Source organism: Streptomyces sp. VTCC 41912, from assembly GCF_045799175.1.
GTDB lineage: Bacteria > Actinomycetota > Actinomycetes > Streptomycetales > Streptomycetaceae > Streptomyces > Streptomyces albulus_C.
Window position 1 is genome coordinate 53621 of sequence record NZ_JBJMAB010000004.1, and the last position, 225621, is coordinate 279241.

General features: G+C 72.6%; 201 protein-coding genes and 5 pseudogenes (2 of these 206 only partly in view). 113 read left to right on the top strand and 93 right to left on the bottom strand.

Annotated features, from left to right (window positions below; genetic code table 11):
- Positions 1 to 2463: the 5' portion of a rifamycin-inactivating phosphotransferase gene (gene rph, locus ACJ6WD_RS07505; RefSeq protein ID WP_407615346.1), read on the bottom strand. 135 nt of this gene lie to the left of the window's left edge; 2463 of the gene's 2598 nt are visible here — the first part of the coding sequence; its start codon is at positions 2461 to 2463; the stop codon falls past the left edge of the window.
- Positions 2464 to 3796: 1333 nt separating this feature from the next.
- On the opposite strand from rph, the gene ACJ6WD_RS07510 reads away from it, so the two are divergent.
- Entirely contained in the window at positions 3797 to 4924 is a 1128-nt protein-coding gene (locus ACJ6WD_RS07510; protein ID WP_407615347.1) for an FAD-dependent oxidoreductase, read from the top strand.
- A 314-nt stretch (positions 4925 to 5238) separates the two neighbouring features.
- Here the strand turns inward: ACJ6WD_RS07510 and ACJ6WD_RS07515 are convergent, their stop codons facing one another.
- A complete protein-coding gene (locus ACJ6WD_RS07515; protein ID WP_407615348.1) occupies positions 5239 to 5706 on the bottom strand; it encodes a MarR family winged helix-turn-helix transcriptional regulator in 468 nt (155 codons plus the stop codon).
- A 169-nt stretch (positions 5707 to 5875) separates the two neighbouring features.
- Here ACJ6WD_RS07515 and ACJ6WD_RS07520 point away from each other — a divergent pair, with 169 nt between their 5' ends.
- The 4 genes from ACJ6WD_RS07520 to ACJ6WD_RS07535 all read left to right on the top strand — a co-directional run bounded on the left by ACJ6WD_RS07520 (position 5876) and on the right by ACJ6WD_RS07535 (position 9400).
- Positions 5876 to 7102: an MFS transporter gene (locus ACJ6WD_RS07520; RefSeq protein ID WP_233655762.1), complete on the top strand. Its 1227-nt coding sequence runs from the start codon at positions 5876 to 5878 to the stop codon at positions 7100 to 7102.
- 57 nt (positions 7103 to 7159) lie between these two features.
- Complete coding sequence (locus ACJ6WD_RS07525; RefSeq protein WP_407615349.1) at positions 7160 to 7576, top strand: GlcG/HbpS family heme-binding protein; 417 nt, start codon at positions 7160 to 7162, stop codon at positions 7574 to 7576.
- A 106-nt stretch (positions 7577 to 7682) separates the two neighbouring features.
- A complete protein-coding gene (locus ACJ6WD_RS07530) occupies positions 7683 to 8507 on the top strand; it encodes an aldo/keto reductase (protein ID WP_376442022.1) in 825 nt (274 codons plus the stop codon).
- 98 nt (positions 8508 to 8605) lie between these two features.
- Positions 8606 to 9400 (top strand): SDR family oxidoreductase, encoded by a 795-nt coding sequence (locus ACJ6WD_RS07535; protein WP_331246867.1) that lies wholly within the window; start codon positions 8606 to 8608, stop codon positions 9398 to 9400.
- A 123-nt stretch (positions 9401 to 9523) separates the two neighbouring features.
- Here the strand turns inward: ACJ6WD_RS07535 and ACJ6WD_RS07540 are convergent, their stop codons facing one another.
- Entirely contained in the window at positions 9524 to 10435 is a 912-nt protein-coding gene (locus ACJ6WD_RS07540) for an alpha/beta fold hydrolase (RefSeq protein WP_407615350.1), read from the bottom strand.
- Positions 10436 to 10568: 133 nt separating this feature from the next.
- On the opposite strand from ACJ6WD_RS07540, the gene ACJ6WD_RS07545 reads away from it, so the two are divergent.
- Positions 10569 to 11192 (top strand): TetR/AcrR family transcriptional regulator, encoded by a 624-nt coding sequence (locus tag ACJ6WD_RS07545; RefSeq protein WP_407615351.1) that lies wholly within the window; start codon positions 10569 to 10571, stop codon positions 11190 to 11192.
- Between the two features lie 21 nt (positions 11193 to 11213).
- Here the strand turns inward: ACJ6WD_RS07545 and ACJ6WD_RS07550 are convergent, their stop codons facing one another.
- Both ACJ6WD_RS07550 and ACJ6WD_RS07555 read right to left on the bottom strand, forming a co-directional pair.
- Positions 11214 to 11696: a hypothetical protein gene (locus ACJ6WD_RS07550; RefSeq protein ID WP_233655757.1), complete on the bottom strand. Its 483-nt coding sequence runs from the start codon at positions 11694 to 11696 to the stop codon at positions 11214 to 11216.
- Positions 11697 to 11955: 259 nt separating this feature from the next.
- A complete protein-coding gene (locus ACJ6WD_RS07555) occupies positions 11956 to 12471 on the bottom strand; it encodes a hypothetical protein (protein WP_233655756.1) in 516 nt (171 codons plus the stop codon).
- 286 nt (positions 12472 to 12757) lie between these two features.
- Here ACJ6WD_RS07555 and ftsH point away from each other — a divergent pair, with 286 nt between their 5' ends.
- Complete coding sequence (gene ftsH, locus ACJ6WD_RS07560) at positions 12758 to 14710, top strand: ATP-dependent zinc metalloprotease FtsH (RefSeq protein WP_331246868.1); 1953 nt, start codon at positions 12758 to 12760, stop codon at positions 14708 to 14710.
- 475 nt (positions 14711 to 15185) lie between these two features.
- Here the strand turns inward: ftsH and ACJ6WD_RS07565 are convergent, their stop codons facing one another.
- The 3 genes from ACJ6WD_RS07565 to ACJ6WD_RS07575 are packed head-to-tail and all read right to left on the bottom strand — an operon-like array spanning position 15186 to position 17097.
- A complete protein-coding gene (locus tag ACJ6WD_RS07565; protein WP_376442037.1) occupies positions 15186 to 15758 on the bottom strand; it encodes a hypothetical protein in 573 nt (190 codons plus the stop codon).
- 13 nt (positions 15759 to 15771) lie between these two features.
- Positions 15772 to 16317, bottom strand: coding sequence for a histidine phosphatase family protein (locus tag ACJ6WD_RS07570; protein WP_331246870.1), 546 nt, complete (start codon positions 16315 to 16317; stop codon positions 15772 to 15774).
- Between the two features lie 42 nt (positions 16318 to 16359).
- The gene (locus ACJ6WD_RS07575; protein WP_407615352.1) at positions 16360 to 17097 is read right to left on the bottom strand and encodes a Type 1 glutamine amidotransferase-like domain-containing protein; all 738 of its coding nucleotides are present in this window, start codon (positions 17095 to 17097) and stop codon (positions 16360 to 16362) included.
- Positions 17098 to 17330: 233 nt separating this feature from the next.
- Between ACJ6WD_RS07575 and ACJ6WD_RS07580 the strand changes: the two genes are divergently transcribed.
- Positions 17331 to 17816 carry a DUF402 domain-containing protein gene (locus ACJ6WD_RS07580; RefSeq protein WP_233655750.1) on the top strand — a complete coding sequence of 162 codons (486 nt, stop codon included), beginning with the start codon at positions 17331 to 17333 and terminating at the stop codon, positions 17814 to 17816.
- A 191-nt stretch (positions 17817 to 18007) separates the two neighbouring features.
- Positions 18008 to 18337 carry a DUF3040 domain-containing protein gene (locus tag ACJ6WD_RS07585; RefSeq protein ID WP_038516700.1) on the top strand — a complete coding sequence of 110 codons (330 nt, stop codon included), beginning with the start codon at positions 18008 to 18010 and terminating at the stop codon, positions 18335 to 18337.
- Between the two features lie 198 nt (positions 18338 to 18535).
- Here the strand turns inward: ACJ6WD_RS07585 and ACJ6WD_RS07590 are convergent.
- Positions 18536 to 18796 (bottom strand): annotated as a pseudogene (locus ACJ6WD_RS07590) (response regulator transcription factor); the annotation flags it as partial.
- 63 nt (positions 18797 to 18859) lie between these two features.
- Here ACJ6WD_RS07590 and ACJ6WD_RS07595 point away from each other — a divergent pair.
- Both ACJ6WD_RS07595 and ACJ6WD_RS07600 read left to right on the top strand, forming a co-directional pair.
- Positions 18860 to 18925 (top strand): annotated as a pseudogene (locus tag ACJ6WD_RS07595) (hypothetical protein); the annotation flags it as partial.
- A gap of 337 nt (positions 18926 to 19262) precedes the next feature.
- On the top strand, positions 19263 to 19466 hold the full coding sequence (locus ACJ6WD_RS07600; RefSeq protein ID WP_407615353.1) for a hypothetical protein: 204 nt from the start codon (positions 19263 to 19265) through the stop codon (positions 19464 to 19466).
- Between the two features lie 51 nt (positions 19467 to 19517).
- Here ACJ6WD_RS07600 and ACJ6WD_RS07605 read toward each other — a convergent pair whose 3' ends face one another.
- The 10 genes from ACJ6WD_RS07605 to ACJ6WD_RS07650 form a co-directional block, all read right to left on the bottom strand.
- The gene (locus ACJ6WD_RS07605; RefSeq protein WP_407615354.1) at positions 19518 to 19799 is read right to left on the bottom strand and encodes an acylphosphatase; all 282 of its coding nucleotides are present in this window, start codon (positions 19797 to 19799) and stop codon (positions 19518 to 19520) included.
- 86 nt (positions 19800 to 19885) lie between these two features.
- Positions 19886 to 20260: a 5-carboxymethyl-2-hydroxymuconate Delta-isomerase gene (locus ACJ6WD_RS07610; protein ID WP_233655747.1), complete on the bottom strand. Its 375-nt coding sequence runs from the start codon at positions 20258 to 20260 to the stop codon at positions 19886 to 19888.
- 49 nt (positions 20261 to 20309) lie between these two features.
- Positions 20310 to 21428, bottom strand: a complete 1119-nt coding sequence (locus tag ACJ6WD_RS07615) for a prephenate dehydrogenase (RefSeq protein WP_331246874.1) — start codon at positions 21426 to 21428, stop codon at positions 20310 to 20312.
- A 128-nt stretch (positions 21429 to 21556) separates the two neighbouring features.
- Complete coding sequence (locus tag ACJ6WD_RS07620; protein WP_331246875.1) at positions 21557 to 22495, bottom strand: DMT family transporter; 939 nt, start codon at positions 22493 to 22495, stop codon at positions 21557 to 21559.
- Positions 22492 to 23811: a PLP-dependent aminotransferase family protein gene (locus tag ACJ6WD_RS07625; RefSeq protein ID WP_233655744.1), complete on the bottom strand. Its 1320-nt coding sequence runs from the start codon at positions 23809 to 23811 to the stop codon at positions 22492 to 22494. Before ACJ6WD_RS07625 ends, ACJ6WD_RS07620 begins: the two co-directional genes overlap by 4 nt.
- Positions 23808 to 24725 (bottom strand): phytanoyl-CoA dioxygenase family protein, encoded by a 918-nt coding sequence (locus tag ACJ6WD_RS07630; protein ID WP_016579309.1) that lies wholly within the window; start codon positions 24723 to 24725, stop codon positions 23808 to 23810. Before ACJ6WD_RS07630 ends, ACJ6WD_RS07625 begins: the two co-directional genes overlap by 4 nt.
- Positions 24722 to 25903 (bottom strand): alpha-hydroxy acid oxidase, encoded by a 1182-nt coding sequence (locus ACJ6WD_RS07635; protein WP_376555844.1) that lies wholly within the window; start codon positions 25901 to 25903, stop codon positions 24722 to 24724. Before ACJ6WD_RS07635 ends, ACJ6WD_RS07630 begins: the two co-directional genes overlap by 4 nt.
- Positions 25900 to 26997 (bottom strand): 4-hydroxyphenylpyruvate dioxygenase, encoded by a 1098-nt coding sequence (hppD, locus tag ACJ6WD_RS07640; RefSeq protein WP_233655741.1) that lies wholly within the window; start codon positions 26995 to 26997, stop codon positions 25900 to 25902. The genes ACJ6WD_RS07635 and hppD overlap by 4 nt, the downstream gene beginning before the upstream one ends.
- Before the next feature lie 86 nt (positions 26998 to 27083).
- Positions 27084 to 27800: a dihydroxyacetone kinase subunit DhaL gene (gene dhaL / locus ACJ6WD_RS07645; protein WP_233655740.1), complete on the bottom strand. Its 717-nt coding sequence runs from the start codon at positions 27798 to 27800 to the stop codon at positions 27084 to 27086.
- 313 nt (positions 27801 to 28113) lie between these two features.
- Positions 28114 to 28890 (bottom strand): IclR family transcriptional regulator, encoded by a 777-nt coding sequence (locus ACJ6WD_RS07650; RefSeq protein WP_331246878.1) that lies wholly within the window; start codon positions 28888 to 28890, stop codon positions 28114 to 28116.
- A gap of 57 nt (positions 28891 to 28947) precedes the next feature.
- On the opposite strand from ACJ6WD_RS07650, the gene dhaM reads away from it, so the two are divergent.
- The 6 genes from dhaM (at position 28948) to ACJ6WD_RS07680 (ending at position 34678) form a co-directional block, all read left to right on the top strand.
- Positions 28948 to 29340 carry a dihydroxyacetone kinase phosphoryl donor subunit DhaM gene (gene dhaM, locus ACJ6WD_RS07655; RefSeq protein WP_331246879.1) on the top strand — a complete coding sequence of 131 codons (393 nt, stop codon included), beginning with the start codon at positions 28948 to 28950 and terminating at the stop codon, positions 29338 to 29340.
- A gap of 218 nt (positions 29341 to 29558) precedes the next feature.
- On the top strand, positions 29559 to 30785 hold the full coding sequence (locus tag ACJ6WD_RS07660) for an amidohydrolase (RefSeq protein ID WP_331246880.1): 1227 nt from the start codon (positions 29559 to 29561) through the stop codon (positions 30783 to 30785).
- 505 nt (positions 30786 to 31290) lie between these two features.
- Complete coding sequence (locus tag ACJ6WD_RS07665) at positions 31291 to 31848, top strand: DUF3291 domain-containing protein (RefSeq protein ID WP_407615355.1); 558 nt, start codon at positions 31291 to 31293, stop codon at positions 31846 to 31848.
- 109 nt (positions 31849 to 31957) lie between these two features.
- The gene (locus ACJ6WD_RS07670; protein ID WP_016576953.1) at positions 31958 to 32389 is read left to right on the top strand and encodes a helix-turn-helix domain-containing protein; all 432 of its coding nucleotides are present in this window, start codon (positions 31958 to 31960) and stop codon (positions 32387 to 32389) included.
- Positions 32386 to 33267 carry an alpha/beta fold hydrolase gene (locus tag ACJ6WD_RS07675; RefSeq protein ID WP_407615356.1) on the top strand — a complete coding sequence of 294 codons (882 nt, stop codon included), beginning with the start codon at positions 32386 to 32388 and terminating at the stop codon, positions 33265 to 33267. The genes ACJ6WD_RS07670 and ACJ6WD_RS07675 overlap by 4 nt, the downstream gene beginning before the upstream one ends.
- 187 nt (positions 33268 to 33454) lie before the next feature.
- Entirely contained in the window at positions 33455 to 34678 is a 1224-nt protein-coding gene (locus ACJ6WD_RS07680; protein ID WP_044371976.1) for a cytochrome P450, read from the top strand.
- Between the two features lie 48 nt (positions 34679 to 34726).
- Here the strand turns inward: ACJ6WD_RS07680 and ACJ6WD_RS07685 are convergent, their stop codons facing one another.
- Positions 34727 to 35767, bottom strand: a complete 1041-nt coding sequence (locus ACJ6WD_RS07685) for an Lrp/AsnC family transcriptional regulator (protein WP_407615357.1) — start codon at positions 35765 to 35767, stop codon at positions 34727 to 34729.
- Between the two features lie 150 nt (positions 35768 to 35917).
- On the opposite strand from ACJ6WD_RS07685, the gene ACJ6WD_RS07690 reads away from it, so the two are divergent.
- The 3 genes from ACJ6WD_RS07690 to ACJ6WD_RS07700 all read left to right on the top strand — a co-directional run bounded on the left by ACJ6WD_RS07690 (position 35918) and on the right by ACJ6WD_RS07700 (position 39439).
- Positions 35918 to 37276, top strand: coding sequence for an MFS transporter (locus ACJ6WD_RS07690; protein ID WP_331246884.1), 1359 nt, complete (start codon positions 35918 to 35920; stop codon positions 37274 to 37276).
- Positions 37273 to 38466, top strand: coding sequence for a M20 family metallopeptidase (locus ACJ6WD_RS07695; RefSeq protein ID WP_233655731.1), 1194 nt, complete (start codon positions 37273 to 37275; stop codon positions 38464 to 38466). Before ACJ6WD_RS07690 ends, ACJ6WD_RS07695 begins: the two co-directional genes overlap by 4 nt.
- Positions 38467 to 38554: 88 nt before the next feature.
- Entirely contained in the window at positions 38555 to 39439 is an 885-nt protein-coding gene (locus ACJ6WD_RS07700) for an SAM-dependent methyltransferase (protein ID WP_376442091.1), read from the top strand.
- A 51-nt stretch (positions 39440 to 39490) separates the two neighbouring features.
- Here ACJ6WD_RS07700 and secD read toward each other — a convergent pair whose 3' ends face one another.
- Entirely contained in the window at positions 39491 to 41812 is a 2322-nt protein-coding gene (gene secD, locus ACJ6WD_RS07705; RefSeq protein WP_407615358.1) for a protein translocase subunit SecD, read from the bottom strand.
- Positions 41813 to 42426: 614 nt separating this feature from the next.
- Here secD and ACJ6WD_RS07710 point away from each other — a divergent pair.
- Positions 42427 to 43269 carry an SAM-dependent methyltransferase gene (locus ACJ6WD_RS07710; protein WP_233655728.1) on the top strand — a complete coding sequence of 281 codons (843 nt, stop codon included), beginning with the start codon at positions 42427 to 42429 and terminating at the stop codon, positions 43267 to 43269.
- Between the two features lie 55 nt (positions 43270 to 43324).
- Here the strand turns inward: ACJ6WD_RS07710 and ACJ6WD_RS07715 are convergent, their stop codons facing one another.
- Entirely contained in the window at positions 43325 to 43852 is a 528-nt protein-coding gene (locus ACJ6WD_RS07715) for an ATP-binding protein (protein WP_376442098.1), read from the bottom strand.
- A 199-nt stretch (positions 43853 to 44051) separates the two neighbouring features.
- Between ACJ6WD_RS07715 and ACJ6WD_RS07720 the strand changes: the two genes are divergently transcribed.
- Both ACJ6WD_RS07720 and ACJ6WD_RS07725 read left to right on the top strand, forming a co-directional pair.
- A complete protein-coding gene (locus ACJ6WD_RS07720) occupies positions 44052 to 44288 on the top strand; it encodes a DUF397 domain-containing protein (RefSeq protein ID WP_020930295.1) in 237 nt (78 codons plus the stop codon).
- A 124-nt stretch (positions 44289 to 44412) separates the two neighbouring features.
- Positions 44413 to 45324 (top strand): helix-turn-helix transcriptional regulator, encoded by a 912-nt coding sequence (locus ACJ6WD_RS07725; protein WP_331246888.1) that lies wholly within the window; start codon positions 44413 to 44415, stop codon positions 45322 to 45324.
- A 198-nt stretch (positions 45325 to 45522) separates the two neighbouring features.
- On the opposite strand, the gene ACJ6WD_RS07730 is transcribed toward ACJ6WD_RS07725, so the two are convergent.
- On the bottom strand, positions 45523 to 46632 hold the full coding sequence (locus ACJ6WD_RS07730) for a glycosyltransferase (RefSeq protein ID WP_407615359.1): 1110 nt from the start codon (positions 46630 to 46632) through the stop codon (positions 45523 to 45525).
- A gap of 532 nt (positions 46633 to 47164) precedes the next feature.
- On the opposite strand from ACJ6WD_RS07730, the gene ACJ6WD_RS07735 reads away from it, so the two are divergent.
- Entirely contained in the window at positions 47165 to 48292 is a 1128-nt protein-coding gene (locus ACJ6WD_RS07735; RefSeq protein WP_233655725.1) for an NADH:flavin oxidoreductase, read from the top strand.
- Positions 48293 to 48409: 117 nt separating this feature from the next.
- Here the strand turns inward: ACJ6WD_RS07735 and aac(6') are convergent, their stop codons facing one another.
- Positions 48410 to 48883, bottom strand: a complete 474-nt coding sequence (gene aac(6'), locus ACJ6WD_RS07740) for an aminoglycoside 6'-N-acetyltransferase (RefSeq protein WP_376442109.1) — start codon at positions 48881 to 48883, stop codon at positions 48410 to 48412.
- Between the two features lie 141 nt (positions 48884 to 49024).
- Here aac(6') and htpG point away from each other — a divergent pair, with 141 nt between their 5' ends.
- Positions 49025 to 50932, top strand: coding sequence for a molecular chaperone HtpG (htpG, locus tag ACJ6WD_RS07745; RefSeq protein WP_331246891.1), 1908 nt, complete (start codon positions 49025 to 49027; stop codon positions 50930 to 50932).
- A 116-nt stretch (positions 50933 to 51048) separates the two neighbouring features.
- On the opposite strand, the gene ACJ6WD_RS07750 is transcribed toward htpG, so the two are convergent.
- Positions 51049 to 51606 (bottom strand): DinB family protein, encoded by a 558-nt coding sequence (locus ACJ6WD_RS07750; protein ID WP_233655722.1) that lies wholly within the window; start codon positions 51604 to 51606, stop codon positions 51049 to 51051.
- 206 nt (positions 51607 to 51812) lie between these two features.
- Between ACJ6WD_RS07750 and ACJ6WD_RS07755 the strand changes: the two genes are divergently transcribed.
- On the top strand, positions 51813 to 52736 hold the full coding sequence (locus tag ACJ6WD_RS07755; protein ID WP_407615360.1) for an LLM class F420-dependent oxidoreductase: 924 nt from the start codon (positions 51813 to 51815) through the stop codon (positions 52734 to 52736).
- Between the two features lie 143 nt (positions 52737 to 52879).
- Positions 52880 to 54484: an ABC-F family ATP-binding cassette domain-containing protein gene (locus tag ACJ6WD_RS07760; protein WP_407615361.1), complete on the top strand. Its 1605-nt coding sequence runs from the start codon at positions 52880 to 52882 to the stop codon at positions 54482 to 54484.
- A 108-nt stretch (positions 54485 to 54592) separates the two neighbouring features.
- On the opposite strand, the gene ACJ6WD_RS07765 is transcribed toward ACJ6WD_RS07760, so the two are convergent.
- A complete protein-coding gene (locus ACJ6WD_RS07765; protein WP_331246894.1) occupies positions 54593 to 55402 on the bottom strand; it encodes a thioredoxin domain-containing protein in 810 nt (269 codons plus the stop codon).
- A gap of 279 nt (positions 55403 to 55681) precedes the next feature.
- Positions 55682 to 56473: a GNAT family N-acetyltransferase gene (locus ACJ6WD_RS07770; protein ID WP_407615362.1), complete on the bottom strand. Its 792-nt coding sequence runs from the start codon at positions 56471 to 56473 to the stop codon at positions 55682 to 55684.
- A gap of 181 nt (positions 56474 to 56654) precedes the next feature.
- Between ACJ6WD_RS07770 and ACJ6WD_RS07775 the strand changes: the two genes are divergently transcribed.
- Positions 56655 to 57458: an alpha/beta fold hydrolase gene (locus ACJ6WD_RS07775; RefSeq protein WP_407615363.1), complete on the top strand. Its 804-nt coding sequence runs from the start codon at positions 56655 to 56657 to the stop codon at positions 57456 to 57458.
- A 35-nt stretch (positions 57459 to 57493) separates the two neighbouring features.
- Here the strand turns inward: ACJ6WD_RS07775 and ACJ6WD_RS07780 are convergent, their stop codons facing one another.
- A complete protein-coding gene (locus ACJ6WD_RS07780) occupies positions 57494 to 57937 on the bottom strand; it encodes an SRPBCC family protein (protein WP_233655716.1) in 444 nt (147 codons plus the stop codon).
- 198 nt (positions 57938 to 58135) lie between these two features.
- On the opposite strand from ACJ6WD_RS07780, the gene ACJ6WD_RS07785 reads away from it, so the two are divergent.
- Complete coding sequence (locus ACJ6WD_RS07785) at positions 58136 to 58540, top strand: nuclear transport factor 2 family protein (protein WP_331246898.1); 405 nt, start codon at positions 58136 to 58138, stop codon at positions 58538 to 58540.
- A gap of 104 nt (positions 58541 to 58644) precedes the next feature.
- On the opposite strand, the gene cynR is transcribed toward ACJ6WD_RS07785, so the two are convergent.
- A complete protein-coding gene (gene cynR, locus ACJ6WD_RS07790) occupies positions 58645 to 59550 on the bottom strand; it encodes a transcriptional regulator CynR (RefSeq protein ID WP_407615364.1) in 906 nt (301 codons plus the stop codon).
- A 138-nt stretch (positions 59551 to 59688) separates the two neighbouring features.
- Between cynR and ACJ6WD_RS07795 the strand changes: the two genes are divergently transcribed.
- The 3 genes from ACJ6WD_RS07795 to ACJ6WD_RS07805 are packed head-to-tail and all read left to right on the top strand — an operon-like array spanning position 59689 to position 61394.
- Positions 59689 to 60303 carry a carbonic anhydrase gene (locus ACJ6WD_RS07795; RefSeq protein ID WP_233655713.1) on the top strand — a complete coding sequence of 205 codons (615 nt, stop codon included), beginning with the start codon at positions 59689 to 59691 and terminating at the stop codon, positions 60301 to 60303.
- 58 nt (positions 60304 to 60361) lie between these two features.
- Positions 60362 to 60856 (top strand): cyanase, encoded by a 495-nt coding sequence (cynS, locus tag ACJ6WD_RS07800; protein WP_020931177.1) that lies wholly within the window; start codon positions 60362 to 60364, stop codon positions 60854 to 60856.
- A gap of 40 nt (positions 60857 to 60896) precedes the next feature.
- Complete coding sequence (locus ACJ6WD_RS07805; RefSeq protein ID WP_016577368.1) at positions 60897 to 61394, top strand: nucleoside deaminase; 498 nt, start codon at positions 60897 to 60899, stop codon at positions 61392 to 61394.
- A gap of 91 nt (positions 61395 to 61485) precedes the next feature.
- Here ACJ6WD_RS07805 and ACJ6WD_RS07810 read toward each other — a convergent pair whose 3' ends face one another.
- Positions 61486 to 62319, bottom strand: coding sequence for an oxidoreductase (locus tag ACJ6WD_RS07810; RefSeq protein ID WP_407615365.1), 834 nt, complete (start codon positions 62317 to 62319; stop codon positions 61486 to 61488).
- 56 nt (positions 62320 to 62375) lie between these two features.
- The gene (locus tag ACJ6WD_RS07815) at positions 62376 to 63299 is read right to left on the bottom strand and encodes a LysR family transcriptional regulator (RefSeq protein ID WP_407615366.1); all 924 of its coding nucleotides are present in this window, start codon (positions 63297 to 63299) and stop codon (positions 62376 to 62378) included.
- Between the two features lie 70 nt (positions 63300 to 63369).
- On the opposite strand from ACJ6WD_RS07815, the gene ACJ6WD_RS07820 reads away from it, so the two are divergent.
- Positions 63370 to 63969: a short chain dehydrogenase gene (locus ACJ6WD_RS07820; protein WP_407615367.1), complete on the top strand. Its 600-nt coding sequence runs from the start codon at positions 63370 to 63372 to the stop codon at positions 63967 to 63969.
- A gap of 20 nt (positions 63970 to 63989) precedes the next feature.
- On the opposite strand, the gene ACJ6WD_RS07825 is transcribed toward ACJ6WD_RS07820, so the two are convergent.
- Positions 63990 to 64637 (bottom strand): glutamate-cysteine ligase family protein, encoded by a 648-nt coding sequence (locus ACJ6WD_RS07825; RefSeq protein WP_407615368.1) that lies wholly within the window; start codon positions 64635 to 64637, stop codon positions 63990 to 63992.
- A gap of 527 nt (positions 64638 to 65164) precedes the next feature.
- Here ACJ6WD_RS07825 and ACJ6WD_RS07830 point away from each other — a divergent pair.
- Positions 65165 to 66043 (top strand): peptidase S1, encoded by an 879-nt coding sequence (locus ACJ6WD_RS07830; protein WP_331246903.1) that lies wholly within the window; start codon positions 65165 to 65167, stop codon positions 66041 to 66043.
- Positions 66044 to 66097: 54 nt separating this feature from the next.
- On the opposite strand, the gene ACJ6WD_RS07835 is transcribed toward ACJ6WD_RS07830, so the two are convergent.
- The 3 genes from ACJ6WD_RS07835 to ACJ6WD_RS07845 all read right to left on the bottom strand — a co-directional run bounded on the left by ACJ6WD_RS07835 (position 66098) and on the right by ACJ6WD_RS07845 (position 68788).
- Positions 66098 to 66508 (bottom strand): tautomerase family protein, encoded by a 411-nt coding sequence (locus ACJ6WD_RS07835; protein WP_233656236.1) that lies wholly within the window; start codon positions 66506 to 66508, stop codon positions 66098 to 66100.
- 301 nt (positions 66509 to 66809) lie between these two features.
- A complete protein-coding gene (locus ACJ6WD_RS07840; RefSeq protein ID WP_376447523.1) occupies positions 66810 to 67478 on the bottom strand; it encodes a response regulator in 669 nt (222 codons plus the stop codon).
- A 5-nt stretch (positions 67479 to 67483) separates the two neighbouring features.
- On the bottom strand, positions 67484 to 68788 hold the full coding sequence (locus ACJ6WD_RS07845; RefSeq protein ID WP_407615369.1) for a sensor histidine kinase: 1305 nt from the start codon (positions 68786 to 68788) through the stop codon (positions 67484 to 67486).
- Positions 68789 to 68979: 191 nt separating this feature from the next.
- Between ACJ6WD_RS07845 and ACJ6WD_RS07850 the strand changes: the two genes are divergently transcribed.
- Both ACJ6WD_RS07850 and ACJ6WD_RS07855 read left to right on the top strand, forming a co-directional pair.
- The gene (locus ACJ6WD_RS07850; RefSeq protein ID WP_016577666.1) at positions 68980 to 69531 is read left to right on the top strand and encodes a heme-binding protein; all 552 of its coding nucleotides are present in this window, start codon (positions 68980 to 68982) and stop codon (positions 69529 to 69531) included.
- 174 nt (positions 69532 to 69705) lie between these two features.
- Complete coding sequence (locus ACJ6WD_RS07855; protein WP_331246907.1) at positions 69706 to 70449, top strand: SDR family oxidoreductase; 744 nt, start codon at positions 69706 to 69708, stop codon at positions 70447 to 70449.
- On the opposite strand, the gene ACJ6WD_RS07860 is transcribed toward ACJ6WD_RS07855, so the two are convergent.
- The 3 genes from ACJ6WD_RS07860 to ACJ6WD_RS07870 all read right to left on the bottom strand — a co-directional run bounded on the left by ACJ6WD_RS07860 (position 70435) and on the right by ACJ6WD_RS07870 (position 73741).
- On the bottom strand, positions 70435 to 71493 hold the full coding sequence (locus tag ACJ6WD_RS07860) for a bile acid:sodium symporter family protein (RefSeq protein WP_407615370.1): 1059 nt from the start codon (positions 71491 to 71493) through the stop codon (positions 70435 to 70437). The genes ACJ6WD_RS07855 and ACJ6WD_RS07860 overlap by 15 nt on opposite strands.
- Positions 71494 to 71607: 114 nt before the next feature.
- Complete coding sequence (locus tag ACJ6WD_RS07865) at positions 71608 to 72471, bottom strand: oxaloacetate decarboxylase (RefSeq protein ID WP_016575195.1); 864 nt, start codon at positions 72469 to 72471, stop codon at positions 71608 to 71610.
- Positions 72472 to 72943: 472 nt separating this feature from the next.
- Positions 72944 to 73741 carry a PIG-L deacetylase family protein gene (locus tag ACJ6WD_RS07870; protein ID WP_233655705.1) on the bottom strand — a complete coding sequence of 266 codons (798 nt, stop codon included), beginning with the start codon at positions 73739 to 73741 and terminating at the stop codon, positions 72944 to 72946.
- A gap of 33 nt (positions 73742 to 73774) precedes the next feature.
- Here ACJ6WD_RS07870 and ACJ6WD_RS07875 point away from each other — a divergent pair, with 33 nt between their 5' ends.
- The 3 genes from ACJ6WD_RS07875 (at position 73775) to ACJ6WD_RS07885 (ending at position 75618) form a co-directional block, all read left to right on the top strand.
- Entirely contained in the window at positions 73775 to 73921 is a 147-nt protein-coding gene (locus ACJ6WD_RS07875) for a hypothetical protein (protein WP_407615371.1), read from the top strand.
- 192 nt (positions 73922 to 74113) lie between these two features.
- The gene (locus ACJ6WD_RS07880) at positions 74114 to 75103 is read left to right on the top strand and encodes a triacylglycerol lipase (RefSeq protein WP_233655704.1); all 990 of its coding nucleotides are present in this window, start codon (positions 74114 to 74116) and stop codon (positions 75101 to 75103) included.
- A 113-nt stretch (positions 75104 to 75216) separates the two neighbouring features.
- Positions 75217 to 75618: an ACT domain-containing protein gene (locus ACJ6WD_RS07885; protein WP_233655703.1), complete on the top strand. Its 402-nt coding sequence runs from the start codon at positions 75217 to 75219 to the stop codon at positions 75616 to 75618.
- A gap of 3 nt (positions 75619 to 75621) precedes the next feature.
- Here ACJ6WD_RS07885 and ACJ6WD_RS07890 read toward each other — a convergent pair whose 3' ends face one another.
- The 7 genes from ACJ6WD_RS07890 to ACJ6WD_RS07920 all read right to left on the bottom strand — a co-directional run bounded on the left by ACJ6WD_RS07890 (position 75622) and on the right by ACJ6WD_RS07920 (position 83467).
- Complete coding sequence (locus ACJ6WD_RS07890) at positions 75622 to 76434, bottom strand: fumarylacetoacetate hydrolase family protein (protein WP_233655702.1); 813 nt, start codon at positions 76432 to 76434, stop codon at positions 75622 to 75624.
- 75 nt (positions 76435 to 76509) lie between these two features.
- A complete protein-coding gene (locus ACJ6WD_RS07895) occupies positions 76510 to 77679 on the bottom strand; it encodes an enolase C-terminal domain-like protein (RefSeq protein ID WP_407615372.1) in 1170 nt (389 codons plus the stop codon).
- Entirely contained in the window at positions 77676 to 78614 is a 939-nt protein-coding gene (locus ACJ6WD_RS07900) for an alpha/beta hydrolase (RefSeq protein WP_407615373.1), read from the bottom strand. The genes ACJ6WD_RS07895 and ACJ6WD_RS07900 overlap by 4 nt, the downstream gene beginning before the upstream one ends.
- 64 nt (positions 78615 to 78678) lie before the next feature.
- On the bottom strand, positions 78679 to 80379 hold the full coding sequence (locus ACJ6WD_RS07905) for a GH3 auxin-responsive promoter family protein (protein ID WP_233655699.1): 1701 nt from the start codon (positions 80377 to 80379) through the stop codon (positions 78679 to 78681).
- Positions 80380 to 80519: 140 nt separating this feature from the next.
- Positions 80520 to 81464 carry an NAD(P)-dependent oxidoreductase gene (locus ACJ6WD_RS07910; RefSeq protein ID WP_407615374.1) on the bottom strand — a complete coding sequence of 315 codons (945 nt, stop codon included), beginning with the start codon at positions 81462 to 81464 and terminating at the stop codon, positions 80520 to 80522.
- Between the two features lie 40 nt (positions 81465 to 81504).
- Complete coding sequence (locus ACJ6WD_RS07915) at positions 81505 to 82272, bottom strand: class I SAM-dependent methyltransferase (RefSeq protein ID WP_331246911.1); 768 nt, start codon at positions 82270 to 82272, stop codon at positions 81505 to 81507.
- 343 nt (positions 82273 to 82615) lie between these two features.
- Positions 82616 to 83467, bottom strand: coding sequence for a helix-turn-helix transcriptional regulator (locus tag ACJ6WD_RS07920; RefSeq protein ID WP_233655696.1), 852 nt, complete (start codon positions 83465 to 83467; stop codon positions 82616 to 82618).
- Positions 83468 to 83643: 176 nt separating this feature from the next.
- Here ACJ6WD_RS07920 and ACJ6WD_RS07925 point away from each other — a divergent pair, with 176 nt between their 5' ends.
- From ACJ6WD_RS07925 to xdhC, 5 genes are all read left to right on the top strand, one after another.
- Positions 83644 to 85092, top strand: a complete 1449-nt coding sequence (locus ACJ6WD_RS07925) for an MFS transporter (RefSeq protein ID WP_407615375.1) — start codon at positions 83644 to 83646, stop codon at positions 85090 to 85092.
- A gap of 131 nt (positions 85093 to 85223) precedes the next feature.
- A complete protein-coding gene (locus tag ACJ6WD_RS07930; protein ID WP_407615376.1) occupies positions 85224 to 85433 on the top strand; it encodes a hypothetical protein in 210 nt (69 codons plus the stop codon).
- Positions 85434 to 85939: 506 nt separating this feature from the next.
- Positions 85940 to 87403, top strand: a complete 1464-nt coding sequence (locus ACJ6WD_RS07935; protein ID WP_407615377.1) for a xanthine dehydrogenase small subunit — start codon at positions 85940 to 85942, stop codon at positions 87401 to 87403.
- The gene (gene xdhB / locus ACJ6WD_RS07940; protein ID WP_407615378.1) at positions 87400 to 89841 is read left to right on the top strand and encodes a xanthine dehydrogenase molybdopterin binding subunit; all 2442 of its coding nucleotides are present in this window, start codon (positions 87400 to 87402) and stop codon (positions 89839 to 89841) included. The genes ACJ6WD_RS07935 and xdhB overlap by 4 nt, the downstream gene beginning before the upstream one ends.
- Position 89842: 1 nt before the next feature.
- Positions 89843 to 90652 carry a xanthine dehydrogenase accessory protein XdhC gene (gene xdhC, locus ACJ6WD_RS07945; protein WP_103377139.1) on the top strand — a complete coding sequence of 270 codons (810 nt, stop codon included), beginning with the start codon at positions 89843 to 89845 and terminating at the stop codon, positions 90650 to 90652.
- A gap of 79 nt (positions 90653 to 90731) precedes the next feature.
- Here xdhC and ACJ6WD_RS07950 read toward each other — a convergent pair.
- The 6 genes and pseudogenes from ACJ6WD_RS07950 to ACJ6WD_RS07975 form a co-directional block, all read right to left on the bottom strand.
- Positions 90732 to 91729 (bottom strand): annotated as a pseudogene (locus ACJ6WD_RS07950) (TIGR01777 family oxidoreductase).
- An 81-nt stretch (positions 91730 to 91810) separates the two neighbouring features.
- Entirely contained in the window at positions 91811 to 94372 is a 2562-nt protein-coding gene (locus tag ACJ6WD_RS07955; RefSeq protein ID WP_407615379.1) for an ABC transporter permease, read from the bottom strand.
- A gap of 117 nt (positions 94373 to 94489) precedes the next feature.
- On the bottom strand, positions 94490 to 95272 hold the full coding sequence (locus ACJ6WD_RS07960) for an ABC transporter ATP-binding protein (protein ID WP_233655689.1): 783 nt from the start codon (positions 95270 to 95272) through the stop codon (positions 94490 to 94492).
- Between the two features lie 284 nt (positions 95273 to 95556).
- The gene (locus ACJ6WD_RS07965) at positions 95557 to 96234 is read right to left on the bottom strand and encodes a response regulator transcription factor (protein ID WP_016575446.1); all 678 of its coding nucleotides are present in this window, start codon (positions 96232 to 96234) and stop codon (positions 95557 to 95559) included.
- Positions 96231 to 98018, bottom strand: coding sequence for a sensor histidine kinase (locus ACJ6WD_RS07970; RefSeq protein WP_407615380.1), 1788 nt, complete (start codon positions 98016 to 98018; stop codon positions 96231 to 96233). The genes ACJ6WD_RS07965 and ACJ6WD_RS07970 overlap by 4 nt, the downstream gene beginning before the upstream one ends.
- 79 nt (positions 98019 to 98097) lie before the next feature.
- Positions 98098 to 98847, bottom strand: coding sequence for a MerR family transcriptional regulator (locus tag ACJ6WD_RS07975; RefSeq protein ID WP_407615381.1), 750 nt, complete (start codon positions 98845 to 98847; stop codon positions 98098 to 98100).
- A gap of 46 nt (positions 98848 to 98893) precedes the next feature.
- On the opposite strand from ACJ6WD_RS07975, the gene ACJ6WD_RS07980 reads away from it, so the two are divergent.
- Positions 98894 to 99358: a DUF6194 family protein gene (locus ACJ6WD_RS07980; protein ID WP_233656235.1), complete on the top strand. Its 465-nt coding sequence runs from the start codon at positions 98894 to 98896 to the stop codon at positions 99356 to 99358.
- A gap of 19 nt (positions 99359 to 99377) precedes the next feature.
- On the opposite strand, the gene ACJ6WD_RS07985 is transcribed toward ACJ6WD_RS07980, so the two are convergent.
- Positions 99378 to 100067, bottom strand: a complete 690-nt coding sequence (locus ACJ6WD_RS07985; protein WP_407615382.1) for a TetR/AcrR family transcriptional regulator C-terminal domain-containing protein — start codon at positions 100065 to 100067, stop codon at positions 99378 to 99380.
- 254 nt (positions 100068 to 100321) lie between these two features.
- Here ACJ6WD_RS07985 and ACJ6WD_RS07990 point away from each other — a divergent pair, with 254 nt between their 5' ends.
- The gene (locus ACJ6WD_RS07990; RefSeq protein WP_376444449.1) at positions 100322 to 101683 is read left to right on the top strand and encodes a cytochrome P450; all 1362 of its coding nucleotides are present in this window, start codon (positions 100322 to 100324) and stop codon (positions 101681 to 101683) included.
- A 225-nt stretch (positions 101684 to 101908) separates the two neighbouring features.
- On the opposite strand, the gene ACJ6WD_RS07995 is transcribed toward ACJ6WD_RS07990, so the two are convergent.
- From ACJ6WD_RS07995 to ACJ6WD_RS08005, 3 genes are all read right to left on the bottom strand, one after another.
- Complete coding sequence (locus ACJ6WD_RS07995) at positions 101909 to 102751, bottom strand: alpha/beta fold hydrolase (RefSeq protein ID WP_407615383.1); 843 nt, start codon at positions 102749 to 102751, stop codon at positions 101909 to 101911.
- A gap of 397 nt (positions 102752 to 103148) precedes the next feature.
- A complete protein-coding gene (locus ACJ6WD_RS08000; protein ID WP_376444455.1) occupies positions 103149 to 103823 on the bottom strand; it encodes a type 1 glutamine amidotransferase domain-containing protein in 675 nt (224 codons plus the stop codon).
- A gap of 147 nt (positions 103824 to 103970) precedes the next feature.
- Positions 103971 to 104222, bottom strand: a complete 252-nt coding sequence (locus ACJ6WD_RS08005; protein ID WP_331246923.1) for a hypothetical protein — start codon at positions 104220 to 104222, stop codon at positions 103971 to 103973.
- 73 nt (positions 104223 to 104295) lie between these two features.
- Between ACJ6WD_RS08005 and ACJ6WD_RS08010 the strand changes: the two genes are divergently transcribed.
- Positions 104296 to 104619 (top strand): hypothetical protein, encoded by a 324-nt coding sequence (locus ACJ6WD_RS08010; protein ID WP_233655681.1) that lies wholly within the window; start codon positions 104296 to 104298, stop codon positions 104617 to 104619.
- 134 nt (positions 104620 to 104753) lie between these two features.
- A complete protein-coding gene (locus ACJ6WD_RS08015; RefSeq protein WP_233655680.1) occupies positions 104754 to 105362 on the top strand; it encodes a hypothetical protein in 609 nt (202 codons plus the stop codon).
- A gap of 43 nt (positions 105363 to 105405) precedes the next feature.
- Here ACJ6WD_RS08015 and ACJ6WD_RS08020 read toward each other — a convergent pair whose 3' ends face one another.
- The 3 genes from ACJ6WD_RS08020 to ACJ6WD_RS08030 form a co-directional block, all read right to left on the bottom strand.
- Positions 105406 to 106146 (bottom strand): AroM family protein, encoded by a 741-nt coding sequence (locus ACJ6WD_RS08020; protein WP_407615384.1) that lies wholly within the window; start codon positions 106144 to 106146, stop codon positions 105406 to 105408.
- Between the two features lie 31 nt (positions 106147 to 106177).
- On the bottom strand, positions 106178 to 107893 hold the full coding sequence (locus ACJ6WD_RS08025; RefSeq protein WP_376444464.1) for an OPT/YSL family transporter: 1716 nt from the start codon (positions 107891 to 107893) through the stop codon (positions 106178 to 106180).
- A 109-nt stretch (positions 107894 to 108002) separates the two neighbouring features.
- Positions 108003 to 109007 carry a DUF1177 domain-containing protein gene (locus ACJ6WD_RS08030; protein ID WP_407615385.1) on the bottom strand — a complete coding sequence of 335 codons (1005 nt, stop codon included), beginning with the start codon at positions 109005 to 109007 and terminating at the stop codon, positions 108003 to 108005.
- Positions 109008 to 109132: 125 nt separating this feature from the next.
- Here ACJ6WD_RS08030 and ACJ6WD_RS08035 point away from each other — a divergent pair, with 125 nt between their 5' ends.
- Both ACJ6WD_RS08035 and pepE read left to right on the top strand, forming a co-directional pair.
- On the top strand, positions 109133 to 109966 hold the full coding sequence (locus ACJ6WD_RS08035) for an IclR family transcriptional regulator (protein WP_233655676.1): 834 nt from the start codon (positions 109133 to 109135) through the stop codon (positions 109964 to 109966).
- Positions 109967 to 110015: 49 nt separating this feature from the next.
- Positions 110016 to 110756 (top strand): dipeptidase PepE, encoded by a 741-nt coding sequence (gene pepE, locus ACJ6WD_RS08040; RefSeq protein ID WP_233655675.1) that lies wholly within the window; start codon positions 110016 to 110018, stop codon positions 110754 to 110756.
- Here pepE and ACJ6WD_RS08045 read toward each other — a convergent pair.
- Complete coding sequence (locus tag ACJ6WD_RS08045; RefSeq protein ID WP_407615386.1) at positions 110753 to 111472, bottom strand: class I SAM-dependent methyltransferase; 720 nt, start codon at positions 111470 to 111472, stop codon at positions 110753 to 110755. The two genes, pepE and ACJ6WD_RS08045, sit on opposite strands and share 4 nt — an antisense overlap.
- A 182-nt stretch (positions 111473 to 111654) precedes the next feature.
- On the opposite strand from ACJ6WD_RS08045, the gene ACJ6WD_RS08050 reads away from it, so the two are divergent.
- The gene (locus tag ACJ6WD_RS08050) at positions 111655 to 112185 is read left to right on the top strand and encodes a DUF488 domain-containing protein (protein WP_233655673.1); all 531 of its coding nucleotides are present in this window, start codon (positions 111655 to 111657) and stop codon (positions 112183 to 112185) included.
- A gap of 230 nt (positions 112186 to 112415) precedes the next feature.
- Positions 112416 to 112703 (top strand): chaplin, encoded by a 288-nt coding sequence (locus tag ACJ6WD_RS08055; protein ID WP_020931203.1) that lies wholly within the window; start codon positions 112416 to 112418, stop codon positions 112701 to 112703.
- Positions 112704 to 112827: 124 nt separating this feature from the next.
- Here the strand turns inward: ACJ6WD_RS08055 and ACJ6WD_RS08060 are convergent, their stop codons facing one another.
- Positions 112828 to 113298 carry a MarR family winged helix-turn-helix transcriptional regulator gene (locus ACJ6WD_RS08060; RefSeq protein WP_407615387.1) on the bottom strand — a complete coding sequence of 157 codons (471 nt, stop codon included), beginning with the start codon at positions 113296 to 113298 and terminating at the stop codon, positions 112828 to 112830.
- Between the two features lie 137 nt (positions 113299 to 113435).
- Here ACJ6WD_RS08060 and ACJ6WD_RS08065 point away from each other — a divergent pair, with 137 nt between their 5' ends.
- The 5 genes from ACJ6WD_RS08065 to pcaB are packed head-to-tail and all read left to right on the top strand — an operon-like array spanning position 113436 to position 117655.
- The gene (locus ACJ6WD_RS08065) at positions 113436 to 114218 is read left to right on the top strand and encodes a CoA transferase subunit A (protein WP_233655671.1); all 783 of its coding nucleotides are present in this window, start codon (positions 113436 to 113438) and stop codon (positions 114216 to 114218) included.
- Positions 114218 to 114877, top strand: coding sequence for a 3-oxoacid CoA-transferase subunit B (locus ACJ6WD_RS08070; protein WP_407615388.1), 660 nt, complete (start codon positions 114218 to 114220; stop codon positions 114875 to 114877). Before ACJ6WD_RS08065 ends, ACJ6WD_RS08070 begins: the two co-directional genes overlap by 1 nt.
- Before the next feature lie 6 nt (positions 114878 to 114883).
- Positions 114884 to 115660: a protocatechuate 3,4-dioxygenase subunit beta gene (gene pcaH, locus ACJ6WD_RS08075; RefSeq protein WP_267952080.1), complete on the top strand. Its 777-nt coding sequence runs from the start codon at positions 114884 to 114886 to the stop codon at positions 115658 to 115660.
- Position 115661: 1 nt separating this feature from the next.
- The gene (gene pcaG / locus ACJ6WD_RS08080; protein WP_407615389.1) at positions 115662 to 116249 is read left to right on the top strand and encodes a protocatechuate 3,4-dioxygenase subunit alpha; all 588 of its coding nucleotides are present in this window, start codon (positions 115662 to 115664) and stop codon (positions 116247 to 116249) included.
- Positions 116246 to 117655 carry a 3-carboxy-cis,cis-muconate cycloisomerase gene (pcaB, locus tag ACJ6WD_RS08085; protein ID WP_407615390.1) on the top strand — a complete coding sequence of 470 codons (1410 nt, stop codon included), beginning with the start codon at positions 116246 to 116248 and terminating at the stop codon, positions 117653 to 117655. The genes pcaG and pcaB overlap by 4 nt, the downstream gene beginning before the upstream one ends.
- 101 nt (positions 117656 to 117756) lie before the next feature.
- On the opposite strand, the gene ACJ6WD_RS08090 is transcribed toward pcaB, so the two are convergent.
- A complete protein-coding gene (locus tag ACJ6WD_RS08090) occupies positions 117757 to 118248 on the bottom strand; it encodes a TetR/AcrR family transcriptional regulator (RefSeq protein WP_233655667.1) in 492 nt (163 codons plus the stop codon).
- 84 nt (positions 118249 to 118332) lie between these two features.
- Here ACJ6WD_RS08090 and ACJ6WD_RS08095 point away from each other — a divergent pair, with 84 nt between their 5' ends.
- On the top strand, positions 118333 to 119412 hold the full coding sequence (locus ACJ6WD_RS08095; RefSeq protein WP_407615391.1) for an FAD-dependent monooxygenase: 1080 nt from the start codon (positions 118333 to 118335) through the stop codon (positions 119410 to 119412).
- A gap of 14 nt (positions 119413 to 119426) precedes the next feature.
- A pseudogene (locus ACJ6WD_RS08100) lies at positions 119427 to 119561 on the top strand (Tn3 family transposase); the annotation flags it as partial.
- Between the two features lie 222 nt (positions 119562 to 119783).
- Here the strand turns inward: ACJ6WD_RS08100 and ACJ6WD_RS08105 are convergent.
- Positions 119784 to 122006 carry an alpha/beta fold hydrolase gene (locus ACJ6WD_RS08105; RefSeq protein WP_407615392.1) on the bottom strand — a complete coding sequence of 741 codons (2223 nt, stop codon included), beginning with the start codon at positions 122004 to 122006 and terminating at the stop codon, positions 119784 to 119786.
- A gap of 172 nt (positions 122007 to 122178) precedes the next feature.
- Between ACJ6WD_RS08105 and ACJ6WD_RS08110 the strand changes: the two genes are divergently transcribed.
- The gene (locus ACJ6WD_RS08110; RefSeq protein ID WP_407615474.1) at positions 122179 to 122658 is read left to right on the top strand and encodes a TetR/AcrR family transcriptional regulator C-terminal ligand-binding domain-containing protein; all 480 of its coding nucleotides are present in this window, start codon (positions 122179 to 122181) and stop codon (positions 122656 to 122658) included.
- A 282-nt stretch (positions 122659 to 122940) separates the two neighbouring features.
- Here ACJ6WD_RS08110 and ACJ6WD_RS08115 read toward each other — a convergent pair whose 3' ends face one another.
- Together ACJ6WD_RS08115 and ACJ6WD_RS08120 are read right to left on the bottom strand one after the other, a co-directional pair.
- Positions 122941 to 123291 (bottom strand): hypothetical protein, encoded by a 351-nt coding sequence (locus tag ACJ6WD_RS08115; protein WP_233656271.1) that lies wholly within the window; start codon positions 123289 to 123291, stop codon positions 122941 to 122943.
- A complete protein-coding gene (locus ACJ6WD_RS08120) occupies positions 123278 to 123541 on the bottom strand; it encodes a hypothetical protein (protein WP_407615393.1) in 264 nt (87 codons plus the stop codon). Before ACJ6WD_RS08120 ends, ACJ6WD_RS08115 begins: the two co-directional genes overlap by 14 nt.
- Positions 123542 to 123734: 193 nt before the next feature.
- Between ACJ6WD_RS08120 and ACJ6WD_RS08125 the strand changes: the two genes are divergently transcribed.
- From ACJ6WD_RS08125 to ACJ6WD_RS08135, 3 genes are all read left to right on the top strand, one after another.
- The gene (locus tag ACJ6WD_RS08125) at positions 123735 to 124949 is read left to right on the top strand and encodes a cytochrome P450 (protein WP_407615394.1); all 1215 of its coding nucleotides are present in this window, start codon (positions 123735 to 123737) and stop codon (positions 124947 to 124949) included.
- 2 nt (positions 124950 to 124951) lie between these two features.
- Entirely contained in the window at positions 124952 to 125590 is a 639-nt protein-coding gene (locus ACJ6WD_RS08130) for a TetR/AcrR family transcriptional regulator (protein WP_407615395.1), read from the top strand.
- 128 nt (positions 125591 to 125718) lie between these two features.
- Complete coding sequence (locus ACJ6WD_RS08135) at positions 125719 to 126885, top strand: cytochrome P450 (RefSeq protein WP_407615475.1); 1167 nt, start codon at positions 125719 to 125721, stop codon at positions 126883 to 126885.
- A 52-nt stretch (positions 126886 to 126937) separates the two neighbouring features.
- Here the strand turns inward: ACJ6WD_RS08135 and ACJ6WD_RS08140 are convergent, their stop codons facing one another.
- Entirely contained in the window at positions 126938 to 127759 is an 822-nt protein-coding gene (locus ACJ6WD_RS08140; protein ID WP_016577058.1) for a lipase family protein, read from the bottom strand.
- A gap of 287 nt (positions 127760 to 128046) precedes the next feature.
- Here ACJ6WD_RS08140 and ACJ6WD_RS08145 point away from each other — a divergent pair, with 287 nt between their 5' ends.
- The gene (locus tag ACJ6WD_RS08145) at positions 128047 to 129105 is read left to right on the top strand and encodes a hypothetical protein (RefSeq protein ID WP_233655660.1); all 1059 of its coding nucleotides are present in this window, start codon (positions 128047 to 128049) and stop codon (positions 129103 to 129105) included.
- A gap of 37 nt (positions 129106 to 129142) precedes the next feature.
- Here the strand turns inward: ACJ6WD_RS08145 and ACJ6WD_RS08150 are convergent, their stop codons facing one another.
- Positions 129143 to 129697, bottom strand: coding sequence for a TetR/AcrR family transcriptional regulator (locus tag ACJ6WD_RS08150; protein WP_020963762.1), 555 nt, complete (start codon positions 129695 to 129697; stop codon positions 129143 to 129145).
- A gap of 212 nt (positions 129698 to 129909) precedes the next feature.
- Between ACJ6WD_RS08150 and ACJ6WD_RS08155 the strand changes: the two genes are divergently transcribed.
- Both ACJ6WD_RS08155 and ACJ6WD_RS08160 read left to right on the top strand, forming a co-directional pair.
- A complete protein-coding gene (locus ACJ6WD_RS08155; RefSeq protein ID WP_407615396.1) occupies positions 129910 to 131130 on the top strand; it encodes a cytochrome P450 in 1221 nt (406 codons plus the stop codon).
- A gap of 26 nt (positions 131131 to 131156) precedes the next feature.
- A complete protein-coding gene (locus ACJ6WD_RS08160) occupies positions 131157 to 131360 on the top strand; it encodes a ferredoxin (RefSeq protein WP_038516568.1) in 204 nt (67 codons plus the stop codon).
- A gap of 134 nt (positions 131361 to 131494) precedes the next feature.
- Here the strand turns inward: ACJ6WD_RS08160 and ACJ6WD_RS08165 are convergent, their stop codons facing one another.
- The 3 genes from ACJ6WD_RS08165 to ACJ6WD_RS08175 all read right to left on the bottom strand — a co-directional run bounded on the left by ACJ6WD_RS08165 (position 131495) and on the right by ACJ6WD_RS08175 (position 134789).
- Positions 131495 to 132478, bottom strand: a complete 984-nt coding sequence (locus ACJ6WD_RS08165) for a helix-turn-helix domain-containing protein (RefSeq protein WP_376446384.1) — start codon at positions 132476 to 132478, stop codon at positions 131495 to 131497.
- A 230-nt stretch (positions 132479 to 132708) separates the two neighbouring features.
- Positions 132709 to 133299, bottom strand: coding sequence for an HAD family acid phosphatase (locus ACJ6WD_RS08170; RefSeq protein WP_407615476.1), 591 nt, complete (start codon positions 133297 to 133299; stop codon positions 132709 to 132711).
- Positions 133300 to 133634: 335 nt separating this feature from the next.
- The gene (locus tag ACJ6WD_RS08175; RefSeq protein ID WP_407615477.1) at positions 133635 to 134789 is read right to left on the bottom strand and encodes a Gfo/Idh/MocA family protein; all 1155 of its coding nucleotides are present in this window, start codon (positions 134787 to 134789) and stop codon (positions 133635 to 133637) included.
- A 228-nt stretch (positions 134790 to 135017) separates the two neighbouring features.
- Here ACJ6WD_RS08175 and ACJ6WD_RS08180 point away from each other — a divergent pair, with 228 nt between their 5' ends.
- Both ACJ6WD_RS08180 and ACJ6WD_RS08185 read left to right on the top strand, forming a co-directional pair.
- On the top strand, positions 135018 to 137102 hold the full coding sequence (locus ACJ6WD_RS08180) for a DUF2264 domain-containing protein (protein WP_407615397.1): 2085 nt from the start codon (positions 135018 to 135020) through the stop codon (positions 137100 to 137102).
- 247 nt (positions 137103 to 137349) lie between these two features.
- Positions 137350 to 138300: a hypothetical protein gene (locus tag ACJ6WD_RS08185; RefSeq protein WP_407615398.1), complete on the top strand. Its 951-nt coding sequence runs from the start codon at positions 137350 to 137352 to the stop codon at positions 138298 to 138300.
- 103 nt (positions 138301 to 138403) lie between these two features.
- On the opposite strand, the gene ACJ6WD_RS08190 is transcribed toward ACJ6WD_RS08185, so the two are convergent.
- Entirely contained in the window at positions 138404 to 138628 is a 225-nt protein-coding gene (locus tag ACJ6WD_RS08190) for a hypothetical protein (protein WP_233655653.1), read from the bottom strand.
- A 189-nt stretch (positions 138629 to 138817) separates the two neighbouring features.
- On the opposite strand from ACJ6WD_RS08190, the gene ACJ6WD_RS08195 reads away from it, so the two are divergent.
- Positions 138818 to 139375: a nuclear transport factor 2 family protein gene (locus ACJ6WD_RS08195; RefSeq protein ID WP_233655652.1), complete on the top strand. Its 558-nt coding sequence runs from the start codon at positions 138818 to 138820 to the stop codon at positions 139373 to 139375.
- Between the two features lie 71 nt (positions 139376 to 139446).
- On the opposite strand, the gene ACJ6WD_RS08200 is transcribed toward ACJ6WD_RS08195, so the two are convergent.
- Positions 139447 to 140595, bottom strand: coding sequence for a methyltransferase (locus ACJ6WD_RS08200; protein WP_233655651.1), 1149 nt, complete (start codon positions 140593 to 140595; stop codon positions 139447 to 139449).
- Positions 140596 to 140794: 199 nt separating this feature from the next.
- Positions 140795 to 141247 carry a VOC family protein gene (locus ACJ6WD_RS08205; RefSeq protein ID WP_331246941.1) on the bottom strand — a complete coding sequence of 151 codons (453 nt, stop codon included), beginning with the start codon at positions 141245 to 141247 and terminating at the stop codon, positions 140795 to 140797.
- 241 nt (positions 141248 to 141488) lie between these two features.
- Between ACJ6WD_RS08205 and ACJ6WD_RS08210 the strand changes: the two genes are divergently transcribed.
- On the top strand, positions 141489 to 141668 hold the full coding sequence (locus ACJ6WD_RS08210; RefSeq protein ID WP_020931189.1) for a hypothetical protein: 180 nt from the start codon (positions 141489 to 141491) through the stop codon (positions 141666 to 141668).
- A 253-nt stretch (positions 141669 to 141921) separates the two neighbouring features.
- The gene (locus ACJ6WD_RS08215) at positions 141922 to 142698 is read left to right on the top strand and encodes a hypothetical protein (RefSeq protein WP_233655648.1); all 777 of its coding nucleotides are present in this window, start codon (positions 141922 to 141924) and stop codon (positions 142696 to 142698) included.
- A gap of 608 nt (positions 142699 to 143306) precedes the next feature.
- Here the strand turns inward: ACJ6WD_RS08215 and ACJ6WD_RS08220 are convergent.
- On the bottom strand, positions 143307 to 143516 hold the full coding sequence (locus ACJ6WD_RS08220) for a hypothetical protein (protein WP_016573557.1): 210 nt from the start codon (positions 143514 to 143516) through the stop codon (positions 143307 to 143309).
- Between the two features lie 405 nt (positions 143517 to 143921).
- Here ACJ6WD_RS08220 and ACJ6WD_RS08225 point away from each other — a divergent pair, with 405 nt between their 5' ends.
- From ACJ6WD_RS08225 to ACJ6WD_RS08235, 3 genes are all read left to right on the top strand, one after another.
- On the top strand, positions 143922 to 144347 hold the full coding sequence (locus ACJ6WD_RS08225; protein ID WP_407615399.1) for a pyridoxamine 5'-phosphate oxidase family protein: 426 nt from the start codon (positions 143922 to 143924) through the stop codon (positions 144345 to 144347).
- Positions 144348 to 145268: 921 nt separating this feature from the next.
- On the top strand, positions 145269 to 146411 hold the full coding sequence (locus ACJ6WD_RS08230; protein ID WP_233655646.1) for an acyltransferase: 1143 nt from the start codon (positions 145269 to 145271) through the stop codon (positions 146409 to 146411).
- A gap of 268 nt (positions 146412 to 146679) precedes the next feature.
- Positions 146680 to 147030 carry a hypothetical protein gene (locus tag ACJ6WD_RS08235; protein WP_407615400.1) on the top strand — a complete coding sequence of 117 codons (351 nt, stop codon included), beginning with the start codon at positions 146680 to 146682 and terminating at the stop codon, positions 147028 to 147030.
- 240 nt (positions 147031 to 147270) lie between these two features.
- On the opposite strand, the gene ACJ6WD_RS08240 is transcribed toward ACJ6WD_RS08235, so the two are convergent.
- From ACJ6WD_RS08240 to ACJ6WD_RS08265, 6 genes are all read right to left on the bottom strand, one after another.
- Positions 147271 to 147693: a hypothetical protein gene (locus tag ACJ6WD_RS08240; protein ID WP_038516549.1), complete on the bottom strand. Its 423-nt coding sequence runs from the start codon at positions 147691 to 147693 to the stop codon at positions 147271 to 147273.
- Between the two features lie 368 nt (positions 147694 to 148061).
- Complete coding sequence (sbnA, locus tag ACJ6WD_RS08245) at positions 148062 to 149045, bottom strand: 2,3-diaminopropionate biosynthesis protein SbnA (RefSeq protein ID WP_233655644.1); 984 nt, start codon at positions 149043 to 149045, stop codon at positions 148062 to 148064.
- A gap of 36 nt (positions 149046 to 149081) precedes the next feature.
- Positions 149082 to 150167: a 2,3-diaminopropionate biosynthesis protein SbnB gene (gene sbnB, locus ACJ6WD_RS08250; protein WP_407615401.1), complete on the bottom strand. Its 1086-nt coding sequence runs from the start codon at positions 150165 to 150167 to the stop codon at positions 149082 to 149084.
- Complete coding sequence (locus ACJ6WD_RS08255; protein ID WP_376437179.1) at positions 150164 to 151171, bottom strand: TauD/TfdA family dioxygenase; 1008 nt, start codon at positions 151169 to 151171, stop codon at positions 150164 to 150166. Before ACJ6WD_RS08255 ends, sbnB begins: the two co-directional genes overlap by 4 nt.
- A gap of 49 nt (positions 151172 to 151220) precedes the next feature.
- Entirely contained in the window at positions 151221 to 154481 is a 3261-nt protein-coding gene (locus ACJ6WD_RS08260) for a non-ribosomal peptide synthetase (protein ID WP_407615402.1), read from the bottom strand.
- 188 nt (positions 154482 to 154669) lie between these two features.
- Positions 154670 to 157240 (bottom strand): Pls/PosA family non-ribosomal peptide synthetase, encoded by a 2571-nt coding sequence (locus ACJ6WD_RS08265; RefSeq protein WP_407615403.1) that lies wholly within the window; start codon positions 157238 to 157240, stop codon positions 154670 to 154672.
- Between the two features lie 1538 nt (positions 157241 to 158778).
- On the opposite strand from ACJ6WD_RS08265, the pseudogene ACJ6WD_RS08270 reads away from it, so the two are divergent.
- Positions 158779 to 158898, top strand: a pseudogene (locus ACJ6WD_RS08270) (GlxA family transcriptional regulator); the annotation flags it as partial.
- Between the two features lie 56 nt (positions 158899 to 158954).
- Here the strand turns inward: ACJ6WD_RS08270 and ACJ6WD_RS08275 are convergent.
- Positions 158955 to 159935: an AraC family transcriptional regulator gene (locus ACJ6WD_RS08275; protein ID WP_331246950.1), complete on the bottom strand. Its 981-nt coding sequence runs from the start codon at positions 159933 to 159935 to the stop codon at positions 158955 to 158957.
- 538 nt (positions 159936 to 160473) lie between these two features.
- Between ACJ6WD_RS08275 and ACJ6WD_RS08280 the strand changes: the two genes are divergently transcribed.
- From ACJ6WD_RS08280 to ACJ6WD_RS08295, 4 genes are all read left to right on the top strand, one after another.
- Positions 160474 to 161694 carry a styrene monooxygenase/indole monooxygenase family protein gene (locus tag ACJ6WD_RS08280; protein WP_376447270.1) on the top strand — a complete coding sequence of 407 codons (1221 nt, stop codon included), beginning with the start codon at positions 160474 to 160476 and terminating at the stop codon, positions 161692 to 161694.
- Positions 161695 to 161769: 75 nt separating this feature from the next.
- Complete coding sequence (locus ACJ6WD_RS08285; RefSeq protein ID WP_407615404.1) at positions 161770 to 163500, top strand: flavin reductase; 1731 nt, start codon at positions 161770 to 161772, stop codon at positions 163498 to 163500.
- 380 nt (positions 163501 to 163880) lie between these two features.
- Positions 163881 to 165335, top strand: a complete 1455-nt coding sequence (gndA, locus tag ACJ6WD_RS08290) for an NADP-dependent phosphogluconate dehydrogenase (RefSeq protein WP_233655637.1) — start codon at positions 163881 to 163883, stop codon at positions 165333 to 165335.
- A 414-nt stretch (positions 165336 to 165749) separates the two neighbouring features.
- Positions 165750 to 166760: an aldo/keto reductase gene (locus ACJ6WD_RS08295; protein ID WP_233655636.1), complete on the top strand. Its 1011-nt coding sequence runs from the start codon at positions 165750 to 165752 to the stop codon at positions 166758 to 166760.
- Between the two features lie 97 nt (positions 166761 to 166857).
- Here the strand turns inward: ACJ6WD_RS08295 and ACJ6WD_RS08300 are convergent, their stop codons facing one another.
- Positions 166858 to 168339, bottom strand: a complete 1482-nt coding sequence (locus ACJ6WD_RS08300; RefSeq protein ID WP_407615478.1) for an MFS transporter — start codon at positions 168337 to 168339, stop codon at positions 166858 to 166860.
- A 50-nt stretch (positions 168340 to 168389) separates the two neighbouring features.
- Positions 168390 to 169052 carry a TetR/AcrR family transcriptional regulator gene (locus ACJ6WD_RS08305; RefSeq protein ID WP_233655635.1) on the bottom strand — a complete coding sequence of 221 codons (663 nt, stop codon included), beginning with the start codon at positions 169050 to 169052 and terminating at the stop codon, positions 168390 to 168392.
- A 90-nt stretch (positions 169053 to 169142) separates the two neighbouring features.
- On the opposite strand from ACJ6WD_RS08305, the gene ACJ6WD_RS08310 reads away from it, so the two are divergent.
- Positions 169143 to 169820 (top strand): ribonuclease H, encoded by a 678-nt coding sequence (locus ACJ6WD_RS08310; RefSeq protein ID WP_233655634.1) that lies wholly within the window; start codon positions 169143 to 169145, stop codon positions 169818 to 169820.
- A gap of 58 nt (positions 169821 to 169878) precedes the next feature.
- On the opposite strand, the gene ACJ6WD_RS08315 is transcribed toward ACJ6WD_RS08310, so the two are convergent.
- The gene (locus tag ACJ6WD_RS08315; protein WP_407615405.1) at positions 169879 to 170670 is read right to left on the bottom strand and encodes a TetR family transcriptional regulator; all 792 of its coding nucleotides are present in this window, start codon (positions 170668 to 170670) and stop codon (positions 169879 to 169881) included.
- A gap of 316 nt (positions 170671 to 170986) precedes the next feature.
- Between ACJ6WD_RS08315 and ACJ6WD_RS08320 the strand changes: the two genes are divergently transcribed.
- The 3 genes from ACJ6WD_RS08320 to ACJ6WD_RS08330 all read left to right on the top strand — a co-directional run bounded on the left by ACJ6WD_RS08320 (position 170987) and on the right by ACJ6WD_RS08330 (position 175325).
- Entirely contained in the window at positions 170987 to 172285 is a 1299-nt protein-coding gene (locus ACJ6WD_RS08320; protein ID WP_407615406.1) for a UDP-glucose dehydrogenase family protein, read from the top strand.
- 120 nt (positions 172286 to 172405) lie between these two features.
- Positions 172406 to 173620 (top strand): glycosyltransferase, encoded by a 1215-nt coding sequence (locus ACJ6WD_RS08325; protein ID WP_331248719.1) that lies wholly within the window; start codon positions 172406 to 172408, stop codon positions 173618 to 173620.
- An 88-nt stretch (positions 173621 to 173708) separates the two neighbouring features.
- Entirely contained in the window at positions 173709 to 175325 is a 1617-nt protein-coding gene (locus ACJ6WD_RS08330; RefSeq protein ID WP_407615407.1) for an MDR family MFS transporter, read from the top strand.
- Positions 175326 to 175372: 47 nt separating this feature from the next.
- Here the strand turns inward: ACJ6WD_RS08330 and ACJ6WD_RS08335 are convergent, their stop codons facing one another.
- Positions 175373 to 176137 carry an SDR family NAD(P)-dependent oxidoreductase gene (locus ACJ6WD_RS08335; protein ID WP_376437152.1) on the bottom strand — a complete coding sequence of 255 codons (765 nt, stop codon included), beginning with the start codon at positions 176135 to 176137 and terminating at the stop codon, positions 175373 to 175375.
- Positions 176138 to 176346: 209 nt separating this feature from the next.
- On the opposite strand from ACJ6WD_RS08335, the gene ACJ6WD_RS08340 reads away from it, so the two are divergent.
- Positions 176347 to 176991 (top strand): LysE family translocator, encoded by a 645-nt coding sequence (locus ACJ6WD_RS08340; RefSeq protein ID WP_376445817.1) that lies wholly within the window; start codon positions 176347 to 176349, stop codon positions 176989 to 176991.
- Positions 176992 to 177065: 74 nt separating this feature from the next.
- Here the strand turns inward: ACJ6WD_RS08340 and ACJ6WD_RS08345 are convergent, their stop codons facing one another.
- The 3 genes from ACJ6WD_RS08345 to ACJ6WD_RS08355 all read right to left on the bottom strand — a co-directional run bounded on the left by ACJ6WD_RS08345 (position 177066) and on the right by ACJ6WD_RS08355 (position 179285).
- Complete coding sequence (locus tag ACJ6WD_RS08345; protein WP_407615408.1) at positions 177066 to 178208, bottom strand: PP2C family protein-serine/threonine phosphatase; 1143 nt, start codon at positions 178206 to 178208, stop codon at positions 177066 to 177068.
- 172 nt (positions 178209 to 178380) lie between these two features.
- Positions 178381 to 178791: a Fur family transcriptional regulator gene (locus ACJ6WD_RS08350; protein ID WP_376437243.1), complete on the bottom strand. Its 411-nt coding sequence runs from the start codon at positions 178789 to 178791 to the stop codon at positions 178381 to 178383.
- Between the two features lie 218 nt (positions 178792 to 179009).
- The gene (locus ACJ6WD_RS08355) at positions 179010 to 179285 is read right to left on the bottom strand and encodes a hypothetical protein (RefSeq protein WP_407615409.1); all 276 of its coding nucleotides are present in this window, start codon (positions 179283 to 179285) and stop codon (positions 179010 to 179012) included.
- 67 nt (positions 179286 to 179352) lie between these two features.
- Here ACJ6WD_RS08355 and katG point away from each other — a divergent pair, with 67 nt between their 5' ends.
- Positions 179353 to 181557 carry a catalase/peroxidase HPI gene (gene katG, locus ACJ6WD_RS08360; protein ID WP_407615410.1) on the top strand — a complete coding sequence of 735 codons (2205 nt, stop codon included), beginning with the start codon at positions 179353 to 179355 and terminating at the stop codon, positions 181555 to 181557.
- Between the two features lie 411 nt (positions 181558 to 181968).
- On the opposite strand, the gene ACJ6WD_RS08365 is transcribed toward katG, so the two are convergent.
- Entirely contained in the window at positions 181969 to 182688 is a 720-nt protein-coding gene (locus ACJ6WD_RS08365; RefSeq protein WP_233655626.1) for a class I SAM-dependent methyltransferase, read from the bottom strand.
- 861 nt (positions 182689 to 183549) lie between these two features.
- Between ACJ6WD_RS08365 and ACJ6WD_RS08370 the strand changes: the two genes are divergently transcribed.
- From ACJ6WD_RS08370 to ACJ6WD_RS08425, 12 genes are all read left to right on the top strand, one after another.
- A complete protein-coding gene (locus ACJ6WD_RS08370) occupies positions 183550 to 184881 on the top strand; it encodes an MFS transporter (RefSeq protein ID WP_331248726.1) in 1332 nt (443 codons plus the stop codon).
- 74 nt (positions 184882 to 184955) lie between these two features.
- A complete protein-coding gene (locus ACJ6WD_RS08375) occupies positions 184956 to 185765 on the top strand; it encodes an NAD(P)-dependent oxidoreductase (protein ID WP_407615411.1) in 810 nt (269 codons plus the stop codon).
- A 54-nt stretch (positions 185766 to 185819) separates the two neighbouring features.
- Positions 185820 to 186731 carry a hypothetical protein gene (locus ACJ6WD_RS08380; protein WP_016572271.1) on the top strand — a complete coding sequence of 304 codons (912 nt, stop codon included), beginning with the start codon at positions 185820 to 185822 and terminating at the stop codon, positions 186729 to 186731.
- A complete protein-coding gene (locus tag ACJ6WD_RS08385; RefSeq protein WP_376445826.1) occupies positions 186728 to 187846 on the top strand; it encodes a GNAT family N-acetyltransferase in 1119 nt (372 codons plus the stop codon). Before ACJ6WD_RS08380 ends, ACJ6WD_RS08385 begins: the two co-directional genes overlap by 4 nt.
- Positions 187833 to 188768, top strand: coding sequence for a DegT/DnrJ/EryC1/StrS family aminotransferase (locus ACJ6WD_RS08390; protein WP_407615412.1), 936 nt, complete (start codon positions 187833 to 187835; stop codon positions 188766 to 188768). The genes ACJ6WD_RS08385 and ACJ6WD_RS08390 overlap by 14 nt, the downstream gene beginning before the upstream one ends.
- Positions 188765 to 189925, top strand: coding sequence for a DegT/DnrJ/EryC1/StrS family aminotransferase (locus ACJ6WD_RS08395; RefSeq protein WP_331248731.1), 1161 nt, complete (start codon positions 188765 to 188767; stop codon positions 189923 to 189925). Before ACJ6WD_RS08390 ends, ACJ6WD_RS08395 begins: the two co-directional genes overlap by 4 nt.
- Before the next feature lie 8 nt (positions 189926 to 189933).
- Positions 189934 to 191100, top strand: coding sequence for a histidine phosphatase family protein (locus tag ACJ6WD_RS08400; RefSeq protein ID WP_376437124.1), 1167 nt, complete (start codon positions 189934 to 189936; stop codon positions 191098 to 191100).
- On the top strand, positions 191097 to 192290 hold the full coding sequence (locus tag ACJ6WD_RS08405) for a hypothetical protein (RefSeq protein WP_407615413.1): 1194 nt from the start codon (positions 191097 to 191099) through the stop codon (positions 192288 to 192290). The genes ACJ6WD_RS08400 and ACJ6WD_RS08405 overlap by 4 nt, the downstream gene beginning before the upstream one ends.
- On the top strand, positions 192287 to 193027 hold the full coding sequence (locus ACJ6WD_RS08410; protein ID WP_233655617.1) for a TIGR00730 family Rossman fold protein: 741 nt from the start codon (positions 192287 to 192289) through the stop codon (positions 193025 to 193027). Before ACJ6WD_RS08405 ends, ACJ6WD_RS08410 begins: the two co-directional genes overlap by 4 nt.
- A complete protein-coding gene (locus ACJ6WD_RS08415) occupies positions 193024 to 193971 on the top strand; it encodes a glycosyltransferase family 2 protein (RefSeq protein WP_407615414.1) in 948 nt (315 codons plus the stop codon). Before ACJ6WD_RS08410 ends, ACJ6WD_RS08415 begins: the two co-directional genes overlap by 4 nt.
- A 98-nt stretch (positions 193972 to 194069) precedes the next feature.
- On the top strand, positions 194070 to 195371 hold the full coding sequence (locus tag ACJ6WD_RS08420) for a DUF6271 family protein (protein ID WP_233655615.1): 1302 nt from the start codon (positions 194070 to 194072) through the stop codon (positions 195369 to 195371).
- 99 nt (positions 195372 to 195470) lie between these two features.
- Positions 195471 to 197258 carry an asparagine synthetase B gene (locus tag ACJ6WD_RS08425; RefSeq protein ID WP_331248734.1) on the top strand — a complete coding sequence of 596 codons (1788 nt, stop codon included), beginning with the start codon at positions 195471 to 195473 and terminating at the stop codon, positions 197256 to 197258.
- Positions 197259 to 197298: 40 nt separating this feature from the next.
- Here ACJ6WD_RS08425 and ACJ6WD_RS08430 read toward each other — a convergent pair whose 3' ends face one another.
- The 4 genes from ACJ6WD_RS08430 to ACJ6WD_RS08445 form a co-directional block, all read right to left on the bottom strand.
- Positions 197299 to 198339, bottom strand: a complete 1041-nt coding sequence (locus ACJ6WD_RS08430) for an NAD(P)-dependent alcohol dehydrogenase (protein WP_331248735.1) — start codon at positions 198337 to 198339, stop codon at positions 197299 to 197301.
- Positions 198340 to 198427: 88 nt separating this feature from the next.
- Positions 198428 to 199105 (bottom strand): TetR/AcrR family transcriptional regulator, encoded by a 678-nt coding sequence (locus ACJ6WD_RS08435; RefSeq protein WP_407615415.1) that lies wholly within the window; start codon positions 199103 to 199105, stop codon positions 198428 to 198430.
- Positions 199106 to 199194: 89 nt separating this feature from the next.
- Complete coding sequence (locus ACJ6WD_RS08440) at positions 199195 to 200406, bottom strand: RNA polymerase sigma factor (protein ID WP_233655611.1); 1212 nt, start codon at positions 200404 to 200406, stop codon at positions 199195 to 199197.
- Positions 200403 to 200774, bottom strand: a complete 372-nt coding sequence (locus ACJ6WD_RS08445) for a YciI family protein (RefSeq protein WP_407615416.1) — start codon at positions 200772 to 200774, stop codon at positions 200403 to 200405. Before ACJ6WD_RS08445 ends, ACJ6WD_RS08440 begins: the two co-directional genes overlap by 4 nt.
- A gap of 309 nt (positions 200775 to 201083) precedes the next feature.
- Between ACJ6WD_RS08445 and ACJ6WD_RS08450 the strand changes: the two genes are divergently transcribed.
- The gene (locus ACJ6WD_RS08450; protein ID WP_376437108.1) at positions 201084 to 202586 is read left to right on the top strand and encodes an MFS transporter; all 1503 of its coding nucleotides are present in this window, start codon (positions 201084 to 201086) and stop codon (positions 202584 to 202586) included.
- A gap of 68 nt (positions 202587 to 202654) precedes the next feature.
- On the opposite strand, the gene ACJ6WD_RS08455 is transcribed toward ACJ6WD_RS08450, so the two are convergent.
- A complete protein-coding gene (locus ACJ6WD_RS08455) occupies positions 202655 to 203578 on the bottom strand; it encodes a phospholipase D-like domain-containing protein (RefSeq protein WP_233655608.1) in 924 nt (307 codons plus the stop codon).
- Positions 203579 to 204049: 471 nt separating this feature from the next.
- Between ACJ6WD_RS08455 and ACJ6WD_RS08460 the strand changes: the two genes are divergently transcribed.
- The 15 genes from ACJ6WD_RS08460 to ACJ6WD_RS08530 form a co-directional block, all read left to right on the top strand.
- Positions 204050 to 204370, top strand: a complete 321-nt coding sequence (locus ACJ6WD_RS08460; protein WP_331248754.1) for a hypothetical protein — start codon at positions 204050 to 204052, stop codon at positions 204368 to 204370.
- A 226-nt stretch (positions 204371 to 204596) separates the two neighbouring features.
- Positions 204597 to 204950: a hypothetical protein gene (locus ACJ6WD_RS08465; protein WP_233655607.1), complete on the top strand. Its 354-nt coding sequence runs from the start codon at positions 204597 to 204599 to the stop codon at positions 204948 to 204950.
- A 605-nt stretch (positions 204951 to 205555) separates the two neighbouring features.
- Positions 205556 to 207034, top strand: coding sequence for a 3-phosphoshikimate 1-carboxyvinyltransferase (locus tag ACJ6WD_RS08470; protein ID WP_407615417.1), 1479 nt, complete (start codon positions 205556 to 205558; stop codon positions 207032 to 207034).
- A complete protein-coding gene (locus ACJ6WD_RS08475; RefSeq protein WP_407615418.1) occupies positions 207031 to 208350 on the top strand; it encodes an aminotransferase class III-fold pyridoxal phosphate-dependent enzyme in 1320 nt (439 codons plus the stop codon). The genes ACJ6WD_RS08470 and ACJ6WD_RS08475 overlap by 4 nt, the downstream gene beginning before the upstream one ends.
- Positions 208347 to 209564, top strand: coding sequence for a Coenzyme F420 hydrogenase/dehydrogenase, beta subunit C-terminal domain (locus ACJ6WD_RS08480; RefSeq protein WP_407615419.1), 1218 nt, complete (start codon positions 208347 to 208349; stop codon positions 209562 to 209564). The genes ACJ6WD_RS08475 and ACJ6WD_RS08480 overlap by 4 nt, the downstream gene beginning before the upstream one ends.
- 92 nt (positions 209565 to 209656) lie before the next feature.
- Entirely contained in the window at positions 209657 to 210676 is a 1020-nt protein-coding gene (locus ACJ6WD_RS08485; RefSeq protein ID WP_331248743.1) for a 3-hydroxyacyl-CoA dehydrogenase NAD-binding domain-containing protein, read from the top strand.
- Positions 210673 to 212649, top strand: coding sequence for a non-ribosomal peptide synthetase (locus ACJ6WD_RS08490; protein ID WP_233655602.1), 1977 nt, complete (start codon positions 210673 to 210675; stop codon positions 212647 to 212649). The genes ACJ6WD_RS08485 and ACJ6WD_RS08490 overlap by 4 nt, the downstream gene beginning before the upstream one ends.
- Positions 212642 to 217408 carry an SDR family oxidoreductase gene (locus tag ACJ6WD_RS08495; RefSeq protein ID WP_407615420.1) on the top strand — a complete coding sequence of 1589 codons (4767 nt, stop codon included), beginning with the start codon at positions 212642 to 212644 and terminating at the stop codon, positions 217406 to 217408. The genes ACJ6WD_RS08490 and ACJ6WD_RS08495 overlap by 8 nt, the downstream gene beginning before the upstream one ends.
- Before the next feature lie 2 nt (positions 217409 to 217410).
- Positions 217411 to 218442 carry a MupA/Atu3671 family FMN-dependent luciferase-like monooxygenase gene (locus ACJ6WD_RS08500; RefSeq protein ID WP_233655600.1) on the top strand — a complete coding sequence of 344 codons (1032 nt, stop codon included), beginning with the start codon at positions 217411 to 217413 and terminating at the stop codon, positions 218440 to 218442.
- Positions 218439 to 219803 carry a condensation domain-containing protein gene (locus ACJ6WD_RS08505; protein ID WP_407615421.1) on the top strand — a complete coding sequence of 455 codons (1365 nt, stop codon included), beginning with the start codon at positions 218439 to 218441 and terminating at the stop codon, positions 219801 to 219803. The genes ACJ6WD_RS08500 and ACJ6WD_RS08505 overlap by 4 nt, the downstream gene beginning before the upstream one ends.
- Complete coding sequence (locus ACJ6WD_RS08510) at positions 219800 to 220780, top strand: acyl carrier protein (RefSeq protein WP_331248746.1); 981 nt, start codon at positions 219800 to 219802, stop codon at positions 220778 to 220780. Before ACJ6WD_RS08505 ends, ACJ6WD_RS08510 begins: the two co-directional genes overlap by 4 nt.
- Before the next feature lie 71 nt (positions 220781 to 220851).
- Positions 220852 to 221712, top strand: coding sequence for an acyl carrier protein (locus ACJ6WD_RS08515; protein WP_233655597.1), 861 nt, complete (start codon positions 220852 to 220854; stop codon positions 221710 to 221712).
- Positions 221713 to 221718: 6 nt separating this feature from the next.
- Positions 221719 to 221973, top strand: coding sequence for a phosphopantetheine-binding protein (locus tag ACJ6WD_RS08520; protein WP_233655596.1), 255 nt, complete (start codon positions 221719 to 221721; stop codon positions 221971 to 221973).
- Positions 221970 to 223304: an MFS transporter gene (locus ACJ6WD_RS08525; protein ID WP_407615422.1), complete on the top strand. Its 1335-nt coding sequence runs from the start codon at positions 221970 to 221972 to the stop codon at positions 223302 to 223304. Before ACJ6WD_RS08520 ends, ACJ6WD_RS08525 begins: the two co-directional genes overlap by 4 nt.
- Positions 223301 to 225621, top strand: partial view of an amino acid adenylation domain-containing protein gene (locus ACJ6WD_RS08530; protein ID WP_407615423.1) — the 5' portion only. The gene runs 778 nt beyond the window's last position; only the first 2321 of its 3099 coding nucleotides appear in the window; the start codon lies at positions 223301 to 223303; its stop codon lies off the right edge, out of view. Before ACJ6WD_RS08525 ends, ACJ6WD_RS08530 begins: the two co-directional genes overlap by 4 nt.

The following is a 225621-nucleotide window of genomic DNA, read 5'->3' on the forward strand; positions in this document are numbered from 1 at the left end:
CATCAGTCCGCCCACCTCCGTCACCAGGCCCGCGATGCCGACGAACAGCGGCGACCAGCTCGGATCCGTGAAGGTCGTGACCAGGATGTCGCCCGCTTCGAGATCGGCCTCCGCCATGTCGAGGACGACGCGGGCCCTGCCCTCGACGGTCCCGACGGACACCGGTAGGCCGACCAGGGCGCCGGCCGGCACGTCGTCGCGCCGGTACGCCCCGGTGACGGCCTCGCCGTCCGAGGTGAGCACCCGGGGCGGCGTGAGCGCCTGGTACGCGCGGAACGCGTCCTTGCGCTGCTGGACGAGCCGGCCGTCCACCTGGTGCGAGCGCACGACGTCGTGGAACTCCTGGAACGTGAGGTAGAAGACGTCCTCCTTCGCGGGAAGCACGTCGGCCGCCACGAGGCGCTCAGCCTCCGCCAGCAGCGCCTGTTTGTACACGAAGTAGCGGCTGACGATGCCGTACTTCGGGTACTCCCGGTACCCGATGAAGGTCCGCACCCGGTCGATCATCCGCTTGGTCTCGTCGGCCTTCCGGTCCCCGTCCGGCAGCGCCTGCAAGCGCGCCAGCACGTCCTCCTCCTTCTCCTGCGCCTTCCGCCGGCCCTCCTCGAAGCGTTGCGCGGCGGCGCCAGGCGCGAAGTTCCGGACGTTGTCCAGGAGCACGGGCACGAGCGTGGTGGGACGCTCGCTCCACCGGGGCCGTGTGATGTCGATCTCCCCGACGCAGCGCATGCCGTACCGGTCGAGGTAGCCCTCGATGGCGTCGCGCGCTTCGGCCCCGCCCGCGACCTTCGCCAGCTCGCCCAGGAAGTCCTCGTCCTGGACGTCCTTCAGGAAGGCCACCACCTCCGGTCGCGCGCGGATCACGTCCGCGACGTCCAGCAGCGCCAGTCCCATCTCGGAGGTGATGTTGTCGGGGGCGGACAGCGTGAGCGTGTCGGCCGCGTTCTTCTCGCCCAGCCACTCCTGGAGTTTGTCGTTGAGCCACCAGGTGGCGTCCATCCCCGCCATGATCGCCTGGACGCTCAGCGGATCACCGAGGACCCGTTTGTGCTCGTCGAAGGCTTCCAGCAGGAAGTCGAACAGCTCCGGTCCGGTCCTCGTCCGGATGTCGCGTTCCAGGGCGGCGACGGACGCCTGGCTGCGCTCGATCAGCTCCTTGACGACGGCCGGATCGTTCTCGATGGGGGCGGGCGCACCGCCGGCCGCCGGCCTGCCGGGAACCGCGTCCGGCAGCGACGGGACGAAGTCGTCGCGGTCGAGGACGGTCTCCAACGCGTCCCTGACCAGCGGATCGCCCTTCCCCATGACGTCCAGGAGGGCGGCGCGCCCCGCGGGCGAGGACAGGCGCCGGGTGGCGTCGACGAACAGCCTCCCGCCGGCCGCGTGCATCGGCACCATGGCCGTCAACTGCCACATGGAGAGCCCCAGCGGCTTCATGGCGTCGGTCATCATCTGCTGGTGACCGACGGAGACGTAGACATGGTTCTCCTGGTCGCCGGCCTCGGGAACGGGGAACAACGTCGTGATCGGCCGGCTCTGCACGATCCGGAAGCCGTCGTCGACCAGGCACCATTCGATGTCCTGCGGGCGGCCGAAGTGCGCCTCGATCCGCCGCCCGAGCTCCACCAGGCGCACGACCTGCGCATCCGTGAGCGCCGGCTGCTCCTGCTGCTGCGGGTCGATCGCCACCTCCTGCGTACCGCCGGCCGGCAGGGCCTGTACGGCACGCTGCTTGGCGGCGATCGTCTTGGCGACGACCTCGCCGTCCCGGACGGTGAAGACGTCGGGGTTCACCAGCCCGGAGACCAGGGCCTCGCCGAGGCCGAAGCCGGCGTCCACGGTGGCGACCTTCCGGTTGCCCGAGACGGGGTCGGCCGTGAACAGGACGCCGGACGCCTGCGGGAACGCCATCCGCTGCACGACCACGGCCATGCGGACCGTGCGGTGGTCGATGCCGTTCCGCTGGCGGTAGGACACGGCCCGCTCGGTGAAGAGCGAGGCCCAGCACCGGCTGACGTGCCGGAGGATCTCCGTCCGCCCCATGACGTTCAGGTACGTGTCCTGCTGGCCGGCGAAGGAGGCCGTCGGCAGGTCCTCCGCCGTCGCGCTGGACCGGACGGCGTAGGCGGCCTGCTCGCCGAGCCGGCCGAGCGCGCGGGTGATCGCCGCCGCGAGCTCGTCCGGGACGGCGATCCCTTCGATGGTCCGACGCACCTGCGCGCTGAGCCTGCGGACTGCCTCCCGGTCGTCCGGGTCCAGGCGCGACAACTGATCGAGCTGATCGTCGATCGACGGCGCCTCCGCCATCACCTGCCGGAAGGCGTCCGTCGTCACGCAAAAGCCCTCCGGCACCCGGACGCCGTCGATCCGGGACAGCCCGCCCAGGTGCGCGCCCTTGCCACCGACGACCGCGACCTGCGTCTCGTCAGCATCGCGAAGATCCCACACGTACCGCTCGATCACTGCGACACCTCCGAGGCAGCCACGTTCCCTCGCACTGCGGTGGCCGATCGCATCACCGCCGCCTCCAGCGGTCCGACGGCACCGCGTCCCCCATACGTCGACAACAACTCACGCACGTAGTGCCCCATTTTCCCTAGGCGCTGGCATCGGTCGACGATTGTGCGCCATACCCGGGGCCTTGCGGCAAGCCCCCCAGTACGCTATAAGTTGAGAGTGGCAAGGAGAGTGCTCTCCTTGCCTTTGCTGTTTTTCCGCCCAGGGGAACCGGCAGACACCGGCAGACACCGACAGACTCCGAACGCGTCCTGGTTGGGCGGCGGGCCGGACCGAAACCCTTCGGCGAACTTCTCTACGGGGCGGGGGAGTTGGCCGCGGGGGCTTGGGGCGCGGGTGCGGGCGGCCCTCCCGGTAGCCAGGCCGCCGGCGTCCCGCTGCTTGTCCGTTGAAGTCCTTGAACAGGGGCGGTCGTTCGGCCATGCGGCGGTCGGCACCGAGGCGGACCACGAAGTCCACCGGATCCACGCCCCGTACCGCCGTGAGGGAGATGTCCGCCAACGCGACGGCTCGTCGGGGTGGCGCGGAGCGGTGACTGGGATGTGGCGTTGGAACCGGGTGGTTGGCGGGGGCGCGGGCTGACGGGCGGGGGGCACGCCCGGACTCCGGACTCCGGGCTCCGGATTCCGGGCGGCGGTGCGGATATCAATTGCTCCGGCACACCTCCCGCACTAACCTCACCAGGCATGAACCAGCGGCAGCGCACCATGCCCTCCCGGGATTGCCGGCACCTGCTCGAAGCGACTGCGGGCGGTGACACGGCCCGCCGGGTGGGGCTGCTGCGGGCGGAAGTCGCCTGAGAGCGGGGCGACCGCGAGGTCGATGCCCCGCTCGCCACGGCGTCCGCCCGGCGGTGCATGGCGGCGCGCCGGCTCGTGACTGCGCATTGCGGCTGACCACTGCGAAGTCGGTGCGCGGCGCTTGCACTTGAGGGCGTGGATTCCCGGGGCGCCGCGCGCACCGGTTCCGGTTCCGGTTACGTCCGGGCCGGCGATCGTGCGCTGCCACGTGTTGAGGGCGCGATCGCACGGTGCACGCATCGTTGTCGCACGGGCTTGATCCCGATCCTCGTGAGGAGAGTACGGGGTCGGTCGCTCTTCTCCAGGGTTGCTGCCCTCTCGACGAGGTGTTCTCCCTTGGGCGGTAGGGGAGTTCGTGCGCTGGGCGTCACCGTCGTCGTCACAAGAGCCTTTGTATGCCTGGGAGTTGGTCCGGGCTCGCTGTCGACCATCCCCCTCCGTACTCGTTTACGCATTCCTTCTTCGATCGGAGCACCACCATGTCCACCGCCCCTCGTATCGCGATAGTCGGAGGGGGCCTCGGCGGTCTCGTCTGTGCCCGTACCCTTCAGCGGCTCGGCGTTCCCGTCACCGTCTTCGAGCGTGAGGCGACGCCTGACTCCCGCTCGCAGGGAGGCAACCTCGATATTCGTGCGGACACCGGCCAGGTGGGCCTGCGTGCCGCCGGGCTCCTCGACGAGTTCCTTGCGCTCGCCCGGCCCGAAGGTCAGGAAATGCGCCTCATGGACCGGTCGGCGACCCTGTTGCACCACCATCGGCCCGAAGCCGGCGACACCAGTGCCCCGGAGGTCGACCGGGGGCAGTTGCGCGCCCTTTTGCTCGACTCCCTCACCCCGGGCACCGTGCGTTGGGGCCACTCGGTCGCGAGGGCCGGCCCGTTGGGCGACGGGACCGTACGCCTGGAATTCACCCATGGCACCGTCGAGGAGTTCGACCTGGTCGTGGGCGCGGACGGTGCCTGGTCCCAGGTGCGCGCGGCGCTCTCCGACGCCCAACCCGCCTACACCGGCTGCACGTTCGTCGAAGCCCGCTTCCACGACGTCGACCGCAGGTTCCCCGCGCTCGCCGAGCGGGTCGGTCAGGGCACCCTGTGGGCCAAGGCCGGCTGCCTGAGCCTGATGGCGCAGCGCAATGCGGATGCCCACATCCGCGTCTACATCGGCTTCCGCGGCCCGCTCGACTGGCACGAGGGCATCGACCCGACCGACACCGAGGCGCTGCGTGCCCGTTTGCTGGGCATGTTCGAGGGTTTCGACGAGAGCCTGCGCGAGCTGATGCGTCGGAACGACGGCGCGTTCATCGTCCGGCCCGTGTTCGTCCTTCCGGTTCCGCACCGTTGGGGGCGCGTTCCGGGCATCACCCTGCTCGGGGACGCCGCCCATCTGATGCCGCCGGTCGGCGTCGGCGCGAACCTCGCCATGCTCGACGGTGCCGAACTCGCCCGGGCTGTTGCCGACCGGTCCGAGGTCGACGCCGCTGTCGCCGCGTACGAGGACGTCATGGTGCCCCGGTCAGCCGAGCAGGCCGCTGCCACCGCGGCGCTTCTCGCGGCCCTGATGCCCGACACCGACTCGACCGAGCCGGGCTTCCCGGACTTCTTCGGCTAGGACGTGTCCGGTCGATGCCGCCGGGCCGACCGCGCAGGTGACAGGGGGTGCCCACACGGCAGCGCGGACCGGGACGAATCGCTAGCGGTCGGTCGAGCCGATCATGCGCGTGCTCGCTGTCCGCGTCGTTGAGACGGACGGGGGCGGGGTGACCTCCGAGTTCCGAAGTCGAGGCGCCTGCCGGGCCTCGCACGAAGCCCGGCGGGATCGCGGTCGACAAGCCCCACGGTCGCGGGCCTGGGACGAGTCCTGGGTCCGTGGAATGCCAAGTGCCGTTCGTGGCCCGCTCGTTGTGGGTTGCGAGCGATGGTGGGTCACACGGGGCGGAGGCCGCCCTGTAGTTGTTGGACGGCGAGGACCAGAGGTGCGAGGGCGGGTTCGGTGGATGCCTGGTCGAGGGCCTTGCGCAGAGCGGTGTTGTGGGTGGGGCGGGCCTCTTCCAGTAGGCGCCGGCCGTCGTCGGTGACGTCGGTGTAGATGCCGCGGCGGTCGGTGGGGCACAGGTAGCGCGAGAGCAGTCCGCGGTCTTCCAGCCGGGTGACCAGTCGGGTGGTCGCGCTCTGACTGAGGACGACGGAGTCGGCGACCTGGCGCATCTGGAGGTGGCCGCCCTCGCCGTCGTGCTGGCGGCTCAGCACGTCGAGCAGCGCGTACTCGCGCGCGCTGAGCTGGTGTGCGGCCTGCAGTGCGCGTTCGACGCTGCCTTCGATGCGTCCGTGCAGCAGCGAGAGTGCCGACCAGCCGTGCGCCAGTGCGGTCATCGCCGGGTCGGTGGCGGTCATGAGCGGCTCCCTCGGTCGGGTCGTGCGGGCGGCGGCGCCGGAGGGGGCCTACCGCGGTATCACGTTCATCACTATACCCGCGTTTGCCGTTAGCCAGCGTGTGCAACTATTGTTGAGGCGCGTAAGGCGCTTGCGCATCTTTCCCTCTCGCGTGTCAAAGGACCTCGTCATGCCGCTCGCACTGCTGGCCCTGGCCATAGGGGCCTTCGGAATCGGCACCACGGAATTCGTGATCATGGGGCTGTTGCCCCAGGTCGGAGCGGACCTCGGCGTGTCCGTGCCGGTCGCCGGCCTCCTGGTCACCGGCTACGCCCTCGGCGTCACGATCGGCGCACCGATCATGACCGTCCTCGGCACCAGGATCTCCCGCAAGAACATGCTCATGCTGTTGATGGGCCTGTTCATCCTCGGCAACCTCATCTCCGCCGTCGCCCCCGTCTTCGCCGTCATGCTGATCGGCCGGGTCGTGGCCTCGCTGGCGCACGGCGCGTTCTTCGGCATCGGCTCCGTCGTCGCCGCCGAACTGGTGGCGCCGGAGAAGAAGGCCGGCGCGATCTCCATGATGTTCACCGGACTGACGGTGGCCAACGTCGTCGGCGTGCCCCTGGGCACCTTCGTGGGTCAGCGCGCCGGCTGGCGGGTGACCTTCCTGATCGTCGCCGCCCTCGGCGTGCTCGGCCTGGCCGGTGTCGCCAAGCTCGTCCCCGACGTGCCAAAGCCGGCGGGGGTCCGACTGCGGCACGAGGTCGCCGCCTTCAAGGACGCCCAGGTCATCTTGGCGATGGCCATGACGGTCCTCGGCTTCGGCGGCGTGTTCGCCGCGATCACCTACATCGCGCCGATGATGACCGGGGTCAGCGGCTTCGCGGCATCCTCCGTCACCTGGCTGATGGTGGTCTTCGGACTGGGCATGGTGGCCGGCAACCTCATCGGCGGCCGCTTCGCGGACCGCAGGCTCATGCCCCTGCTCTACACCGCCCTGGGCGGGCTGGCGCTGGTCCTGCTGCTGTTCACCTTCCTGGCCTCCGGCAAGGTCGCCTCCGTCGTGGCGATCTTCCTCATCGGCGCCCTCGGCTTCGCCACCGTCCCGCCGCTGCAGAAGCGCGTCCTGGACCATGCCCACGGCGCCCCGACGCTCGCCTCCGCGGCCAACATCGGCGCTTTCAACCTGGGCAACGCCCTGTCCGCCTGGCTCGGCGGCCTGGTGATCTCGGCCGGCCTCGGTTACGCGGCGCCCAACGCCGTCGGCGCCGTCCTGGCCGCCGCCGCGCTGGTGCTCGCCGTCCTCTCCCACCGACTCGAACGGCGCCGCCACCGCACCTCCGCGGCGGCCGGCTCCGTCGCCGCCCCCGACCGGGGCGCCGCTCCCGCCGCGGCGGGAGCCGTCCACTCCTGAACCCGCGTACCCGCACGGCACCGCACCCGTGCCCGCACCGATCCGAGGAAGTTCCCCATGAGCACCACCACCGTCGCCCCGCTGACCGCCACCGACGCGGAGAACCTCGTCCACGCCGCCCGCCGCGCCGCCGACGCGGCGGGAGTCCCGGTCAGCATCACCGTCCTCGACGCCGGCGGACACCTGCTGGCCTTCCGCCGCGACGAACGCGCCGTGCTGATCTCCGGTGAGACCAGCACGGCGAAGGCCCGCACCGCCCTCCAACTGAACGCGCCGACGGCCGACCTCGTCGACCTGGTCAAGCCGGACGGCCCCTTCCACTCCCTGCCCACCGCGCTGGACACGCCCCTGCTGTTCATCGGCGGCGGCGTGCCGATCCACCGCGACGGGCGACTCGTCGGCGCCCTCGGCCTCGGCGGCGGCGCCCCCGAGCAGGACGACGCCTTCGCCCGGACCGCCCTCCAGGCCCTCTGACCCCACCCCGCCCGCGGAGCGGGGGCGGCCGACACCGGCGGGCCACCCCCGCTCCGTCCCCCCTCGCCAATACCACCTGCACAACAGCAGTGAAGAAAGGCCCCTGATGACCTCCGTACCGCACATGACGCTCAACAACGGCGTGACCATGCCGCAGCTGGGCTTCGGCGTCTTCCAGGTCCCCGACGAGGAGACCACCGCCGCGGTCACCACCGCCCTGGAGGCCGGCTACCGCAGCATCGACACCGCCGCGATCTACGGCAACGAGCGCGGCGTCGGCAAGGCGCTGGCCGCCTCCGGCCTCCGCCGCGAGGACCTGTTCGTCACGACCAAGCTGTGGAACGACGACCAGGGCCACGACCGGACGTTGGCGGCCTTCGACGCCTCCCTGGACAAGCTCGGCCTGGACCACGTCGACCTCTACCTGATCCACTGGCCCGCCCCGGCCCGCGACCTGTACGTGGAGACCTACCAGGCGCTGGAGCGGATCCTCGCCGACGGGCGGGCCCGCGCCATCGGCGTCTCGAACTTCCAGGTCCCGCACCTCCAGCGGCTCCTGGAGCACACCGGCATCACCCCGGTGGTCAACCAGGTGGAACTGCACCCCGGCCTCCAGCAGACCGCGCTGCGCGCCTTCCACGCCGAGCACGGCATCGCCACCGAGGCGTGGAGCCCGTTGGCCCAGGGCGCGGTCCTCGACGACCCGGCGATCGTGGGAATCGCCGCGGCGCATGGCGTAACCGCGGCGCAGGTCGTCCTGCGCTGGCACCTCCAGACCGGCAACATCGTGATCCCCAAGTCCGTCACCCCCGCGCGCATCCGGCAGAACCTCGACGTCTTCGGCTTCGCGCTCACCGACGCCGACCTGGCCGCCCTCGCGGGCCTCGACCGGGGGCTGCGCACCGGCCCGGACCCCGACACGCTGAACTGACCCCACACGTCCCGGGGCGCCCGTCCACACCGGCCGGGCGCCCCGGTGCCGCCCGCACCGCCGCCGCAGCTCCACAGCCTCGAAGAGGGGAACGCTCCGTGCAGATCGATCTCTCCGGCCGCACCGCCCTGGTCACCGGCTCCACCCAGGGCATCGGCCTCGCCATCGCCACCGGCCTCGCCCGCGCCGGAGCCCGCGTCGTCGTCAACGGCCGCGGTGAGCAGCGGGTGGCGGAGGCCGTCCGCACCGTGCGGGCCGACTCCGGCAGTGCCGACGTCACCGGTGCCGCGGGCGACCTGGCGACGGAGCAGGGGGCGGCCGCCGTGGTGGAGGCCGTGCCCGCGGTCGACGTCCTCGTCAACAACCTCGGCATCTTCGGCTCCGCAGCCCCGCTGGAGATCGACGACGCCGAGTGGCGGCGCTACTTCGAGGTCAACGTCCTCTCCGCCGTCCGGCTCATCCGCGCCTACCTGCCCGGCATGAAGGAGCGGGGCTGGGGGCGCGTCCTCAACCTCGCCAGCGACTCGGCCGTGGCCATCCCCGCCGAAATGATCCACTACGGCATGACGAAGACCGCGCTGCTCGCGGTCAGCCGCGGGTTCGCCAAGGACGCCGCGGGCACCGGCGTCACCGTCAACTCCGTCATCGCCGGGCCGACCCACACCGGCGGCGTCGAGGGCTTCGTCCGCGAACTCGTCGGCGACGCGCTGCCCTGGGACGAGGCGCAGCACGCGTTCATGGTGAAGTACCGCCCGCAGTCCCTGCTGCAACGCCTGATCGAGCCCGAGGAGATCGCCAACCTGGTCGTCTACCTCGCCTCGCCCCACGCCTCCGCCACCACCGGCGGCGCCGTGCGCGTCGACGGCGGCTACGTCGACTCCATCCTGCCCTGAGCAGGGCGCCCTGGCGCCCCGCCCGCCGTGGGCGGATCGACCCGACGTGCGAGATCCCGGCCGGTCGTCCGATCGGTCGGGATCTCTTGCGTCGGCCGCCGGGGGTGTGCCCGGGGCGGTGGGTCAGTCGACGGCGTCCATGAAGCGCAGCATCCGGCGGTTGACCTCGTCGGCGTGGTCGATCTGCGGTCCGTGGCCGGTCCCGGTGAGGATCTCGGCGCGGGCACCCGGAATCAAGCGGGGTACGCGCTCCAGTTGGCGCTTGGGGTGGACGAGCAGGCTGCGCTTGCCGAGCACGAGGTAGAGCGGGGTGCGGATGGTCGACAGTTCGGCGTCCGCCAGGGGGAGCGGGGCCGGGCGGCGGATGCGGTGGGCGCGGACCCCGGCCCTGATCATCGCGCGCAGCTCCGGCACGACGAGCACCGGCTGTTCGAGCCAGGCGGCGAGCCGCGGCCGCAGCGCCTTGGGGGCCGAGGTCGCGAACAGGCTGACGAAGATCCAGGCGAAGAAGCGCAGTCCCACCTTCTCCAGGCCGCCGGGGTCGAGCAGGGTGACCGAGGCGAGGCGGCCGGGACGGCGGTGTGCCTGGTTCACGGCGAGCCAGCCGCCGTAGGAGGAGCCGACGAGGTGGACGCGGTCGAGGTCGAGGGCGGCCAGGGTCTCGTCCAACCACTCGGCGGCGCGCTCGGGTTGGTGCAGGGGGGCGCGCTGCACGCTGCGCCCCGGGTCGCCCGGGGTGTCGATCGCGTACACCGGGCGGGCGGCGCTGAGGGCGGGGGTGTTCGGGTACCACATGGCGGAGCAGGAGCCCGAGCCGTGCACCAGGACGATGGGGGTGCGGGAACGGGCGGCGGGGTCGGCCGGCTCGTAGCGGTAGACGTGGGTGGTGCCGAAGGAGGTCTCCACGTCGCCCTCCGCGGTGGAGGTGGCGCCCAGGGCGTAGACCGCGTCGCAGGCTGCGAAGTAGCGGTCGCGCAGGGTGTCGCTCACGTAGCGGCCGACATCGGCCTGAATGCGGGTCGTGGTCTTGGGCACGGCCACCTCCGGAACGGGTTGTTCGTGGTCTTCGTGATACGAACGTACCATGAAATTGATACGGCGGTATCATCAAAAAGGGCCGCAGGGCCCAGTGCCGAACCGATGCGACCGACGAAGGACGACGCGACCGATGCCCAAGCGCGTGGACCATGCCGAACGACGCAACCAGATCGCCCGGGCACTCCTCCAAGTCGCCGGCCGACGCGGGCTGCACGCCGTGGGCATGCGGGACGTGGCCGCCGAGGCCGGGGTCTCACTGCGGCTGGTGCAGTACTACTTCGAAACCAAGGAGAAGCTGCTGCTCTACGGATTGCAGCGGCTGGCCGAGGGGTTCGGGGAACGGGTCGCCGCCCGGTTGCGGGCCGCGGGGGAGGGCGCCGGACCGCGCGCCGTGATCGAGGCACTGCTGATGACGTCGCTGCCCACCGACGAGGCGAGCCGCACCTTCCACCTCGTCTACACCTCGTACGCCGTGCTGTCCGTGACCGACCGGGCGCTCGCCGGCCAGCCCTTCATCCAGGACCCCGACGCCGCCGAGGACACCGTGGCCGAACTCCTGCGCCAGGCACAGGAAGCGGACCTCACCCGACCCGGGGTCGACGCGCGCAAGGAAGCGATCGGCCTGCTGGCCATGTCCGCCGGGCTCGGCACCAGCGTCCTGGTCGGCCAGCGCACCGCCCGGTCCGCCGCCGACGTCCTGACCCACCAGCTCGACCGGATCTTCCGGGACGGTGGGGCGGGCGCGCCCGCCTAGGCGGGCGCCGCGCGATCCCGCTCAACCTCCTTGTGCCGCCTGCTCGGTCGCCTCGGCCGAGCGCCCGCCGTAGACGCACAGTCCGTAGATGGCCAGCACGTCCAGCGCGATGATCAGCACCGACCACACCGGGTAGGACGGGATGAAGAACATCTGGGCGAAAGCGTTCAGGCCCAGCACCGCGACACCGAACCACCGGGCGGCTTCGGAGCCCTTGGTGAGCACGCCGACGGCGGCCACCGCCTGTAGGACGCCCAGGGCGAGTATCAACCAGCCGAATGCCTGCAGGTCCCCGAGGACCAGGGAGACGTTCCCCACGAAGACGTGCGAATTGACGATCGCCGCGATGCCGTCGAGGCCGTTGAACAGGGCCAACAACGCCAACATGACCCCGGCGAACATCACCAGACCGTGGCCCTTGTGGTCCTCGTGCCGTGGTGCGGTCGTGCTCCCGCCGTAGCCGGGGTGCGGTGTTCCGGTCGGATGACCTGCTGCTGATGCCATGGGAACCTCCGTGATCGAGGGGCGGTGCGCCGCTGTCGCACCGGTGAAGTCCCTCCATCCATCGGGGACTTCGGCCGGGGCGTCGCTCCCGCCGTCCGGACGGTGACCCGGCGTACGACGCCGGGGAGGACGGCGGTTCCGGCTGGGCAGCCGACCGGCAGCGCCGGGCGGGACAGCCGCCAACTTCAGCGTGGCAGGGACGTTCCCGGGCCGCCACGCGAGACGCCGCGGCACCGCGGCGCGGACCCGGCGCCACCCCTCACTGCTGCGGGTGCCGCCACCGGGCGTCGACCTCCGCCCACTCCTTCTCCCACTGGGCGTACCGCCTGCGGTCCAGCAGGCGCACGGTGACCCGCTCGGCGCCGAAGAACAGCAGCCCGGTGGCGGAGCCCACCACGGTGCCGGCCACCACGCTCTCGGCCAGGGAGTCCGTCGGGGTGCTCGGGTCCCGCACCAACGCACCGTCGCGGTCCAACCAGACCGTCGTACGGTCCCCGACGTGGACGCCGGCCGCCAGGGTCGTCTCGCCCGTCCGCACGGTGTGGTCCGGCGCCGTCCAGCGCACCGTCGTGTGCACCCGGCCGCCCGTGCCGGTCCCGCTGTCGACGGTGATCCGGGTGGCCGGTTCCTTCGTCACCACCGCGGAGACGGGGCGCCAGCCGGAACTCTCCCGGTGGGTCGCGGCGTCCACCGCACTGCCGGCCACCACTCCCGCGGCCGGGGCCGCCACGGCGATCAGCACCCCCGTGGCCAGCACGACCCAGGACTGCGCCACGTCCGTACCGCGCCGGAGCGGACCGGGTCGCCACGGCGGACGGAGCTTCCCAAGAGGCATCACGCACCCCCTTCGCCTGCCCTTCGAGCGTCCCACACCTGGCCCGTCCGCCCCACACCACGGCGGCGGCCCGCCCTGCGGGAACGGTGGGGACGGCCGATCGTGGAGGAGGGGGCGCGGAGCGTGTCGCAGGCCCGGCGGGAAGGCCGGCGCGGTCCGTCACGCGGCCGGGAGGAGTTTCCTGGAAGGGGAGGACCCAGGAGCGAAGGAGCCTTAGGGGACCGTCGTGATCACCGCAGTGCGCCTGCCCCGGCGCCACGCCTCGCGCTCGGCGAAGCCCGGGCCGCCCCGCGAGCCGCCGAAGCCGCCGGCCGCGCCGCGGGCCCCCGGCTGGCGGCCGTGGCTGCTGCCCGTCATCCTCGTCGCGCTCTTCGTCCTGCTGCTCAGCCGGGCGCACAACCCGGCAGGGACCTCCCTCACGTACAGCGCCTTCCTCGGCAAGGTGGACGCCGGGCAGGTCAAGACCGTCGACATCGACGACAAGGGCGGCGTCAACGGGCAGCTCAAGGACGGCCGGAAGTTCACCACGCAGCTCCCCACCGCCCTCGGCACCACCGGGCTCGCCCAGCAACTCCGGGCCGAGAACGTCAACGTCACCGCCTCCAGCGGCAGCGCCGGCGGGAGCTGGGTGGGCCCGCTGGCCGTCGTCCTGCTGCCACTGGTCCTGCTCGGCGCCCTGTTCCTGTGGACCGGGCGCCAGGCCGCCCGCACCCTCACCGGAGGGCTCAGCGGCATCGGCCGCTCCCGCGCCAAGATCATCGAGGCGGAGCGGCCCACCACCCGCTTCGACGACGTCGCCGGCTACGAGGGCGTCAAACAGGAGATCAGCGAGGTCGTCGACTTCCTGCGCCACCCCGAGCGCTATGCGGTGGTCGGCGCCACGGGACCGCGCGGGGTGCTCATGGTCGGGCCGCCCGGCACCGGCAAGACGCTGCTCGCCCGGGCGGTCGCGGGGGAGGCCGCGGTGCCGTTCCTGTCGGTGACCGGATCGGCCTTCGTGGAGATGTTCGTCGGCGTCGGCGCCTCCCGCGTCCGCGACCTCTTCGACGAGGCCCGCAAACGCGCCCCGTCGATCATCTTCATCGACGAGATCGACGCCGTGGGCAGCCGCCGCGGCGGCATCCGCCTGGGCGGCAACGACGAACGCGAACAGACCCTCAACCAACTCCTCGCCGAAATGGACGGCTTCGACCAGAGCAGCGGCATCGTGGTGCTCGCCGCCACCAACCGCCCCGAGGCCCTCGACCCGGCGCTGCTGCGCCCCGGCCGCTTCGACCGGCACGTCACCGTCCCGCTGCCCAACCAGACCGAGCGGGCCGCGATCCTCGCCGTGCACGCCCGCGGCAAGAAGCTCGCACCCGACGTGGACCGCACCGTGGTCGCCCGGGCCACCCCCGGCTTCTCCGGCGCCGACCTCGCCAACCTCGTCAACGAGGCCGCGATCCACGCCGTCCGCGCCGGCAACACCGTCATCTCCGCCCAGGACCTCGACGACGCCCGGGACCGGGTCCTGCTGGGACGCCGCGAGTCCTCCAACGCCCTGCTCCCCGAGGAGCGGCACGCCGTCGCCGTCCACGAGTCCGGCCACGCCCTCGTGGCCGCCCTGTGCGAACAGGCCGACCCGGTCGCCAAGGTGACCATCCTGCCGTCCGGACCCGCACTCGGCGCCACCGAGCAACTCCCGGAAGCCGAACGGCACCTCTACACCGAGGGCTACCTCACCGACCTGCTCACCGTGCGCCTCGGCGGGCGCGCCGCGGAGCTCGTGGTCTTCGGCGAGGGCTCGACCGGCGCCGCCGACGACCTGGCCGGCGCCACCCAGATCGCCGGCCGGATGGTCCGCGACTTCGGCCTGTCGCCGTCCCTCGGACCGATCGGCTACGCCGCGCCCGGCGCCCTGCACCGCCTCGGCGACGAACCCGCCGGCGAGACCCTGCACCGGCCCTACTCCGAGCGGACCCAACGCCTCATCGACGAGGAGACCGCCCGCCTCGTCCGGCAGGCCGAACAGCGCGCCACCGCCCTGCTCCGGGACCACCGCCCGGCCCTGGAGCACCTGGCCGACCTGCTGACCACCCGCGAGACGATCGACGGCGCGGTCGTCCAGGACGTCCTGCGCCGCTGGCCCGGGACGGCCCCCGAAGCCCCCGCGCCCGGCCCCGAACGCCCGCCGCCCTGACCCGACCGCCCCGCACGGCGACCCCGCCGCCCCGCCACCGCGACGACGGCCCGAAGAGGCCCCGTCCCGCTGCGCGCGTCCGATCGGTCCCGGCGAGCGAGAATCGAGGTGAGGGCACCTGTCCGCGTGCGGCCCTCGTGTGGGCCCGCACCCGTCCCGAGCAGGGAAGGTGAGGTCCGATGTGGTTCTGGTACGGCCACGGCGGTGGTGGCGGGTGGGGATGGTTCGCGGCCACGGTCGGCATGGTCCTGTTCTGGGCACTGGTGATCACGGTCGGGGTGCTGCTCTTCCGCGCCCTGTCCCGGTCGGGACCGGCCGGCGACGGCGAACCGGGCCGCGGCCACCCCGGATGGCACCCCGAGGGCCCGTCAGCGACTGGCCGTGCTCCGCTCCTCACGGGCCGGACCGACCGCCCCCGACGCGCCGAAACCCTGACGCCGGGGTACGGGCCCGGCCCGGCCGGCCGGGTGCGCGCTCAGTGCAACTTGGCCTTGAGGACCACGATGACCAGGCCGAGCACGAGGTTCACGAGCGTCGACAGCACCACCAGACGGCGCGAGGCCCCGGCGCGGATCGCGGCGAAGCAGGACCAACCGACCTGCTCGGCCACGGCGACGGACAGCGCGAACCAGGCGGTCGCCGCCACGCCCAGCCCCAGCAACGGGCTGATCACCACGGCGACGGCCGGACCCACCGCCGCCTGCGCGATCGGCCACTCCTCGCCCGCCACGTGCCGGATCCGCTGCCACGTCAGGTCCCGGTACGACGCCAGGTCGCCGACGAGCCGCGCGTACACGTGCGCCATCCAGAAGACCAGGCCGGTGACGAGCAGCAGGAGCACCAAACCGAGCCGGGGGAACGGTCCGAACGCGGCGGTGCCGGCCACGACGGACGCGGCCTGGAGGGAGCCGTAGACCGCACCCCCGTAGTCGGTCTGCGCCTCCCGGTGCGGCTGGGGGAGGCCCCGGCCCGAACCGTCCGTCCGGCCGCCGGGGTGCGTGCCGTCCGCCATGCCCCACAGGATCGCCCCGGCGGTCCCGGACCGCACCTCGGTCCGCTCCTCACTGGTCGCCCGGCCGGCCGCGGGGCACCGCGAAGTCGGTGAGCACCGCGCAGCCCGGTGTCAGGCCCGCCCACCCGCCGGGCAGCGTCAGCACCGCCACCGCGGACGTCGGGAACTTCTCGCGGACCCGGTCGACCCCTTCCCCGCCGCCGGCCAGCGCGAGGACGAGGTCCTGCACGCCCGGCTGGTGGCCGATCAGGAGCGCCGTCCGCCACCGGTCGGGGAACCCGCGCACCACCTGGAGCAGGGTGGCCGCGCTCGCCGCGTACACCCGGGGTTCGAAGACCACCTCCCCAGGCGTCGCGGTCGTCCCCGGAGCCGCGAGCTCCGCGGCCACCCGGTCCCAGGTCTCGCGGGTCCGCAGGGACGGCGAGCAGATCACCGCGTCGGGCGCACCGTGCCGTTGCCGCAGCCAGCGGCCGGCCGCCGGCGCGTCCCGACGCCCCCGGCCGGCCAGCGGACGGTCCAGATCGGGGACGCCCGCCGGCCAGGCGGACTTGGCGTGCCGCAGCACGATCAGGCGGGTGGTCTCGCGGGTGTTCATCGCAGGCTCGCTGGGTCGTGGGCGGGGGAGCGGGTGGCGGGTCTACGGAACGGGGGTGAGCCGGCGGGGCTTGATGCGCTCCTCGACCGCCGAGTCGCCGTCCCGGGTGACGACGTAGGCGCCCTTGCCGGGGACTTCGGTCACCGCCTCGACCAGTTCGGTCCCGCGGTAGACCAACCCCACGCCGTCGTCGGTGCAGTGGGCCACCGGCAAGGTGCCCTCCGCGACCAGCCGGTGCGTCAACGGCCGGCGCCCCTCGTCGACGTCGTAGTGCACCCCGTTCCCGTACGGCAGGAGGCCGAGGCCGTTGGTCAGCGGGCGCAGCTCCGGGCCGAACGAGTCGGTCGCGCCGCCCTGGAACCAGCACAGGGACCCCGCGCTCACCCCGCTCAGCACCACCCCGGCCCGCCACGCGCGGCGCATGACGGCGTCCAGCCCGTGCACGCGCCACACGGCGAGGAGGTTCGCCACCGACCCGCCCATGACCCAGACGACGTCCTGATCGAGCACCGCGCCCTCGACGTCCTCCAGGTTGGGCATCGGGAACAGGTGCAGCGGCGTCAGGTCGAACCCGGCGACCCGGGCGGCCTCGGTCATCCGGGCGGTGAAGTGCTCGGCGTCCCCGATGGCGGTGCCGACGTACATCACGCGGGGCCGGCGGCCGTGGACGCCCGAGAGGTCGACCGCGTGGTGCACCAGTGAGTTGAACCGCACCATGGTGCGGCCGCCCGTCCGGTGGCCTCCGGAGGTGGCGAGGATGGTCGGATCCGGTGCTGTCATGGCCTCGACCCTATCGCTGCGGATCGGGGCGGGCCCCGTCGCCTCGGCCCCAACGGGGTTGTGACGCAAGCCGATCGGGCCCGTCGGCGCCGCCGGGACGGGCTCGCCGGCGGCCGGCGGCCCCGCCCTCGGAAAAGCACTGGCCGCCTGGTCGCGGATCGGGAGAGGGTGCGGATGTTCGACCCGTACCGGGATCGGCGCGAGCGGAGGACGAGGGAACCGTGGGGACGGCGATGACGCTGACGGCGGGCGGCGACGTGCAGGTGACACTGACGAAGGCGGGGCGGACCAAGGTGCGGTACCCCGCCACCGTCGTGGGCGACGACGGGGTGCGCGTCGTGGTACGGGCGCCCTGGGGGCGGCCCACGGTCCGGGACTTCGGGTTCGTGCGGTTCGAGCCGGGCGACGTCTTCACCGAGCACTACTGGCGCGACCGCTGGTACGCGGTCAAGGAGGTGCGCGCCGCCGACGGCACGGTCAAGGGCTGGTACTGCGACGTGACGCGTCCCGCCGAGGTCGGCCCGGACGGCATCGTGATCGAGGACCTGGACCTCGACCTGTGGCAGTCGGCGGACGGCTCGACCGTGCTCCGCCTGGACGAGGACGAGTTCCGCCAAAGCGGCATCGAGGACCGTGATCCGGTCGCGGCCGCCCGGGCGCGGCAGGCCCTGGACGCGCTGGAGGAGCAGGCGCGCAGCGGACGGTTGCGCGCCCTGTGACGGTCCTGCGGCGGCCGGCCGGCGGCCCGCCGACTTGCGGACCCGGCGCGGCCGTGCCGCAGGCCGCGCGATCGGCGCCGTCGGCGGGCCGTGCCCCGCGTCGGGGGCGCACCGATTGCCCGGTCGGCGGGCCGGGACCACAGTGGGGAGGAGCGGAAGGCGTGGGGGCGGTCTCACGGAGGAGTACCGCAATGGCTGAGGCACTCTCCCGCCGGGAGCGATTCCTCCTGGCACAGATGGAACAGGACCTGCGTGGGCAGGACGCGGAGCTGGACCGTCGCCTGACCACCATGCGGTGGGACGACGTCCCGCCCCCGCCGGTGCCGCCGCCCGACCGGCACGGCGGCTGCGCGGTCTCCCACCTGTTGGGCGCCGTGCTCACCGGCCTGCTGGGCGCGGCCCGCACGGCCGCCACGGTGGTGGCCGCCCCGGCCTGCACGACGGTCTGGGGCCTGATGCTCGCCTGCCTGGCCCGGCTCATGGGCCGGTGGGCGCGGCTGGGGAGCGCGGACCACGGCTGACCGCCGGCCGTCCCCTCCGGGCAGCGCCGACGGCCGGCGGGGACGGCGCCGTGACCGCGCCGCGGCCGGCGGGTCACCCCGACGCCCCGGCGCGTTGACGCGCTCACTTCATGCGCGTGCGACAGCATGAGCGGCGGCTCCCGCGCTCCGGGAGCCCCGCGGACGGGACACTCCCAGGTCCCGTCCGCACCGGGCGGGTCAGGCCCGGAGATAGGCGAGGACCGCCAGGACCCGGCGGTGCCCCGGGCCGTCGAGGCGCAGGTCGAGCTTCTGGAAGATGTTGCTGACGTGCTTGTTGACCGCCGCCTCGGTGACGAACAGGGCGCGGGCGATGTCGGCGTTGGCGCGCCCCTCCGCCATGAGGGCGAGCACCTCGCGTTCACGGGGAGTGAGCTGTTGCAGGGGCTCGCGGCGCCGGTTCAGGAGTTGGCGCACGACCTCGGGCGCGGCCGGGCAGCCGATGACCGCGCGGCCCCGGATGCCGGTGGCCTCGCTGTCGAAGTCCATGACCGCACTGGCGTCATGCAACTGGTCGAGGCGGGCCGGATCGAGCTGGACCGGCCAGTCCACCGCTACCTGCCCGAATTCACCATGGCCGACCGGCGCGCCGAGGGCGTCACCGTCCGGCAACTGCTCACCCACAACGCGATGGCGACCCTGCTGCCCGACAGCGGCATCGGCATCGCGGTCGTCACCAACACCGGCATGGTCTCCGGCGACGACGCGCCCCAACTCACCGAGGGACTGATCGAACTGGCCGAGGGCAGGACCCCCGAGGCGGCCGAACCGTTCTCGATGACGGCCGACCAGGTCCTGGCCGGGCCTGACCCTGCTGGCCGCCGGCCTCGGCGTGCGCGGGGTGCTGCGCGCCGGCCGCTGGGGGCAGCGCACCGTGCAACGGCCGTGGTGGCGCGGAACGCTCCGCTTGCTGCCCTATGCGCTACCGATCCTTTTCCTCTTCCAACTGGCCACGTTGCTCGGCCTGTTGATGCATCGTTCGGGGACGCTGGAACAGGCCGCCTACGCCTGGCCCGCCCTCGCGGTCTGGGTGGCGGCCGGCGCCCTGGCCGCTGCCGCGGTCGTCGTCGCCCGGTTGCTCGCCCTGCGCACGTACCGGCGGCGCCGCTGAACGGGCCCGTCGCCGTGGGGGCGGGTGCGCGGGTTCGGTGCGCCCGGGCGGTCAGGGACGGGGAGCGGTCCGGACCTCGAAGCCGGCCAGTCCCGCCGGCTCCTCGTCCCGCACCTGGACCCCGGTCACGTGCGCGGTCGGTGGCCCTTGGCGGACCCACTCGACCATCTGGGCGACGCCCTCCGGCGGCCCCTCGAAGACGGCCTCGACGTCCCCGTCGGGCAGGTTGCGCACCCACCCGGCGACGCCGTGGGCCAGCGCGCTCTGTCGGCAGGAGTCCCTGAAGAAGACGCCCTGCACCCGTCCTGACACGATCACGTGCTTCCGCACCATGGGCAGGACTGTAGGTCACGGGGCCCGGCCGGGGGACGACCTCCCGCGGCCGGCGTGCCCCTGTCCGGCGCCCGGGGCGCCGTCCGTCACCGCGCTGCGGCCGGCCGTACGTGTTTGACGTAGGCCGCGTCGAGGTCACGGACCTCGACGGAGGCGTGCACCGTGCGGTCGGTCGCCGCGGCCGTGTGGGCGCGCACCAGCTCCAGCACCGCCTCGGCCAGGCGGGTCTTGGTGTCCGTGCTGCGTCCCGGCAGGATGGCGAAGTCCACGTGGACGAGGGACTGTTGGGGCTCGTCATGGGCGATGACGGCCTCGTCGACGCAGCGGAACCGCGTCTTGCAGCTCTCGACGGTGATGCCGTCCACGGTCTCGGCGGCGAGGGCGTGCAGCGCGTGGGCGAAGCGGCGGGGGTCCAGGGCCTCGCGGAGCGACGCGTCGTGGTCGACCAGGATGTGCGGCATGGGGAAGTCTCCTCAGGAGCAGGGGATGGCGGTGGCTGCGGGGTGAAAGCTAACGGACGGCCCAGCCGCGGTCGCGGAGGGCCTCGGTGAGGGGGCGTGCCACGCCCGGGGCCACCTTGAGGCCGACGGAGTCGGCCGCGGTGCCGGCGCCGCGGGGGTCCGGGCGGTGCGGTGCCAGACCCGCCAGGTCCACGTCGTCCAGCTCCAACCGTGCCTCGTCCACGTCGTCCAGGAGTCGCGACAGCGGTCGGTCGTGGTCGCCCAGGGCGACCGAGAGCATGGTGTGCGGGCGGGACGCCGGGTCGTTGTACGGGGGCGTGATGCGCGCGCGGCCCTCGACGCCGCGCTGGAGGAGCGCGGTCAGGTCGGCCAGGGCCTCGGCGGTGGCCGCCGGGTCCGTGGTGGCGGTGGACAGCTGGGACAGCGCCTCGGCGGCGGTCGCCAGGTCCGCGCGGAGCTCGGTCAGGAGCGGGGCCAGGGCGGTGGCGTTGGCGGCGAGGATGTCGGCCCAGAGCGCGGCGTCGCCGGACGCGACCCGGGTGGCGTCGCGCATGCCGCGACCGGCGAGCCGGACCGCGTACTCCTCGCCCTCGCGCAGCCGACCGGCGGTGAGCGTCGCCATGAGGTGGGGGAGGTGCGAGACGAGGGCCACGGCGCGGTCGTGGTCCGGCGGTTCCAGCAGCGCCGGCACCGCTCCGCACAGCGACACCAGTTCCAGGGCCCGGTTGAGGGCGGCCTCGGTGGTGTCCGGCGTGGGGGTGAGCACCCAGTGGTGGTCCTGGAAGAGGTCGGCGCGGGCCGCGAGCGGGCCGGAGCGTTCGCGGCCGGCCAGCGGGTGGCCGCCCACCAACGTCGTGGTGTCGCAGCCGAGGGCCAGACACTCGGCGTGCGGAAGGGCCTTGACGCTCGCCACGTCGGTGTAGACGCGGGCGAGCCCGGCCCGTTGGTGCTCGGCGAGGGCCCGGGCGGTGCGCGACGGGGGAACGGCGATGACCGCGATGTCCACCGGTTCCGACGGGGGCCCGGGGGTGCCGGCGCCGCGCGCGACGGCTATCCGGACGCGGTCGGGATCGCGGTCGAGCAGATGCGTGGTGACTCCGCGGGCGGACAGGGCCAGGGCGATCGAGGTACCGATGAGACCGGTGCCGACGACTGCGGCGGTGTGCAAGGTGACGCTCCTCGGCCGTACGGGGGCGGACGGTGCGGGGTCCCGGGCCCGACCGGGACGGCGGACGGACGGGCCCGGGAGGGGCGTGCATGCGGCACGGGTGGTGCCGGTCGTGCCGGGTGGTGCCGCTACCGGTCGGCCGGGGCGGGTGCCGCGGGTTCCCCGGCCGGGGCCGGTTTGCCGGTCAGGCGCCGCAGCAGCGCCGGATTGGTGAGCATCACCGCGTTGCCGAGGAGGATCAGCGCCACGCCCGCCAGGTCCCGGCCGGTCCAGGTGAACTTCTCGAAGACCGTGGACAGCAGCAGCGCCACGATCGGGAAGAGCACCATCGCGTAGGCGGCGCGTTCGCCGCCGATCCGGCCGAGCAGGGTGAGGTACGCGCCGAAGCCCACCACCGAACCGAACACCGCGAGGTAGAGCAGCGAGCCGGTGTACTTCATGGTGGGTTGGAACAGCGCCCCGTGCCCGTAGAACGCGGCGAACGGGGCCATCAGCAGCGCCCCGTACGCCATGGCGTAGCCGGTGCCCTGGACCACCGGGACGCCCGCCGCCTGGGTCTTGCCGGAGACCACGTTGCCCAGGCAGAAGACCAGGGTGCCGACCACGGAGAGCGCGATGCCCTGGCCCGAACCGGAGGACAGGCCGAAGTGCTGGAACTCCGGCCAGAACACCGTGACGATCCCCAGCAGCCCGATGGCCCCGCCGACCAGCATCTTCGCCGTGATCGAACGCCGGAAGAAGACCCGTGCGAACACCATGTTCACCAGCAGCGACATGGCGAAGACGATCGAGACCAGTCCGGTGGTCAGGTACTGCTCGGCGAAGTAGAAGCAGACGAAGTTGGTGGAGAACATCAGCCCGCCCATGAGGACGAACTGACCGTGCACCCGCAGCGGATAGCGCATCGGCAGCCCGCGCAGCCGGGCCCAGGCCAGCAGGATGACGGCGGCCAACGCGAAGCGGTACGCGATCGACGCCGTGGGGTGCACGTCCCCCAACTGCCCCTTGATGGCTAGCCAGGTGGAGCCCCAGATCAGCACCGTCACGACGTACAGGACGGCGTTCATCCGCACCTCCCTTCCAACAGGGCGACCAGCCGGCGGGCGCCCTCCGCCACTTGACCAGGCGTCAAGTAGCTCAGGGAGAGCCGTATTTGGTGACGTCCGCCGTCACCTTCGGGATAGAAGTAGCTCATCGGTGTCCAGATCACTCCGTGCTCGCGGGCGGACTCTTCCAACAGTGCATTGTCCGCCGGAACCGGGAGCGTCATGGTCAGGAAGAAGCCACCCGACGGCACGTTCCAGCTGATTCCGGCCGCCTCCCGCCGGGCGCGGGGGAGCAGCCGGTCCAGACTGTCCAACAGGACCCGGAGGTTGGACTGGTAGAAGTCCGCGGCCGGCTTGTTGGCCTCCCGCAGCCGGAAGTCGTGGCTGACCAGCATGCCGCCGATGACCGCCTGGCTGAGCGCCGGGGTGTTCACCGTCACCATGCCCTTGATCTTCGACAGTTCGTCGGCCAGCAGCGTGCGGGTGCCGTCCGGGGCCCGTACGTGCTGGTCGGCGACCACGTAGCCGACCCGGGCGCCGGGGAAGCAGGTCTTGGCGAACGAACCGAGGTAGACCACCCGCCGCCGCTCGTCCAGTGCCTTGAGTGTGGGCAGGCCGCTGCCCGTCGGGGTGAAGAACCCGTAGGGGTTGTCCTCCAGGACGAGCAGGTCCTCGGCCTCCGCCAGTTCCAACAGCCGCCGCCGTTCGGCGACCGGCAGACAGGTGCCGGTGGGGTTGGAGAAGTCCGGCACCACGTAGAACGCCCGCGGGCGCTTGCCGGCGGCCCGCAGTTCGGCGACCGTGCGCCGCAAGACGTCCGGATCACACCCCTCGGGGCCCTCCGGCACGTGCACCGTCTCGATGTCCAGCAGCCGGGCCGCGCCGGTGATGCCCACGTAGCACGGCGAGGAGACCAACAGGACGTCCGACGGGTCGGCGAACAGGGCGCGCAGGACCAGGAACATGCCCTCCTGCGCGCCCACCGTGACGACCAGGGAATCCGGGTCGGCGGTGATGCCCTCGTCGTGCTGCAGGGCGCGCGCGACCAGCTCGTGGATCTGGCCGTTGGTGCGCCCGTACTGGAACAGCAGGGTCCGGACCTGGTCGGGGGTGCAGCCCCGGTCCTCGATGAGGTACCGCTGGTAGGCGGCGAGGTAGTCGCCGATCCGCTCGACCTCGAAGAGCCCCTCGTAGGGGCGGCCGGGGCCGAAGGAGATCGCCTCCGGGTAGCGGGAGGTGACCTCGTTGAGGAAGTTCATCACCTCCATCAGCGGATCGGCGAGCGAGCCGTGCAGCGCGCGGCTCGGCAGTTCGATGGTGGGTGGATCCTGGCTCACCTGGCGTCCTCCCACAGGACCGGGCAGAAGTCCGGGTCGGTGTAGTCGGGGTTGCCGGCGGCGTCCTTCCGGACCAGCACGTCGTTGTTGTAGACGACCTGGCCGCCGTCGGACAGCTCGAAGGGACGCCACTGGTTGGTGCGGTCCTGGAGGTGCAGCGAGATGGCCCGGCGGGGTCGGTCGCTGACGTTGTAGCCGCTGCCGTGGTAGGTGCGGCAGTGGTGGAAGCTGATGTGCCCCTTGGGGATGGTGATGGGCACCTTGCGGACCTCCACGTTGTTGAAGGCGGCGTTCTCCGCGAGCATGTCCTCCAGTTCGGAGCGGTCGCGCTCGGCGAAGTGGCGGCTGGTGGAGTCGTCGTTGCCGGTCTCCTTCCAACGGTGGCTGCCGTCCACCATCGTGATGGTGCCCATCTCCTCACCACAGTCGTGGAACGGGATGAAGGCGGTCAGCATCTCGTCGGAGGAGCAGGTCTGCCAGTAGTGCCGGTCGAAGTGCCAGGGCACGATGTTGCGCTCGTCGTCCGCCCGCTGCGGCTTGTGGATCAGGGTGCTGTTCCACAGGCGTATCTGGCTGGTCCGCGAGATCAGGCCGGCGACCGCCGCGATGATCGGCTTGGCCAGGATGGAGCGGATGGTGTCGTCCTCGTAGAAGATGTAGTCGTTGTGCCGGTGCACGTCGCCCTTGTCCGGCTCCCAGTACGCCAGCCGCGGCGGTCGGGTGGGCAGGGTGCGGTCCCGGTGGCCGGCGTAGAAGCGGTCGGCCGCGGAGTCCAGCAGGTCGACCTCCTCGTCGGTGAGCAGCTTCTTCGACAGGTAGTAGCCGTGCTCCTGGAAGAACTGCACCTCCTCTTCGGTGGGCAGCAACTCCCGCTCGGCGGCGGTCAGCGGGAAACGGGCGTCGTCGATCGTCATGCCGGATCCTTCGTCTCGGTGGTGTGGGGTTGCGTGGGGAGGGTCGGGTGGTGCGGCTGCCCCCCGGCGGGGCGCAGCAGATCGCGGGTGACGTCGCAGAGCCGGGGCCGGCCGGTGAGTGCCATCGCCTCCTCCAACTCCGCCCGGAGGGTGGACAGCACCTGCGCCGCGCCGGGCTCGCCGTCGACCGCCAGGCCCCAGAGGACCGGCCGGCCGACCAGGACCGCGCGGGCCCCGAGCGCCAGTGCCTTGAGCACGTCCGTGCCGCGCCGGACGCCGCCGTCGACGAGGACCTCGCACCGGTCTCCGGCGGCCGCGACGACCTCCGGAAGCGCCTCCAACGCCGGTACGACGCCGTCGAGTTGACGCCCTCCGTGGGTGGACACGATCAGCCCAGCCACGCCCAGCCCGGCCGCCCGGTGGGCGTCCTCCGCGGTGAGCACGCCCTTGAGGACCAGCGGCAGGTCGGTCAGCGACCGGATCCACGCCAGGTCGTCCCAGGTGAACGCGGCGTCGTGGTGCCGGGCGGCGTGCCCGGCGAGCGAGGAGCCGCCGGCGCCGCCCTGGTGCAGCCCGGCCTCGTGGTCCCGGTCGAGATTGGCCGGGCGGATGTGCGGCGGCAGGCGGAACCCGTTGCGCAGGTCGCGCTCCCGGCGGGCCATCCGCGGGGTGTCGACGGTGATCACCAGGGCCCGGTAGCCGGCGGCCTCGGCGCGCCGCACCAGCGACGCGGTGACCTCCCTGCGGCGCAGCACGTACAGCTGGAGCCACAGCGGTCCGGTGGCGGCCGCGGCGACGTCCTCCAGCGACGTGCTGGCGAAGGTGCTGGCGATGGTGAGTGCGCCCGCCGCGCCGGCCGCGCGGACGGTGGCGAGTTCGCCGTCCGGGTGCACCAGCTGGTGGTAGGCCATGGGCGCGATGCCCACGGGGAACGCCACCGGGTGGCCGAGCAGGGTGGTGGCCGGCTCGCAGTGGGACACGTCGACGAGGGCGCGGGGCCGCAGCCGGTACCGGCCGTAGGCCGCGCGGTCCTCGTGCAGGGTCAGCTCGTCGCCGCTGCCGCCGGCGATGTAGTCCCACACCGACCGGTCGAGGCGGTCCCGGGCCGCGGACTCGTAGTCCCGTGGGTTGAGCAGCAGGTCCGGCCGGGTGTCGGGGGAGGTGGTGGGCGCGGTCACCCGCCGGCCCTCGCCGAGGCACCCGCCGGTACGGCGTTGTCGGCGCGTTCCCGTTCGACGGCTTCGTAGAGGGCCTTGATGTTGCCGCTGCCGAAGGTGCGGGCGTCGAGCCGCTGGATCAGCTCGAAGAACACCGTGCGGCGGGCGTACGGGGAGCGGGTGAAGACCTGCACGAGCTGTCCCCACTCGTCCCGGTCGGCGAGCAGCCCCAGTTCCTGGAGGACGGCCGGGTCGACGCCCACCTCGATCCCGCGCTCGGCCAGCGAGGCGTAGTAGCCGGCCGGGGTGCTGAGCAACTCCACGCCGGAGCGGCGCAGTTCCCGGGCGGCGGTGACGATGTCGTCGGTGGCGTAGGCGACGTGCTGCACGCCGGGGCCGTCGAAGCCGTCGAGGAAGTCGTTGAGCTGGCCGCGGTCGCTGGTCGGGTCGGGCTCGACCATGGTGAAGGTGATGCCACGGGTCTCGTCCTGGACCACCTTGGAGGCCATCGCCTGGCCGCCGACGACGATGTACTCGTCGTAGGTGTGCTTCAGGCCCAGCGCCCGGCCGTAGAAGTCGACCATGGTGTCGAGGGATCCGGGACGCAGGACGAAGGCCAGGTGGTCGACGGACCGCAACAGCCCGGCGTCGGCCGCGCCGTCGTCGACGGGCAGATAACGCTGCGGCAGGAACGGGCCTGACGGATCGTCACGTTCGATGAAGGTGTGCACCAGGTCGTTGGTCGCGGCGATGGTGGCCCGGACGACCCGTCCGCCGGCGTCCTCGAAGGTCTCGGGCGCGGAGACCGGATCGGCGCCCGCGGCCACCGCACGGGCGAAGTCGCCGGCCGCGTCCGTCGACCGCAGGGCCACGTCCCGGATGCCGTCCCCGTGCTTGCGGACGAAGTGGGAGGCGGCGTGGTCGGCGTGCAGGGCCGAGGTGAGCACCAGGCGGACGCCGCCGTGGGCCAGGACGAGCGACCGGGCGCCGGCCAGCCCGGTGAGCGGGCCGGCCTCGGCCACCACGCGGAATCCGTAGGTGCTGCAGTAGTAGTGGGACGCCTGGTTGACGTCACCGACGAAGAACTCGACATGGTCGACGGAATGGGCGGTCACACTGGTCCAATCTCTCGAACTGAAGGGTGTGGGGGCGCACCGGCCGGCCGCGCCGCGGAACGCCGCGGGCGGGGGTGACGGTGCGGTCAAGGAGAGGGGGTCACGGGTGCCCCCGCCGCTTCGGCGAGGGCGCGGAAGACGTAACAGGCCGAGGTGGCGCCGGGATCCTGGTGCCCGATGCTGCGCAGCCCCAGGTACGCGGCGCGGCCCTTTCTGGCCTGTAGCGGGATGGTGGCGAGCATGCCGGTCTCGGCGGCGCGGGCCGCGGCGTGGGCGGCCGAGGCGAAGTCGCCGCCGGACTCCGCGGTCGCCCGGAAGGCGCTGACGGCGGGTGAACAGGCGTCGATCATGGTCTTGTCGCCGGGGACGGCCGCGCCGAGGCGCTGCATGGTGGCCAGCGCGGCGGTGAGCCCGGCCGCGAACCGGAGGGTGCCGACTTCCGGTGCGGTGCCGAGGGCGGCTCCCCAGGTGCGGAAGGCGCCCCCGTACAGGGGACCGGAGGCGCCTCCGACGACGGAGACGAGGGTGCTGCCCGCGGCCGCCAGGGCGGCGCCGGGGGAGGCCGGTGCTCGGGACGGGGCGTCGAGCGTGACGCGGACCGCGGCGAACCCGCGGGCCATGTTGGCCCCGTGGTCCCCGTCCCCGATGGCCGAGTCGAGGTCGATGAGGTGGTGCTGGTGCTGGTGCATGGCCGTGCTGACGCGCCGCAGCCAGTCGAGGACGAGGGAACTGTCCACCACGTCCCGACCGGGCACGTCGGCACGGCCCCGTAACGTCTCGGGCTCCCCCGCAGGCTCCCGCATGGCAGGCGCTCCTTCGATCCCCCGCGCCGCAGTGCTCCGCGGCTGGATTACCAACGCATTACCGAAAGGTGTTCGGCATTACCGAATGCCGATAGGAAGCAAAACCCAGCGACCCCGGCTGCGTCAAGGTTTTCCCGCACACGTGATCGCAGGCTTGACGGTCGTGGGGCGAAGCGCGGCCTGCGGAAGGCGGGTTGATGAAGCGGGGGTGACGTGGAGGTGCGGCGGCGGACGGGAGTCCGGCTGCGGCTCGCGCGCCGGTGCGGGCCCGTGAATCCCGCGGCGCTGAAGTGGGGAGGGGTGTCCGGCAACCTCAATCGCAGGCGTGCAGGCCGGCGTTGCGCGGGGCGCCGAGGTCCCGGGACAGGCTGCGGGCGGCCTCGCGCACCGCGATGGCGTGTTCCTGGCGGGTGCTTTCGGCCATGAGTCGCTCCACCGGACCCACCAGGCCCAGACCACCGACCACTTCGCCGGTGCGGTCGAAGACCGGCGCCGCGATGCCCGCGTCGCCGAGCGTCAACTCGTTCTCGTCCACCGCGTAGCCGGTCTCGCGCACCCGGTCCAACTGGGCCTCCAGGCGCTCCGGATCGTCGAGGCTGAATCCGGTGACCCGCGGCAAGGCACCCGCCAGCAGGGCCGCACGGCCCGCTGCGGGCAGGAAGGCGGCGATCGCCTTGCCCAGCGCGCAGGCGTGCCAGGGCAGACTGGCCCCCGTCTCCAACACCTGCACCGCCCCGCCCGGGCGGAACGCGTGGTGCACCACCAGCACCTGGCCGTCGGTCAGGATGCCGGCCCAGACAGCGGCCTCGGACTGGGAGGCGAGCCGGTCGGCCCAGGTCACCGCACGGGTCCGCAACTCGTGCGAATCGAGATAGGCGTTGCCCAACGTCACCAGACCCGGTCCCAGTTGGTACTTGCCGCTCTCCCGGTCCTGGACGACCAGGCCCTCCGCCTCCAGGGTGCGCAGCAGTGCGTGGGCGGTCGGCTTGGCCACGCCGACCCGGTCGGCCAGCTCGGTCACGCCCAACCGCGGGGTCGCCGTGGCGAGTTCCCGCAGTACGTGGATCGCTCTGTGCACCGCCTGGACCATGAACCACTCCTCGGTCAGTATTGCTGAACAGTGTTCCGACCCATAGGGTCCTTGTTCATGACACCGCTGGTTGGCATCGTACTTGTGTCGCACCGCGCGGAAATCGCCCTGGGCGTACGGTCGCTGGCCACCGACATGGCCGGCGGCGCGGTCACCGTGGTCGCGGCCGGCGGCACCGACGACGGCCGCACCGGAACGAGTTACGCCCGCGTGCTGGCCGCGCTCGACCGCGCCGCCACCGGCGCCGGCGTGCTGGTCCTGCCGGACCTGGGCAGTTCGGTGCTCACCACCCGCCTGGTCCTGGACGAACACCCCGAGATCCACGCCGTGCTCGCCGACGCCCCGTTCGTCGAGGGCGCCGTCGTGGCGGCCGTCACCGCGGCGACCGGCGCCGCACTGCCCGCCGTCGCCCGGGCCGCGGAGGAGGCCCGGACCCTCAGCAAGTTCTGACCGTGCGCGAGGCCCGGCGCCGGTTGCCCGAACGACCGGCCGTGGCCGCCGCCCCGGGCCGCGTTCCGCCGGGCACACGATCCCGCTGCCGCACAGCCATAGACGACACCAATGGCCGCCATCGGAACTGCGTCATTGCCCCGCCGGCCGCCGTCGATCAAGGTGGAGGACAACGCCGCCCCGCCCGTGCCCCCGATCAGAATTGCGGACCGCCAGCCATGACCTCCTCGCACGCCGCGCAGTCCCGTCCCCGCACCGTCGTCTTCCGCGGCGTCCGGCTCCTCGGCGGGCCGCCCGTCGACCTCACCGTCGTGGACGGCGTCGTCGACGCCGTGGCCGACGCCACCGGCGGTGCGGCCCCCGGGGCGGCGTCCGAGGTGGTGGAATGCGCCGGTCTGCTCGCGCTGCCCACGCTCGTCGACGCGCACATCCACCCCGACAAGACGACGTGGGGCGAGCCCTGGTACACCCGCCGCCGCCCCGCCCACGGGATCGCCGACCACGTGGCGCAGGACGTCGAACTCTCCCGTGCGCTGCCCACTCCGGTCGGCGTGCGGGCGCACCGGCTGATGGCCCACGCCGCGGCGTGCGGCACCCGCGCCATGCGCGCGCACGCCGATGTGGCACCCGCCTTCGGGCTCGAAGGGCTCGTCGGCATCAACGAGGCGCGCGCTGCCCTCGCCGGCGTCCTCGACGTCCAGACCGTCGGCTTCCCCCAGCACGGCCTGCGCCAGGCACCCGGCACCGACGCGCTGCTGGACGAGGCGGCTCGCAACGGCCTGATCGACCTGGTCGGCGGCATCGACCCGGCGGGCTTCGACGACAACCCCGAGCACCTCGACACCGTGTTCGGCCTGGCCGAGCGCCACCGCCTCGGGGTGGACGTCCACCTGCACGACCGCGGCGCCCGGGGCCTGGCCCCCCTGCGCGAGATCATCGCGCGCACCCGCGCCCTGGACATGGGCGGCCACGTCACCGTCAGCCACGTCTTCTGCCTGCCGGGACTTCAGCCGCGGGAACTCGACGAGCTGGCCGACGAACTCGCCGCGGCGGGCGTCTCCTTGACCACGGTGGCCGCCGACTCGGGGTCCGTGCTGCCGCACCGTCGACTGCGCGCGCACGGGGTGCGGGTCGGCATCGGCTCCGACGGCGTGCGCGACGCGTGGAGCCCCTTCGGCACCGGCGACATGCTGCACCGCGCGCACCTCCTCGGATACTGCACCGGCGCCCGGCTCGACGAGGAGCTCGACGCCTGTTACCTGGCCGCCGCGCACGACGGGGCCGAGCTCGTCGGGTTGCCGCGGGCCGACTTCACGCCCGGGGCGCCGGCCGACTTCCTCCTCGTCGACGGCGAGTGCCTGGCCCAGGCCGTGGTGGACGTGCCGCAGCGGCGGATGGTCGTCCGGGCCGGCCGGGTGGTCGCCCGCGACGGCGCCCTCTGCTGACCGGCCGGCCGGCGGCGCACGGTCGACGCCGACCTGAACGGGGCGATGCCCCGCCGGGCGGGCCCTGCCGGGCGAACCGGCCACGCCGGCGGCGCGCGGTGTCCCAACGCGGCCCGGCCTCCCGGGCGATGCATGCCTGGGAGCGTCCGTACGCGGCGTGCCGCACCCCCTGCGCAGGCACCCGCTGTCGGTGCTGGGCATGGCGGGCGAACCGATCGGTCGAAGTGGATCACGGCACCCCGCAGCCTGCCCCGCACGTCACCGTCCCAGCCACCGCAAGGGCCTGTGCAAGAGGCCACTTGGGGCGGGAAAACGCAACTTCGACAGGGCCCGCAGAGGCGGCTACCTTCACCTGGTCTTCGGTGGTCGCCCACGGTCACACGGGAGTTCCGTCAGGCTGAGCCACCCGCGACGGGACGCGGCGGTCACGCCCCACGAATCCTCGCCCCTTGGGTAAGCCACCGGACCGGGACCACGCCAGGCACCCCCGACCAGGGAGAGACACATGCCCCATCTTGCTCTGTACACATTCGGCGTCCTGAAGGCACCCCTCGCCGATCCCGCGCCTCTCACGCGCGAGTTCTACGACAGTGGTGAGGCCGTCTACCGGAAGATCAGTCAGCACCCCGGCTACCTCGCCCATGCTGAGGCGGCGGAAGGCGGCCGGGGCTCACACTTCGACCTGGACTGGGGTGCCTGGGGCGAGTTCGCCGTACCGGCCTGGTACGGCAAGGGCCGCACGGTGGAAACCATCGCCCTGGCCGCGACCCTCTCACTCTGGACCGACCTGCGCTCCGCCTTCGACGCCATCTACACCGGTCTGCACCGTGAGGCGCTGAACAGGCGTTACGACTGGTTCGAGCGGGCGGCACACCCGAACTACGTGTTCTGGTGGGTCTCCGACGGCGTGACACCCACCTGGCAGGACGGGGTCTCCACGCTGGAACGGCTCCACGACCTCGGCCCCGCGCCGCACGCCTTCACCTTCCACCACGCGTTCGCCCCGGACGGAACTCCGACCAGGACCAAAGGCATCGGGCCGAAGAGCGACCAGGCTCGCTGACAGGGAAGCCTGAACGACTGGGTTCGCTGTCGAACGCCCTCCGCACTCTTCCTCATATTCCCTAACCTTCCCTATTGGAGTTGCCGATGGGGAAGGTTAGGGTATTTTCATGAGTGATCGTCTGTACTCCGTGGAGCAGGTGGCCGAGCGGTTGGGCCTGCACGTGCGCACCGTCCGCAACTACGTGCGCGACGGGCGGCTGCCCGCGGTCCGCATCGGCAAGCAGTACCGCATCGCGCACGCGGACCTGGAAGCCTTCACCGGCCGTCCGGTGCCCGCGCCGCACGACGAAGCGGTCAGCCGGGAGCGTCACTGCGAGGCGTCGAGCATCGTCGAGATCGAGGACATCGACACCGCGACGGCCGACCGGCTGGCCTCGCTCCTGATGTCCGCGGCCACCAGCCGCGGGCCGGGGGAGCGGCCGCTGCGGATCCAGACGGTCCACGACAAGGACCGGGCCCGGTTGAAGGTCGTCGTCCTGGGCGGACTGGCCGACACGGCCCGGCTGTTCGACTACATGGAGGGGGTACTCACATCGTGAGCACGAACGAGGGCACGAGCACGGGGGCGGGCGGCGGGACGAGCGCGCTGTACACGTCCGAGGCCGGCGCGGCGGAGATTCGGCGCCGCTACCAGGAGGTGCTGGACGCCTGGCCGGTGCCGGCCGAGCGGGTGCGGGTGCCGACCCGGCACGGCGAGACCTTCGTCGTCGTCTCCGGTCCCGAGGACGCCCCTCCCGTGGTGCTGCTGCACGGTTCGGGCGCCAACGCCACGATGTGGCGGGGCGACATCGCCTCCTGGGCGCAACACTTCCGCACCTACGCCGTGGACGTCCTCGGCGAGCCCGGCCTGAGCGCGCCCAACCGGCTGCCGTTGGCCTCGGACGCGCACGCGCAGTGGTTGGACGACGTCTGGCAGGGGCTCGGCCTCACGGCCGCTGCGGTGGTCGGGACCTCCCTCGGCGGGTGGCTGGCGCTGGACTACGCCGACCGCCGCCCGGCGCGGGTGACGCGGTTGGCGCTGCTGTGCCCAGGCGGTGTGGGCCGGCAGAAGATGGGGTGGCTGTTCAAGGCCCTGCTGCTGCGGGCCTTCGGTCGCCGGGGGATGCTCCGTTCGGTGCGTGCGGGGACGGGCATCAAGGACCCCGCGCTCCAGCCCGTCCTCGACACCGTGGTCCTCACCTTCACCCACTTCAAGGCGCGGACCGAGCGGCTGCCGGTCTTCCCCGACGAGGCGCTGAGCCGACTGGGCGGACCGGTGCTGGTGCTCACCGGGGACCAGGACGCCCTGTTCGACGCGGCGGAGACCGCTCGGCGGATGCGCCGCTGCGTCCCGCAGGCCACGGTCCACCTGCTGCCCGGCGTCGGCCATGCGATCTTCGGCCAGACCGAGGTGATCCGGGACTTCCTGCGGGACTGAACTGGCCGTCGTCGTCAACGGCATTGCGGAAGAGGTGAGTTGGGGTGCGCGGTGTCGTGCCGGTGGAGGGCGGAGCCGGCGTCCGGGCAGGGGTGTGCCCGCGCCCGGGCATGCGCCCCCCTGCGCCCCCGCGCACCCCGCGAGGCACTCTGGACGGCCCCCAGGCCGGGCCCTAGCGTCACGCGTCGTGACTAGCATCCCGCAGGCTCCTGACATCCTGTCGGCACAGTTCGCGACCGACCCCTACCCGGCGTACCGGGTGCTGCGCGAGCACTATCCGCTGCTGCACCACGAGGGCACGGGCAGCTATCTGCTCTCCCGCTACGACGACGTGGAACGGGCCTTCCGCGAACCGGTGTTCACCAGCGACAACTACATCTGGCAACTGGAACCGGCGCACGGCGGACGCACCCTGCCGCAGCTCAGCGGCCGCGAACACGCCGTGCGCCGGGCCCTGGTGGCCCCCGCCTTCCGCGGCCGGGAACTGCGCGAGACGTTCCAGCCCCTCATCGAGCGGAACGCCCGCGAACTGATCGACGCCTTCCGCGACGACGACGAGGTGGACCTGGTGGCACAGTTCGCCACCCGGCTCCCCATCAACGTGATCGTCGACATGCTCGGACTGGACCGGGCCGACCACGACCGCTTCCACGACTGGTACACCGCCGTCGTCGGCTTCATCGCCAACCTCGCCCAGGACCCCGCGATCGCGGACGCCGGGCGCCGCGCGGGGGAGGAACTCGCCGCCTACCTCCACCCGATCATCCAGGAACGGCGCGCCGCACCCGGCGACGACCTGCTCTCGCGGTTGTGCACCGCCGAGGTCGAAGGCGTCCGGATGACCGACCAGGACATCACCGCGTTCGTGAGCCTGCTGCTGTCCGCGGGCGGCGAGACCACGGACAAGGCCATCGCCCTGGTCGTCCGCAACCTCCTCGCCCACCCCGAACAACTCGCCGCGGTCCGCGCCGACCGCTCCCTGGTGCCCGCCGCCTTCGCCGAGACGCTGCGCCACACCCCGCCGGTACAGATGATCATGAGGCAGCCCGCCGAGGACGTCACCGTCAGCGGGGGCACCGTGCCCGCCGGGGCCACCGTCACCTGCCTGATCGGCGCGGCCAACCGCGACGCCGACCGCTACGCCCACCCCGACGCCTTCGACCTCCTCCGCTCCGACCTCACCCCGGACACCGCCTTCAGCGCCGCCGCACGGCACATCGCCTTCGGCCTCGGCCGGCACTTCTGCGTGGGCGCCCTGCTGGCCAAGGCCGAAGTCGAGACCAGCGTCAACCAACTCCTCGACGCCTTCCCCGACTTGGCGTTCGCCGACGGCGTGGCACCGCCCGACGCGGGCGTGTTCACCCGCGGACCGCGGCAGCTGCGGCTGCGCCTGCGCGACCGCGAGCGCTGAACGACCCCGTTGCACGCGGGCCGGCCGCACCCCCGACGCCGCGGAGGATCACGCCTCCGCGGCGCGGGCGTCCGCCCAGGGATCCACCGGGACCACCCCGGTCACCCGGCCCCGCGGATCCAGCAGCCGCCCCATCAGCTTGGTCTGCCGCAGGACCACCGAACGGTCCCGCAGGACCAGCTGCGGCAACCGCTCCCCGAGCCGCGTCTCCAGCCGTTGGACGTCGGCCACGGTGTGCAGCCACACCGTGAACAGCAGGTTCTGCGGACCGGTCACCGAGGAGCACAGCCGGACCTCGGGAAGCGTCAGCAGCACCCGCACCGCCTCCGGCAACCGCTCCGCGGGCACGCTCGCCCACAAGGTCGCGGAGACCGGCCACTCGGTCAGTTCGCGCGCCACCTCACAGCGCAGCGCCAGATCGTGATCGGTGAGCAGCCGCCCGACCCGGCGCCGGACGGTGGGCGCGCTCAGCCCGACCGCCCGGCCCAGGGCGACCGCGCTCGCCCGGCCGTCCCGCGACAGCTCGGGCAACAGCGCCCGGTCGGGACCGTCGAGGGAGACCGCGGCACCGGTGCGCGGCGGAGGCGCGGCGGTGGTCCGCAACTGCTCGCCCTGGGCGGCGGTCAGCGCCCGCAGCCGCCACCGGCTGCCCTCGCCGTAGAGGCGGGTGGCGATCCCCGCACGGGTGGCGGTCACCCCCGGCAGGGTCGCGATGGTGCCGAGCAGCAGCCCGGAGAGTTCGCCGAGGCCGGGCACGAAGACGGTGATGAGCAGGTCCCGTCCGCCCGCCATGTGCTCGACGGTCGCGACCTGCGGGACGTCGGCGAGCGCCCGGGCGACCGCGTCCACACTGCCCGACCGGCAGTCGATCTCGATGAACGCGGTGACCAGCCGCTCCAGGAGGCGGCGGCCCGGATAGCCGGTCACCCAGGCCAGCCCCGAGCGCTCCAGCCGGCTCCAGCGGCGGGCCGCGGTGACCGGGTCGATGTCGAGGACCGGTGCCACGGTCTGCCAGGACGCCCGCGGCGAGATCTGCAACGCATGGACCAGCCGCGCGTCGAGACCACTGAGGACACCGGTTTCCTGCATGAGGGCCGCCTTGCTGTGTCTTTCCTGCATTCCCAAGGTATTCCGTTTGCCCCGCTCACGGCGCTGAGCAGCATGTCCTCCCAGCCGGGCAGGCCGCCCGGCACGGACGGTCCGGGGATGTCCCGGGTCCCGTGGGGAAAGAGGTTCGCGATGACTCCAGCGGTCGCAAGCGGCGGAACGCAGACCGGAAGGGGCAGCACCCCAAGCACCGGTGAGGACGTCCGCAAGGGCCGTCGCGCGCTGCTCGCGGCGACCGTCGGCGGCGTCGTCGAATCCTTCGACTGGACGCTCTACGCGGTGCTGGCCCCGTTCTTCGCCGCGCAGGTCTTCCCCGGCGACGACCCCGTGACCCAACTGCTCGGCGCCTACCTCGGCTTCGCGGTCGGCTTCGTCGTCCGGCCGCTCGGCTCGTACCTGATGGGCCGGATCGCCGACACCCGCGGCCGCCGCTTCGGCCTGACGCTCAGCATGGCCGTGATCTCGGTGGCGAGCGTGCTGATCGCACTCCTCCCGACGGCCGCGACGATCGGCGCGGCGGCACCCGTGCTGCTGGTGGGGCTGCGCCTCGTCCAGGGCCTGTCGATGGGCGGTGAGAACCCCAGCGCCGCCGCGTACGTCACCGAGACCGCGCCGCGCTCCGTGCGGTTCCTCTACAGCGCCCTCTCCTACTCCGGCGTGATCATCGGCAACATCCTCTCCTTCGGCGTGCTGACGCTGCTGCTCACCACCCTCGGCAAGGACGGCGTCACCGGCGGCGGCTGGCGGATCGGCTTCCTGGTGGCGGCCGTGCTGGGACTGCTGGCCCTGTGGATCCGGCGCGGCGCCCAGGAGAGCGAGGAATTCGCCGAACAAGCCGCCCACCGCCCCACCGGCGCCGAGCGGCGCGCCCTGCTGCGCACCCACTCCCGCCAGCTCGCCGCGGTGTTCCTGATCACCCTCGGCGCCACCATCGGCTACTACTTCGGCACCACCTACCTGCCCCAGTACGCCGCGCAGCTGGGCGTCGTCTCCGCCGCCGACTCGGCCGCCGCGATGCTGCTGCCGCTGCTGGCACTGATCGCCGCGATGGCCGTCGTCGGCCGGCTCGCCGACCGGCTCGGCGCGCTGCGCACCCTGCGCACCGGACTGGCGCTGCTGACCGTTGCCACCGTCCCGCTGATGACCGCGCTGGCACACCGGACCCTGCCGATGTGGCTGGTCACCGTCGTCTACCTGCTGTTGATCGCGGCGCCGATCGGGCTGGCGAACGTGCTCTTCGCCCAGCTGTTCCCGGTGGCCGTGCGGGTGGTGGCGATGGGCGTGCCGTTCACCCTCGCCACGGGGCTGTTCGGCGGAACCTTCCCGCTGCTCGCCCAGGCACTCGGCAAGGCCGGGCACCTGACGCTGGTGCCCTGGTGGGCCGCCGGCGCCGCGGCCGTCTCCTTCCTCGGGACGTTCCTTCTCCGCCCCCCGACCGACCCCTCCACCAGCGCCACCACCTCCCCTGCGACCTGTGAGGACCCCGCATGAACCTCCGTGACGACGCCCGCGCCCTCTCCGCCGACCTGGTGCACCTGCGGCGCACCCTGCACCGCACGCCGGAGGTCGGCCTGGACCTGCCCCGCACGCAGGAGACCGTGCTGGCCCAACTCGCCGGCCTCCCCTTGGAGGTGAGCACCGGCGCGGGGCTGAGTTCCGTGACGGCGGTGCTGCGCGGTGCCGCCCCCGGCCCCGTCGTGCTGCTCCGCGGGGACATGGACGCGCTACCGGTCGCCGAGCGCACCGGCCTGGACTTCGCCGCCGACACCGGCCGCATGCACGCCTGCGGCCACGACCTGCACACCACCATGCTCACCGGCGCCGCGAAGCTGCTCTCCGCCCACCGCGACCGGCTCGCGGGCGACGTGCTCTTCATGTTCCAGCCCGGCGAAGAGGGCTTCGACGGCGCCCGGCACATGCTGGCCGAAGGGCTCCTCGACGCCGCCGGGCGCCGACCCGACGCCGCCTACGCGGTGCACGTGATGTCCGCCGGGCTGCCCGGCGGCGTCTTCGGCACCCGCGGCGGCCCGGCCCTCGCCGCGTCCAACGTGCTGCGGGTGACGGTGCGCGGCGCCGGCGGGCACGGTTCGATGCCGCACCGCGCCAAGGACCCGGTGCAGGCCGGCTGCGCCATGGTGACCGCGCTCCAGACGTGGATCACCCGCACCTTCGACGTCTTCGACCCGGTGATCCTCACCGTCGGCACCTTCCACGCCGGCACCCAACAGAACGTCATCCCCGACACCGCGGTCTTCGAGGCGACCGTGCGCAGCTTCTCGGCCGAGGCCCAGGCGCGCGTCAAGGACGGCACGGTGGAGGTGTGCCGGGGCATCGCCGCGGCGTACGGCGTCGCGGTGGACGCCGACTTCGCCGAGCTGTACCCGGTCACGGTCAACGACCACGCGGAAGCCGAGTTCGCGGCGCACACGGTCCGCGAGGCCCTCGGCGAGGAGCGCTTCGCCCCCCTGCCGCAGCCGCTGCACGGGTCCGAGGACTTCTCCCGGGTGTTGGCCGAGGTGCCCGGCGCGATGCTCACCCTCGGGGCGCCACCGGCCGGTGCCGACCCCGAGCGCAGCGCCAACAACCACTCCCCGCTGGCCGAGTTCGACGACGCGGTCCTGGCGGACGGCGCGGCGGTCTACGCGGAACTGGCGGCCCGGCGGCTGACGCGTACCGCCTAGGTGCTTGCACCGTCCCGCACTCCCGGTCACAGTGACAGGGCCCTCGGCATCCCCTATGTCCGGCCCGTCCCCGGCGGAGGAGTCCCGCATGCCGCAGTTCGAACAGTGGGACATCGTCACCGGGGTGGGACTGACCGCACTCGGCGTCGCGGCCGGCCGGGCCCTGGAGACCGAACGCCCCGACCACCTCGTCAGCGACCCCTACGCCGCCGCCTTCGTGGCGGCCGCCGACCCGCCCGTGCCCGTCCCGCAGCGGCTGGCCGACACCGCGCGGATGTCCGACGTCGCGCGCGACGTGTGGACCTCGCTGGCGCAGTACCTCGGAGTCCGCTCCCGGTTCTTCGACCGGTTCCTGATGACGGCGGCGGCCGGCGGCGTCCGCCAGGTGGTGGTGACGGCCGCCGGCCTGGACGCCCGGGCCTTCCGCCTGGACTGGCCGCCGGGCACCGAGCTGTTCGAGATCGACCAGCCACGGGTGCTGGCGTTCAAGGACGGCGTCCTCGACCGCCTCGGCGCCCGCCCCCGCTGCGCCCGCCACCCGGTCCGGGCCGACCTGCGGGGCGACTGGCCCACGGCGCTCCGGGACGCCGGATTCGACCCCGACCGGACGACGGCGTGGCTGGCCGAAGGACTGCTGCCGTTCCTGCCCGCCGACGCCGAACGGCGGTTCCTCGACCGGATCGGCCGGCTGTCCGCGCCCGGCAGCCGGCTGGCCGCCGAACACCTGGCGCCGAGTGTCCGCCCCCTCATCGAGGACCCGGAGTTCCGCGCGGCCGCCGGCCAACTCGGCGTGGACCTCGCCGACCTGTGGCACTTCGCCGGCAAGACGGACCCCGACCGGCAGCTCACCGCCGCCGGCTGGGCCGTGCGGTCCGTCCCGACCTACGAGGTCGCCGCCGCGTACGGGCGGGACCTGCACGGTCTGATGGGCCGCACCGCGCAACACGGCCGCTTCCTCACCGCCGAGCGGTGACCCGGCGGTGCGGAAGCGGCGCGTCCGACGCCTCGGGGCGGACGTCAGCGGTCAGACGCGGGCACCGGTGTCCCACCGCTCCGGGCGGCCACCGCGCCGCGCCGGGCGGCGGCCCGAACGCCGCGGCGACGCACCGCCGTTCCGCTCCAGGACGACCGCCAGCGGAGTCGCGGTGAACACCGACGAATACGTCCCGACGACGATGCCGATCAGCAGCGCCAGCGCGAAGTCGGTCAGCGTGTCCCCGCCCAACAAGGCGAGCGCGGCCAGGATGAACACCGCGCCCATCCCGGTGTTGACGGTGCGCGGCACGGTCTGGAGCACGGCCGTGTTGGCGAGGTCGGGGAACGACGTGCCGCGGCCGGCGCCACGCAGTTCCCGCACCCGGTCGAAGACCACCACCGAGTCGTTGACCGAGTAGCCGATGACGGTCAGCAGCGCCGCCAGGAACACACCGTCCAGCGGCTTGCCGAGCCAGGCGAACACCCCCACCAGCACGACGACGTCGTGCGCCATGGCGACCACGGCCGACAGCGCGAACGTCCAGCGGAAGCGCACGGCGAGGTAGCCCAACTGCGCGAGAAGGGCGAGCCCGAGGGCCACCAGCGCGCCGCGGCGCAGCTCCTCGCCCAGGCTCGGGCCGATCAGCTCGTCGCGCACCTTCTGCGCCCCGCCGCCGAGCTCGTCGACGACCCGACCCGCCGCGGTGAGCTGCGCCGCCGACAGCCGTTCGGTGCGCACCGTCAGGGTGCGGTCGCCGGAGGTGGAGACCTGGGCCCGGTCCAGGCCCGCCGTGCCGAGCGCGGCGCGGGCCCGCTCGGCGTCGACCGGCCGGGTCGTCGTGTACTCGACCATCCGGCCCCCGGTGAACTCCACCCCGTAGTCGAGGCCGCGGACCGCGATCCCGGACCCGGCCAGGAGCAGCGCGGCACCGCTCAGCGCCAGCCAGCGGCGCCGGTGCCGCATCAGGTCCGGGCGGCGCCGGGAGAGCCAGGACCGCACCCGGCCGAGGCCGGCCAGACCGGTCAGCCGGGGGCGGCGCCCAACCGGCCGGAGCGCGAGCGCGCACTCCGCCAGCACCCGGGTGACCAGCAACGCGCTGACCATCGAGGCGGCCACCCCGATGCACAGGGTGACGCCGAAGCCGCGCACCGGCCCGGACGCGAAGAAGAACAGCAGCACCGCGGCGAGCAGGGTGGTGACGTTGGAGTCGGCGATGGCGCTGAACGCGTTGCGGAAGCCGGCGGCCAGCGCGCTGCGCAGGGTGCGCGGACGGGCGTGGGGCCCCGCCGCGTACTCCTCGCGGGCCCGCTCGAAGACCAGCACGTTGGCGTCCACGGCCATCCCGATCGCCAGGACGAACCCGGCGAGGCCCGGGAGGGTGAGGGTGGCGCCCAGGGCCAGCAGCGCCGCGTAGGAGATCAGCGCGTAGCAGGCCAGCGCCAGCGTGGCGAGCGCGCCGAGCAGACGGTAGACGACGGTGATGAACACGGCCGTCAACGCGACCCCGATGACCGCCGCCTGGGCGCTGGAGGTGATGGCCAGCGCGCCCAGCGTCGGGCCGACCGCCCGCTGCTCGACGATGTCCACCGGCACCGGCAGCGCCCCGCCGTTGATCAGCAGCGCCAGTTCCTGCGCCGCGTGCTGGTCGAAGCCGCCGGTGATCCGGGTCGTCCCCCCGGTGATGCCGACGCCGCACGCCACGGACGCCTCCACCCGCGGCGACGAGATGACCTTGCGGTCCAGGACGATCGCGGCGCGCCGGGCCGGATCGTCGGGTGCGGCGCAGGCCGCCTTGCCGGTCAGCCGGGCCCAGGCCCGTTCCCCGGCACCGTGCAGGGTGAGGCCGACGGACCAGCCGCTGCCGTCCTGGCCGTCGAACTCGGCCGCCGCGCGCCGCACTTCGGCACCGGTCAGGGCGGCGGGGCCCAGGCGCAGTGGGGTGCCCGCGTCGTCGGGCAGGACGGTGGAGCCGTCGGCGGGGGCGGTGCGGCCGGTGCCGGTTGCGGTGCCGGGGGCGGCCGTGCCCAGGACCGGATGGACGGTGAGTTGGGCGGTGCGGCCGAGGACTTCGGCCGCCTCGTCGGGATCGTCGAGGCCGGGCAGCTCCACCACGATGCGGCGGTCACCGGCGCGGGAGAGGTTCGGTTCGCTCACCCCGAGGGCGTCCACCCGGCGGCGGAGCACCTCCAGGGTGCGGTCGGTGGCTTCCCGATCGGCCTCGGCGGTCGGGGAGTCACGGGTTTCCAGTACGAGTTGGGTGCCGCCGCGCAGGTCGAGACCGAGCCGTGCGGGCTGGGTCAGCGCGAGGAACGTGGAGAGTGCAAGGATCGCGAGCGCGAACAGCGCCCGCACCCTCGTGGCGCGGGTCAAAATGCCTCCAGCAGGCATGGGCGGGCCGCGGGTGCGGCCCCGATGGTGGGTTGTGCGAGGGAGCTGGAGGCTGGGGCGGGGCCCGGTCCCGGCACCGGCCGGCGTAGCGGAGCGAGTCGGCCACGGCGGCACCGGGCGGGGCGGCATGGTGCGTGCGCTGCGGCGTCCGGGCACCCTGACGCGCGGGCAGGGTGCCGGACGCCGGTGCGGGGGCGAGAAGGTGACGGGTCGTCGGACCGGCGAAGTGGGGCAGCCCGCGGTCGGCGGCGTCCCGGGACGCCGTGTGGTGGGCGCAGGCCGTGGCGGACGGAGCGTCGGCCCGTCCCGCGGCCGCGGCGTCGCCGGCCCCCGGCACGAGCAGGGCGAGCACGGCGAGGAACGCGAGCAGGACGGATCGGCGCCGCCGCGCCACATGAGCAGACACAGTACGCAAACCCTCCCCTAGCGACACTCTGCCACGTCCGGCGCCCGCGCCGTCCGGCAGGGCCGGCTGCGGCGCCCCCTCGTGGTCGGCCGGCCCGTCGGCCGTGCGGTTCGGCCCTCGTCAACGCACTAGGGTGGGAACGGAAGTTGCGGGGGGAAGCACGACAGCACGAGGGAAAGGTGGCCCGCGCATGGCAGTGTCGGAGGACTGGATGGGGGCGCCGCCCCAGGAGCCCGTGGAACTTCACACGGACCGGCCGCACGCCGCCCGGGTCTACGACGTCCTGCTCGGCGGCAAGACCAACTACCCGGCGGACCGGGAGGCGGCGGAGCAGACCCTCGCGGCGCTGCCCAACGCCGGCGCGATCGCCCGCCAGAACCGCGCCTTCATGCAGCGGGCGGCCCGCTACCTGGCGACCGAGGCCGGCATCCGCCAGTTCCTGGACATCGGCACCGGCATACCGACCTCGCCCAACCTCCACGAGGTCGTCCAGGCGACGGTGCCGCAGGCCCACGTCGTCTACGCGGACAACGACCCGATCGTGCTGGCGCACTCACGCGCCCTGCACACCAGCCGCCCCGAGGGCCGCACCGCCTACATACCGGCGGACCTCTGCCAGCCCCACGCGATCCTGCGGAACCGCATCCTGCGAGACACCCTCGACCTCAGCCAGCCGGTGGCCCTCACGCTCATAGCGGTGCTCCACTGGCTCCCGACGGACTGCGACCCCTACGCCGTCGTCCGGGACCTGATGGGGGAGTTCGCCCCGGGCAGCTTCCTGGCCCTGACGTACATCACCGCCGACTTCGAGCCGCAGGCACTCCGGGAGGTCTCGGACAACTTCGAGGCCAAGGGCTCGCACGTGAACGCGCGGAGCAGGGACGAGGTGCTGGGCTTCTTCGACGGACTGGAGCTGGTCGACCCCGGCCTGACGACGGTTCACCGCTGGCGCCCGGACCACGTCGAGGTGGGCACCGAAGCCTGGTCCGACGCGGACATCCCGCTCTACGCCGGGCTCGGCCGCAAGGACTGACCGTCCGATGGACGCAGGCCCCCGGCGCGACGGTGCCGGGGGCCTGTTCTCTTTTTCATTCCGCTGCCGGGAGCGCCGCCCAGACGGCCTTGCCGGCCGCGGTCGGGGTGGTCCACCCCCAGGACGAGCTGAGGCAGTCGATGATGTGCAGCCCGCGCCCGCTCTGGGCGAAGTAGTCGGGCTCCCGCAGCACCGGGACGTCCGAACTGTGGTCGAAGACCGTGCACAGCACGAGGTCCCGGCAGCGCAGCAGCCCCACCCAGAGCGGGTGCGGTGCGGCCCCGCGGGGCTGTCCGTCGGGTTTGACGAGTCCGTAGCGCAGGGCGTTGGAGAGCAGCTCCGAGACGACCAGTACGGCGTTGTCCACAAGGGGTTTGAGGTTCCAGCCGTCCAGGGTGGCTCCGGTGAACCGGCGGGCCTCCGAGGCCGCCTTGCCGTCCGCCGAGAGGGCGCGGGCGGCGAGCCCGGCGGGCCGGATCGCACGGTCGTCGAGCCGGATGTCGCGCGGGGCCTGGGCGAGCCAACGGCTGAGGGGCTGGGTGGGGAAGAGGGCGGCAGGCGGTCCTGCCGGGTGGGTTGTCATCACGAACTCCGTGGCGCCTCTCAGACCTTCGTCACGAACGGGTGATTCGGCTCCCACTATCCCCGGCCGCCGCTGGCGCTGCAAGTGCATCTGCAATTACATTCGAGACGAACGTAATTGCATCGGTAAGTGCATCCGCCCGTGCGGCTGCACGTGATGCCTGGTCAGACGCGTGAGCGTGGAGCAAGGGAGTGGCGGGATGCAGCAGTTCGACAACGGTGTGGCCGCGGGCCTGATCGAGAATGCGGTCTGGCGGAAGAGCCGGCGCAGCGCGCCCGGGGGCGACTGCGTCGAGGTCGCCGCGCTGACCGACGGCGGTTTCGCGGTCCGCAACTCCCGTGATCCGCAGGGCCCGGCGCTGATCTACACCCGGGCGGAGATGGTGGCGTTCGTCGGCGGCGCCAAGGACGGCGACTTCGACGCGATGTTGGGCTGAGCGACCGCGGAGCGGGCCCGCCGGCACGGGCCCGTCCTCACGCGTATCGTTGGCGCATTTCTGTACCTGACGGCCGGTAAGTGCGACACTGGGGGTATCAACACTGTCGCTCACGGGAGTTGGGATGACCGCGATGAGCCGGCCGGAAGGCGAGCTGTCGATAGCGCGATACCTGCAGGAACCGCAGGTGGGGCCCACCGCTGCGCGCATCGTGCTGGGAGCCCAGCTCCGGAAGCTGCGGGTCGGCGCCGGGATCTCACGTGAGGCCGCCGGCAAGGCGATCCGTGGGTCTCACGCCAAGATCACCCGGCTCGAACGGGGCCAGGTCGGCTTCAAGAGACCCGATTTGGTCGATCTTCTGACGCTTTATCAGGTACTCGACCCGGAACGCCGGGACGACTACTTCGCCCTGGCGGATCAAGCCAACTCCTCCGGCTGGTGGCACGAGTACAGCGACGTCCTGGAGGACTGGTTCGAGCTCCACCTCGGCCTGGAGGAAGCCGCCGCGCTGATCCGGACCTACCAGGTGCAGTTCCTGCCCGGACTGCTGCAGACCGAGGAGTACGCCCACGCCGTCACCCGCATCGGCTACCCCAACGCACCGCAGACCAAGGTGGACCGCCTGGTCGCGCTGCGGATGGACCGCCAGCGGCTGCTGACCCGGACGGACGCCCCGCGGCTGTGGGCGGTGGTCGACGAGGCCGTGCTGCGCCGCCCGTTCGGCGGCCGCGAGGTGATGGCGGCCCAGTTGCGCTCCCTGCTCAAGGCGGTGGAGATGCCGAACGTCACGCTCCAGATCGCCCCGTTCAGCGTGGGGGCGAACGCGGCCGCCGGCGCCCCCTTCAGCATCCTGCGGTTCGCCGAGCCGGAACTCCCCGACAAGGTCTACCTGGAGCAGCTGACCAGCGCCCTCTACCTGGACAAGCAGGAGTCCGTCGACCAGTACACCGCGGTCATGGACCGACTGTGCACCGAGGCCAACACCCCCTCGGAGACCGCCGACTTCCTCACCCGGCTGATCGACGAGCTCGGCTGAGCGTCGCGCTCGACTGAACGACGGCTCGGCCGAACCGACCCGCGTCAGGGACCCGAGCAGTCGACGAAGCACACCCCCGCGCCCACGCCCGCTCCCGCGATGAAGTCCTTCGGGGGCGGCCGCGCAGGACGCACGCGTCGTGGCACGCGCGGGGGCCGGTCCCCTCCGGCTCGGAGCGATGCGCCCGCCCCGCCCGCATCACCCGCCCCCGCCCAGGAAGCCGTACCACTCCTCCAGCCGGTCGGCCACTGCCGCGAGCGAGAACTCCGCGGCGACCGCGACCCGGCCGGCGGCCGCCCGCCGGTCCCGCAGCTCGGCGTCGTCCAGGAGCTCCAACACCGCCCCGGCCAGCTGCTCCGGCGAACCGTCGGTCACCGCCGCGGCGTCGTGCCGCCGCAGCGCGGCGGCGATCCCGCAGCGGTCCGTGCAGACCACCGGGGTGCCCACCGCCAGCGCCTCCAACACGCCCATCGGGAACGGCTCGTCGACGCTGGGCAGCACGTACACGGTGGCCCGCGCCAGGCGCCGCACCGCCGCATCGTGGTCCAGCCTGCCGCCGTAGGCCACCACGCCGCCCAACCCCTCCGCGGCGACCGCCAGCCGGACCTCGGCCAACCGCCCCTCGTCCGCGCCGTACACCGGAAACGTCACCTCCGGCCGCTTGGCGTGCACCAACGCCGCCATCCGCACGAACGCCTCGGGTCGCTTCCGGGCCTGGAGGCGGGCCAGGAACAGCACCTCGGTCGGCTGCCGCTCCGCAGCCGACCCGCGTGCTTGCACCCGCACCCCGTTGGGCATCCGGACCAGGCGCGGTCCGCCCGGCCCGAGCACCTCCCGCAGTCCGGCCTCCTCCGCGTCGGTCAGCACCAGCACCGCCGCCGCGCGCCGCAGCAGCGGGACGAAGCACCGGTCGAAGGCCCTGACCGGTGCCGTACGGCGGGGCTGGACCATGCCGTGCGTCTGTGCCAGGAACGGGCGCCGGCGCAGCACGGCCGCCGCGAGCGCGGCCAGTGACACCAGGTCGCGCCCGGCGTGCAGGTGGAGCACGTCGGCCCGGCCGGCCAGTCGCCACAGCAGCGGAAGCAATCCGAGGTGGAACAGGCCCGAGAACCCCTGCCCCGGTACGCAGGTGCGGGCGCGCCGGGCGTGCAGCGGTACCCCGTCCACGGTGCGCGGCGGCGCGCCGCGGCCCCGCCACAGGGCGACGAGCCCGACCTCGTGGCCGCGCCCGGCGAGTTCGCCGAGCTGCGCCGTGGCCACGCCGACCGGACCGCCGTACGCGCCGTCGTCACCGACCAGCGTGACCACGTGGACGATCCTCATCGGCTGCCGCCGGCGGCGTGCGCGGCGCCTGTCGGCACGCCCCGTCCGGACGGCGGTCCCGCCGGCCCGGCGGGTGGCACGACCCCACGTGACGCGACAGCTTCGAACAACCCCATGGCCCCCCACTCGGTCGTCCCCTATGACCGGCGCGGCCGCCCCCCCCCAGGCACGCGACGGCCGCCGTATTGGAGCTGAACGGTAGAGCACGTTGCGCCCAACTACCGCCGTTTATCTAATTTGAGGGCCCTTGTGGCTTGTTGTCGGCAAGTACCCCGTGCGGTGCCGCCCGCCCGTCGGCGCGCGCCGCCCGGGGGGCGGGTGGTGCCCCGGCTCCGAGAATGGCCGCTTTGCGTGCCTGCGCCGCCCGCCGTACCGAACCCGGCCGTTCCGCGACGCGTGGCCGGGATCACAGTGTCCTGCGCCGAGCGGTCGGAATGCCACCCCCGACGGAGCGGTTGGTGACTACACGCAAGCACCGTACACACCCGTACCAACCGGTACTTACGAGGAGATTTCCGTGACCGTCACCGCGTCCGCAGCTTCCCGCGCGGCCGAGATCCTCTCCCGGCCCGTCGCACTGAACGGCCTGACCGTTCCGAACCGCATCGCGATGGCGCCGATGACGCGCATGTTCTCCCCGAACGGCGTCCCCGGCGAAGACGTGCGCTCCTACTACGCCCGTCGCGCCGCCGCGGGGGTGGGCCTGATCGTCACCGAGGGCACCTACGTCGGCCATGCATCGGCCGGTCAGAGCGACCGGGTGCCGCGGTTCCACGGGGACGAGCAGCTGGCCGGCTGGGCGCAGGTCGCCGAGGCCGTGCACGAGGCGGGCGGCACCATCGTGCCGCAGCTGTGGCACATCGGCATGGTGCGCCAGCAGGGCGAACCGCCCTTCGCCGACGCCCCGGCTGTGGGCCCCTCCGGCATCCGCGTCGACGGCACCGAGGGCACCGGCCGGGCGATGACCCGGGGCGACCTGGACGACGTCATCGGCGCCTTCGCGGAGGCCGCCGCGGCCGCCGAGCGCATCGGCTTCGACGGCGTCGAACTGCACGGCGCCCACGGCTACCTCCTGGACCAGTTCCTGTGGGCGCGCACCAACCGCCGCACCGACGCGTACGGCGGCGACCCCGTGGCCCGCGCGAAGTTCGCGGCCGAGATCGTGGCCGCGGTCCGGGCGACCGTGTCACCCGACTTCCCGGTGATCTTCCGCTACTCGCAGTGGAAGCAGGAGGCGTACGACGCGCGGCTGGCCGAGACCCCCGACGAGCTGGAGGCGATCCTGGCCCCGCTCGCCGCGGCCGGCGTCGACGCCTTCCACGCCTCCACCCGGCGCTACTGGGTCCCGGAGTTCGACGGCTCGGACCTCAACCTCGCCGGATGGACCAAGAAGCTCACCGGCCGGCCCACCATCACCGTCGGCTCGGTCGGCCTCGACGGCGACTTCGAGCGCGCCTTCCAGGGCGAGGGCGCCCAGGTGCAGGGCATCGACAACCTCCTGGACCGCCTGGAGCGCGACGAGTTCGACCTGGTCGCCGTCGGCCGCGCCCTGCTCCAGGACCCGCAGTGGGCCGCGAAGGTCCTCGGCAACCGCACCGAGGAACTCCAGCCGTACGACGCCCAGGCGCTGAAGTCCCTGAGCTAGCCGGCCGGTGGCGGGCACCCGCCACCGGGCGCACGGACGCGTGGCGGGGCGGCGACGCGGCGACGGCCGGCCCGGCGCCCTGTGGGGCAAAGGGCGCGGCGCGGGGCGGTCGCCCGGTCAGGTCAGCTCGTCGGCGAGCAGGTCCATGAGCAGCGCGTCCTGCCAGCGTCCCGTCCGGTGGTCGCGCCCGTACGCCCGCATGATGCCCACCGGCCGGAACCCGACCTTGCGGTAGCTGCGGATCGCCGCGGTGTTGGCGGCGGCGGGGTCGATGGTCAGCCGGTGGTGGCCGCGTGCCGTCACCAGCCACCGGGCCAGGGTGCGCACCGCGTCGGTGCCCAGTCCCTTCCCCTGGTGGCGTGCCGTCAGGAAGACGTCGATGCCGGCGTGGTGGAATTCGGGGTCGGTCTCCTCGTAGAACTGGATCGCTCCGACGACCTCGCCCTCGAAGACGATGGCGAGCATGCCCGCGAAGTCCTCCGGGGGCGACCACCACGCCGCCACCTCCGGCTCCCGCACGATCCGGTCGAGCACCCGGCCCTCGCCGTCGGCCACCGGTCGCAGTACGACGTCGTCCCCGCGCAGCTCCATGCCCCCATCATCCCCCACGCCCGACGACGCCCTTCGCTCGCACGACCTCGGGCAACGCGCCAACCTCACGGTGGACGTTCTTATTACAGTGACGACGTCACTTACTGACGATCCACGGACCAAGTGAGGTAATCGCCAACCATGTCGACCGAAACGTTTGAGTTCCAGGTAGAGGCCCGTCAGCTGCTCCAGTTGATGATCCACTCGATCTACTCGAACAAGGACGTCTTCCTCCGAGAACTCGTCTCCAACGCCTCCGACGCACTGGACAAACTGCGCCTGGCCGCGCTGCGCGACGAGGCCCTCGACGCCGACGTCTCCGACTTGCACATCGAGCTTGAGATCGACAAGGACGCCCGTACGCTCACCGTCCGGGACAACGGCATCGGCATGTCGTACGACGAGGTCGGACAGCTCATCGGCACGATCGCCAACTCGGGGACCGCCGAATTCCTCCGGGAGCTGAAGGAGGCGAAGGACGCGGCCGGCGCGGAGGGCCTGATCGGCCAGTTCGGCGTCGGCTTCTACTCCGGCTTCATGGTGGCGGACGAGGTCACCCTGCTGACGCGGCGCGCGGGCGAGAAGAAGGGCACCCGCTGGTCGTCCCGCGGCGAGGGCACCTACACCCTCCAGGAGGTCGACGAAGCGCCGCAGGGCACCTCGGTGACGCTGCACCTCAAGCCGGCCGATCCCACCAACCAACTGCACGACTACACCGCGGACTGGAAGATCAAGGAGATCGTCAAGCGGTACTCGGACTTCATCACCTGGCCGGTCAAGCTCGTCGGGGAGCCCCCGGCCGACGGCGACGGCGACGGGCCGGCCGAGCCCGAGACGCTCAACTCCATGAAGGCACTGTGGGCGCGCTCCCGCGACGAGGTGTCCGAGGACGAGTACCACGAGCTGTACAAGCACATCAGCCACGACTGGCGCGACCCGCTGGAGACCGTCCAGCTCCAGGCCGAGGGCACCTTCGAGTACCAGGCCCTGCTGTTCGTCCCGTCGCACGCCCCGCACGACCTGTTCACGCAGAACTCCGCACGCGGGCTCCAGCTGTACGTCAAGCGTGTCTTCATCATGGACGACTGCGAGGCGCTGCTGCCGCCGTACCTCCGCTTCGTCAAGGGCGTGGTCGACGCGCAGGACCTCTCGCTCAACGTGTCCCGCGAGATCCTCCAACAGGACCGGCACATCCTGATGATGCAGCGGCGGCTGACGAAGAAGGTGCTGTCGTCGGTCAAGGGCATGATGGCCGACGACGGCGACCGCTACGGCACGTTCTGGCGGGAGTTCGGCGCGGTGCTGAAGGAGGGCCTGGTCTCCGACACCGACAACCGCGACGCCCTGCTCGCGGTGGCGTCGTTCGCGACCACGCGCGGCGAGGACGAGTCCGTCACGCTGGAGCAGTACGTGGAGCGGATGGGGGAGGGACAGGAGGACATCTACTTCATCACCGGCGAGTCCCGCCAGAGCATCGACAACTCCCCGCACGTGGAGGCGTTCCGCGAGCGGGGCATCGAGGTGCTCCTGCTCACCGACCCGGTCGACGAGGTCTGGGTCGACGTGGTGGGCGAGTTCCAGGGCAAGCGCCTCCAGTCGATCGCCAAGGGCGAGATCGACCTCGGCGCCAAGGACGACGCGGAGTCCGAGGGCGAGCGGGAGAAGCGGGCCGAGGAGTACGCGGGCCTGCTCGGCTGGATGGGCGAGCAGCTGGCCGAGGACGTCAAGGAGGTGCGGCTGTCGTCGCGCCTGACGGTGTCGCCGGCCTGCATCGTCGCGGACGCCGACGCCATGACGCCGGCGCTGGAGAACATGTACCGGGCCATGGGGCAGGAGGTGCCGCGCACCAAGCGCATCCTGGAACTCAACCCCGACCACCAGCTGGTGAAGGGTCTCAACCAGGCGTACGGGGAGCGCGAGGACCGCACCGACCTCACCGAGAACGCCGAACTGCTCTACTCCCTGGCGGTCTTGGCGGAGGGCGGCCGGCCCACCGACCCCGCGCGCTTCGTGAAGGTGGTGGCGGACCGCCTGGGCCGCTCCCTCTGACCGTCCACCGTTCCGCGGTCAAGGTATGAGAGCGTCCGCCAGCAGGCGTCCACCAGCGGTGACCGGTGCACCGCGAAGGGCCTGCCGGCGGACGCTCCGCCGCGTCCCGGGACCGGCTACCCCATGCTCTTGGCGCCGTCCAGGGACTCGCGGAGGATGTCCGCGTGGCCGGCGTGCTGCGCGGTCTCGGCCATGATGTGCATCAACACCCGACGTGCCGACCAGTGCGTGTCGGCCTGGAACCAGGGCGCCTTGGGGAGCGGCCACGAGGCGTCCAGGTCGGGCAGGGTGGCGATCAACTCGTCGGTGCGGCGGGCCACTTCCTCGTAGGCGGCCAACACGCCGGCCAGGGTCTCGCCCGGCAGCAGTCGGAACTCCTCGGCCCGGCGCTCCCAGTCGGCGGCGGTCATCGCCGTGAAGTCGGGCATCGCCGAGGGGCCGTGCTGGATGAAGTCCACCCAGCCGCGTTCGGCCGAGGTGACGTGCTTGATCAGGCCGCCCAGGCACAGCTCGCCGGCGCTGGTCCGCCGGCCGGCCTGTTCGTCGGTGAGGTCACGGGTGGTGAAGCGCAGGAAGTGCCGGTGCTTGGCCAGCGCCGCCAACCACTCGGCGCGCTCGCCGGTGACCGCGGGTGCTTCGGTGGGGTGGTCGGTGCTGGGTTCGTTGCCGGTCATGGCGGCCGCCTCTCGGTGTTGCCTGTGTCATCGGTGAGGATCACGCTAGGCGGCATGGAGGACAGCTGCTGTCCTAGAAGGATTCCCCAGGGCCGCGAATCGGGTTCCGGGCGCCGATCCCGCCTGCCCGTCGCGACACACGCCCGACATCAACCCGTCACGCACGGCCCGGAATAGCGCCCCAACGCGCCCGGTTCTCAACGGACATGACCGTTGGAGTTGCCCTGAACCCGATCGACCCCACGAACCAGATCGACGCGAGCGTGCAACTCGCCAAGGAGGCGGCGGCCGCCGGACTGCGGTCCGCCTGGTTCGGCCAGACCTTCGGCGCCGACTCGCCGCAGCTCGCCGCGATCGTCGGGCGCGAGGTGCCCGAGCTGGAGGTGGGCACGTCCGCCATCCCCGTCTTCGGTCGGCACCCGCTCGTCGTCTCCAGCCAGGCCCAGACCGCACAGGCGGCCACGCACGGCCGCTACCACCTCGGACTCGCGCTCGGCACCAAGCTCCTGACCGAGACCGGCTTCGGCATCCCGTTCGGGCGACCCGTCGCCCGACTCCGCGAATTCCTCACCGCAGTAAGGCAGTTGACCGAGACGGGCAGCGCCGACTACCACGGCGAGCTCCTCACCGCGACCACGCCGATCCCCGCCCGGGTGCCCGGCGCGGAGTCCGGCGTCCCGCTGCTGGTCGCCGCCATGGGGCCGCAGGCGCTACGGGCCAGCGGCGAACTGGCCGACGGGATCCTGCCCTACCTCGCCGGGCCCCGCGCCCTCGGCGAGCACATCGTCCCGGCCCTCACCGCGGCCGCCGAGGCCGCCGGGCGCCCCGCCCCGCGGATCGTGGCACTCGTCCACGGCGTGGTCACCGACGACGTCGACGCGGTCCGCCGCACGTTCACCGAGTCGCTCGCCTTCTACGAGCAGATCCCCTCCTACGCACGGGTCATCGGGCTGTCCGGCGGCCGGCGGGCGGTCGACGTCGCGGTCATCGGCGACGAGAAGAAGGTGGCCGCCGAGGTGCGGCGCTACCGCGACGCCGGGGCGACCGAGGTGGTGTTCTCGGGCACGGAGGTCACCGGCGCCGCCGACCGGCGCCGCACCTGGGAACTCCTGGGGGAGCTGGCGGGCTGACCGGACGGGCCGCCGGGAAAACCGGATGCACCGACCGGCGGCCGGCCGTTACCGTGTCCGCATGTCCACGCCCCGAATTTCCTAGCCGAGGACCCGCTTCCACACCAGAAGTCCGTCCTCGTGCTTATTCGGAGCGTTATTCCATGATCACCGTTCGTGGTGTCGAGCTGCGTGCCGGCGCCCGCCTGCTGCTGTCCGACGTGTCCTTCACCGTCTCTCCCGGCGACCGGGTCGGCCTGGTCGGCCGCAACGGGGCGGGCAAGACCACCCTGCTCACCGCCCTCGCCGGACGGGCCGAACCCGCCGCCGGAACCCTCACCCGCACCGGCCCCCTCGCCTACCTCGCCCAGGACTCCCGCGCCGCCGACCCGGCCCAGCGCGTCATCGACCGGATCCTGTCCGCCCGCGGCCTGGACGCCGCCCTGCACCGACTCCGCGCCGCCGAGTCCGCGATGGCCGACGCCGACGGCCCCCAGGGGCTGGAGCGCGCGATGGCCGCCTACGCCCGGGCGGAGGCCGCCTTCCAGGCCGGCGGCGGCTACGCGTCCGAGGCCGAGGCCGCCCGGGTGACGGCCGGCCTCGGCCTCCCGGAACGCGTGCTGACCGGACCCGTCGGCGCGCTCTCCGGTGGCCAGCGGCGCCGGGTCGAGCTGGCCCGCATCCTCTTCGCCGGGCACGACGGCACGCTGCTGCTGGACGAGCCCACCAACCACCTCGACGCCGACTCCCTCGGCTGGCTCCGCGGCTTCCTCCAGGCCCACCGGGGCGGCCTGGTCGTGATCAGCCACGACACCGGACTGCTGGCGGACGTCGTCAACCGCGTCTTCCACCTCGACGCCACCCGCGCCACGATCGACCAGCACAACACCGGTTGGGCCGGGTACCTCGCCCAGCGCGCGGCCGACGCACGGCGCCGCACCCGCGAACGGGCCAACGCCGAGCGCAAGGCCGCGTCCCTGCACGCCCAGGCGGACAAGATGAAGGCCCGCTCCGCCACCGCCGTGATGGCCAAGAGCATGGCCCGCCGCGCCGACCGGATGCTCGCCGAGCTGGAACCGGTCCGGCGGACCGAGAAGACCGCCCGGATCCGCCTGCCCGAACCGCACCCCTGCGGCCGGATGCCGCTCGGCGCGATCGGCCTGACCAAGTCCTACGGCGACCACCCGGTCCTCACCGGGGTCGACCTCGCCGTGGACCGGGGCAGCCGCCTGGTGATCCTCGGCCTCAACGGCGCCGGCAAGACCACCCTGCTGCGCCTGCTCGCCGGCGCGGAGACTCCGGACACCGGTCGGGTGGTGCACGGCCAGGGACTGCGCCTGGGCTACTTCGCGCAGGAACACGACACCCTCGACGGCGCCCGGACGGTCCGGGAGAACCTGGCCGAGGCCGCCCCGCACCTCACGGAGCAGGACGCCCGGCGCGTGCTGGGTGCGTTCCTGTTCACCGGAGACGACGCCGACAAGCCCGCCGGCGTCCTCTCCGGAGGGGAGAAGACCCGCCTGGCCCTGGCCGGACTGGTCCACTCCGGAGCCAACGTGCTGCTCCTCGACGAGCCGACCAACAACCTCGACCCCGCCTCCCGGGACGAGGTCCTGGCGGCGGTCGGCCGCTACCCCGGCGCGATCGTGATGGTCACCCACGACGAGGGCGCCCTCGACGCCCTGCGCCCCGACCGCGTGCTGCTCCTGCCGGACGCGGACGAGGACCTGTGGAGCGAGGAGTACCGCGACCTGGTGGCCCTCGCCTGACCGAGCCGGGGCGCACCGGACCGGATCGGGTGATCCGGTCCGGTGACGGTGCTGGTTCCCGGGCCCGGGCCGTGGTGGCGGCCGGGACCCGGGAACCAGCCGCTCACGTCACGACTTGGGCGCGGCCGCCGGCGTGGCCGTCGGCGTCGGGTAGGCCGTGGTGGCGGCGGCCGACACCTGATGGGCCTCCTTGGCCACCAGGGCGGACAGCTTCGCCGGAGTCAACTTGGTGGCCGGGTCGGCGACGGTCTGCCCGTTGACCTGGACGACCGGGACGGGCCCCAGGCCCGCGGCGGCGTAGTCCTCCTGGGACTTCTTCACCCACCCCTGGCGCTGACCGCGGTCCAGGCACAGGTTGAACGTGTCGTGCTGGATCTTCCCGGCCTTCTTCGCGATCTCCTTGAGGAGCTTGGGGTCCTTCAGGCCGTCGGTCTGCGGTGCCGGCTGGTGCTGCCAGAGCTGGTCCATGAAGGGGCCGAAGCGGCCCTGGTCCTGGGCGCAGGCGGCTGCGGCGGCGGCCTCCTGCGCGCCGGTGCCCCCGTACTGCCGGTCGCTCTGGGTGACCAGGCGGTAGTCGATCTGGACCTGCCCGGACGCCAGGAGCTGCGCGAACGTGGTGGCGTACTTCTGCGCGAAGTCGCGCGACTGCGGGCTGCGCGGGTCCTCGTACACCGTCATGGTGACCGGCACGGTCGGCTTGACCGGCAGGGCCAGCTTCGTGCCGTCCGGCGTGCCCACGGCACCGGAAGGCGGCTCGAACGCGGTCGCCTCGCCGGCCCGGGAGAACTGGCCGACCACGACGGCCGCCCCGCACACCACGGCGATGCCGACGCCGGCCACCACGTAGTTGCGCCAGTGGCCGCCGGAGCCCTTCTTCGTCGCGTCGCCGTTGTTCTTCTTCCCTGCGGAGGCCACCATGCGCACCCTTTCACCAGGCAGTTCTCTGTGCTTGCCGACGGCGCCGTTCGCCGCGCCGGGCCGTCCTCAGCCGTCTCCGCGGGGCGCGGACCACGGCTGTGGCACGCACAGTGTGGCAGCATCCGCGCACTACCCCCGGCCCGGGGCCCGCGCTGGGCTGCTTCCGGTCGGAACGCCGCCACCGCGGTGCGAGCAGTGCGCGCGACCCTACGGAGAGCGAGCAGCCCGACGACGCCGGGGAGGCGAGCAGGGACGACCGCCCGGCCGGTTTGCCGCGGGTCAGGCCCCGGGCGGCGACCAGACGTAGGGCGTGGTGGTGGTGACGGCGTGGAAACCGAGCCGGCGCAGGATGGGGGCGCTGTCGGCGGACGCGTCGACCTGGAGGTACCGCACGCCGCGGGCCACGGCGAGTTCGGCGCGGGCGGCGACCAGCGCACGGTAGATCCCACGGCCGCGCCAGGCCGGCAGGGTCGAGCCGCCCCACAGACTGGCGAACTCGGTGCCCTCCCGGAAGACCAGCCACGCCGCGCAGACCACCTCGCCGCCCGCCTCGGCCACCAGGACGGCGATCTCCTCCGGGGCCGCCGCGATGCGCCCGCCCAGGTCCTCGGCGAGCCAGCTCCAGTCCTGGCCCCAGACCGCCGACTCCATGGCGGCGATGCGGTGCAGGTCGACGTCGGCGGTCACCCGCCGCAGCCCGACACCGGGCGGCAGGACGGGAGCGCCGACCAACTGCCCGGCCCGGCCGACGAGCACCGTCTCCGGCTCCTCCGGGACGAAGCCCGCGGCGCGGAGCCGGGCCGTGAGGTCCGCCGGCCGGTCGTGCCCGCGGGTCTTCCACTCCACCGCTTCGCCGCGGGCGGCGAAGCGGTCGCGCTGGCGGGCGATCAGCCGGTCCAACTCAACACCGCGCAGGCCCACATCCGGCGGAGCGCTGACGAACCCGCGGAACTGCCCGACGATCCGCAGCACCGGACCGTCCTGCTCGTAGGTGACCCCGTCGGGAGGCGTGGGAGGCACTCCCCGCATCTGCTCGTCGTAGGCCGCGAGCAAGCCGTCGATGTCCGTCACGCACCTGACGGTACTGAGCGGTGGCAACTGGTTTTCCGGGCCGGCCCGGGCCCCGGCCCCGCGGCCACGGCGCCTATCGTCACTCGTGCCCCGGCCGACCGACGGCCCCGTCAGGGCCCCTGCGCCGGCCCCGGCGCCGCACCGGACCAGCGGATCGGGCACCCACCAGAGAGGCACGACCATGACGTTCACCCTGACCACGCAGACCCTGACGGTGCGGGGCCGGCGACTGGCCTTCGCGGACGCCGGCGGACCGGGAACGCCGGTGCTGGCCCTGCACGGGCACTTCGGCCGGGCCAGGGCGTTCGCCGCCCTGGCCGCCGCCCTGGCACCGGAGTTCCGGGTCGTCGCCCTGGAGCAACGCGGCCACGGCCTCAGCGCACGCGACGACGACGTGTCCCCGGACGCGTACGTGGCCGACGCCGCCGCCTTCGTCCGGGCGTTGGGGCTGGGACCGCTGCCGGTGCTCGGCCATTCGATGGGCGGGGTCGTGGCGTTCCGGCTGGCCGCGCACCATCCGGAACTGGTCCGGGCGCTGATCGTCGAGGAGGGCGGTGCGCTCAACCGCCGGCCCGAGGTGGCGCATCCGGTGCTGGACGTCCGGGACTGGCCGCGCCGGGCACCGACGCTGGGTGAGCTGCGCCGCCAGGTGGAGGCCCGGGGCGTTCCGGACGCCGGCTACTTCCTGGAGAGCGCCGTCGAACGGCCCGACGGGTGGGGGTTCCTCTTCGACCACGCGGACATGGTGCGGTCGCAGGAGGCCCTGGTCGGTGACTGGTGGCCGGACTGGCTGGCCACCGACTGCCCCGCGCTGCTGCTGCACGGCCTGGACAGCTTCGTCCTCCCCACCGCGATGGCGCGGGAGATGGCGCGGCGGCGGCCGGGCACCACCCTGCGGGAGTTCCCCGGGTGCGGGCACTGGCTGCACGACGACGACCCGGCCGGATTCGCGGCGGCGGTGCGGGAGTTCCTCACCGCGTGGTGAGGGCGCTGCCCGTCCTCGCCCCAGGCTCGGCGGGTCTATCGGGCGAGCAGGCCGTCCAGGATGCGGCCGTACAACCACCGCGCCGAGCCGGCCACCACCGGTCGGAAGGCGCCCGGGACGCCGCGCGGGTGCACCTCGCCGCGCCAGACGACGCGGCAGCCCCCGTCCCGCGCACCCAGCTCGACCTCGGCCCAACCGGTCACCACCCGGCCCTGCTTCACCAGCCGGCAGCGGCCCACGGCCGAGGCGCCGGTGGCGTCCGGCGGCTCCCACCGCACGACGCGCATCACGTCGTCGAACGCGAGCCGGCCGAGGCCGGTCCGGGCGACGAAGGTGGTCCCCTCCCGGGTGGGCGGCGGCGTGGTCACGGTGATGGTGGTGAGCGGCACGTAGGCGGCGTGGGCCGCCCAGTCCGTCAGCCGTCGCCATGCGGCGTCGGGGGAGAGGGACGTCGTGCGTGCGATCACAAACCTGGCCACGGCCCCATGCTAGGAACTCCCGACAGCACGGACCAACGGCGGGTCGGCCGGGTGGCGGTCACTCGACGCGGTGCCCCGGCGGACGGCTGCCGCCCTCCGATCCGGCCAAAGGGAGGACTCGGCAGCGCACGTCCGGCCGGTCCCGGTCCGGCTGCGGCCGGAGTGCCTAGGCTGGCACCGCTACGGAAAGGTGCTGCCATGGATGCTGACGCCCAAAGAAGGGCCGCGGTCGAGGAGCACTGGCGGGCGTCGGAACGCGGGGACACCGATGCCGAGCACGCCCTCTACGCCACGGACGCGATCCTGGACTACCCGCAGTCAGGGGAGCGGTTCCGGGGCCGAGCGGTGATCGCGGCGCAACGCGGCGGGCACCCGGCAGACCGGCACTTCACCGTCCAGCGGATCACCGGCCGTGCGGATCTGTGGGTGAGCGAATGCCTCATCACCTACGACGGGGTGCCTTCGTACTCGGTGAGCATCATGGAATTCGCCGGCCAGCACGTGGTGCACGAGACGCAGTACTTCGCCGACGCCTTCGGCGCGCCGGCCCGGCGGCTCGCGCTCGCGGAGCCGATGCCTGGCCGGACCATCGCCGAAGCCTGATTCCCGGCGGATCCGCAGACGGCGGAATCCGTGCGGGTGGGCGAACGCGCTCTCCACGGAACGGCGTTGTTCTCGGCAGTCCGCGCGGTCCCGGCCGCCCTGCCTCAGGCCGGCGCGTATCCCCGGCTGTGCACCAGTTCCCTGGCGAGGCGGGTGAAGGCCCGCGCCGCGGCGGTCCGGTAGGCGTCGGTGCGACGGAGCAGCGTGACGGTCCGGGTGGGCAGGGCGGGGGCGAGGGGGAGCGGGGTGAGGTGGGGGTGGTCGTGGGTGATGGCGTCGGGGAGCACGGTCGCCAGCGAGGTGCGCCGGACGATCTCGGTGAGCGCCTGGATGGAGTTCGCCTCCACCGCGATGCGCGGGCTGACGTGGTGCTGGGCGAAGTAGGCGTCGATGTGCGTACGGGTGGCGAAGTCGCCACTCAGCAGCGCGAGTTGGCGGTCGGCGAGGGCGGTGACCGGTAGCGGCTCCGGAGCGTCGGCGGCGGGGCCGGCGGCCGCGGTCACCAGGCTCAGCGTCTCGGTGAACAGCACGGCCGCCTCGATCCCGGCCAGATGCGGGCCGGCGAAGGCGATGCCGAGGTCCAACTCGTCGTCCAGCAGGCCCGTTTCGATGCGGTCCTGGGGCATCTCCCGGACCGCCAGGGTGACGCCGGGGTGGCGGGCGTGCAGCTCGGCGATGAGCGGCCCGACGAGGTAGGCGGTGAACGTCGGGGTGAGCCCCAGGCGCAGGTGGCCCCGGGAGAGGTCCCGCACGTCGTGCACGGCCCGCTCGGCGGCGGCCAGGTCGCGCAGCGCGTGCCGGGCGTGGTGGGTGTACGCCTCGCCGGCGTCGGTCAGGCGCACGGTGCGGCCGGTGCGGTCCAGGAGTTGTACCCCCACCGTCCGCTCCAGCTGCTTGACCTGCTGCGAGAGGGTCGGCTGTGAGATGTGCAGGTCCTCGGCGGCACGGGTGAAGCTGCCGTGCTCCGCAACGGCGAGCAGGTAACGCAGATGACGCAGTTCCAGGGCCATGTCACCACTATAGGACCTCCTATAGATGTGATCTATAGGAGGCATGGTTAGTGGCTCTTGGACTCTATAGGCCCAGGTCGTGCATGGTGGATCTCGCCGGCCCCACCGGACCGGTCAGCCCGACCGAAGGGAACGACCATGCCAGACCTCGCCGAGCGCGTCGCGCGCTTCCAACGCGACGTCCACCCGGCCAAGGCCGATCTGTTCGGTCACCTGGCCACCCACCACCAGCCGCACACGCTGTTCATCAGCTGCTCCGACGCCCGCGTCGTCCCGGAACTGCTCACGTCGAGCGAGCCGGGCGAACTGTTCGTCGTCCGCACCGCCGGCAATCTCGTCCCGGCCCACCACCACGGGTCCGGCGACGGGGTGGCGGCCAGCATCGAGTACGCCGTCGCGGTGCTCGGGGTCACGGACGTCGTGGTGTGCGGACACGCGGCGTGCGGCGCGATGACGGCGCTCGCCAAGGGCCACGACCTCTCCGGAACCCCCGCGGTCGCCCACTGGCTGCACCACGCGGACGCCGCCAGGGCCCGCGCCGCCGTCGGCGGGCCCGCCGCGGACGTGGCGGAGCTGGTGCGGCAGAACGTCCGCACCCAGCTGGCCAACCTGGTCACCCACCCCTCGGTCGCCAGGGCCCTCGCCGAGCAGGCGCTCCGCCTGCACGGCTGGGTCTACGACATCGCCTCCGGCGGCGTGGAGCGGATCCCGCACGGCGAGGCGACCCCGGGCGCCGTACCCCGCGCCGCCTGACCCCGCCGGCCTCTTCCCCGGCACCCGACCACCCCACCACCGAAAGGAAACCGTCACCATGACCGACGCCACCACCCCCCGCACGCCGCACGCCCAGTTCCACCCCGACGCCCGCCAGGCCCTGGCCCTCGCCGCGGTCGAGGCCAAGACGCGCAAGGACCTCACCTGGCAGCAGATCGCCGACGCCGCCGAGCTGTCGGTCGCGTTCGTCACCGCCGCCGTGCTCGGCCAGCACGCCCTGCCGGCCCGGTCGGCCCGCGCGGTCGCCGAACTGCTCGGCCTCGACGAGGACGCGGTGATGCTGCTCCAGACGATCCCCACCCGCGGCTCGATTCCCGGCGGCATCCCCACCGACCCGACCATCTACCGCTTCTACGAGATGCTCCAGGTCTACGGCACCACCCTCAAGGCCCTGGTCCACGAGCAGTTCGGCGACGGCATCATCAGCGCGATCAACTTCAAGCTGGACGTGAAGAAGGTCGCCGACCCCGAGGGCGGCGAGCGCGCCGTCATCACCCTGGACGGCAAGTACCTGCCGACCAAGCCCTTCTGACCCGGCAACCCCACCCGCCCCACCCGGAAGGAAGCCCACCATGGACTTCGCCCAGCGGACCATCGACCTCGCCCGTCAGAACGTCATCGACGGCGGCCGCCCCTTCGCCACCGTCATCGTCAAGGACGGCGAGGTCCTGGCCGAGAGCCCCAACAAGGTCGCCCAGACCAACGACCCCACCGCCCACGCCGAAGTCCTCGCCATCCGCGAGGCGTGCACCAAGCTGGGCACCGAGCACCTGATCGGCACCACCATCTACGTGCTCGCCCAGCCCTGCCCGATGTGCCTGGGCGCGCTCTACTACTGCTCCCCGGACGAGGTCGTCTTCCTCACCACCCGCGACGCCTACGAGCCGCACTACGTCGACGACCGCAAGTACTTCGAACTCGCCACCTTCTACGGCGAGTTCGCCAAGGAATGGGACCAGCGCCGACTCCCGATGCGGTACGCGCCCAGCGACGCGGCGGTGGACGTCTACCGCTTCTGGCAGGAGAACAACGGCGGCCGGCGCAACGCGACCTCGGTGCCCGGCCAGTAAGCACCGCCGTCCCGACGCAACACCTCCGGCGCCCGGCAGCCGGGCACGCTCCGCAGCGTGCCACGGCCGCCGGGCGCCGGCCCGTGCGCCACTACCCGTCGAAGTCGGTGGAGCGGCTCAGCGCCTCCCAGGCGGCGAACTCCGCCCGGGAGCCGTCCCAATGGGCCGAGAGCGCATCGGCGGCGTCATTGCCCAGCGGCAGCCGCAGCGGAGTGTGCTCGGCGTCGAGGGCGGTCAGCAGCGCGGCGGCGGCCTTCGCGGGGTCGCCGGGCTGCGCGCCGTCGCTCGCCGCGAGCGACGCCCGGACCGGGCCGACCATCTCCTCGTAGGCGGGCAGGGCGGCGGATTGTCGGAGGGCCCCGGCAGCCGCGAACCCGGTGCGGAACGCGCCCGGTTCGACGATCAGCACCTTGATCCCCAACGGCGCCACCTCGGCCGCGAGCGCCTCCGACAGCCCTTCCAACGCGAACTTCGACGCGCAGTAGGCCCCCACGCCGGCGAACGCGAACCGCCCGCCCATGCTGCTCATCTGCACGATCGCCCCCGACCGGCGGCGGCGCATGTGCGGGAGCACCGCCCGGGTCAACGCGGCCGGCCCGAACAGGTGCAGGTCCATCACCTCGCGCAGTTCCCGGTCCGTGGTCTCCTCGACCGCCCCGACGACGCCCCGACCGGCGTTGTTGACCAGGACGTCGATCCGGCCGTACCGCTCGACGAGCTCGCCCACCGCGCTCTCGGCGGCGGCCACGTCCGTGACGTCCAGGCGCTGCGCCACCACCCGGCCCGGGTGCGCCGCCACCAGCTCGTCCAGTGCCGCGGTCCGCCGGGCCGCGGCCACCACGAAGTCACCGGCGGCGACCGCGGCCTCGACGATCGCCCGCCCGAAACCGCTGCTCGCACCGGTCACCAGCCATGTCCTGCTCATCCTCGTGCTCCCTAGATCGCCCGGCTCTTCGCGGACCATCCTGCGGAGTCACCGCGTCACCCGTCCAAGAGCCCTTGTGATAGCCGACGGTTATCACCGGGCGCCGGCGACGGGGCGCCCGCCGAGGCCAGTTGCCGCCGGGCGAGGTCCACGAAGGCGGCCGTGGCGGGGTGGGACGGCTCGGCCGGCCGGGCCAGGTGGACGGTGACCGGACCGGCATCGACGATCGGGAGGTAGCGCACCCCGGGGTGCGGATGGTCATGGGCGGTGCCCTCCGCGGTGACGCCGACCGCCTCGCCGGTGGCGATCGCGGTCAGCCACTCGTCGACCCCCGGCACGTCCAGGGTCGCCGGGCGCCGCCCGGCCGGCCACAGCTCCGGGCCCGTGGTCGACGCCGTCGCGCACAGCGCGACGACCTCCCGCCCCACCTCCGCCAACCGGACCTCGGCGCGTTCCGCCAGCCGGTGGCCCACCGGCACCGCGGCCATCCGCCGCTCCCGCACCAGCGCGTGATGGACCAGTCCGGAGTCCTCGACCGGACGGGTGCGCAGGAAGGCCAGATCGGCCTCGCCGCGGCGCAGCGGCGCCTCGGGATCGTCGACCCGGCGCACCCGTACGGGGACCTCCGGACATTCCGTGCGCCAGGCCCGTAGCAGGGGCACGGTGTGCCGGCCGAGCGCGGCCCAGGCGAAGACCAGCCGCAGCGGTCGCGGCCCGGCCGGGGCCACCGCCTCGGCCAGTGCGTCGTCGAGCTGCCGCAGAATGCGCCGGGCGTGCGCGCACAGCCGCCGTCCGGCCGGGGTCAGGGCCAGAGTGCGCGTCGTGCGCGCGACCAGCCGCACCCCCAACCGGCCCTCCAACTGCTCCAGCGTGCGGGAGAGGGCCGGTTGCGTGATCCGCAGGGTCCTCGCGGCGTCGGTGATCGTCCCCTCGTCGTCGATCGCGACCAGGGCACGCAGATGGCGCAGCTCCACATTCATAAACGCCAAGCATAAATCCAGCCCGGAAGGCATTTCCCGGTCCGCGGGCGGCGGCCGTAGCGTCCCGGGCATGAACATTGCGCTGATCGGAGCCACCGGCACGCTGGGCACCGCCGTCCACACGGAGCTCACCGGCCGCGGCCACCACGTCCGCACCGTCGGACGCACCGCCGGCGACCTCCGCCACGACCTCACCGACCCGGACCAGATCGCCGCGCTCTACCAGGCGGCCGGCCCGTTGGACGCCGTGGTCAGCACCGCCGGAGACGTCCCCTACAAGCCGGTCGCGGACATCACCGCCGACGACTGGCAGGCGGCGTTCCGCGGCAAGGTGCTGAGCCAGCTCGAACTGGTCCGCCAGGGCCTGTCGCACGTCGCCGAGCACGGTTCGTTCACCCTGATCACCGGCATCCTGGCCCGGGAACCGATCCCCACCGGCGCTGCCGCCTCCATGGCCAACGGCGCCGTCGAGGCGTTCGTCCGCGCCGCCGCGATCGAGATCGCACCGCAGCGGATCAACGCCGTCAGCCCCACCGTCTTCACCGAATCCCTGGACGCCTACGGCGACTTCTTCCCCGGCATGGGCTCGGTCCCGCTGGCCGACGTCGCCCGCGCCTACGTCCGCTCCGTCGAGGGCCGCCAGACGGGACAGGTCTACACGGTGCAGTAGCGAACGGGACCGGCGGGCGCTCAGTGGGCCGCGTGTGCGGCGTGGGCGGGAGCGGTGTGCCGGATCAGCTCGTCGACGACGTCCCGCGCATCGCCCCGCCGCGCGAACGCGGCCCGCTGCCGCCGCGCACCGCACCCGCCCGGCCCGCGCGCACCGTCGTCCGCGCCGTCCTGGGCACCGGCGAGCCGGCGCACGGCCGCGGTGACCGCCGCCAACTCCCCGGACGCCTCCAGGGCCGGCCGGATGTACGCGACGAGTTCCCGCAGCAGGCGACCGGCCGGGACGGCCCGGCCGGTGCGCACGTCGAGGGCGTGCTCGGCACAGCCGTCACGGGCCGCCCGCCAGTAGGCCGCCCGCAGCAGGGACGGGCACACGTCGGGCCCCGGGGCGCCGCGCCGCACCTGCTTCAGGGCCTGCACGACCAGAGCCCGGACCAGGACGCCGAGCATCGGCGGCCCGGCGACCGGCCACCGATCGCCGGCGGCGGTGCGCCAGCTGGCGTACCCGGTGTCCCGACCGTCCCGGAACGGGGAGTTCGCCGACAGTGCGACCAGGGACGGCACCCACGGCCGCAGGTGGTTGCAGACCAGGACCGCGTGGTCCAGGTCGGGGACCTCGACGTGTGCGTGCAGGCCGCAGTGCGTGTGGGTCTCGTTGCCTCCCTTCACACCGGTGGTCCAGCGCCCCGACCCGTGCGAACGCAGCCGAGACCCCCATGTCCCACCCGACGTCCGCGCCGGAGGAGGCCGTCCGACGGTCGCCGGAAAGGTCCCGGACCACCTGCTCCGGGCCAGTGGCCCCGACGCCACGGCCCGGACCGAACCGCTGGGCCTGGCGGCCGGGACGAAGCGGGAGCCGCTGGGCCCCCACGACGCCGTCCGCGCCGCGCGGGCCGGCTACGTCGAGGTGTGGGTGCTCATGCCCAAGCTGACCGTCCGAGTGCAGGTCACGGGGCCTGGAACGGCCGTGCGACGAGCACCCGTCGCCGGTTTGGGATCCGGACATGACCCCTTCAGGTGGAAGAAGGCATGAAGTCTCCCCACTCGCCCCACCCCTCATCGACGATTCGGAGCGTCACTGATCACCGGTGTGATCAACACAAAGGGGTGGGCCGGCCCGCGGGCCGGTAGCGGCCATTCCGCGGCGCCTACGGGTGCCGCCGGGTGGCCGCGCCCACAGAAGGGGACGAATCACGATGAACGTCAAGCTGCTCTCCGCCACGGCTGCCGCCCTGGCCGTGGCCGGGGTCGTCGCCGGATCCGCCGCCGCGTACGCGACGGTGTCCGGCGACGGTGGAAACCGCATCGGCACGGTGCGGGCCAACGGCAAAGCCTCCGTGAAGCAGGGGGGCCTCAGTGCCACCTGGGTCGAGGAGGCCGGCGACGTCAAGCAGGTCGTGCTCACCGGCAACCGCATCGGTGTCCTGAAGGGCAACGGTGACGCCTTCGTCAAGGAGGGCGGTCTCAGTGCCACGTGGGTCAAGGAGGCGACGGACGTCAAGCAACTGGCGCTGTCCGGCAACCGGATCGGGGTGCTCAAGGACACCGGCGAGGCGTTCGTGAAGGAGGGCGGCCTCAGTGCGACCTGGGTGAAGGAGGCCGACAAGGTGAAGCAGTTGGAACTCTCCGGGCGACGCATCGGCGTGGTCAAGGGCAACGGTGACGCCTTCGTCAAGGAGGGCGGCCTGAGCGCCACGTGGGTCAAGGAGGCCGCCAACGTCGTCGACATCGACCTCGCCGGCAACCGCATCGGCGTCTTCAAGGGGACCGGCGAGGCGTTCGTGAAGGAGGGCGGCCTCAGTGCCACCTGGGTCAAGGAGGCGGACGACGTGATCCAGTTGGAACTGTCCGGCAACCGCATCGGTGTCCTCAAGGACGACGGTGACGCCTTCGTCAAGGAGGGCGGTCTCAGTGCCACGTGGGTCAAGGAGAGCGACAAGACGACCCAGATCGCGTTGTCGGGCAAGCGCATCGGCGTCCTCAAGGGCAACGGCAACGCCTACGTGAAGGAGGGCGGCCTGAGCGCCGCCTGGGTCCTGGAGGCGACCAACGTCACCGAGCTGGCCTTCTCGTAGCCGGCCATCAGGAGGAGGCGGGGCCCCGGTCGGCGCGTGACGCCGGCCGGGGCCTCAGCGTGCGGCGCCCGACGGCCCGTCGGCGTCGGCGTACTGGGCCACCCCGTTGCCGAGCGACCAGTCCAGCGAGGCGTTCTCGGTCAGGGTGACGAACACGTTCCGCGGCACGGTGCCCGCGTACTCCTCGGCCAGTTCGGCGATCCGCCGGTAGAGCGCCTGCTTCTGGTCGGAGCTGCGCCCCGCGCGCAGGGTGATCGCGACGTACACGATGCCGTCGTCGCGCTGGATGCCGAAGTAATTGCCGTACCGCAGCGTGCTGTTGGTGCCGTCGTGGCTGGTCAGGACCTGGAACCGGTCCTCCGGCGGGATCTGGATCGTCTCGATCAGGGCGTCGTGCACGGCCCGGCCGAGCGCGTCGAGCCGCTCGGCGTCGGCCCGCAGTGCGTCGATGCGGACGAAGGGCATGGGGTTCTCCTCGGTGCGGTGGGGAGGCGTGGCGCGTCAGCGCGTGACCGGGTGCGGCTGGCTCGGTCATGATCGTACATACTAGTAGGTACAGACGTGGGGCGTTCGGCGGGCAGGCGCCCACCGGCGGCCGACGCGTAGGGTCCGCGTCTGAACCAGCACAGGTTCCGCAGGACCTCTCCGACGACGAACTCGGCACCGCCGTCCGGGAGAAGACGGCACAGCCCGCGACTCCGGCGGAGGCCGGTCGCCTTCGCCAGCCGGCCGGCTGGCGGCCTCTGACGCCTCGGGCGGGCCGGCCTCAGGGGATCAGTCGTTGCTCCTTCGCCGCCGCGACCGCACCCGCGCGGGTCTCGACGCCGAGTTTGGCGTAGATGCGCACCAGGTGCGTCTTGACGGTGGCCTCGCTGATGAACAGGGCGCGGGCGATCTCGCGGTTGCCGAGCCCGCGGGCGAGCTGGCCGAGGATGTCCAACTGGCGCTCGGTCAGGGCGGCATGGGGCTTGCGCACCCGCTCCATCACGCGGTTGGCCGCGGGCGCGGAGAGCACGGCCCGGCCCTCCGCGGCGGCGGCGATCGCGGCGAACAGCTCCTCGGGCCGTTCGGCCTTGAGGAGGTAGCCGGTGGCGCCCACCTGCACGGCGCGGGTGACGTCGGCGTCGGTGTCGTAGGTGGTGAGCACCAGGACGCGGGTGCCGGGCACCTCGGCGACGATGCGGCGGGTCGCCTCGATGCCGTCGATGCCGGTGCCGAGGCTGAGGTCCATCAGCACCACGTCGGGCCGGCGTTGGGCGGCGACGGCCAGCGCCTCCTCGCCGGTGGCCGCTTCGCCGACGACCTCGATGCCGGGATCGGCGGACAACAGGGCGCGCAGGCCGGCCCGGACCACGGCGTGGTCGTCGCACAACAGCAGGCGCACCCGCCGACCGGGGGCGTCGGGGGAGTCGGGGGAGTCGGATGGGCGGGACATGCGGGTCACTCCTCGTCCGGGTCGGTCGCCGGGCCGCTCGCCCGGAGCGGCACGGCCGCGGAGACGACCGTGCCCTCGCCGGGATGGGACTCGATGGTCAGGGTGCCGTCGAGCTGCCGCAATCGGACCTCCATGGCGCGCAGTCCGTGGCCGCGGTGCGGTACGGCCCCGGCTGCGTCCTGTTGGCCGGGGCGGAAGCCGCAGCCGTTGTCGGCGACGTCGAGGACCACGTCCTCGTCGAGGTAGCTGAGGGTCAGGACGGCGTCGCTGGCGCGGGCGTGTTCGCGGACGTTGGCGACGGCCCCCTGGGCCACCCGCAACAGGCCCGCCTCGACGGCCGGCGGCAGCGGTACCGGATCGCCGTCGATCCGGAAGTGCACCGCCGGACCGCCGTGCGGCGCGTCGGACGTGGTGCCCGCGGTGGCCGCCCCGGCCGCGGTCTCGCGGCGGGCCAGCGCCCGCAGCGCCTCGGGCAGGCCGCCCCCGTCGGCGAGGTCGGCGGGGGCCAGGTCGTGGACGAACCGGCGCGCCTCGACGAGGTTGCGTTCCGCGATGGCGGAGGCGGTGGTCATGTGCTGGTGGGCCGCTGCCGGGTCCGCGTCCCAGAGCCGTTCGGCGGCCTGGAGCAGCATCCGTTGGCTCGACAGGGCCTGGGCGAGCGTGTCGTGGATCTCCATCGACAGCCGCTCGCGCTCGGCGAGCATGCCCGCCCGGCGTTGACTGCCGGCCAGTACGCGGCGGGTGCGCACCAGGTCCTCGATCAGCAGGTGCTGCCGGGCCGACTGGCGCTGCATGTGCGTGAACACCGTCGCGGCCAGGCCGGCGACCACCGGCGGCACCACGATCAGCAGCGGGTCGGGGCCGTTGATCCGCACCTGGGCGACCACCACCAGGACCGTCAGCACGGTGATCAGCGCCAGCGCGGCGCGCGCCGGGAGCAACTGCAACGCCGTGTAGACGATCGCCACCGCACTCCAGGCGAAGCTCGGTGCCTGGAGCACCAGGGCCACCCACCCGAGCACGAAGACCCCGAGCCAGACCCGGCGCCACCGCGGTGCGATCGCCCCGTCCACGGCCGGCCGCGCCACGTACGCCACCGCCAGCAGCGTGGTGAGCGCGATCACCCACCAGGTGCCGGGGGCGCCGGGATGGTGGGTGAGGTAGCGGGCCATGGCGGCGATCAACAGCAGGACGAACGAGGCCGAGATCACCGCCTCCATGCCGCGGCCGGTCGGTCCGTCCGCGGGGTCCGTCCGCGGTACGCCGTCCGCCGCTCCGGTACGGCCACCGCTCACGTGCTTCACGTCCATCCTTGATTCGTAGCCCGGATTCCGGCCCGCGCCCGTCATCCGATCGGTTGACACCGACGTCATCCATCATGCTCCGCGACGCCATCCGCTCCGCGGACCGCCCTCCCGCCCGCGCCACCAAGGATGGAACCACCGCAACCACTGCGGACCGCGGGGCCCCGGCCCCGGGGCGACGAAGAGGAGCACCTCCCATGCAGATGCCGTCCACACGGACCAGGATCATCGCCGGCGCGGCCGTCCTGGCGGCCGTCGGGGTGACCGCCGTCGGCGCGGTCGCCGTCGCGGCCCCGGACAACGCCGCCCGCAGCGGTGCGGCCACCGCGGTCCAGGCGCAGAACGTCGTCGCCACCGACCACCTGACCGTCGCCGCGGCGGCCAAGGCCGCGCAGGCCGCGCTCGCCGCCGCCGAGAAGGCCGACCAGCACGTGTCGGTGGCCGTGGTCGACCGCAACGGCAACACCCTCGTCACGCTGCGAGGCGACGGCGCCGGCCCGCAGTCGTACAAGGCGGCGGAGGAGAAGGCGTTCACCGCGGTGTCCTGGAACGCGCCGACCTCGACGCTGGTCAAGCGCCTGGAGCAGGCCCCCACCCTCAAGGACATCCCCGGCACGCTGTTCCTCGCCGGCGGCGCCCCCGTCCAGGCCAAGGGCGCCCCGGTCGCCGGCATCGGCGTGGCCGGCGCACCCAGCGGCGACCAGGACGAGCAGTTCGCCCAGGCCGGCGTCGCCGCGCTCAACGGCTGACGTCCACCCGCCGCCGCAGCGGTGCGTGTTGCCGCAGCGGTGCGCGTCGGGGGCGGCCCCGTCCACGGATCGTGGACGGGGCCGCCCCGGTCTTCCGTCGCCCACCGCGCCGTGCGAGGGTGTTGAGCAAGATCGTCGCGGCCGTCGGGCCGCTCGACCGCTGGAGGACGCCCGATGGACGGGAACCGCACCGTGCTGGTCACGGGGGCCGCACGCGGCATCGGCCGCGCGATCGCCACGGCCTTCGCCGCCGACGGCGACCGGGTCGCCCTGCACTACGCCTCCCGCCGGGCGGAGGCCGAGGAGGCGCTGGACGGCCTGGCGGGCAGCGGTCACGTCCTGGTGCAGGGGGACATCAGTACGCCGGAGGGCGCCGCCGGCGTGGTCGCCGCGGCCGTCGAGGCGCTCGGCCCGCTGGACGTGCTGGTCAACAACGCGGCGGTCAACGTCGCGCACCCGTTGGACCGCACCACCTTCGAGGACTGGCAGGACGCCTGGCGGCGCACCGTCGACGTGAACCTGCTGGGCACCGCCCACGTCACCTACTGCGCGGCCCGGAACATGATCGACCACCAGGTCCGGGGCCGCATCGTCAACGTCGGTTCCCGCGGCGCCTTCAAGGGCGAGCCCGACCATCCCGCCTACGGGGCGACGAAGGCCGCGATGCACGCACTGGGCCAGTCGCTCGCGGTCTCCCTCGCCCCACACGGCATCACCGTCGCTTCCGTCGCCCCCGGTTTCGTCGCCACCGAACGGGTCGCCGACCGGATCAGCGCGGCCGTCGAGGAGCAGAGTCCGTTCGGCCGGGTGGCCGCGCCCGAGGAGATCGCCGCCGCGGTGAAGTACCTCGCCTCGCCCGAGGCGGTGTGGTCCTCGGGCGCCGTGCTCGACGTCAACGGGGCGTCATACCTGAGGTGACGCCGTGGTCCGGGCGGGGGCCGGGGACGCCGGCTCGGGGGGCGGGGCCGGCGGCGCGGGCCAGCGGCGTGCGAGGTAGGCGCAGAGCACGAGTTGGAGCGTGTGGTAGAGCATCAGGGGCAGCACCACGACCCCGATCCGGTCGGCCGGGAACAGCACGGTGGCCATCGGCAACCCGCTGGCCAGGCTCTTGTTGGAACCGCAGAAGACGGCCGTGACCCGGTCGGCGCGGGACAGTCCCACCAGTCGGGCGGTGCCGTGGGCGGCGGACAGCGCCAGGGCCAACAACAGGGCGCAGACCGCCGCGAGGAGCAGCAGCCGCGCGGGCGGGATGCGGTGCCAGATGCCGGCGGTCATGCCGTGGCTGAACGCCGAGTAGACCACCAGCAGGATGGAGCCGCGGTCGCACACCGTGGTCAGGATCCGGTGCCGGCCCAACCAGTCGGCGATCCACCGCCGCAGTGCCTGGCCGGCGAGGAACGGCAACAGCAGCTGGACCGCGATGTCGAGGAGGCTGGACGGGGTGAGCGGTACGTCCCCGACCCCGGCTCCGGTCTGCCGCAACAGGGCGACGGCCAGGAGCGGGGTGAGCAGCACGCCGAGGACCGTGGAGAACGACGCCGAGCAGATGGCGGCGGCCACGTTGCCGCGCGCCATCGAGGTGAAGGCGATGGCGGACTGGACGGTGGACGGCAGCACGGTCAGGAACAGGACGCCGGCGGCCAGTTCGGGACTGAGGACGCCGGACGGCAACAGCCCGATCGCCAGGCCCGCGGCCGGGAAAAGGACGAACGTGAGGCCGAGGACCGGCAGGTGCAGGCGCCAGTGCCGGACCCCGTCGAGGGCGGCCCGCGGCGAGAGCCGGGCGCCGTACAGGAAGAAGAGCAGGCCGACCGCCAGGCGGGCGGTGAAGGAGACGCCGTCGGCCGCCGCCCCGTCGGCCGGGACGAGGGCCGCCAGGCCGATGACGCAGAACAGCGCGACGATGTACCAGTCGACGCGGCGCAGCACCCGGCGGGCGCCGCCGGGGGAATGGTGCGGCACGGATTCCTCCGTCGGGAGGTGGGAAGCGGTGGGTGGACGGTCGGGGCCGCGCCGCGCGGCCGTCTGACGACCAGGACGACGGCGCGGCCCCTCCGCGGCTGCTCGGATCAGGCGTCAGCGCGCGGCGTCGACCGGGAGGGGGTCGTGGTGGCGGCTGATGTTCTGCTCCAGCAGCGCCAGGCACTCGGCGACGCCCACGGCGTCGGGGGTGTGCTCCGGCAGCCGGCCGTCGGCCCGCTTCAGGTCGTCCAGCGCCCGGTCGATGGCCGTCTGGGCGGCGAACAGGCAGGGCGTGCTGTAGATGGCGACGTCGACGCCGAGTTGGTGCAGCTCGCCCAGCGACAGCCGGGGTGACTTGCCACCGGCGATCTGGTTGAACAGCAGCGGCTTGTCGTCGATGACGCGGCGCACCTTGTGGATCCAGTCGACGCTGCGCACGCCGTCCACCAGGATCACGTCGGCGTCGGTCGCGGCGAGCGCCTTGGCGCGGCGCAGGATCTCCTCCTCCTCGGTGGCGTCGGTGCGGGCGACGACGACGAGGTCCCGGCGTGCCTGGAGGACCAGGTCGAGTTTGGCGAGGTACTCCTCCAACGGCAGGACCTGCTTGCCGTCGACGTGGCCGCAGCGCCGGGGCCGTTGCTGGTCCTCCAGGATGATGCCCGAGGCGCCGCCGGCCTCCAACTGCTGGACGACGTGGCAGGCGGTCTCGGGGTCGACGTAGCCGTCGTCGATGTCGACGAGCAGGTGCTGTTGGGGGAAGGCCAGGCGGAGCCGCTGTACGAAGCCGACGATGTCGGGCCAGGCGATGAACCCGATGTCCGGCAGGCCGTAGTGGGACGCGGCGAATCCGAAGCCGGAGACGAACATCCCGTCGTAGTGACGCGCCGCCAGGGACGCGGAGAACATGTCGAAGACGCCGATCAGCGGGGTGGTGCCGTCCGCTTCTATCGCGGCTCTTAATCGATCGGGGTGGTTCACGGTACCCTCCGATGCGTGGTCGCGTGGACTGCGCGTCGTGGTCGACCCGTTGCCCGCCAGAGCTGGTGGTCGGCACGACGCTTCACGGGCCAAACAAACCGGGGGCACGCTGAGTGGCGTGCCCCCGGTTTTTGCCTGCGTACTGGCTCGTGCGGGGTGCGGTTGTCGCCCTCCGTGACAGCAGGTTAGGAAAAGGAATGGTCATGTGACAACCATGAATTGGTAATGACAGCTGGTGGGCGTCGTTTTTGAGCCGTACCACCGCGGTGCACGGGGTGGTTGCAGCAGGTGCGGCGACAGGGGCAAAGCCGCTCCGAACACCGGGTACGGCCGCTTGGTCCAGACAATCCCGGGAGGCGGCGCGGCGCAGCCACCACCGGTGAACTGGCTTGATGGGATGGATGGCACGGCCCGGGCGGCGCCACCGGGGGACGGCACCCGCCCAGCGGCCGGCGCGACCAGCGCGGACCCTTCAGCCCCCACCCACGACGCCCGGCTCCACCCCTCGGCAGGTCAATTCCGTTTGCCCGCCCGCCGACCCGGAACCGAGGTCGTGGCGGACGTACCACTCCGTCGCCAACAGCCGTTCCCGCTCCGCCGGTGCCATGCGGGCGAGCCGGCCCGGCAGGGCGCCCCGTTCCACTTCGCTGCGGTGCGCCAGCACGGCACCGAACTTCTGCGCCAACCAGGGACGGACGTCGACGGCCGCGTCGATCCGGTCGTCCGGCACGCTGTACATGGCGCGGTCGTCCCGCATCAACCGTCCGCCCAACTCCCGTGCGGCGGAGTCCGGATGCGTGGCCAGGTACAGGGCGCACGGCCGCCAGGGGGCACCCGCCTCCGGATAGAGGCCGGCCCACCCGGACGCCTGGACCGCGAGCACGGTCAGCCGGTGGGTCTGCCGGTGGTCCGGATGGCCGGTCAGCCCGCCGTAGGCGTCGTGCGTGACGACCACGTGCGGACGCACCTCCCGCAGATGCCCGACCAGCCGCCCCACCGCCTCGTCGAGGGGCGCGTCACAGAGCCGGACGCCGCCGGGAGCCGACTCCGGCACGCGCGCATCGGCGTAACCGAGCATCCGCGGCGCACCGGCCCCCAGGATCCCGAGGGCCGCCGCCAACTCCGCTCCGCGGTGCGTCCGTCGGGCCCAGGTCGCCGTGACGACGGCGGTCCGCGCGCCCGCGGCGGCATGCCGGGCCAGCACCCCGCCCGCCGACAACGACTCGTCATCAGGGTGTGCGAACACCGCCAGGAGACTGGGCAGGGACATCGTCGGATCGCCCTTCCACTGCGGGAACTGCCGATGGTGGACCAGCGAAGGCTACCCAGTCACGTCTCCCAGAGCGCGGTGGAGAAGCACATCAACGCGATCTTCGACAAGCCGCAACTCGCGGGTAGCACCGGTTACAGCCGGCGCGTCCTCGCGATCCTCCGCTACCTGGATTCGTGACGGCGGTCCCGACCGCCGTACGGGGGAACGCGCCCTGCGCCCGCTTGGCTCCTTCGCCTTCACTTCGCTGGTACAGAATGATTACCAGCCGTAACTTACCGGTCGGTCACCACGTTGGCCCTTGCGATCCCGGGCCCCGGCGCGCGGCTCACGGATCAGTTCGGAGTCGCCTTCCCCCGCAAGGAGCACCGTATGAAGCTGTCTTGGCCGAGACTGCTCACCGCCCTCCCGGCGGCCACCCTGGCCGTGGGCCTGACCGTCTCGCCCGTCGCCGCCCACCCGGCGACCACCGCGCCCGTCACCGAAGCCGTCGGCTCGCCCCCGCGCCTGCCGGCCGCCGCGCTGCCCCGGGGACCTCTGGGACCGCCGCTCCTCAAGCCGTCCGCCGTGCACGTTCCGCACCACGCGCCGTGGGCGTTCCCCGCCAGCAGGGGGTGGAACAACTTCGCCTGCCGGCCGTCCGCCCACCACCCCCGCCCGGTCGTCCTCGTCCACGGCACCTTCGGCAACGCCATCGACAACTGGCTGGGCCTGGCCCCCTACTTGGTGGCCCGCGGCTACTGCGTCTTCTCCCTGACCTACGGCGAACTGCTGGGCCTCCCGCTCGTCGGCGGGCTCGGTCCGATCGACCACTCGGCCAGGCAACTCGCCCACTTCGTCGACCGGGTGCTGGACGCGACGGGGGCGCTCAAGGTCGACCTGGTCGGACACTCCCAGGGCGGCATGATGCCGCGGGTGTACCTGAAGTTCCACGGCGGCCGCCACAGGGTGCACACCCTGGTGGGGTTGGCTCCCGACAACCACGGCACCGACCTGCACGGCCTGGCCAAGCTGGTGGACATCGCCCCCGTCAAGCAGACCCTGCACGCGCTCACTCCGGGGCTGATCGAGCAGAAGACCGGATCCGCCCTGCTGCGCCGGCTCAACGCCGGCGGCGACACCCTCCGGGGCATCCGCTACACCGTGATCGCCACCAAGTACGACGAGGTCGTCACGCCGCTCGGTTCGGAGTTCCTGCACGGCCCGCACGTCCACAACATCCTGATCCAGCGGCTGTGCCCGGCCGACCTCTCCATGCACGCGAGCCTCGGACTCCTCGACCGGATCGCCTTCCACGCCACGGCCAACGCGCTCGACCCGGCCCACGCCACCCCCACCACCTGCGCCTCCGTCCTGAGCTGACGGACGTCCCGGCCCGGAGCCGGAGCCCGAGCCCGGACGGAGGCGGCTGCGCGTGGCCGCTCGCCGCGCCGGCGCCAGGAGGCTCCGCTGGCCGGCCCGGTAGCGTGTGGGGCGTGGCTGGTGAGACTGATCTGCAGAAGCTGTTGGGCGGGATGCGTCCGCAGTTGAACCCCGGGCGGTACGTGTTCGCGACGGTCGAGGGCGGAGTGCCGCCGGGCCTCGCCCCGGTCGTCACGGTCGCCGAACCGGAGGGACTGACCCTGGTCCTGCGGCAGGAGGACGCCGATGCGGCCGGGTTGGCGTACGCGTACGTGGCGGGTTGGATCACGTTGCGCGTCCACTCGGCCCTGGAGGCGGTCGGGCTGACCGCCGCGGTGGCCATGGAACTCGCCGACGCCGGCCTGAGCTGCAACGTCGTCGCCGGCTTCCACCACGACCACCTCTTCGTGCCCTACGAGAGCGCCGGTCGGGCGGTCGCGGTGTTGGAAGACCTGGCGGGACGTTCGGCGGGGTAGCCGTCAGGGCGCGGTGGTCCGGGAGTCGGTGGGGGCGGCTACGGGGTTGCGGAGGGTGCCCAGGCCGTCGATGTCGATGGTGACGGTGTCTCCGGGCGCCAGGGCGGCACTGCCCTCGGGGGTGCCGGTCAGGAGGACGTCGCCGGGGAGCAACGTCATCAGCCGGCTCACCTCCGACACCAACACGGCCGTGCTGCGCGTGAGGTGGGCGGTGCTGCCCTTCTGGCGCACCTCGCCGTTGACGCGGGTGGTGATGAGGGCCGCCGCGGGGTCGAGGTCGGTGCTGATCCAAGGACCGAGGGGGCAGAACGTGTCCATGCCCTTGGCCTTCGTCCACTGGCCCCCGTCGGTCCCGATGTCCCAGGCGGTGACGTCGTTGGCGCAGGTGTAGCCGAGGACGTGGTGTGCGGCGCGCTCGGGCGGCACCGAGCGGCAGGTCCGGCCGATGACGACCGCGAGCTCTCCCTCGTACCGCACGTCCTGGGAGAGGTCGGTGAGCACGATGGGCTCGTCCGGACCGACGACGGATGTCGGCGGCTTGAGGTGGATCACCAGTCTGTCGGCGGTGTCGGACCGGCCGCCGTAGTTGCGGCCGATGACCACGACCTTGCCCGGGACGACCGGCGCCAGCAGCTTGGCGGTCGCCAGGGGAACGGTGTCGCCCGTGGCGGCCGGTGCGGGAGGGTCCGTCAGGTCGGCCAGGGCCGCGACGCCGTCCGGTCCTGCGGGGAGCGTCAGGAGTCGGACGGTGTCCCGGACGTGGTCGACCAGTCCGTACCGGGGCCCGTCGGGCGTCATGAGGCGTGCGAGGTCCATGGAGGGGGCTCCTGTTCGGTGTGTGGTGCTCTACGGGCCGGTGTGCTGCGGCGCCACGGGTGCCGGGTGGGGCGGTCAGTCGGTCAGCTGGGTGGTCAGGGCGGCGGCCGGGCGCAGACCGTGGCCGGGGCCGGGGGGTGGCGGGGCGGCGTGGTGCTCCCGGTCGACGGCGTAGGGCGGGTCGGTGAGCGGGGTGGGGAACCACTCGTCCTGGCGGCCGGATTCGACCGCCACGACGTCGGTGAGGCGGGCCGCCAGGGTGCGGCCGACGGACCACAGCGGGCCGATCTCGCCCACCTGGACGCCGAGTTGGACGCGCAGGCCCCGTGCGTGGGCGCGCACGGCCGTCCGCAGCGTGGGCAACAGGCCCCCGCACTTGGAGATCCGGAGGTTCACCAGCGAGGCGGCGCCGGTGGCGGCCGCCCACTCCACGTCCGCGGAGTCCATCGCCGATTCGTCGAGCATGACCGGCGTGCCGCCCTGTTGGATGCGGCGCAGGGTGGGCCAGTCCCGTGGCGCGGTGGGTTCCTCCAGCCAGTCGAGGGCGGCGCGTTCGCGCAGCAGCCGGGCGCCCCGCTCGGCGACGTCCGGCGCCCACCCGCCGTTGGCGTCCACGGACAGCCGCACCGACGGGCCCAACAGACCGCGCACCTGGAGCGCGCGTGCGGCGGTCTCCTCGGGGTCGGGCAGCGCCTTGAGCTTCACGTGGGTGAGGCGGGCCCGGGCGGCGGACGGCAGGGCCGACAGCTGTTCGGTGGGCGTGCGGCTGAGGTCCACCACCTCGCTCACCGCCCGGGGGACGTTCTCGCTGGTCAGCACGTCCGCCGCCCAGGGGCAGGCGTCCAGGACCGCGGCCGTCGGCAGGCCGTGGCGCCGGCACAGGGCGTCGAGGAGCGCGGTCTCCAACGCCGCCGCGGCGGCCGGCAGCGGCCGCAGTCCGCCCAACAGGCGGGGCAGGTCGACCGAGGCGAGGGCCGCCACCGCGCGGGGGAAGTCCGCCGCCCCGTCGAGCAGGGCGACGAGCGCGGACGGGTCGAGGGCGCGCAGGGCCTGTACGGTGCCGGCCACCGTCTCACCGGTCACGTACGGGCGGGGCGCGCCCTCGCCCCAGCCCGTCACGCCGTCCCACCGCAGGGTGACCAGGACGGAGCCGGTTCGGGCGTGGGCGTGCCGGGCGTGTGCGAAGGGCCGGTGCAGGGGGACCTGCGCGGTCCGCACGTCGAGGATGTCGAGGGCGTGCTTCACCGCCGGCCTCCCGGGCCGACGGCGCCCGGTGCGGCCTGCCGAACGGGCTGCGCGGGCAACGGGGTTGCGGCTGCGGCGCCGCCCGCACCCGCCGCGACGTCCGCGAGCCAGTCCCAGAACTGGTCCCGTACGGGGGAGAACTCCAGGTAGTGCCGGTCGGCGTCGAAATGGGCGTCGACGGCGTGCGGGCACATCCGGGCGAGCGTCGCGCGGGCGGCGACCAGGTTGATGACGGGGTCCCGTTCGGGCCGCGCGAAGTGCACCGGGACCGGGGAACGGCCGGTGTTCCATGGGGCGCCTTCGGTGTAGAGGAGCTCCAGTTCCGCCATCACGGCACGGAAACCGTCCGTGACTTGGCGGAGCATCGCGTGGTCGTTCGCCATGAAGCTGAGGTAGCGCTGCTCCCCGGTGTAGTCCTCGTCCTTGAGGGTCACGGGGGAGGTGCGGAGGCCGTGGAGGGCACGCATCCGGTGCACCCCGTCGCGGCCGTGCCGGGCCTGCTGCTGGCCGAGCGCCGGGGCGCACAGGACCACGCCGTCGGGGGCGAGGCGGCCGGTGGTGAGCAGGGCGGCCAGCAGGCTGCCGCCGAAGCTCTGGCCGACCGCGGTGATCGGCGGTCCGCCGGGGTGGGCGGCCCGGACGGCCGCGAAGGCCGCCGCGTAGTCGTCCAGTGCGGTGGCGGCGGAATCCAGGTGGCCGCGCGGTCCGCCGCTGGCTCCGGAGCCGCGGCGGTCCGGTGCGTAGACGGCGATCCGGCGGCGGGCCAGTTCCGGGCCGGTTTCGAAGAGCCAACCGGCGTGGCTCTGCAGGCCGTGCACGTAGAACACGGCCGCTTCGGGGTTCTCGGGGACCCACTGGTGCAGGGCGAGGGGGATGCCGTCGGCAGCGGTGACCGTCTCGACGCGGTGCACCCCTGCCGGGCGTTCTTCGGTCATCACGTGGCAGTCATCTTTCCGGGGGAGGGGCGGTGGGGGGGCTGGTCCGGGGCGTGGCGGGGCGTCAGCCGTACAGCGGGAGGCCGAGATCGTCGATCACGGTCAGCAGGGTGTCGTCGTTCTGGATCCAGTGGTGCTTGATCTGCATCGCGGCCGCGCCCTTGCGGCGCTGGGCCTCGGCGATGGCGAGGAAGCTCTTCGGGGCCAGTGGGAGCAGCCGCAGCGGGCGCAGCCGGTCGCTGCGGCGCTTCTCGGCGTACTCCGGGTTGCAGTCCTGGAGCGCCGCCTCGACGGCGGTGGTGAAGCCCGCGCGTTCGGCCGCGTCCGACTGCGGGTCCCACTCCACGGCCAGGACGTAGCCGGGCGGGGTGCCCCAGGACGGGATGCAGGTGAACATCGGCAGGGTGCCCCGGGCGCCGCGGTGGGCGGTGCGCACGGCCTCGTAGACGTGGGCCTCGGTGAGCTTCTCGCCGGTGAAGGAGCTGCCGAAGCCGGCCCGGCCCGCGAACTCCAGGCGCGGCAGGGCGCCGACCCGGCCCAGTACGGTGTAGACGTCTCCCACGTCGTAGCGGTAGAGGCCGTTGGCCTGGCTCATGACGAGCCGGTAGGACCGGCCGGTCTCCAGCTCCTGCGGGTCCAGGGTCGCGGCGGCCGGGTCGAGCGGCCCGCCGTCGTCGTCCTCCTGGCACGGTACGAACTCGAAGACGCCCTGGTCGGCGGCGAGCGGCCCGGCCGAGGGGTGGTCGTCGACGGGGATGGTGACGATGCCCTCGGTGCCGGTCGTGCTGAACGGCAGTTTGCGGATGCCGGGCGTGACGTCGTCCAGCCAGTCGCGGTAGAGGCCGGCGGAGGCGGAGTTCCAGCAGACCAGGACGGACAGTCGGGGCCACAGGTCGGTCAGTCGCAGCCCGGCGGGGCGGTGGGCGAGCGTGCGCGCCAGCCGCCGGGCGAGGTCGGGGTCGGCGACGGTGCCGCCGGCCGGGCGCCCGGAGACCGTTCCGCGGCCCACTTCGTCGACCAGTTCCGGTCCGCGCAGGGCGAGTTGTTCGGCGAGGCCGACGATCTTCGAGGGGTTGAGGGTGACGACCAGTCGGACGTCGGCTCCGGCGAGCAGGCGCAGCTTCCGGTAGAGGCTGTCCGCGTACTCCTCCTCGTCGTCCCCGCGCAGCCAGGGCGCGTCGTACCAGGGCGGGACCCAGTCCTCGGGGCCGACCGCGGCGGGTCGGCGGGAGATGCTGTAGACGGGGAAGCCGTGCAGGCTGCGGGAGGCGGGCGTCCGCTCCCAGGAGAGGTCGAGGATGTGCTCGGCGGTGAGGTAGTCGGCGCCGATCTGCTCGCAGTACAGGCCCCATTGGGCGTACAGGCCCCGGCCCCGGTACCGCTCCCGCCAGTGCCGGGTGGTGGGGATGTACTTGGGCAGTCCGCTGGAGCCGGAGGTCTTGAGGAACGCGTACGGCGCGCTGCGGGTGAGGACCTGGGCCTCGCCCGCCAACTGCCGATCCACGTAAGGGCGCAGCTCCTCGTACGTCCGGATCGGGACGGCGCGCTTCCACTGGGCGAGGGTGGCGACGGAGCCCAGGCCGTGGGCGCGTCCGAAGGAGGTGCTGCGGGCCTGGTCGAGGAGGTCCTGGAGCACCAGGGCGCTCGTCGGGCCGGGGTCGTGGCAGAGTTCCCGCTGCCGGGCCAGGGCGCGCAGGGTGCGCTCGGCGAAGGTCTCTCTCTGGGCGTGCTGCGGAGACGTGGCCGCAGCGATGGGCTGGATCATCCGGTTACCCCCTGTTCGTCCGGTGCGGCAGGCCGGTCGGCAGCCGGCCGCGGCACAGTGACGGGCGTGCGGTTGAGGTGTGGTGCGGTGGCTGCCGCGCGGGTCCCGACGGCTCCGGGGACCCGCGCGGCGCCGGGACGTCAGACGAGGCGCCGGACCGGGCCGGTGCCGGCGTCGCCCGAGGTGGCGAAGGCGAGGGCGGCGGCGAGGAAGCGCCCCACCGCGTCGTCGGTCATCCACGCCATGTGCGGCGTGACCAGGGCGTTCGGGTGGCTGCGCAGCGGGTCCCCGGGAGGCAGCGGTTCGACGTCGAAGACGTCGAGCGCCACTCCGCCCAGCAGGCCGGCGGTCAGGCGTCGGCGCAGCTCGGCCATGTCGAGCAGCGCGGCGCGGGCGGTGTTGACCAGCAGGGCCCGGGGGCCGAGCAGGGCGAGCCGGCGAGCGTCGATGATCTCCTGGGTCTGCGGGGTGGCCCGCAGGTGCAGGCTCACCGCGTCCGCGCTGCCGAGCAGGGTGTCCAGGGGCAGCGGGGCGACTCCGGCGGCGCGGGCGGTGTCCTCGTCCAGGGACGGCGACCAGGCCGCGACCCGCATGCCGATGCCCTGTGCCAGGCGCGCCACCCGGGAGCCGACGCGGCCCCAGCCGACGATCCCCAGCAGGCGTCCGGTGAGTTCGCGTCCGGCGGACGGTTGCCAACCGGTCGCGTCGCCGACGGCCGTGGGCACCCGGTGGGCCAGCATCAGCAGCAGCGTCAGGGTGAACTCGGCCACGGTGTCGGCGGCCAGGCCGGGGACGTCGTAGACGGCGATGCCGGCGGACCGGGCGGCGTCGAGGTCGACCACCGGGGCGGCCGGGCCGGCCACGACGACCTGTTGCGGTCGTTCGCCGCGCAGGACGTCGGCGTCCAGCGGCCGGCCGTTGAAGAAGTGCAGCACGGTTCGAGCGCCGCGAATGCGCTCGGCGAGCTGGGACGAAGTGGTGCACGGGCCGTCGTGGAGCTCGACCGCGTCGCCGCCGGGGCAGCGGCGGACGAGCTCGGCCAGGTGCGGATACCCGTCGCACTCGGGCATGACGAGGCGTCCCACGTTGTTGTTCCTCCCCCGTTGACTGGTGCGGTCCGACCGGTCAGCGCGTGGCCAGGCGGACGCGGCAGGTCCACCACCACGTCGTGTGGTCGGTCATCCGCCGTTCGGTGACCTCGCGCAGCCGGGTCAGGCCGAGCGCGTCCTCGCTGACGCCTTCCTCCAGCAGGGCGATGACCCCGCCCTGGCTCGCCGCGAAGTCGACGAAGCGGGCGGCGCCGCCGGTCTCCTTCATGTGCAGGCAGACCTCGTTGACGTGCCGGAAGAGCCCGCTGTCCCGCAGTCGTTGCAGGTGCTCGCTCTTCGGCGCGAAGGTGGGGCGCAGACCGCGTTCGGCCTCCAGGGCGTGGTGCACGGTCTCGAAGTCGCGGTAGGCGGCGTCCACTTCGGGGTCCACGGCCGGCGGCCAGTCGAAGTCGAACGCGGCCAGCACGGCGCCCGGCCGCATGATGCGGGCGATCTCCGGGAAGGCGCGGGCGGCGTCGAACCAGTGCAGGGCGTGGCTCACGGTCACGATGTCCGCGCAGCCGTCGGGCAGCCCGGTTTCCTCACCCGTGCCGTCGACGACGCGGATGCCGCGCTGGGCCGCGATGGCCCGCATCTCGGCGGAGGGCTCCACCCCGGTCGCTTCGGGCCAGATGGTGGAGGAGAGGCCGGTGCCGCAGCCGATGTCGACCACGTCCGGGTCGGTGGTCCCGGACCACTGGCGCAGCAGGTTCGCGAGTTCCTCGGGCGGATGGGGGCGGACGCGATCATAGAATTCCGCAAACTTACTGAAGCGTTCCGCAGAGTCAGGAATTACATTCGCCATGGCGTTGAAGGTAACACAGGTCTCGGACGTGTGTTGGAGTGATGAACGGCATAGTTAAAAACTTGTCAAATCGGAGCCTCGTCTTCGGTGATCCGAAAAGGTGCGGCGGGGTTCGGATAAAGCTCAACTATCCAGCGGGATCACCATAGTCCCAGCTCAGAGCGTTTCTGAGGAGGGTGGACAGGGGTCGGCGAGGTCGCAAAAACCTCCCCTCGGGTATCTTTCAATAACCTTGAAAAATTCCAGCGCGGAGCGTGCTGTAACACCCCAATCCAGTTAAGTGAATTGTCGGGGAAAATCTCCCGGACGGGCAATTGAAGGGACGCGGCATTCCGGGCGACGGCTAGTCCGACAGGCTCAGCAGCGCCGCATGGTCCGGGGTGTCCGGAGGCGCCTGGTAGACGACCAGCCGCTGGCCGTCGCTGCGCGCCACGTCGAAGGCTTCGTAGGTCAGCGTCATCCGGCCCGCCGTCGGATGCCGGTACACCTTGCGGCCGTTGGTGCGCGCCCGGACGTCGTAGCGCCGCCAGAGGGCGGCGAACTCGGCGCTCTGCTCGGTGAGTTCGTCGACGATCTCCCAGAGGTCCGGCGCGCCCGGGTGCACCACCACCGCGGCGCGCAGATGGGCCACCACGCCGTGCGCCACGTCGTCCCAGTTGGCGTACAGCTCCCGGGCGCCCGGGTGCACGAAGGCGTAGCGCGCGGTGTTGCGCTCCTGCTCGGGCCAGTCCTCGATGCCGGGGAAGAGCCGCAGCGCGGCCTGGTTGGCGGCCAGCACGTCACTGGACCGGCTGAGCACGCACGCCGGGTAGGGGTGCGCGATGTCCACCATGCGCCGGACCTCGTCCCGCACGGTGCGCACGGCCCGACCGCGCCGCGCGCCGTCGCCCGACACGAGTGCCCGACCGCGCCCCAACTCCGCCAGGTAGCGGTGCTCGTCGTCGGTCAGCTTCAGTACCCGGGCGATCGCCTCCAGGACCGCGGGGCTCGGCCGTTGCTGCTTGCCCTGCTCCAGGCGCCGGTAGTACTCGATGCTGACGCCGGCCAGGATCGCGACTTCCTCCCGCCGCAGCCCGGCGGTGCGCCGACGGCCCGCCGATGGGGGGAGGCCGGCCTCGTGCGGTGCGACGCGACTGCGCCGACTCCGCAGGAACTCCCCCAACTCCGTGCGATTCCCCGTTAGTACGTCTCCCACCCATGCAGTATGCATCGAACGGGTCGGGTAAGGGGGGCCCTGGCAGGGCCCCTTTACCGGGGCCTGGCCGCCGCGGGCTTCGCCAGGCAGGCTGAACGCACCGCGCCGGTCCGTCGCCGCGGTCTCGAACGTGACGGGGCACCAAGGCCCACGACGAGAGGACGGTGGGCCCTCCGGTGTCCACTCAGGTTGAACTCACCCGCCCGCGACGCAATCTCATCCTGGCGGTCTGTTGCACGAGCGTGTTCCTCGGCAACCTCAACAACACGGTGCTCAACGTGGCACTGCCCGCCATGCAGCGCGATCTGCGCAGTCCGCTGTCCGGATTGCAGTGGACCACCGACGCCTACCTGATCGTGCTGGCGGCGCTGCTGATGCTCGCCGGCTCCGCCGGGGACCGACTCGGCCGCCGCCGCGTCTTCCAGGCCGGCCTGGCCCTGTTCACCCTCGGCTCGCTCCTCTGCGGCCTGGCGCCCGACCTGCCCTGGCTCATCGCCTTCCGCATCGTCCAGGCGGTCGGCGCCTCGATGCTGAACCCGGTGGCCATGTCGATCATCACCAACACCTTCTCGGCGCCCCGCGAACGGGCCCGGGCGATCGGTGTCTGGGGAGCGGTCATGGGCGTGGCGATGGCGGTCGGCCCGATGGTGGGCGGGGCGCTCGTCCAGGGCATCGGCTGGCGGTCGATCTTCTGGCTCAACCTGCCGATCGGACTGGCCGCCCTGGTCTGCGCCGCGCGGTTCGTCCCCGAATCCCGCGCGCCCCGGCCCCGCCGACTGGACCCCGTCGGGCAGTTCCTGGTCATCGTGCTGATGGGGTGCCTGGCGTACGCCATCATCGAGGGCCCCAGTACCGGTTGGACGGCCCCGCGGACCCTGGGCTGCGCGGTGGCCGCCTTCGTCGCGCTGCTGGCCCTGCTCCGCTACGAGAGCCGGCGCCACGAACCCCTCGTCGACCTGCGGGTGTTCCGCAGCGCCGGATTCAGCGGTGCCAGCGCCATGGCGGTGTGCTCGTTCTTCGTGCTGGGCGGCTTCCTCTTCCTCAACACGCTCTACCTCCAGAACGTGCGCAACCTGTCCGCCCTGGTCGCCGGCCTCTTCCTGCTGCCCATGGCGGTCATGAACATCCTCACCTCACCGCTCTCGGGGCGACTGACCGCCAACCGCGGCCCCCGGCTCCCGCTGCTGCTGGCCGGTGTGGCCACCACCGCGGGCGGCGCGCTGCTCGCCGCCGGTGACGCCCTCACATCCGACGTCTGGCTCTTCACCGCGTACGTCCTGATCGGCATCGGCGTGGGACTGGCCAACACGCCCGTCACCAACGCCGCCATGGCCGGCATGCCCCAGGAACAGGCCGGCGTGGCCGCGGCGATCGTCTCCACCAGCCGCCAGTTCGGCCAGGCACTGGGCGTCGCCGTGCTCGGCGCGGTGCTCACCACCGGCCTGCACTCCGGTACGGGCTTCGCCCGAGCGGTGCGTCCGGCCTACTGGATCGTGACCGCCTGCGGCGCGGCCATCATCCTCCTCACCCTGGCCACCACGCGCCGCCCCGCCCGGCCGGTGGGCATCGCCGCGCCCGCGCGGCAACAGCCGCAGGCACCCGGGGTACCGGAACCGCGCGCCTGAGGAAGGGTTCCGCGGGCCGCATAGCCGCTCGTGGCCGGGGTGGGACCGTCCCGCACCGGCCAACGCATGACGTCGATGCCGAAGCGGCCGCCGAACCGCTGCCCCAGGCCGAAGCCGATGGCGGAGTGCAGGTGCGCGGACAGGTCCATGCCGCGGGCGCAGACCAGCGGGCCCAGGCCGAACACGTCGCGCCAGCCGTACGCCGTGAGCAGGTCGGTGGTCTGCCGGTCGAACTCCCCAGGGCCGTCGAGCGTCCCCTTCCCGAGCCATGGCCCTTGTCGTGGGACGGGAACTCCTGCACCCTCGTCAACGACGGCAGCGAGAACTCCACCGGCCCGTGAATTTCGGGGAACGCATAGAAAAAGCGTCGTCGAAAGGGGACCGCAGTGCGACGACGGATTTACTGTCGGGAAGGATTATCGGGCGCCCATTTGTAGGAACATACAAAACGCAGGGGGCGTAACGGTCGCCGTCTTGTGGACTCCTACAGGGAACGCTTCATCTTCGCAGGTCGCCTTGACGATGCGACGGCGGCAACTTAGCTTCTATCGCAGCGACTCGTGAACTGCTGGAAGGAGGCGAAGTCGGATGTCCACCATCTCTGACCTGCATCGCCTCGCCCGGCAGGCCGCTTGGGTTCCGGGTCGCGTAGCGCACGGCTGCTGAGCAGCCCCGTCCCGGCGTGCCCGCTCGTGGCCCCGGCGTCTTCCGGTATTCGTCACCCCCGGCACGTTGCTGCGTGCTGATTTGTGCTGCGCTTTCTTGAAGCGCGCCACCGAAAGAGAAAGTCCCCTGAAATGGCGACTCAAATAGTCAGTACGCCCGCGCTCCGAAATGAGGAAGTGTCATGGTAGCGGCGCGGATCACGGTCAATGGGAAAGAAACCTCAATTTCCCCGGCCGCACCCCACACCACGGTTCTGGACTTCCTGCGCGAGCGCGGCCTCACCGGCACCAAGGAGGGCTGCGCCGAGGGCGAGTGCGGCGCCTGTTCGGTCCTCGTGGCCCGCCCCGGGGTGAACAAGCCCACCGACTGGGTGGCGGTCAACGCCTGCCTGTTCCCGGTCGCGGCCCTCGACGGCCAGGAGATCGTCACCTCCGAAGGTCTCGCCACCCCCGGTGACCCCGGCACACCGTCCACCCTGCACCCGGTGCAGGAGGAGATGGCACTCCGCGGCGGCTCCCAATGCGGCTACTGCACGCCGGGCTTCATCTGCAGCATGGCCGCCGAGTACTACCGGCCCGACCGCTGCGGGCACGCGGCCCCGGCCGACGCTGCCGACGCCGAGCACGGCCCGAACGGTTTCGACCTGCACGCGCTGAGCGGGAACCTGTGCCGCTGCACCGGGTACCGCCCGATCCGCGACGCCGCCTTCGCCGTCGGCGAGCCCACCGACGAGGACCCGCTGGCGCAGCGTCGCGAGCAGTCCCCGCCGGCACCGGTCGCCACCGAATACGCCCAGGACGGCAAGGAGTTCCTGCGGCGGAACACCCTGGCCGATACGGTGCAGTTGCTGCGCGAGCGGCCCGACGCCGTGGTGGTCGCCGGTTCCACCGACTGGGGCGTGGAGGTCAACATCCGCTCCCGCCGCGCGGACTGCGTGGTCGCCCTCGACCGGCTGCCCGAACTCCGCGAACTGCGCGTCGAGGCCGACCGCATCGAGATCGGCGCGGCGCTGACGCTCACCGAGATCGAACGCCGCCTCGACGGCCGCGTCCCCCTGCTGGCGCAGCTCTTCCCGCAGTTCGCCTCCCGGCTCATCCGCAACGGCGCGACCCTCGGTGGCAACCTGGGCACCGGCTCTCCCATCGGTGACAGCCCGCCGGCGCTGCTCGCGCTGGAGGCGTCGCTGGTGCTCGCCGACGCCGACGGCGAGCGCGAGGTGCCACTGGCGGAGTACTTCACCGGTTACCGGCAGAGCGTGCGCCGGCCCGGCGAGTTGATCCGCGCGGTGCGCATCCCGTTGCCGCTGTCGACGACCGTGGCCTTCCACAAGATCGCCAAGCGGCGCTTCGACGACATCTCCAGCGTGGCGGTCGCCTTCGCACTCGACATCGAGGACGGGACCGTCCGCAAGGCACGCATCGGGCTGGGCGGAGTGGCCGCCACCCCGATCCGCGCCCTCGCCACCGAGGCGGCCCTGGAGGGCAACCCGTGGACGGCGGAGACCGTCGAGGCCGCGGCCCGGGTACTTCAGGCGGAGGGGACGCCGATGGACGATCACCGTGCCAGCGCCGCGTACCGTTCCGCGATGCTCGGCCAGAGCCTGCTGAAGCTGTCCGCGCAGACCACCGAGGCGGTGTCGTCATGAGCCAGTTGTCCGAGCGTCCCGAAAAGCCCGTAGTCGGCGTCTCCCTGCCGCACGAGAGCGCCACCCTGCACGTCACCGGCACCGCGCTCTACACCGACGACCTGGTCCATCGGACCAAGGACGTGCTGCACGCCCATCCGGTCCAGGTCATGAAGGCGCACGGCCGGATCACCGCGCTGCGCACCGAGCCCGCGCTCGCCGTCCCCGGCGTGGTCCGCGTGCTCACCGGTGCCGACGTGCCCGGCGTCAACGACGCCGGGATGAAGCACGACGAACCGCTCTTCCCCGACGAGGTCATGTTCCACGGCCACGCGGTCGCCTGGGTGCTCGCGGAGACCCTGGAGGCGGCCCGGCTCGGTGCGGCGGCCGTCGAGGTGGAACTCGACGAACAGCCCTCCCTGATCACGTTGCAGGACGCGATGGCGGCCGAAAGTTTCCACGGCGCCCGGCCGGTGATGCTGACCGGCGACGTCGACGCCGGATTCGCCGACTCCGCGCACGTGTTCACCGGTGAGTTCCAGTTCTCCGACCAGGAACACTTCTACCTGGAGACGCACGCGGCGCTGGCCTACATCGACGAGGCCGAGCAGGTCTTCGTCCAGAGCAGCACCCAGCACCCCTCGGAGACCCAGGAGATCGTCGCGCACGTGCTCGGGCTGCACAGCCACGAGGTCACCGTGCAGTGCCTGCGGATGGGCGGGGGCTTCGGCGGCAAGGAGATGCAGCCGCACGGGTTCGCGGCCGTCGCCGCGCTCGGGGCCAAGCTGACCGGTCGGCCGGTCCGACTGCGGCTCAACCGGACCCAGGACCTGACCATGTCCGGCAAGCGGCACGGGTTCCACGCCAAGTGGAAGATCGGGTTCGACGCCGACGGCCGCATCCGGGCCCTGGACGCCACCCTGACCGCGGACGGCGGCTGGAGCCTGGACCTCTCCGAGCCGGTGGTGGCCCGCGCACTGTGCCACATCGACAACACCTACTGGATCCCCAACGCGCGCATCGCCGGTCGCATCGCCAAGACCAACAAGGTCTCCAACACCGCCTTCCGCGGCTTCGGCGGACCGCAGGGCATGCTGGTGATCGAGGACATCATGGGCCGGTGCGCGCCACTGCTCGGCCTGGACCCGACGGAGTTGCGGGAGCGCAACTTCTACCAGGAGGGGCAGGCGACGCCGTACGGCCAGCCGGTCGTCCGGCCCGACCGGATCTCCGCCGTCTGGCAGGCCGTGAAGGACACCTCCGACCTCGCCGATCGCCAGCGCGAGATCGCCGCCTTCAACGCCGCGCACCCGCACACCAAGCGGGCACTGGCGCTCAGCGGCCTCAAGTTCGGCATCTCGTTCAACCTCACCGCCTTCAACCAGGGCGGCGCACTGGTGCTGATCTACAAGGACGGCTCGGTCCTGATCAACCACGGCGGCACCGAGATGGGCCAGGGCCTGCACACCAAGATGCTGCAGGTGGCCGCGACCTCGCTGGGGATCCCGCTGCACAAGGTGCGGCTGGCCCCGACGCGCACCGACAAGGTCCCCAACACCTCCGCCACCGCCGCCAGCGCCGGCGCCGACCTCAACGGCGCGGCGGTGAAGAACGCCTGCGAGCAGCTGCGCGAGCGGCTGTTGCAGGTGGCCGCCACCCAACTGGGGGCGAACGCCTCGGACGTGCGCATCGTCGAGGGCGTCGCGCGCGCCCTGGGCAACGACCAGGAGCTGGCCTGGGACGACCTGGTCCGCACCGCGTACTTCCAACGGGTCCAGCTGTCGGCAGCCGGCTTCTACCGGACCGAGGGGCTGCACTGGGACGCCAAGACGTTCCGCGGCACGCCGTTCAAGTACTTCGCCCACGGCGCGGCCGCGACGGAGGTGGAGGTGGACGGCTTCACCGGCGCCTACCGCATCCGGCGGGTGGACATCGTGCACGACGTCGGCGACAGCCTGTCCCCGATGATCGACATCGGTCAGGTCGAGGGCGGTTTCGTGCAGGGCGCGGGCTGGCTGACGCTGGAGGACCTGCGGTGGGACGCCAGCGACGGGCCGAACCGCGGCCGGTTGCTGACCCAGGCCGCGAGCACCTACAAGCTGCCGAGCTTCTCGGAGATGCCCGAGGAGTTCCACGTCACGCTGCTGGAGAACGCCACCGAAGAGGGCGCGGTGTACGGCTCCAAGGCGGTGGGTGAGCCTCCGCTGATGCTGGCGTTCTCGGTCCGCGAGGCACTGCGGCAGGCCGCCGCCGCGTTCGGACCGGGCGGCACCAGCGTCGAGTTGGCCTCGCCCGCGACGCCGGAAGCGGTGTACTGGGCGATCCAGGCGGCGCGCCGCGACGAAGCCTCCCGCAGCGGTCAGGCCCGCAACGGCAGCTCCGTCAACGGCCACGTCGCCAACGGCCGTGCCGCCAACGGCGGGGTGCGCGCCGACGCGGAAGTGCTGAGCGGTGCCTGACATGACGTGGGTCGCCGCGGTCGCACGGTTGCGAGCACGCCGGGAGTCCGGCGTGCTGGTGACCGTCACGACCGTGCGCGGTCATGCCCCGCGCGACGCCGGTGCGAAGCTCGTCGTGGGGCAGACCGAGACATGGGGCTCGATCGGTGGCGGCAACGTCGAGGCCGTCTCCATCGACCGGGCCCGGGAGATGAGCGCCGCGGCCAAGAAGGAGCCGGAACTCCTCGACTTCACCCTGAACGACAAGGTGACCAACCAGCACGGTGTGCAGTGCTGCGGTGGCACGGTCTCGGTGCTGCTCGAACCGCTGCCGGTGGTGCGGGCGGTGGCGATCTTCGGCGTCGGGCACGTCGGCCTGGAACTGGCCCGCATCCTGGCACGGCAGGACCTCGACCTGCATCTGATCGACAGCCGCTCCGACATCCTCACCGAGGACCGGCTCGCCGTGCTGGCGGATGCGGTGGCGCAGGTGCACGTGCACCACACGCCGCTGCTGCCCGAGGAGGTGTTGGCGGAGTTGCCGCCCGGCACCCACGTCCTGGTCATGACCCATGACCATGCCGAGGACGCGGCGCTCTGCGACGCTGCCCTGCGCACACCGCACCTCGGCTCCATCGGGCTGATCGGGTCGGCGGCCAAGTGGGTGCGGTTCCGCAAGCGCCTGCTCACGGAGGGCGGCCACGACGAGGCCACTGTCAATCGGATCAGGACGCCGATCGGCATGACCGAGATCACCGGCAAGGAACCCGCCACGATCGCGGTGAGCGTCGCGGCGGATCTGCTCCGGACCTTCGAACGGGCCGTTCCTTGACCGGAAGGACGCCCGTCGGGAGCCGGCCGGGGCCGGCGGTCAGCCGAACTGCCGAGGCTGGTAGTCGCCGTCGACGCACTCAGTGCCGCGACCGCACCGCCGCCTCCGGACTCCTGCGCCCCGTCCGGCGATCCGTGCGGAACGCCGCGGCCCGCCGGACGAGGTCCACGGCGGCCCCCTCCACTCAGGGTGCGTGAAGTCGAACCCGGCCGCACGCAGTCGACCCGGCACCACCCGGCGGCTCTTGAGCAGCAGCTCCGTGTCCGTGCGCAGCGCGAACGCTCCCAGCTCCGCCATCCACCGCGTCGCCGGCAGCCCCAGCGGGACGCCGCGGGCCGTGCGCAGCGCCCGCATGAAGTCCCGGTGCGGGAGCGGGCCGGGCGACGCGAGGTTGACCGGCCCCTCGATGTCGTCCCGGGCGATCAGGAACTCCACCGCGCGGACGAAGTCCTCGTCGTGGATCCACGACACGAACTGCGCACCGCCGGCCACCGGGCCGCCCAGCCCCAGCCGGGCCAGCCACAGCAGGACGTCGAAGACCCCGCCCCGGTCCGGGCTCATGACCATCGCCGAGCGCAGCGCCACCTTCCGCGTCGCCGGGGTGTCCGCTGCGGCCTGCGCCCGCTCCCAGTTCTCGGCGATGTCGACGCTGTACGCCCAGTAGTCGGGCACCCCGGCCTCCGCACCGCCGAGCACCCCCGTCGCCTCGTCGTGCGCCGCGTCGAAGCGGTGGGCGTAGATCGTCGCGGTGCTCATCTGGAGCCAGACCCGGGGCGGCCGCGCGGCGGCGGCGATCGCCGCGCCGACCACCCGCGTCGAGTCGACACGGGACTCCATCATGGCCCGCAGGTTCTCCGCGGTGTAGCGGCAGGAGACGCTGCGGCCGGCCAGGTTGATCACGACGTCACTGCCGTCGACGGCTTCGGCCCAGGCGCCCAACGTGGCCCCGTCCCAGCCGATCTCCCGCGGCCGGCGCGGGCGCCGGGTCAACACCGTGACCTCGTGGCCCGCCGCCGTCAGGGCGCGGTCGAGGATCGCGCCCACCTGTCCGGTGCCCCCGGGCAGCACTACCTTCATCGAGCCCCCTCAGCTGTGGTGGACACCAGGGTAACCATGAAATTGAACGCGTTCAAAATGGCCGCGTGCACGTGATTGCGCTTACGCGTCCGCCACCGCCTGGAGCGGACTCAGGCGAGCCGCCCGGCGGGCCGGGAGGACCGCTGCCGCCGCGCCCACCACGAGGGACAGCAGGACCACCAGCAGCAGCGTCCCCCAGGGGAGCGCGAGCGAGTACTGCGCCAGCGCACCGTTGGCCAGCGAGCCCACCGCCCATGCGCCGAACACCCCGCCCGCCAGACCCAGCAGCGTGCCGAACGCGGCGACGGTCAGCGCCTCCAGCCGGATCATCCGCCGGGTCCCGGCGCGGTCCATGCCGAGGGCACGCAGGACGCCGATCTCCCGGGTCCGCTCCGACACCGACATGGCCAGGGTGTTCACGATCCCGAGCGCGCAGATGAGGAGGCCGATGACCAGCAGTCCGTACATCACGGTCAGCAGGTCGCCCAGGGTGCCGGCGGCTTCCCGCACCAGCGCCGCCCGGTCCTGGACCTTCAACAGCGGGTTGTCGCCCACCGCGGTGCGCAGCCGGCCCGCCAGGTTCGCGGACGCCGCGCCGTCGTCGGTGCGGACCAGGATCCGCTGAGCCGAGCCGGGCCGGAAGCCGCTCTGCTGCACTTGCGCGCGGGCCCCCAGGGCGTCCCGGGCAATGGGGTTGTCCTGGTAGACGCCGACGACGGTGTACTGCTGGAACCCCTGGCCGAGTCCCATCCGCGCGGTCAGACGATCGCCGGCGTGCAGCCCGTGTTCCCGGGCGAGGGAGTCGGAAAGGGCGATCCGGCCCGGCCCGAGGTCCCGCGCGGAGCCGCTCAGGAAGCGGAGTCTGAGGACCGCGTCCACGGCGTTCGGGTCGATGCCGGAGACCTGCCGGACCTGACCGCCGGTGAACAGCGTGGAGTCCGCGAGGGCGGCCGCGGTCCGTACGCCGGAGGTACCGCGCACCCGGTCCACGGTCGCCGGGTCGATGCCGGTCGTCGGCGTGCGGGTGCTGATCACGTAGTCGGCGCCGAGTCCTGCGGCGGCCTGCCGGTCGAGCGCCTGCCCCGTGGAGTTCCCGATGACGGCGAGTCCGGAGACCAACGCGGTGCTGATCATCAGGGCGGAAGCGGTCGCCGCGGTGCGCCGCGGGTCGCGCAGCGCGTTCTCCCGCGCCAACCGTCCGACGACGCCGAAGCGGCCGGTCAGCCGGCCGGTGAGCCGGATCACCGGGGCGGTCAGCAGCGGCGCCAGCACGATCATGGAGACGGCGAGGAGGCCGCAGCCCAACAGGGCGCTCTGCAGGTTCTCGACCGAGGCGTCCTTCGCCCCGGTGAGGGACACCAACAGGCCGCCCCCCAGGGCGAGGAGGACCAACCCCACCGCGCCGCGCAGCCGGGACCGCATGCGGGACGGCGCCTGCGCCGTCGCGCGCATCGCCTCCAGGGGCGCGATGCGCGCGGCCCGCCGGGACGGCAGCCACGCGGCGAGCACGGTGACGCCCACCCCGACGCCGAGGGCGGCGGCGACGGGCCGCGGACCGATCACGAGCGGCCCGTCGGGCAACGCGTCCGCACCGGCGCTCAGCAGGTCGGGCAGCACGGCGGCGAGGCCGACGCCGAGCAGGAAGCCGACGACCGAGGCGGCGCATCCGACCAGGGCCGCCTCGACGAGGACGGAGCGGACCACCTGGCGGCGCGTGGCACCGATCGCCCGCAACAGCGCGATCTCACGGGTGCGTCGGGTGACGAGCATGGTGAAGGTGTTGACGATGAGGAACGAGCCGATGAACAGCGAGACCCCGGCGAAGACCAGCGGCACCTTGGTGTAGCCCCGGGTCAGCGTGTCGAGGTAGCCGGCCTGTTGGGCGGCCTGGGCGGCGCCGCTGACGGCCTCGGCCCGGTCGGCCGGGAGCACCGCGCCGACCCGGTCCGCGAGCACGGCCTGACCGGTGCCGGGCGTGGCGGACAGGTCGATCCCGGTGTAGTGGCCCGGGGACGCGAACAGCCGCTGGGCGGTGACCGCGTCGAACAGGGCGAGGGTGCCGCCGGCGGTCACCCGACTGTCCCGGGTGGCCACGATCCCCACCAGCCGTTTCGTCATGACCGGGCCGTCGGTGGCCAACCTGACCGTGTCACCGAGGGCGAAGCGGCCCGCGGCGGCGGTGCCGGCGTCCACCGCCAACTCGTCTGAGTTCCGGGGCGCGTGCCCCTTGACCAGCGGATAGCGACGGTCCTCGCCGTCCTTGCCGGGCAGGTAGCCGGCGGCCAGGTTCGCCCAGGACGCGCCGGCCCGCAGCGGAGTGCCGTCCGCGGCGGCGAGCACCGCCGAGCCGTCGACCGACGGCCGCACGGCGGCGACACCGGGCACGCCGGCCAGTGTCCGCGCGAGCGCGTCGTCCAGAACGGTGGAGGGCCGGTTGGTGGGGCCGGACGGCGGGTCCTTGGGGGTCACGGTGACCGCGACGTCCGCCAAGTCCTTCGACGCGGCGGCACGGTAGGCGGCGGCGGAGGAGTCCGCGAAGACCAGGGTGCCGGAGACGAACGCGACGCCCAGGCAGATCGCCAGGGCCGTCATGGCCAGCCGTGCCTGGTGCGCGAGGAGGTTGCGCAGGGTTGTTCGCAGCATGGGGAGCTTTCGGGAGCAGGGAGGTGCGGAAACGGCCGCAGGGGTGCAGAAACGGCCGCAGGAGGTGCGGGCGGGCGGGGCCGGGCGGGCGCGCCGGGGGCCGCCGGGGCGACAGCGTCAGTGCCGGCGGGTCGGTGCCTGGTCCTCGAACTGGAGCATCCGGTCGAGTACGGCACCGGAGGTCGGCTCGTGCAGTTCGTCGACGACCCGGCCGTCGGCGAGGAACACCACCCGGTCCGCGTGCGCGGCGGCCACCGGGTCGTGGGTGACCATCACCACCGTCTGCCCCAACTCCCGTACCGAGTCCCGCAGGAAGCCCAGGACCTCCGCGCCGGACCGGGAGTCGAGGTTCCCGGTCGGCTCGTCGGCGAAGACGATGTCGGGCCGGGAGGCCAGGGCGCGGGCCACCGCGACCCGCTGCTGCTGGCCGCCGGAGAGTTCGGCGGGCCGGTGGTCCAGCCGGTCGGCCAGCCCGACGGTGCCGACGACGGTGTCCAACCACCCGGCATCCGGGCGGCGGCCGCCGATCCGCAGGGGCAGCGTGATGTTCTCCAGCGCGGTGAGCGTCGGCAGCAGGTTGAAGCCCTGGAAGACGAAGCCGACCTTCTCCCGGCGCAGTGCGGTGAGTTGGCGGTCCGTCAGTTGCGCCAGCTCGGTGTCGCCGATGCGCGCCGAACCGGAGGTCACGCCGTCCAGCCCGGCCAAGCAGTGCATCAGGGTGGACTTGCCGGATCCGGAGGGCCCCATGACGGCGGTGAACCGGCTCCGGGCGAACTCGACGGACACCTCGTCCAAGGCGGTGACCCGGGTCTGGCCCGTCCCGTAGACCTTGGTCAGGTCGGTGGCGCGGGCGGCCGGTTCGGTGCCGGGGGAGCGGGGGGAAGAAGAGGCTTGCGACATGTGTACTCCGCCTGGATGCGTGGGCCCGCGGCGAGCGCCGCGAACCGGGAACGCATCCATCCTCACCGCCCCCACCTGCGGAAACGTCGTTCTCTACGGCTGAGTTGAGCTCTGCCGGAAGCAAGGGTCGGGCGGGCCGCTCTCCGCTCTTCGGCACAGTCCGGACGGCCGTGCTCTTCCTTTGGGCAGAGGCCGAGTCACCGGCCGGCCACCGGCAGCGGGCCGCCGGGCAGCGCGGGCCAGCGGCACCCGGAGAGCACGCGCCGCGACGTCCCGGTGGTGCTTCAGGACGCCAGACCGGTGCGGTGGGCCAGCAGGGCGGCCTGCACCCGGCTCGTCGAACCGGTCTTGTCCAAGATGGCGCCGACGTGCGTCTTCACCGTGCCGATCCCGATGCCCAACCGGCCGGCGATGTCCTGGTTGGACAGGCCCTCGCCGAGCATCGCGAGGACCTCCCGCTCCCGGACGGTGAGTCGGACGACGCGCTCGTCCGCGAGCGCGCGGTCGGCCGCCGCGGGATCGCCGCCGCGCAGCATCCGGGAGATCACCGCCCCGGTGACGCCGGGGGAGAGCACGGCATCCCCGGCGGCGGCCGCCCGTACCGCACTGATCAACTCCTGTGGCCCCTCGTCCTTGAGGAGGAAGCCCGCGGCGCCCTCCCGCAGCGCCCGGATGACGTTGGCCTCGTCGCCGAAGGTCGTCAGCATCACGACCCGCGGCGCGGGATCGAGGGCGAGCAGCGGTGCGATCGCGGCCAGGCCGTCGCAGACCGGCATCCGGATGTCCAGCAACACCACGTCAGGGCGGTGGGCGGCGGCCAGTTCGACGGCCTGCCGCCCGTCCGACGCCTCGGCGACGACGTCGATGCCGTCGGCGTGCCGGAGGATCAGGCGGACACCGTGCCGGATCATCGTCTCGTCGTCGGCGAGCAGGACGCGGAGGGGGCGGGCGGGTTCGCTCACGGGGACTCCCAGGGCGTGGCGTCCCGGACCGACGGGACGGTGAAACGGTCGATGGAGATCAGGCGGTGCGCCGCGTCGAAGCAGTAGCGGGCCACGGTCAGGCCGCCCGGGTGGCTCTCGGTGGCGCCGTTGAACGGGTAGATGCAGCCGGCCGTGCCGGCGGGGCGCGGCGGTTCGTGCCCGGTGGCCGCGGCCCGAACCGCCGCGTTGTCCAGGACGCCCAGCCCGGCCACCTGCTCGTACGTCATGCCGACGCGGGGCAGCGGCGGCGGCCCCGACTGGTGGGGTCGGGTCGCGTACACGAAGGCGACCCCGAGCACCATGAGGACGCTCAGACCCGCCAACCCGAAAGCCAGCGTCAGCACGTCGGCCGTCCGGCGCTCCCGGACGTCCGGCCGACCGCCCTTGTCTGACGGAACGTCAGCCCTCGGCGTGCCGTGCGCCTCCGCCGGGCCGAGGGGATCCGCCCGGCCGTCGCCCGGCCTCCGCTCCGCGGCGCCGGCGGCACCGGGCCGTTCGTGGTCGGTGGGTTCGGCGGGTTCGGTCGGCACGGTGGCGGCCACCCGGAACCCGCCGGACGGCAGCGCCGCGGCGTCGAAGCTGCCACCGAGCAGCTCCACCCGCTCCCGCAGGCCGGTGAGCCCGCGACCGGTGCCCGCCTCCCCGGCGGCCGGCGGACGCGGCGGCGCACCGTTGCGCACGGTGATCCGCACGTCGGCCTCGTCGTGCACGACCGTGACGGTGACGTGCGCCGCGGTCGCGTACCGGTGCACGTTGGTCAGCGCTTCCCGCACCAGGCGGTCCACCGCCCGCCGGACCCGCGCCGGGCGGGCGTCGAGGTCCGGCCCGGTCCAGTCGAGCCGGACGGCGATCCCGCCGTCGCGGGACCTCGCCACCAGCGCCTCGACGTCGGCGCGGGTGCCGGTCGCGTCGGTGAGTGCGTCCGGCCCGGTGTCCCGGCCGAGCGGCCCGAGCACCCCGAGGGCCTGCCGCAGTTCGCGCAGCGCGTCCCGGGTGGTCCGGCGCACCAGGACGGCCTCCTCGCGCAGCTCCGGCGCGGCCCGGTCCAAGGCCAGCTCCAACCCCCCGGCGTGCAGGGAGATCAGGCTGAGGCGGTGACCCACCAGGTCGTGCATCTCGGCGGCGATGCGCGACCGCTCGTGGATGCGGGCCTCGCTGTCGGCGAGCCGACGGGCCCGCTCCGCCGCGTCACCGCGCTCGCGCAACGCCCGCAGCAGGCGCCCCTGCTGACCGTGCGCCGTGCCGACCAGGCCGGGCACGACCACCGCCGTCGAGGCCAGGACCAGCCCGAGCGCCACCGCGTACGGCACCGGTTCGGGGCCGAACCACGGCGCGACCGCCACCGCGGAACCCAGGACGAGGGCCCCCGCCGCTCCGAGCAGCCGGGCGCGCCGACGCGCCCGCACGGTACGGCGGGCCACCGTGTAGGCGGCCGCCGCCGTGATCGGCCCGACGCCGACCGACAGGCCCGTCAGGGCGGCGAGCACCAGCAGCACGGCCCCGGGGAACCGGCGCCGCACCGGCAACAGCCCCGCACCGACCGCCAACGCCAGCAACTGGAGCCCCGGGTGCGGCAGGAACCCCAGGCGCCCGACCACCAGGTAGGTGCCCAGGCCGGCGAGGACCACTCCGGCCAGTTCCGCGACCGTGCGCGCGGAACCGCCCGCGGCCCGTACGACGGGCGGGCGACAGCGGGGGAACCGACGGAACGGGTTGGTGCGCACCACGCTGACCAGTATCGACGCCCCGGCGGGCGTCGGCATGGACCCTGCGGGCGAGGTGTCGCTCTACCGAAAGGCAGAGACCTGCCGACCGCCACCGGCCGCGGGCCCGCGGCGCCACCTACGGGGTCGCCGGCTCCGCGAGCGAGGAGACGACGGTCGCCAGGTCCGCGCCCGCCCGCAGGAGCGCCACGGTCCGGACCGCGATCCGGTCGAGGTGGCGTTGCAGGATGCGCTCGGTCTCACCCGGGCCGTCGAGCCGCTCCAGGGAGCCGATGACCTCGCGCACGGCCGGGATGCCGTAACCGGAACTGCGCAGGGCGGCGACGATGCGGGCCGCCCTGATGGCGGGCACGCCGTAGCGACGTGCCCGCAGGGAGGTGACGCGCTCCGGCGTGACGAGTCCCTCCTGTTCCCAGAACCGCAGGGTCGAGGTGCGGACGCGGAGCGCTTCGGCGAGCTCCGTGATCGTCATGGCGTCGTCGTCCTGCGTCGCCCCGGCGGGCTGGTCCTCGGTCCGGATGGCGTGCAGGGCCCGTTGGGCGCGCAGCGCCTCGTCCCGTTCCCGGGCGAGTCGGACGTGCAGCTCGTTGACGGTCGCGGCCGCCTCGGTGAGGGTGCCGGTGCGCAGCTCCGGGAGGAGCTGCCGGGCCGCGACCGGGCCCACGGCGCCGGCGAGCCCGCGATAGGCGCGCAGCGCATGGACGTGCACGGCGGCGTAGCCGCGGTACCCGTTGTCGGCGCGGGCCGCCGGCGGAATGACCCCCAGCCGCTCCAGGTCGCGCACCTGCTGCACCGAATACCCCGACTCCCTGGCGACATCGACCGTGCGCAGCGGTCCCCGTTGCGCACCGCCCGCCGTCCCGTCCATGACCAACCCCACAGAAGCACTTGAAGGACATGCTTGAACCATGAGTATGGAACAGATCATCGCGTCGGTGCAGAATCTCGACGGGGCGCTCGTGGTCCGCCCGGAGCCCGGCGGCGACTTCCCGGACCTCGTGGTGGGGGACTCCTTCTTCTACTACGCCCCGGACGGCCGGATGCCGCGGACCACCCAGCCCTACGGGACCATCGTCACCAAGAACTATCCCGACGACACCGCCTCCGACCTCGATCGCCCGGGGCACTGGCGGGTGAACGTGAATGTGGACCGTGCGACGTTTCAGGAACTGCTCGACGAAGCACCGGGCGACCTCACCCGGCCGCGCGACCACACGGCGGTCGACACCGTGCTGCCGCACCCGGTGTACGGGTCCCTCGGCTGGATCTCCGTCGTCAACCCCGGCGCGCGGACCACGGAACTGGTCGAGCGGCTGCTGAGCGGCGCCCACGACGCCGCCCGGGCCCGCTACTTGCGGCGGCGCGGGGCGGACGACTGACGGCGGTCGCCGGCCGGGGTCAGGGCCGCGCGGGGCCGCCGTCGTACGGGACGCCGGCCCTGGCCGCCAGCCCGGCGATCAGCAGTTCCAGCCCGTAGTGGAATTCCGCGTCGTGGTTGCCGGCGGCCAGGTGGGGTGCGGCGGCGATCAGGACCGGGTCGCCGGTCGCGGCGATGTCGCGGCCCTGCCGCCGGAGCTGCTGGTCGTCCAGGGAACCCAGGTAGATGGCGTGGCCCAGCTCCCGCATGATCGAGCCGATCATGAAGGCGGTGTAGCTGCGCAGGACGTGGACGCCCTCCTCCGGCGTCAGCCGGAGGTCGGTGAGGGTGGCCAGGGTGGAGCGCAGGGCCCGCAGGGCCGCGGGGGAGCAGGTGGGGCGGGTGAGCACCAGGGGGAACGCCTTCGGATGGCGCTTCGCCTGGGTCCGGAAGGCCGCGGCGTGCGCGCGGATGCGGTCCTGCCAGCCGTCGGTGTCGTTCTGCGGGAACTCCACCTCGGCGAGGAGCGCCTCCGCGACGCCGTCGAGGAGGGCGTCCTTGTTGGGCACGTGGTTGTAGAGGGACATGTTCTCCACGTCCAGCTCGACGGCCAACTTCCGCAGGGAGAAGGCGTCGGCGCCGTCGCGGTCGATCATCGTGACGGCCGCGGCGACCACCTTCTGCCGGGTCAGGCCGAGCCTTCTGCCGCGGCCGGTGCCTCGAACCGTCACGTCACCCTCCCGACCGCGGCCCGTGCGACCGCGACGCCCACTCGATCCTTGACATCACTTGCACCGCAAGTCTAGCGTCCGGGGCACCACTGACTTGCAGTGCAAGTCTTCGCGCGGGGTGCCCCGCCGGCCCCGCCGAGCCGGCCTGCACGAGGAGCCCGACCGCCCGCCTCTCCCCGCCCGGCCGCACACCACCCGGCGGGCCGCCCCACCGGCGCGCACGGCCGGCGCACCACGGAAGGAAGCGACCCGCCATGAGTGACCTCCCCTACGCGCAACGGTTGTTCGCCCGCGACGTCCGATGGGCCCTCGGGCACGCCCTGCCCCGGCTCGCCATGGACCGCGCGGCACGCCAGGGCGACCTCCACGGGCAGCTGGTGGCCCTCTCCCGGAGCCCGCGTCCGCACGGCGACACCGCCGACGTCGAACGGCGGTTGATGGACCGCATCCGCGCCGAAGGGCCCGTCCACCGCAGCCGGTTCGGCTTCGTCACCGCCTCCCACCCCGCCGTCCGCGAGGTGCTCAGCAGCAACGACTTCCGCACCGGCGCACTCCCCGTCACCACCGGGCCGTGGGGGCGGCTCGCCGCCTGGGCCGGTGCCGACGCGCCCGTCGGGCCACTGAAGCCCCCGTCCCTCCTGGTGACCGAGCCCCCCGACCACACCCGGTACCGCAAGCTCGTCACCCGGGTCTTCTCCGTCCGGGCCGTGGAACAACTCCGCACCCGGGCCGAGGAGATCGCCGAGGAACTCCTCGACGACCTCCAGCGCCGCCCGCCGGGCGCCGACGACGTGGACCTGGTCTCCGCGTACTGCGGCCTGCTGCCCGTCACCGTGATCGCCGAGATCCTCGGCGTCCCCCACGCCGAGCGGCACCGCGTGCTGCGCTTCGGCACCGGCGCGGCACCCAGCCTCGACTTCGGGCTGCCCCGACGCCGGTTCCTGGCCGTCGAACGCTCCCTGCGCGACTTCGACGCCTGGCTGGCACAGCACATCGAACGGATCCGCCGACAGCCCGGCACCAACCTGCTCAGCCAACTGGTCACCGCCCGCGACGACGACGGCCGGGGCCTGACCGGGACCGAACTGCGCGCCACGGCCGGCCTGGTGCTCGCCGCCGGCTTCGAGACCACCGTGAACCTGCTCGGCAACGGCATCGCCCTGCTCGACCGCCACCCCGACCAGCGCGCCGCCCTCCACGACGACCCGACCCTGTGGCCGAACGCCGTCGACGAGATGCTCCGCTTCGACCCACCGGTGTTCCTCACCGGGCGCGCGGCGACCCGTGACACCAGCATCGGCGGCCGCCCGGTGCCGCGGGGCGCGCTCGTGACCCTGCTGCTCGCCGGCGCCAACCGCGACGCGGCGCTCTTCACCGCACCGCACCGCTTCGACGTCACCAGGCCCAACGCCAAGGAGCACCTGTCCTTCTCCGGCGGACGCCACTACTGCCTGGGCGCCGCGCTCGCCCGCATGGAGGCGGAAGTCGGCCTCCAGGCCCTCCACCGCCGCTTCCCGCACCTCACGCTGCACGCCGGCGCCCGACGCCGCACCACCCGCATCCTGCGCGGCTACGTCCACCTCCCCGCCCGACTCGGCACGCCCGTACCGGTCTAGCCAGGCACTGTTTCTTGGATCATGTGCGGAGCCAGATGCGGGCGCGTTTCTCGTAGCGGGTGGCGACGGCGCGAAAGCCCTTGAGCCGGTTGACGGCGCGTTCGGCCGCGCGCACCGTGGTCGAGTCCACCGGCACCCTCCCAGTCGATCCGGCCCGCGGCATCCTCCGCCGCCTGGGTACGGGAGAGCAACATGCCCCATGCCCCATCCGTCATTCCGGTGTGTCTATTGGTGGTTGGTGTCCTGGGCTGCGGTGACGACGAGGTCGGTAACGGCTTGGGGGTGGGAGACCAGGGAGACGTGCGAGGAGTCGATCTCCACTGTCTTGCGCGCGTGTGCGCGTTTGGCCTCGTATCGCTCAAGGCTCGGGTTGATGGCGCGGTCCTGCTTGCCGACGAGTACGTAGACGGGTTTGTCCCGCCAGGCCGCTTCGGTGAGTTTGTCGGTGAAGGCCGATTGTGCGATGGGGCGTTGTGTTGAGGCCATGATGGAGGTCTGCTGCTGGGAGAGGTCCTGGGCGAAGGTGGCGTGGAGTTTGTCGGGCTGGATGTACACGTCGGTGCCGGTGGTTCCGTCCCCGTTGCGGAAGGGGACCTGTTTCAGTGCCGTGGTGAGCGGTGCTGGCGCGAACTTACTGGAGAGGCTGGCGAAGGACTCACCCTTGTCCGGCATGATCGCGTTGATGTAGACGAGGGCCTTGACGTTGTCGAGGCCGGCGGCTGCCTGTGAGATCACTTCGCCGGCGTAGGAGTGTCCGACGAGGACGACCGGTCCCTTGATGGTCTTCAGGAGGCTGTTCAGGTAGGTCGAGTCCTGGGGTATGCCGCGCAGGGTGTTGGGTGGGGCGATGACGTGGTAGCCGTCGTGCTGCAGGCGTTGCACCACTGCGTTCCAGCTGGAGCCGTCGGCGAATGCTCCGTGCAGGAGCACTACGGTCGGCTGCTGGCCCTGCGGGGCCTTGCCCGGATCGTCTGCGGCGTGGGTCGGTACCACGGTCAGGGCGGAGAGGACCGCCACGGTGAGGGCCAGTCTGCCCTTGCCTGGGGTGAGGATTCCAGAGACGGTCATGTGCTTCCACTTCCTCGGCGTAGAAGGTGAACTTCGCCATTTCGGTGGCTGGGAACCGTGAGGATCGTGCGGAAGGAGTCGGCAGCAGCCGCCGCGACTGCCGTGTCCGGTCGGCCGCTTGAACCCGAAAGCAGCCTCCGACGTGGAAGTCGTGGTGGTCCGCGTTCCGCCGTGCCGCGGATCACCATTTTCGCGTCTCCGCGGTTGGCACGCATCCGATTCCGCCGTCGTTCGCCGTGCGGCAGTGGGTGTCCTGACGGCTTGACAGGCCGTCGCTGTTGGAGCGTGGGGTACTCGCCCGGCTGAAGGGCACGGCTTCCGACGGCTGGCGCCACGTCGCAGGTCGGGCCGGGGTCGACTGATCCGGGAGCTCGGTGCCGCCGGTCGCCGGTCAGACTCAGGAAAGGACCTTGAGCACTTCCTGCGCCAGCGGCCCGGAGGACGCGGGGTTCTGCCCCGTGTGCAGGTTGCCGTCCGATACGAGGTACGACTTCCAGGCGGGACCACGGGAGTAGTTGGTGGGTAGCTTCTTCAGCTCGTCCTCCAGCAGCCACTTCGCGTCCTTGGCGAAGCCGACGCCTTCTTCTTCCTCGTTGCAGAAGCCCGTCACGTCGCGGCCCGCGAAGGGTGTGTTCCCGTTCTCGTCGCGGGTCGAGAGGATGGCGGCCGGTGCGTGGCAGACGATGGCGAGGGGCTTGCCCGAAGCGAGTGCCTTGCGGAGCAGCACGGCGGAGTCCGCGTCGAACGCGAGGTCCTCCATGGGACCGTGGCCTCCGGGGTAGTAGACCGCGTCGTAGTCGTCGAGCCGCGCGTCCTTGATGGCGATGGGGTGGCGGAGCTCCTCGGCGGACTCGATGACCGCGGTCTCCTTGAGCATGTTCTCCTCGCCTCCCGCGTAACGGGGCTGCAGGCTCATGGTGTCCACGACGGGGATGACGGCACCCGGGGTTGCCACCGTGACCTGGTATCCGGCATCCGTAAAGACGCGGTAGGGCGCGACGAACTCCTCGGCCCAGTACCCTGTCGGATGGCGATGACCGTTCTCGAACGTCCAGTAGCTTGCACCAGTCATCACAAACAGAACTCGACCCACGACTACGCCTCCTCGCAATTTCGGACCCGGAAGAATTCACTGTTTCTGAAGCTACCTCGGGCTGGCAGGCGCGGCAACCGCAGGTCCGCACAATTCGTTCCCGTCGCCTCAAGGCGCAAATTCGAGCTAAACGCAGTCCGGATTCCGGAATGTCATGGCCGAGCAGGTGAACGGTTCCTGCTGGTGTCGGATCGGCGTGCGCTTAATTCTCGGCTTTTCCAGCCGCACCATCCAGGCTTCCAGGTCCGAGTGCTCGTCGACCAGGAAGACAATGTGGTCCAGCGCGGTCCGGGATTCTGGAAATCCTTTGTGGTTGTTCCCGGTGCTCTCTCGGTAGCGGTGGGCGCACTTCTCGTCGATCGCCTCGACCTTGAACACCTTCTTGTGCGTTCAGTGAATCCAACGCGCTGTTTAAGGTCGGCGGTGTCCTCGGCTTTCTCACGGTAATCCCATGCGCCCGTTTATCATCAACAACTTCCTCCACTCCGCGCGCATCCTCGCAGACGGTATGGAGAAGTTGCGCACCTCCTCCGTCAGCGGTACGCGGCTCAACCAGGAGAAGATCCGGCGGTATGCGGACGAGAGCTTGATGCTCGTGACAGCGCTGCGCCCGGTCATGGGGTACCAGAACGCGGCGCACCTCGCCGAATCCGCGCTGGCCAACGGCCAGACGCTCAAGGAGGCAGTCCTGGCGAGCGGCCACGTCGACGAGAAGACGTTCGACTCCGTCGTCGATCCGCTCTCGATGGTCGGCCACGGGGTCTCCGGCGCCTGAGCACAGGGTCGCCCCCGCCGCACCGGTTGACGCATCCCGGCGAACGCCCCCGTTCACAGCACCGGAGACGGCGACGAACCAGGCACCGCGGCGCGGGACGGCGCGTTGTCAGTGGCAACGCCTAGGGTCGCGGCATGAGTTCTTCCCTGAGCGTCTATCTGCTCGACGTGGCCGCGACCCGCGCCCTGGTCGGATCCGGCGACGACGAACTGCTGGAGGTGATACGCACCCGTTTCCAGGACGACCTGGCCGGCGACGACGACTACTTCAGCCACGAGATCGCGCAGGGCGCCCCCACCGCGTACGACGCGCTCCGTGCGGTCGTCCACGGCGGTCCCTTCAGCGATCAGTCCCACCACGCCTTCCAATACGGCTACGCCTACATGAGGTTGTGTGCGTTGACCGGCTCGTTCCTGCCCAACGACTGCTTCACGCCGCACCGCGGCGACTGGCTGGAGACCGTCGACCGGGGACTGAAGGACCTGCGCATCACGGCCGTCTCCGTCAGCGACTTCAGCTACGGCGTGCCGCCCGCTCCCGTTCCCCACGCGGACATGCCGGGGTGCGGTGTCTGGACGCCCGAGCAGATCGCGCGGGCGCTGGAGGAGTTCGAAGCCACCAAGCGGGCGGAGCACGCACCGCCGCTGGAGCCCGAGGTGGTGGAGGCCGTCATGCAGTGCCTGGAGTGGATGCGCCACGCGCAGGCACGACCCGGCTACGGCCTCATCGGCTTCCGCTCCTGACGCACACCGCCGCGCCCGGCCAGGGACGGGCGACGCGCCCGGGTCAGCCGGGGACGGCGCAGGCCACTTCGGTGGCCAGTCGCACCGCGAGGGTGCGGGACAGCAGTACGGGCAGGCCGCTCGCGGCCGCCGCGGCCCGCCGCATCGCCTCGGTGTAGCCGATGCAGTCCAGCACCAGCCAGCGACTGCCGCCACGCGCCAACTCGCGTGCGGCCTCGGCGACGTGCGCCAGGGCATCGTCCGCATAGGGGTTGCCGGGGGCGGCCCGGACGGTGCCGGGCAGCAGTTGCGACCAGCGGCGTTCGACGTCGGCGCGCTGGTCGGGCAGCGGGCACACGAGCCCGACCGGATCGCTGCCGGCGATGCCGCGGACCGCCTGTTGGACGAGCGGCTCCGCGTACAGCAGCGGCCGCCGGGCCGGGACCGGCGGGAAGCTGCCGGTGCACAGCAACAGCGTCGCGGCGGCACCGTCCCGTTCGCAGCGGGCCACCGCGTCGCGCATCCGAGGGGCGAGCGCCTCGTGCCCGAGGACGACGGAGCCGCCGTCGCGCAGCCTGGTGACGAGCGGGGCCTCGCCGGTCGCCGGCGCGAGGTCCGCGCGGGTCCGCCCGCCGGCCGGGCCGGTGAACTCGTCGAGGTCCAGGGCGCCGTGCTCGATCGCCCGCAGCCCGCGCAGCAGCGGCGCGACGTCGGCGGTCAGGTCGGTGCGCGGGGACTGCCCGATGGTGACCAGGCCCAGGCCGGGGCCGTGCGGCGCGGGGCCGGGTCCGGATGCTGCGTTCATGGTGGGTGCGTTCCTCTCGTGTCGGCGCGGGTCAGAGGGCCTTGTAGATCTGACTGACGTCGTGCAGGGAACTCCCGGCGACCAACCCGGCCCCCACCAGCGCGAGGTCGGCGTCGGCGGCGGCCCGCGCGTCGGCCCGGGCCAGGTCGTCCCGGCCGGCCCGGCGATCGCGGTAGCGGGTGTAGCCGAAGCGCACCGCGAGCGCGGCCAGCACCAGCCAACCCGCCTGCGGGGTCGCGACGAGCAGACCGGTGGCCAGCAGGACGCCCATCTGCCGCGACGAGCCGCCGAGGAGCTGGATCAGCGCCCCGGGGATCGCCCACAGCCCCATCATCATCAGCGCGTGCGGGTCGGTGAGACCGGCCTTGATGGTGTCGACGTAGACCTTGGCGACCGGCGGCACGCGGCCTTCGGAGAAGAACGGCTGCCAGGCGATCATGACGACGAGGACGGCGACGGCGAAGCCGACCAGTTGCGCGAGGTACTGCTGGCGGCGGCCGGCACGCTCGTACGGCCGCCACGGCACGGCGTCCTTGCGCAGGATCCAGCCGGCCTTGAAGTCGAACCCGACGTCGGCGAAGGCCGGTCCGGTGGAGGCGGCGTACCCGACGAGCAGCGCCAGCGGCACCATCGGGATGCCCAGCACCAGCCCGAGGATCAGGAAGATGAGGGTGACCGCGAACGCCGGGAACCAGCCCGAGTGCATCGCGGCCAGCCCGACGATCAGCTGGTGGACGAGGGCCGCGGCGCCGGCCAGCAGCACCCAGCCGACCAGGCCGGCCCCGCTCATGCCGGACGTCACCCCACCGAACACGGCGATGACCACCGCGCCGGCGAGGAACAGCACGAAGCCCTCCAGCAGGCCCCGACGCAACCGGCGCGCGTCGACCGTGCGGGTCTCGGCGTCGAAGCGGTCCTCGTAGGCCGCCTCGGCCGCGGCACGGGCCGCCGCCCGCTCGCCCGCCTGACGGGCGGACCGTTCGGCGCGCCGCTCGCGCATCAGCAGGACCGCCTGCACCAGAGCGACCAGCCCGGCACCGATCATCACGCCGTGCGGCACGTAGTGGGCGGCGAGGTCGGTGTGCAGGACCTCCGGTGCGTACTGGGCGACCAGCAGGCCGACGCCGAACATCAGCAGTGCCCAGACGTTGCCGAGGAAGGCCACGCCGGCCGCACTGGTCGGCAGCTTGACCAGGGCGCCGAGGAAGCCGACGACGGCGCTGATCCCGAGCAGCCCGGCCTTGCGTCCGCCCTCGTCCCCGGCCTTGATCGTCTCGGCGGCCGCCACGCCGGCCGGCCACGCGGCCGAGGCGGGCAACAGCCGCGAGTCGAAGACCCGGTAGAGCACCCAGCTGTCCACGGCGAGGCCGATCACCGCGCCGCCGAGCATCGGCCACACCAGATGGGGGCGGCCCAGCAGATAGGGCACCGCGATCGGGGTGATCAGCGAGTTGGCGGCGGCGAAGGTGGAACCGGAGACGGCGGACTGCACCAGGTTCTGCCGGTGCGGATCGCGCATCCGGCGCAGCGCGGCAAAGGAGATCCGCCCGATGAGCATGGCGAGCAGCGCGCCGATGACGGAGGTGTTGGGCGCGATCCCGAGGGTCGTGATCAGGACGAGGCCGATGACCGCGCCGAGTACGGAGAGCACGATCGTGACGATCAACGTGACGGGTTCGAACGCTCTGGGGTGGGCCGCCCGGGTCTCCGGGGCGTCGGCCGGCGGGGCCGGCGGTGTCTGGCTCATGGGTGCTCCGGTGCGGTTCGTCCGGTGGTGAGGTGGGGCGGGCCCCGCGGGGGCTGGGGGCGCGCCGCCCCGGACGCCGTGGCGGGTCCGGGGCGGCGCGCCCAGGAGGTCAGGCGGCGGCGTCCTCGTCGGGCGCGCTCGCCTGGAGTCGGGTCATGGGCCCGTAGAGCTCAACGAGCCGGGCGAACTCCTCGGCGTCGTGGAACCGCGCGGCGCCGCGGCCGAACTCCTTGGCCGCCTCCAGCGCGAAGCGGCCGGCCGCGGCGATGTCGGTCTCGTGGCTGGCGCCGGTGGCGCAGCCGGCCACCGCGCTCTGTGCGGTCACGGCGAGGCCCACGACCGGCGCGTCGGTGGCCACGCAGGGCTGCATGATCGAGTTGATGTGGTGCACGCCGTTCCCATAGGGCGTGATGTCCTGCGTGGTGATCGGCAGGACGTGCGCGGCCTCGCCGGTGACGGTCTCCAGGATGCTCAGCAGATCGTCGCTGACCCGCAGGATCCACCCCTCCTTGACCGTCGGGGACAGGGCGATGCCGCGGTGGTTGAGCAGCCGGTTGCCCTTCGTGGTGTCGATCGAGACGACCGCGTCCATGGCCGGGTCGATCTCGGCGCGGTTGCAGTCGAGGATCGACACGGGGGAGTCCATGAAGGGCACCGGGTCGTGCGGCCGGGTCGGCGCGTTGGGGCAGACGTGGGTGCTGACGATCACGTCGCCGCGCAGCACGTCGCCGCGCCCGTACATGTCGAGCAGTTTGGCCGCGGTGGCGAGCGCGGCGACGGCGCCGTCCGCGTCGGAGACCAGACCGGTGCGTTCGGGCCGGGCCCCGACGCCGCCGAGCCGGCCGAGCACGCCCAGCGTGGGGGCGTCGCCGCCGGCCCGGGCCCCGTCGGCGCCCGGCACGACGACCTTGACGAAGTCGGTCCCGCCCTTGGCCCCTTCGACCCGGGTGACGGTGATCTCCACCGCGTCCGACCGGACGGCGGTCGCGGCCGGGGTGCCGGCGGCCTCCCGGACGGCGCCGTCGAGCACGCCGCGCAGGTACGCGGCGAGGAGCTGCCCGTCGGTCTGCGGGCGGTCGAGGAGTTGGAGGACGTCGAGTACGTGCTTGAGCACGGTGGCTCCCTGGTGCGAGGTGGTGCGCGGCGCGATTTCGCTCAGGTTGCGCCGGCCATATCCAAGTGAGCAACCTTTTCTCTATATCAGGGAAGCAGTCTCAGATGACGGTATAGGCTGCCGCCGTGACTACCGAACGAGGCGCTCCGCTCCAGACCGCCGACCGCGTGCTCCAGGTCCTGCTCGCCTTCTCCCACGACCGGGAGGAATGGGGGGTGACCGACCTCGCCGCCGAATTCGGCTGGGACAAGTCGGTGTCGCAGCGGCTGCTGGCGTCGCTCGCCCACCGCGGCTTCCTGGTGTCCGACCCGGTCACCCGCCGCTACCGCCTGGGCCCCGCGGTCTGGCACATGGCCACCGCCTGGGAACGACACAGCGGCATGGCCGGGCTGGTCCGCCCCACGCTGCGCGAACTCGCCGCCGCGGCCGGCGTCACCGCCCTGTTCGCGGTGCCGGACGGGGTCCACATGCGCTGCGTGGAATCCGCCGACGGCGCGGCCGGTCCGCTGCGCGCCTACCGCCTGGCCGACGAGCTGTATCCGGCGCACGCCGGCGCCACCTCCCGCGCCTACTTCGGCATGCTCACCCCGGGCGCCCGGGCCGCACTGCTCTACGGCCGCCCGATGGCCAGGTTCAGCACGCTGACCGTCACCGACGAGGCCGAACTGGAGCAGCGGATGTCCCGGGTGCCGCAGGACGGCCACGCCTACTCCCAGGGCGAGTACGACCCGGCGACCGCCGGACTGGCCGTCCCGGTCGTCGTGCGCGGCCAGCCGGTCGGCTCGCTCAGCCTGGTCGGCCCGCACGACCGGCTCGACGGCCCGCGCGAGGACCTGCTCGCCCCGCTGAGCGAGGCCGCCGCAGCGCTCGCCGAACTCCTCACCCCGCGCCGGCCGCCGCGCGCCGCAACCGGCCGCCGCACTCCCGCCGCCGGCCAGCCGACCCCCGGCACCGACTGACCCACCGCCCACCCGCGCACCGCCCCACCCCCTGCGAAAGGCACCGCCCATGCCCAGCACGCGACTGCTGCTGCTCTCCAACTCCTCCGCGCCCGGCCGTGGTTACCTCGAACACGCCCGCGAGGCCGTCGCCGCGCACCTCGCCGGCGTGTCGGAACTCCTCTTCGTCCCCTACGCACTGGCCGACCACGACGGCTACACCGCCAAGGCCGCGGCCTTCTTCGCCGAGCTGGGCATCCGGGTCCGCGGTGCGCACACCGCGGCCGACCCGCGCGAACTCGTCGCCTCCGCCCAGGCGGTGTTCACCGGCGGCGGCAACAGCTTCCGCCTGCTCAAGACGCTGCACGAGCGCGGACTGGTGGACGCCCTCACCGGGCGGGTCCGCGCCGGCATGCCCTACATGGGCTCCAGCGCCGGCACCAACATGGCCTGTCCGACCCTGCGCACCACCAACGACATGCCGATCGTCCAGCCCCCCTCGTTCGCCGCGCTCGACCTGGTCCCCTTCCAGATCAACCCGCACTACCTGGACCCGGACCCGGCCAGCGCCCACATGGGCGAGACCCGAGAGGAACGGCTCACCCAGTTCCTGGAGGAGAACGACGTCCCCGTCCTCGGCCTGCGCGAGGGCACCTGGCTCCGGCGCACCGACGACCGCCTGACGCTGCACGGACTGGCCACCGGGGCCCGACTGTTCCGCCGCGGCACCGCCCCGGTCGAGTACGCACCGGGCGCCGACCTCAGCGAACTCCTCACCGTGCGGCCGACGTTCGACGACCGCGCCGGCTAGGTCCCGGCCCGCCCGGACTCCGGCGGGCTTACCGCACCGCGGCGGTCCGCGGCGCCGGGCAGGGTCTGGGAGACGCGCCACAGTCGACGCGGAAGAGCGCCTTCCTCGAAGCCGTGGACCTCGGTCAGCTGCCAGCCCACCGCCAACTCGTCGACCAGGGCCCGGTCGAAGAAGTGCACGGCGAAGCCACCGTGCTCGTAGATGCCGTCCCCGTGCGCGACGCCCGTGCCGTAGTGGGCGTCGCCGGTGTGCCGCACCGTGTAGACGAACACGCCGCCGGGCCGGAGCACGCGCCGCACCTCGGCCAGCACGTCCCGCAGCTGCCGCGTCGACAGCGCCATGCACAGCAGCATGTGCGCGAAGACCGCGTCCACCGAATCGTCCGGCAACGGGAGCGGAGCGCGGACGTCGTGCTCGGCGGTGCTGATCCGCCCGTCGAGGCCCTGCTCCTGCGCGGCGCGGCGCAGCTGGTCGAGGCCGGTGGCGCTGAAGTCGGTGGCGTGTACCGAGAACCCCGCGCGGGCGAAGGCGAGGGCGTCGCGGCCGTGCCCCGCACCCAGCTCCAGCACCCGCCGGGCGCCGGCGGCGCGGAACGCCGCGACGGCGTGCCGGGCCGCGGCGGACGGCTCGACCCCGTACATGCCGGGGTGCGCGGAGTACGTCTGCTGCCAGTGGCGCCGTTGCTCCGCCGCCAGCTCCGGCTCGCCGTTCGTCATCGTGCCCCGCCTTGCCCGTGCCGTGTCCCCCCACCCTAGTGCCGGCGTCCGACCAGCCGGAGGTCGCGGTTCCACGGCGGCGCCGGCGACGTCCGGCCACCGTCGGGCGCGGGTCGGCCCCGGGGGGAGCGCCGCGTGAGAGCCTCGAAGCGCAGGCTGACGGACGACAAGGAGTGCACCCGGTGAGCGGTGAGGAACGACCGGAGCGCCATGCCCAGGCCGCCGGTGAGACCACTCGCAGCGTCTGGACGGAATCGATGTACGCCGTCGCACGGCCCTGGCCCGGAATACGGGTGCTGGTCGACCGGAGCCTGCCGCTGGGGCGCAGGTCCGGGGTCGCCTACCCGGACGTGTGGCTGGCCGCCGTAGCTCCCTCGGCCGCGCTGTGGCGGTGGTACGGCGTGCACGAGGCGAGGTACGCGGCGTTCGCCGACCGCTACGAGCGCGAGCTCGGGGAGCCCGTGCGCGCCGCCGGGCTCCGGCGCCTCCACGGGCTGGCGCGGGGCGGTCCGCTGGTGCTGCAGACCGCCGTCACGCCGATACACCTCAGCCACGCCCGGGTCCTGGCGCGGCATCTGCGGGCCGGCCGCCCGGCCGAGGAGGGCGGCGAGGGCGCCTGTTGGCTGGGCCGGGTCTGTCCCGATTGCGGTCGCCACTGCGCCGCCCGAGGGGTGAGGACCTGCCCGCACTGCCGAGCCCCGATGGCGGAGTGACGGAGGCGTCGGCGGGCGCCCGTTCCCGGCTGACCGGGCGGTGCTGTCTGCGGTGCCGTCTGCGGACGGAAGCGCGGAGCGCGACGAATCGGCACGCGCGGGTGGTCGACATGAGCGAAACAACGCGAAAGAGGGAATTGCTACCCCTTGCCTTAATGCTGGCGATCTGCGTGCCGAAGGGAAGAGCAGCGAGCGGCAGTGGGCCGCTTGGAACGAACGAAAGGTTCGGAATGTCACGGATCACTCGGATTACCGCCGTGGCCGCCCTCGCGGCCGGAACCGCTCTGGGCGGGAGTTCGGTTGCCTTCGCCGACGGTCACGCGGCGGGCAGCGCTGTCGGTTCGCCCGGTGTGCTGTCGGGCAACCTCATTCAGATCCCGGTGCACGTTCCCGTGAACCTGTGCGGCAACACCGTCAACGTCGCGGGCCTGCTGAGCCCGGCCTTCGGCAACGTCTGCATCAACGGCCACTTCAAGCACCACAAGCACCACAAGGGTCACCACGGCGGCCGGCGCTGAAGCAGCCGTCACCGACCGTGTGAGCCACGGTCTTCGAGGCAACGGACCCGTCCCGTTCCCGTTCCGGTGATCCCGGTGCGGGCGGGGCGGGTCCCGTCGTTCGCCGTGCGCAATTCCCCGCGGCTCAGGAGCGCGGCGTGGCCGGCGGCCTGGTGGCGGGCCGACGCAGCCCCTCGGCCGCCGTGGAGACCCGGTGCAGCAACTCCAGGAAAACGTCCCGCTCTTCGGGGTCCAGGGGGGCCAGGAAGAGCTGGTTCATCCGGGCGGTCCGACCGGCGAGCTTGTGGTGCAGCCGGCTGCCCTGGGCGGTGAGCCGCAGCACGGAGCGGCGGGCGTCCTCGGTGTCGCGGGTCTTCTCGATCAACTCGCGCGCCACCAGGCGTCGGACCACCTCGGCGATGGTCGAGCGGTCGAGGCCGACCCGCTCGCCCACGGTCCGTTGGTCCAGGCCGTCCTCGCCGACGAGGGTGTTGAGCACGGCGAACTGCGGGGAGGTGACGTCCTCCGACACGATCGTCGTCCACAGCAACGTGTGTGCCTGCTGGAGCCGCCGGGCCAGGTGGCCGGGGTGGGTGCTGAGGTCGAGCGCGGGCACGGCGCCTCCCTGCTCCTCTCGCCAATGCTCTGCGTACGGAGGGTCTTGCCCTCCCTCACTCATCATGTCACGCTTCGAAACTGCCGGTAGATAGTCAGTGTACTGAGCAATCTAGTGGCGGTAGGGGAGAGTTGAGCATGGACAAAGTGGTGAGCTCGGCCGCCGAGGCGGTGGCCGACGTGCGCGACGGCGCCTCCTTGGCCGTCGGAGGGTTCGGCCTCAGCGGCGTGCCCGAGGTGCTCCTGAACGCCGTGCACGAGACGGGCGTCGGCGGGCTCGGCGTCGTCTCGAACAACTGCGGCGCGCTCGACCGGGGGCTGGCCGTGCTGCTCGCCGCCGGCCGGATCGCCCGGGTCACCGGCTCGTACATCGGCGCCAACAAGGAATTCGCGCGCCGCTACTTGGCCGGCGAACTGGAGGTCGAGCTGATTCCGCAGGGGACGCTCGCGGAGCGGCTGCGCGCCGGCGGCGCGGGCATCCCCGCCTTCTACACCCCCGCCGGCGTCGGCACCCAGGTCGCCGACGGGGGACTGCCCTGGCGGTACGACGGCGCCGGCGGGGTCGCCGTGGCATCGCCGCCCAAGGAGGTCAGGGAGTTCGACGGGCGCCCGCACGTCTTGGAACGGGGAATCCGCACCGACTTCGGGCTCGTCCGGGCCGCCAAGGGGGACCGCCACGGGAACCTGGTCTTCGCCAAGTCCGCCCGGAACTTCAATCCGCTCGCGGCGATGGCCGGGCGCCTCACGATCGCCGAGGTGGAGGAACTGGTCGAGCCGGGCGCCATCGACCCGGACCAGGTCCACCTGCCGGGCGTCTTCGTCCAGCGGGTCGTGGCGCTCACCCCGGAGCAGGCGGCCGACAAGCAGATCGAACGACGTACCGTCGCCGTGCCCGGGACCGCAGGAAGGGAGCGCCGCTGATGCCGTGGAACCGGGCCGAGATGGCCGCGCGGGCGGCCGCCGAACTGACGGATGGTCAGTACGTCAACCTCGGCATCGGACTGCCCACCCTCATCCCCAACTACCTTCCGGCGGGCGTGGAGGTGGTCCTGGAGTCGGAGAACGGGATCCTGGGGACCGGGCCGTACCCCACCGAGGACCAGCTCGACCCCGACCTCATCAACGCCGGCAAGGAGACCGTCACGGTGCTCCCCGGCGCCGCCTACTTCGACTCCGCCCTGTCCTTCGGGATGATCCGGGGCGGTCATATCGACGTCGCGGTGCTCGGCGCCCTGGAGGTCTCGCACCGCGGTGACCTCGCCAACTGGGCGGTGCCCGGCAAGATGATCAGCGGGATCGGCGGGGCGATGGACCTGGTGCACGGCGCCCGCACCGTGCTCGTCGCCATGACCCACACGGCGAAGGACGGTTCCGCCAAGCTCGTCGCGGACTGCACGTTGCCGTTGACCGGCCGGGGCTGCGTCGACCGGATCATCACCGACCTCGGCGTGCTCGACACGGCGGCCGACGGGTTCGTCCTCGTGGAGCGGGCGCCGGGCGTCACCGTCGAGGAGATCGTCGCGAAGACGGCCGCACCCGTGCGGACGGCGACCAACGAGCTGCGTGACCAGAAGGGTTGAGGACGCATGGCAACAGCCACCCAGAGCGAGATCGACCACGAGATCGCACAGGCGCGGGCGACCTACGAGGCGTCCGTCGCCGGCGGCGCCGCACGCACCGCACAGCCGGCGCACGCCTACCCGCCGTACCGCTCCACCGCCCTGCGGCACCCCCGACAACCCCTCGTCACCGTGGCGTTGTCGCAGGATCCCGAGGCCGTCGAACTGGCCTCACCGGCGTTCGGCGGGAGCGACGTCACCGCACTCGACCACGACCTCACCCGCCAGCACCAGGGCGCACCGCTCGGCGAGCGCATCACCGTCAGCGGCCGCTTGCTGGACCGGTCCGGCCGTCCCGTGCGCGGCCAACTGATCGAGATCTGGCAGGCCAACGCCGCCGGCCGGTACGCCCACCAACTCGACCAGCACCCGGCACCGCTCGACCCGCACTTCACCGGCGTCGGCCGGACGTTGACCGGCGACGACGGCGGTTACGCCTTCACCACGATCAAGCCCGGGGCCTACCCCTGGCGGAACCACACCGGTGCCTGGCGTCCCGCGCACATCCACTTCTCGCTCTTCGGGACCGCGTTCACCCAGCGGCTGATCACGCAGATGTACTTCCCCGGCGATCCGCTCTTCGCGCACGATCCGATCCTCCAGTCGGTCACCGACGCCGCCGCCCGCGAACGGCTGGTCGCCCGCTACGACCACGAGCGGTCGGAGCCGGAGTGGTCCCTGGGCTACCGCTGGGACATCGTCCTCGACGGCCCCACCGCCACCTGGATCGAGGAGGGCCGCTGACGTGACGACCCCCTCCGCACGGCCCACGCCCGCCCAGACGGTCGGCCCGTTCCACGGATGCGCCCTGCCGTTCCCGGGCGGCGGTGACGCGGCCCCGGCGGGCCATCCGGACACCCTCGTCCTCCACGGCCACGTTCGGGACGGCGCGGGCGCCCCCGTCCCGGACGCGCTGCTGGAATTCTGGGGACCGGGCCCGGACGGCGAACTGCCGCGGGCCACCGGATCGTTGCGCCGCGCCCCGACGACCGGTGGCCTCCTCGGCCGCGACGGTATCGGTTTCACCGGTTTCGCCCGGGTCGCGACCGATGCGGACGGCCACTGGGCGGTCCGCACCCTCCGCCCGGGCGCCCGCGGCGGGCACGCGCCCCACCTCGCGGTCTGCGTCTTCGCCCGGGGCCTGACCCGGCACCTGTTCACCCGGGTGTACCTGCCGGCGGCGGACCGGGAGCAGATCACCGACCCGCTGCTGGCCGCACTGCCACCCGAACGGCGCGCGACCCTGGTGGCGGTCGCCGAGCCGCGGGGCAGTCATCGCTTCGACATCCGGTTGCAGGGTGCGGCGGAGACGGTGTTCCTGGAGTTCGCATGAGTGTCGACCACGACGGCCACGACGTCGATCACGAGGCCCACGACGGCGCGTTCCCGGCGTACGACGAGCCGGACGCCGGACTGCTCGACCCGGTGCGTGTGGGCTCTGCGGCCGAGGCCGCCACGGGCGAGACCGCCGTCCTCCAGGCCCTGTTGGACGCCGAGGCCGCGCTCACCCGGGCGCAGGCGGCACTCGGCCTGGCGCCCGCCGCGGCGGCCCGGGCCGTGACCGAGGCCGCCCGCGCCGACCGCTTCGACGCCCGCGAGCTGGCGCTGCGCGGGCGGGACGGCGGCAATCCGGTGATCCCGCTGGTCGCCGCGCTGACCGCGGCGGTGCCCGACGCCCACGCGCCGTACGTGCACCGTGGCGCCACCAGCCAGGACATCCTCGACACGGCGTTGATGCTGGTGGCCCACCGGACCACGGGACTGGTCGTGGCCGACCTGGAGGCCGCGGCCGGCGCCCTGGCGCGGATGGCCGGCGAGCATCGCGACACGCCAGTGGCGGGCCGCACGCTCACCCAGCACGCCGTCCCGACGACCTTCGGACTGAAGGCCGCGGGGTGGCGCAGTCTGGCGCTGGACGCTCGGGACCGTCTGCTCGCGGTGCGCGGCACCCTGCCGGCCCAACTCGGGGGTGCGGCAGGCACGTTGGCCGCCTTCCAGGCCGACGCGCAGGCCATGGACGCCGCGCCGCCGGCGGACGCGCTGCGTCTGCTCGATGCCTACGCTCGGGAAGTCGCCCTGGCCGCACCGGAGTTGCCCTGGCACGGCCTGCGGACCCCGGTGGCCGATCTGGCCGGCGCGCTGGCCTTCACCGCCGGGGCACTGGGCAAGCTCGCGGCCGACGTGCTGCTGCTCTCCCGTACCGAGGTCGGCGAGGTGAGCGAGGGGACCGGCGGCGGCTCGTCGGCCATGCCGCACAAGGCCAATCCGGTGCGGGCCACGCTCGTCGCCGCGGCCGCGCGCCGGGCGCCCGGGTTGGCCGCCGTGCTGTACGGGTGCGTCGCCGCGGTGGACGAGCGGCCCGCCGGTGCCTGGCACGCGGAGTGGGAAACCCTGCGGGACCTGCTCCGTCTGGTCGGGGGAGCGGCCCGGGACGCGGCGGAACTCGTCGCCGGCCTGGACGTGCATCCCGCACGCATGCGCACCAACCTGGACCTGACGAACGGGATGGTCGTCTCGGAGCGACTGGCCGTCGTGCTCGCCGCTCGGCTGGGCCGGCCGCGGGCCCGCCAACTGCTCGCCGAGGCGGCGCACACGGTCCGCGCGGGAGGCGGCGGCCTCGCCGACGCCCTGGCGGACGAGCCGGCCCTGACGGACCTCGACCTGGTCTCCCTCGCCGACCCCACCGGCTACACCGGTGCGGCCGCCGCCCTCACCGACCGTGCGCTCAGGCGCCGTTGAGGCCCGTATGACGTTCGCCACCGCCGTGCGGAACCCTCGCCGGCCGGCATCGATGACGGCTTGTCAGGCGGCGGTGGCGGTCGCCGCCCGCATCACGGGGGTCAGGGCTGGCCGGTGACCGCGCGGAGTTCCTCGACGACCTCGGCGCCGGACGGTGCGTGCTCCGGATCCACCAACCACTGCAACATCAGGCCGCTGAGCAACGCGAGCGGCACCGAGCCGCCGAGGCCCTCCCGGCCCTGACGCTGCCCCTCGGCGAGGTGTGCGCGCACCTCGGGTGAGCGTTCGGCCTGCACGGCGGCCTCCAGTTGCGCCACCCACAGCGCCCGGTGCGTGGTGAAGCTGTCGATCAGCGCCTGCCAGCGTTCTTCCGGTCGGTCCGACGAGGTGCGCGGACGGAGCTCCTCGTCGAGCTCGTCCACCGCTTGCACGAGTGCCTGGGTGAGCAGCGCGTCCTTGGAGCCGAAGTGGTAGCCGATGGCGGCGTGACTGACTCCGGCGGCCGTGGCGATGTCCCGGACGGTGGTGTGTGCCCAGCCCCGTTCGATCAGGCACTGCTTGGCCCCGGCGAGCAGATCCTCTCGGTTTCCCATGCCGCACAGCATAGCGGAGCATTGCCCAATTGGTTCATCCAAATGGTTTGACCAAATGGGCAAGAGCTGGCTAGCGTGCCGTCCATGACGAAGCCGAAGGTTCTGATCTCCGGTGCCAGCGTGGCCGGCCCGGCCCTGGCCCACTTCCTGCGCCGCGACGGTTACGAGGTCACCGTGGTCGAGCGCGCACCGGCCCTGCGGGACAGCGGGTACGCGGTGGACTTCCGCGGTGCGGCGTTCGACGTGCTGGCCGAGCTGGGCGTCCTCGACGAGGTCCGCGGGCACGACACGCGGATGGGCGGCACCACCCTGGTGGACGAGGCGGGGGCGACGGTCGGGGAGCTCCCGGCCGAGGCGTTCGCCGGCGACCTCGAAGTGCCGAAACGGGAGCTGACCCGGATCCTGCACCGGCTCACCGCGGCGGACGTGGAGTACGTCTTCGACGACTCCGTCACCGCGCTCAGCGAGGACGACGCCGGCGTGGCGGTCACGTTCGAGCGGACCGCGCCGCGGCGCTTCGACCTCGTCATTGGTGCGGACGGGGTCCACTCGATGGTGCGCCGACTCGCCTTCGACGTGCCGCCCGACGCGGTACGGCACCTGGGGATGTCCGGTGCCGGATTCACCACGGCCAACCGCCTCGGCCTCGACCGCCGCGGAGTGCTGCGGCCGACCGAGGGCACGGCGGTCTACGCGTTCAGTGCGGGTGACCCGGACCGGATGGTGGTCAGCCTGTCCTTCGCCACGCCCTCGGCGGAGCTGGACCGGCTGGGCCGGGACGTGCAGGAGCGGGCGGTGCGGGAAGCGTTCGCCGGGCAGGGCTGGGAGGTGCCCCGCCTGCTGGAGGAGATGACCGCGGCCGACGACTTCGCCTTCTCCTCGACCTGTCAGATCCATCTGGACGGCTGGTCGCGGGGCAGGATCGCGCTGGTCGGGGACGCCGGCTACTGCGCCGCGCCCACCAGCGGCATGGGCACGTCGCAGGCGCTCATCGGGGCACGCTCGCTCGCCCGCCAACTCGCCGCTGCGGCCGGTGACCACCGGACCGCGTTCCCCGCGTACGAGGCGGAAGTGCGGCCCTACGTCGCCGAGAACCAGGCGAAGGGCCGGGACGCCGCGGCGATGTTCGGCGCTGGCGCGGAGCGGGCCGGCGGCGGGAAGTGAGTAGGCGCGGACCCGAGCGGGTCCTGCGCCGTTTCACCCGCGGCGCGCCCAGGCACCCCACCTACCAGGCAAGCGAGGAACTCGGGCGGGCGGTACGGACCGCGTTCGTCTGCGACTGCCTCGCCGACGTCGAGACGCGCCAGGAGATCCACAAAAGGACTCCAGGTCGTGGCAAGGACGGCGACCTGGCCGGACAGGACAAGGAGTGCCAGGAGGTCCATGCTCGTACTGCACCTGCACCTGCACCTGCACCCGATCCGAAGTGGACGGACAGGCTCACCGATGCCGACCCGGCGGGCGCTGTCGCCGCTGTTCCGGACGCATGTGAACCCCGCCGGAGCTTCGAGCCGGACGAGCCCATCTCTGGCTGCTCATCGAAGATTCTTGGAGCGGAGCCAGGTGCGGATGGCTTCAATGTGTTGAGCCTTGCTTTCGAGCGGCAGCCAGTGTCCGGCAGGCACCCGCGCCACGGTGAGATCTGCGCAGGCCGCGCGCATCGGGTCGCCTTGGCGGTTTCCCGAGATGTTGCAGATCGCGTCCCACTCGCCGTTGACGAACAGCACCGGCTGCGTCAGGCGCCCGCCGTCGGGTGCCTTGCGCGCGTAAGCGATGTTGGCGTCGTCGTTTGTGTACCACGCAGAGGGAGGACGAAAGCCGTGAGTTGCGAACGCCTGCACCAGGGTGTCGAAGTCCGCCGGTGGCCAGAGAGCCGGATCGGCCGGCGTCGGCGGTGCGCGGTGCGCGGCGCCGAAGCGTCCGCCGTCGCGTGTGACCGTGGCCGTCGGTGAGACGGCGCCGGTCGCGGCGGGGCTGCCCGGTCGATAGACCGATGCCAGCGTTGCCGCCGGAGCCGCGTCAAGGTCGGCGACCGCCGCTTCGAAGTGTGTCGTGTAGTAGCGGTAGTAGTCCCACTGCCCGTCCGGATACCGGTCGGCCGGGTAGAGCTGACGGTCTACCAGGGGTACGAGCGTGGCCAGGCTGTTGGCGGTGGGGTAGTAGGCCCACGAGGTCAACACCACGCCGCGGCACCGCTCCGGCTCGTGTGCGGCCACTGCTCCCGCCACGACGCTGCCCCAGTCGTGGCCGATCCAGACCGCGGTTCTGCCGCCGAGATGGTCGTGGAGCTCCGTCAGGTCCATCACGACCTCCTCGACGGTGTAGGCGTCGGTATCCGCCGGGGCGGAGGATTCGCCGTACCCGCGCAGATCGGGCGCGACGCAGTGCCACCCGTCGGCAGCGAACGCCTCCATCTGGGCCCGCCACAACAACCCGATGCCCGGCCACCCGTGGAGGAAGAACATCAGCGGTCCATCGGCCGGTCCGCACTCCAGGTAGTGCGTGGTGTGGCGCGGCGAGCCGAGAACGCGCGAGACCAACGGCGGTGCGATACCGCGCCGGACTTCGTCCTCGCCATCCCGTCGACGCGCGTGGGCGGTCCCGGCAACGAGAGCGAACAGCACCAGTGCGATGTCCAGGGCTCCATACGCGACGGCGGTTGGTTTGAGCCCGAATCGCTCGACAGCGAGCCCGGCGGCGAGCGCAGGCACACTGAAGGCGAGGTAGCTGACGATGTACATCGTCGCGAACACCTGGCCCCGTCGGGCGATCGGTGCCGCCTCACCGAGGGCATGGACGGCGAACCGGAACGTCGCCCCGAACCCGAATCCCGCGATCAGCGACCCGACGACGTAGAGCGGCAGGACACCCGCCGGCATGGCTGCGATGGTGACCAGGACGCCCATGGCGAGGGGCCCGAGGCCGAACCATGCGCGGTGTCGTGGCCGAGCGAAGGCCGACGCGACCGTGCCCGCCGTCCCTGCGACGAAGAAGACGCCGAGGATGACGCCCGCGACGAAGTGGCTGTGCACGTCGAGGACGGTGGTGAGGATCGACGATCCGAGCGAGAGGTACAAGCCGCCAAGGGCCCACGTCGCACTGATCGACGGCAGCAGTGCGACGAAGACCGGCCGCGTGGCCCGCGGGAGTTGGGCGCTGGGCAGCAGTGACCGCCAAATGGGTTCGCGGGTTGGCGAGTCGGGTCGAGCTTTCTCGGGAACCAGCCAGACGAGTGCCGCGAGCACCAGGTGCACGACGGTGAGGATCCAGAAGACGAGTTGGCGGGGCAGTGGCGCGAACTCCACCAAGGCGCCGGCGAGGACGGCGCCGATCGCTATCCCCAAGGAAGGGACCGCACTGCTGAGGGTCGAGCCGAGCCGGGGGTTCGGCGCGGACTCCATGATCAGGGCCGTGGTGGCGCCGGCGGCTGTCCCCACGGCAAGCCCCTGCACAACGCGCGCGGCCATCAGGCCGCCGACGCCTGTGGCGACGGCGAAGAGCAGCATGCCCAGAGCGAGCAGCACCAGGGCGCCGCAGGCGACAGGCCGACGGCCCACCCGGTCGGAGATCGATCCGACGGTCAACAGGGCGGCGAGCAAGGCGAAGACGTAGACGGCGAAAACGACCGTCAAGGTGAACGTGGAGAGGTCCCACAGGCGCTGATAGACCGGGTAGAGGGGGGACGGCGCCGAAGCGGCCGTGAGCGTGGCCGCGCCCACGGCCCCGGCCAGGAAGAACGTAACCGAACGGCTGAGCACGCGACCTCCATCGAAATGCAATGATCTTTGCTTTAGCCCGACGCGGCCCATCGTAGTAGAAGCAAAGATCTTTGCGTATGCTGGTGACGTGTCTCACCATGCAGCCGCCAGCCGCCCCGGAGGGCGGAGCAGTCGAGTACTGGCCGCGATCTACACCTCGGTCGGTGAACTCGTGGGCGAGGGCGCCGAAAGGATCACGTTTCCCGTGGTCGCCGAACGGGCCGGGGTCAACCCGACGACGCTCTACCGACGCTGGGACAGCGTCCACGCTCTCCTTGAGGAAGTCGCTGTCGCCGCCCTGACCCGGGACGGTGAGTCAGCACCCGACACCGGATCCCTCCAGCAGGATCTGACCGAATGGGCGCAGGTCATCGCCCGCGACATCACACGTCCCCACCGAGCCCGATACCTGCGCGCGATGGTCTCGGCCCGCACCGAGACCGTCGCGAGTTGCCCGGTCACGGAGAAACGGCGCGAGCAGGCATCGGAGGTGGTGAGCCGGGCCCGCGAACGCGGTGAGAAGGCACCGAGCGTCCCGCAGATCCTCGACCATGTCATTGCGCCTCTGTACCACCACGTCGTATTCGCCTTGCCCGTCGATGGCGAGTACGCGCGACGGCTGGTCCGCGATGTGCTGGCCATGGCTGAGTGACAGGCCGTCCCGCACATGCTGGACGCGCTGCTGGACCTGCACGGCGGCGTGAGGCGGAGATGGTGGTGCCCCGGCCCCCGGTCCCGCTCGCCCTCGCGCCGGACACCCCCACCGCCGACATCCGCATCGGATACGCCCACTGCTCGACGCCCGCCCAGGAACTCCAGCCGCAGCTCGACGCCCTCGCCAAGCACGGAATCCCGCGCGACCAGGCGTTCTCCGAGAAGATCAGCACCCGCGTCCGCGTCCGCCCCCGGTTCGGCCCACCTCCCCGCCGTCACCTCACTCGATGTGGCCGCAGGCGGAACAGACGAACTGGCTCTCCTGCGTCGGATTCCCGTCCCCGTCCGTCTCGACGGTCCGGTACATGGTGCCGCCGCACTTGCCGCAGCCTCGGGTCTGGATGAGCTGGCCCATGGGCAGGTCCTCCCTAGGGGCGCGCGTGCGGCACTCGCCGCGCAGCGCCATCGCGTAGTCGAGCAGGACGAACGCCTCTTGCCGTCCCCGTTCACGGATGGTGATGTCGTCCGCGGTCTCGCCCGTCGCCGCGACGCGACCGCAGCGGTAGCAGCAGTGCCGGTTGCCCTGCGGCCCCGGCTCCACCATCGACAGGTCGCAGTCAGGACAGTCCACCGTCGGCCTCCTTGACGAATCCGCACCGCGCACAGACCGAGATCGGCCGCCCGTCCCGGTCGCGTTGGCCCCACATGGTGTTCAGGCACCGCGGGCAGCCGCTGGTGTGGATGCCGCGCGGGCCCAGTGGCGGCGGCTCGGGCGTGGACTCCACATAGGCGATGATCAGCGCCCGGTCCCGCTCGCTGCTGCCTGCCATGCGCAGCAGATTCGCCAGCCGCGACCGTGCTTCGTCGGCGAAGGTCCCCATGGCGCGGAGGGTATCGGGCCGGCGCCCCCGAAACGACGACCTCCCGCGGAGTGCACTCGATCAGTTGAGATGACCAGCGGCGTCGCAGGGACACGGCCGGGTCGGAACGGGGTTGCGTTCTAAGTCAGTTGCTTGACTTAAGGGCCGGTGCGGCGTTGACTGCCCACCGACCCCAGGACGAAGGGAGACGGTGGTGAGCCACGACGACGGCGCCCCCGCACCGGCCTATCCGCTGACGGCCCCCGGTGCGTTGGAAGCACCGGCCGAATGGCGGGAGTTGCGCACCACCTGCCCGGTGGCCCCGGTGACGCTGCCGAGCGGCGACCGGGCCGCGCTGCTGACCCGCTACGACGACGTCAAGCAGGTGCTCTCCGACCCGCGCTGCACCCGGCGGCTGGACGCCGAAGGCGCCGCCCGCATCTCCGCCGACCCCTCCGGCGGGGTGTTCAACAGCGCGATGGCCGCGTCCCTCAACGGTGCCGGGCAACAGCGCTGGCGGCGCATGCTGACCAAGTGGTTCACCGCCAAGCGGATGAACGCCCTGCGCCCGGCGATCGAGGCGATGGCGGAACAACTGGTCGACGAGATGGTCGACCGGGGCCACCCGGCCGACCTCAAGGCGAGCGTCGGCTTCCCGCTGCCGGTCTGGGTGATCTGCGATCTGCTCGGCGTCCCGGCGGCCGACCGGGACCGCTTCTCGCGCTGGTCCGACATGCTGCTCAACCTCACCCGCTACGGACGGGACGAGATCGACACCGCCCAACGGGACTTCCACGCCTACCTGACCGAGCACCTGGAGGTCAAGCGCGCGGAGCCGGGGGAGGACCTGCTCAGCTCCCTCATCACCGCGACCGACGCCGACGGCGGGCGGCTCACCGACGACCAACTCGCCGCCACCGGCCAGGCCCTGCTGATCGCCGGCCACGAGACCACCGCCAACATGATCGGCAAGATGACGGCGCTGCTGCTCGCCGATCGCCGCCGCTGGCAGCAGCTGGTCGCCGACCCCGCGCTGGTGCGCACCGCCGTGGAGGAGGCCCTGCGGTACGACGCCAACGCCGGTTTCGGCATGCCCCGCTACGTCACGGAGGACATCGACGTCGCCGGCACCGTCCTGCCCCGCGGCGCGACCCTGGTGTGCAGCATGGCCGCCGCCAACCGGGACGGGACGGTCTTCGCCGCCGCCGACGACCTGCGGCTGGAGCGCAGCCCCAATCCCCACCTGGCCTTCGGTGCCGGGCCGCACTCGTGCCTGGGCCAGGCGCTCGCCCGCACCGAGCTCCAGGTGGTGCTCGACGTCCTGCTGCGCCGCCTCCCCACTCTCGAACTCGCCGTGCCCGTCAGCGAGTTGCGACGCATCGAGGGACTGGTCGTCGGCGGGCTGTGCGACGTTCCGGTCCGGTGGTGACGATGTCCGTGAAAGCCGCGCGGGCCGCGGAGACCCGGGAAGCCATCCTGACCGCGGCGGAGCGCCTGTTCGCCGAACGCGGCGTGTTCGCCGTCTCCAACCGGCAGATCAGCGAGGCCGCCGGCCAGGGCAACAACGCCGCCGTCGGCTACCACTTCGGCACCAAGACCGATCTGATCCGGGCCGTCGTCCGCCGGCACGCCGACCCGATCGACGCCCTGCGGCAGCGCATGCTCGCCACCACCGGCGACTCCCGCGACGCACGCGACTGGGTGGCGTGCCTGGTCCGGCCGGGCGCCCGGCACCTGGGCCAACTGGGCAGCCCCACCTGGTACGCGCGGTTCGCCGCCCAACTGATGACCGACCCGGTGCTGCGCGAGGTCATGGTCGACGAGGCGTTCGGCCCGTCCATCGCGCGCAACCTCGACGGACTCAACCGGTGCCTGCCCGACCTTCCCCTGCCCGTGCGGATCGAACGCGGCGACATGGCACGCCACTTGATGGTGCACACCCTCGCCGAGCGCGAACGCGCCCTCGCCGACGGCACCCCCACGGTCCACGCCGACTGGGACGCCTACGCGGACGGACTCATCGACGCGATCACCGGACTGTGGCTCGCCCCGTGCCCGACCACGCCGTGACCGTCCCCACCCGCACTCCGCACACCCCACTCGAAAGGCGGTCGTCCGTGCCCGACGCAACCGGCCCCACGCCCACGCCCACCGGCTTGGCGGAACCACACCACCCGTCCGACGTACCCGAGTTCCCGATGCCGCGCGCGGCGGGTTGTCCGTTCGACCCACCGCCGACCCTCACGGCGCAACAGCAACAGGGCCCGCTCACCAAGGTCCGACTCTGGGACGGCAGCACGCCGTGGCTGGTGACCCGCTACGCCGACCAGCGCGCCCTGCTGGCCGACCCGCGCGTCAGCGCCGACGTCACCCGCCCCGGCTACCCCAGCGCGGCCCCGGTCAGCGGCAACACCATCGGCTTCATCCTGATGGACGACCCCGAGCACGCCCGGCAACGCCGCATGGTCACCGCCCCGTTCGCCGTCAAACGCGTCGAGGCGCTGCGGCCGCGCGTGCAGCAGATCGTCGACGAGCGCATCGAGGCGCTGCTCGCCGGCCCCCGGCCGGTGGACCTGGTAGAGGCGTTCGCCCTGCCGGTGCCCTCTCTCGTCATCTGCGAACTGCTCGGCGTGCCCTACGCCGACCACGACTTCTTCCAGGAGAACAGCCGAATCCTGATCAACCGCAACGTCACTCCGGAAGAGCGCACCACCGCCCACGGACGGCTGAGCGACTACCTGGACGACCTGGTCGGCGAGAAGCTCGCCCGGCCCACGGACGACCTGCTCTCCCAGCTCGCCCAGCGTGTCGCGGACGGCGAACTGACCCGGCTCGACGCGGCCCGGATGGGCGTCCTGCTGCTGATCGCCGGCCACGAGACGACCGCGAACATGATCGCGCTGGGCACCCTGGCTCTGTTGGAACACCCCGGACAACTCGCCGCCCTGCGGGCGTCCGACGAACCCGAGCGCGTGGCGAACGCCGTCGAGGAACTGCTCCGGTACCTCCACATCACCCACAGCGGCCGCCGCCGGGTGGCGACGGAGGACATCGAACTCGCCGGGCGGACCATCCGGGCCGGCGACGGACTGATCTTCCCGAACGACATCGCCAACCGTGATCCGGACGCCTTCCCCGACCCCCACCGCCTGGACCTGCAACGTGCCGCCCGGCACCACGTGGCCTTCGGCTTCGGCGTCCACCAGTGCCTGGGCCAGACACTGGCCCGCCTCGAACTCCAGGTCGTCTACGGCACCCTCTACCGCCGCGTCCCGACCCTGCGACTGGCGGTGCCGCTGGCGGACGTCCCGTTCAAGCACGACGGTTCCGTCTACGGCGTGTACGAACTGCCGGTGACCTGGTGACCGGGCCTGCCCCGGCCGCGACCGGTGCGCGGCGGGGCAGGCGCGCCGACCGTCAGACGTTCTGCCCGATGGCGGCGATGTACCGCTTGATCGAGTGGTCCCGGATGCCGTCCGCGGCGGGCGCGAAGGCGTCCGCGGTGAGACCCTTGGCCCGGTCCGCCAGGTTGCCCAGCAGCCCCATGGAGTCGTGCAGTTTGCCGCCGGAGTCGATGTAGCGCAGCGACTCGACGTGGGTGAACGCGGGCTCCGGCGGGAGCTGCGGAACGATGTCGTTGTTGTTGACGAAGCGGTACATGCGGTTCTGGAAGCCCTTGTTGTACGCGGCCGCCAGGATGCGGTCGCAGGTGCGGGGCTGCCCGTAGGTGTAGACGCCGTCCGCCTGGAGCCGCGGGTCCTCCAGGTACATCCGCGCGCCGGCGAGCATGGCGAGCGCACCGCCCAGGCTGTGCCCCGTGAACCACACCGTCTGCCCGTTGGTGCGCAGCTCGGCCAGTGTGTCCTTGACGTCCGGGAAGACCGACTGGAGCGCCTCGGCGAAGCCGTAGTGGACGTAGCCGGTCTTGGCCGGGCCCGGCCACGGGGGCGTGCTGGCGTCGGACAGCCAGTCACGGATCTGCGCCGGCTCCGTACCGCGGAAGGCGGTGATGATCATATGGTCGCTGGCGACCGTGTACGCCTGGGTGTCCTCCAGCGGGAACGGCGGCGTGAACCGCGTCTGGTGGTGGCGCACCTCGTCGAAGCCCCAGGAACGGGCCTCGGACTCGATGGTGGCCTCGTCCTTGTAGGCCAGATCGGACGCCTGGGCCAGCCAGTAGGCCAGGGGCAGGCTGTACCCGGTGGGCGAGCGGTGGTCGATCGCGGTCGGTGCGGACATGCGGGCTCCTTCGGCTCGGTGTCGTTCGGTGCTGGGGTCACGCCGTGCGCGGGACGGTCGCCCCGGCGCGAAACCGGTCCCTTCGTAATGCCAGCGGCCGGCCCGGGGGTTGTCGCCGCGCCCGTAGTCCCCCGAACGGCGGGGCCGCGGGTCCGACGCCGGTCGTGACGAACGCCGAACGGCACCTGCCTGGCGCATCCGGCGGCCCGGACGGGCGAGCAGCGCGTGCCGCACGGCCCGTCAGGTCGGACACTGGCGGCCGGGGACGGTCTGAGTCGGAGGGCGCCGTGGTGTCGCAGTCTCGGCTGGTCGTGGGGCTCACCTACAACCTGCGCGGTGAGTCCGTCGAGCACTTCGGCGCCGGCCCGCCCAGAGAGGGGTACGACGCGGAGTTCGACGAGTGGGAGACGGTGCAGACCGTCGCCGGCGTCCTCGAAGGGCTCGGCTACCGGTGCGTGCTGATCGGTGCGCTGCCGGCGTTGATGGAGCGCCTGCTGCGCGGCGAACGCTGGGACGTCGTCTTCAACCTCGCCGAGGGGCACCACGGCTACGGGCGCGAAGCCCAGGTTCCCGCGCTGTTGGAGGAGTGGCGGATCCCCTTCACGTTCTCGGACTCCCTGTGCCTGTCGCTGTGCCTGCACAAGCCCACCACCCAGCTGCTGCTGCGGCAGGCGGGGGTGACGACGGCGCCGTTCGCCGTCGTCCGGGAGCCCCACGACATCGACGGGATCGACCTGCCGTACCCGTTGTTCGCCAAGCCGGTCGCCGAGGGCACCAGCAAGGGCATCGGCGCGGACTCCCGCGTGGACGACGCGCGGGAGCTGAGGTCGACCTGCACGCGGCTGCTGCAACGGCACGGCCAGCCGGTGATGGTCGAGCCGTACCTCCCCGGCCCGGAGTACACCGTCGGCATCCTCGGCGCCGGTGCGGACGCCCGGGCCGTCGGCGTGTCGCAAACGCTCCACGACCGGCGGACGACACCCTTCCTCACCGATCTGCGCAAGCGCGACGCCTCGGGGCAGCCGGTCCCCGTGCGGGCCCTCCAGGACACCGGCGCCGCGCAGCGCCTCGCCGGCCTCGCCGTCCGGGCCTGGCGCACGCTCGGTTGCCGGGACGCCGGCCGGGTCGACCTGCGGTGCGACGCAGCGGGTGAGCCCCACGTCCTGGACGTCAACCCGCTGCCCGGTCTCAGCCCCGCCTACTCCCCGTTGCCCCTCCAGTGGGCCGGCACCGGCCGGCCGTACCGCCAGCTCATCGCGCGCATCATGACCGCCGCCGAGCACCGCCTGCCGTGCGCGTCGTCCGCCGTGCCGGCGTCAACGGCCGCACGCCGGGTGGGGTGTTGAGGGTTCGCCGGCGCGGGGGCCGGCGCGGGCGATCGGCCTAGCCGCCCTCGCCGGCTCGGCCCGGGGCCGGGCGCAGGATCAGCGGGAGGTAGACGTCGTCGACGATGTCGGTGATGGCGTCGTCCGAGACCGGGGCCCCGAACAGCAGGAACTCGTTGCGCAGCAGGTCGGTGGCGACCGTGGCGCGCCGGGAGTCCAGGATCCAGGGTTCGATCTCGCCGCGTTCGACGGCGCGTTCCAGGATGGCGCGGAGGCTGACCGGGCCGACGGTGTGCACGCTCTCCCGGACCAGCTTGGCGAAGTCGGGGTCCCGGGTCATTTCGGCCAGCAGACCGCGCAGGATGCCGCCGAGCGGGCTTGCGACCTTGGCGGCGATCTGCTGCATCAGATCGATCACATCGGTGCGGAGCGCGCCGGTGTCGGGCGGGTCGATCTTGGCGACGCCGGCCAACCGGCAAGCCTCCACGACCAGTTCGGCGCGGTTGGACCAGCGGCGGTAGAGGGCGGCCTTGCCGGTGCGGGCTCGGGTGGCCACCCGTTCCATCGACAGCGCGGCGTAGCCGGTCTCGCTGAGCTCCTCCAGAGTCGCCATCAGGATGGCGTTCTCCAGCTCCGCACCGCGGCGGCGGGGGCCTTTGCGGTGGTCAGTGGCGGGGGCGGCGGTGGGATCGGCGTTGGCGGACAGGGGGACTCCTGAAGATGTCTGATAGAGGCCGTTGCGTTCTCTACGGGGGCAAGTCTATGCTCCGAAATAGAGAACATGGCGTTCTTTAAAGGTGAGAATTCTTGAATCGGAGTGGACCGATGACCGATACCGCCACGACGCCCCAGACCACGGACGCACCCGCCTTCCCGAGCAACCGGAGCTGTCCCTACCAGTTACCGGACGGCTACGCCCAGCTCCGGGACACCCCCGGCCCCCTGCACCGGGTGACGCTCTACGACGGCCGCCAGGCGTGGGTGGTGACCAAGCACGAGGCCGCGCGCAAACTGCTCGGCGACCCCCGACTGTCCTCCAACCGGACGGACGACAACTTCCCCGCCACGTCACCGCGCTTCGAGGCCGTCCGGGAGAGCCCGCAGGCGTTCATCGGCCTGGACCCGCCCGAGCACGGCACTCGGCGGCGGATGACGATCAGCGAGTTCACCGTCAAGCGGATCAAGAACATGCGTCCCGAGGTCGAGGAGATCGTGCACGGCTTCCTCGACGAGATGCTGGCCGCCGGCCCGACCGCCGACCTGGTCAGCCAGTTCGCGCTGCCGGTGCCCTCCATGGTGATCTGCCGACTCCTCGGCGTGCCCTACGCCGACCACGAGTTCTTCCAGGACGCGAGCAAGCGGCTGGTGCAGTCCACGGACGCGCAGAGCGCGCTCACCGCGCGGAACGACCTCGCGGGTTACCTGGACGGCCTCATCACCCAGTTCCAGACCGAACCGGGCGCGGGCCTGGTGGGCGCTCTGGTCGCCGACCAGCTGGCCAACGGCGAGATCGACCGTGAGGAACTGATCTCCACCGCGATGCTGCTCCTCATCGCCGGCCACGAGACCACGGCCTCGATGACCTCCCTCAGCGTGATCACCCTGCTGGACCACCCCGAGCAGTACGCCGCCCTGCGCGCCGACCGCAGCCTCGTGCCCGGCGCGGTGGAGGAACTGCTCCGCTACCTCGCCATCGCCGACATCGCGGGCGGCCGCGTCGCCACGGCGGACATCGAGGTCGAGGGGCAGCTCATCCGGGCCGGCGAGGGCGTGATCGTCGTCAACTCGATAGCCAACCGGGACGGCACGGTGTACGAGGACCCGGACGCCCTCGACATCCACCGCTCCGCGCGCCACCACCTCGCCTTCGGCTTCGGCGTGCACCAGTGCCTGGGCCAGAACCTCGCCCGGCTGGAGCTGGAGGTCATCCTCAACGCCCTCATGGACCGCGTCCCGACGCTGCGACTGGCCGTCCCCGTCGAGCAGTTGGTGCTGCGGCCGGGTACGACGATCCAGGGCGTCAACGAACTCCCGGTCACCTGGTGACGGGGGAGAGGGGCAAGGACATGACCATGCGGGTGAGTGCGGATCGGACGGTCTGCGTCGGTGCCGGGCTGTGTGCGCTGACGGCGCCGGGCGTCTTCGACCAGGACGACGACGGGATCGTCACGGTGCTGACGGCCGAACCCGCCGCCGACGACGACCGGCGCACCGCGCGCGAGGCCGGCCATCTCTGTCCGTCCGGTGCGGTCCGCGTCGTCGAGGACACGGAATAGGGTCAAGGACACGGAACAGGCGAGCGGGGATTCCGGCCGTCGGCCGGGGCGGTCTCCGGCCGACGGGCTGGGGCCGCCCGCGGTGCCGCCGCGCAGGCGAGGCCGCCGGTGGCGCCCGGCACCCGCGGCGGCCGTCAGATCCACCCCTTCCGCGCCGCGTACAGAGCGAGTTGGAAACGGGTGGTGGCGTCGGCGGCGCGGTTGAGCTGCTCCAACTGGCGGGAGAGGGTGCGTCGACTGATGCCGAGCAGTTCGGCGATGGTCTCGTCCGTGACGCCGCTCCCCAGCAGCTCCAGGATCCTGCGCTGCACCGGGCGCAGTGCGGCCGGCACCCGTCCGCCGAAGTGCAGCGGATAGGCGGACCGCCAGGAGGTCTCGAACAGGCCGGTGAGCGCGCGCAGCAGGCTGGACGGGCGGACCAGCAGCATCGAGTCGTTCACCTCGGTGTCCCCGAACGCCAGCGACACGATGGCCAGCCGCTGGTCGAAGACGCCCAACTTCACGGGGAGGGACTGCAGCACCCTGGCCTGCTCGCCCGCCGCGATGCAGGGCCGGATGTTGCAGGCGTAGTAGTCGCCGTTCTCCACCGCGGACTTGGAGTACACGATGCGGTAGGAGACGCCGCGTTCCAGGTTGCGGATCTCTGTGGGGTTGGGCGTGCCGCCGGTGTGCCACGGGGGTGCGTCGAAGCGCAGCACCTCGGTGGTCGCGGCGTCCTCCACCTGGAGGATGCGCTCCACGATCTGCGGTCCGGTGACGACTTCGACGAGGTCGTCGGTGGCGTGTGGGTGCACCTGGCGCCGGTAGGTGCGGTAGGCGTCCATGGCCACCAGGTGCGCTTGTTGCAGTTCCGCGGTGCGGGCGTTGGCGAGCCGGCCCAGGCCGATGGACGGCTCGATCGGCGCGATGCCGGCACGATCGGGACCGTGACTGGTGGCCAGCCCCAGGTGGATCAGGCGGGGGAGGGTGCGCTCCGTCTCTGCCGGGGCGCGGCCCAGGCGACGGGAGAGCGCGGCGATGGTGGTGGGGCCGGTGTCGAGCATGGCCAGATAGGCGGTGGCCTCGGTCGGGGACAGGCCGAGTCGGACGAGGTGGGCCGACCGGTCGTCTTCGCTCATGAGGGGCTCCGGACGGTGAGCGGGGGTGGGGGGTGGGCGCGCCGTCGCGGACGTGGGGGTGCGACGGGTGCGGGGCGCGGGGCGCGGTGTGACGTTCTCGTGCCGTGCGTGCCGTGTTCGGCGTCGATGTCTACCACAGGCCGATGGACACGCAGGTCACGGCGCCGGGATCCGTGCCGGCCGAACCGCCCTCCGCATGCCCGGATCCCGAGGCCCCGGGAATGCCGGAATCAGCTCAGCTGCCCGTCGTAGTCGGGCAGCTTGAATCCCTTCTCGTAATGCCCGCCCTCGAAGTCGGTGCTGCGATTGCCGACGTTGGCGATGAGGGAGTAGCCCTGCGCCTCGTACTTCTTCCGGCAGCCGAGCTTGACCTGGGCCTTGCCGGGGCTGTCGCCGTGCGGCTTGAGGCAGAGGCCGTCGACGGTGTACCCGGCCGAGGTGAGTTCCCGGGTCGTGGAGTCCTCCTTGTCGGCGCCGCGGTAGGACGCGAAGAGCACGGCGGCGCCGTGCTCGTGCGCGTAGTTCGTGGCCTTGAGGATCGCCTCGATCGGCTTGCCCCGGTCGTAGTGCGTGGCCAGCGAGGTGTTGTCGATGTCCAGGACCACCGCGGGCTTCTCGCCGCTCTTGCCGTCGGCCAGACGGTGTGCCAGATAGTCCTGGAGGGACGCGGCGACCGGAGCGACGTCGCCCAGCCACTCGCTTTCACTCGGCAGCGCATCCGGCCGGGAAGCCGCCTGCGCGGCCGCAGGCGACAGCGCCCCGAACATGCTCAGTCCCAACACCGGTCCCAGGACCAGGGCGATCTTCTTCCCCTTGACCATGCTCTTCACCACTCCTTTGGGGGGTCCGTTCCGTTCGGTGGCAGGCACGGGATCCCCGCCGCGGAATCCACGTGGCCGGCCATGACATTGCTACCTGAACCCGCGGTCCCGCAGTGTCCACGTCGCGCCAGTGGCAACGATGGGCAGCGCAGGCCCCAACTCCCGCTCTTTGAAGGTGAATTGCACTGTTCTGGGTGGGGCGGGTGCTTTGCGGGTCGGGAAAGTGCGGGTTTCGGGCACGGTGACGGGGGTGGTTTCCGATGGTGTGAGGACCACGGTCGGGCAAGGAATTGCCCGCACCGGAAGCGGGGATTTCCCCGGCGGTCGCTACGAGTTCACCGGGCCTCCTCGGAGTCACCCGCCCCGGTGGTGAAATGCCCGGCCACCTCCCGTGACAGTGCCGGAACGTCGACCGGGATGCCGTCGGCGCGCAGCGAGGCGGTGGCGGCGCACCCCGCGGCGACCGCTTGGCGCGCCGCCACCGGCGAGGTGAGCGTGGGAGTCCCGGCGCGCACGAAGTCCACGAATTCGGTGACGAGCCGCGGATCGGCCCCGCCGTGCCCGCCGTCCTCCGCGGGCACCTCCACCACCAGGTCGGCGTCCGGCCGGTACCCGCTGCGCCGGCCGTTCCACACCTTCACCACCGCGCCTTCGGTGTCACCGAAGTTCTCCAGCCGGCCCTGGGTGCCGATGACGGTGTAGTTGCGCCAGTAATCGGGCGTGAAGTGGCACTGCTGGTAGGTGGCGAAGACGCCGTTGTCCAGCCGCATGGTCATCATCGACAGGTCCTCGACGTCGACCACGTCGTTGAGGCCGGTCAGGGCGGTGGGCGGCCAGTTGGCGTCCGGATCGAACCAGTCGGTCAGGGTCCGCCCGCCCTGGCCGCCCCGTGCGGTGATGTCGCCGTAGAGGGTCAGTCCGCCCATCGCCTGTGTGCGCACGGTGTAGCCGCCGGCCAGCCAGTGGATCACGTCGAGGTCGTGCGCGCCCTTCTGGAGCAGCAGGCCGGTGGTGCGGCGCCGGTCCGCGTGCCAGTCCTTGAAGTAGAAGTCGCCGCCGTGGCCCACGAAGTGGCGGCACCAGACCGCCTTGACCTCGCCGATGACGCCCCTGACGACCAACTCGCGCAGGGCCCGGACCACCGGCATGTGCCGCATGTTGTGCCCGACGTAGAGCCGGGTGCCGGTCCGCCGCGCCGTCTCCAGGACGCGGTCGCAGCCCGCCGTGGTGATGGCCAACGGCTTGTCGACGAAGACCGCGACGCCGGCTTCCAGGAAGTCGACGGCCAACTGCTCGTGGGTGTCGTCCGGCGTCGTCAGGATCACGCCGTCCAATCCCTCGTCGAGCAGGGCGCGGTGATCGGCATGGGGGGCGGCTCCCGGATACCGTTCCCGGCCGCGTTCGCGACGGGCCGTGACCGGATCGCACACCGCCACCACCCGCGCCGGTAGTTGCTGCTCGGCGACGTGCCGGCCGAGGGCTCCCCGCATGCCGAGCCCCACGACCGCGAGCCGTGCCTCCCGCTGGCCGTCGGCCGTCGGCCGGGTCGCGGGCGCGTGCGGGGTGTCGGACTCTTCCCGGGTGTGGGACAACGTCATCAGCCTGCCTTCGGGGACGACTCGTGGGCGTTTCGTTGCGAGGCGCAGGAGCACAGCACCACCAGGGCAACACACCACGGCCCCGGCCCGCCACCGGGCCACGACGCCCCAAGGAGGACCATGCAGCCCACGCGTCGGAACGTCCCGGCACTGCCGCCCGAGGACCGCACGCTCTCCCCCTACACCGGATACGGCCGTGCTCACTGGCTGGCCCTCGCCGACCGGCTGCTGACGGACGTGCACCGGTTCGCCTCGCCGTCCGGCGCCCGCATCGCGCTGCCCGGACGCCCCTCCGTCTCGGGCACCGACTCCGACCAACTCGAAGGATTCGCCCGGACGTTCCTGCTGTTGGCGTTCCGCACCGCGGGCTGCGGCGGTGCCGCGCCCGCCGGTCTGCTGCGGACCTACGCCGACGGCTTCGGCGCTGGCACCGACCCCGGGCACCCCGAAGCCTGGCCGGCCCTCGCCCAGGAGTGCCGGCAGACCCTCGTCGAGGCGTGCTCCCTCGCGGTCGGCCTCCACCTCACCCGGCCGTGGCTGTGGGACCAACTGCCCGACGCGGTCCGGGAACGGATCGTCGACTGGTTGCAGGGTGTCTGGGGGCTGCGCATACCCGACAACAACTGGCACATGTTCCGGGTCATCGTGGGGGAGTTCCTGGCCGGCGTCGGGGCTCCCCACGACCGGGCCGCGATGGCCGCCGACCTCGCGCGCATCGAGGAGTTCTACGTCGGCGACGGCTGGTACCGCGACGGCGGGGACGCCCGCACCGCGGACAACTTCGACCACTACAACAGCTGGGCGCTGCACACCTACCCCCTCCTGTGGGCCCTGATGGCCGGGGAGGACACGGCGCGGCGGGCCGACCGGCTGGCGGTGTTCGCCGCGCGGCTGCGGCGGTTCCTCGCGGACTACGCGCTGTTCTTCGGCGCCGACGGGGCCCCCGTGCACCAAGGGCGGTCCCTGATCTACCGGTTCGCGGCGGCGACGGCTCCGTGGATGGGGGCGCTGGTCGACGCCACTCCCCTCAGTCCGGGCCAGACCCGGCGACTGGCCAGCGGTGCGCTACGGCACTTCGTCGACCGGGGCTTCCGCGACCGGAACGGGGTCGCCACCCTTGGTTGGTTCGGACCGTTCCCGTCCCTGGTGCAGGACTACTCCGGTCCGGCGTCCCCGTACTGGCTCGGCAAGGCATTCCTCGGCCTCCTGCTGCCCGCCGACCACCCCTGCTGGACCCAACCGGAAGAACCGTTGCCGGTGGAGCGGGCCGATCAGGTGCGGGCCCTGCCCGCCCCGGGCTTCGTGCTCTCGGCGACCCGCGCGGACGGCCTCGTCCGCCTTGTCAACCACGGCAGCGACAACCACGCGACGGTCGACCAGGCGAGCGGCGGTCGCGCACCGGGCGGGGCCGTGCGCGGCGGCTACGCTCCGGTGCGCGCGGACGGGGATCCACACTACGCACGCTTCGCCTACTCCACCGCGACCGGCCCGCACCACGCCCAGGACGCCAGGCACCGCCTCCAGTCCGACAACCACGCCGCCCTCGTCCACCCTCAACTCGGCCTGTCCCGCCGCACCCGCATCCACCGCCTGCACGTCCAGGACCGCTACGCCGCGTCCTGGCATCGACCGGTCTGGCCGGGCCAGGCGGACATTGCTGCCCGGATCGAGACCGCGAGCGTGGTCTGGGGCGCGTATGAACTGCGCGTGCACCTGGTCGAGGCGCCCTGCCGCCTGCCCTTGCACGACAGCGGCTGGCAGGTCGCGGGGGAGCGGCCACCCCGGTGCCGGACCGCCGGCCACCTGGCGGAAGCCACCACTGAAGACGGTCTGACCAGCACGTTCGTCTCCCTGGCCGGTCATGACGCGATGGCCGTGGCGACCGCGCAGGGGACCAGCGCGTTCGGCCGCCACGCGGCCGTCCCCTACGCGACCGGCCGGCGCGCGGCGGACCGGACCGTGCACGTGGCCCTGATCGGCCTCACCGGCCGGGGTGGGGAGGCGGCACCACCGCGGGTACGGTGCGCGGTCGAAGGGGACGCCGTCACCGCTGCCTTCCCCGACGGCACCCGGGTCTTCGTCGCCCTCGGCGGGCCCGTCCCGCAGTCACCGGTCGTCGACGGGGTGCCGTTGACCGGACCGGTGCGCTACGCCCGGCTCTCCCCGGGGGAGGAGCCCGTGCTCGTGCCTGGCCCGGGTCGGTGACAGGGCCGAGGCGAGCCGCCCACCGGGCACAGAATCTCCCAATAAATGACAAGTATCTGACAAGCTGGTTGAAAACGGGGTCCAGGTGGGTGAAGGTTCAGGACGAGGATGTTCCGGGATCGGAAACGGATGGGCCTGAGTGTCGGGTGCGTCTCGGAGTGCGGGCGGCGGGTTGTGCGGCCGGCCGACGCCCGTACGATGCCGGGACTCCGTCCCGTCCCCACCTCATCCGGAAGGCCACCGCGGAATGCCCGTCTTCAGACGCCGCAAAGGCAGCCGTCCCCGTTTGCTCCCCGAACTCGACGATGCCCCCCTGGGTCGGGTCCGGCGGCGCGTCCTGACGTGCTGGGACCGCGGCTCGCTCGACACGCCCGTCATGGCCCTGATGGCGGAGGTGCTCGACGAGGCCGGAGAGGACTGGGACCGCAAGTCACACCGCCTGCGCGTGCTCGCCGCGGCCGCGGGACGGGCCCTGCCCGGAATCTGGCGGCAGCACAACCCGCACAACCAGGCCGCCCTGCTGCTGGAAGCCTGGTCCAACGTGCTGCAAGCCGGCCAGCAGGGCGCCAGCATCGACCTCGACGCCACCCGGGAGACCTGCCGACGCGCGGCCGAACTCCTGCCCGCCGACCCCACGCCCTGGACCATCCACCTGGCCACGCTCCGCCTGGAACGGAGCCCGTCCGCCGAACTGGCGGCGATCTGGCGCGAGATCAAGGCCCGCGACCCCTGGAACCGGGAGGCCCACCTCCAGGCACTGGGCTACCTCTCGCCGGACGAATGCGGTTCCAGCAGCCAGGTGTTGGACCTGCTGGACACCGTGCGCTCCGCGATGCCCCCGAACGCCCCCGCGGCCGGCCTGGAACTCACCGCCCTCGTCCGCAACCACCAGCGGAGCATGGGCCCCGGAGGGGTGGCCGCCCTCGGCGCGGGCGAGTTCTGGCGCCGCCACGACGCGGTGGCCGCCCTCGACCACGCGGCGCACCACTGGCCCGAACCCGGGTACCTCGGCCACGCCCAGGCACTCGCCGACCTGAACCTGCTCGCCTACGCGCTCATCAAGGCCGCCCGCCCGAGCGAGGCCGCGCACACCCTGCGCGTCACCGGTGGCCAGGCCACCCCCTGGCCGTGGAACGCCGAGGGGGACCCGTTGGAACGGTTCTCCCACCACTACGCCCGCGCCCGCGAGAACGACTGAACGAGCGGCCCGGCCCACGCGGTGCACAGCAGCGTTGCGGAGAGCTTCCACAGGTGTGCGACGGTCGCCGGGCAGGGCGGGAGCGGACCCGTTCGCCGGCGGGCTAGGCTCCCGAGCCCCGGCCCGCCAGCAGCTCCGCGACGTGGGCGTCGACCTGCTGCCGGTCGTAGCCCCGGCGCGCCACGTCGAACGCGGGAGGTCCGACGGGCACCGCTGCCTGGGACAGGCCCTCGACGTACGCGTCGACCTGCGCGCAGTCGTAGCCGCGCCGCACCAGATCGAACCCGGGCCCGCGCTCCGAACTCCCCGCCTTGCGCGAGAACAGCATGCGCACCTCCGTCCCTTCCCCTCTCGGCTCCCGCCGGGCAGCAGGAGCAGGGGAAAGGTACCGCCGTGCTCCGCCGCTTCGCCACGACCGCCAGGCAGTGGGCTTTACCTCAAGCTTGATTGAGGTTCTAGGTTGTGGTCAACCACCGCCGAACGGGCGGCCGTTGACCACCGAACGGAGCACACCCCCGTGACCACCCTCACCCCTGCCGAACTCCCCGCCCTCCACCAGCAGGTCGCCGTCCTGGTCGACCGCGCCGAGATCACCGGCCTCATCGACCGCTACCTGCTGAGCCTCGACGTGCTCCCCGGCGGGGCCGGGTTCGACGACGACTGGGCCCGGAGCCTGTTCACCGAGGACATCGTGATCACCTCGCCCGTCGCCCAGCACCGCGGCATCGAGGGACTGGCCGCATCCGAACGCGCCACCATGGCGAAGTTCGAGCGGACGCAGCACCTCGGCTCCAACTACCTCATCGGCCTCGACGGCGACCGGGCCACCGTGCGGTGGAACGCCCTGATGACCCACGTCCACCTGGCGTCGACGCAGGCCGCCCGCGGTGCGGAGCCGGGCGGCCACTTCGACGTCGGGGGCACGTTCACCGGCGAGGTGACCCGGACCGTCGACGGCTGGCGCTTCCGACGGCTGGACATCCGTGCCGTGTGGACGAACGGCGAGGGACCGCCGGTCCTGACGCCCAGGGCCGAGGAGACCCTGCGGAACACCGCCCCGCAGACAGCCGCCTGACGCGACCTGAGAACCGCCCTTCGGGACGGCCGCACCGGGCGGGTCCGCACCGCACCCGCGCACCCGCCCCGTCAGGCAACCACCGCTTCCACCACGGAGAGCACCGTGGACGTCGGCACCACGCGGGACAGGCGCAGGCCCGTCGCTTCGAAGAGCGCGGCGAAGTCCGCCTCGCTGCGTTCGCGGCCGACGAGCGAGGCCATCATCATCAGGTCCAGTGCCTTGGCCTGGTGCGGTGCGTTGCCCGGCGGCACCACCGCGTCCACGATCAGGATCCGGCCCCCCGGCCGCAGCGCCCGCCGGCAGTTGGCGAGGATGGCCGCACTGCGCTCGTCGTCCCAGTCATGCAGGATCCGCTTGATCAGGTAGACGTCACCGGGCGGCACGTCGGTGAAGAAGTCGCCGTCCGCCAGCGCCCACCGCCCCGCCACCGCTTCCTCGGCGGCCAGCCGGTGTCCCGCCAGGACGTGCGACTGGTCGTAGAGGACGCCGTCCAACCCCCGGTGATGACGCAGCACCTCCAGCAGCAGACCGCCGTGGCCGCCGCCCACGTCGACGACCGTGCCGGAGGCCGGGAAGTCGTAGGAGGCGGCGATGGGCGCGTTCTCCGCGTCGGACATCGCGGCCATGCCGACGTGGAAGACGGCGGCGGTGCGCTCGTCCTGGGCGAAGTAGTCGAAGAACGGCATGCCGAAGATGCCGTCGAACGCGGAGGTGTCCTCGGTCAGGCAGCGGCTCATCTCGTTGCCCGGCAGCCACATGGTGCGGTCGGTCAGCATCAGGATGGCGGTGCGGGCGGAGTACGGGGCGTCGCTGCGGAGTGCCTGGCCGGCCTCCGTCAGCGCGAACCGGCCCTGGTCGTCCTCCGCCACCACGCCCCGGGTGGCCAGGAGCCGGAGGACCCGGTACAGGTTGGGGGCGTGGGTGCCGGTCGCGGTGGCGAGGTCGGCGGGCGAGCGGGGGCCGTCGACGAGGTGATCGGCGACCTTCACGTCGGCTGCCGCGCGGAGGGCGGCGGGGTAGAGGAAACCGAGGGCCTCGTCGATCAGGAAACTGGCGGAACGACGGGAACGGGCCTCGGCATCGGGGATCGCGGAGCCCGCCTCGCCGCTGCCCGCACCGCCCCCGGCCCGGTCGGCCGCCGCCCCGCCTAACGCCCCGGCCGCGCCGTCCTCGCCGTGGTGATTGCTCTCGTCCTGCCGCACGAAGTCCTCCTGCATGAACGGGGTCCGGTCGTCACGCTGCTGCTGGGCGGTCCCGGTTGACTGCCCGCCCGACGGGGAGGATGCCCCTCGACGATCTCGCTGAAGCACCGCGTCACCCGGGACCTTCCGAACCCGGCGGACGAGCGGCACCACCCCGCTGACCCGGCCGAAGGAGCCAGGCGACGCAAGGCCGCGGCCGGCCCGCTCCCGCGCCCTACGCGGCGCAGAACTCGTTGCCCTCCGGGTCCCGCATGATCCACCAGTGCCCGGCCGGCCCCCGGTCCACCTCGCGGACCCGCGTCGCTCCCAGGCCCTCCAGCCGCGCCACCAGCGCTTCGAGGCCGCCCGCTTCGCCATGGACGTCGAGGTGCAGACGGTTCTTGCCGACCTTGTCCTCGGGCACGTCCTGGAAGAGCAGCCGTCGCCCGCGGCCGATGCCGCTCGTCTCGTCGAACGGGTCGTCGGGGTGACGGATCGCGGCATAACCGCGGAAGGTCACGCGGCCGTGGTGCTCCGCGATCGCTTCCCCACCGATGCGGCCGGCGGCGAGCAGTTGCTCGATGAGCGCGCCGGGATCCTCCACTTCGTACTCCAGGGCGGCGGCCCAGAAGTCCGCGAGGGCGGCTGCGTTCCTGCTGTCGATGACCAGTTTCCAGTTCAATGGCATGGGAGAAGTTATATGACAGCCCCGCCCGATGTCGGCCCCGCGGGGGGGCGGCGGAGTCGGCACGGATCGCCCGCTGTTCGTCGACGCCGGGCACCCCGCCCACCCCCTTCATCGATCTTTCATCGGCATTTCAACGCCGTCCGCGACAGTGGTGCAGCGACCTGCGGGACACGCGGTCGCACAGCCATGTCCGCGGCTCCTGTCCGGAGACGCGCGTAATGAAGGAACGAACGGGGCCCTGATGGACGATCTGTTGCACAAGCTGGTTTCCGGTGCTCTCGCCGGTGGACTCATCGTCCTGGCCGGTGCCCTGGGCACCGCCGCCCGCAGGCGCCGGGCGGCCCGGGAGGAAGCGGCCGCGCAGGCTCGCCGTGACGCGCGCCCGGACGCCGGCGGATCGGACCCGACCGGCCTTCGGTAGCAGTGACGGAGGGATGACGACGGCGGCGCGGACGACGGGAGTCGGCGCGCCGGTCGTTGCCGTCCCCGTCCGTCGCGGGACCGGCTGTGGGCGGACCGGGGCGGGGCCGGACCGCATCCGCCTCGACCGCCCCGGCCGTCGTCCCACAACGGGCTGTTGAGTTCCGGTGGCGGCTTCAAGGCCGCATCGACGGGGTGAGTTCCTCCTCGTCCGTGGGTTGGGCCCGTCGCGGGCCTCAAGGAAAGGTGTGTCCATGGCCAAGCTGATGGTTCTGCTCATCGGCATCGCCGTGCTCTTCTCGGTGATCGCCTTCAAGGGCGGAAATCCCTTGGTGGGCCTGTTGTTCGTCGTGGTGGCGGCCGCCCCGGTGCTGTACGTCGGGTACGCCGTGGCGACCAGGCGCCGGGCCGGCGGCACGTCCGCCCGGGGCACGGGGGCGCAGCAGCGCGGGCAGCGGACCCTGCTCCTCCGGGCGACCGCGGTGGTCACGGTGTTGGCCGTCGGCTACGGCGTCTACTGGGTGATGTTCGAACCGAAGGCCAACGACAAGGCGCTCAGCCGCGTCTCCGACCTGGACACGGGCTGCGGCAGCGGCATCGCCCGCAAGTTCTTCCCCCAGACCGCCGAGCACACCGGTGCGGGCCCGCACCCCGTCGCGATGTTCACGATCAGTGAGTCCGGCTCTTCCCACCCGGTCTACCCGACCTCCGGCACGGCGGACTACTGGAGCGGGAACGGCCTCGACCCGCACCGGGTGCAGCTCATCGCCTGTCTGGACGCTCCCGACGAGGGCGAGTTCCTGACCGACTGCAAGTTCACCACGGACACCATCAAGCTGTACCGCGGCGTGTACGACGTCACGGTGTACGAAGCCAGGACCGGCAAGAAGATCGGCAGCGAAAAACTGCTGGGCAGCCGGAAACCCAACTGCCCGGGAATGGTCTACCTCAAGCGGGGCACCGACCAACTCCACACCGAGCCCGAATTCGCCGACTACCAGTCCGTGTTGCGGAAGTACGTCGACAACTGAAGTCCGTCCGCCCGTCCTTCCTTCCAGTAGGCCGTGCCCGAGCGTTCCTTGCGCAGTGGCTGTGCAACGGTTTCGGTGTCACGGCTGAAAAATCCGGCAGGTTCCACCGAACCTGCCGATCAATTGTGCCCATTGACTTCGACGGGTCTTCGCGGCGACGCCAGTGGCGACGCCATCGGATGCTTTCTCGGGCTGGGAATGCATTGAGGGGACGGTTACACCGATGCCGGTGTGAGGATTGTGTCCAAGTCGTTGGATGGGCGCGGTCGTTTACGATTGGGAAATCGCGCTCGGATTCGCTACTGGACTGCTCGGAGTTGAAATTCTCGAAACGCTTCCGGGCCGGCTGTCGCACCCTTCTTCCGCATACCTTCTTCGCTGCGCGACGGCTGCGTCAATACCGGCACGCGCCCATGGGGGCTGCGCCGCCGCGCCGGGCTGCGCGGACTCGGTGACGCATACGACGACGTCGGCCTTCAAGACCACATCGAGGTCTTGAAGGCCGACGCCGCGTTGGGTCCCGAATTACCCCACATCATCTCGGGGCGGTCTCCGGGCCCGTCGGCTGAGTACCTGGCGAGAGCCGTATCTCAGCCGCAGGTGGTGAGTCAGCCGCCGATCGGGCCCAGGGGGATGTCCGAGACGGTGAGGCTGACCGACTTGATGGAGCCGCCGGTCAGGATCGGAATGCCGTTCGGGCCCGGGGCGAAGTTGGCGGTCAGGCCATTCAGGGAGCCGCTGACGGAGAGACCACCCGCGACGTTGTCGAGGTCGTCGTCGGCTATCTCGCGGGTCTCAATGCCGGAGGTGTTGCTCATGATGATGAGCGTCCTTCTTCCTTCATGGTGGCGTGCAATGCGTGCCGCACTGCGGCGGAACCCTTGAGCGACTCCCGCCACGCACTAGATTGCACGCTCGATCGTGGTATCGAGAACGAAATTCCAGAGCCTTCACGTATTGCACACGCCAGTTTTTTAAGCGGAAGGTCAAATTCAAGCAAGGTCTGGGATTGATCAACGATCGCCGCGCGTGCGGTAATTGCTCATATGCGGAGTTCCGCCACGACCGCGTCCTTTCGCAGAAATGCGGCGAGACGCGGTCCGGTGATGCGGCGTCTGGGGACCTCGGCGCCGTGGTGCGGTTGCCGCCGCGTTCGCATGCCGGGGGCGGGCCGTTCCGGGAACGGGGTGTCGGAAGGCGCCCGCGCAACTAGGGTCGGTCACATGACACTCTCACGGCAGGAACGGGAGCGGTTTCTGGCAGAACCCCACGTCGGGGCGCTCTCGGTGGTCGAACGGCCGGACCGGGCACCGCTGACGGTGCCGATCTGGTACCACTACACGCCGGGCGGGGAGCTGTGGGTGCGTACCGGGCCCGATTCGCGCAAGGCGCGGGCGATCCGGACCGCGGGACGCTTCAGCCTGATGGCGCAGCGGACCGACCCGACGGTGCGCTACGTGTCCGTGGAGGGCCCGCTGACCAGGACGGCCCCGGACAGTCCCCAGCGCTCGTGGGACATGGCGGCGCGATATCTCCCGCCGGACGAGGTCAGCGCTTTCGTCGCATACGACCGGACCCACCTCGGCGAGCACATCGCCCTCTACATGCGGCCGGAGCACTGGGTGTCGGCGGACCTGGGAGCCTTCTGAGACGCCGGCAGCGTCACCCTGGCCGTAGCGCACCGACCGCGGCCTCCACCCCGGGCCGCCCCGCCTGATCTGTCTGGGACGCCGTCGCGAGCCGCCACGGTTGTTCCTCCCGCGCACGGAGGACCCGGCCTTGCGCCGCGGCGTTCGCACGTCCTGCGCTGCCGTCTTGCGTGCCTGCGCCGGTGTCCGGAAACCACCCGATCCGATCGCGCCGTTCGGCGTGCGGGCGCTGTGCCGGCACCGGACGTCGCGGCAGTGCGGACGGCGCACCGCCCCGATCCGGTTCCGGTGCGGTCCCCTCGCCGTCGCTGACATCGTTTGCACTGGTCCGGCGCAGGGCTGGCGTTCGCGGAGGCACCGCCGTGGGTGCGGCGGACCGTCGAATCGCGCGATCCGGGCCCCAACCCGCCCCATTCCGCGGTAAATTCGGTGGCGATCACTTTCGGCCTGTGTGTTACTTCGCCGCATGACGATCTCGCTGACCACCGGACGTGTTTCGGACGATGGCGACGAGAGCGACTGCACGACGTGGGAGGTGGGGGTCGTCCCGGCCCACGTCGTCAGCGAGTTCCCCCACCAGGCGTGGCTCACGCCGGTGCCGGTGCTCGCCTGGTCATCTCCTTCGTCACCTTCCCCGTCATCCCCCTGGGCGGTGCGCGGTGCTGCCTGCGCATCGGTCGTCCCTCGACGGTTAGGCAGACCGTCGGCCCGTGCCCGGGGCACGTCGGGGTGGGGCCGGGTGACCGACCGGGAGTCCGCCGGGAGTTGGGTGACTTGGCGGCGGACGGCGCGACCGCCGCCGACGAGGAGTGACGTGCTGCCCGCTCGTTACTCCCCGATCCCCAACCTCTCCGAGAGGATCCGCACATGTTGGACGCAAGCCCTCCCCAACGCAGTAGAGCGCTCCCTTCATTGACCGGTATGCGGTTCGTCGCAGCGCTGTTGGTCTTCATCGCCCATGTGTCGGCGGCCTGGATGTTCACCGACCAGAGCCTGAACAAGGGGCTCAGCACCTACCTCGGCATGTTCGGCAGCCTCGGGGTGTCCTTCTTCTTCCTCCTCAGCGGGTTCGTGCTCACCTGGTCCGCCCGGGACGGCGACCGCCCGGCCCGGTTCTGGCGCCGCCGGTTGACGAAGATCTACCCGATGCACTTCGTCACCTGGGTCGCCGCGCTGCTGCTGGGCCTGGCTGCCGGACAGGCCCTGACGGCCGGTCAGTTCCTGCCCGGGCTGTTCCTCGTCCAGACCTGGGTGCCGGATCCCCTCGTCCTCAACGGCGTCAACAGCCCGGCCTGGTCGCTCTCCGTCGAGCTTGTCTTCTACCTCTGCTTCCCCGTGCTGATAGGTCTGGTCAAGAAGATCCGCCCGGAGCGCCTGTGGTGGTGGGCCGGGGCCATGGTGCTCGGCGCACTGCTGGTCGCCACGGCCGCCGAGACGCTGCTTCCCCACGTGACCGTGCCGTCGCTGAAGTACGGCTGGCTCCAGTTCTGGATCGTCTACTTCGTCCCGGTCAGTCGGCTCTTCGAGTTCGGCCTGGGCATCCTGTTGGCGCGGATCGTCATGACGGGCCGCTGGATTCCCGTGAACCGGTGGCTCGCCGCCCTCACCCTGATCCCCGGCTACCTGCTGTCCCTGTGGATTCCCACCACCCACGGCGTGGTGCTGCCGGTGCTCGTCCCGCTCGGCCTGACCGTCGCGAGCTGGGCGCACGCCGATGCGGAGGGCAGGACCAGTCCGCTGGGCGGCCGCACCATGGTGTGGCTGGGAGAGATCTCGTTCGCCTTCTACATGCTGCAACTCGTCGTCGGGCCCGTCGGACCCGCCAAGTACGGCAGCCGACAGCAGTGGGACACCGGCGAGGCGCTGCTGCGCGCCACCGGTTGGTTGGCCCTCACCCTCGTCCTCGCCTGGATCCTGTACCGGACCGTGGAGCTGCCGATGGTGAAGCGGTGGTCCCGCCCGCGCCGCCGTCCGCAGTCCCAGGCAGTGCCACTCGTCCCCGCTCCCGCCCCCGTGAGCGGGCGGAGCGACGTGGTCGACCGGCCGCCCACGCCGGCCAGTTGACGATCGCCGGTCAGCCGCCCCGAGCCCGCTGACCGGCACGTGCCGGCACCGGCCGGCTGAGGGCAGGCGCGCCGGCAACGGCGTAAAGGGGGGGCGCGGTCACCTGGCCGCGCCCCTCTCCGGGCCGGTTCCGACTGCTTGCGGCTGCTTCCGTCTTCCGCGATGGGGAGGAGTTCGACGCCGAAGACCGCCGCCGGGTAGGCGATGACCGGCCCGCTACGGCCTGTTCGGCGCCTCACGCTCGGGCGGGGGCCGGTAGATTGGCCACATGACTTCTGCACTCGTTGTCGGTTACGACCCGCAGGCGATACCCGGCGTCGACGGGGACGCTCTTCGTGCGGCTCTCGACGCGGAGCTGGCTCGGTTCGGTGCGCATGGCATCGATGCGTCCATGACGCTGATCGCGTTCGACGCATCGGCCGAGCCCGCACTCGTCGAATCGTTGACCAAGCAGCCGTGGGATGTCGTGGTCGTCGGCGGCGGGATCCGCAAGACCGAGCAGCTGCTGCCGCTCTTCGAGCAGATCGTGAACCTGATCCGCCGTCATGCACCCCAGGCCGCCATCGCGTTCAACACCGGTGGCGGGGACAGCGTCGAGGCGGCACAGCGGTGGCTCTGAATCGCGTCCGCCCGGACACGCCCTGAGCCACCCGCACCTGGGCGAACGGGGTCGGCTCGGCGGGTGAGTTGCTCCTCCACAGAGGCCTCCGTCTGGGCCGCGCGGGGCACCAACGTCAAGCCGTCGGACGAACGGTGTCCTTCGGCTGCCCGTGTCGACGGTTTCGGATTGCTGAACGGCAGCCTGCACGCCCGCACCATGTGGGCCTGAGGCCCATGGGAGCGCTGCGGAGTCCGCCGGTCAGGATGAGAGCGGCCTGGGCTGGGGTGCTCGGAGCGTCATCGTGAGGGAGAGCATGAGCAGGGCGACCTCGGCGACGATGCTTTCGACTCCCGGGGGATCGGTCCAGTAGCTGTCGTCGGTGCCGTAATCCGGGATGTTGGGGATCCGCGCGAGGACGTTTCCCAGCAGAGGGCCGTTCGCGACCCATGAGGCGAGCAGCCACACGTCCGCGTACCGCCCGGTGCGCAATCCGGCAAGTAGCAGCCCGGCGCAGACGACGCTGCCACCTTCGAGAAGGTAGTAGGCGACGGCGATGTAGTGCGGGGTCTCGTCACCGGGGATTCCGCCCTGGTCCTCTACGTGTACCCAGGCGATGGCCAGGCACAGCGCCGCCGCCACCACCCGAGCGGCGCGGTCGATCGACGTACAACGGCGGCTCATACGGCATCACTCCCGGCGTGGTGGCCGACAACGAGGACTGTGGCTCGAAGCGCTGTCTGTCACGGCGTCAGGTGCCGTGGCGGCGCACGCCACCGGCCGGCGGAGTGCCGTGCTGTCCATGCGTCCGCGCGCACTGGTTGCCTACGGGGGGCTGGCGTCGCGAGAGCCCGTGATCGGCCCTCGTTGCGTGCGGGCTCACGTCCCGCTTCATCGTGTCGTCTCCTTGGTCGGGTCTGCGGCGTCCTCTCCACGACGGTGATGCGAGGTACCGCCGGTGGTCGTCAGGGACGTCGAGAGCAGGGCGAGTCCTCGGACCGTACGAGGTCCAGTCCGTGACGGGGCCGGCGGCGATGCGCGAAGAGGTGGGGTCAGGCCGTCAGGTCCGTGGCGAGTTCGTCGGGGTTGAGCACGTCCTCGCCGTACAGGTCGTGCAGCCAGTTGGTTTGGTAGATGGTGTCGAGGTAGCGCTCGCCGAGGTCCGGTGCGATGGCGACGGCGGTGAGGTCCTGGTCTTCGTGCCGGCTCAGCCACTGGGTGGCTCCGCTGACCACCGTGCCGGTGGAGCCGCCGAAGAGGAATCCGCGTCTGGCCAGGCGGTGGCAGGCTCTGATGGTGTCCGGTTCTTCGACCTGGACCACCTCGTGCACGTAGGACTCGTCCAAGAGCGCGGGGCGGACGCTGGTGCCCAGGCCGGGGATCATGCGTCGGCCCGGTCTGCCGCCGAAGGTCACGGAGCCGGCGCTGTCGACCGCGACGATCCGCACCTGTCGCTGCAGTGTGCGGAAGTAGCGGGCGCAGCCCATGAGGGTTCCGGTGGTGCCGGCTCCGATGAACAGGACGTCCAGTTGGGGGAAGCGGTGGGCGATGGCCGGTGCGGTGGTGCGGTAGTGGGCCTTCCAGTTGTCGGTGTTGGTGTACTGGTTGAGCCACACGTATCGGTCGTCGGATGCGCAGAGTGCCTGGACGTGGGCGATGCGGGCGCCGAGCAGGCCGCCGTCGGCCGCCGGTTCGGAGATGATGTGCACGCGGCTGCCCATGGCCTCCATGAACCGTCGGGCGGACAGGTTGCATCGGGAGTCGGTCACGCACAGGAAGCCGTAGCCCTTGCTGGCGGCTATGAGGCTCAGGGCCGCGCCGAGGTTTCCGGAGGAGGACTCGACCAGGATGGATCCGGGTTTGAGGACTCCGATCCATTCCGCGGCCTCCACCATTTCGGTGGCCGCCTTGAGCTTGATCGACCCGGCGAAGTTGAATCCCTCGCACTTCAGGAAGAGGGAGTGCTGGACGATCGGTCGCAGATCGACGTACAGGTCCTCTTCGTTGAAGTCCGTGGGAACGGAGATGATGGTCATGATGCCCCTCTGATCGGTGGCAGTGCTGCTGTCCGTTCAGCCGTAGCGGCGTAGCTCGTGGAAGAAGTCCTCGACGACATGCAACTGGCCCGAGCGGGCCGCCTCGTCGTAGACGTGCTTGCCCACCGCGAGGTCCAGCACCCCGAGTCCGAACGGCGAGAACACCACGGTCCGGTCGGCCGGAACTGTCACCCGTCCGGTCAGTACGTCGTCGAGTGTGCCGGTGAGGAAGTCCCTTCCGCCGGACTGCTGTTCGGCCAGGTGGGGTGAGGTGTCGGCCTTCAGGCAGTGTTCGACGTCGTCGACGATGTTGGTCGAGGTGAAGATGATCTCGGGGTCGAGGTCGCGGAGTGAGACGTGCAGGACCAGCGGGTGGTGGTCGAACCAGGAGGCGTCACTGACGTGGGGGCGTCCGGCGATGGTGGCGAAGACCACCAACTCGCTGCGGCGGATGAGTTCCTCGGCGCTGTCGAGCACGGTGACCGACGGCGTGTTGTCGGCCGCCTGGCCGAGGTAGGTGCGGAATCCGGCGGTGCTGTCGGGGGACAGGTCGTGCAGGGCGATCTGGTCGAACTCCCAGCCGGTGCCGGTCAGGAAGGTGTGGATGTAGCGGGCGATCAGGCCGGTGCCGAAGAAGCCGATGCTGCGGGGACGCGGTCGGCCGCGGCTGAGCCGGTCGGCGGCGAGCGCCGCGGACGCCGCGGTCCTGGTGGCGCTGATGATGGAGCTTTCCAGGCAGGCGAAGGGGTAGCCGGTCTCGTGGTCGTTGAGGATGAGGACCGCCGAAGCGCGGGGGATGCCGGCTGCCACGTTGGTGGGGAAGCTGGAGATCCATTTCAGGCCGTCGACCGGTGACTGGCCGCCGAGGGAGGCGGGCAGCGCGATGATGCGGGAGGTGGGCCGGTCGGGGAAGCGCAGGAAGTACGAGGGCGGGTTGACCGACTGGCCGGCGCCGTGCAGCCGGTAGGTGGCCTCGACCAGGTCGACGATCGCGCGCTGACGCCCTTCCAGGGCGCGCTGGACCTGGGCTCCGGAGATCACCGCGAACGGGGGGACGGTAGGCGGCGCCGGCCTGTCGGTGGATGCCTGCTGCTGGGGTGCGGCGGGACGCGTGGTGGTCACTTGACGGTCACCTCGATGGTGGGCGAGCAGTCGGACAGGTGCACCGGGTCGGTCATCGCGACGACGATCTCGCGTGAGCCCTCGAAGGGCTCCCTGCTGTGCGCGGTGCGGATGTTGTCCACGAGCATCAGATCGCCGGCCTGCCACGGCTCGCGCACGGTGTGGTTCTCGTAGACGGTGTTGAGGAGTTGGACGACGTCGGCGTCGATCGGGTCGCCGTTGCCGAAGAAGGTGTTGAACGGCAGACCCTCGCGGCCGTAGACGTCCACCAGGTATTCGTGGATCTCCGGCGCGATCGTCCACTCGTTGAGGAAGGCGATCTGGTTGAACCAGCAGCGCCGACCGGTGACGGGGTGACGTACGACGGCACTGCGCCGCTGGCGCGTCCGCAGTCCGCCGTCGGGCTGCCACTCGAACGCGATGGCGTTGGCCCGGCAGTACCGTTCGACGGTGGCACGGTCGTCGGTGCCGAACGCCTCGGCGACGGAAGCACCGATCTCGTCGTTGTAGGTGCGGGTCAGCAGCCATCCGTGCCGCTCGAACCGCTTGACCAACCTGCGCGGCAGCGCGTCCAAGACGGCCGCGGCGTCCGCCAACCCGGTCACCCCGCCGCGGTCCGGTGCGCTCAGGCAGGCGAAGAGCATCAGGCCCGGCAGTTCCAGGGCATAGCTGAGTTCGTGGTGCATGCACATCGGTTGGTTCTGCGGCCACTTCGACGAGGAGTGGACCCCCACCGCGTACGTCTGGCGCGGAGCGAAACTCTCCCTGTCGGCCATCAGGTGCGGGGACAGCACCCGGAAGGCCGCGGCGGCCCCTGCCGCGTCGCGCAGGCCCAGGCCCCGCACCAGGACGGAGCCGTGCTCGGTGACGGTGGCACGCAGCGCCGCACGGTGCTGGACCACCCAGACCACCGGGTCGGTGGCGGACTCCGCCAGCAGCATCGGCGGCCTGCCGGGCCGGGCGGGCACCTCGTACGCGGCGGCTTGCGGTGGTGACGACGACATCAGTGGTTCCTCTTCTCTGCCGTTGTTGCTTCCGGCTCGGTACGTGCCTTCACGCGGGCATGGCTGGGCGGACCGTACGCAGTACGGCCTGTGCCGTCTCGGCGGGGCGGGTGCGGGGGAAGTAGTGGCCCCCGTCGGGGAGTTGGTGCAGCTCGACGTGGTCGGCAAGGAGCCGCCACGCGTCGTGGCGGTGCGCGGCGTCCGCGGTGGTCGGGTCGTCGTCGGCGACGATCACGGTGAGGGGGGCGGTCAGCCGCTGCCTCGGGGGGTGGTCGAGGAGGTCGGCGAAGTAGTGGTGGGCGCAGAGCGCGTCGTGCCGGTAGGCGGCAGCGGCGCGGGCGGCGCGCTGCTGGTCCAAGTCGCCCGGTGCGCCGTAGCCGCCGTCCGTGCTCAGCTCCTTGGCGATCTCCGCGTCGGTTCGGGCGGCGAGCACTTCGGCGGCGGCGCGTCGGCCGGCGGCGTCACCGGGCAACTGGGCGCTGAGGTAGACCTGTTGGATGGGTACCCGGCGCGCCTGGAGCAGTTGCGCGGCCGCCAGCGCGTACGCGGTGCCTGAGGAGTGGCCCCACAGCAGGATCTTGGTCAGCCCGCGCCGGGTGATCTCCGTGACGACCCGCTCGACCACGTCTTCCCGTGCTGCGAAGGGTTCGGGGTCGGTGGTCAGGTCGTGGCCGGGCAGTTCGACGGCGTGGACCACCAGTCCGCCGGTCCGGAGCGCCCTGGCCACGGGTTGGAAGTTGACCGCGTTGCCGCCGGCGTAGGGGAAGCACACCAGGTGCCCGGTGGGGTCGCCGGCCGGTTCGGCGAGGGTGTGGAGCAGGCCGCGGTGGGGCTCGCGGTGGCCGTCGAGCAGTTCGGCCAGGTCGGCGAGGACCGGATGGTGGGTGAGGTCTTTGAGGGAGACCGCACGGTCGAGGGCGATCGCCAGTTTGACGGCCGACAGGGAGGTTCCGCCGAGTTCGAAGAAGTGGTCGCGCCGCCCGACGCGGCCCGCTGGCACGCCGAGGACCCTCGCCCATGCCTGGGCCAGTCGCCGTTCCGTGGAGGTGCGCGGTGGGCGGTAGTCGTCGGAGGTCTCGGGGTGGGCGGCGAGCGCGGTGAGCGCCTTCTTGTCGATCTTGCCGTTGGCGGTCAGCGGCAGGTGCTCACGCCAGTGGAAGGCGTCGGGCACCATGTACGGGGGCAGTGACTGCGCCAGCTGCTGTCGCAGGGCCGCGGTCTCCAGGGGGCGTGGGCCGCTGTAGAAGGCCACCAGGCGCTTGCGTTGCTCGTCGCCGGCGACCGTGACGGTACCGTCACGGATGCCGGGCGCCCGCAGCAGGGCGTTCTCGATGTCGCCGATCTCGATCCGGAAGCCCCGGATCTTGACCTGGGCGTCGCGGCGTCCGAGGAACTCCAGCCGCGCACCAGGCAGCCAACGGCCGTAGTCGCCACCCTTGTAGAGCCGTTGGCCCGGGTAGTGCGGATCGTCCAGGAAGGCCGCTCGGGTGCGTTCGGGGTCGTTGACGTAGCCGCGGCCGACGCAGACACCGGAGAAGACGATCTGGCCCGGGGCGCCCAGGGGTACCGGTTCCAGGGCGTCGTCGACGACGTAGACGCGCACGTTGTTCACGCACGGCCCGAGCGGGACCCGACCGCCGTCCGGTGCCCGGTCCATGACCTCGTGGTTGGTGTCGTCGGAGGTCTCCGTCAGCCCGTAGGCGTTGACGAGCCTGATGTCCGGCAGCGCGGTGAACCAGCGCTGGGCGAGCTCCGTCTTGAGTTCCTCGCCGGTGACCGAGACGCACCGCAGGTCCGGAAGGCGGCGGGGGTGGAGTTCGAGGTGGGTCAGGAGGGCTTCGAGGTAGGAGGGGACGACTTGGAGGACGGTGATGCGTCCCGCGGCGAGGGTGTCGACGAAGCGGGGGACGTCGAGGATCACCTGCTGCTCGACCAGGTGGGTTCGTCCGCCGACCAGGAGTGCGCAGACCAGTTGCCACAGGGAGATGTCGAAGCACTGGGGTGCGGTTTGGGCGACGACGCCGCCTTCGGCGATCCCCACGTCACCGATCTTGGCGTAGAGGTGGTTGAGGAAGCCCGCGTGCTCGCACATCGCGCCCTTGGGCTCGCCGGTGGAGCCGCTGGTGAAGTAGATGTAGGCGAGCTGGTCCGCGGCGACCTCGACGCCCAGGTCGTCGACGTCGTCGATGCCGACGTCGTCAGCGCCCAGGACGGCGTCGATGCCGAGGGTGCGGGTGGCGGGCAGGTCGGACAGTGCCTGGTCGAGGGTGGCGGTGCTCCCCGGTTCGGTCAGGACGAGGCCGCATGCGGCTCGGGTCAGCATGGCGGTGATGCGCTCGGGCGGGAAGTGCGGCTCGATGGGGAGGTAGACGCCGCCGGCCTTGAGGACGGCCAGCACGGCGGACATCCAGTCCAGGTTGCGTTCGGTGACGACGGCCACCACGCCCTCGCGGGTCAGCCCCTCGGCCAGCAGGGCCCGCCCGAGGCGATTGGCGCGGGCGTTGAGCTCCTGGTAGGTCCACTGCCGGCCGTCGTGCACGGCGGCCACGGCATCCGGATGGCGGCGCACCCGCTCCTCGAACAACTCGTGGAACCGGCGGTCCGGCAGGTCCAACTGGGGCCCGGCGAGCGCTTCGAGCTGGAAGTCACGTTCGGCCGTGGACAGCAGGCTCTGCGCCGCGTGCTCCGCGCCGGGATCCGCCGCGAAGCGTGCGAGCGCGGTGAGGTGGTAGCCGGCGATGCGGGCGGCGCACTTCGCGTCGAGCGCCTCGGTCCGGTAGCGCAGACGCAGCGTGATCCGTCCGTCGTGCCGCAGTACGGCCACCCTGAGCACGGTGCTCCCGGCCAGTTCTCCGGCGGTCCCGGAAAGGTCCAACTCGGTCTCGAACGCCGGTTGTTCCAGGCCGAGTTCGTCTCGGAGGGCGTCCACCGGAAAGCTTCGGTGGGACAGGAGCTCGGCGGCTGCCCAGGCGGAGTCCTGCATCAGCTCGTGCCAGGTGCTGCGGGCGGTGGAGACCCGGCAGGGGAGTGCCGGCCCGCCGTCGGCGGGGAGGTAGCCGGTGATCACCGCCTGCTCGCCGGAGAGCGCGGCGAGGACTTTGACGTGGGCGGCCAGCAGTGCCGCATCCAGGCGTACGTCCAGGCCGACGGCCTGCTGCCGCAGCCGCGCCACCAGGCCGTCGGGGAGGGGCAGTTCGTACGCGGCCTCGCCGGCGGCCGGATCGGGTGTCCACCGCGGGATCGCGGTGTACCCGCCGGCGGTGAGCACTCTCAGCCAGTGCTCGCGGCCGGCATCCTTCGGATTTCCCATTGATCTTCCCTCGGATTTCTCTGCTCGCCGGGATGACGGCGCTGATGGGCGTTGGCCGTGGCGGCCGGCGGTGGTGGGTGCGGCGGGCGGTCCGGTCGGTCGCAGGGGGTACCTCGTCCGCCCGGTGCGTGCCGGGAATCGGTCGTGCCGTGGTGTGCGGGGGCGCTGTGACGGGCCTTGCGGTCGGCCTACGGCACGGGGGCCGCTGCGGTGTCCGGCCTGGGCGTCCGTTGCCCGTGCCGGGAGGTGTCGGCGGCCGGGTTGCCCGCCCACCGTGCGTTGCGGGGCACCTCTTCCCCCTTCATCAGGAAGGAGTCGGCGGCGAGCACCGCGCCGCCCCCCAGCGTCACGCCGTAGTGGACGAGCGCACCGACGCCCAGGGTGCACCCGGCGCCGAGCGTGCTCCGGTCGGACTTGAAGGTGCCGTCCTCCTGCGAATGGCACTGGATCTTGCTGCCGGCGTTCAGGACGCAGTCGTCGCCGATGGTGGTGAGCGTGCGTTCGGTGATGAAGCAGCCGTCGTCGAAGACCCGGCGGCCGAGCCGGACGCCCATCAGCCGCCACATGACGTTCTTGAACGGGGTCCCGTTGAAGGCGTTGAAGTGGGTGTCGGGGACCTTCCACAGTCGTTCGTGGTGCCAGAAGTACGGGTCGTAGATGGAGCACACCTGCGGCCGCAGTGCCCGGAATCGCGTGATGCACCGCTCCACCGACGCGTAGTAGACGACGGTGAACCCCAGGGAGAGCACCAGCAGCACGGCGTCCAGGAGTTGTCCCCACGCGTCGTCGCGGTAGAACGTGGCCACGCTCAGCAGGGCCAGCGCGAAGAAGTGGAACCACCGCAGGAGGAGCAACAGGCCGATGGAGCGCAGGTTGTAGCGGTTCTTGGCCGTGAGCCGGCGGCGCAGTTCGTCGCCGCCGCGCAGGTGGTCGAAGCGGGCGTCGCGCTCCACCGTCCGTGGAATCTCGAAGCAGGGCGAGCCGAGCAGGCCCACGCCCGTGCGGATCTCCCCTTCGAGCGGGACCATCACCTTGGTCGCCAGGAGGCAGTTGTCGCCGGTCCGCCCCCCGGCCGGGTAGGCGATGAAGTTGCCGAGGAAGTTCTGCTTGCCGATCGCGGTGCGCGCCACGCTGAAGGAGGTGCTGGAGATCTCGGCGTTGATGATCGACAGCCCGTCGGCGACCATCGTTCCGCTGCCCACGAAGCTCAGGAACGGAGATTCGTGCTGGAGACCGCTGCCGAAGTTCGAGCCGGTCTGCTCGACTCGGGAGAGGTCGTACCCCAGACCTCGCAGGTAGTGGACGATGTAGGAGCTGTCACCGAACAGCCAGATGAAGAACTTGAGGTTCGTCATGCGCGCGACCGCGCGGTGCACGCCGTACCGGAAGCCGTACAGCGGATAGACCTGCCCCGGCTCGATCACCCGGTGCAGCAGACGCGGGACGGTGCACAGCACGGTCAGGCCCACGACGATGACCCCGAAGAACAACGCGAGGGAGAAGACCAGGGTGTCGAGGTAGAACGCCGCCGAGGTGACGGACTCCTCGCTCAGGGCCTTCCCGCCCACCGGCATGGACACCTTGGTCAACAGCACACAGGCACCACCGATGACCAAGGGCAGCCCGACGAGGAACGTCCTCAGCAAGCCGACCCACCCGAAAGCGGCCCGCCGGAACGTGCCGCACCGCGCCGGTGCGACCCGTACGTAGTTCAACTCGGTGCGCTGGACCGGGGATCCGTGCCACCGCTGACCGCTCGGTACGGCCTCGCCGCGTTGCAGGGTGGAGGTGTGGCCGAGCTGCGCCCCGTCCCCCATGGCGGTGTCGATGTCCAGGACGGTCCGCTCGCCGATGAACACGTCCCGGCCGAGGATGACCGGGCCGGTCTGGATCCGCCCGGCCTGGGCCCGGTAGCAGAGGAAGAACGAGTCCTTGCGGATCACCGTCCCGGCGCCGACGGTGAGCAGGTCGGTGCAGACGGGGACGTGACGGGACAGGACCGTGACGTGCTTGCCGATCTTGGCGCCCAGGGCCCGCAGGTAGAGCACGTACACGGGGCTGCCGACGAACAGCACCATGGGGTTGGCCTGCACCAGCACCTTGACGATCCAGAAGCGCAGGTAGGCCAGGCCCCAGACCGGGAACTCACGCGGCGTCCAGCGGCCGATGAGCAGCCACTTGGCCACGATCGGGAAGAGGCTCAGGCCGATGCACTCGGCGCTGCCGAAGAGCACCGCCCGGCGGTAGATGTCGATCACCCCGGAGCCGTCGGACACCCAGTCGTAGCCCCTCGTGGTGCACAGGGCGGTGAGGTAGGAGTAACCGAGGAAGAACAGCAACTGTGCGGCGCCGCAGAGGACGTAGCGGATGCTGCTGCCCTGCGGTGGCGGTTCGACCGGTGCCGGGGCAGTCGGGGCGGCAGGCTCGGGCGCGGACTGCTCCAGCGCCGCCGCGAGGCCGCGGACGGTGGGGTGCTGGTAGATGTCCTTCATCGATACCGACGGCAGCTCCGGTCGTTTTCTGACCCGGGCACAAAAGTGCGCCATCACCATGGAGTCGGCGCCGAGGTCGTTGAAGAAGTGGCTGTCGACCGGCACTTGCTCGGCGCCCACCAGTGCGCCTAACAACTCGGCGAAGATCCCCTCCGTGCTGTGTGGCGCATTCTCCTCTTCACGGGGGGCGGGCAAGATATCGGTCGGCTCGTCGGTCGAAATGTCGGTGGATTCGGTCAACTTGTGCACTCCGTAGGTTGCGCGCATCAGGGAGATCCCCGGTGCAGTTGTGTGGCGTGCCGACTTCCGAGGTATGCCCGCCCGGCCTTTTGCGGCATGGCTATTGATACAGGTGTACGTTGCGGGATTTGTTCGGTGAACGGGATGCCGAGATCCGGGTGTCTCGCCACGGCGGAGGGCATGTTGTGCCAGGAACAGGTCTGCGAATATCCAACGGTCGGAGAGGGGAGAGCGAGCGGCGTGGATGGCGTGGCGCATCCTGTATTCCCGACCCTACGTTCGAGAAGAGCTGTCACGCGGTATCAGTTCCATGGACCGGTGACCAGGGGGAAACGTGAACTCGGCAGGTGAGGCGCGTTGGGCGGGGGAGGGAATCCAAGGACCGCCTTTGCCTCGGCCGAGGCAGACATCCTTTTCGGGCCGCGATCCGTCGCAGCCGGGGAGATCGACGAGCCCAGGCGAAGCCCCCGCCCTGAACGGACGCCGCGAGCGCTCCGGACATGGCCCTGGCCTGCCATCACGGGCGTAGGCCACCTCGCCACCTGGGGCTGGGCTGTTCGCTAAGCGCGGGGCGAAGCCCGCGACGGCGCATCGCAACCCCTGGTGTCGCCATGGCAACTCCCACGGTGTTCAAGCGACGAGACCGAAGCCGGCACCACATGCCCTGCGGATTCACGCAGACCGGAACGGTGCGGGGAAGCCGGGGCCGAGCCCGCTCCGCCGAGAAGCGCGGCAAAGCGTCGCGGCGTCTCCCGGTCGCCGACGCCGGACTCTGCCGATCCGCTCGTTCCCCGTCGGCGCACCGTCACGTCAGCCCGATTTTCATCCCAGCCCCACGCCCTGGACGGGCGACTTCGCTTCGTCATCGAGAATCCTTGAGAGCCCAAAACCCCTTGGGCGAGCGGAAACCCACGCGCCACCAGAAGGCGGAACCCCCGAGTCCGCCTCCAGTAATAACCGCCACTCTACCGCGTGACTTTCACGTAACGCCCTGGTGCGGTTCTAGTGGAAACCAAATCCACGTATACAGATCACCGTCCCTGGCCCCTTCTGGGCGTGAAACAAACGGGCGTATCGAGGGGCCCGATATGGCTGGTTGTCAACGTCTCGATATCAGGCCAACCGGCGCCTTCCGGCAACGTCGAAAGCCCTGGCCAATACGTAACGCAAGGGCCGGGACATATTCGCCATCTGCGGCTTTTCGCCGCTCTGCTTCGTGACGGATGGACCGCACCCGCAATATTCCGCAAGGGGGAGCGAACTATGCGGTTAACCCTGGAGCGTCCACTGTTCACCAAGTCGCACGTGAGGCGGGTGGGATGACGCAAAGAGTGCCGAATTCGCCGATATCGCCTGCGCCTTGACGCGGACGACGGTGCTTCCCGTCCTGGTCCGGTCTCGGTCGCAGGCGTTCCCGGTCATCGGGTCTCCGTCGTCCCACGGCTGCCACACCGTTGGCGTGGCGCGAAGCGTGGGGTGTCTGTCGTTGACGTCGGACGGAGCCGGATCGCAGGGTGGAGGGGTGGAGCGGCACCGCATCGTCTTTGTGATCTTCGAGGGGTTCCAGGGCCCTCGTCGAGACCGGCCACCCCGTCGAGACCGTCGCACGGCGGTACGGCTTCGGCACCGCGGAGACGCTGCGCCGCGCGATCCACCGCCGTCTGGGTGTCGCACCGTCCGACTAACGCGACCGATTCCGTTCCACCAGGGAGCACAGGGCGGTCGAAAGGCCGAAGTTCTCCTACGACCGCAACGTCTCCGAGGGTGACTCGCCGAACTGCCGGCGGTACGCGAGTGAGAAACGGCCCGGGTGCAGGAAGCCCCAGCGGGAGGCGACGGTGGTGACGGTCACGGCACCCGGGTCGGAGGCCAGGAGTTCCTTGCGCACGCGGTCCAGTCGGACCTCGCGCAGGTACGCGAGCGGCGTCGTGTCGAGGTGTCGGCGGAAGCCTTCCTGAAGGGCCCGTACGCCGACGCCGACGCATTCCGCGATCTCCGCGACCGTGAGCGGCTCGGCGGCGTGTCCCTCGATGACCTCCATGGCACGGCGGACGGCGGGCGGAGCGACGCGCGGTTGCTCGCCGAGCAGTGCCGTCGTGTAGTTGTGGGGCTGGGCCAGCAAAAGCTGGGTCATGAGGAGTGATTCAAGCTGTTTCGTCACCAGGGGCTGGCTGGTCATGCCGCCGGCCCCCTCCGCCTCCCGGCGCATGAGGTCGACGATGTTGAGCCAGGATCGGGAGCCCGGCGTGGTGAGGTTCATGCCGAGGGAGAAGAAGATCGGGCGGCGCACGGTGCGGCCGAGCAGGCTGCCCAGGTGCGATTCCAGTGACGATCGGTCGAACCACACGATCAGCTGTGGATTGCCGTCGCCCCAGCGCATGTCCAACTTTCCGGTCGGGGAGGGGACGGAAGCGAGTTCGGGGGAGGAGATGATCTCCTCGCGGCCGCAGGTGATTTCGGCGTAGCCGGCGAGCGGGATCTGGACGAGGAAGAAGCTCTCCAGATCGCCCGGTGTGATCCGGACTTCCGTTCCGTAATCGAGGTAGTACAGACCGGTCCGATCGAAGGGTGCGCCGTGCAGCCGGGCGTCCAGCGTCGCCGAGCGCCGCGTGATGCGCAGTTCGTGCGGGCAGAAGGCGCGGGCGACCTCGGCCCGTGCCTCCCAGATGTCCGCTGTGTGGAACCTCTGGTGGTTTGCGAGGGGGGACTCTTCAGCGGGCATGTGAACCTCCACCGCCGAGATGCGCGATCGGGACAGCGACCCGCGTGATCCGGATAGCGGAGATGATCTTCCCATACCAGCATTGCTCCCTGACCGCCGAGGACCCGAGAGAATCCAGGGATACGACAATGCAGGGAGTGCCGGGCCGGACCGCGCTCGTCAGGGACGAGGTCACGCCCAGCGGACGGCCCGTCGCACGCGCGCTGCGCGCCGCACGCGCGACCGGCACGGCGAGAGCCGCGGAGGCTGCAACCCCACATGTTGCCGCCCCCTTGCCCCTGCCGCCCCTGCTCGCCTTCTCGGCCGGGCCCCGTTAGCCGGCCGGGTCACCCCGGACCCACCCCCCCCGGGTCCTACGGGTGACCCGGCCTCCTGCGGCTGCCCGCCACCCCCCCTCGGGCGGGCAGCCGCATTCCACACCGGCGCCCCTCTCGTGGGCGCCGCCACGCGCCGAAACGCTGCGCGGCGCACGGGCACCGCCCAGTACCGCGCGGCACCGTTCGGAAAACCGCACACCCCAACCCCGGAGATCCTCCTCATGCGCAAGATCGCCATCGTCGGAGCCGGCCAGGCCGGTCTCCAGCTCGGCGTCGGCCTGGCCGACCACGGTTATGACGTCACCATCGTGTCGAACCGCACCGGAGACCAGATCCGCGCGGGCCGGGTCATGTCCAGCCAGGCCATGTTCGGCACCGCGCTGGCCCACGAGCGCAACCTCGGGCTCGACTTCTGGGGCGACGCCTGCCCGTCGATCGAGGGGCTCGGCGTGAGCATCGCCGACGGTCAGGGCGGCCGGGCGCTCTCCTTCGACGCCCGCCTGGAGGCCACCGCTCGCTCCATCGACCAACGCGTCAAAATGCCACTCTGGATGGGCGAGTTCGCGCGCCGCGGCGGCCGGCTGGACCTCTGCGAGGCCGGTGTCGAGGACCTGGAGCGGTACGCCGCCGAGTCCGACCTGGTGATCGTCGCGGCCGGCAAGGGCGAGATCGCCGGGTTGTTCGAGCGGGACGCCCGGCGTTCCCCGTACGGCGCTCCGCAGCGCGCGCTGGCCCTGGCGTACGTCACCGGCATGGCGGCGCTGCCCCACCGCCCCGGCGTCAGCTTCAACGTCATCCCCGGTGTGGGTGAGTACTTCACCATGCCCAGCCTCACCACCAGTGGCCCCTGCGACATCATGTTCTTCGAGGGCATCCCGGGCGGCCCGCTCGACTGCTTCGACGGGCTCGCCCCCGACCAGCAACTGGCGAAGTTCCAGGAGCTGCTGCGGACGTACGTTCCGTGGGAGGCCGAGCGCTGCACCGAAGTCAAGCTCACCGACTGGAACGGCACCCTCGCTGGTCGCTTCGCGCCGACCGTCCGCAAGCCCGTCGCCACGCTGCCCTCCGGCGCGCAGGTGCTCGGCCTCGCAGACGTCGTCGTCCTCAACGATCCGATCACCGGCCAGGGTTCCAACAACGCCTCGAAGTGCGCGGCCTCCTACCTCGCCGCCATCCTGGACCACGGCGAGCGCCCCTACGACGCGGCGTTCATGGAGTCGGCCTTCGGCCGCTTCTGGGACAACGCGCAGTCCGCCACGGCCTGGACCAACGCGATGCTCGGTGCCCCGCCGCAGCACGTTCTGGAGATCTTCGGCGCGGCGAGCGCCAACTCCCGTATAGCCGCCCGCTTCGTCAACGGCTTCGACGACCCGCGCGACCTGCACCACTGGTTCATGGACCCGGTCGCGGCGAAGAACTACCTGATGGAGGCCAGTGCCTGAGGGGGCATCGGGAGGGTGGAGCCGAGCTGACGCTACGTCAGCAATAGGTGCGTTACGAGAGCAGGACAGCGGGACATGAGAAGGATCGCGGTGGTCGGAGCCGGGCCGGCGGGTGCCCAACTCGCCCTGGGACTCCAGGCGCACGGCTATGACGTCACCTTGGTCACCGACCGCGACCCCGACGAGATACGTCGCGGCCCGGTCATCTCCGGTCAGTGCACGTTCGACACCGCGTCCGCGCTGCAGAGCGAGCGCGAACTCGGCCTGCACCACTGGGAGGGCCAGGCCCCGGACATCTCCGGCCTGGCGTTCTCCCTGGTCGGTCCGCACGGTACTCCGAACGCCTCCTGGCACGCGCCGCTGGAGAGCCCCGCCCGCAGTGTCGACCAGCGGGTCAAGTGCGCTGCCTGGCTCGAGCAGTTCGCGGACGGCGGCCTCGGCGAGATCGTGCTGCACGAGGCGGGCGTCGACGACCTCGAATGGTACGCCCGCACGCACGATCTCGTCGTGGTCTGCACAGGCAAGGGCGAGCTGAGCCGACTCTTCCCGCGCAACTGCGAACTCTCCCCGTACGACCGGCCGCGCCGCGCGCTGGCCCTGACGTACGTCACGGGAGCGGCACCGCGGGCGGAGGAGGGCGCCGTCCACTACCGCCTGGTCCCCGGTGTCGGCGAATACTTCTCCTTCCCGGCCCTCGCCGCCACCGGCCCCTGCGACGTCATGGTCTTCGAAGGCGTCCCCGGCGGCCCGATGGACTGCTGGGACGACGTCCGCACACCCGAAGACCACCTCACCCGCTCACTGGAAATCCTCCACCGGTTCTTCCCCGACGAGTACGAGCGCCACCGCCACGCCCGACTCACCGACAACGGCGGTGTGTTGCGCGAGAGGCTCACTCCGACCGTCCGGCACCCCGTTGCCCGCCTGGCCTCCGGCCGCCACGTCCTCGGCATGGCCGACGCCGTCGTCCTCAACGACCCGATCACCGGCCAGGGTTCGCACAACGCGGCCCAGGCAGCGACCCACTACCTCGACAGCATCCTCCGCCACGGCACCGCCGAGTTCACCCCGCACTGGATGCAGCGCACCTTCGACAACTTCTGGCGTGGCTGGGGGCAATGGGCCGTCGGCTGGACCAACTCCCTCCTGACCGAACTGAGTCCCCACCAGCGCGACCTCTTGACCGCGGCGGCCGACCTCCCCTCGGTCGCCGGCGCCCTCGCCGCCGGGTTCGACGACCCGCGCACCCTCTACCGCTGGTGGTTCGAGGAGGCCGAGGCGCTCCGCTTCCTCGCCGAGAAGCGGGCCCAGCACGCCGCCCGCTTCGACGGCCGCACACTGCGCCGCGCCCTGGGCCAGTACGCCACCGGCGTGACCGTGGTGACGGCCCGCGCCCCCGACGGCCGCAACGTCGGCATGACCGCGAACTCCTTCACCTCCGTCTCGTTGAACCCGCCCCTCGTCCTGTGGTGCCCCGGCAAAAACAGCCCGAGCCTCCCGGACTTCACCGACGCCTCGCACTTCGCCGTCCACGTACTGGCCGCCGACCAGCACCACCTCTCCCGCCAGTTCGCCACCCCGGCCGCCGACAAGTTCCGCGGTACCCCCACCACCCCCGGCATCGCCGGCACCCCCCTCCTGGACGGCGCGGTCGCCCGCTTCCAATGCCGCACCGTCCAACGCCTCGACGCCGGCGACCACGTCATCTTCCTCGGCGAGGTCGAGGAGTACGAGGCCGACGGCGGTACGCCCCTGGTGTTCCACTCGGGGCACTACCAGAGGGCGACGAGGCATCCAGACCTGTGAACGCGCGGGTGGATCCGCTCCGCTCCTGCGGGCGGCGGAGAGGGATCCCGGCGTCGTCCGGTGACACCGGACTTCCCCCTGGAACGCCCCGGGCGCGATGGCGTCCTTCCAAGCCACGGCCGCCTCGCGGCGACGACGGCGCCCGGCGGCTCGGACGTCGCCATCGCGCTCCTGCCGGGAGATGAGCCGCGCCGCTTTCCGGGGGCATGCGAATGGGCCAACACACCGCGCGGCCCGGCGGTCCGTTGGTGATCCTTTATTCCGGGCGCCCACGGCGCTCGTTCGCGTGCGTGGAGTGCGCCGAGGACCGCACGCCCGGCTCGGACGGCCGCGCCGCCTGTCCGCAAGCATTCCGGAACCCCGAGGAAGGAAGCACTGCCATGGCGGCATCGGCACAGATCGGCGTGACGGGGCTGGCGGTCATGGGCCGCAACCTGGCGCGGAACTTCGCCCGCAACGGTTACACCGTCGCGGTGCACAACCGCACCCCCGAACGCACCACGGACCTGGTCGAGCAGTTCGGTCACGAGGGCACGTTCGTCCCGGCGGAAGCGCCGCAGGACTTCGTGGCCGCTCTGGAGCGGCCACGCCGGCTGTTGATGATGGTCAAGGCCGGCCAGCCCACCGACGCGGTCATCGAGGAGTTCGCCCCGCTGCTGGAGCCGGGCGACATGATCATCGACGGCGGCAACGCGCACTTCGCCGACACCCGCCGCCGCGAGCAGTCGCTGCGCCAGCGCGGCATCCACTTCGTCGGCAGCGGCGTCTCCGGAGGCGAGGAGGGCGCGCTGCACGGCCCCTCGATCATGCCCGGCGGCTCCGCCGAGTCCTACGAGGTCCTCGGCCCCATGCTGGAGAAGATCAGCGCCCACGTGGACGGCGACCCCTGCTGCACCCACATCGGGACCGACGGCGCCGGCCACTTCGTGAAGATGGTGCACAACGGCATCGAGTACGCCGACATGCAGCTCATCGCCGAGGCGTACCACCTCCTGCGGGCGGTCGGCGGGTACGCCCCCGCCGAGATCGCCGAGATCTTCAAGCGCTGGAACCAGGGGCGCCTCGACTCCTACCTGATCGAGATCACCGCCGAGGTCCTCGCCCACACCGACGCCGACACCGGCCGGCCCTTCGTCGACGTCGTCCGGGACGCCGCGGAGCAGAAGGGCACCGGGCGCTGGACCGTGCAGACCGCCCTGGACCTCGGTTCCCCGGTCACCGCCATCGCCCAGGCCACCTTCGCCCGGGTCGCCTCCTCCCGGGCCGAACTGCGCGAGGCGTACCGGTCGCTGCCCGGCGGCACCCCGCACGAGATGAGCCCGCAGGAGGCGGACCGCTTCACCCGGGACGTCGAGCAGGCCCTCTACGCGTCGAAGGTCATCGCCTACGACCAGGGGTGGACCATGATCCGCGACGGCGCGGCCGAGTACGGGTGGGACATCGACCTCGGAGCGGTGGCGAAGATCTGGCGCGGCGGCTGCATCATCCGCGCCGCCTTCCTCGACCGGATCCGCGCGGCCCGCGCCGCCAACCCCGACCTGGTCAGTCTGCTCGACGAGGAGCAGTTCGCGGCGGAGGTCTCCGATGCCCAGACGGCCTGGCGCACGGTCGTGGCGAGCGCGGCCCGGCAGGGCATTCCCGTGCCGGCGTTCTCCGCGGCGCTCGCCTCCTACGACACCCTGCGCAGCGAGCACCTGCCCGCCGCCCTGATCCAGGGGCAGCGCGACTTCTTCGGCGCCCACACCTACCACCGCACCGACCGCCCCGGCACCTTCCACACACGCTGGGCCGAGCCGGGCCGTCCCGAGGTGCGGACGGACGGCGGGGCCGCGTAGCAGCGGCCGCCTGGTCGACAACCGCGGGGCACCCCCGGTGTCCGTCGGACGCGGCGGCCGGTCGGCGCGTGCGACCGCCGTCGGCTTGGGGCCCCGCGGCGTCGCCGGGTGGGTCGTGGGCAGACGCGCCGCGCCCGGCGGGGCCGGCGTGCGGATCGGGCGGGCCCGGCCCGGCGGCAGCCACTTGCATTAGCCCGCGTCTGCAATTATTGTCTTTGCCTGTAAGGCGCTTCCGCATTAACTTGGGCGCCGTACCTCCGGCTCCGACCGGGCGCCGCCGCGCATCCACGGCCGCGGCTCCTCCCGCACCGCCGCCGACCCGCCGAGGCATCCGTTCCCGCATGCCTCACCCGCCCGTCGGGGATGCCCCATGCCCCGGCGTCACGGCACCGATCGAAAAGGCAAGGCACCGTCATGTCCCTCCAGCACCTCCTTCCCGGCAAGCTCGGCTTCGGCACCGCACCCCTCGGCAACATGTTCCGCGCGATCCCCGACGAGGAGGCCGCCGCCACCGTCGAGGCCGCCTGGGAGCAGGGCGTCCGCTACTACGACACCGCCCCCTTCTACGGCGCCGGCCTGTCCGAGTCCCGCCTCGGCGAGGTCCTCTCCACCAAGCCGCGCGACGCCTACGTCCTGTCCACCAAGGTCGGCCGCGTCATCCTGGACGAAAAGGAGGAGGGCGACCGCGAACTCGGCGAGAAGGGCGGCCTGTTCGAGCACGGCAACCCCCACAAGATGCTCCACGTGTGGACCGCCGAGGCCACCGAACGCTCCATCGAGGACAGCCTCAAGCGCCTGAACGTGGACCGCCTGGACGTGGTCTGGGTCCACGACATCGCCCAGGACTTCCACGGTGACCTGTGGCTGAACAAGTTCGAGGAGGCCCGCACCGGCGCCTTCCGCGTCCTGTCCCGCCTGCGCGACGAGGGCGTCATCAAGGCATGGGGCCTGGGCGTCAACAAGACCGAACCCATCGAGCTCACCCTGGCCCTGGACGAACCGCGCCCCGACGGCTTCCTCCTCGCCGGCCGCTACACCCTCCTCGACCACGAGCACGCCCTCCAGCGCCTGCTGCCGATGGCCCAGGAGCAGCACGTCGACATGGTCGTCGGCGGCCCCTACAGCTCCGGTGTCCTGGCCGGCGGCGCGCACTTCGAGTACCAGCAGGCCCCGGCGCACATCGTCGAGAAGGTCTCGCGTCTGAAGGCCCTGGCCGAGCAGCATGGCGTGGGCATCAAGGCCGCCGCCCTGCAGTTCTCCCTCGCCCACCCGGTGGCCGCCGCGGCCGTCCCGGGCGCCACCAAGCCCAGCCGCATCGCCGAGGACGTCGCCGCCCTCAACGAGACCGTCCCGGCCGCGTTCTGGCAGGACCTGCGCGCCGCCGGCCTCGTCAGCTCCACCGCCCCGCTGCCCAACGGCGCCTGACCGCCACGCCGATACGCCCGCCAACCCCGGGGCGAGGCCGTCATCGAGCGCCGCGACGCCCGGCCACGTAGCCCGGGTACGCGCCCGCGTACCCGGGCTACGGCCGTGCAGGGGCCGCGGCATCGCCGTCCGTGCGGTCCGTCCTGCGGTCGGGTGTCTCCCCTGACGCGCAACCGGTCGTAGCCGGCGCTTCTCCGGTGCGCGCCGCGGCCCCTTCCGCCGTGCTCCTTCGGGCCGGTTCCTCGGATCTTTTCCGGCCGCCGGGGCGCCCGGGCAGCAGTGCCGCCGGGAGGAGTCCGAGGGCTGCGCAGCCGGCCAGGAGCAGCAAGGCGGTGCTCGTGGCTCCGGCGAACGCGGCGGCGGTGTCGGCCGTGCCGTGGCCCCGTGTTGCGGTCGCACTGGCGGCGACGGCGATGCCGAGGGTCGGTCCGACGTTCATGGCCGTCTGCTTGAGTCCGCCGACCACCCCCGCACAGCCGGGCGGTGCGTCACCGACGACGGTGCCCGTGGCGGTGACCATCACGGTGGCGAACCCCGCACCCACCACGGCGAAGGCCGCGCCCATGGCCCACCAGGTGCTGGTCGTGTCGAGCCGGGACAGTCCGGCGATGCCTGCGGCGAGCAGGGCCGTGCCGGCCAGTGCGCTGCGACGCGGGCCGTGGCGACGCAGCGCCGCGCCGGCGAGGGGTGCGCCGAGGACCATCAGCGCGGTCAGCGGAAGGACCCGCAGGCCGCTGGCGAGCGGGTCGAGGCGCAGCACGTCCTGGAGGGAGAACGTGGCCGTGAACAGCGCGCCGAACAGGCCGGCGGAGGCGACGAGCAGGAGGGCCATCGACGCCGTCACCGGCACGGACCGCGCCACGGCACGCGGCACGACCGGGTCCGTGTTCCGGCGTTCGTACCCGACGAGCACCACGGCGAGGGCCCCGGCGGCCGCGAGGCCGCACAGCGTCGGCGCGGCGGTCCAGCCGTGCTCCGGCACGCCGGTCAGGGCGTGGACGAGGAGGACGAGCACGGTCGCGAGGAGGGCCGCGCCCGTGAGGTCGAGCCGCGGAGTCCGGGCCGGACGCGGCATCGGCGCGCGGATCATCAGCGCGAGTGCGGCGATCAGCGCCGCCACGGGCACGTTGACCCAGAACACGGCACGCCAGCCCAGGTGCACGACGAGGACACCGCCGAGGACCGGACCGGCGCCTGCGGCCACGGCGATGGCGCTGGTGCGGAGCGCGATCGGCGCACCGAGTCGGTCCGGCGGGCAGGTCAGCCGCAACAACGCGAGGGTCGCCGGTTGCAGCAGCGCGCCGAACACCCCCTGGACGGCACGCAGGCCGATCACCCAGCCGATCGACGGCGCGAGCGCGATCCCGGCCGAGGCCGCCCCGAAGCCGAGCACCCCGGTGAAGAGCAGGCGCTGGTGCCCGTACCGGTCCCCGAGGCGTCCGGCGAGGACGAGGAGCGAGGCGACCGCGAGCAGATAGCCGGTGCTCGTCCACTGGACCCGTGCCACGTCCGCGCCGAGATCTCGCCGCAGGCCGGGCTGCGCCACCAGCAGCACCGTCCCGTCCAGCGCGACGAGCATCGCACCGGCCACGCTGACCAGCAGCGCGACGTGCCGCCGCGGGGGAGCGGTCACGGGCTCACCGGGCCCAGGTGCGCGTCGAGCACCCGCGCGACGAGTCGGTCGAGTGCGTCGAGCCGGTCGGGCTGCTCCGGCCGGGCGTCGTGCTGCGCGGCGCCGGGCGGTCCGGCTTCGAGCACGAGGGGCAGGCTGCCCCACGCCCACAGTTGTGCGACGCCGTGCAGGTTGGACCACAGGGCGGCGGCCGTGACGGTGGGCGGCTCCTCGTCCGCCGCCTGGTCCGGTTCCGCTCGGCATCGGGCGACGAGGGCGACGACCCGTGCGAAGAGCGGCAGGGTCGACTCCCGCAGCCGGGGCGGGGCGGAGGCGTGCTGCGTGCTGTCGAGCAGGTCGTGGCGGAACATCAACTCGAACATGCCGCGCCGCTCCAGTGCGTACCTGACGTAGGCCCGGCCCACGGCCTGTAGCTGGGCGCGGGGCGTCGTCGCGGCGGCGAGCGCGGCGGTGAACTCGGCGTCGAGGTCCGCGAAGCCGCGGTGGGCGATCGCGGAGAGCAGCGCGTGGTGCGTCGGGAAGTACCGACGGGGTGCCCCGTGCGACACGCCTGCCCGGCGGGCGATCTCGCGCAGTCCGAGCGACCCGGAACCCTCCGTCAGGACGAGCTCCACCCCGACGTCGACCAAGCGCTCCCGAAGGGAATTCTCACGGTGCATAGACACTGTCTACCAGCATTGGGTAGACAGTGTCTACGCGGTGTGGGCGCGACGTGGCTCGGCCGTCGTCGGACGTGGCATGATCGGGGGATGTCCGATCGCATCATCGCTGCCTGTGACGGGGCCAGCAAAGGCAATCCCGGCCGAGCCGCCTGGGCCTGGGTCACCGCCGACGCCGAGGGGAACCCCACGCGCTGGGAGGCCGGCCCCTTGGGCACGGCGACCAACAACGTCGCCGAACTGACCGCCCTGGCCGAGCTGTTGGAAGCCACCGACGCCGCACTGCCGCTGGAGGTCCGCATGGACTCCCAGTACGCGATGAACGCGGTGACCAAATGGATCGCCGGCTGGAAGCGGAACGGCTGGCTGACGGCGTCCAAGAAGCCGGTCGCCAACCGTGAGCTGGTCGTGCGGATCGACGCCCTGCTGGACGGCCGCGCCGTGGAGTTCCGCTACGTGCCGGCGCACCAGGTCGACGGCGACCCGTTGAACGCCATCGCCGACCAGGCGGCCAGCACCGCCGCCGTGACCCAGCAGGCCGCCGGCACCTCCCGGGGGGACCTGACGGTTCCGGAGCCTCGGACCGAAGCGCTGCAACGGCCCGGCGGCGGAGCCGGCGCACCGGCCAAGACCACCCGGCGCACCGGGAAGGGCGCCACCATCAAGGCCAAGTTCCCCGGCCACTGCGGTGCGTGCCGCGGAGCCTACGAGGCCGGCACGAAGGTGGCCAAGGGGCCGCGTGGTTGGGGCCACCCGGACTGCCTCTGACGGCCCGCGGGCGCGTACGGGGCGCGGGTGGTGAACGGTGGGTGCGGGGCGGCGCCGGTCAGTCCCGGCCAATCGGGCAGTTCTCAGGACAACTGCCGTTGAGGCGTCCCGCGCGGTCGCGGACGCAGGCTTCGTACGCGTCGCGCCCCGCGGGCCCGTCGGGATCCTCGGCGGCGGGGTCGGCGCAGCGGGGGAACCGCGCCGTCGTGGGGCACTCGCCGTCCGCGGCGCCGGCCGACCCGGCGTCGCCGTGCTCCGGGGCCGGGGTCATCAGGACCTCGATGCCGGCCCGCAGGTACCGCTCCAGGGTGGTGTCCGAGACCGCTGCCAGGGCGGGTGAGCGGATCTCCGTGCGCATCAGACTGGTGCCGAGCATCCAGGCCGCCAGGAGTTCCGCGCGCAGGTCCGCGTCGGCGCCGCCCAGACGCGCGGCCAGCCGCTTGGAGAACACCTCCGTGAAGTCGGCGCGCAACCGCCCCACCGCCTCGTCGCGGCCGTTGGACCGCAACACGGACAGCACCGGGTGCGGGAAGTCGCCCTCCGTCGGCGCGCCCATGAGCAGTGCGCAGAACCAGTCGGGGATCGCTTCGACCGGCTCCTTCAGCAGCGGCTCGAACATCTTGCCCGTGCAGGCCACGTCGTTGAACAGCGCTTCCTTCGAGCCGAAGTAGCGGTAGACGAGCGCGGCGTCCACCCCCACGTCGCCCGCGATGTCGCGCACGCTGGTGCCCTCGTAGCCGTACTTGCCGAAGCGGAAGGACGCGGCGGCCCTGAGCGCGGTGCGGGTGGCCGAGGCCGAGCGCCTACGGGCCACCACCTTTGCTGTTCCGCCGTTCTGCACTTCCGTCACGTCACTGCACCTCCGTCGTCCGCGCCCCGTGCGTCATGCGCCCATGTTCCAGTCTGCGGCGACTGTCTCAAAGTCACCGGCCAATGTCATCAATCGTTGACTTCCGTTCGGGCCACATGACATACCTGAACCAGTTCAACGATTGATGACTTGAGTGCTTGCCATGCCGGGGGCGGCGACGACGGGTTCGGCCCGTGCCAGGACCGCCCGCACGGCGCGGCGGCGCGCGCAGACCCGCGCACCGCCACAGCCGCCGCACGCGTGCACCCCCCACGATCGGAAGTGGTGATCTGCTGTGCCTGCTCGACGCGTTGCCGTGATCGGAACCGGATACGTCGGACTGACCACCGGCGCCTGCCTGGCCTCGCTCGGCCACCGGGTGGTGTGCGCGGACGCCGACCCGCACAAGGTCGAGCGGTTGCGCCAGGCCCGGGTCGACATCCTCGAACCCGACCTGCCCGGGACCGTCCGGGACGCCCTGGACGCGGACCTGTTGGAGTTCACCGGCGACACGGCCGCCGCCGTCGCCGAGGCCGAGGTGGTCTTCCTGTGCCTGCCCACGCCCATGGGCGCGGGCGGTGCGGCCGACCTCGCCGCCGTGGAGGCCGTCGCCGGCCAGATCCGCGACGTGCTGCCGACCGGCTGCGTCGTCGTCAACAAGTCCACCGTGCCGGTCGGCACCGGCGAGCGCGTCGCCGCGCTGCTCGGCCGGGCGGACGTGGCGGTGGTCAGCAACCCCGAGTTCCTGCGCGAGGGCCGCGCCGTCCACGACTTCCTGCACCCCGACCGCATCGTGATCGGCGCCGCCGACCAGGACGCCGCCCGGCGGGTGGCCGACCTGTACTCCGGACTCGACGCCCCCCTGGTGCTCACCGATCCGGCCAGTGCCGAACTGACCAAGTACGCGGCGAACTTCTTCCTCGCGATGAAGCTGTCCTTCGCCAACAACCTCGCCACCGTCTGCGAGCGCTTCGGCGCGGACATCAGCGACGTCACCGAGGGCATCGGTCGCGATCCGCGGATCGGCTCCGCGTTCCTGCGGCCCGGGCCCGGTTGGGGCGGCTCCTGCCTGCCCAAGGACACCCACGCCCTGCTGACCGCGTGCGACCAGGCCGGCATCGACTTCCCCCTGTTGAGCGCCACCATCGAGACCAACGTCACCCACCAGCGCCAGCTCGTCGAGCGCGTCACCGCCGCGTGCGGCAGCACCGACGGCTCGCTGCGCGGCGTACGGATCGCCCTGTACGGCCTGACGTTCAAGGCCGGCACCTCCGACCTGCGCGACTCGCCCGCGCTCGCCGTCGCCCGACTGCTGCGCGAGCGCGGCGCCGAACTCACCGGCTACGACCCGGCGTTGCGCGAGGAGCGGCCCGACCTGAGCGACCTGGTCGACCTCGTCGGCGATCCGGTGCGGGCGGCGGACGGGGCCGCGGTCTGCGTCGTTCTCACCGAGTGGCCGGAGCTGCGCGACCTCGACTGGGCCGCGATCGCCGCGCGGATGGCCGGCCACGAGGTCCACGACTTCCGCAACCTGCTCGACGCCGACCGGCTCGCCCGGGCCGGGCTGAGCTGGCAGGGCATCGGACGCACGGCGGCGCCGGCCCGGGTGGCGTGAAACGTGGGGCGGCCGCTGTTCCGCTCGCGCCCGGACGGGTCCGCTGACCACTCCGGTCGGCCGGCCGTCCCCCCTCCCCGTCCCCAGCATCGAAGAAAACCCTAGAGAAAGGCTCCCGCCATGCGGGTTCTGTGCACCACGCTCGGCAGCCCCTCCCACGGGCGTGCCCAGCTGCCCCTCCTGCGCGCCCTCGCCGAGGCCGGACATCAGGTGGTGGTGGTCACCACCGATGCCCTCGCCCCGGTCTTCCGCGACGACGACGTCCAAGTACAGGCCGTCCTACCGGAATTCGACCCGACCGCCGGACTGGCGCCCTACCTCGCCGACCTCCAGGCCGCCACCGACGAGGCGGAGCGGATGGCGGAGCTGAACCGGCTGATGCTGCGCAGCGTGGCCGGTCCGGGCGTCAAAACGCACCTGGACGTCCTGCTGCCCCTCGCCCGCGACTTCCGCCCCGATCTGATCCTGCGGGACGGCATGGACATGGGCGCCGTGCTCACCGCGGAACTGCTGGGCGTCCCGCAGCTGCCGACACCCTCCGGCTTCAGCAACATCCTGGACCCCGTCCAGGTGCTGCCCCAGCTCAACGAGCGGCGCGCGGAGCTGGACCTGCCCGTGCACGACGACCCGCTGTCCATCGTCCCGCACGGCCGCGTCGACTACGTACCGTCCGCCTTCTCCTTCGCCCAGCACCTGCCCCAGACGTGGGCCTACCGGCAGACGGTGGACGTCGAACGCCGCGGCGTGCTGCCCGAGTGGGCGGCCCAACTGCCCACGGACCGGCCGCTGGTGTACGCCGCCATCGGCACCGCCCTCCCGGTCCTGCACGCACGCACCGGGGGCCGGTCCGTGCCGCTGCCCGTCGAGATGCCGGACGGCAGCGAGAGCCTGCGCACGATAGCGGAGGCGTTGACGGAGTTCGACGACTGCACGGTCGTCGTGTCGACGTCCGGGATGGCGCTGGACACCACGGGGCTGCCCGACCACGTGCGCGTCGTCGAACGGGTCCCGCAGCCGCTGCTGCTGGAGTCCGTCGACCTCTTCCTCACCCACGGCGGCTTCAACAGCATCCGCGAGGCGATGCGCACCGCCACGCCGCTGGCGGTCCTGCCGCACTTCGGGGACCAGTACGCCAACGCGGACCGCGTGGAGGCACTCGGCCTGGGCCGCCACCTCACCGACCGCAGCGCGGCCGGCATCGCCGACACCTGCCGCAAGCTCCTCGCCGACCCCGCACCCCGGGCGCGCGCCCGGTCGGCGCAACTGGCGATGCTGACGCTGCCGGGCGTCGAGCACGCCGTCGGCGACCTGGAAGGGCTCGCCGGTAGCCGGTAGCCGGTAGTCCCATGGGCCGGGTGACGGGAGCCACGCCCCGTCACCCGGCCCCTTCGAAACCCCAACCGCCCACCCCCAAGGACCACACGTGACCTTCTCCGACGCCCGACGACAGGGCACGGCCGGGGACGCACCCGCGCGCCTCAGCCACCGGCAGATCACCGCCGTCATGTCCGGGTTGGTGCTCAGCATGTTCCTCGGGGCACTGGACCAGACGGTGGTCTCCTCCGCGCTGCGGACCATCGCCGACGACCTGCACGGACTGACGTCCCAGGCATGGGTGACCACCGCGTACCTCATCACCGCCACCCTCGCGACCCCGCTGTACGGCAAGCTCTCCGACATCCACGGCCGGCGGCCCGTGTACTTGGCCGCGATCGCGCTGTTCACGGCCGGCTCACTGCTGTGCGGCACCGCCGGATCGATCTACGAACTCGCGGCGTTCCGCGCGGTCCAGGGCATCGGCGGCGGGGGCTTGATATCCCTGGCGATGACGATAGTCGCCGACATCACCACCCCGCGCGAACGGGGCCGCTACCAGGGCTACTTCATGGCCGTCTTCGGCGGCGCCAGCATCGTCGGCCCGCTGGTGGGCGGCGCCTTCGCGGACCGGGCCACGCTGCTGGGCATCGCCGGCTGGCGCTGGATCTTCCTGATCAACGTGCCGCTCGCCGTCGCGGCCGCCGTCGCGATCGTCCGCGTGCTGCGCTTCCCCCACCGACCCGTGCGGCACCGGCTCGACTACCCCGGCGCGCTCGCCCTCGCCGTCGGCCTGGTGCCGCTGCTGACCGTCGCCGAGCAGGGCCGCACCTGGGGGTGGGACGCGCCCCCGGCGCTGCTGGCCTACGCGATAGGCGGGTTGGGCCTCGCCGCGTTCGTCGTGGTGGAGCGACGGATGGGGGACGCCGCACTGATACCGCTGCGCCTGTTCCGCATCCGCACCTTCCGGCTCGGCGTCGGGCTGCACTTCGTCGTCGGCATCGGCATGTTCGGCGCGATGACGACGCTGCCGCTCTACCTCCAGCTCGTCCGTGGCATGACGCCCATGGCGGCCGGTCTGGCCACCCTCCCCACGGTCGCCGCCAACCTCGCGATCACGCTGCTGGTGGGGCGGCTGATCGCCCGCACCGGCCGGTTCAAGGTCCATCTCGTCGCGGGTGCCGGCTCGTTGACCGCCGCGATGCTCGTCTTCGCCACCCTGCGGGAGGACAGTCCGCTGTGGCAGGCGATGGTCGGCATGGCCCTGATGGGCGCGGGGCTCGGCGCGTCGATGCAGACGCTCACCACGCTGGCGCAGTGCGAGATACCCCGCACCGACATGGGCGCGGCCACGGCGTCGGTGAACTTCTTCCGCTCCAACGGCGGCACGATCGGCACCGCGGCCTTCCTGTCGATCCTGTTCAGCACGGCGGCCGGCCAGATCGCCGACCGGCTCGCCGCGGCCCGGCACGACCCCGCGTACGGCCGACTGCTCGCCCGGCCCGACAACGCGCACGCCCTGGCGGGGGTCCTGCGCCCGGGCGGCGGCGTCGAACTCCAGGACTCCGCCTTCCTACGCGCCCTCGACCCCGGTGCGGCGCTGCCCTTCCTCCAGGGGTACGTGTCCTCGATGCGCCTGGTCTTCCTCACCGGCGCCGCGGTGACCCTGGTCGCCTTCCTGATCGCGGCCTGGCGGGTCCCGAAGCTCACGCTCTCCGACGAGTAGCGACGGCCGCCGGCCGACCGCGGGGCCGGCGTGCCCGTCGCGTCGGGCTACAGGTTGACGCCCCCCGTGACGTCGAGCTTGGTGCCGGTGACCCAGCGCGCGTCGTCGGAGGCCAGGAAGGCGACCGCGTCGGCGATGTCCCGCACCTGGCCGATCCGGCCGAGGGCGGTCAGGCCGATGTTGCGCTCCTGGTTGGCCGGGTCGGCCAGCACCTCGGCGGTCATGTCGGTGTGCGTGAAGCCGACGGAGACGGCGTTGACGGTGATCCTGCGGGGGCCGAGGTACTTGGCCAGGGTCTGGCTGAAGACCTCCAACGCCCCTTTGGTGAGCGGGTAGCCGATGCCGTGGGCCGAGGCGATGCGGGTGGAGACGGACGAGATGTTGATGATCCGGCCGCCGTCGCGGAGGCGGGGCAGCAGCCGCTGGGTGAGGAAGAACGGCGCCTTGACGTTGACCGCGACCATCTGGTCGAACTCCTCGGGGGTGAGGACCTCGATCGGCCGCCCCATGAAGTTGATCCCCGCGTTGTGCACCAGGATGTCGATCGCCGCTTCCCCGTGCGTGTGCAGTCCGGCCTCCAACCCGGCCACGAGCGTGTCCACGTCGCCGGGGACGCCCAGTTCGGCTCCCACGACGAACGCCCGGCCCCCGGCCTCGGCGATGGCCGCCGCGGTCTCCGTGGCCGCCGCCTCGTTGCGGCCGTAGTGCACGGCGACCAGCGCGCCGTCCCTGGCCAGGCGCTCGGCGATGCCCCGCCCGATGCCCCGACTGCTGCCGGTGACCACGGCGACCTTTCCGCTGAGGTTTCCCATCGTGTGCTCCTCGATCGTGTTCCGTAGAGCCTTCCCCCAAGGTCAAGTGAAGTTAGCCTAGCCTAAGTTGGACTTCGTGGTCCGGTCGCGAACGGGCGGGCGGAAACTCGACGGGGCGATGCGGGTGGGGCCCTGGAGAGGACGGCCCGCCATCTGGTTCGATCGGTTTCGACGCCCACCGGATCGCACTGGGAGGAGGTGCCGCACACGTGGTGTCCACGGAGAACGTGCTCGTGTTCGCGGCCATGTCGCTGCTGGTGATCGTGATTCCGGGGCCGAGCGTGCTGTTCGTGGTCGGCCGGGCCCTCGCGCACGGCCGCCGCACGGCGCTCGCAACGGTCCTCGGCAACCTCATCGGCTCCTACGCCCTCGTGTGCGCCGTGGCCTGGGGGCTCGGTGCGCTGGTGGAACGTTCGGCGGCGGTGTTCACGGCCGTGAAGCTGGCCGGCGCGGCCTACCTCATCTACCTGGGCGTGCACACGTTCCGGCACCGCGGCGACCTGCGCGCGGCCAGTGCGGACGCCCCGGTGGGGGAGCGGCGCGGCGATCTCCGGACGGTCCTGGACGGCATCCTCGTGGGCGCCACCAACCCGAAGGGCATGGTGTTCTTCGCCGCGGTGCTGCCGCAGTTCGTGAACCACGCGGCCGGCCACCTCCCCGTCCAGATGATGGCGTTGGGCCTGGTCCCGGTCGTCATCGGCCTGATCACGGACACCCTGTGGGGCTTGGGCGCCGCGGCGGCCCGCTCCTGGCTCACCCGCTCGGAGCGCCGCCTGTCCGGGGTCGGCGGGGCGGGCGGCCTCGCGTTGATCGGCCTGGGCGTGACGGTGGCGGCCACGGGGCGCGCGGACTGACGCGCACCCGCACCACTCGCGGCCGGTCCGCGTTCAGCCCCGTTGTCAACTGTGCGGTGCAGGCCGCGCGTTCGTCACGGGTGCCCACGAGGGCGAGTGCCGACCCCCGGATGCGGTGCGGCCGTTGCCCGGGTGACCGCGAGCAGCGCCATGTCGTCGGTGATGCGCCCGCCGGTGTGCCGGTTGACCCGTGCGAGCAGGCCGTCGAGCAGCGCCTCGGGCCCGGGGAAGTCCGTCCCGGACAGCCCGGTCGCGGGGTCGTAGAAGTCTCCCGTGCGGTTGCGGGCCTCGTTCAGGCCGTCGGTGAACAGCAGCAGGGTGGACCCCGCGGGGAAGGGCACCGTGTCCGCCCGCTCCTGGACGGTGCCCAGCTCCGCCAGGCCCAGCGGCGGGGCGGGCTCGGGCGGCTCGGCGCTCCGCACCTCACCGGCGTGCAGCAGCAGCGGCGCCGGGTGGCCGCGGTTGACCAGCCGCAGTTCACCGTCGCGGTACGGGATCTCGACGAGGATTCCGGTCACGAACCCCTCGATGCGCTCGGGGCCGGTGCGCCGCCCCCGTTCCCGCAGCAACGCCCGCTCCACCCGCGTCGCCACCCCGACGAGCGTGGCCTCCTCCTCGGCGGCCTCCCGGAACGCCCCCATGGCGACGGCCACCACCTTGACGGCCTCCAGGCCCTTGCCCCGCACGTCGCCGACCAGACAACGCACGCCGTACGGGGTGTCCTGCGCGCTGTACAGGTCGCCGCCGATCTGGGCGTCCTTCACCGCCGCCTGGTAGCGCACCGCGATCCGCAACGGCCCGATCGCGGACGGCGGCTGCGGCAGCACGGCGCGCTGCGCGGCGAGGGCGATCCGGCGCGCGGACTGGAGCCGCACGTGGCTGTAGTACATGAGGCGGTTGACGACCACGGCGAGGGCCGAGACCGTCACCACGGCCGCCAGTTCGCTCCACCCACCGGAGTCCGTGATGAGTCCGAAGTGCGTGAGCAGCGCGATGTCGGTGGCGCAGGCTCCGATGCCGGCGAGGACGGTCGCGCGGAGCGACAACAGGGCGGCGGCCGTCATCGGGGCTGCCGTGTAGAAGGCTTCCGCGCTGATGTGCGGAGACGTGGCGTAGTCGAGGAGGGCGCCGACCACGAGCAGGACGACGGGCAGCAACTGGAGGTGGCGCAGGCACCAGCGCCCGAGGGCCGGGCGCCCCGCGCGCGAGCCCCTCACGTCCCGGCTCCCGCTCCGTCGCGCTGTCGCACACCACAAGCATCCCCGCGCCGGAGGGGGCTTGCCAGTCGTGGCCGGGCCGGCGGTCGACGCCGTGCACAGGACGGCGGACGGAGCCGGCGCGCGGCAGTCCGCCGCAGCGCGTACGGCCCGTAGCCGGCCGGTGACGGGATCAGGCGCAGTCGGGGCACACGCCCCGGTACGTCATCTCGACGCCGGAGACGGCGAAACCGAACCGCTCGGAAGCGGGCAGGTCGGCCAGCGGGTCGCCGTCGGGGTGGACGTCGCGGATCGCGCCGCAGTGCGAGCAGACCAAGTGGTGGTGCGGACGGTGGGCGTTCGGGTCGTAGCGCTTGGCGCGGCCGTCGGTGGTCACCTCGGTCACCTCACCGAGCGACACGAGTTCGCCGAGGGTGTTGTAGACGGTCGCGCGGGAGATCTCCGGCAGCCGGGTGGTGGCGCGCGCGAGCACCTCGTCCGCAGTGAGGTGGATGTGTTCGCCGTCGAGCACCTCGGCGACGACCCGGCGCTGGGCGGTCATCCGCCAGCCGCGTCCGCGAAGCCGTTCCAGCAGGTCGCTCATGGTCACCGGCCTCACAATGCATTGTCTGGCTCATGAACTCGTATGGATCTGGTTGCTGTATTGACTTGGACCTGGTCCATCGTAGGATCTGTTCCTGCGATAGCCAAGGGACGAGACAATCGCAGGGAAAAGCACGTGACGGTTCACCAGACGGCTCCGCTCACCACCGAATCCTGTCGTGTCGGTAGCGGACAGTCACCGCAGCCCGTGGGCGGGCGTCAGCCCGGGTGCGTCTGCCACGCGTGCGGCGCCGGTGCCTGGACGGTGACCACGTCCGCGTCGCGGAGCTCACCCCCGGAGCGCGGTCGGGTGGGCCGCGTCTCCCCGCACACCGTGACCGGGCCCGCCCCGCTCCGTTCACCATGGCGGGAGCCCCACGCAGCATCCAGCCGGCCGGCGGTGGCGACCGCACGGCGGGTGGGGCCCCGGGCCCGACCGCGTCCGTCCACAACAGCTTCCCGGTCACCGAGGCCGAGGTCGTCCAACTGGGGCATGCGCCCCGAGTGTTCCACTGCTGGCGGTTGCTGAGCACGGTGATCCGCCTCATCCGGAAGGATTCCCATGTCTGAGATCCACGAAGCACAGGCCGTAGACGGCGAAGGCGGCTGTCCGGTCGCGCACGGGCGCGCCGCCCACCCGACCCAGGGCGGTGGAAACCGCCAGTGGTGGCCGGAGCGGCTCAACCTGAAGATCCTCGCCAAGAACCCCGCGGTGGCGAACCCGATGGGCGAGGAGTTCGACTACGCCGAGGCGTTCGAGAGCCTGGACCTCCCGGCCGTGAAGCGGGACATCGCCGAGGTGCTGACCACCTCGCAGGACTGGTGGCCCGCCGACTTCGGCAACTACGGCCCGCTCATGATCCGGATGGCCTGGCACAGCGCCGGCACGTACCGGATCAGCGACGGCCGCGGTGGCGCCGGCGCCGGCCAGCAGCGGTTCGCGCCGCTCAACAGCTGGCCGGACAACGCCAGCCTCGACAAGGCCCGCCGTCTGCTGTGGCCGGTCAAGAAGAAGTACGGCAAGAGCATCTCGTGGGCCGACCTGCTGATCCTCACCGGCAACGTCGCGCTGGAGACGATGGGCTTCACGACCTTCGGCTTCGCCGGCGGTCGCGAGGACGTCTGGGAGGCCGAGGAGGACGTCTACTGGGGCCCCGAGACCACCTGGCTCGGTGACGAGCGCTACACCGGCGACCGGGAGCTGGAGAACCCGCTCGGCGCGGTACAGATGGGCCTCATCTACGTGAACCCCGAGGGCCCCAACGGCAACCCGGACCCGCTCGCCGCGGCCCGCGACATCCGTGAGACGTTCCGCCGGATGGCGATGAACGACGAGGAGACCGTCGCCCTGATCGCCGGTGGCCACACCTTCGGCAAGACCCACGGCGCCGGCCCGGCGGACAACGTCGGCGCCGACCCCGAGGGCGCCCCGATGGAGCAGATGGGCCTCGGCTGGAAGAGCTCGTACGGCACCGGCGCGGGCCCCGACGCGATCACCAGCGGCCTGGAGGTCACCTGGACCACCACCCCGACCCAGTGGGGCAACGGGTTCTTCACGAACCTCTTCGAGTACGAGTACGAGCTCACCCAGAGCCCGGCCGGCGCCAACCAGTGGGTGGCGAAGAACGCCGAGGCGATCATCCCGGACGCGCACGACCCGTCGAAGAAGCGCCTGCCGACGATGCTGACCACCGACCTGGCGCTGCGCTTCGACCCGATCTACGAGCCGATCTCGCGCCGCTTCTACGAGAACCCGCAGGAGTTCGCGGACGCCTTCGCCCGCGCCTGGTACAAGCTGACCCACCGCGACATGGGCCCGGTCGTGCGCTACCTCGGGCCGGAGGTCCCCTCCGAGGTACTGCTGTGGCAGGACCCGCTCCCGGAGCGCACCGGTGAGCTGCTCGACGCGGCGGACGTCGCCGCCCTCAAGGAGCAGGTCCTCGGCTCCGGCCTCACGGTCGCCCAGTTGGTGTCGACCGCCTGGGCCTCCGCCTCCACCTTCCGCGGCGGCGACAAGCGCGGCGGTGCCAACGGCGCCCGCGTCCGGCTGGAGCCGCAGCGCAACTGGGAGGTCAACGACCCCGACGAGCTGGCACAGGTGCTGCGCACGCTCGAGGGCATCCAGGGATCCTTCAACTCCGCGGGCGGCAGGCAGGTTTCGCTGGCCGACCTGATCGTGCTGGCGGGCGGCGCGGCCGTCGAGAAGGCGGCCAAGGACGCCGGCTTCGACGTCGAGGTGCCCTTCGCGCCGGGCCGGGTGGACGCAGCCCAGGACCAGACGGACATCGAGTCGTTCGACGCGCTGGAGCCGGCCGCCGACGGCTTCCGCAACTACGTCGGCAAGGGCAACCGCCTGCCGGCCGAGTACCTGCTGCTCGACCGGGCGAACCTGCTGACGCTGAGCGCCCCGGAGATGACCGTCCTCGTCGGCGGCCTGCGGGTCCTGGGCGCCAACCACGGCCAGTCGAAGCACGGCGTCCTCACCGACCGTCCGGGCACCCTGACGAACGACTTCTTCGTCAACCTGCTGGACCTGGACACCACGTGGACGTCGACGTCCTCGGCGCAGGACGCGTTCGAGGGCCGCGACGCCAGCGGCGCGGTCAAGTGGACCGGCACCCGGGCCGACCTGGTCTTCGGCTCGAACTCCGAACTGCGGGCCGTCGCCGAGGTCTACGCGAGCGACGACGCGCAGGAGAAGTTCGTGACCGACTTCGTCGCGGCGTGGGCCAAGGTCATGGACCTCGACCGGTTCGACCTCGCCTGATCTCCGACCGTCCGGTGACGTCCGGGTCGACCCGCCGGGGTCGGCCCGGACGTCCTCGTTCCGGCGTGCTCCGGTCGAGCCCCGCCTACCGGCCCGCCAGGAACGCGTCGAACGTCCGCGGTGCACGCCCGGTCAGGTCCTGCACCGTCGACGTCACCCTGAGGCTTCATCCGCTTCGATGGCTTGGCGGATGGAGGTGGCCCCGGCCTCGTCGGGCGGGCACTCCGCTCCGGAGTTCGCCGGAACTGCGGGTGGGTGATTGCCGGTTCGCCTTCGCGTGGCCGTGTGGGGTGTGGCCGCGCAACACGGCAAGCATTCCGCGAGGCACGAGCCAAAGGTGGGGGAGGGGCGCTGAAGAAGGGATGCGTCGTGGCGGAGGCGTGAAAGGCCGACGGGCGTCGGTGCAGGGGGTCAGTGCCTTCGTCGGGCGTGGTAGACGAGCCGGTGGGGGGAGCTGTCCCGGCCGTATCCCCGGTCGATTCCCAGGAGTTCGAAACCCGTGCGGGCGAGAACTTCGGCGAGGTCGAGGGCGCGGTGGTAGACCCAGCGTTCCGTCACCTCGGTGAGGACCCGACCGGCCCGGCGGAATTGCTTCTCGATGGCCACGTGGTCGGCGTGCGGGCGGCTACGCTCCCATTCTTCCACCGGCCCGCCGGCCTCCGGGCAGGTCTCGGCGAGACTCAGCTGCCAGTCGGTTTCGGTACGGGAGTCAAAACTCTCGCTGACGTCGATGTGGACCGAACCGCCCGGTGCGAGGACGCGGGCGGTTTCCGTCAGGGCCCGTTCCCGGTCCTCGGGCGTCAAGAGCAACTGCAGCGTCGAATAGGGGATGACGGCGGCTGAGTGCGGTCCTTGGAGCGGAAGCCTGCGCATGTCTCCGCAGACCGGGTGCAGACCGGGAGTGCGGGGAATGCGCGCGAGCCGTTCCCGGCTGAGGTCCACGGCGGTCACCCGGCGCTCCGCGCTCCGGGCCAGGGCGCCCGCCACGCGGCCGGTGCCGGCTCCGAGGACCAGCACGGACTCGTGCGGCTCGGTCAGGCGGGTCCAGTAGGGCGTGTCGTCGCGTTGCCGGCGCAGTCGGTGGGTGTTGTGCCAGTCGTAGAGCAGGGCCTCCCACTGGGCGGGTGTCACGGTGCCGGGCTCCTCGTGGTGTGGGGCGGTCGGTGGGGGCGCCGTCCGGACGGGCGGACCGGTGCGCGGGCGAGAGCTCCCGCGACGTCGGGTCGGGGTGTGTGTCCGCTGGGTCGTCGTCCGGTCCCGCGCCGGCCTGCTGGGGTGCCGGCGGCATGGGACGGGGGCCGGGAAAAGTCGGCGTCATGCTACCCACCGGCCTTTGCGCTACCCGCCGCCCTTTACGGCTCCGGCGTACGCCGAGGGAAATCAGCCAGTGCCGGGACGCCTTTTTATTGGTCGCCGAGGTCGGTTTCGAAGTCCTTGGTGGGACGCATCAAGGGGTGCCGTACGAACCTCCGAAATTTTTCCTCCGGTTCGGGAAGGCGCGATATCTCCGCCCTTCTCGTGAGCGTATGAATATCCGGTCATGGGTTGCCCTCGGGGGCATTCTGACCTGATTCGATCGTCCCGGTGCACCGGAGGGGCGCCCTTGAGGCGGCCGCGACCGGCCGTGAATCCGGCTTCTCGACGAAGTGTCACGGTGGCTTTACGCGGGTGTCGTCCGGAGTTCTTCGGGCCGGCAATTCAAGGCGGAGGGCGCGCGGGGCGGGAACCCGCGGCGGTGGCACGGCATTGTTTCCGATGGTGTGATGAGTGGGGGTCCGGATGCCGGCGTTTCAGCCAAAACCCTTGGTGCGGACTGGACTTGGTTGACCGTTTCCGAGAAATCATGCTTGGGTTTTCGGGAATCGCTGCATGTCTGTTTCTCCGTGCCGTGACCGAAGGGGTGTTGGCGTCCTGGACGGCCTGCTGCCGTTAAGCACCCCGCCGTGCAGCGCTGCGCATCGAAAAGAAATCGGAATTGGGGAGGTGGGTTGAGTGGGACACGCGTCGGTACGCACCCGTTCCCGATCCGAGATCTGGCAAGGGTTCGAAGCCACCGAACGGCGCGAGGTGGGCACGGTCATCGTGTCGACGTTGCAGAGCCAGAGCACCTCCGCCCTGCTGCTCCTCCTGCTCTCCCTGCTCGCGCTGCGGGTGACGGGTTCGCCGGCGAGTGCGCCCCTGGTCGTGGCGGTCGGCGCGCTGCCCGCGCTGCTGCTCGTCCGGGCCGTCCGGTTCGTCAACCAACTCGTCGACCACCGCTGGGTGATGCTGCTGTCCGACGCCGGCGCCTTGGTGGTCGCCGTGACGCTCTGGCAGCTGGTGCGCGCCGGCGGCGTGCACGCCTGGCAGATCTACGCCGGCATGTTCCTCTTCGCCGCCTTCGGGGCCTTCTACCTTCCCGCGATGCGCGGCTGGGTCGCCGGCCAGACCACCGGCCTGGAGCAGTTGACCTGGCTCAACGCGATGCTGGCCGTCGCCACCCAGGCGGCCGTGGTGGTCGGTTGGGCCCTCGGCGGAGTGCTGGCGTCGTCGATCGGCATCGAGGGGTCGCTGGGGCTGTGCGCCCTGTCGTACGCGGTCGGCCTGGTGTTGCAGTTCGTGGTGTTCGTGGTGATCAACGGGGCGTCGTTCCGCAAGCCCGCGGGCGCGCCGGGGACGGGCGCGTCCGGGACGGTGGAGCCGCACGCCGCCGCCGCGGACCGGGCCTCGGCCACCACCGGCGTGTGGCGGGACGTGTTCTCACCGCGGCGCCTGGGGCTGTTCACCGCCGCACTGCTGCTGATGGAACTCACCCACACCCTCGGCTTCAGCATGTTCGTCCCGCTGCTGACCGGCGGTGCCGCCGACCGTTCCTGGATCGCCGGCACGGCGAACGCCTGCTTCGCCCTCGCGGCGATGATCAGCGGGGTGCTGGTCTCCGGCGGCGCGCTGGGCCAGTGGACCAGGGCCCGGGCGCCGCAGGTCGTCCTCGTCGGCTTCTGCGTCCAGATCGTGTTCGGCCTGAGCGTCGCGCACCCGGTGTGGGCGATCGGGCTCTACGCCGTGGTGGGCCTGCTCAGCGGGGGCGACGCGGCGTTGCAGAGCGAAGTCCAGGACCGCTGGCGCCCGGCCGGCTCGTCCCAGGCGTTCGCCGTCTTCGGCGCGGTGCAGGGGCCCGCGCAACTGGTCGGGTCCCTCGCCGTCGCCGCACTGTTGACCTGCCTGTCCGTGGGGACGGTCTACCTCGGCACCGTGGTGGTGCTGGGCCTGGGCTCGGGGCTGGTGCTGATGCTGGCCCGATCCCGGGCCGAGGCACCGCCGCCCCGCGTCGAGGCCCCCGTTTGACGCCCCGGTGCCTCCGGTTCCACCCCCGGACCGGCCTGCCGAAACCCGATGGAATTCACGAAAGGAACCACGACGTGGCCAACCTTGCCTTGTACGGTCTCGGCGAAATGGGCGCGGACATCGCGCGGTGCCTGGTGTCCCGCGGTGTCGCACTGCACGTGTACGACCCGGTGTCCGACGTGACGTTGGCGGCGGGGAACTTCCACCGCTGCTCGACGGCGGCGGAGGCGGCCCGTGCGGCCGCGGTCCACCTCGTCGTCGTCAAGCGGCCGGACGACGTGCGCGCCCTGCTCTTCGGCGCCGACGGGCTGTGCGCCGCGGCGCCCGCCGGCTCCCACGTGGTGCTGCACACCACCCTCACCCCGCAGACCGTCCGCGAACTGGCCGAGGAGGTGCGGCGGCAGGGGCACGTCCTGCTGGACGCCGCCCTCAGCCGGCGCAACGGTCTGATCCGCGAGGGTTCGCTGTCCCTGTTCGTGGGTGGGACGGCCGAGGAGGTCGCCGCCGTGGGACCCGTCCTGGACCGCTACGCCGACAACGTGGTGCACGCCGGGCCCACCGGCGCCGGGATGACCGTCAAGCTCTGCAACAACTGGCTCCTCTACAGCAACCGGCACGCCGCGCTCCAGGCGCTCGGCACCGGACGGGCGCTCGGCGTCGACCCCGACGTCCTGCGCGGCGCGCTGGCCTCGTCGACCGGTTCCAGTTGGGCCCTCGCGCACTACTCGGACCTCGACGAGGCGATCGTCACGGGCCAGGGCGCCCCGGCCGTGGTGCGCGACCGGACCACGTCCGAACTGCACATGGCCCGGGACATGGCCGCCGCCAACGGCCAGGTGCCCACCAGCCTCCAGGAGACCTTCGCGCTGCTCGACGCGATGTGAGCCCCCGTCCCGCCGGCGCCGGGAAGCCGGCCCCGCCCGTCCGGAAGGGCGCCCATGCACACTGACACCGTTTCCCCCGACGAGCTCGACAAGGCCGTCGCCGGCCTGCCCGTGCAGGTGTGGAACGCGCCGACGGCGGCCGAACTCTACGGACAGACCCTCAACCTCGTCTGCCGGACCCGCGGCGGCCGCACGGCGGGCGCCTGGGTGGTCCCCCTGGACGACGACGGAACGGCCGCCCGCCGTCCCTTCCGACTCCTGCCCTACGCCTCACCGTGGGTGGACCCGGAACTGCACCCCGTCGACCGCCACCGGGCGGTGCTGTCGATGACCCAGGCACTCATGGACCGGGTGGAGTCGGCGGAGATACCGATGGACCCGCGCTTCGGAGAGGCGGCCGCCCTGGCCGAGGCGGGGGCCGAACTCCTCTGCCGGCACACCCGCGTCCTGGAACTGCACGCCGACCGCGACCCCCGCACGGGGTACGTGGCCACCGCCCGGAACCACATCCGGGCCGCGGCCCGGGAGCACACCGTGCGGACCGCCCCGCTCGACGCGTTCGACTTCTCCCGCGCGGTCGTCGGCCAACCGCCGGACGCCGTCGCCGCGCGGCGCAGGTCCGGGCTGCGCGTCGGCGGTGTCGAACCGGCGCTGTGCCTCGCCGCGACGGACCCCGACGGGACCTGCCGGGGCCAGGTGTTCGTCCTGCTCTGCGACGGCGCCGCGGTCCTCATGCACTCGTGGTTCGACCGGGCGGGCGCCCGCGGGGTGCCGAGCCTGCTGGTGGACGAGGCGATCGCGTGGGCGGGCCGGCAGCCCGGCACCGACGTGTTCGACTTCGAGGGCAGCGTGCTGCCCGGCGTCGACCGCTTCATGACCGGGTTCGGTGCCCGTGCCTGCGCCTACCCGCAACTGCGGTGGCGCCGCTCGACCGAACCGGGCGCGGGAGCGGGGGAGTTCGGATGACCGCCACCGACCGGCCGACCGAACCCCACCCCGGCACCGACCCGCCCAGGGCGGCCCCCGCGGCGCGGCACCGCCCCGCGCCGGCCCGGGCCGCCCCGCCCCCCGGGCCGGTCCACGACCTCAGGATCGTCGACCTCGACGCCCTCACCCCGGCCCAGGAAGGAGCCTGGACGACGGCGTACCGGCGGCACGGCACACGGTTGCAGCAGTCCCCGGGGTACGCCCGCGCGGTGCGCGCCGCAGGCCATCGGGTCGTCGTCGCCCTCGCGCCCGACGGCATCGCCGCCTTCACCGACGAGGGCGCGGTGCTCACGGCGGTCTGCGCCGACGAGCCCGTGCTGACCGAGCACGGCCAGGCGGAGCGCCTCGCCCGTCTGGTGACGGCCGTCCACCGGGCCACCGGCGCGTCCGTCTACCTGCCCCTGGTGGCCGCGGCGCACGCCGAGTCCTGCGCCCGCGCCGGGTGCACGGTCTGGCGCCGCCCGCCCAACTCCCTGATCGACTGGTCCCGAGACGGCGCCGACCTGTGGGAACGCGCCCTGGCGCGCGGCTCCTCCCAACTGCGCCGGAAACGACGCCTGGTGGAGCGCGACGGCCTGACGCTACGGCCCGGAACGTCCGGTGCGGGCGCCTTCGCACACGTCCTCGCGGTCGACGACCGCTCGTGGAAGGCCCGTCAGGGACAGAGCATGCGGCTGCGCGGCGGCCAGGACGCGCTCTACGGACGCCTGGTCGGCACCGGCGAGGTCACGGCCGCCCTGCTCCTCGACGGCGAGCGGCCGGTCGCCTTCCGCCTGGACGCCCGGGTCGGGGACCGGCTGGCGAGCCTGAAGTGGTCCTACGACGAGGACTACCGGCGCTACTCGCCCGGGCTGTACCTGCTGACGGAGGGACTGCGGCAGGAGTGGGCGGGCCGCGGGGTGCGCACGGTGGACCTGCACGGCAGCCCCGACGCGCTGAAGGACCTGCTCCACAGCGAACGCGTGCCGCGGGCCGACGTGTGGTGCGGCGCCGCGGACCGGGCCGCCCTCCGGGCACGTGAGCGCGCGGACCTGGACGCCCGGGTGGCCCGTGCACACGAGGCGGGGAAGGGGCTGCGCCATGCCTTCGACTGACCCCGTGGTGGACGCCGCGGTCCGGGACCTGCTGGACCGTTGGGGGCAGCCCGCCGCGGCGTTCTGCGCCTCCGGCGGCGCGGCGCTGGAAGCGGCCCTGGAAGTGCTGGAGGTGGGCGCGGGCGCCGAGGTCGTGGTGCCCGACGTCGGCTGCCACTCCGTCGCCGCGGCCGTCGTCCGGGTCGGCGCGGTGCCGGTGTTCGTCGGCGTCGGCGAGGGCTTGACCCTGCACCCGCCGGACGTGGCGGCGGCGTGCTCCGCACGGACCCGCGCGGTCATCGCGGTGCACCAGTACGGGCTGCCGTGCGACGTGCCCGGCATCGTCGCGGCCGTCCCGCGCGGCGTGGCGGTCATCGAGGACGTGGCCCAGACCTGGGGCTCGACGACCCGGGGCGTGCCGGCCGGCTCCACCGGCACGCTCACCGTCACCTCGTTCGGGCCGTCCAAACCGGTCGCGTTGGGGGCCGGCGGTGCGCTCCTCGGCCCGGCCGACCTGGTGTCCGGTGCCGTCGCGCGGGGCGACACGTCGGACCGGCACCGGCCGCGTCCCCCGTCACCCGCGCGCTTCCCGGCGCCCCTGTACCCCCTGCTCCCGGCCGCCGTCGCCGAGGCGGACCGCCAACTCGCCAGTCGCAGGGCGGCGGTTGAGCGCTTCACCGGCGGTGACTTGGCCAGGCACTTCCGCCTCCCGGGTCTGCTGCCCGGCTCCAGCGCCGGTTGGACCCGCGTGCCGCTCTACCCGGCAAGGTCCGCAACGCCCCACCACATCGCGCAGCTGACGGACGCCCTGGGGGCCGCCCAACGGATGCATCCGCGCCCGCCGTCCGCCCTGCCGATGTTCCGGGGCCGCGACACCCGCGTGGTGACCGGCACCCGGCGGCCCGTGGAACCCCTTCTCGTCAAGATTGGACGACCCTCATGACGGTGATCAATCCGCACCAGTTCTTCGACCTGTCGCGGGAGGACCAGCAGTCCCTCACCCACTTCCGGGCCACCCTCGCCGACGGCCAGCTCTTCCGCTACGTCGAGGGGGACCGCGAGTCCGCGAACACGCTCATCGAACGCCACTTCGCCGGGTACTTCCGCAAGGAGGCCGCCACGGCGGTGGCCAACGGCACGGTCGGACTGCGCCTGGCGCTGCGGGCCCTGGGCATCGGCCCCGGCGACCGCGTCCTGGTCAGCGCCTACTCCTTCATCGCCTGCGCGATGGCGGTCTCCGCGGTGGGCGCGGTGCCCGTCCCCATGGACATGGACACCGCCCTCACCCCCGACACGGCCGCGCTGGAAACGCCGGACGAACCGGTCGCCGCGGTGATGGTCGTCCACGTGCAGGGGCACGCCGTGCCGGCGGGGCGGCTGCGGGAGCTCTGCGACCGGTTGGGCGTCCCGCTGATCGAGGACGTCTGCCAGGCACTCGGGGCGGCGTCCGCGGACGGTCGGGCCGGTGAGCTCGCCGACGTCGCCGTCACCAGCTTCCAACAGTCCAAGCAGATCTCCTCCGGCGAGGGCGGACTGGTCGCCGGTGGCGCCGAGGTCGTGGAGCGGGTGTACCGGATGGCGGACCTGGGCGCCGTCCGGCACGACGGCGGCCTGCCCGACTGGGACGACGAACGGGCCCTGGTCGGGGACAACCTGCGGATGACCGAACTCCAGGCGGCCCTGGTGATGGACCAGGCCCTGACGCTCCATCAGACGCTGGCCCGGCAGCGGGGCCTGCGCAGCAGCCTGCGGGAGCAACTCGGCGCCGACACACCGGTCCTGGACAGTTCGCGCCCGGAAGGGGACGCGGCGTCACACACCCTGTTCGTGGCCCGCAGCACCGCCGACGCCGCGGAGTTCTGCACCGGGCTCGCGGCCCGCGGCGTCCTCGCCCGCGTGGTCTGGAAGAAGACCTACCCTGAGTACGGATTGTTCCGGCGCGTGCTGCCGAGCGCACCACACCCGTGGCCGAAGAAGGCAGAGGCGCTGGCGCCCAGGATCCTCAGCGTTCCGACCTCGAAGTACCTGACGGATGCAGCCGTTTCCCAGGTGGCCGAGGCCGTCGTGGCGCACCGACACCATCTCGTCCAGGAAAGGTAACCACCCCGATGAACCGCATCGCGCTGCTGCTGCGCGGTCTGCCCGGCTCCGGCAAGACCACCACCGCCGCCCTGCTGCGGGACTCTCTGGTCCCCGCCGTCCGGATCTCCAACGACTCCGTCCGGTACATGGCCCGGCCCCGGGACTTCAGCGACTTCACCCTCGTGGCCTCCGAGCTCGGCTGCCTCGACCTGGCCCTGTCCTACCTCGACAGCGGCTTCACCCCCGTGATCGACGGCGTCTTCGAGGACGTGGACTTCCTGGCCGCCCAGGAACTGCGCTTCCAACGGAAGGGCATGCGCCTGGTGACGATCACCCTGGACGGCACGCTGACCGACCTGCTGGACCGCAACAACGCCCGTGACCCGCTGGCGCGCATGGACGAGGACCGGGTCCGCGAGCTGCACCAGCAGTTCCGCCCCGCCGGCCTGCTGCTCGGCATCCACGACAAGCAACCCGAGGAGGTCGCGGACGACGTCCTGGACCTCCTCGAACTCACCGCGCAGGAAGCCGGGACCGAGCCCGAGGCCACCGAGGACGTGGACGTGCTGTTCCTTCGGCACGGCGCCCCGGACTACCCGAGCGACACCTACCCCGACCCGTACGCGATGGGGCTGTCCGCCCGCGGACGCGACGAGGCGCGGTCCGCCCGAGGAGCCGTCGAACGGTTCGCACCCGACGCGGTGTACGCCTCCGACTTCCTGCGTGCCCGGGAAACGGCCGCGCTGGTCACCGCCGCACTCGACGTCGAGGTGCAGCAGGAAGCCGCCCTGCGCGAACGCGTCTTCCACGGCTTCGCCGGCGTCGACCTGGACGACGTACGACGACGCCTCGGCCCCGAAGCCGACCGGGTCCTGACCGGCAACAGCGACCTGTGCACGGTCGACGGCGAGGAGAGCTACGAACAGGCCCGCGACCGGGTCCTGGAGTTCTTCGCCACCCTGGCCGCCCGCCACCCCGGCCGGCGCGTGCTGGTGGTGGGGCACGGCGGACCGCACCACTGGCTGCTGGAGCGGGCCTTGGGCGCGGACCTGCGCGGAGTGCGCGCGCTGCGCTGGGAAACCGGCCACTTCTCGCGCTTCCGGATCGCCCCGGACGGAGTCTCGGTGGACTTCGTCAACCGCTCGCCCGAGGACGTCGCCCGCAGCCCGCAGCCCGCCAAGGAGGCCCCATGACCCTGCGCTCACCGCTCGTCGGCGGCCGGGCCCGGGTGGCGGTGGTGGCCACGCCCTTCGGCTTCGGGCCCTCCTCGAAGGCGTACAGCATCGGCCAGGTGCTGGCCCGGGACCACCACCTGGACGTGGCGTACTACGGCACCGACTCCGCGCTCGACTTCTTCGCCGCGCAACCGGACGCCGCCGCCCGCCCGTTGGACGACCCACCGCCGGGACAGGACCCACCGGCCCTGCGATCCGCGGACGCCGTGGTCAACGTGCTGGCCCCCGAGCTGATCGGCACGGACCGCCTGGCCGCCCGCACGTACTACGTCGACAGCCTCGGCTTCATGTGGACGGCGGCCGACGTGCCGCCGGACAGCCCGCTGCACCGGGTCCGCGCCTACCTCGCGCAGGACCTCTTCGGCAGCGTCGCCCACCTGGCCCGGCTCGGCCTGCGCGACGTGATCCCGGTCTCCGGGATCGTCGCCCGGCCCCCCGCCGCGCCGCCGACGGTCCCCGCCCCGGCGGGCCCGCCCGGAGGGACCGCCGCGCGGGGCCCGGGCCGCCCCCGGGTGCTGGTGCAGCTCGGCGGCCTCGGCAACCCGGCCGGACACACCTCCGGCCGGGTGTACCTGGCACTGGTGGAGCGGCTGCTGGCCGCCGTGCGGGACGACTCGGCCGTCGAGATGACCGCCGCCATGAACCACGCCAACGGCGCGTTCACCCTGCGGGCCGGGGTGCCGGTGCGCCAGCTGTCCGCCGCGGACTTCCACACGGCGCTGGGGCGGTGCGACGTGGTGCTCAGTTCCCCCGGGATGACCACCCTCGTCGAGGTGTCCCGAGCCGGCCGGCCCTACATCCCGCTGCCCCCACAGAACTGGAGCCAAGTCCTCATCTGCCGACACCTGTCCGCCCGCTCGGCCCACGACCTGTGGCCGTTCCTCACCGCGCCCTACGACGGCATCGCCGAGGGGGCACCCGAGGCGGCGAAGGCCGTCGCCGTCCAGGAGGTCAACCGACGGCTCGGCCGCGACGACGGATACGCGGCGCGTTACGCACGACTGGCCCGGCACGCGGTGGGAAACCCCGAGACGCCGGACCTGGGAGCCCCCTTCGACGGGGCGCACGAGGTGGCCGCGGTCGTGGCCGCGGACCTGGCCGCTCGCCGCAGCGCGGTCGAGCCGACGACGGAGGCAACAGCGTCATGACCGAACCGACCACCGCACGCACCCGATCCGCCCTCCTCACCACCCTGCACTCGCTCGCCGGCGAGGTCGACGGGGCACGGGAGTGGAGCCGGACCTCCCGCACCATGGCACCGGCGCGCGTCGCCACGGTGTTCGGCTCGGCCCGCGCCGAACGGGACGAGCCGGCCTACCAGATGGCCAGGGAACTGGGCGCCGCCCTCGCCGCCCGGCGCTGGACGACCGTGACCGGCGGCGGCCCCGGGATCATGCAGGCCGTCCGGGACGGCAGCGGCACCACGCTGTCCCGGGCGGTGCGCATCGAGATCCCCGGCGAAGTGCCCGACACGGTGCTCGACGAGGACCGTTCGCTCACCGTCGGCACCTTCGCGCTGCGCAAGCTGCTCCTCACCCACGACATCGACGCGCTGTTCGTCTTCCCCGGCGGGGTGGGCACGTTCGACGAGCTCTTCGAGGTCCTGGTCCACCACGACACCGACCGGCTCGACCGCTTCCCCGTGGTGCTCGTCCAACCCGAAGGCACCGGCCTGTGGCAGGCGTTCGTGCAGTTCGTCCAGGCGCACCTGGTGGATGCCGGGCTCGCCAGTCCCACGGTGGTCAAGGAACTCGTCGTCGCCGAGTCGGTGGAGGCGGCGCTGGCGGCCGTGGGGGCGCAGCCACCGGCCACCGTCCCGCAGCCGGGGACCGCCACCGCGCCGGACGCCACCGCAGACCTCGGCACGGAACGGCGGACGGCATGACCGAGCACGCCCGGCCGCCGGCCACCGAGCACCGCCCCGTCGACGTCAGCGTCATCATCCCCGCCTACAACGCGTGCGCCACGCTGGAGGCGTGCCTGCTGTCGCTGACGCACCAACGACCGCAAGGAAAAGGGTCGTTCGAGGTGCTCGTCATCGACGACGGTTCCACGGACGGCACCGGCCCGATGGTCGACTCCTTCGCCTCCCGCCTGGACCTGCGCTACGTCCACGAGCCCCGTACCTCGGCATCGGGACGCGCCCGGGCGCGCAACATCGGACTGGCCCTGGCCACCGGCAGCCTGGTCGTGACGCTCGACGCCGACCAGGTCGTGGGCCCCGACTTCCTGGCGGAGCACGTCCGCGCGCACGGCACCGCCGACGACCTGCTGGTCGTCGGCCGGCGCCACCAACTGGGGGAGGGCACGTTCGACCTGGCGCGCCTGGCCCGCGGGTTCAGCCTCGGGGCGCTGCCGGAGGTGGTGCGCGGCGACGAACGCGAACCGGTCCTCGCGGCGCTGGGCGGCGAGCTGAGCGACCTGCGCACCGCCTGGCACTACCTGTGGACCTGCAACGCCTCGGTGCGGCGCGACCGACTGGCCGCCGTCGGGGGCTTCGACGAGGAGTTCCACGGCTGGGGCCTGGAGGACGCCGAGCTGGGGTACCGGCTCGTTCAGGACGGCGTCCGGATGCGCTACAGCACCCGTGCCGCCGTCTACCACGAACACCGCTCCCCGGTCTCCGCGTCGATGTACCGCGAATGGCGCGCGAACCTCGCCCACTTCGCCCGCAAGCACCCCGCCCCCGTGGTCCGGCTCCAGGAGATGTTCGCGCCCGCCATCGATCCGGCCGCACCGGCGGCGGAGGCATGGGTGGACACCGCCGTGCGGTTCGAGCACCGCGCCCGGGCACTGGCCGGCGTCCCGCAGCCGGCCCACCACGGGTGAGCCACCCCCACCCCTTCCCACCGACGTCCTGAGAGGCTGCGTCACCCACCATGCACACCCCACCGGAACCGAGGGCCGGGAGCGGCGCGCCGCGCCCCGTGCGACGGCTCGTGTACCTGCCCACCAACCGCCCCTTCGAGGCGGCCTTCCGCTCCGTCGCCGCCGAGGTCGCGGCGCTACCCGAGGCGGCGCGCCAGCAGGTGACGATGCTGGTGGTGGACGACTGCCCGCCGCCGGTCTCCCGGGCCAACCGCCAGGTCGCCGAGGCGGCCGCCGCGACCGCCGGCGTACCGGTGCACGTGCTGGGCGCGGACGGATGGACCCGCTTCGTCCACGACCTCCTCGCGACCGCCGCGCTCCCGCCGGCCGAACGCACCGTGGCGGAAGGCGCCCTGTGCAAGCCGACCGGTTCCTACGGCGCCGGCCCCAACAAGGCCGCACTGGTCGCCGCGTACCTGGGCGCGCGGACCCTGCACCGGCGCGACAGCGACCAGGTGACCCACGTCGACCCCGCATCCGGCGCCTCTCCGCTGCGGATCGAGGCGGAACTGCTCGACGGGGGCGACGCGGCCGGGAGCAAGGGTGCGTACTGCGTCGGCTCGTCCCTCACCGGCCGCCCCACCCGCGACCGCCGCGACCTGCTGGACCGCTCCGAGGAGTTCGTCGACCGCATCGACGCCCTGAGCCGGCTCTCCCCGGCCGAGACCCGGGTGGCCCGGCCCGCGGCCCCGGCCCGGCCCGAAGAGGTCGTCGCGCACGGCGGGGTGCCGGCCCACCGCGACCACACCGGCGTCGTGGAGATGGGCATCGCCGCCCTGCGCCGCGTCCACGAGTGGATCCCGGAGATGCCCGCGGTCGGGGTGCTGGGCAGCGACTACTTCCAAAAGGGACTGCTCTACCAGCTCGAACTCCCCGTCTGGCACCACGACCTGACCGCCGACCACCACTACGAGCCGTGGCGGGCGGAACAGAGCAGCGCCGCACACCTCGGCTGGTACGCCCGCGCCGAACTGCGCTACGCCGTGCTGCGCAAGCACTGGAACGCCTTCAACGAGGCCCTGATGACCCAGCGCGACCTGCTGCTGCCCGACGGGCAGCACTTCGACTCGGCGGCGTACGCGGAGTTCCTCCTCGACACCGTGGAGCGCGGCGCGGAGCGCACGGCGGCCATCCCGTCCGCGTTCGTCGAGATCTACCGCGAGGCGGCCGCCGCCGCGTCGGGCGACGTCCGGAGCCGCCTCGACGTCCGCGTCGCGGCCCTGGAGGAGGCGGCGGACACGACCGGGCAGTACGTGGCCGACGCCGTGCGGGAGTTCGCGGCGCTGACCCGCAGTTGGCCCGCGCTGGTGGCGGCGGCGGGCCGGCTCGGCGCCGACGGCGACCTCGGACGGTACGCCTGACCCGCGGGGTCCGCCCGTCCGCCCACCCCCGAAAACGTTGCGGAAGAGCGCTGCGGCCCGCCAAGGAAGCCGCACTCACGGACTGACAAGGAGATCACCATGTGCGGCATCGGCGGCATCCTGCTGAAACGACGCCCTTCCCTCGACCACCGGGCCATGGCCGTGCCGCTCGGTGCATCCCTGGCCCACCGGGGCCGGGACGGAACGGGAGCCTTCAGCGACGACTGGATCTCCCTGCACTCCGCCCGGCACGCCGTCATCGCCGTCGACGACGCCCGCCAGCCGCTCTTCGACTGCGAGCGCGCGCTGGTGATGGTGGGCAACGGCGAGGTGCTCAACTACCGGGAACTCAGCCACCGGCTGCCCGCCGACCGGCGCCGCCGGATGCCCCCCGGCGACCTCCAGGTGGCCCTGGAACTCTGCGCCGAGCGCGGCACCGCGGCCTTCGAGGACCTGCGCGGGCCGTTCGCGCTGGCCGTGTGGGACTCCACCGCCCACGAACTGACCCTGGTCCGCGACCGGCTCGGCGAGCGCCCCCTGTACTACTACGACTCGCCCGACCTGTTCGCCTTCGCCTCGGAGCTGCGCTGCCTCACCGCGTGCCTGCGCGGCGAAACCCTCCGCCTCGACCCGGCCAACGCCCTGGCCTTCCTGGGCCTGGGCCGCCTCCCGGGGGACCGGACGCTGTACCAGGACGTCCGGTCCGTGCCGGCGGGCGGCGTGCTCCGGATCGCCCCCGGCGCCGCCGGCCCGCGCGCGGCGGCCCCGCTCACCCCGGTGTCCGGCCTGCGGGCCGCCCCCGCCGACGAGACCGAGATCGGCCAACTCATCGACCAGGCGCACCGCCGCGCCCTGGTCGCGGACCGCCCGGTCGCCGTGGGGTTCTCCGGGGGCATCGACTCCTCCGCGGTGCTCAAGGCGGCACTGGAGCACGCGGAGCCCGCGGCGGCCGTCACGGTGTTCTCGGCCCGCTGCCCCGACGAGGACGAGAACCTGCGTCGGGCCCGCGCCCTGGCGCGGAAGTTCGGCGTCGACCTGCACGAGGTGCCGTTCCGCATCCCGTCGCTCGACGCCACCGCGGACCTGCTGAACGACACCCTCGACGCACCCGCCGCGGAGCCGCTGGTGCTGCACAACGACGCCCTGCACCGCGCCGCGCGGGAGCACTCCGCCGTGCTCCTGGGCGGCCACGGCGCGGACGAGGTGTTCGGCGGCTACGTCCGCTACGCCGCGCTGCGCGCGGACGCGGTGGACGCCACCACCGAGGAGTGGATGGCCATGTCGCTGTGGGAACGCTGGAACCGCACCGCCGGCTGGCACAAGTTCGTGACGGACTTCGGCAGCGACGCCGTCGCGCCCCGCACCGCGGCGCTCGGCGACGTCCTGGACCGCCCGTTCCCCTACTCGACGGCCGAGCACCGCGACCCGGTGCTGTTCGGACAGGCCCTCGACCTGTTCCGGCTGATGACCTACGACAACTTCCGCGCGACGGACGAGAACGGGATCGCCCGCGGCGTGGAGGTCCGCTCGCCGTTCTTCGACATCGACCTGGTGGCGGGCGTCTTCAGCCTGCCGGTGGAGCGGCGCATCCGCCCGGACGCGCCCAAGCACCTGCTCCGCGGCGTCTTCCGCGGCACGCCACTGGCCGGGGAGTTCACCGAGCGCAAGGTCGGCTTCGACGACCACTTCTCGTACTCGGACTGGATGACCGACAACTGGCCCGACTTCTCCGCCGCCATCGTCGACGGCCCGCTGACCGACCTCGGAATCCTGCGCGACGGGGCCCTCGCCGACCTGGAGAAGTTCGACTGGCGCCTGCTGTGGCGACTGTTCAGCCTCTCCACGTGGCTGGAGCGGGAGGGCCGCCCGCCGGTCGCCGGGAACTGAGGGAGCACCGGGACCCCCGCCGCCCGCCCGCCGTAGGCGGTCAGCCGTTCGGCAGGATCACCGCACGACCGTCGATCAGACCGGCGTGCAGCCGCTCGTAGGCCAGTGGCGCGTCGTCCAGGGAGAACGTCTCGGTGTGGACGGAGACCGCACCGGAGCGGGCCAGCGCCAACACCTCCAGCAGCTCGCCCCGGCTTCCCCAGTACGGTGCGCTGACCGACACCTCGAAGGGCAGCTGGCCGAAGCCGACCGGCAGGGCGGCGCCGCCGATGCCGACCAGGCTGACGTCGGCCTCGATGGCGGCGACCGCCGCGGCCGTGGCCACGGTGGGCGCCGCCCCGACGAAGTCGAACACGGCCTGCGCGCCGATCCCGCCGGTGAGTTCGCGCACCGCGTCCGCGGCCCCGGAGTCGGACCGGACCGCCTCGTGGGCGCCCATCTCGCGGGCCAGCCGCAGCTTGTCGTCGCTCACGTCGAGGGCGACGACGCGGGCCGGGGTCAGGGCGCGCAGCAGTTGGATCGCGACGTGCCCGAGGCCACCGGCGCCGATGACCACCGCGGTGGACCCGGGCGTCAGCTTGGGCAGCGACCGCTTGATCGCGTGGTACGGGGTCAGCCCCGCGTCCGTGAGCGGTACGGCGGCGACCGGATCGAGTCCGCCGAGCGGCACCAGGTGCCGAGGGTCGTCCACCACCAGGTACTCGGCGATGGCTCCGGGCGCGCCCAGACCCGGCGGACGGATGCCGAGTTCGTCGGCGCGCAGGCAGTAGTTCTCCTTGCCCTCCGCGCACTTGGCGCAGGTTCCGCACCCCCACGGGCCGTACACGGCGACGGCGTCGCCCTCCTGCACCGCGGTGACGCCCGGGCCGAGCGCGGCGACCGTGCCGACGCCCTCGTGGCCCAGGGTGAGCGGGAGCGGGTAGGGGAAGCCCTCGGCGGGGCGGTTCATGACGGCGAAGTCGGAGTGGCACACGCCGGCGGCGGTGACCTTGAGCAGCACCTGGCCGGGGCCGGGCGTCGGATCGGGAACGTGCACGACCTCGGGCGGAGCGCCGATGGTGCGGTACTGGAGGGCCTTCATGACGGGGTTCTTTCCTGCGTGGTGGTGCGGGGGAGGGGAGGGGAGGGGAGGGGGCGGAACGGGCGCCCGCCCAGGGGCGCCCGCACCGCTACGGGAAGTCGGTCGGCCGGCCGCCGGCGGCGGCCTCGTGGGCCAGGGCGTCGTAGGCGCCCTCCACCAGGGCGGCGAGGTCGTTCGCGGGCGGCTCGCCGGCGTCCGCGGCGTGGGCCCAGACGCGCAGGGCGGCGCTGAGGACGCCGGCGGACGCCTCGACGACCACGGCCGGGCGCATGTCGTGCTCGTCGGTGCCGAGGCGGGCCGCGAGGATCCGGATCGATTCCCGGTGCGCGTCGACCCGGATGCGTTCGTACGCGGCGAAGAGCGCCGGCTCGCGGTCCACCAGGGCGAGCAGGCGCCGCGTCTTGGGCTGGAGGTGCCAGCCGGGGCTCTGCTCGTCGGCGAGCCAGGCACCGACGGCCCTGCGGTAGGCCAGTAGCGGCGGCTCGGCGGCGGGGCGGATGCGCAGCAGGGCGTTGATGCGGTCGCCGTCGCCCCGGACGAAGTCGAGGGCGGCGTCCTCCTTGCCGGCGAAGTGCCGGCTGAAGGTGCGCCGCGTGACGTCGGCGCGTTCCGCGATCGCCTCGACCGTCGTGTCGGCGAGGCCGCGCTGGAGGATCAGGTCGAGTGCCGCGGTGGCCAGTGCCCTGCGGGTCCGCCGTTCCCTGCGCCGCCGGCGGTCCTCGGCGGGGGCGCCGGCGGCGTCCGGGGAAGGTTCCGGCACCGTCATGTTTGCCACGGTACACCCGTTGTGTCCCATCGGGACATGTGTCCCATGGGGACATTCCGGGAGGGGGCGGCGCGGCACCCGGCGCCGCGCTACGCCTGGGTCCGGCGGGCCCGGGCTTCCAGGTAGCGCTGTTCGGCGAGGCTGGCGGTGGACTTCGCGGCGCGCCGGTAGTGCGCGTGCGCGCCGGCCGTGTCGCCGGTCTGCTCCAGCAGGTGGGCCCGCACGGACAGCAGCCGGTGGTGCCCGGCCATCCGCGCGTCGTCGTCCAACGTGGCCAGCAGGGCCAGACCGGCCCGCGGCCCCTCGGTTTCGGCGAGTGCGATCGCGCGGTTGAGGGTGACCATGGGGTTGGGCGCGATCCGTTCCAGGATCAGGTAGAGCGCGTGCACCTGCGGCCAGTTGGTCTCGTCGGCGGTCGCCGCGGCGGCGTGCGTGGCGGCGATGGCGGCCTGGAGTTGGTACGGCCCGAGTGCCGGGCCCGCGAGCGACGCCTTGGCCAGCTCCAGCCCCTCGTCGATCAGCGCCCGGTCCCAGGCCCCGCGGTCCTGCTCGGCCAGCGGCACCAGGTCACCGGCCGGCGTCGTCCGGGCCTCCCGACGGGCGTGGGTCAGCAGCATCAGCGCCAGCAGCCCGGTCACCTCGCCGTCGTCGGGCAGCTGCGCGTGCACCATCCTGACCAGGCGGATCGCCTCGTGCGCGAGGTCCGCGCGGTGCAGCTCGCTGCCCGAGGAGGCCGTGTAGCCCTCGTTGAAGATCAGGTAGAGCACGTGCAGGACGACCCGCAGCCGCTCCTCCCGCTCCGCGCCCTCCGGCAGGACGAACGCGCTGCCGGCCGCCCTGATGCGCTGCTTGGCCCGGCTGATCCTGGCCGCCATCGTGGCCTCCGGCACCAGGAAGGCCCGGGCGATCTCGGCGGTCGTCAGGCCGCCGACCGCGCGCAGCGTCAGGGCGGTCTGGGAGGCGGCGGTCAGCGTCGGGTGGCAGCACAGGAACAGCAGCACCAGCGAGTCGTCGGTGTCCGGCACGTCCTCGGGCACCACCTCGGTGGCCGTCGCCGACTCGCGCTCGCGACGGGCGCGGTCGCTGCGCAGCTGGTCGATGAGGCGCCGGGAGGCGACGGTCACCAGCCAGCCGCGCGGGTGGGTCGGCACGCCGTCGGCCGGCCACTGCACGGTGGCGGCGAGCACCGCCTCCTGCACGGCGTCCTCGCACCCCTCGAACTGGCCGTACCGACGTACCAACGTGCCGAGGACCTGCGGCGCGAGCGCACGCAGCAGGTCCTCGAAGTCGTGCGCTGTCATGCCTCCAATTGTCCGTCGGCGAACATCACCTGCCGCACCTCGACCCCCAGCCCCGCGATCGCGGTGTCCGGGATCTGCGCGGCCAGCTCGATCGCCCGCTTTTTGTCCTCGCAGTCGATCAGGTAGAAGCCGCCCAGGTACTCCTTGGACTCCAGGAAGGGGCCGTCGGTCACCACCGGCTGGCCGTTGCGCACGGACACCACCACCGCCTGCGACGGGTCGACCAGCGCCTGCGTGGTGATCAGTTCGCCGGACTCCTTCAGGGCCGCGATGAACCGGCCGTGGCCTTCGCCGATCGCCGCCTTCTCCTCGTCGGTCAACGCGTCCAGCACGGCCGGGTTGATGTGCATGCTGATCAGGAACTGCATGTCGTACTCCTCGTACTCCTGGTGGGTCGCGAGCCCCGTGCGGGGCCTGCCACCGGTCGGTCGGAGCCGCCGTCGTCTTCTTGACGTCCCCCGCCGGAACTTTTGCACGGGATTTCGCAGCGGCCCCGCACACACCGCCCGCACCACCCGCATGGCGCGCATCCACGCCGCCGCTCCAAGGTCCGCCCCCGCCCCGACAGGCGCGGCGGAAAGTCCCGTCCGCGGCGATGTCCGTCCGCAGCGATGTCAAGAAGCTGCCGGCCGCTCCGACGGACCGGCGGAACCACGAGAGAACAGGGAGTTTCGAACATGCGAGTCAACCGGGCGTGGCTGGGACTGGTCGTCCTCATGCTGCCGACACTGCTCGTTTCCATGGACATGACGGCATTGCTCCTCGCGCTCCCACAGCTGAGCGCCGACCTGGGCGCCACCAACATCCAGCAGCTGTGGATCAGCGACAGCTACGGACTCATGGTGGGCTCCCTGGTCATCACGATGGGGACGCTCGGCGACCGGATCGGCCGCCGCCGGTTGCTCCTGAGCGGCGGAGCGGCGTTCGCGGTGCTGTCGGTCGTGGCCGCCTGTGCGACCAGCCCGCTGATGCTGATCGTGGCACGGGCCCTGCTGGGCGTCGCCGGCGCGACCCTGACGCCGTCCACCCTCGCCCTGCTCACGAACATGTTCCGGGACGGACGGCAGCGCGGGCGGGCCATCGCGATCTGGGCGACCTGCCAGTTCACCGGCGGTGCGCTCGGGCCGGTGCTCGCCGGATTCCTGCTCCAGCACTTCTGGTGGGGATCGGTGTTCCTGGCCGCCGTGCCGGCGATGGCCCTGCTGCTGCTCGCCGGGCCGGTCCTGCTGCCGGAGTTCCGCGACGACCGGGCCGGCCGGCTGGACCTGCCCAGCGTCGGGCTGTCGCTCGTGGCCGCGCTGCTGGTGGTCTACGGCGCCAAGCAGCTCACCGTCGAGACCCGGCCGGTCGTGCCGGCGCTCGTCCTCCTCGTCGGCGCGGCCGCCGGAGCGCTGTTCGTGCGCCGTCAACTACGGCTCCCCACCCCGCTGTTGGACGTGCGGCTGTTCCGCAACCGTCCGGTGGCGGCCGTCCTCGTCGCGCTGGTCCTCGCCGGCGTCGCCATGGCCGGGACGGGCCTGCTGGTGACCCAGTACCTGCAGAGCGTGCTGGGTTTCTCGCCGATGGCGTCGGCGTTGCTGTTCGCGCCCATGGGCCTGGGGGTGGCGGTCGGCACCACGCTGGCACCCGCACTGGCCCGGCGGATGCCGCAGACGACCGCGATCGCCGGCGGGTTGGCGGTGTCGGCGCTCGGCGGCCTGCTGCTGGTCGGCGTCGACGGGGCGCGCGCCCTGCCGGTGGTGATGACCGCCATCGCCGTCCTGGCGTCGGGCACCGGTCCGCTCTTCGCGCTGGGCACCGGGCGGATCGTCGGCTCCGTACCGCCGGAGCGCGCCGGTTCGGCGGCGTCGCTGTCGGAGACCGGGAACTACTTCGGCGGATCGCTCGGCTTCGTGCTGCTCGGACTGGTGGCCGCGGGCGTCTACCGCAGCCGGACGCACGGGAGCTCCGACTCGCTGGCCGGCGCGGTCGCCGCCAGCCGGCACCTGCCCGCAGGCCAAGGCGCGGACCTGCTGCACACCGCACGGGCGGCGTTCACGGCCGGCCTGCACGTCACCGGCGTCATCGCCGCGGTCCTCTTCGCCGGGCTGGCCGTGCTCATCGTGGCCACGCGCCCGACGTCCTCGCCGGCCACGGTCGCGCCGGTCGACGTCCCCGAGCACGAGGCCAACCACGCGTAGGGCCGTCGGGGGCCGGCCCGCGTGCCGGCCTGGTCGAAGCCCGGCCGGCAAGCGGGAAACCGCGCGGCTCAGGCCCTGCCGGAACTCTTGTGGAAGTCCGCGTCGAATGCCTTCTCGATTCCGCTGACCACCGCGGAGTCGCTGACGATGAGGCCGAGTTCGCGATTGTTGTTGAGCGAATTGTTGGAGAAGTTCTCCGACCCGGCGAACACCTTCGCGGCGGCCGTCCCGTAGTCGGTGACGATCGCCTTGGCGTGGATGTAGTAACCCGTGGAACTCGTGTAGGTGGTCACCTTGCCGCCCGCGGCGGTGACCTTCTTCAGCTGCTTGCTGTACTTCGAGGACTGGTTCTCGGCGACGACGCGCACGGCGACGCCGCGCTTCGCGTCCGCCACGACGGCATTCACCAGGGCGGCGTCGCCGAATTCCTCCTGCTGGACGTCGAGGGTGTGCTTCGCGCCCTTGATCAGGGCCAGGAGGTGGCTTTGCGAGTCGGTCGGCGACCAGACCAGGTCGGTGCCGTCGGACGGAGTGACGGAGGACTTCCGGAAGTCGGCGTCGAAGACCTTCTCGATCGCCGCGACATCGGCCTTGTCGGCGTCGAAGACCCCGTAGTCACGCGAGGTCGCGTAGTACTTCGTGTCGAAGTTTCCGGTACTGACGTACGCCCTGGTGCCGTCGACGGTGATCGTCTTCTGGTGCGTGTACACGTACGCCGAGGACGAATACGTCACCCCGGCGCCGGCCGCGGACAGCGCCTTGTAGGCGGCGCCGTCGATGGACTTGTGCTGGGAGTCGAAGACCACCCTGACCTTCACGCCGGCCTTTTCCTTCTTGACCAGGGCGTTGACGAGGGTGGTGTCACGCAGTTCGTAGATCGTCACGTCGACCGACTTCTTGGCCGAGTTGACGAAGTCGTAGATCGGGCCCTCCTTCTGGTCCGGCAGGATCACCAGGGAGAAGGGGCTGGCCGCATGAGCGGTGGCGGGCACGAAGGCACCTACCGCGGCCAAAGCGCCTGCGGTCAGGGCGGGCACGAGACGGCGAGTGGGGCGCACCGGGACTCTCCTGACGTGGTGGGGGAAACGCGCAACGCGCGTAGTGCACCCCAGTAAGGCACAGCCCCGAAGCCCACTGAAGCCCAGTTGAGTGAATAGCAGGGCAGCTTTGTGCAAAGCCGCGCCATACCTGATGCCAAGTCAAATGAGGTGAAAATTCTGGTGGTTATCTCCCCTCAATTCGGCGAGGGTGAGAGAGCGGGGGTGTTCGGTCGCAACCGGATTGCGCACCCTTTGCCGGGCCGCCGTGGTCGGCCGGTGGGCGTGCGGCGTGCCGGGGCGGCGCCGCGACAGCTGACGTGCGTTCGGCGCCGCACGAAAATTGCGTTGTCGGCTCGCGGGCGCGGCCGTAGCGTCACCGGCATGTCCCTCCGTTCTCGTCTGCGTCAAGCCCTCCCCGAAGCGATGCGCGCCCGCGACAAGGTCGCCCTCAGCGCGCTCCGCGCCACGCTCTCCGCGCTGGACAACGCCGAGGCCGTACCCGTGGCGGAAGCCGAGCTGCGCGGAGTGGCCCTCGAAGCGGCACCGGTCGGCGCCGGCGCCACCGAGGCGCTGCGGCGCGAGCTGAGTGACCGCGAGGTGCTGGACATCGTGCGGGCGGAAGCCGGCGAACGCCTCGACGTGGCAGCGCAGTTGACCGGCCCCGCGCAGGCCGACCGGGCCGCGCGGCTGCGCGCGGAGGCCGCGGTGCTGCTCCGCATGGTCGACGGTCCCGACGCCGTTTAGGTACCGCGTCCCGCGCCGAGGAGATCGCCGCCGGACGCGGTGTGCTCGTGCCGGGCCCGGCGGTTATGTGAAATTCGGGTCAGTCGGTAAATGGGTCATGCCAGTTCGTGACCATCATGGGATGCGGCGCGTCATTCGATGAGTGTGCAGCATTTTGCATTAATCTCCCTTCACCGTATGAAGTCGATCAATCGCTGATCGTATCCGCGCGAATTTCGGAGATGACATGCGCAAGCTTCGCAAGGCTTCCGTGGTGGTGGCCCTTATCGGCAGCATCAGCCTCCTCGGTGCCGGCACCGCCCAGGCCAATGCGGGCCCCGACCACGGCGGCCCCCAGGTGAGCCAGAAGACCACCTTCCAGCAGCAGTCGAGCGGCCGGCACCACGGCAAGCGCGGTGGCCGAAAGGTCATCATTCGGCAGAGCACCCGCTGCCGGACGTTCGAGAACAACATCGATGTCCTCGGCGGGTTCGGATTCCTCCACCACTGGGGCCACGAGCACCGGGGCTGGGACCGTCGGGGCGTGCGGGTCAACAGGATCGGATCGACCGTGGGGTGCAACAACGTCATCCGCCTCTGACGGATCGGCATTGCGGTGGCGCGGGCGGCGCACGGGTAATTCCCTGGCCGCTCGGTGACCACGCACTCACGGTGGCCGCCGGGGCACCGTCCACTTCCCGGACGGTGCCCCGGCGGCATTTTCGTGCGCCCGTCGCGGCCCACCGGATCCAAGGGGAAGCGCGCGTCCGGCGTCGGCGGCGGGGTGCCCGTCGGCGCGTATCGGGCGGCGCGGCTGTCCGCTCGGGCCACCTTGGAATCCTTCGAGATTTTGGGTGATTACGAGTTCATGCCCAGGGGAAGTGGCGCATTTCCCGGTGTTTATGACGAACCAGCAGGTCGGCGGGGAGTGATCCACGATTCGTTGACATTCGCTCGGCGGGGATGGTTGAGTCGAATGCGCCGGGGAGACCACCCCGGGTTGCCGAACAGTGCGGACGCCGGTGTCGTCACACGATTCCACTGTGTCCACGCGTGTCCAGACCCCCTTCCGGAAGGGGGTTTCTCCTCTCCTCATTCGGCGACCGCTTCGGAGTGCTGGGTGCGCAAAGCGCAGGTGTGAATCGACGCGGGGCACCGTGCGGTCGACTGCCCGGGGCCGTAAGGGCCCAGGAAAAGGAGCTTGGTGTGCCTGAAACCGGGAAGGGCGTGCGCGAAGCGCCCCAGGAAACCGTCTACGACGGTCCTGGGGAATTCGACAGACCGGCCACCAATGCCGCGCACCTCGTGGTCGACGGCGGGCGTGCGCCACACCACTCCGGTCCATGGACCGTCACGGTGCCGGGCGACAAATCGGTGAGCCACCGGGCGCTACTGGCCGCCCTGCTGCCCGGTGCGCCCGCCCATCTGACCGTGCGCAACGCCAACTTGGGCGGCGCCGTCCGGGCGCTGCTGCCCGCGCTGCACGCGCTGGGACTGCGCGTGGACGACGTGGACGACGACGGCGGTGGCACGCTCGTCGTGCGTCGGGGCGCCGCACCCGTCCCGCAGGAGGTGCGCGACCACCCCCACCGCATCTCCTGGCCCGCGGACATGCCGTATCTGGAGACCGGCGGATCGAGCGCCGCGGCGCGGCTGCTGATCGGGATGCTGGCCGGGACCGGAACCCGGGCGGTGGTGGACGGCGACGACGTGCTGCGCCACCGGCCGATGGAGTGGATCGTCGAGCCGCTGCGCCAACTCGGCGCGGTCATCGACTACTTGGGAGAGCGCGGACGATTACCCGTGGTGGTGCGCGAACCGGTGTGCCGGCCCGGGACGGTCGAGCTGACCGTGGGCAGCGCGCAGGCCCGCTCCGCGGTGCTGCTCGCGGTGGCCGCAGCGGGCCTGGCGGCCGCCGTGCGCCATCCCGTCCGCTCGCGCGACCACACCGAGCGGATGCTCGCCGCCTTCGGCGGGGGGCTGGACGAACACGGGCGGACCCTCACCTGGGACGGCGGACCGTACACCGTCCCGCCCGTCATCGACGTCCCCGCCGACCCCTCCCTCGCGGCGTACCCCGTGGCGGCCCATCTGTTGTGGGGCGACGGCAGCGAGTTGCGCGTGCCGGGTGTCGGTCTCAACCCGACCCGGTTGGGCTTCTTCGAGGTGCTGCGGCGGGCCGGCGCCGGCATCTCCTACGAGGACGAACGCAGCACCAGCGGCGGTGAACCGACCGGCACGGTGGTCGCCAGGGGCGGCCTGGACGGTCTGGAGTCGGTGCGGGTCGACGAGCCCGCCGTGCTGCACGCACTGATCGACGAGGTCCCGCTGCTCGCCGCGGTCGCCGCCCGCCTGCCCGGCACGTCGTGGATCGGGTGCGCCGAGGAACTGCGCTTCAAGGAGACCGACCGGCTGACGACGACCGCCCGCATGGTCGCCGCGTTCGGGGCCCGGGTCGAGGTGGCGGCGGACGGGCTGACCGTGACCGGCGGCGCTCCGCTGCGCGCCGGGACCGTGCCCGGCTTCGAGGACCACCGCATCGCCATGGCCGCCGCGACCCTCGCGACGAGCCTGCCCGGGCACACCACGGTGCACGGCGGCGCCTGCCACCACACGTCGTTTCCCGACTTCGCCGATGTGCAACGGGCCGTCGGCGCACGGATCGTGGAGGACAGCCAGCAATGACCGACTTAGCGTCCGACGCGGCGACCGGCTCACCCCAGAGGGCGGACGGCCGCCCCGGCGCCGTGGAGGCGCGGTCCACCGGCAGCACCCTCGGCCCGGACTTCAGCACCGGCAGCGGCCCCTGGCTGCGCACCGAGGACGGCACCGCCTGGTTCGACGGCACCTCCGGCAGCGGCGCGGCGACCCTCGGCCACCAGCACCCGGACGTCACGGCCGCCGCGATCGCCCAGCTCAACCGCCTGACCCACACCGGCTGCAAGGTCGGCTCCGACGCCCGTACGCGGCTGGTCGAGCGGATCGGGGCGCTGTCCCCGTACCGGGAACCGGCTGTCCTGCCCACCGCGACCGGGGCCGAGGCGGTGGAATCCGCGTTGAAGATCGCCCGGGCCGCCACCGGGCACCAGGCGGTGGTGACGTTCCGGCACGGCTACCACGGCAAGACCGCCGGCGCACTGGCCCTGACCTGGCGTTCGGAGTTCAAGACCTACAGCGCACCGCAACCGGACCACGTCGTCACCGCCGCACTGCCCGATCCGCGCACGGGCGAGCCGGCCGACGGCCCGGCCCGCTTCGCCGCCGACCTCGCCGCCGCACTGGACGCCGCCGACGCGCACGGGGGCACCGCGGCGGTGGTGCTGGAGCCCGTCCAGGTGACCGAGGGCGTACTCCCGGTGGCCGTCGGGATCCTCGACGAGATCGCCCGCCAGGCGCACGCCCGGGGCGCGTTGCTCGTGCTGGACGAGATCTACACGGGCCTGGGGCGGGCCGGGCGGTTGTTCACCGCCGAGCTGATGACCGAGCGTCCGGACCTGACGCTGCTCGGCAAGACCCTCGGCAACGGCTTCCCGATCGCCGCGGTGGTGGGGGAGCGGGCGGTGCTGGACGCGCTGCCGCCGAGCGTGCAGACCTCCACCTTCTCCGGCCACCCGCTCTCCTGCGCCGCGGCCGCGGCCGTGGTGGACGTCGTCGTGCGACAGGACGTGGCGGGCCGGGCGCAGGCGCTCGGGGAACGGCTGCGGGCCGACCTCGCGGCGCTGGCCGCCGACGATCCGTGGATGAGCGCCGTCCGGGCCGTGGGGGCGCTGGCCGCCTTCGACTGCGTGCGCGACGGGCGGTTCGACCCGGCACTGGCCAAGGCCGTCACCGGTGCCGCGCTGCGGGAACGGCTGCTGCTGTTCGGCGGCGGCCCGGAGGGCGCCACGGTCAAGATCGTGCCGCCGGCCCTGTTGGACGAGGCGGAATACCGCTGGCTGACCGAGCGGATCGGCGCGGCCGTGGCGCAGGCCGGGCGGCACGACGGGGGCGGGCGAATATGACGTTCCAACAGCTTGCGCAGGACGTGCTGGAGCCGGGCCTGTGCACCGTGTGCGGGGCCTGTCAACTGGCCTGCCCGGCCGGGGTGATCGGGTTCGACGGGCTGGACCCCGTGCTCACCGCCGATTCCTGGACCGCCACCGACTGTGCGGACTGCTCCGACTGCCTGGACGTCTGCCCGGGCGCCGACCCCGGGACCGCGGAGAGCGAGGAGCGACTGTTCGGCCGCACCCGCACCCCGGGCGAACGCTGGGTCGGCGTCTTCTCCGAGGTGGTCGCCGGCCATGCCGTGGACGCCGACGTCTACGAGGCGTCCGCCAGCGGCGGCAGCCTCACGGCCTTGTTGCAGACCGCGATGCACCGGCTGGACGTCTCGGCGGTGCTCTCGATGGGACGGGACGAGAAGGAACCCTGGCGGGCCGCACCGGCCGTCCTGCGCGATCCGGCCGAGCTGGTGGAAACCGCCCAGTCCACCTATCAACTCGCCCCGTATCTCGGGGCGTTGCGTCCGCTCATGCTGGAGGAGCCCGAGACCCGGATCGCCATGTCCGGGGTGGCCTGCCACATCCAGGCGATGCGCAAGCTCCAGGCGATGGACACCGAGGCGGGGCGGTGGGCGCGTGCGCGGGTGGTGCTACTGGTCGAACCCGCCTGTTCCTCCAGCACCCGTCCCGAAGGCACCGCCGACGTGATCCGCGAACGGGCGGGCGTCCCGCTGGACTCCGTGGTCCGGCTGCGTTACCGCGAGGGCGCGTACCCCGGCGACATCGCCGTCCGCACCGACGACGGCGCCGACCACCGGGTGGAGTTCTGGCGCGCGGTGCGGGACTTCGCGGGGAACAAGACGCACCGCTGCCTGTCCTGCGGCGACTGGATGTCCGGGCTGGCCGACGTCAGCGTCAGCGACGGCGACCCGAACATCTTCGCCGCGAGCGTGACCGGCGCCGAACAGCCCAAGCACGGACGGGTGTTCATCCGCACGGCGGCCGGCGCCGAGGCGGTCGCCGAAGCGCGGGAACACGGGCTGCTCAGCCACACGCCGGTGGACCTGGCCGGGCTCAACCTCGGCCTGGAGCGCAAGCGCAACCGGCGGGCGACCTACGAACGGTCCGGCAAGCCGGTTCCGCTGGGGCCGATACCGGGGTATCAGGAGGAGCTGGAGATCGTGCCGGACGAGAAGTGGATCGCGGCTCCGGAAGGGGAGGGGGACAGGTGACGGCGGTGCGGGGAACCCCGGCGGGCAGCGCGGCATCGAAGCCGCAGGTCGCCCCAGGACCGGGGGAACGTTCCTTATCCGTAAGGCAGTTGGTGGCGGACGGGGCCGCCCAGCCCATCATGGAACGGGTGCGGCGGGAGCCGCCGGGCCGCGGGGAACTGCGCGTGCGCGCCGAGTGGAGCCTGGTCAGTCCGGGCACCGAACTGCACTACCTGGACCGCAGCGCGCGGACCGGCGAACGGTTCCCGCTCGGCTACTGCTCGGCCGGTGTGGTCGACGCGGTCGGCCCGCAGGCACCCGGCTTCGCCCCCGGGGACCGGGTCATCGCGATGGGCTGGGGCGAGGCCGTGCACAGCGAGGCGGTCACCGTCCCCTACCGGCTGTGCCGGCGCGTCCCGCACGACCTGGACCTGGCTGACGCCGTCGTGGCGGGCCTGGCGGCCACCGCCGTGCACGCGGTGGACCGCGCGGTGCTGGCACCGGACGACGAGGTGGTCGTGGTCGGCGCGGGCATGGTCGGGCAGTTGGTCGCCCAGACCGCGGCGGCCCGCGACGTACCGGTCACCCTGATCGACCTCCGGCCCGAGCGGCTGCGCACCGCGGCGGCACTCGGCCTGGCCGCCGCCGACGGTGACCACTTCCGCGCGGCGGAGCCGCACCCCGCGCCCACCACGGGCGGCCGGTGCGTGTTCCTCTGCGGGACCGGCGACGCGGGCGCGGTGATCGCCGCGGCGGCCCGCTGGGCGGACCGGGCGCCGGGCCGGCCGAGACTGGTCGGCGTGGGCCGCTTCGCCGCCCACATCGACTTCAGCGTGGAACTCGGCAACCTCGACATCCGCTACGCCGCCCGCTGCGGCGCCGGCTACCGGGACGCCGCGTACGCCCGCGGGCTGCGCGACGTGACCGCCCCGCCCGGCGAGGGCACGGTCACCGAGAACCTCCAACGGGCCCTGGACCTGATCGACATCGGAGCCGTCCGCCCCCGTGCGATGAACCTGCCGCGACTGCCGCTGGAGCGCGCGGCGGAGGCGTACGCGGGACTGCGTGAGCGGCCCGCGCACCCCGCCGTCCTCCTCCACTACGGCCCGCACGAGGGGAGCGGGACGTCGTGACGCCCGCCGCCCTGGTGCCCGAAGCGGGCACGGGACACCGGCCGTTCCCCGCCGCCGAGCAGGCGGGCACCCTCGTCCACCGCTTCCTGGAGCAGGTCGCGGCGCACCCCGCGCGCGAGGCCGTGGTCACCCCCGAGGCCCGTTGGACCTACCGCGAGACCGCCTGGCGCGCCGCCCGGGTCGCCACCGCGCTGACCATGGCGGGCCTGCGGCCCGGTGACCGGATCGGCCTGCTCTTCTCGCACGGTGCCGAGATGATCGCGGCCCTGCTCGGCGTGCTGAGGGCCGGCATGTCCTACGTACCGCTGGACGCCTCCTACCCCGAGGACCGGCTCCGTTTCATGGCCGACGACGCCGACGTGCGGGCGCTGGTCGCCCTGGCGGACAACGCGCCGCTCGCCGGTCGACTGGCCGGCCAGCGGCCGGTGCTGGCGTACGAGGACCTGGTCCCGACGGACGCGGATGCCCGGGCGCGGGCGGACGGAGCCGGCGCGGCCCCCGCGCACGGGGCAGCGGAGGTCCCGGTACGGCCGGACGGCGAGGCGTACGTCCTCTACACCTCCGGTTCCACCGGGCGGCCCAAGCCCGTCGCGCAGCTCCACCGCAACGTCCTGCACCACACCCGGGTCTGGACCGACGGCCTGGGCATCGGCCCGCTGGACCGGGTCACCCTCCAGTCCGCCTACAGCTGGGACTCCGCGGTCCAGGACACCTTCGCCGCCCTGCTCAACGGGGCCGCGCTGTACCCGGTCGACCTGAAGTCCCTCGGCATCACCGGGCTGCTGGACTGGATGGCCGCCGAACGCGTCACGGTCTACCACTCCACGCTCCCCGTCTTCCGCGCCCTGGTGCGGGCCATGGAGTCGCGCGCCACCGAACTCCCCGCCATGCGGATGCTCGCCCTCGGCGGCGACACCCTGCACCTCGCCGACCTCGACGCCGCCCGACGGTCCTTCGGGGCGCACTGCCGGGTCGCCGGGGCCTACGGCTCCACCGAGTGCTCCTGCGCCCTGCTGCGCGTCGCCGACCGGAACTACCGCCCGCCCACCGGGGTGTTCCCGCTCGGGCACCCGGTCCCGGAGACGGAGGTGCGCCTGGAGGACGCCGAGGGGCGCACGGTGCCGGGACCGGGCGAGGGCGAGATCGTCGTCGCGAGCCGGTACCTCGCGCCGGGCGCCGTCACGGACGGCCGGACCTACCGCACCGGCGACCTCGCCCGGCGGCTCGACGACGGCACGCTGCTGCTGATCGGGCGGCGCGACTTCCAGGTGAAGATCTCCGGGATCCGGGTGGAGACCGGGGAGGTGGAGAGCGCGCTGAAGGACCTCCCGCAGGTGCGCGAGGCGGTCGTGATGCCGTTCGACGACCGGCTGGGCGAACGGCAGCTCGCCGCCTACCTGGTGACCACCGACGCCACCCGCCCCGAGCCGTCCGCACTGCGCGCCGCACTGCGGGGCGTGCTGCCCGCCCACGCCGTCCCCACCGCGTACGTCTTCCTGACGGCCCTGCCGCTGACGCCCAATCACAAGATCGACCGCGCTGCGCTGCCGCATCCGCACCGTGCGACGGACCCGGGCCGGTCAGCTCACCCGGGCGACGGTCCCGCACCGGCGGGCGCCGGTCCGCTGACCCGGGCGGTGGCCGCGGCCTGGTGCGAGGCACTGGACGTCGGCACCGTCGGCCCGGACGACAACTTCTTCGACCTGGGCGGCACCTCGCTGCGGATGGCCACCGTGCACGAACGCCTCACCCGCACCGTCGCACCCGACCTGCGGATGACCGACCTCTACCGGGCGCCCACCCTCCGCAGCCTGGTCGCGCTCCTCGGCGGCGCCGAGCGGTCGGACTCCCGGGCGGGCGCCGCCCGCGGGGCCCGCCGCCGCGCCGCCCACGGCGGCCGTCGCGCCGCCGCCCGTACCCGCACGGCCCCACCGACCCCGAACGACCGGCAAACAGGAGGCACTTGTGACTGACCGTCCCCGCGGTGCGACGGCCGCCACGGCGACCCCCGCCGACACCGCGCCCGACGGCCGGATCGCCATCGTCGGCCTGGACTGCCGGCTGCCCGGAGCGCGGAACCACGACGAGTTCTGGCGCAACCTGGTGGCGGGCACCGACCACCTCACCGACGTCGACGAGGAGCGGCTGCGCGCCTCCGGAGTGGCTCCGGAGACGTTCACCAACCCCCGTTACGTCCCGCGCGCGTCGGTCCTGGACGACGTCGACCTCTTCGACGCCTCGTTCTTCTACCTCAGCGCCCGCGAGGCCGAACGGATGGACCCGCAACTGCGGCTCTTCCTCCAGTCCGCCTGGTCCGCGCTGGAGCACAGCGGCCACGACTCCGAGCAGTACCCCGGCCGCGTCGGCGTCTTCGCCGGCGCGCTGACCAGCACCTACCTGCTGCACAACGTGCTGACCGGCGAACGCGGCTTCAACGGCTCGCTGCCGAAGATGCGCGAGGACCTCGCCACCCTCATGGGCAACGACCCCAACTACCTCGCCACCAGGGCCTCGTACCACCTCAACCTCACCGGGCCGAGCATCTCGGTGCAGACCGCCTGCTCCACCTCGCTGGTCGCCGTCCACCTGGCCGTGCAGAGCCTGCTGGCGCAGGAGTGCGACGCGGCGCTGGCCGGCGGGGTGGCGCTGCGCTTCCCGCAGGACGCCGGCTACCTCCACGAGACCGACGGGATCACCTCGGCGACCGGCAGCGTCCGCCCCTTCGACGCGGCGGCCGACGGCACGCTGTTCGGCAACGGCCTCGGCGTCGTCGTCCTCAAGCGCCTGGAGGACGCGCTCGCCGAGGGCGACACCGTCTGGGCGGTGCTGCGCGGCTCCGCGGTCGGCAACGACGGCGCCGACCGGGTCGGCTACCCCGCACCGGGCGTCGCCGGGCAGGCCGCCGTCCTGGCCGAGGCGCTCGCGGTGGCCGACGTGGACCCCGCGACCGTCAGCTACCTGGAGGCCCACGGCACCGGCACGACGATGGGCGACCCCATCGAACTGGCCGCCGCGGCACAGTCCTACGACGTGGCCGACGCGCCACCGCTGACCATCGGATCGGTCAAGGCCAACCTCGGCCACCTCAGCACCGCGGCCGGCGTCACCGCGCTGATCAAGTGCGTCCTGATGCTGCACCACCGCACACTGGTCCCCACCCCGCACTTCGCCGAGTGGAACCCGCAGTGCGCCGTGGCGGGCACCCGCTTCCGCGTCGGCACGCGCACCGAGCCGTGGCGGTCCGCGGACGGCGGACCGCTGCGCTGCGCACTCACCTCCACCGGCATGGGCGGCACCACCGCGCACGTCGTCCTGGAGGAGGCCCCCGCGGCGGACCCCGCCGCCCGGGACGCCCAGCCCGCACCGCCGGTGGTGCTGCTGCCGGTCTCCGCCAAGTCCCCGGCCGCGCTGGAGACCGCACGCCAGGCGTTGGCCGACCACCTGGAAGCGCTCGCCCCGGAGCCCGGTCCCGCGGACGACGACGCCGCGCCGGACGACACCGCCCTCGACGACACCGCGCACACCCTCGCCACCGGCCGCCGCACCTTCAACTACCGCGCCGTGGTCACCGCCCCCGACCGGGCGACCGCCGTTCGCGCCCTGCGCACCGCCGATCCGCGCCACACCCACCAGGATTCCGGCCAGCCCGCCGACCGCCCGGTGGTCCTGCTCTTCCCGGGCCAGGGCGCCCAACACCCCGGCATGGGCGAGGGCTGGTACGCGCACCTGCCGGTCTTCCGCGCCGAACTGGACGCCTGCGCCGAACTCCTCGCCCCGCACCTCGGCCTGGACCTGCGGGACGCCCTCTACCCCCGCCTGCGCGGCTACCGCGGCGCACCGCACGACCTGGGCCGCACCCGCCTGACCCAGCCCGCCCTGTTCGCGGTCGAGTACGCGCTCGCCCGGCAGTGGTCGGCGTGGGGCGTGCGCCCGAGCGCCCTGATCGGCCACAGCGTCGGCGAGTACGTGGCCGCCACCCTCGCCGGGGTGTTCCGGCTGCCCGACGCGCTCCGGGTCGTCGCCGAGCGCGGCCGGCTGATGGACGAACTGCCCGGCGGGGTGATGGCCGCGGTGATGCTCTCGCCCGCGGAACTGACCCCGTACCTCGAAGGCGGCGACATCGCACTCGCCGCGGTCAACGAACCGGCCGTGTGCACCGTCGCCGGCACCAAGGACGCCGTCCGCGAGCTGACCACCCGGCTGACCGCCGACGGCGTCGCCCACCGCAAGGTCGTCACCTCGCACGCCTTCCACTCGGCGATGATGGACCCCGCGGTCGGCCCGTTCACCGAGGTGCTGCGAGGCGTCGAACTCCACCGCCCGCAGATCCCGTTCCTCTCCAACCGCACCGGGACCTGGATCCGCGACGAGGAGGCACAGGACCCCGAGTACTGGGGCGGGCACCTGCGTGCGACGGTGCAGTTCGCCGACTGCCTCGGCACGGTCCTGGCCGCCGCCGACGAGCACGTCTTCGTCGAGGTCGGTCCCGGCCAGACGCTGGCCACCTTCACCCGCCGGCACCCGGACCGCGAGACCGGCGTGCCGGTCCTCACCTCCGCCGCCCGCGGCCGGGACGCGGGCGCCGACCTGACGGCCGTGACCGCCGCGCTCGGCCGGCTGTGGGCCGCCGGCCTCACCGTGGACTGGCAGGGCTACTACGCAGACCGCGGCCGGGCCCGGGTTCCGCTGCCCACCTACCCGTTCGAGGGGACCCGCTACTGGGTCGAGCCCGGCAGCGGCCCGCTCACCGGAACCGGCGGCACTCCCGGGGCGGTGCGCAAACTGCCGCTCGACCAGTGGTTCTCCACCCCCGTGTGGCGGCAGGCCGTCGGCACCCTCGACGCGACCCCCGAACCGATCGCCGACCCGGTCCTGCTGTTCGCCGACGCCGGCGGCACCGCCGCGCGGCTGACCCGGCACGCCTTCGCCGGCGAGGTACTCACCGTCACCGCAGGCACCGACTACGCCCGCGACGGCGACACCTGGACGATCCGGCCGGACTCCGAGGAGGACCACGCCCGGCTCGTCGGCGACCTCCTCGCCGAAGAACGGCTCCCGGACCGCATCGTGCACGCCTGGTCCACCGCCCCGCTGCCCGCGGAACGCGGCAAAGAGCGCTTCGAACAGGCCCAACGGCAGGGTGTCTACAGCCTGATAGCCCTGGTCAAGGCGGTCAGCGCGCACGGCGTCACGCACCCCCTGCAACTCGACCTGATCAGCGCCGGCGCCTACGCCCTCAGCCCGGCCGAGCCCGAACCGGCCGCCGAACTGGCCCCGCTCGCCGTCGCCGCCCGGGTCATCGGCCAGGAACACGGCAACATCGGCTCCCGCCACTTCGACCTCCCCGGCACCCCCGACGACCGGTCGCTGCGCACCCTCGCCGCCGAACTGGCCGGACGGCGCCGCCCCGAGGTCGCCACCACCCTGCGCGGCGCCACCCGCTGGATCGCCGACCTGGAACCCGTACGCGCCGACTGGACCGCCAAGGCCACCTCCCGGCTGCGCGACGGCGGCGTCTACCTGATCACCGGCGGGCTCGGCGAGATCGGCTCCACCCTCGCCCACTGGCTGCGCCGCGAGTGCCCCGGCGCCCGCCTCGCGCTGCTCACCCGCGATCCGCTGCCGCCGCGCGAGACGTGGGACGCCTGGCTCGCCGAGCACGAGGCGGACGACCCGACGGCCCTGCGCATGTCCCGGCTGCGGGCGCTGGCCGCCGAGGGCCCCGAACCGTTGCTGGTCCACGCCGACGTGGCCGACGAGGACGCGCTGCGCACCGCCGTGGAGCAGGTCACCGGTCACTTCGGCGCGCTGGACGGGGTGGTGCACGCGGCCGGCCTGCCCAGCGAGCAGTGGGACCGGGCGATCACCGCGGCCAGCGTCGAGCAGTGCCAATGGCACTTCGCGCCCAAGGCACACGGCCAGATCGCCCTGGAGAAGGTCCTCGCCGACCACCCGGTCGACTTCTGCCTGCTGCTGTCCTCACTGGCCGGCGTGCTCGGCGGGCTGCGGCTGCTCGGCTACGGCGCCGCCAACCACTTCATGGACGTCGCCGCGGAGCGCGCCAACCGCGGTCTGGACCGCACGGTGTGGATCAGCGCCGCCTGGGACGTCTGGCAGCACCACCAGGACGAGAAGCGGGCGATCTCCGCGATCGGCCGCAGCATGGACGACAAGGCGATCCAGCCCGAGGAGGGACTGGAGGCCGTACGCCGGCTGTTGACGCTGCGCGACGTCTCCCACGTCGCCGTCTCGACCTGGGACGTCGCCCACCGGCTGGACCAGTGGGTGCGCGACGAGCGGATCGCCCGGCCCACCGCCGGCGGCACGGCGGCCGCGGCCGCGGCCGGCGACGGACCGGATGGCGGCGCGGACGATCTGACCGAACAGGTCGCGCGGTTGGTGCGCGGCGCGCTGGGCCGCGAGGACATGCCGCTGGACGGCGACATCTTCGAGTTCGGCGGCGATTCGCTGCTGATCGTGCGGTTGCTGTCGGACGTCCGGGACCAGTTCTCGGCCGAGGTGCCGCTCGCCGACGTGCTCAGCGAGCCGACGCCCAGGGCGCTGGCCCGCTTCGTGCAGGAGCGGATCGACGCCCGCACCCAAGGAGCGGCGGCGGCCGACGACGACGTCGAGGCGTTGGCCGCGGAGCTGGCCGCGCTCGATCCGGACGAGGCCGAACGCCTGCTGGCCGAGGCCCAACAGGCAACCGCCCAGCAGGAACAGGAGCGCTGACCGTGGACTTCAGTCTGATCTTCTTCTCCGGTGACGAGAAGAACAAGTACCGCTTCGTGCTCGACGCGGCCCGCTACGCGGACGAGAACGGCTTCACCGCGATCTGGACCCCGGAGCGGCACTTCCACCGCTTCGGCGGCCTCTACCCCAACCCCTCGGTGCTCGGCGCCGGCCTGGCGATGACCACCCAGCGGTTGCAGATCCGGGCCGGCAGCGTCATCCTCCCGCTGCACAGCCCGATCCGGGTCGCCGAGGAGTGGTCGGTGGTCGACAACCTCTCCCGCGGCCGCGCCGGCATCGCCCTGGCCACCGGCTTCAGCCCGCTGGACTTCGCCATCAAACCGGACGGCTGGCAGGACCGCAGGCAGCGCACCTTCGACGCGGTCACCACCCTGCGCGAACTGTGGGAGGGCGCCCCGGTCTACGTCCAGGACGGCCTGGGCAACCACGTCGAGGTGGAGCTGCACCCGCAGCCCGTACAGCCCGAACTGCCCATCTGGCTGACCTGCACCAAGAGCGCCGAGACCTTCGAGACCGCGGGCCGGCTCGGCTGCAACGTGCTGACCGCGCTCATCGACATGACCAACGAGGAGCTGGAGGAGAAGCTCGCCCTCTACCACGCGACCCTCGAACAGTACGGACACGACCCCGAGGGCACCACGGTCACGCTGATGCTGCACACCTTCATCGGCACCGACCTGGAGGAGGTGCGGGAGACGGTCTGGCCGCCGTTCAGCGACTACCTGCGGTCGTTCTTCACCGTCATCGACTCCCAGAAGAAGAACCTCGCCCCGGGCGCGGGCGTCCGCGACATCTCGGCCGGCGACCAGGACGAACTGATCAAGTTCGCCTTCGACAAGTACTTCGAGAAGGGCGCGCTGCTCGGCACGCCGGACTCCTGCACGAAGGTCGTCGACCGCTTCCAGGGCATGGGCGTGAACGAGATCGCCTGCCTGATCGACTTCGGCGTCGACGAATCCCTCGTCGTGGAGAGCCTCAGCCACCTCAACGAACTCCGGAGGCGCTACGCATGACCGCCGACCTCACGGCCCGCCTCGCCGCCCTCACCCCCGAACAACGGGCCCTGCTCCGCGCCCGACTGCCCGAAGCCCGCCGCGCCGCACAGCAGTTGACGCCCGGTCAACTACGCCTGTGGCGCACCAGGCAGTGGGTGGGCGAACGCCCGGTGGACGTGGTCTGTCAGGCCGTCCACCTCACCGGCGCGCCCGTCGACCTCGACCTGCTCGCCGAGCGGGTGCGCGGCTTCGCGGCCGCCCACGAGGCGCTGCGCACCACCTTCGACGGCACCGCGGCGGACGGCACGGGCGTCCGTCCGGTCGTGCGGGAGGAACTGCCGCCGCGCCTGGTCCGCACCCGCTGTGCGGGGGCCGACGCCGCCCACGCGCTCGCCCGCGAGCTGGCCGCCGAACCGTTCGACCTGGCGCACGGCCCGCTGCTGCGAGTGGCCCTCGCCGAAGGGGCGACGGCCGACGAGGCATGGCTGCTGGTCGTGGTGCCCAACCTCGTCTTCGACGCCTGGTCCTTCGAACTGCTGCTGGACGAACTGGCCCGGCCCGCGGACACCGACCCGCCGCCGGCACCGCCCTTCCGCGACGCCGCCCGCGACCAACGCGGCTGGCTGGCGAGCGCCGCGGGCCGGGCGGCCGCCGCGCACTGGGCGTCCGAGGTCGCCGACGCCCCGCCGCCGCTGCCGGCCGACCGACCGCGCTCCGCGGGCACCGGCCGGGCGGGCGCCCGGGTGGACTTCGCGCTCTCCCGCACGGTCGCCGACGGCATCCTGACGGCGGCCCAGCGCGCGGCGACCACCGCCTACGCCGGCTGGCTCGCCGTCGCCTGGGCCGCGCTCGCCGAGCACGGCGGCCGCGACGACGTGCTGCTCGGCACGTTCACCGCCGGCCGGGACCGGCCCGGCAGCACCGACGTCGTCGGCTACCTGCTCAACGTGCTGCCGGTGCGACTGCGCGACGCCGGGGACGGCTCGCACGCCGCGCGCACCCGGGCCGCCGGCGCGGCCACCAGGGCCCAACTCGCCCACGCCGCCTACCCCGGCGAGCTGATCACCGAGCGGCGCCGGGTGCCGGGCACCCACCCGCTCCTGGACGCCGTCTTCGTCTTCGACAACCTGGGGGAGGCCACCCGCGAGATCCAGGGCGCCCGGGTGACCACCGCCGACCTGGACAAGGGCACCGCGCGCTACGACCTGACGCTCGCCGTCTACCCCGGCCCGGACGGGGCACAGGGCTGGCTGGAGTACGACACCGAGCTGTACGAGGAGGGCACCGCGCGGCGCATCGTCGAGCGGTTCACCGCGCTCGCCGAACAAGCCGCCGAGGAGGCCGCCCGGGCCGAACCGGGCAAGGGGGGACCCGCATGATCACCCCACGGCTCTGTGCCCCGGCGTACGAGCTGGGCGAGTACGCCGAGCCCGTGGCCGACCTCCCCGAGCTCCAGGCGGATCCCGCGATCGCCGCCGAACTGACCGCCCCCGCGGCCGGGTTCGACACCTACCGCTGGTCGGACGCGCCCGTCGTGGAGCTGATGGCCGCCGCCGTCCAACGCACCCTGGGCGAGGCCGGCGTCCCGGGCGACGAGGTCGACCTCGTGCTGCTCGCCACCGACTCGCTGCCGCAGGGCCGCGCGGCGCAGCGCGACGTCGCCGAACTCCTCACCGAGACCGGACTGACCCGGGCCACGGCGAGCACCCTCGGCCTGATGGACTGCGCCACCGCCATGGCCGCCCTCGGCACCGCGGCGTCCCTCGTCCGGGACGGCAGCGCGCGACACGTCCTGGTCGTCTCCGGAGACCTGGCCGACCTCGCGGCAGGAGGCGACCGGGTGGTGGCCGGCGGCGTGGCCATCGCCAGCGACGCGGCCGCCTCGGCACTGGTGTCCGCCACCGCCGCCGGCCTGCCGGTGCTGGGAATGGCCCATCACACCTCGCCCCCGACCGCTTCCGGCGGCGGGGCGCGGAAGGAGCTGACCGCGAAGGTCACCGCCCACCGGGAGCTGTTCGCCCGCCTGGCGGCGCACCACCCGCACCGGCCCGAGGACGTCCGCGCCGTACTGCCCAGCCACTTCGCCCGCATGGTGCTGGAGATCTACCTCTCCGACGTCGGCCACGGCGGCGACAAGCTGGCGCTCGACAACGTCGGACGGATCGCGCACTGCCTGGGGAGCGATCCGCTGATCGACCTCGCCGACCGGCTCGCCGGCACGGACCCGGCCGGTGCGCGGACCGCGCGCGGCACCGACGACGGCCACCTGGTGCTGCTCGGCGCGGGCATCTCGCACCTGGCCGCCGTACTGCTGGGCGCGCGGCCCCTGCCGGACGCCTCGGAGGGAGCGCTCTGAACGGCCACGGCCCGGTCGGCCGCGCCTACCTGAACGGTTGCGCCGCCGCACTGGGCGAGGAGCGCCGCAAGGTGGCCGACCTGCCGGAGTACGCGGCCGAACCGCCGCGCCGCGCCTCCGCGTTCGACGAGTACCGGCTCGCCCGGGGCGGCGTGCTGGACCTGCTGCGCCCGGCCCTGCGCGACGCGTTGGCCGCGGCGCGGACGCCCCCGGCGGCGGTGGACACCGTGCTGTTCGCCACCGAGTCGCTGCCCGGGGGCGACGCGTCCCAGACCGCCGTCGCCGCACTGCTGGACGAGCTGGGGATGCGGAACGCGTACCCGCTGGCGCTCGGGCTCGCCGACTGCTCCACCGCGACGGCGGCCCTCGCCGTCGCCGCGGCGCTGGTGACGTCGGGGGCGGCCCGGACCGTGGCGGTGGCCTCGGGTGACCTGGTGCGCACGGCGGAGCCGGGCAGCCGGGTCCTGCTCGGCGGTGCGGCGGTGGGGAGCGACGGGGCCGCCGCGGCCGTCGTCTCCGGCCGTCGGTACGGGTGGGAGGTCGTCGGCGGCGCCCGCCAGGTCTGCTACGACCTCGTCGGACCGGGACCGGCCGCCGAACGCCTGCAAGCCCAACTGATGACCTATCAGGAGCTGTTCCGGGAGCTCTGGTCGGCCACCGGGCTGACGCCGGGCGACGTCTCCGCGGTCCTGTCGAGCAACCTCGCAGCGGACGTCCTCCAGGCGTTCCTGGGCGAGGCCGGCTTCGCACCCCGCCAGCTCTACCAGGACAACGTGGGCCGGATCGCGCACTGCCTGGGCAGCGATCCGCTGATCAATCTCACCGATCGTACGAAGGCGGGCACCACGAGGTCGGCGTACCCCGTGGTCGCCCTGCTGGGCTCAAGTGCGGCACACCTGGCCGCCGTTCTGCTACGCGCCGTGGAGGAATGAAACAGCATGTCACCTGTCGAGGAGAGGATCGCCGCGATCTGGCGGGAGATCCTGGGCCCGGACCTGGCGCCCGACACGGCGATCGGCGTCGAGGACGACTTCTTCGCCCTGGGCGGCACGTCCCTCCAGGCCATGGCCCTGGTGCAGCGACTGCGCGAGGAGTTCGGGATCCCCCTGGGGCTGAGCGCGGTCGTGGCGGACGCCACCCTGGGCGGGGTCGGCGCCGCGGTCACCAGCGGCGGGGGAGCCGTTCGGTCATGAAGTGGGAGTCTGTGGCCGCCCTGGGCACACTGCCGCCCCGCACGCGGGTGGTGATGGGCGCCAACCTGATCAGCTCGGTGGGCACCGGACTCGTACAGCCCTTCCTCGTCCTGTACCTGACCCGGGTGCGCGGCCTGTCGGTGGGCACCGCCACCGCCGTCATCTCGGTCATCGCGCTCGCGTCGCTGGTCGGCGGCCCGCTCGCGGGCCGCCTCGCCGACGGCTTCGGCATCCGCCGCACGGCGGCCCTGGCCATGGCCACCGCCGCCGTCGGCACCAGCGGCTTCGCACTGGTGACGACGGTGCGGGGCGCCGTCCTCGCCGGCTCGCTCTACGGGCTGGCCTACGGCGCGATGCTCTCCGTGTGGAACGTCGTCATCGCCGGCAGCACCGAGGGCCGGACCCGCTCCGCCGCCTTCGGCCTGCAGTTCGTCGCGCTCAACGCCGGCGTCGGACTCGGCGGCGTGCTGGGCGGTCTCTTCGCCTCGACCGCCGACCCCGGCCGTTTCCAGTGGCTGTACGTGACCGACGGGCTGTCGTTCCTGCTGGCCGGGGCGTTGCTGGTGGCCGCCGTGGGCAGGCCGCGGTCGGCGGCGCCGACCGGCCCGGTCCCCGGCCGCACGGCCGACGTCGCCGGGCGGGGCTACGGTGCGGTGCTGCGCGACCGCCAGTTGCTCAAGGTCCTGGCACTGACCCTCGCGCTCATGGTGGTCGGCTACGGCCAACTGGAGTCCAGCATCCCGGGACTGGTCGCGGTCCAGGGCCTGGACGCCCGCGTCATGGCCTGGGCGTTCGTGGCCAACACCTGCTGCATCGTGCTCATCCAGGCCCTGGCCGTCACCCGGATCTCCCGGACCGGGCCCGCCGCACTGCTCGCCGCCACGGCAACCAGCTGGGCCGGCTGCTGGCTGCTGCTCCTCCTGGCGATGACCAGCGGACGGCCGGCCCTCGAAGCCGCCCTGGTCGTCGGCGCGCTGGCGGTCTTCGCCGTCGGCGAGGCGCTGCTGGCCGTCGCACTGCCCACGCTCGTCAACGGCCTGGCCCCCGAAGCGCTGCGCGGCCGGTACAACGGCGCCTACTCGGCGGCGATGTCCGCGGGCCTGGTACTCGGCCCGCTGCTGGGCGGACGGCTGCTGGCCGGCACCCACGCCTGGCTGCTGCCGGTCGTCCTGGGACTGGGCTGCCTGGCGTGCGTCGGGGGCGCGCTGCGCCTGGGGCGGCAGGCGTCGACGGCGCCCGTGGCGCCCCGGGCGACCCCGGACGCGCGCACCGAGGAGACGCCCGGGGCACCGGACCTACTGGAGCACGTGGAAGGTGGAGGGGTGCGATGACGGACCGACCGGGCAGCGGACACGGCGGGGGCACGATCCACGGGGTGTTCCGGCAACGCGCCGCCGAACGACCGGACGCCCCCGCGCTCATCCACCGGGACACCAGCGTCAGCTACCGGACGCTGGACCGGGCCTCGGACGCCTTCGCGGCCGAACTCGCCCGCGCCGGCGTGGGCCCCGGTGACGTGGTGCCGGTACTGATGCCGCGGTCACCGCGGTGCGTCGCGACCGTGCTCGCGGTGCTCAAACGCGGTGCCGCCTACGCGGCCCTGGACCCGCGCTGGCCCCGCTCCCGGGTGGCGCAACTGGTGGCGCGGACCGACGCCCCGCTGCTCGCCGCGGCCCCGTCCCACGCGCAGGGCTGGTCACGCCCGGTGTGGGTCCCCGAGGCCGATCTGGGAGAGGTGGCCGCCCGGCCCGCCGTGGACCTCGACGCGCCGCCGGTCCGGGAGACGGACACCGCGTGCCTCTTCTTCACCTCGGGCAGCACCGGCCGCCCCAAGGGAGTGTTGTCCCCGCACGCCGGCACGGTCCGACTGTTCGCCCCGGCCCGCTTCATGAGCGTCGGCCCCGGCACGGTCATGCCGCAGGCCGCCCCGCTGCCCTGGGACGCCGCCTCGCTGGAACTCTGGTCGATGCTGCTGGGCGGCGGCACCAGCGTGCTGGTCGACGAGCCCTACCTGACCGCGGACGCGCTCCGCACCCTCGTCCGGAACGCCGGACTCAACACCCTCTGGCTCACCGCCTCGATCTTCCACATGCTCGTCGAGGAGGACCTCGGCTGCTTCGACGGCGTACGGCAGTTGTTGGTGGGTGGCGAACGGCTCTCGCCCGCGCACGTCCACCGCTTCGTCGCCGCGCACCCCGACACCGCGCTGGTGAACGGGTACGGGCCCGTCGAGTCCACCGTCTTCACCACGACCCACCGGATCACTCCCGCCGACTGCGCCGCGGGTGGTGAGATCCCCGTGGGCCGCCCGGTGGCCCGTACCGAGGTGTTCGTCCTGGACGAGCGGTCGCGGCCGTGCCCGCCGGGCAGCACCGGTGAGATCTGCGTGGCCGGCGCCGGCCTCGCCAACGGCTACCTGGCCGATCCCGCCCAGACCGCGAAGAGCTTCACCGAGATCGAGATCGCCCCCGACGGCCCGCGCCGGATCTACCGCACCGGGGACCTCGGCCACTTCTCGGCCGACGGCGTGCTGCACTACGCCGGCCGGGCCGACCGGCAGGTCAAGGTGCGCGGGCACCGCATCGAACCCGGCGAGGTGGAGGCCCGGATCGCCGCGCTCCCGGGCGTCGGCCGCTGCGTCGTCGTCCCCCTCATGGAACGGGGCGTCTGCGTGGGGCTGGCCGCGGCGTACACCCCGGCGGCGGGGGCGCCGGTGCCGGCGGACACGGTCCGCGACGCCCTGGCCGCCCGGCTGCCGGAGTACCTGGTGCCCCGGGCCCTCGCCGCCGTGGACACGTTCCCGCTGACCCGCAACGGCAAGTTGGACACCGACGCGCTCCTGGAACTGGTGACGCGGCGCACCGGCCCTCGCCCCCCGACCGCCCCTGGCCCCCGCCCCGACGACGCCTCGGTCACCGGCCAGGTGGCGCACGCCTTCGCCGAGACCCTGGGAACCGGGGGAGCCGTTCCGCACGACGCCTCCTTCTTCGCACTGGGCGGGGACTCACTGGACGGCGCCCGCCTGTGCGTGCGGATCGGCGCGCGCACCGGCGTCCCGGTCCCGGCCTCCGTGCTCATCGCCGGCCCGACCGTACGGGAGTTGGCGCACTGGATCGAGGCCCGGGCGGGCGACGCGGAGGACCCCGACCGGCCGGCCCCCGGGGAGCCGCTGCCGTTGCTGCCCGCGCAGCACGGCTTCCTCTACGCACAACAGCTGGACCCGACCGACACCTCGTCCCACTGCGAGCTGATCTGGCGGGCGAGCGGGGACTTCGTCCCCCGGGCGTTCCGGGCCGCGGTGGCGGACGTGCACCGGCGCCACCAGGCCCTGCACGCCCGGTACGTCTTCGACCGACGGCCCGTCGCGCTCCTCGACGGGCCGCCCACGCCGGTGCCGACGATCCAACTGGCCCCGGCCGCCGACCAGGAAGCGGGCCTGCTGACGATCCGCAGGGAACTCGCGCGCCCCCTGGACATCGCCGCCGGCGAGAACTGGCGCTGCGCCGTCGCACCCCTGGCAACCGGCCGCGAGTGGCTGCTGGGACTCGTCCTCCACCACATCGCCTTCGACGGCGGTTCCGTCCGCCCCTTGGCCGACGACCTGTCGGCGGCCTACGCCGCCCGCCTGCGGCACCGGGCACCGGACAC

What these genes read in the sequence shown, in the direction of transcription:
- ACJ6WD_RS07510 (WP_407615347.1), top strand. Translation starts at nt 3,797, where the DNA reads ATGTCCACCGCCCCTCGTATCGCGATAGTCGGAGGGGGCCTCGGCGGT.
- ACJ6WD_RS07515 (WP_407615348.1), bottom strand. Translation starts at nt 5,706, where the DNA reads ATGACCGCCACCGACCCGGCGATGACCGCACTGGCGCACGGCTGGTCG.
- ACJ6WD_RS07520 (WP_233655762.1), top strand. Translation starts at nt 5,876, where the DNA reads ATGCCGCTCGCACTGCTGGCCCTGGCCATAGGGGCCTTCGGAATCGGC.
- ACJ6WD_RS07525 (WP_407615349.1), top strand. Translation starts at nt 7,160, where the DNA reads ATGAGCACCACCACCGTCGCCCCGCTGACCGCCACCGACGCGGAGAAC.
- ACJ6WD_RS07530 (WP_376442022.1), top strand. Translation starts at nt 7,683, where the DNA reads ATGACCTCCGTACCGCACATGACGCTCAACAACGGCGTGACCATGCCG.
- ACJ6WD_RS07545 (WP_407615351.1), top strand. Translation starts at nt 10,569, where the DNA reads ATGCCCAAGCGCGTGGACCATGCCGAACGACGCAACCAGATCGCCCGG.
- ACJ6WD_RS07550 (WP_233655757.1), bottom strand. Translation starts at nt 11,696, where the DNA reads ATGGCATCAGCAGCAGGTCATCCGACCGGAACACCGCACCCCGGCTAC.
- ACJ6WD_RS07570 (WP_331246870.1), bottom strand. Translation starts at nt 16,317, where the DNA reads ATGAACACCCGCGAGACCACCCGCCTGATCGTGCTGCGGCACGCCAAG.
- ACJ6WD_RS07575 (WP_407615352.1), bottom strand. Translation starts at nt 17,097, where the DNA reads ATGACAGCACCGGATCCGACCATCCTCGCCACCTCCGGAGGCCACCGG.
- ACJ6WD_RS07580 (WP_233655750.1), top strand. Translation starts at nt 17,331, where the DNA reads ATGACGCTGACGGCGGGCGGCGACGTGCAGGTGACACTGACGAAGGCG.
- ACJ6WD_RS07585 (WP_038516700.1), top strand. Translation starts at nt 18,008, where the DNA reads ATGGCTGAGGCACTCTCCCGCCGGGAGCGATTCCTCCTGGCACAGATG.
- ACJ6WD_RS07605 (WP_407615354.1), bottom strand. Translation starts at nt 19,799, where the DNA reads ATGGTGCGGAAGCACGTGATCGTGTCAGGACGGGTGCAGGGCGTCTTC.
- ACJ6WD_RS07610 (WP_233655747.1), bottom strand. Translation starts at nt 20,260, where the DNA reads ATGCCGCACATCCTGGTCGACCACGACGCGTCGCTCCGCGAGGCCCTG.
- ACJ6WD_RS07620 (WP_331246875.1), bottom strand. Translation starts at nt 22,495, where the DNA reads ATGAACGCCGTCCTGTACGTCGTGACGGTGCTGATCTGGGGCTCCACC.
- ACJ6WD_RS07630 (WP_016579309.1), bottom strand. Translation starts at nt 24,725, where the DNA reads ATGACGATCGACGACGCCCGTTTCCCGCTGACCGCCGCCGAGCGGGAG.
- dhaL (WP_233655740.1), bottom strand. Translation starts at nt 27,800, where the DNA reads ATGCGGGAGCCTGCGGGGGAGCCCGAGACGTTACGGGGCCGTGCCGAC.
- ACJ6WD_RS07650 (WP_331246878.1), bottom strand. Translation starts at nt 28,890, where the DNA reads ATGGTCCAGGCGGTGCACAGAGCGATCCACGTACTGCGGGAACTCGCC.
- dhaM (WP_331246879.1), top strand. Translation starts at nt 28,948, where the DNA reads ATGACACCGCTGGTTGGCATCGTACTTGTGTCGCACCGCGCGGAAATC.
- ACJ6WD_RS07660 (WP_331246880.1), top strand. Translation starts at nt 29,559, where the DNA reads ATGACCTCCTCGCACGCCGCGCAGTCCCGTCCCCGCACCGTCGTCTTC.
- ACJ6WD_RS07665 (WP_407615355.1), top strand. Translation starts at nt 31,291, where the DNA reads ATGCCCCATCTTGCTCTGTACACATTCGGCGTCCTGAAGGCACCCCTC.
- ACJ6WD_RS07670 (WP_016576953.1), top strand. Translation starts at nt 31,958, where the DNA reads ATGAGTGATCGTCTGTACTCCGTGGAGCAGGTGGCCGAGCGGTTGGGC.
- ACJ6WD_RS07685 (WP_407615357.1), bottom strand. Translation starts at nt 35,767, where the DNA reads ATGCAGGAAACCGGTGTCCTCAGTGGTCTCGACGCGCGGCTGGTCCAT.
- ACJ6WD_RS07690 (WP_331246884.1), top strand. Translation starts at nt 35,918, where the DNA reads ATGACTCCAGCGGTCGCAAGCGGCGGAACGCAGACCGGAAGGGGCAGC.
- ACJ6WD_RS07695 (WP_233655731.1), top strand. Translation starts at nt 37,273, where the DNA reads ATGAACCTCCGTGACGACGCCCGCGCCCTCTCCGCCGACCTGGTGCAC.
- ACJ6WD_RS07700 (WP_376442091.1), top strand. Translation starts at nt 38,555, where the DNA reads ATGCCGCAGTTCGAACAGTGGGACATCGTCACCGGGGTGGGACTGACC.
- ACJ6WD_RS07710 (WP_233655728.1), top strand. Translation starts at nt 42,427, where the DNA reads ATGGCAGTGTCGGAGGACTGGATGGGGGCGCCGCCCCAGGAGCCCGTG.
- ACJ6WD_RS07715 (WP_376442098.1), bottom strand. Translation starts at nt 43,852, where the DNA reads ATGACAACCCACCCGGCAGGACCGCCTGCCGCCCTCTTCCCCACCCAG.
- ACJ6WD_RS07720 (WP_020930295.1), top strand. Translation starts at nt 44,052, where the DNA reads ATGCAGCAGTTCGACAACGGTGTGGCCGCGGGCCTGATCGAGAATGCG.
- ACJ6WD_RS07725 (WP_331246888.1), top strand. Translation starts at nt 44,413, where the DNA reads ATGACCGCGATGAGCCGGCCGGAAGGCGAGCTGTCGATAGCGCGATAC.
- htpG (WP_331246891.1), top strand. Translation starts at nt 49,025, where the DNA reads ATGTCGACCGAAACGTTTGAGTTCCAGGTAGAGGCCCGTCAGCTGCTC.
- ACJ6WD_RS07750 (WP_233655722.1), bottom strand. Translation starts at nt 51,606, where the DNA reads ATGACCGGCAACGAACCCAGCACCGACCACCCCACCGAAGCACCCGCG.
- ACJ6WD_RS07755 (WP_407615360.1), top strand. Translation starts at nt 51,813, where the DNA reads ATGACCGTTGGAGTTGCCCTGAACCCGATCGACCCCACGAACCAGATC.
- ACJ6WD_RS07760 (WP_407615361.1), top strand. Translation starts at nt 52,880, where the DNA reads ATGATCACCGTTCGTGGTGTCGAGCTGCGTGCCGGCGCCCGCCTGCTG.
- ACJ6WD_RS07765 (WP_331246894.1), bottom strand. Translation starts at nt 55,402, where the DNA reads ATGGTGGCCTCCGCAGGGAAGAAGAACAACGGCGACGCGACGAAGAAG.
- ACJ6WD_RS07775 (WP_407615363.1), top strand. Translation starts at nt 56,655, where the DNA reads ATGACGTTCACCCTGACCACGCAGACCCTGACGGTGCGGGGCCGGCGA.
- ACJ6WD_RS07785 (WP_331246898.1), top strand. Translation starts at nt 58,136, where the DNA reads ATGGATGCTGACGCCCAAAGAAGGGCCGCGGTCGAGGAGCACTGGCGG.
- cynR (WP_407615364.1), bottom strand. Translation starts at nt 59,550, where the DNA reads ATGGCCCTGGAACTGCGTCATCTGCGTTACCTGCTCGCCGTTGCGGAG.
- ACJ6WD_RS07795 (WP_233655713.1), top strand. Translation starts at nt 59,689, where the DNA reads ATGCCAGACCTCGCCGAGCGCGTCGCGCGCTTCCAACGCGACGTCCAC.
- cynS (WP_020931177.1), top strand. Translation starts at nt 60,362, where the DNA reads ATGACCGACGCCACCACCCCCCGCACGCCGCACGCCCAGTTCCACCCC.
- ACJ6WD_RS07805 (WP_016577368.1), top strand. Translation starts at nt 60,897, where the DNA reads ATGGACTTCGCCCAGCGGACCATCGACCTCGCCCGTCAGAACGTCATC.
- ACJ6WD_RS07810 (WP_407615365.1), bottom strand. Translation starts at nt 62,319, where the DNA reads ATGAGCAGGACATGGCTGGTGACCGGTGCGAGCAGCGGTTTCGGGCGG.
- ACJ6WD_RS07815 (WP_407615366.1), bottom strand. Translation starts at nt 63,299, where the DNA reads ATGAATGTGGAGCTGCGCCATCTGCGTGCCCTGGTCGCGATCGACGAC.
- ACJ6WD_RS07820 (WP_407615367.1), top strand. Translation starts at nt 63,370, where the DNA reads ATGAACATTGCGCTGATCGGAGCCACCGGCACGCTGGGCACCGCCGTC.
- ACJ6WD_RS07830 (WP_331246903.1), top strand. Translation starts at nt 65,165, where the DNA reads ATGAACGTCAAGCTGCTCTCCGCCACGGCTGCCGCCCTGGCCGTGGCC.
- ACJ6WD_RS07835 (WP_233656236.1), bottom strand. Translation starts at nt 66,508, where the DNA reads ATGCCCTTCGTCCGCATCGACGCACTGCGGGCCGACGCCGAGCGGCTC.
- ACJ6WD_RS07840 (WP_376447523.1), bottom strand. Translation starts at nt 67,478, where the DNA reads ATGTCCCGCCCATCCGACTCCCCCGACTCCCCCGACGCCCCCGGTCGG.
- ACJ6WD_RS07845 (WP_407615369.1), bottom strand. Translation starts at nt 68,788, where the DNA reads ATGGACGTGAAGCACGTGAGCGGTGGCCGTACCGGAGCGGCGGACGGC.
- ACJ6WD_RS07850 (WP_016577666.1), top strand. Translation starts at nt 68,980, where the DNA reads ATGCAGATGCCGTCCACACGGACCAGGATCATCGCCGGCGCGGCCGTC.
- ACJ6WD_RS07855 (WP_331246907.1), top strand. Translation starts at nt 69,706, where the DNA reads ATGGACGGGAACCGCACCGTGCTGGTCACGGGGGCCGCACGCGGCATC.
- ACJ6WD_RS07870 (WP_233655705.1), bottom strand. Translation starts at nt 73,741, where the DNA reads ATGTCCCTGCCCAGTCTCCTGGCGGTGTTCGCACACCCTGATGACGAG.
- ACJ6WD_RS07875 (WP_407615371.1), top strand. Translation starts at nt 73,775, where the DNA reads ATGGTGGACCAGCGAAGGCTACCCAGTCACGTCTCCCAGAGCGCGGTG.
- ACJ6WD_RS07880 (WP_233655704.1), top strand. Translation starts at nt 74,114, where the DNA reads ATGAAGCTGTCTTGGCCGAGACTGCTCACCGCCCTCCCGGCGGCCACC.
- ACJ6WD_RS07890 (WP_233655702.1), bottom strand. Translation starts at nt 76,434, where the DNA reads ATGGACCTCGCACGCCTCATGACGCCCGACGGGCCCCGGTACGGACTG.
- ACJ6WD_RS07900 (WP_407615373.1), bottom strand. Translation starts at nt 78,614, where the DNA reads ATGACCGAAGAACGCCCGGCAGGGGTGCACCGCGTCGAGACGGTCACC.
- ACJ6WD_RS07905 (WP_233655699.1), bottom strand. Translation starts at nt 80,379, where the DNA reads ATGATCCAGCCCATCGCTGCGGCCACGTCTCCGCAGCACGCCCAGAGA.
- ACJ6WD_RS07915 (WP_331246911.1), bottom strand. Translation starts at nt 82,272, where the DNA reads ATGGCGAATGTAATTCCTGACTCTGCGGAACGCTTCAGTAAGTTTGCG.
- ACJ6WD_RS07935 (WP_407615377.1), top strand. Translation starts at nt 85,940, where the DNA reads ATGGTAGCGGCGCGGATCACGGTCAATGGGAAAGAAACCTCAATTTCC.
- xdhB (WP_407615378.1), top strand. Translation starts at nt 87,400, where the DNA reads ATGAGCCAGTTGTCCGAGCGTCCCGAAAAGCCCGTAGTCGGCGTCTCC.
- xdhC (WP_103377139.1), top strand. Translation starts at nt 89,843, where the DNA reads ATGACGTGGGTCGCCGCGGTCGCACGGTTGCGAGCACGCCGGGAGTCC.
- ACJ6WD_RS07955 (WP_407615379.1), bottom strand. Translation starts at nt 94,372, where the DNA reads ATGCTGCGAACAACCCTGCGCAACCTCCTCGCGCACCAGGCACGGCTG.
- ACJ6WD_RS07960 (WP_233655689.1), bottom strand. Translation starts at nt 95,272, where the DNA reads ATGTCGCAAGCCTCTTCTTCCCCCCGCTCCCCCGGCACCGAACCGGCC.
- ACJ6WD_RS07970 (WP_407615380.1), bottom strand. Translation starts at nt 98,018, where the DNA reads ATGCCGACGCCCGCCGGGGCGTCGATACTGGTCAGCGTGGTGCGCACC.
- ACJ6WD_RS07975 (WP_407615381.1), bottom strand. Translation starts at nt 98,847, where the DNA reads ATGGACGGGACGGCGGGCGGTGCGCAACGGGGACCGCTGCGCACGGTC.
- ACJ6WD_RS07980 (WP_233656235.1), top strand. Translation starts at nt 98,894, where the DNA reads ATGGAACAGATCATCGCGTCGGTGCAGAATCTCGACGGGGCGCTCGTG.
- ACJ6WD_RS07990 (WP_376444449.1), top strand. Translation starts at nt 100,322, where the DNA reads ATGAGTGACCTCCCCTACGCGCAACGGTTGTTCGCCCGCGACGTCCGA.
- ACJ6WD_RS07995 (WP_407615383.1), bottom strand. Translation starts at nt 102,751, where the DNA reads ATGACCGTCTCTGGAATCCTCACCCCAGGCAAGGGCAGACTGGCCCTC.
- ACJ6WD_RS08000 (WP_376444455.1), bottom strand. Translation starts at nt 103,823, where the DNA reads ATGACTGGTGCAAGCTACTGGACGTTCGAGAACGGTCATCGCCATCCG.
- ACJ6WD_RS08010 (WP_233655681.1), top strand. Translation starts at nt 104,296, where the DNA reads ATGCGCCCGTTTATCATCAACAACTTCCTCCACTCCGCGCGCATCCTC.
- ACJ6WD_RS08015 (WP_233655680.1), top strand. Translation starts at nt 104,754, where the DNA reads ATGAGTTCTTCCCTGAGCGTCTATCTGCTCGACGTGGCCGCGACCCGC.
- ACJ6WD_RS08020 (WP_407615384.1), bottom strand. Translation starts at nt 106,146, where the DNA reads ATGAACGCAGCATCCGGACCCGGCCCCGCGCCGCACGGCCCCGGCCTG.
- ACJ6WD_RS08025 (WP_376444464.1), bottom strand. Translation starts at nt 107,893, where the DNA reads ATGAGCCAGACACCGCCGGCCCCGCCGGCCGACGCCCCGGAGACCCGG.
- pepE (WP_233655675.1), top strand. Translation starts at nt 110,016, where the DNA reads ATGCCCAGCACGCGACTGCTGCTGCTCTCCAACTCCTCCGCGCCCGGC.
- ACJ6WD_RS08045 (WP_407615386.1), bottom strand. Translation starts at nt 111,472, where the DNA reads ATGACGAACGGCGAGCCGGAGCTGGCGGCGGAGCAACGGCGCCACTGG.
- ACJ6WD_RS08055 (WP_020931203.1), top strand. Translation starts at nt 112,416, where the DNA reads ATGTCACGGATCACTCGGATTACCGCCGTGGCCGCCCTCGCGGCCGGA.
- ACJ6WD_RS08065 (WP_233655671.1), top strand. Translation starts at nt 113,436, where the DNA reads ATGGACAAAGTGGTGAGCTCGGCCGCCGAGGCGGTGGCCGACGTGCGC.
- ACJ6WD_RS08070 (WP_407615388.1), top strand. Translation starts at nt 114,218, where the DNA reads ATGCCGTGGAACCGGGCCGAGATGGCCGCGCGGGCGGCCGCCGAACTG.
- pcaH (WP_267952080.1), top strand. Translation starts at nt 114,884, where the DNA reads ATGGCAACAGCCACCCAGAGCGAGATCGACCACGAGATCGCACAGGCG.
- pcaB (WP_407615390.1), top strand. Translation starts at nt 116,246, where the DNA reads ATGAGTGTCGACCACGACGGCCACGACGTCGATCACGAGGCCCACGAC.
- ACJ6WD_RS08090 (WP_233655667.1), bottom strand. Translation starts at nt 118,248, where the DNA reads ATGGGAAACCGAGAGGATCTGCTCGCCGGGGCCAAGCAGTGCCTGATC.
- ACJ6WD_RS08095 (WP_407615391.1), top strand. Translation starts at nt 118,333, where the DNA reads ATGACGAAGCCGAAGGTTCTGATCTCCGGTGCCAGCGTGGCCGGCCCG.
- ACJ6WD_RS08120 (WP_407615393.1), bottom strand. Translation starts at nt 123,541, where the DNA reads ATGGGGACCTTCGCCGACGAAGCACGGTCGCGGCTGGCGAATCTGCTG.
- ACJ6WD_RS08130 (WP_407615395.1), top strand. Translation starts at nt 124,952, where the DNA reads ATGTCCGTGAAAGCCGCGCGGGCCGCGGAGACCCGGGAAGCCATCCTG.
- ACJ6WD_RS08135 (WP_407615475.1), top strand. Translation starts at nt 125,719, where the DNA reads ATGCCGCGCGCGGCGGGTTGTCCGTTCGACCCACCGCCGACCCTCACG.
- ACJ6WD_RS08140 (WP_016577058.1), bottom strand. Translation starts at nt 127,759, where the DNA reads ATGTCCGCACCGACCGCGATCGACCACCGCTCGCCCACCGGGTACAGC.
- ACJ6WD_RS08150 (WP_020963762.1), bottom strand. Translation starts at nt 129,697, where the DNA reads ATGGCGACTCTGGAGGAGCTCAGCGAGACCGGCTACGCCGCGCTGTCG.
- ACJ6WD_RS08155 (WP_407615396.1), top strand. Translation starts at nt 129,910, where the DNA reads ATGACCGATACCGCCACGACGCCCCAGACCACGGACGCACCCGCCTTC.
- ACJ6WD_RS08160 (WP_038516568.1), top strand. Translation starts at nt 131,157, where the DNA reads ATGCGGGTGAGTGCGGATCGGACGGTCTGCGTCGGTGCCGGGCTGTGT.
- ACJ6WD_RS08165 (WP_376446384.1), bottom strand. Translation starts at nt 132,478, where the DNA reads ATGAGCGAAGACGACCGGTCGGCCCACCTCGTCCGACTCGGCCTGTCC.
- ACJ6WD_RS08170 (WP_407615476.1), bottom strand. Translation starts at nt 133,299, where the DNA reads ATGGTCAAGGGGAAGAAGATCGCCCTGGTCCTGGGACCGGTGTTGGGA.
- ACJ6WD_RS08175 (WP_407615477.1), bottom strand. Translation starts at nt 134,789, where the DNA reads ATGCGGGGAGCCCTCGGCCGGCACGTCGCCGAGCAGCAACTACCGGCG.
- ACJ6WD_RS08180 (WP_407615397.1), top strand. Translation starts at nt 135,018, where the DNA reads ATGCAGCCCACGCGTCGGAACGTCCCGGCACTGCCGCCCGAGGACCGC.
- ACJ6WD_RS08185 (WP_407615398.1), top strand. Translation starts at nt 137,350, where the DNA reads ATGCCCGTCTTCAGACGCCGCAAAGGCAGCCGTCCCCGTTTGCTCCCC.
- ACJ6WD_RS08190 (WP_233655653.1), bottom strand. Translation starts at nt 138,628, where the DNA reads ATGCTGTTCTCGCGCAAGGCGGGGAGTTCGGAGCGCGGGCCCGGGTTC.
- ACJ6WD_RS08200 (WP_233655651.1), bottom strand. Translation starts at nt 140,595, where the DNA reads ATGCAGGAGGACTTCGTGCGGCAGGACGAGAGCAATCACCACGGCGAG.
- ACJ6WD_RS08205 (WP_331246941.1), bottom strand. Translation starts at nt 141,247, where the DNA reads ATGCCATTGAACTGGAAACTGGTCATCGACAGCAGGAACGCAGCCGCC.
- ACJ6WD_RS08210 (WP_020931189.1), top strand. Translation starts at nt 141,489, where the DNA reads ATGGACGATCTGTTGCACAAGCTGGTTTCCGGTGCTCTCGCCGGTGGA.
- ACJ6WD_RS08215 (WP_233655648.1), top strand. Translation starts at nt 141,922, where the DNA reads ATGGCCAAGCTGATGGTTCTGCTCATCGGCATCGCCGTGCTCTTCTCG.
- ACJ6WD_RS08220 (WP_016573557.1), bottom strand. Translation starts at nt 143,516, where the DNA reads ATGAGCAACACCTCCGGCATTGAGACCCGCGAGATAGCCGACGACGAC.
- ACJ6WD_RS08225 (WP_407615399.1), top strand. Translation starts at nt 143,922, where the DNA reads ATGACACTCTCACGGCAGGAACGGGAGCGGTTTCTGGCAGAACCCCAC.
- ACJ6WD_RS08230 (WP_233655646.1), top strand. Translation starts at nt 145,269, where the DNA reads ATGCGGTTCGTCGCAGCGCTGTTGGTCTTCATCGCCCATGTGTCGGCG.
- ACJ6WD_RS08235 (WP_407615400.1), top strand. Translation starts at nt 146,680, where the DNA reads ATGACTTCTGCACTCGTTGTCGGTTACGACCCGCAGGCGATACCCGGC.
- ACJ6WD_RS08240 (WP_038516549.1), bottom strand. Translation starts at nt 147,693, where the DNA reads ATGAGCCGCCGTTGTACGTCGATCGACCGCGCCGCTCGGGTGGTGGCG.
- sbnA (WP_233655644.1), bottom strand. Translation starts at nt 149,045, where the DNA reads ATGACCATCATCTCCGTTCCCACGGACTTCAACGAAGAGGACCTGTAC.
- ACJ6WD_RS08255 (WP_376437179.1), bottom strand. Translation starts at nt 151,171, where the DNA reads ATGTCGTCGTCACCACCGCAAGCCGCCGCGTACGAGGTGCCCGCCCGG.
- ACJ6WD_RS08260 (WP_407615402.1), bottom strand. Translation starts at nt 154,481, where the DNA reads ATGGGAAATCCGAAGGATGCCGGCCGCGAGCACTGGCTGAGAGTGCTC.
- ACJ6WD_RS08265 (WP_407615403.1), bottom strand. Translation starts at nt 157,240, where the DNA reads ATGCGCGCAACCTACGGAGTGCACAAGTTGACCGAATCCACCGACATT.
- ACJ6WD_RS08275 (WP_331246950.1), bottom strand. Translation starts at nt 159,935, where the DNA reads ATGCCCGCTGAAGAGTCCCCCCTCGCAAACCACCAGAGGTTCCACACA.
- ACJ6WD_RS08280 (WP_376447270.1), top strand. Translation starts at nt 160,474, where the DNA reads ATGCGCAAGATCGCCATCGTCGGAGCCGGCCAGGCCGGTCTCCAGCTC.
- ACJ6WD_RS08285 (WP_407615404.1), top strand. Translation starts at nt 161,770, where the DNA reads ATGAGAAGGATCGCGGTGGTCGGAGCCGGGCCGGCGGGTGCCCAACTC.
- gndA (WP_233655637.1), top strand. Translation starts at nt 163,881, where the DNA reads ATGGCGGCATCGGCACAGATCGGCGTGACGGGGCTGGCGGTCATGGGC.
- ACJ6WD_RS08295 (WP_233655636.1), top strand. Translation starts at nt 165,750, where the DNA reads ATGTCCCTCCAGCACCTCCTTCCCGGCAAGCTCGGCTTCGGCACCGCA.
- ACJ6WD_RS08300 (WP_407615478.1), bottom strand. Translation starts at nt 168,339, where the DNA reads ATGCTCGTCGCGCTGGACGGGACGGTGCTGCTGGTGGCGCAGCCCGGC.
- ACJ6WD_RS08305 (WP_233655635.1), bottom strand. Translation starts at nt 169,052, where the DNA reads ATGCACCGTGAGAATTCCCTTCGGGAGCGCTTGGTCGACGTCGGGGTG.
- ACJ6WD_RS08310 (WP_233655634.1), top strand. Translation starts at nt 169,143, where the DNA reads ATGTCCGATCGCATCATCGCTGCCTGTGACGGGGCCAGCAAAGGCAAT.
- ACJ6WD_RS08325 (WP_331248719.1), top strand. Translation starts at nt 172,406, where the DNA reads ATGCGGGTTCTGTGCACCACGCTCGGCAGCCCCTCCCACGGGCGTGCC.
- ACJ6WD_RS08335 (WP_376437152.1), bottom strand. Translation starts at nt 176,137, where the DNA reads ATGGGAAACCTCAGCGGAAAGGTCGCCGTGGTCACCGGCAGCAGTCGG.
- ACJ6WD_RS08350 (WP_376437243.1), bottom strand. Translation starts at nt 178,791, where the DNA reads ATGAGCGACCTGCTGGAACGGCTTCGCGGACGCGGCTGGCGGATGACC.
- ACJ6WD_RS08355 (WP_407615409.1), bottom strand. Translation starts at nt 179,285, where the DNA reads ATGCCCCAGTTGGACGACCTCGGCCTCGGTGACCGGGAAGCTGTTGTG.
- katG (WP_407615410.1), top strand. Translation starts at nt 179,353, where the DNA reads ATGTCTGAGATCCACGAAGCACAGGCCGTAGACGGCGAAGGCGGCTGT.
- ACJ6WD_RS08380 (WP_016572271.1), top strand. Translation starts at nt 185,820, where the DNA reads ATGCACACTGACACCGTTTCCCCCGACGAGCTCGACAAGGCCGTCGCC.
- ACJ6WD_RS08385 (WP_376445826.1), top strand. Translation starts at nt 186,728, where the DNA reads ATGACCGCCACCGACCGGCCGACCGAACCCCACCCCGGCACCGACCCG.
- ACJ6WD_RS08390 (WP_407615412.1), top strand. Translation starts at nt 187,833, where the DNA reads ATGCCTTCGACTGACCCCGTGGTGGACGCCGCGGTCCGGGACCTGCTG.
- ACJ6WD_RS08395 (WP_331248731.1), top strand. Translation starts at nt 188,765, where the DNA reads ATGACGGTGATCAATCCGCACCAGTTCTTCGACCTGTCGCGGGAGGAC.
- ACJ6WD_RS08400 (WP_376437124.1), top strand. Translation starts at nt 189,934, where the DNA reads ATGAACCGCATCGCGCTGCTGCTGCGCGGTCTGCCCGGCTCCGGCAAG.
- ACJ6WD_RS08405 (WP_407615413.1), top strand. Translation starts at nt 191,097, where the DNA reads ATGACCCTGCGCTCACCGCTCGTCGGCGGCCGGGCCCGGGTGGCGGTG.
- ACJ6WD_RS08410 (WP_233655617.1), top strand. Translation starts at nt 192,287, where the DNA reads ATGACCGAACCGACCACCGCACGCACCCGATCCGCCCTCCTCACCACC.
- ACJ6WD_RS08415 (WP_407615414.1), top strand. Translation starts at nt 193,024, where the DNA reads ATGACCGAGCACGCCCGGCCGCCGGCCACCGAGCACCGCCCCGTCGAC.
- ACJ6WD_RS08425 (WP_331248734.1), top strand. Translation starts at nt 195,471, where the DNA reads ATGTGCGGCATCGGCGGCATCCTGCTGAAACGACGCCCTTCCCTCGAC.
- ACJ6WD_RS08430 (WP_331248735.1), bottom strand. Translation starts at nt 198,339, where the DNA reads ATGAAGGCCCTCCAGTACCGCACCATCGGCGCTCCGCCCGAGGTCGTG.
- ACJ6WD_RS08435 (WP_407615415.1), bottom strand. Translation starts at nt 199,105, where the DNA reads ATGACGGTGCCGGAACCTTCCCCGGACGCCGCCGGCGCCCCCGCCGAG.
- ACJ6WD_RS08440 (WP_233655611.1), bottom strand. Translation starts at nt 200,406, where the DNA reads ATGACAGCGCACGACTTCGAGGACCTGCTGCGTGCGCTCGCGCCGCAG.
- ACJ6WD_RS08445 (WP_407615416.1), bottom strand. Translation starts at nt 200,774, where the DNA reads ATGCAGTTCCTGATCAGCATGCACATCAACCCGGCCGTGCTGGACGCG.
- ACJ6WD_RS08450 (WP_376437108.1), top strand. Translation starts at nt 201,084, where the DNA reads ATGCGAGTCAACCGGGCGTGGCTGGGACTGGTCGTCCTCATGCTGCCG.
- ACJ6WD_RS08460 (WP_331248754.1), top strand. Translation starts at nt 204,050, where the DNA reads ATGCGCGCCCGCGACAAGGTCGCCCTCAGCGCGCTCCGCGCCACGCTC.
- ACJ6WD_RS08465 (WP_233655607.1), top strand. Translation starts at nt 204,597, where the DNA reads ATGCGCAAGCTTCGCAAGGCTTCCGTGGTGGTGGCCCTTATCGGCAGC.
- ACJ6WD_RS08475 (WP_407615418.1), top strand. Translation starts at nt 207,031, where the DNA reads ATGACCGACTTAGCGTCCGACGCGGCGACCGGCTCACCCCAGAGGGCG.
- ACJ6WD_RS08480 (WP_407615419.1), top strand. Translation starts at nt 208,347, where the DNA reads ATGACGTTCCAACAGCTTGCGCAGGACGTGCTGGAGCCGGGCCTGTGC.
- ACJ6WD_RS08505 (WP_407615421.1), top strand. Translation starts at nt 218,439, where the DNA reads ATGACCGCCGACCTCACGGCCCGCCTCGCCGCCCTCACCCCCGAACAA.
- ACJ6WD_RS08510 (WP_331248746.1), top strand. Translation starts at nt 219,800, where the DNA reads ATGATCACCCCACGGCTCTGTGCCCCGGCGTACGAGCTGGGCGAGTAC.
- ACJ6WD_RS08520 (WP_233655596.1), top strand. Translation starts at nt 221,719, where the DNA reads ATGTCACCTGTCGAGGAGAGGATCGCCGCGATCTGGCGGGAGATCCTG.
- ACJ6WD_RS08525 (WP_407615422.1), top strand. Translation starts at nt 221,970, where the DNA reads ATGAAGTGGGAGTCTGTGGCCGCCCTGGGCACACTGCCGCCCCGCACG.